The sequence below is a fragment of the Kitasatospora sp. NPDC048407 genome, from assembly GCF_043200475.1.
In the GTDB taxonomy this organism is placed as follows: Bacteria; Actinomycetota; Actinomycetes; order Streptomycetales; family Streptomycetaceae; genus Kitasatospora.
Map to the genome: position 1 here is coordinate 55,233 of NZ_JBICXW010000007.1, position 223,129 is coordinate 278,361.

Sequence of the window (223,129 nt, forward strand, 5' to 3'; positions counted from 1 at the left end):
GCCGGGGCCTTGGTCGGCTGGACGCTGCCGAGGTCGCTGTAGGTGATCTTGGAGAAGCCGGTCGCCTGGCCGGTACCGGACTGCTGGACGAGCTCGTTCTTGGCGTTGATCCAGAACTCGACGGTGATCGTCGAGCCCTTCTTCTTCAGCTCGTCCAGCACCTTGGTCTTCAGCTCCGGCTTCAGCTGCAGCTTCTCGACCAGGGCGTCCACCGGGATGTCGCTGCGGTAGTGCTTGCAGAACTGACCCTCCACCGTCTCGGTGCCCGACTCGATCGCGGTCGGCGCGGCGACGGCCAGCTGCACGGCCGGGTCCATCAGCTCCAGGCTGGAGGCCTTGCCGACGGCGTCACCCCCGCCCGGCGCGCCCTGGGCGTCGTCCTTCGGGTCGATCTTCATCCAGGTCTTGCCGCCGGCCAGCTGGGCGAGGCTTGCCCCGGCCCCGACGTACATCACGTCACCGACGAAGAGGACCTTGGTGTCCTGGCCCTCGCTCTTGGTGTTGAGCAGGAAGGACTTCGGCGCCTTCCAGACGAACTCGCCGGTGCCTGCGGCCTCGCCGGTGACGGCCAGCTTGGCGCTGCCGGCCTTCTCCATCACCGCGGCCGAGGCGAGCAGCGTCTCCTTGGCACCGAGGTTCGCGCCGCCGCCCGCACCCTTGCCGGCCGCAGCACCGTCGGAGGCGGTCGAACCCGGCTTGGCGTCGGCGGTGCTGCTGCCCGACCCGGAGCTACCACAAGCGGTCAGCAGACCTGCGGCCAGGCAGGTCACGGCAACGGTACGCAGTGCGCGCACGAGAGTCCCCCTCTAATCTGATTCTCATTCAAAAGGCCATCGGACTCTATCCGATGGCCTTTCGGGCGCGCGCGACCAATTAACGGCACCGGGCCCGCACCCCCGAAGAGGGGTGCGGGCCCGGTGAGTTGACCGCGTGGGGAACTGACCTGAGGTCAGACCGCCGCCGGGTCCTCCTCGACGAGGAGGTTACGGGTGCGGTTCGGGTCCACCTGGATGCCGGGGCCCATGGTGGTGGAGAAGGCGATCTTCTTGATGTAGCGGCCCTTGGCGGCGGACGGCTTGGCCCGGAGGACCTCGTCCAGCGCCGCGGCGTAGTTCTCGACCAGCTGCTCGTCCGAGAACGAGGACTTGCCGATGATCAGGTGCAGGTTCGAGTGCTTGTCGACGCGGAACTCGATCTTGCCGCCCTTGATCTCGTTGACGGCCTTGGCGACGTCCGGGGTCACGGTGCCGGTCTTCGGGTTCGGCATCAGGCCACGGGGACCGAGCACGCGGCCCAGGCGGCCGACCTTGCCCATGAGGTCCGGGGTGGCGACGACGGCGTCGAAGTCCAGACGACCCTTGGCCACCTCGTCGATCAGCTCGTCCGAGCCGACGATGTCGGCACCCGCGGCACGCGCGGCCTCGGCACGCTCACCGTTCGCGAAGACCAGGACCCGGGCGGTCTTACCGGTGCCGTGCGGGAGGATGACGGTGCTGCGGACCATCTGGTCGGCCTTGCGCGGGTCGACACCCAGGCGCATGGCAACCTCGACGGTGCCGTCGAACTTGGTGGTGGAGGTCGCCTTGGCGAGGCGGACGGCCTCGAGCGGGGCGTAGATCCGGGTGCGGTCGACCTGGGCGTCCGCGGCCTTGAGGGCCTTGCTGCGCTTCACTGCTGCTCCTAGTAACTAATGGAGTTCGTGGTATTCACGGGCCGCGCTGGCCCTACCACGGTGGACGTACGGGCTGATCAGCCCTCGACGGTGATGCCCATCGACCGGGCGGTGCCGGCGATGATCTTCTCCGCGGCGTCCAGGTCGTTGGCGTTCAGGTCGGGCATCTTGGTGGTGGCGATCTCGCGCACCTGGGCCGAGGTCAGCTTGGCGACCTTGGTCTTGTGCGGCTCCTTGGAGCCCTTGTCGATGCCCGCGGCCTTCAGGATGAGGCGCGCAGCCGGCGGGGTCTTCGTGACGAAGGTGAAGGAACGGTCGTCGTAGACCGTGATCTCCACCGGCACGATCATGCCGCGCTGCGACTCGGTGGCCGCGTTGTACGCCTTGCAGAATTCCATGATGTTGACGCCGTGCTGACCCAGCGCGGGGCCGACCGGCGGCGCCGGGTTGGCCGCACCGGCGTTGATCTGGAGCTTGATAAGCCCCGTGACCTTCTTCTTCTTGGGAGGCATGTCTCTCCGGGTCCTTCCGAGAGGTGAGTGCTGGTGGTACCCGGCACCGGGGCGAAACCCGGATGCCAGGACACACATCGGACCAGGCTAACCGCTGATGCGGCGCTGGACCAAAACGGTGCCGGGGCGGAGGCTTCCGCCCCGCCCCGGCACCGGTGACCTGTGGGTCAGTTCTTCTGGATCTGGTCGAAGGAGAGCTCGACCGGGGTCTCCCGGCCGAAGATCTCCACCAGGCCCTTGACCTTCTTCGAGTCGGGGTTGATCTCGTTGATGGTCGCCTGCAGGGTGGCGAACGGACCGTCGGTGACGGTGACCGAGTCGCCGACCTCGAAGTCCAGCACCTGGACCTCGACCGGGCGCACCGGCGAAGCCTTGCCGGCTTCCTTGGCGGCGGCGCGCTCCACGTCGGGGGCGAGCATCTTGACGACCTCGTCCAGGGTCAGCGGGTACGGGTCGTAGGCGTTGCCGACGAAGCCGGTGACACCGGGGGTGTTGCGCACGACGCCCCAGGACTCGGGGGTGAGGTCCATGCGCACCAGCACGTAGCCGGGGAGCTTGTTCTGCCGGATGGTCTTGCGGTCGCCGTTCTTGATCTGGACGACCTCCTCCTGCGGAACCTGGGACTCGAAGATGTAGTCCTCGACGTTCAGCGAGACGGAGCGCTGCTCCAGGTTCTGCTTCACCCGGTTCTCGTAGCCGGCGTAGGTGTGGATGACGTACCACTCGCCCGGGGCGCGGCGCAGCTGCTCGCGGAACTCGGCGACGGGGTCGGACTCGACCTCCTCGACGACCAGAGCCTCTTCGTCGGCGGCCTCGTCGGCGGCCTCGTCGTCCACCTCGTGCACGGCCTCGACCTCGGCCGGCTCGCCCGCCTCGGCGTCGGCGGCCTCGACCTCGTCCTCGTCGCCGTCCACGCCGGCTGCACCCTCAACGGTCGCCTCAGCAACGGACTCGGCTTCGGCAGCCTCGGCCGCGTCCAGCTCGGCGGCGACATCCGCCTCGCGGACGGTCTCGTCGGCGTCGTACAGGGGGGACTCAGACACGGTCGCTGCTTCTTTCCTGGTTGTGGAACGGATACCTCAACAGTACCGACTCAACGGTAGTCGCCCGTGAGCGTTCGCGCCGACAGCTCGACCCGGGCCGAGGGATTCGGCCCGGGTCGGGGTGAAGTATCGGTGCGGAATCCGCGGGGATCCCGGTTTCGGGTCGGACTGATCGGGCGTCAGCCGAAGAGCCAGAAGGCTCCCTTGGCGAAGACCCAGTCGAGACCGGCGACCAGCAGCATCAGCACGATCACGAAGGTCACCACGACGGTGGTGTACTGGATCAGCTGGCTGCGGGTGGGCCAGACGACCTTGCGCAGTTCGGCGATGATCTGGCGGTAGAAGATGCCCATCCGCGCGAACAGGCCCTTCTTGGCCCGCTTGCCGGACTTCTTGCCACCCTCGCCGCCGGCCTTGTTGGCACGCCGACGCTCACGCCGCGACAGCTTGCCGTCCGCGGTGGTCTCGTCCGCCGCGTCGGCCCCCTCGGGGTTGCCGCTCTCAGGCGTTGCGGTGGAGCCCGTGGTCTCCGTCACTCGTCCTCACCTGAATCCGGGTCCTGCGGAGCTACCGTGCCTGTTGCACGGGCGATCCGGCGAAAGCAGTGCTGGGCGGGGCCTTCTCCGCATCAAGCCCGCTCGCTCTTCGGAGCGAACGGGCTTGGCACGAGTCGAGCTGCAGGGCACGAGGGACTCGAACCCCCAACCGCCGGTTTTGGAGACCGGTGCTCTACCAATTGAGCTAGTGCCCTTCGGAACCCTGCGGCTCCGTCGTGGCCCCCAACCTACCGTATCCACCCGGCCGTGTGGTGTACCCGGCCGAAGGATCCGCACTTGGGAGCCGTCGAGCAGTGAGTGTACGGGTTCTTCGCCGATTGGTCGAACCTCATTCACCGCGGCCCGCGCGGCGGCGTCACCCGGTCGGCCTCACGGCGTCACCCGATCGGCGGCAGCGTACGGATGCTGGAACGCGCCGGTACGCATGGTGGAACCGCGATGCCCGAGGCCTGTGCGGTCTGGGACCATGCAAGACATGAGCGCACCCACCCCCGAGAACGTCCCCCCCGCGAGCCGCCGGGTCTCCGCCCGGGTCGGCGCCATCGCCGAGTCGGCCACCCTCGCGGTCGACGCCAAGGCCAAGGCCCTCAAGGCGGCCGGCCGTCCGGTGATCGGCTTCGGCGCCGGCGAGCCCGACTTCCCGACCCCCGGCTACATCGTGGACGCGGCCGTCGCTGCCTGCCAGGACCCGGCCAACCACCGCTACACCCCGGCCGGCGGCCTGCCGGAGCTGAAGGCCGCGATCGCCGCCAAGACGCTGCGCGACTCCGGCTACCAGGTGGACGCCTCGCAGGTGCTGGTGACCAACGGCGGCAAGCAGGCGATCTACAACGCCTTCGCCGCGATCCTCGACCCGGGCGACGAGGTGATCATCCCGGCCCCGTACTGGACCACCTACCCGGAGGCCGTGAAGCTGGCCGGCGGCACCCCGGTCGAGGTCGTCGCGGACGAGACCACCGGCTACAAGGTCTCGGTGGCGCAGCTGGAGGCCGCCCGCACCGCGAACACCAAGGTGGTGCTGTTCGTCTCGCCGTCCAACCCGACCGGCGCGGTGTACACCGAGGCCGAGGCCGAGGCGATCGGCCGCTGGGCGCTGGAGCACGGCCTGTGGGTGCTCACCGACGAGATCTACGAGCACCTGGTGTACGGCGACGCGCAGTTCACCTCGCTGCCGGCCCTGCTGCCCGAGCTGGCCGACAAGTGCATCGTGGTCAACGGCGTGGCGAAGACCTACGCGATGACCGGCTGGCGGGTGGGCTGGCTGATCGCTCCCAAGGACGTGGTGGCCGCCGCCTCCAACCTGCAGTCGCACGCCACCTCCAACGTCTCCAACGTGGCGCAGCGCGCCGCGCTGGCGGCCGTGTCCGGCGACCTGTCCGCGGTGGACGAGATGAAGACCGCGTTCGACCGCCGCCGCCGCACCATCGTGGCGATGCTGAACGAGATCGAGGGCGTGTACTGCCCCGAGCCCGAGGGCGCGTTCTACGCCTACCCGTCGGTCAAGTCGCTGCTGGGCAAGGAGATCCGCGGCAAGCGCCCGCAGACCTCCGCCGAGCTGGCCACGTTGATCCTGGAGGAGGCCGAGGTCGCGGTCGTCCCCGGCGAGGCCTTCGGCACCCCGGGCTACCTGCGGCTGTCCTACGCGCTGGGCGACGCCGACCTGATCGAGGGCGTCAGCCGGATGCAGAAGCTGCTGGCCGAGGCCCGCGCCTGACCCGTCCGGGCTTCGACCGCCCCTCGCACCTCACCCGTTCGGGCGACGTGCGGGGGGCGGTTCCGGTTTCGGCGGGTTATGCGGCAGGATCGGTGAATGGATCGCCTGCGTGATGTCCGGAGCCTCCCGAAGGCTCATCTCCACCTGCACTTCACCGGTTCGATGCGCCCCGCGACGCTGCTCGAACTCGCCGACAAGCACGGCGTTCGGCTGCCCGAGGCGCTCAGTTCGGGCCATCCGCCGAAACTGCGGGCGACCGACGAACGCGGCTGGTTCCGGTTCCAGCGCCTGTACGACACCGCGCGCTCCTGCCTGCGCGACGAGTCCGACATCCGCCGGCTGGTTCGGGAGACCGCCGAGGACGAGCGCGCCGACGGCTCCCGCTGGCTGGAGATCCAGGTCGACCCGACCTCGTACGCGCCGCTGCTGGGCGGGCTGACTCCCACCCTGGAGCTGATCCTGGACGCCGTTCGGGAGGCCTCCGAGGCCACCGGGGTGGGCATCCGGGTGCTGGTCGCGGCGAACCGGATGAAGTCGCCGATGGACGCCCGCACGCTGGCCCGGCTGGCCGTCCGGTACACCGACCAGGGCGTCATCGGATTCGGCCTGTCGAACGACGAACGGCGGGGCCTGGCAAGGGACTTCGATCGCGCGTTCGCGATCGCCCGGAGCGGCGGGCTGCTGGCCGCGCCGCACGGCGGGGAGCTGGCCGGGCCGGGTTCGGTCCGCGACTGCCTGGACGACCTGGGCGCCGGGCGGATCGGCCACGGCGTGCGGGCCGCCGAGGACCCGCGGCTGCTGCAGCGGCTCGCCGACCGGCAGGTCACCTGCGAGGTCTGCCCGGCGTCGAACGTCGCGCTCGGCGTCTACGAGCGACCCGAGGACGTCCCGCTGCGCACCCTGTTCGAGGCCGGGGTGCCGCTGGCGCTGGGCGCCGACGACCCGCTGCTGTTCGGTTCCCGGCTGGCCGACCAGTACACCCTGGCCCGTGAGTCGCACGAGTTCACCGACGCAGAACTGGCCGAGCTGGCCCGGCAGTCGATCCGGTCGTCGCGGGCCCCCGAGCACATCGCCAAGGAGCTGCTGGCGGACGTCGACGCCTGGCTGGTCGAGGAGCCGGCCCCCGCCGAGGCGGTTCCGGTTTCGCTCTAGAGGCTGACGCCGACCATCACCGGTTCGTTGACCAGGTCCACCCCGAAGGCCGCCCGCACGCCGTCCCGCACCTCGCGGGCGAGTGCGAGCAGGTCCTCGGTGGTGGCCGAGCCGCGGTTGGTGAGGGCCAGGGTGTGCTTGGTGGAGAGCGTGGCCGGGCCGGTGCCGTGGCCCTTGCGGAAGCCCGCGTTGTCGATCAGCCAGGCCGCCGAGGTCTTGGTGCGGCCGTCACCGGCCGGGTAGTTGGGGGCCCGAAGTTCACCCAATCGGGCGGTGAAGTCGGCGAACTGAGTGTCCGTCAGGATCGGGTTGGTGAAGAAGGAGCCCGCCGACCAGGTGTCGTGGTCGGCGGGGTCGAGCACCATGCCCTTGCCGGCCCGCAGCCGCAGCACCTCGGTGTGCGCCTCGGCGAGCTTCACCCGCTGCCCGGCCTCGACGCCGAGCGAGCGGGCCACCTCCGCGTACTTCACCGGGGAGGACAGCCCGCCCTCGTCGGCGAGCCGGAAGCGGACCCGCAGCACCACGTACCGGTCCGGGTCGGCCTTGAAGCGGCTGTGCCGGTAGGAGAAGGCGCAGTCGGCGCCCGCCAGCGTCACCGTTTCGCCGAGCAGGCGGTCGTAGGCGACCACCTCGGTGATGGTCTCGGCGACCTCCTGGCCGTACGCGCCGACGTTCTGCACCGGGGTCGCGCCCGCGGAGCCGGGGATGCCGGCCAGGAACTCGATGCCGGCCAGTCCGGCGTCGACGGTGCGGGCCACCGCGTCCGACCAGACCTCGCCGGCCGCGAGTTCCAGCAGCGTGCCGTCCAGCGTGAAGCCGGCGGTGGCGATCCGCAGGACGGTGCCGGGGAAGCCGGCGTCGGAGATCACCAGGTTGGAGCCGCCACCGATCACCAGCAGCGGCTCCCCGGCCCGGTCGGCCGCGCGGACCGCGGCGACCACCTCGGCGTCCGTCTCGGCCGTCACCAGCCGGCGGGCGGGGCCGCCGAGGCGCAGCGTCGTCAGCGGGGCCAGCGGTGCGTCCATCTGCTCAATCACCGCCCCAGCGTAACCGCCACCCGCCCGAGGGGATCAGGAGCGGCCGGCGGCGGCCAGCGGCGGGAGGTCACCGGCCCCGGCCGGGGCGGCGGCGCGCATGCCGTGCCGGCGCGGGACGAAGGACGCGGCCACCGATCCGGCGGCGACCACGGCGGCGCCGACCACCAGCGCGGGGACCGCGCCGTCGGTGAAGGCGGCGGCGCTGCCGTAGCCGCCCTGCGCGGAGAACACGGCGGACAGCACGGCCACCCCGAGCGCCCCGCCGACCTCGCGCATCGCGTTGTTGGCGCCGGAGGCGATGCCCTGCTCGGCGGGGCGGACGCTTGCCATCACCAGGCTCGCGGTGGGCGCGAAGTACAGCGACATGCCGATGCCGCAGACCACCAGGATCGGAACCTGCTGCCCGTACCCGGCGGAGTGGTCGATCAGCAGCGCGTACCCGGCCAGCCCAAGGGCCTGCAGGGCGAGGCCGGTGACGACCAGCGGCCGGGCGCCGATCCGGTCGATGAGCAGTCCGGCGAGCGGGGAGATCAGCAGCGGCATTCCGGTCCACGGGAGCATCCGCAGGCCGGCCTGCTCGGGGGTGTAGCCGCCGATGCCCTGGAAGTACTGGCTGATCAGGAAGATCGAGCCGAACATGCCGAGGTACAGAGGTACATCAGGGGCCCGGAGCCCCCGGGCGCCCTGGCGCCCGGGGGGGGTGAGCCTCAGCCCAGCCGGACCACGGCCCGGGCCATGCCCAGGACCTTCTGGCCCTCGCTGGTCGCCACCAGGTCCACCCGCACCCGGTTGTCGTCCAGCAGCACCGCGACCTTGCCGGTGACCTCGATCACCGCGCCCACGCCGTCGTTCGGGACGACCACCGGCTTGGTGAAGCGGACGCCGTACTCGACCACCGCGGCCGGGTCGCCGACCCAGTCGGTGACCACCCGGACGGCCTCGGCCATGGTGAACATGCCGTGCGCGATCACGTCCGGCAGGCCGACCTCGCGGGCGAACTTCTCGTTCCAGTGGATCGGGTTGAAGTCCCCCGACGCCCCCGCGTACTGGACCAACGTGGCCCGGGTCACCGGGAACGACTGGGCCGGCAGCTCGGTGCCGACCTGGACCTCGTCAAAGCGGACCGCCACGGTCACTCCTCCCCGGCTTCGTCGGCGGCACGGGCCACCAGCGTCATGATCGACGTCACCACGTGCTCGCCGCTGGCGTCGTGCACCTCGCCGCGGACCGTCAACACGTCGTTGCCCGCCAGCGACTTGATCGCGTCGATGGAGATCGTCACCGAGAGCCGGTCACCGGCCCGGGCCGGGCGGGAGTACACGAACTTCTGGTCGCCGTGCACCACCCGGCTGTAGTCCAGACCCAGCTCCGGGTCGTTCACCACCTGCGCCGCGGCCTGGAAGGACAGCATGAACGGGAAGGTCGGCGGGGCGATCACGTCCGGATGGCCGAGCGACTTGGCCGCCTCGGCGTCCGTGTACGCCGGGTTCGCGTCGCCGATCGCGGCGGCGAACTCGCGGATCTTCTCCCGGCCGAGCTCGTACGGCGGGGTGGGCGGGTAGGTCCGCCCGATGAACGAGGGGTCGAGCGGCATGGGCAACTCCTCTGGTGGTCCGTCAGGGCGGTCAGGCCGTCAGGTTCGCTATGCAGAAATGACTCCAGGCCGCGCCCCGTAACGGGGTGCGGCCTGGAGTCGAGGCAAAGTCAGCGGGTCTCGCGGTGCGCCGTGTGCGAGTTGCAACGCGGGCAGTGCTTCTTCATCTCAAGACGGTCCGGGTCGTTGCGCCGGTTCTTCTTGGTGATGTAGTTCCGCTCCTTGCACTCCACGCAGGCCAGCGTGATCTTCGGGCGGACGTCAGTGGCAGCCACGGGAGTGCCTTCCTGGGACAACGAATAAGAACACAGACAAGAGTAGCCGATCGGGAGTTGAACCCCCCGATCGACTACGCGGGGTAGCGGTGACCGGACTTGAACCGGTGACACAGCGATTATGAGCCGCTTGCTCTACCAACTGAGCTACACCGCTTTGATGAACGAAACCTCACCGAGGCGAGGAGTCTTTCACCAGAGCCCCCATGCGGAATCGAACCGCAGACCTTCTCCTTACCATGGAGACGCTCTACCGACTGAGCTATAGGGGCGAACGAGGAAGAGATTACACGGTTCCGGGCCAGAGGTGAAATCCGTATCCGCAGCCGATCTCCGCAGGTCGAAGGGGCCGCACTGACGGCCCGTCGCCCGACACCCGTTCGAGCCCGCCGCAACCGGAACCGGCCCTCCGCGACCGCCCCCTCCCACGACACGGGCGGCGGCCCGCATCCGAGCGTCCCGGCCGGGCGCCGCCTAGGCTCGACCGTCAGTGACCTCTCGCGGGTGCGCCGCAGACCGGCCCCGCAACCGGGCCCCCGGGCCGCCGGGCGGTCAACCGGACTGGAGGAGCGGGCCGATGAGCGAACGCAGCGAGGGCGCCCAGCCGCCGCCGTCCGCCAACCCGCTCGGACACGGGCCGGTACTGCTGCTCACCGGGGCCCGGCTGATCGACGGCCGGGTGGTGGACGTCCGGATCAGCGGGGACCGGATCCAGGCCGTCGGCACCGTCGGCAGCCTCGGACCACTGCCCGCGATGCCCGGCCGCCCCACCGTCACCACCGGCGCCCGCATCGACCTCTCCGGCTACCTGCTGCTGCCCGCCCCCGCCGAACCGCACAGCCACTACGACGACGCGTTCTCCGCCGCCCTGCCCGCCCCTCCCCCGGACGCGCCCGCCGACCTGGTCCGCCGGGTCACCGAGGCCGCACTCACCTCGCTCGGCTACGGGGCCACCGCCCAGCGCACCCACGTCCGGATCGGCGACGTGCACGGACTCGGACGGCTGGAGGCCGTCCTCACCGCCCGGCAGTCGCTGCGCGGACTCGCCGAACTCCAGGCCGTCGCCATGCCCCGGCTGCTCACCGGGCTGGCCGGCGCCGACGGCCGGGCCCAGCTGCGCGAGGCGCTCAAACTCGGCGCGGACGCGGCCGGCGGCTGCCCCGACCTCGACCCCGACCCGATCGGCTACGTCCAGGTCCTGCTGTCCGCCGCCACCGAGGCCGACTGCCCCGTCGACCTGCACACCGACGCCGCCGACCGCACCCAGCTCGCCCGCCTCGTCGCCGCCCTGGCCCCGCACCGGCCCCGGGTCACCCTCGGCCCGTGCAGCGCGCTGCCACCCGGCGGCTCCACCGTGCTCGCCAACTCCGGCATGCGGGTCGCCTGCCTCCCGCAGAACGGCGGCTGCACCGGCCTCGAAGCCCCCCCGACCGGCCTGCACCCCTCCCTGCTGCGCGAATTGGCCCACGCCCGGGTCGCCCTCACCGCCGGCGCCGGCAGCCTGCGCGACGCCGCCAACCCCGTCGGCCGGGCCGACCCGCTCGAAACCGCCCGACTCCTCGCCGCCGGCGGCGCACTCTCCCCCGAAGCCGCCTACGACGCCGTCTCCACCCAGGCCCGCGCCACCCTCGGCCTGCTCCCCGTCCGGGTCGACGCCGGCTTCCCCGCCGAACTCCTCGCCGTCCGCGGCGACAGCCTGGTCGGCGCCTTCGCCGGCGGCCACTCCCGCCTGGTCGTCCACTGCGGCCGGGTGGTCTCCCGCACCAGTGCCGTCCGCGAGTTCGCCGACACCGTGGCCCTCGCCCTGCCCCGCCAGAACCACCCGGGCTAACGGAGGACGTACCCCGGATACCGCCGCCGCTCCCCTGACGGATGCTCGACCACCAGGGCATCCGGCTTCGTCCAGAACTTGCAGCCCGCCGGGATGAACACCGGGCGCTCCAACCAGAACCAGCCGATCCGCCGGACCAACAGCATCCGCGGCGTGACCGGCCGGTACTCAAGAAATTCCATGCCGCCCATGCTCCCGGGCCAGGCCCCACCCCCGCCGACGAAAAAGCCCCCGGTCTGCGTTTCCGCAGATCGGGGGCTGTTTCACTATCCAGTGGCTGGTGCAGGGTTCGAACCTGCGTAGCTTGCGCGACAGATTTACAGTCTGCTCCCTTTGGCCGCTCGGGCAACCAGCCAGGGATGGTGTCTCGCGGAGCACTGCCCCGTTCGACGTCGTAAACGATACCCGATGTTGGGGGGTGGTCTGCCACTCGTTTCGTCACATGATGATCAAGGTCAGGACGCGAGCTGTTGCGGGCGGGTGCGCGGGGGGCTGGATAGGCTGGGGCGTCGCCCGCCAGTGGCGGGTGGCGCAGACCGTGCAGCCAGTAGTTCAAGGAGACCAACACCCATGGCCGACTCCAGTTTCGACATCGTCTCGAAGGTCGAGTGGCAGGAGGTCGACAACGCGATCAACCAGACCTCCCGCGAGATCGCCACCCGCTTCGACTTCAAGAACGTGGGCGCCGAGATCAAGCGGACCGGCGAGAAGATCGAGATGAAGGCCAACGGCGAGGAGCGGGTCCGGGCGATCCTGGACGTGCTGCAGACCAAGTTCGTGAAGCGCGGACTGTCGCTGAAGGCGCTGGACGCGGCGGAGCCGCACCTGTCCGGCAAGGAGTACAAGATCTTCGCCGACATCAAGGAAGGCATCACCACCGAGGATGCCAAGAAGGTGGCGAAGATCATCCGCGACGAGGGCCCCAAGGGCGTCAAGGCCCAGGTCCAGGGCGACGAGCTGCGGGTCACCTCGAAGTCGCGCGACGACCTGCAGGCCGTGCAGACCCTGCTGAAGGGCAAGGACCTGGAGTTCGCGCTGCAGTTCGTCAACTACCGCTGACGCAACGGCAGTAGGGCCGGCACTCCGGCACGGGAGGGCGCACCGGGAACGGTGCGCCCTTCGGCATTCCGGGGCCGATCTGTCCCGGGACCGGATTGCCGCGGTCCGGGTCGGGCGGGCGGGCGTGCCAGCGATCTGCCAGTGGTTCGGCAGCGGGGTGCGGGAGCGTTCCGGGTGCTGGGCGGGATGCTGCGACCGAGGGGCGTGGGCGACCGGCCGGTCGGTGGAGGGAGGACGTTCGGATGGCTCGTCGTGGGCGTGTTGCGTGGCGGTTGGGGGCGGGGGCCGCGGTGGCCGCGCTGTTGGGGACGACGGCTCCGGCCGAGGCGGTGGCGGCGACGGTGCCGCGGTTGGCGTGGGCGGCGTGCGCGGAGGGTTTCGAGTGCGCGACCGCCCGGGTGCCGGTGGACTACCGGGATCCGCGCGGGGCCGGGCTCGACCTAGCCGTCATCCGGCATCCGGCGGGCGATCCGGCACACCGGATCGGGTCGCTGTTCTACAACCCGGGCGGACCGGCCGTGCCCGGCACGATGGCGCTGCCGCTGGTGCTCGACCGGTTCCCGGAGGAGGTGCGGGAGCGCTTCGACATCGTCAGCTTCGACCCGCGCGGCAGCGGCGGCAGCGCGCCCGTCCAGTGCTTCGACAACCCGGCGGACGAGCAGGCGCTGCTGGCCGGCACCGCCGTCGGCTACCCGGAGGGCCCCGAGCAGCAGCGGGCCTGGGTGGACGCGTACCGGCAGCTGGGCCGGCGGTGCGCGTCCCGGCCTCTGGTGTCGCACCTGTCGACCGCGAACACCGCCCGGGACCTGGACCTGCTCCGCCGGGCCGTGGCTGACCGGGACCTCAGCTACCTGGGCACCTCGTACGGCAGCTACCTGGGTGCCACGTACGCCAACCTGTTCCCCGACCGGGTGCGCGCCATGGTGCTGGACAGCGGCCCCGACCCGGTGGCCTGGTCCACCGGGCGCGACGGGCAGGCCGCCACCATGGGTCCGCTGCTGCGCAATCGCAGCGACGTCGCCGCCGCCCGGGTGCTGGACGCCTTCCTCGACGACTGCGGCCAGGCCGGCCCCGCCGGGTGCGCGTTCTCCGCCGGGACGGCCGCCGCCACCCGGGCCCGGTACGACGAACTGCTGACCCGACTGCGCGCCCGGCCGGCGGTGCTCGGCGACACCACGTTCACCGAGGCCGTGGCGGTGGAGACGACGATCATCCACTTGTACGCCGCGGCGCCCGTCCCCGGCATCCCCGGCACCGGCTGGGCGCAGCTCGGCACGAAGCTCCAGGCGCTGTGGGCGGCGACCGACGCGCCCACCGGGCCGCTGCCGCCCGCTGTCCACCCGTCGCCGGACCAGGCGCTGGCGGTGGTGTGCGCGGACAGCGCCGCCCCGTCGGCCACCGCCGACCCGGCGAGGACGGCGGCGCTGGCCCGGGCCAGGTCGGGTGCGCTCGGCCCGTGGTTCGCCTGGACGGACGAGCGCTGCACCGGCTGGCCTGCCCCGGACCGCGACCGGTACGACGGCCCGTGGAACCGCCGGACGGCCCGGCCGGTCCTGGTGGTGGCGAACACCGGCGACCCCGCGATGCCGTACGAGGGTTCGCGCGCACTGGCCCGCTCGCTCGACCGGGCCACCCTGCTGACCGTGAACGGCTTCGGCCACACCGTGCTGGCCAACCCGAGCGACTGCGCGGCCCGGCACGAGGCCCGCTACCTGGTGGACGGCATCCTGCCGGCGGCGGGGACGGTGTGCGCGCCGAACCGGGGGCCGTTCGAGCAGGGCTGAGCGGCCGTCGGCCCAAGTGAGGCCGGCGAGGTCGGTGAGAACGGTGAGAGCGGTGAGAACGGTGAGAGCGGTGGCGGCGTTCGGCGCCCCGCTCCGAGCCGGGCCGCCCCTCTCGTCCCGCCCTCAGTCGCCGTCCAGCGCCGCCGCCTCCGGGTCGGCGAGGTTCAGCCCGGCGTCCCAGGCGGCCCGGAAGGCGGTGTCCCCGAGGGCGGTGGCGCAGGCGTCCAGGACGGTGCGGAGTTCGGGGTCGCCGGCGTCGTGGCCGCCGCGGAGGGCGTAGGCGGCGGCGAGGGTGGTGGTGGCGCGGGTGGGGGCGGCGAGGGCGAGGTGGTGTTCGGCGCAGCCTTCCAGGATGTCGGCGCGGACGGGGCGGTCCTGGCTGGTGGTGGCGAGTTCGAGTGCGCGCCGGTGCATGAGGGCGGCGGTGGCCGGGTCGGCGAGGCGCTGGTGGGTGCGGGCCAGGCTGGTGTGCAGGAGGGCGAGCAGGTGGAGGTGGGTGGGGCCGGTCGCGGGGAGTTGTTCGAGTCGGTGCAGGGTGGCTCGTTGGGTGGTCAGGGCGGTGGTCAAGTCGCCGGTGCGGCGGGCGAGTTCGCCGAGTGCGTAGTGGGCGGCGGCTGCCAGGTGCGGGTCGCGGGCGTGTTCGGCGGCGGCGCGGGCGCGTTCCAGGTCGGCCCGGGCGGCGGCGGGGTCGCCGTTGCGGGCGCGGAGGCGGCCGGACAGCAGCAGGGTCAGTGGCGCTTCGCCGGGGCCGCCGGTCTCGGCGTCCAGGACTGCGGCTTCGTCGAGTGCGCCGAGCGCTTCTTCGGCGGCGCCGGTGACCGCCAGCAGCGCGGCCAGCGTGACCAGGGCCATGGCGTGGCCCCAGCGGTCGCCGAGGGTGCGGAAACCGTCGACGGCGGTGCGCAGGCAGGCCTCGGCGGGGTCGATCCGGCCGGCGCTCAACTCGACACGTCCGAGCACCAGTTGGGCGGTGGACCGGGTCCACGCGTCGGGGTGTTCGCGGTACTCCCGCGCGGTTGCGGCGAGCGCGTCCGGCGGCCCGGCAAGGGCGAGCAGCAGGGCGGCGGCGAGGGCGACGGGGTGGTCGGCGTGCCGGGCGGTGGCGAGTGCCGCACCGAACGCCTCGGGCGCCGGAGGCGTCCCGGATTCCCTTAGCGGGGCGGTGAGTTGGGCGAGGATCACGCACCGGGCGTGCTGCTGTTCCAGGCCGGGCGGCGGCGTTGCGCCGTGGGCGGCGAGTACGGCCACGGTCCGTTCGCCGGCTTCGTGGGCGCGGCCGCGCATCAGCCAGGGCCAGGCACGGGCGGCCGCCAGCCGGAGGGCGTGGTCGGGCGGGCCGGCGGTGACGGCGCGGCGGAGTGCGGCGTCGAGGTTGTCCTGTTCGGCGTCGAGCCGGGCGAGTCGGTCGAGTTGGCGGTCGGTCCGCAGCAGGGGTTCGGCGTGTTCGGCGAGGTCGAGGAAGCAGCGCAGGTGGGCGGCGGCGGTGCGGTCGTGTTCGCCGGCCTCGGCGAGACGTTCGGCGGCGTAGGCGCGGACGGTCTCCAGCAGGCGGTAGCGCGGCGGCCCGGTCTCCGAACCGGCGCTCACCAGCAGGGACTTGTCGGCGAGTGCGGTCAGCAGGTCCTCGACGGCAGTGGGGTCGGGGTCCGGTCCGGTGGGCCAGTGCGCGGCGCAGACGGTGTGGGCGTCGTGGAGGACGGCTCCGGCGGCGAAGACGGAGAGCCGGCGCAGCAGGACGCGTTCGTCGGGGTCGAGCAGGTCCCAGCTCCAGTCGATGACGGCGCGCAGGGTGCGGTGCCGGTCGGGGGCGGTGCGCGGGCCGCGGTCGAGCAGGCGGAGGCGGTCGTGCAGGCGGGCCGCGATCCGGTCGGGGGTGAGGGCGCGGAGCCGGGCGGCGGCGAGTTCGAGGGCCAGCGGGAGGCCGTCGAGTTCCCGGCAGATCCGGACCACCGGTTCGACGGTGTCCCGGTCGAGGGCGAATCCGGGCCGGGCGGCGGCCGCTCGTTCGGCGAACAGGGCGACGGCGGGGTGGGCGAGGGCCTGCTCCGGGGTGCTGCCGGGTTCGGGGACGGCGAGCGGCGGCACCGGCCAGAGTGTCTCGCCGGGGACGCCGAGGGGTTCGCGGCTGGTGGCGAGCACGGTGAGCCGGGGGGCGGCCGCCAGCAGGCGGTGGGCGAGGTGGGCGGCGTCCGCGATCAGGTGTTCGCAGTTGTCGAGGACGAGCAGGACGTCGCGGCCGTCCAGCGCGCGGACGATCCGTTCCAGCGGGTCGCCGGGCTGCTCGCCGGTGGGGAGGCCGCCGGTGAGCGCCCCGGCGTCGGCGGGGCGCAGCGCGGCCAGTACGGCCCGGGCGGGCCCGTCGGGGCCTTCGGCGCCGGCGAGTTCGGCGAGCCGGACGTCCGCCGCGACCCCCGTGGCGACGGCGAGGGCGAGGCGGGTCTTGCCGACGCCGCCCGGTCCGGTGAGGGTCACCAGGCGGGAGCGGCGCAGCCGGTCCCGGACGGCCGCCAGGTCGGCGTCGCGGCCGATCAGCGCGGTGAGCGGGCCGGGCAGCACGGGGCGGCCCACCGGGGCGGGGCGGCCCACCGGGGCGGGGCGGCCCGCCGGGGCGGGGCGCGGAGCAGGCGGCCGGGTGCCTGCCAGGACGTGCAGGTGGGCGTCGCGCAGTTCGTCGGACGGGTCGGTGCCGAGCTCTTCGGCCAGCGCCTGCCGGGTGCGGTCGAACACCTCCAGCGCGTCGGCGCCCTGGCCGTTGGCGTGCAGGGCGCGGATCAGCCGGGCGGCGGTCCGCTCGCGCAGCGGGTGGGCGACGCGCTGTGCGGTGAGTTCGGCGACCAGCCGGGGCAGGGTGTCGGCCCGGCCGAGGGCGAGCAGGGCGTCGGCGCGGTCCTCGGTGGCGGCGAGCCGCAGTTCGGCGAGCCGGGCGGCGGGGGCGGCGGCGAATCCGGCGGCTTCGGCGTCGGCGAACGGTGCGCCGCGCCAGAGTTCCAGGGCGCGGCTCAACTCGTCGGCGGCGCGGGCGGGTTCGCCTGCGGCGAGGGCGGCCCGGCCGGTGGCGGCGCGCTGTTCGAAGTCCCAGGCGTCGACGTGGCCGCGGGGCAGGTCGAGCAGGTATCCGGCGGGGTGCGAGCCGATGGCGGTGCGGTCCGGGCCGAGGGTGCGGCGCAGCCGGGAGACCAGTGACTGCACGGCGCCGGCCGGTTCGTCGGGCGGGGTGTCGCCCCAGAGGTCGTCGACCAGCCGTTCGCGGGTGACCACCCGCCCGGGGTCGAGGGACAGCCGGATCAGCAGCAGCCGCAGCCGGGTTCCGCCGAGTCCGGGCGCCGGCCCGTCGTCGGGCACCACGTGGAGCGGTCCCAGCACGTTGATCCGCACCTTGCCAGCTCCCCGTCCGTCCGATCGCCGGTGATCATTCTCGCGCCGTCCGGTCGGGCGCCGCACGGCGGGGGCAGGGGTCGGACGCCGGGTCAGTTCCCGGGCGGGGTGGGGTTCTCGGGCGTGGCGCGGCAGAGGGCGTCGAGGGCGTCGGCGAGCTCCTGCAGGCCGGTGGCGGGTGCGCCGAGGCCGTGGAGGATGCGGGCGAGCGGGGCGCCGTCGGCGGGGGTGAGCGGGCCGAGGGTGATGCGGCCGTCGTACCAGAGGGCGGCGCGCCGGCCGGTGGGGTGCTCGGCGTCGATCTCGGCGAAGGCGATCGGCGCGGCCTTGGACCAGCCCGCGATCCGCATCGCGAATCCGGAGGGGAATCGCTTGAAGTCGTAGTCGGGCGCGGTGGACGGCTGCTGGAGCGCGTGGTGGAGTTCGTCCGTCATCGGGATGAGCGCCAGCCCGTGGGGCAGGCGGGCGACCCGCGCGATCGGGAGCTCGGCCGCCACGACGGTGATCAGCTCATCGGTGGCGATCAGGGCGTTCAGTTCGTATGGCACCTCCCCATTCTCCGCCCGAAAAGTCATCAGGTCTGGAAAACAATCGAACTGGCTATCCATCGGATATACCGGACATGCACCGATCAAGTACCCCCACCCGCCGACGGGGTGCGGCAGAGTGGTCCGGGTGACCCGCACTCCCCCGCCCCGCCCGACCGCCGAACAGCTCGCCGCCGCCCAGGACACCACCATCCCCGACGTCGCCGCGCCAGGCCTGAGGGTGCTGTTCTGCGGCATCAACCCGGGCCTGTGGTCGGGCGCCACCGGCCACCACTTCGCCCGCCCCGGCAACCGTTTCTGGCCGGCCCTGCACCGGTCCGGCTTCACCCCGCGGCAGTTGGGGCCCGAGGAACAGGACGAACTGCTCGCGCTCGGGCTGGGCATCACCAACGTGGTGGCCCGGACCACCGCGAAGGCCGCCGAACTGACCCCCGCGGAGTACCGGGCGGGCGGCGAGGCGCTGGCCGCCCGGGTGCTCCGCCTGCGGCCGCGCGCGCTGGCGGTGCTCGGCATCGGCGCGTACCGGGCCGCGTTCGGACGGCCGAAGGCGGCGGTGGGCCGGCAGCCGGAGACCATCGGCGACACCGAGGTCTGGCTGCTGCCGAACCCGAGCGGGCTGAACGCGCACTACACGCTGGACGGGATCGCCGCCGAGTTCCGCACCCTGCGCGAGCACCTGGAGGCGTCAACCGCCCAGTAGCGCCCGCTCGAAGCGCTCGCGTTCACGCACCACGTACGCGGCGTCCGACAGGTACATCAGGTGGTGCCCGTCGGCCAGGTGCGAGGCGAACGCGGCGCTGCCGGCGGCGGCCTCGGCCCGCATGTGGTCGACCAGCGCGTGCAGCCGGGCCTCGACGGCGTCCACCAGCCCGGCCCGCCCGGCCGCGTCCAGCCCGTACGCGTCGCAGAACTCCCTGGCGCGGGCGGCCTGTTCGTCGGGCGTGCCGAAACCGTCGGCGTTCCCGGGCGCGGTGGTGGGGGCCCAGCGGTAGACCGCGTACGCGACGTCCCACAGCCGGGGGCCGGGATGCGCGGTGTCGAAGTCGATGACGCCGACCACCCGTTCACCGTCCAGCACGCAGTTGTGCGGGGCGTAGTCGCCGTGGCAGATCACCTCGGCGGGCTCGCGGGCGGGCAGCATCCAGCCGTCGGCCGCGTAGCCGGCGGTGGCGTCGTGGTAGGCGCGCAGCACCCGGGCCGCGGTGAGCAGCGCGGTGCGGGAGGCGGCGGCGGGTGTCGCCGGATAGTCGGAGACCTCGCCGGGCAGGAAGTCGAGAATCTCCCGCCCGTCGGCCGTCAGCCCGTGGAACCGGGGCGCCGCGGTGAACCTGTTCGTCCGCAGGTGCCCGAGCAGCCCGTGCACGGCCGGCGACCACGGCCCGGTCGGCCGCAGCACCCGCTCCCCGATCCGCTCCACCTGGTTGACGCCACCGGCCAGGATTTCGCTGTCCGCCACGCGCCCGCTCCTCCGTCAGCCGTCAAGGACCGGACGTTTCTACCCCGGCCCCGGGCGGCCGCCAACCGCTTTTCCGGTCAGCGCGCGCCGAACCCGTGGTCGGAGCTGACCACCTCGCGGCCGAGCGGGGTGAGCGAGATCGGCACCATCTTGAGGTTCGCCCAGCCGAACGGGATGCCGATGACCGACAGGAACAGCGGGATCGAGGTGACGATGTGACCGAGCGCCAGCCACCATCCGGCGAACACCAGCCAGATCACGTTCCCCACGCAGGACGGCGCGCCGACGTCGGGCCGCACCACGGTGGTCCGGCCGAACGGCCACAGCATGAAGCCGGCCAGCCGGAAGGACGCGATGCCGAACGGAATGGTGACGATCAGGACGAAGCAGATGATCCCGGCGAGGGCGTACCCGATCGCCATCCACAGGCCGCAGAACAGCAGCCAGATGACGTTGAGCAGGAAGTTGACCAGCTTCATGCCTCCAGCGTCCCACGCCCTGGCCCGGCTGGGGAGCCGGTGCGGCGCCGTTGTGGCAGGGGTGTGACGATGCGGCCGGGACAGGCGGAAGGCCCGCCCCGGGGGGGCGGGCCTTCCTGCACGGGCCGGGGTGTCAGGCGAGCAGTTTGTCCTTGGCCCGCTGGTACTCCTCGTCGGTGATCGCGCCGCTGTTCTTCAGGTCGGCCAGCCTGTGCAGGTCGTCCACGTGCCCCTTCGAGCCGCCCTCGGCAGTGCCGGAGGCCGGGGCGGTGCCGGCGGCGCGGCGGATGTAGTCCTGGAAGGCGGCGTCGGCCTGTTGGGCCTGGGCGAGGTCGCGTTCGTGCATGGAGCCGCCGCGGACGATCAGGTAGATCAGGACGCCGAGGAAGGGCAGCAGAATCACCAGCACCGTCCAGCCGGCCTTGGCGCCGCCGCCCATGTCCTGGCTGCGGAAGATGTCCCCGATGATCTTGAACAGCAGGAAGAACCAGAGGATCCAGAGGAACAGCTCCAGCATCGTCCAGAAGATGTTGAGCAACGGATAGTCCATGACGCTCCGATCCCGCGCACAGTCAGACGGAACGCCCCCGCGCCTCGCACGGCACAGGGACGAAACGATTCGTATCACCGTGAAACGGGCATCGCACGTCGGGCGTCAGGGGACCCGGTCCGGGTTGTTCTGCAGGCGGTCTAGCTCGGCGATGTCGGGGTGGTGGAGATCGAACGCCGGGGATTCGGAGCGGACCCGCGGCAGGGTGACGAAGTTGTGGCGCGGCGGCGGACAGGGGGTGGTCCACTCCAGCGAGCGGCCGTAGCCCCACGGGTCGTCCGTGGCCACTCGCGGCGCGTGCCCGGCCGTCCGCCAGACGTTGTACAGGAACGGCAGGGTGGACAGGCCGAGCAGGAACGAGCCGATGGTGGAGACGGTGTTCAGGGTGGTGAACCCGTCCGAGGCCAGGTAGTCGGCGTAGCGGCGCGGCATGCCCTCGGCGCCGAGCCAGTGCTGGACCAGGAAGGTGGTGTGGAAGCCGACGAACAGCGTCCAGAAGTGGATCTTCCCGAGCCGTTCGTCGAGCATCCGGCCGGTCATCTTCGGCCACCAGAAGTAGAAGCCCGCGAACATCGCGAACACCACCGTGCCGAACACCACGTAGTGGAAGTGCGCGACGACGAAGTAGCTGTCGGAGACGTGGAAGTCGATCGGCGGGGAGGCCAGCAGCACGCCGGTCAGGCCGCCGAACAGGAAGGTCACCAGGAAGCCGATCGACCAGAGCATCGGCGTCTCGAAGGACAGCGAGCCGCGCCACATGGTGCCGATCCAGTTGAAGAACTTCACTCCGGTCGGGACGGCGATCAGCAGGGTCATGAAGGAGAAGAACGGCAGCAGCACCTGCCCGGTGACGAACATGTGGTGCGCCCAGACGGTGATCGACAGGCCGGCGATCGCGATGGTGGCGGCGATCAGGCCCGAATATCCGAACATCGGCTTGCGGCTGAACACCGGGATGATCTCCGAGACGATGCCGAAGAACGGCAGCGCGATGATGTACACCTCGGGGTGGCCGAAGAACCAGAACAGGTGCTGCCAGAGGATCGCCCCGCCGTTCGCCGGGTCGAAGACGTGCGCGCCGAACTTGCGGTCGGCTTCCAGGCAGAGCAGCGCGGCGGCCAGCACCGGAAAGGCCATCAGGACCAGCACGGCGGTCAGCAGCACGTTCCAGACCAGGATCGGCATCCGGAACATGGTCATCCCCGGCGCCCGCAGGCAGGCGATCGTGGCGATGAAGTTGACCGAGCCGAGAATGGTGCCGAAGCCGGAGAACGCCAGGCCCATGATCCACATGTCGGCGCCGATGTTCGGCGAGTGCACCGCGGAGTTCAGCGGCGCGTAGGCGAACCAGCCGAAGTCCGCCGCACCGCCCGGGGTGACGAACCCGGCCATCACGATCAGCGAGCCGAACAGGTACAGCCAGTACGCGAAGGCGTTCAGCCGGGGGAAGGCGACGTCGGGGGCGCCGATCTGGATCGGCATGAACCAGTTCGCGAAACCCGCGAACAGCGGGGTGGCGAACATCAGCAGCATGATCGTGCCGTGGATGGTGAACAGCTGGTTGAACTGCTCGTTCGAGAGGAACTGCGTCCCCGGCCGGGCCAGCTCGGCCCGCATCAGCAGCGCCATCACCCCGCCGACCAGGAAGAACGCGAACGAGGTGACCAGGTAGAGGGTGCCGATCTGCTTGTGGTCGGTGGTGGTCAGCCACGTCACCAACCGGCGGCCCCGGTGCGGACGGGTGGCCCGGCCGAAGCGGCGGCGCGGTGCCCGCTCGACAGGCGGGCCGGTCACGCCCAGTTCGGTATCGCTCGGCAGCATCGTCACCGCACCGCACCTCCGGCCTCGGGTCTGGGAGTGCGTCCAGCACTACCAGCGGGGCCGATCGCCCGGACGGACGCTCGCCGGGCCGTCGCCCGAAGGAGTCAGCCGCGGGAGCCCAGCCTCGTCAGCGCCCGGCCATCCGCTCCAGGCGGTCGATCCGCTCGCGCATCGGCGGGTGGGTGGAGAACAGCTTCGCGCCGACCTCCCCGGGCCGGAACGGGTTGGCGATCATCATGTGGCTGGCGGTCTGCAACTGCGGCTCGGGCGGCAGCGGGAGGCGCTGGGTGCCGGCCTCCAGCTTGCGCAGCGCGCTGGCCAGGGCGAGCGGGTCGCCGGTGATCCGGGCTCCGTCGGCGTCCGCCTGGTACTCGCGGGAGCGGCTGACGGCCAGTTGGATCAGGCTCGCCGCGATCGGCCCCAGGATCATGATCAGCAGCATGCCGAACAGGCCCGGGCCCTCGTCGTCGTCGGAGCGGCCGAACGGGATCAGCCAGGCGAAGTTGACCAGGAACATCACCACCGAGGCCAGCGCGCCGGCCACCGAGGAGATCAGGATGTCCCGGTTGTAGACGTGGCTGAGCTCGTGGCCGAGCACCCCGCGCAGCTCGCGCTCGTCCAGCAGCTGGAGGATGCCGTCGGTGCAGCAGACCGCCGCGTTGCGCGGGTTGCGGCCGGTGGCGAAAGCATTCGGCGCCGGCGTGGGCGAGATGTACAGCCGGGGCATCGGCTGCCGGGCGGCGGTGGAGAGTTCACGGACGATCCGGTACAGCTGCGGGGCCTCGATCTCGCTGACCGGCCGGGCCCGCATCGCGCGCAGCGCCAGCTTGTCGCTGTTCCAGTACGCGTAGACGTTGGTGCCGAGCGCGATCAGCAGCGCCACCAGCAGGCCGGTGCGGCCGAAGAAACTGCCGATGATCAGGATCAGTGCGGACAGGCCGCCGAGCAGGACGGCCGTCCGCAATCCGTTGTGGTGGCGGTGCACTGCGGGCCCTCCTGTGGTGCCGGGGAAGCGGGTGGAGCAGCTTCCTTCTGCCGGGATCAACGCGCCGAGCTGGCCCGATCGTTCCCTTCGGCATTCGACCACAGGTCAGAACAGGCTGCCCGACACCACCTGAAGCACCAGTTGCGGGGCCACCGACAGCACCACGGCGGCGCTCGCCGCGAGGCCGAGCGCGGTGGCCAGCGAGGCCGGAACGCGGCGCGGCGCGACGACCTGCTCGGTGGACGGGGCGAACAGCAGGGCGGTCCACTTCAGGTAGTAGGCGAGCGCGATCACCACGTTCACCGCCATCACCACGGCCAGCCAGCCCAGGCCCGCGTCCACGGCCGACCGGAACACCACGACCTTGCCGCAGAGGCCGACCACGCCCGGCGGCAGACCGGCCAGGCAGAGCAGGAAGAACGCCATCGCGAACGCCGCCCAGCGGTTGCGTCCGGCCAGACCGCGGAACGACTCCAGCCGGCCCGAGCCGCCGACCAGCGCGACCACACCGAACGCACCCAGGTTCACCAGGCCGTAGATCAGCGCGTACGCCACGGTCGCACCCAGCGGCTCGGCGGAGTCCGCGTACCCGGCGGCGGCCAGCGGCACCAGCAGGTAGCCGGCCTGACCGACCGAGGACCAGGCGAGCAGCCGCACCGCGCCGTACGGGGTGTCGGCGCGCTGGCGCAGCGCCGCCGCGTTGCCGACCGTCATGGTCAGCGCGGCCAGCACCGCCAGCACCAGGCCCCAGGTGTGGCCGTACGGGCGGAACGCCAGCGTCGTCACCAGCGCCAGGCCGGAGAGGCCCGCGGCCTTGCCGACCACCGACAGGTAGCCGGCCACCGGGAGCGGCGCGCCGACGTAGGTGTCCGGGACCCAGAAGTGGAACGGGACGGCGGCGGTCTTGAACGCGAAGCCGACCAGGGTGAGCACCGCGCCGGCCTCGGCCAGCGGCTTCAGCTGGGCGGGGGCGTGCGCCAGGCCGTCGGCGATGCCCTGGAGCTGGATCGTTCCGGCAGCCGCGTAGACGAAGCTGACGCCGAGCAGCATCACGGCGGTCGCGGTGACGGAGGAGAGGAAGAACTTGAGCGCGCTCTCCGCGCCCCGGCCGTCCCGGCGCAGCGCGACCAGGGCGAACGCGGGCAGGGTGGCGACCTCCAGGGCGATCACCAGGGTGGCGAGGTCGCGGGCGGCGGGCAGCAGCGCGGCGCCGCAGGCGGAGGAGAGGAGCAGGAACCAGTACTCGCCGCCGGGCAGCTTCTCTTCATCGACCGTATGCAGAGAGAGCAGCACGGTGAGCAGCGCGCCGCCGAGGACCAGCAGCTGGAAGGCCAGCGCGAAGTGGTCGGCGGTGTAGGAGCAGCCGCCACTGGTGAAGCAGAAGGTGGAGCGGGTGTCGCCGAGCACCAGCGGCAGCAGCATGGCCAGCGCGGCGAGCAGGCCGGCGGCGCTCAGCCACCCGAGCAGGCGCTTGCGGGCCGGGGGCAGGAACAGGTCGGTGACCAGCACGGCGAGGGCGGCGAGCGCGGCGATCAGCGGCGGCGCGACGGCCACCCAGTCGACGGACTGGATCAGGCCGCCCGGGTCGGCGACGGCGAGCGGAGTCATGACGGGCTGCCCCAGGTCGTAAGTGGTGGTCATCAGCCGCTCCCGAGGAGGTGCTTGACGGCCGGGTCGGAGAGGCCGAGCAGCAGCGCCGGCCACAGGCCCGCCACCAGGGTGAGCGCGGCGAGCGGCGTCCAGCTGGCAGCCTCGTAGCCCTGCAGGTCGGGCAGGTCGGCGACCGGGGCGGGCTGCTTCGGGTCGCCCATGCAGACCCGCCGGACCACGACCAGCAGGTAGGCGGCGGTCAGCAGGGTGCCGAGGCCGGCCAGCACCATGTAGGTGACGAAGGCGGGCCGCGACAGGCCCGCGGCCGGGTCGAACGCGCCGTACATGGCGAGCAGTTCGCCCCAGAAGCCGGCCAAGCCGGGCAGGCCGAGGCTGGCGACGGCGGCGAACGCCAGCAGCCCGCCGATCCGGGGGGCGCGGCCGTACAGCGCGGCGCCGGTGGCCCCGGCGAGGGTGTCCAGGTCGGCGGTGCCGTAGCGGTCCTTGACGGCGCCGACCAGGAAGAACAGCAGGCCGGTGATCAGGCCGTGCGCGATGTTGGCGAACAGCGCGCCGTTCACGCCGGTCGGGGTGAGCGAGGCGATGCCGAGCAGCACGAATCCCATGTGGCCGACCGAGGAGTACGCGATCAGCCGCTTCAGGTCGCCCTTGGCTCCGGTCCGGGACAGCGCCAGGCAGGCCAGCGAACCGTAGACGATGCCGACGGCGGCGAACGCGCCCAGGTACGGGGCGTAGGTGGCGGTGCCGTCGGGGACGATCGGCAGCAGCACCCGGACCATGCCGTAGGTGCCCATCTTCAGCAGCACACCGGCCAGCAGCACCGAGCCGGCGGTCGGCGCGGCGGTGTGCGCGTCGGGCAGCCAGGAGTGCAGCGGCCAGGCCGGGGCCTTCACGGCCAGGCCGACCAGGATCGCCAGCGCGGCGATCAGCTGGGTGGTGTGGGACAGGCCGGCGCCGTGCGCGTCGGCGAGCTTCACCATGTCGAAGGTGCCGGCCTTGACGCCGATCAGCAGGAAGCCGAGCAGCATCACGGCGGAGCCGAGCAGGGTGTAGAGGATGAACCGGTTGGCGGCCCGGACCTTCTGCCCGCTGCCCCAGCGGGAGATCAGGAAGTACATCGGGATCAGCACGATCTCGAAGGCCAGGAAGAACAGCACCAGGTCGAGCACCGCGAAGGTGGCCAGCATGCCGGTCTCCAGCAGGAGCAGCAGCCCGGTGAAGGCGCGGCCGCCGGGGCCGGCGGGGAGCTTCTTCACCGAGTACACGGCGCACAGGAAGGTGAGCAGCGCGGTGAGCACCAGCAGCGGCAGCGAGATGCCGTCCACGCCGAGGTGCAGGCGCACGTCCAGCGCGGGGATCCAGGCGACGTCGGTGACGGCCTGCATCCGGCTCGGCGCGCCGTGGTCGAAGCCGGCGGCGAGGGCGATCGCCAGCAGCAGCGTGGCACCGGTGAGGGTGGTGCCCAGGCGCAGTGCCCGCTTGTCGCCGATCGGGGCGAGCATCAGTGCGGCGCCGAGCAGCGGCAGCACCAGGAGGGCGATGAGGACCGCGTTCATCGGTGGCTCCTAGGACGTGCCGTATTGAAGGACTGGGGGTGCGTCACGATCCCACCGCCACCAGGACGACGAGCAGGACGACCCCGGCGAACAGCGCGCTCAGGTAGCCCTGGGCGTTGCCGGTCTGGGTGAAGCGCACGGCGCGGCCGAGCCAGCCGGGCGCGGCGCCCGCGCCGCGGACGTAGGTCTCCACGACGGCACGGTCCAGGAACCGGACCAGCTTGGCGGCGGCCTCGGTGGGCCGGACGAACAGCGTGCTGTACAGCCGGTCGACGCCGAAGCCGTGCTGGGCGGGCCGGTACAGCGGGCCGAGCAGCAGGCGTCCGGGGTCGCCGGCGGGCTGTCCGGCGGCGGTGCGAGCGGTGACGGTGCGCCAGGCGGCCCAGCCGATCAGCAGACCCGCGACGGCGATGCCGGTGCCGAGCACGCCGGTGGCGAGGGACGGGCGCAGCGATTCGCCGTCGAGCAGCGCGGGCAGCCAGTCGGTGCGCAGCCCGGTCACGCCGAAGGCCAGCGCGGGCACCGCCAGGACCCACAGGACCAGGCGCATCGCGGCCGGTTCGGCGTGCGCCGGGTCGGCCTCGTCGACCTCCGGGGAGTACGGGGCGCCGGGCTGGGGGGCGAGGCTCGTGCCGTCCGTCGAGCGGCCGTAGAAGACGGCCAGCCACAGCCGGGCGGCGTAGGCGGCGGTGAGCAGCGCGGTGAGCAGGCCGGCCACCAGCACCGTCCAGCCGACGGCGGTGGGTACGGCGGACGCGGGGCCGAGGTTGCCGGTGAGGGCCTCGCCGTGGGCGGCGTGCTCGGCGGCGGTGAGCACCGACTCCTTGGAGAAGAAGCCGGCGAACGGCGGCAGGCCGACCAGGGCGACCAGGCCGATGCCCATGGTCCACCAGGCGTCGGGGATGCGGTGGCGCAGGCCGTCCATCCGGGCCATCGCGCTGAGCGAGTTGGTGTGCGCGGCGTGGATGACCACACCGGCGCCCAGGAACAGCAGGGCCTTGAACGCGCCGTGCGAGACCAGGTGGAACACCGCGGCCTGCCGGTCGCCGGAGGCCAGCGCGCCGGTCATGTAGCCGAGCTGGCCGACCGTCGAGTAGGCGAGCACGCGCTTCAGGTCGTCCTGGGCGAGTGCGCACAGCGCGGAGCCGATCATGGTGACGGCGGCCATCACGGCCAGCACCACCAGCGCGGCGGAGGACTGCAGGAACACCGGCAGCAGCCGGGCCACCAGGTAGACGCCGGCCGCGACCATGGTGGCGGCGTGGATCAGCGCGGACACCGGCGTCGGGCCGGCCATCGCGTCCGGGAGCCAGGTGTGCAGCGGGAACTGGGCGCTCTTGCCGGCCACGCCGGCCAGCAGCAGCAGCGCGATCAGCGTGGGGTGGTGCAGCTGTCCGCCGCTGGCGGCCTTCAGCACCTCGCTGATCCGGAAGCTCCCGGCGTCCGCACCGAGCAGGAACAGGCCGAACAGGAACGGCACGTCGCCGAGCTTGGTGACCAGGAAGGCCTTCAGCGAGGCGGCCCGGGCGTCGGCGGTCTCCCAGTGGTGGCCGATCAGGAAGTACGAGCAGATGCCCATCACTTCCCAGCCGACCAGCAGCACGATCAGGTCGCCCGAGTAGACGACCAGGAACATCGCCGCGGTGAACAGCGAGACCAGCGCCGCGTACGACGGGTAGCGCGGGTCGTCCTTCAGGTAGGCGGTGGAGTAGATCTGCACGCAAGTGGCGACCAGGCCGACCAGCACCGAGATCAGCGAGCTGAAGCCGTCCAGGTGCAGGGCCAGCGAGATCTCCGGGCCGCCGGTGGGGGCGAGCCGGGTGGCGGCGTCCAGGGTGGCGCCGGTGCCCAGCTGGAGGGCCACCACCAGGGCGAGCACGGCGGACACCGCGACCGGCAGCACCGCGAGCGGGCGGGCCAGGGCGGGGTAGCGGCGTCCGGTGGCCAGGCCGGCGGCGGCGCCGAGCGCGGGCAGGACGGGGACGAGAATCGGCAGCGCGAGGTTCATGCGGCGGCCTGCTCCTTCGCGTCGTCGGCCGTATCGTCGGCCAGGGCGTCCGCCTCGTGGCGGTCGCCGAGCGCGGTGACCCGATCGACGGCGGCGGTGCCGCGGGTGCGGTACACCAGCAGCACGATGGCCAGGCCGAGGCCGATCTCGGCGGCGGCGACGGTGATGGTGAACAGGGTGAGCGCCTGGCCGGCGTGCAGGGTGTCGCGCAGCCAGACGTCGAAGGCGACCAGGTTGAGGTTGACGGCGTTGAGCATCAGCTCGACCGACATCAGCACCAGGACGACGTTGCGCCGGGCGAGCACGCCGTACACGCCGACGCTGAACAGCAGCACGGCGAGGACGGCCGGGTAGGCGAGGTGCACGCTCAGCGCTCCTTCGTCTTCGTCAGGGCGGTGCGCAGGTTCCCGGGCCGCGGCTGCTGCTGGCCGCCCTTGCCGCGGGACAGCACGATCGCGCCGACCAGGGCGGCCAGCAGCAGCACCGACAGTGCCTCGAACGGCAGCACCCAGTGCGAGAACAGGAACTCGCCGGTGAGCCGGGTGGTGCCGACCGGTCCTGACAGCTCGATCCAGGACGAGCGGAACGCGTCCACCACCAGCGTCACCAGGGTCGCGGCCGAGGCCACGCCGACGGCCAGCGCCGCCGGGCGGTTGCCGGAGTCGGCGTCCGGGGAGCGGCCGATCGGGGCGCGGGTCAGCATCAGGCCGAACAGCACCAGCACGACCACCGAGCCCAGGTACACCAGCACCTGCACCCAGGCCACGAACTCGGCCGTCAGCAGCAGGAACTCGACCGCCAGCCCGCCCAGCGCGACCACCAGCCACAGCGCGGCGTGCACCAGCTGGCGGGTGGTCACCGAGACGACGGCCGCGCCGAGCACCAGCACACCGACCAGCAGGAAGACTATTTCCTGCCCGGTCGGCGAGAGGTACGAGCGCGCGGCGGGCTCCAGCGAGCCCGCCGCGGCCAGCAGGGTGCTCAACTCTGCTCACCCTCCTCGGCGGCGGCAGCGGCTTCGGCGGCGGCAGCGGCCGCGGCCAGCTTGTCGGCGGCCTTGCGGGCCATGGCGATCTCCTTGGGCTCCTCCGCCGCGGCGTCGTGCGCGGGCGGCGGCGGGACGGTCCACATCCACTCGCGCAGCCGGTCGCGCTCGTGGGTGAGCTCACGGATGTCGGTCTCCGCGTACTCGAACTCCGGGGACCAGAACAGCGCGTCGAACGGGCACACCTCGATGCAGATACCGCAGTACATGCAGAGCGAGAAGTCGATGGCGAAGCGGTCCAGCACGTTGCGGGTGCGGGCGCGGGCGTTCGGGTCGGCGGCGGGCAGCGTCTCCTTGTGGGAGTCGATGTAGATGCACCAGTCCGGGCACTCGCGGGCGCACAGCATGCAGACCGTGCAGTTCTCCTCCAGCAGCGCGATCACCCCGCGCGAACGCGGCGGCAGATCGGGCTGCACGTCGGGGTACTGCGCCGTGACGGTCCTGCGCGTCATGGTGCGCATGGTGACGGCCAGGCCCTTGGCCAGGCCGGAGCCGGGAAACTTCATCAGGAGATCGCCACCTTGACGATGCCGGTGAGGGCGAGCTGGGCCAGGGCCAGCGGGATCAGCACCGTCCACGCGAAGCGCATCAGCTGGTCCTCGCGCAGCCGCGGGTAGGTGACCCGCAGCCAGAGCACCACGAACGCCAGCGCGAAGGTCTTCACCAGCGTCCACAGCCAGCCCAGGCTGTCGGAGAACGGGCCGTGCCAACCACCGAAGAACAGCACCGTGGTCAGTCCGCAGAGCACCACGATGCCCGCGTACTCGGAGAGCAGGAACAGCGCGAAACGCAGACCGGTGTACTCGGTGTACGCGCCGAAGATGATCTCCGAATCGGCCACCGGCATGTCGAACGGCGGACGCTGAAGCTCCGCCAGGCCCGCCGTGAAGAACACGAACGCACCGATCAGCTGCCACGGCACCCACCACCAGTGGAAGGCGTCCACGATCCCTGGCAGCGACACGGTACCCGCCGCCATCGCCACCGACGCCGCCGCGAGCAGCATCGGCAGCTCGTACGACATCAGCTGCGCGGCCGTACGCAACGCACCCAGCAGCGAGAACTTGTTCGCCGACGCCCAGCCGCCCATCAGCGACCCCAGCACGCCGATGCCCATGACCGCCAGCACGAAGAAGATGCCCGCGTCCACCGCCTGCCCGACCAGCCCGTTCGGGCCGATCGGGATCACCAGCAGCACCAGCAGGTACGGCAGCAGCGCGACCGCCGGCGCCAGCCGGAAGATCCGCCGGTCCGCGTCGGCCGGGACGATGTCCTCCTTCTGCGCGAACTTCACGCCGTCGGCGACCAGCTGCGCCCAGCCGTGGAACCCACCCGCGTACATCGGGCCGAGCCGGCCCTGCATGTGCGCCATCACCTTGTGCTCGGCCTGACCGACCACCAGCGGCAGCACCAGGAACACCACCAGCGCGCCGACGCAGCGCAGCAGCGTGTCGAGGAGGTTCACGCGCCGTCTCCGTTCTGCTCGGGCTGTTCGGGTTGCTGGTCGGATTCGGACTGCTCGGACTCGGACTCGGGCTCGGGCTGCGCGGGGGGCTCGGGGTGCCCGGCCTCCGGCTGCACCTCGGCGGCCTTCGCAGGCTCAGGCTTCGCAGGCTCAGGCTTCGCGGGCTCGGGCTGTGCCTCGGCGGCCTTCGCGGGCTCAGGCTTCGCGTCGGCGGACCTCGCGGGCCCCGGCTGCACGGCCGCAGGCTTCGCGGGCCCGGTCGCCGCAGGCTCGGCCTGCACGGGCTTCGCCTCCTCACCCCCGGACTCCACGGCCCCAGGCCTCGCAAGCTCAGCGGCCGCAGACTCGGCCTGCCCAGCCTCCGGCTGCACCTCGGCGGCCTTCGCAGGCTCAGGCTTCGCGGGCTCGGGCTGTGCCTCGGCAGCCTTCGCAGGCTCAGGCTTCGCGTCGGCGGACCTCGCGGGCCCGGGCTGCACGGCCGCAGGCTTCGCGGGCCCGGTCGCCGCAGGCTCGGCCTGCACGGCCTCCGGCTGCACCTCGGCGGGCTTCGCAGGCTCAGGCTTCGCGGGCGCGGGCTTCGCGGGCTCGGGCTGTGCCTCGGCGGCCTTCGCAGGCTCAGGCTTCGCGTCGGCGGACCTCGCGGGCCCGGGCTGCACGGCCGCAGGCTTCGCAGGCCCGGTCGCCGCAGGCTCGGCCTGCACGGGCTTCGCCTCCTCACCCCCGGACTCCACGGCCCCAGGCCTCGCAAGCTCAGCGGCCGCAGGCTCGGCCTGCACGGCCTCGGGCTTCGCGGCCGCAGGCTTCGCGGACTCGTCGTGGGCCGGGACGGGCGCGTGCCACGGTGCGTCGGACGACTGGGTCCGGGCGGTGCGGCGCGGCGCCTCGGGAGTCGACGGCGGCTCGGCGGCGGGCGCAGCCGAATCGGCGGCCTGGCTGACCGAACCCTCGCCGACGCTGCGGCTGCGGCGCGGACGGTCGGCGCGCACCGGCGGCGGCGCGTCGGCGGCGGCGGGCGTGCCCGGGGCCGGCGCCGCCTGGCTGGCGGAGCCCTCCCCCACGCTGCGGGTGCGGCGCGGGCGGTCGACGCCGGCTCCGGCGCCGGCCCGTGCGGCGCGCGCGGGGCGTTCGGCGACGGGCGGCAGGGTGCCCTTGAGCGGGCCCCACTCGTTCGGGTCGGGGACGCCGGGCGGCAGCATCTTGCGGCGGGCGGGGCCGCCACCGTGGTCGGACTCGCCGGGTTCCTTGGCCCCGGGCCAGTCCTTGGCGACCCTGGCGGCCAGCACGAAGTCCTTGCGCAGCGGGTGGCCCTCGAAGCCGTCCGGCAGCAGCAGGGTGGCCGGGTAGGGGTGGCCGGGGAATTCGATGCCGAACATCTCCCGGGTCTCCCGCTCGTGCCAGGCGGCGCCGGCGTACACCCCGACGGCGGTCGGCAGCACTGCCTTGTCGCGCGGCACCCGGGTGCGCAGCAGCAGTCGGCGCACGCTGCCGGGCTCGCCGACGGCGGCCAGGTGGGCGCAGACCGCGAAGCCCTCGGCGAGTTCGTCGACGGCGCTCAGCCAGTCCAGGAACGTCAGGCCGAGGCCGTCGCGGGCGGCGGTGAGTGCCTCGATCCAGTGCTCGGCGGGGACGGTGACGGTGAGCAGGTCGTACGCCTCGGCGGCGGTCGCCCACGGTCCGATCGCGGCGGCGGTGCGTTCGGCGGGGGTCGGCTCGGCGGCCGGAACCTCGGGAACGTCAGGGGTGTCGGTCACTGCTCGGCCCCCTCGTCCGACACGGGCGCGGGCGCGGTCCGCAGCGGGCGGCGCAGCGCGGCGGCGGGTGCGGCGTAGCGCTGCGGGATGTCCTCGGCGGCGATCTTCTCCTGGAGCTTGAGGATGCCCTGGAGCAGCGCCTCGGGCCGGGGCGGGCAGCCGGGCACGTAGACGTCGACGGGGATGATCTGGTCGACGCCCTTGGTGACGGAGTAGGAGTCCCAGTAGGGGCCGCCGGAGTTGGCGCAGGCGCCGAAGGAGATGACGTACTTCGGTTCGGGCATCTGCTCGTACAGGCGCTTGACGGCGGGGGCCATCTTGTCGGTGACGGTGCCCGAGACGATCATCAGGTCGGCCTGCCGGGGGCCGGGCGCGAACGGGATGACACCCATCCGGATGAAGTCGTGCTTGGCCATGGACGCGGCGATGAACTCGATCGCGCAGCAGGCGAGTCCGAAGTTGAAGCACCAGAGGCTGTAGCGGCGGCCCCAGTTGAGCACCACCTTGACCGGGTCCGGGGCGAGCCGGGCGAGCGGGCCGAGGCGGCGCTGCTCGACGGCGGCGCCGGGGTTGGCCGGGTCGGGGATGCCGAGCGGGACCGGCCCGTCGGCGGGCGTCCCGTGCGCGTGCGTCACGTCCATTCCAGAACGCCCTTCTTCCAGGCGTAGAGCAGTCCGACCGCGAGGAAGCCGATGAAGACGAACATCTCCACCAGCGTGACCGCCCCGAAGCCGGCGGCGGCGAACACCGTGGCCCACGGGAACAGGTAGATCGCGTCGACTGCGAAGATCACGTACAGGAAGGCGTAGACGTAGTAGCGGATCTGGGTGTGCGCCCAGCCCTCGCCGACCGGATCGACGCCGCACTCGTAGGCGAGCAGTTTCTCCGGGGTGTCGACCACCGGTCGCAGCAGGCGGTTGGCGGTGAAAGCCACCGTGACGAAGAGGACGCCGATGACCGCCAGCAGGCCGATCGCCGCGTAGGCGTCGAAGTAACCGCTGCCGGCGGCGGGGTCGGCAGCGAGCGGCTGCCACTCCATGGATTACGCCCTTCTTCTTTGCCCGTCCATAACCATCGCTATCGCGGGAGTCTATGTGCACCGCTCGTCTACTCCCCCATCTGCCCGTTCTGCAAGACGTCCGGTGGACGCCCGGTGGAATTCCGCTTGTCGGCCCGTCGGGAGCGGGGTTCAGCACGGGGGGTGGGGATAACCCCCGGACGAAGACGGAGTGCAGCACCATGGCGGCCGGCTGTCCGCAACCGGGATGCTGGTGATCGTCAAGAAACCGGCGAACACCAGGGAGAGGGCGCCGACATGGAGGACAAGGCGAAGCGCCCGTCGTTGTACGGGCCGCAGCTGTGGCAACAGGTCCAGCACGAGTTGCTGAACCTCCCGGTCGGCATCGCCGCGTTCACGGTGATGGTGACGCTGCTGTGGACGGGCGTCGGCCTGGCGGTGACGGTGATCGGGCTGCCGCTGCTGGCCTTCGGGCTGACGTGCTGCCGTCTGTTCGGCCGGCTGGGCCGGGTCCGGGCCCGGGCCGCGCTGGGCAGCCGGGTCGCCGAGCCGGGGCCGCTGGTGGTCTCCCGTCCCGGCACGGCGGGCTGGGTCATAGCCTCGCTCTCGGACGGGCTGAGCTGGCGCTGCGCGCTGTACTGCCTGCTGATGCTGCCCTGGGGCGTCCTCAGCTTCACGCTGACGGTGGTGCTGTTGACCGTCGGCTGGCCGGTGCTGCCGTGGGCGATGCGGGGGCTGGCGTGGGTCTCCCGGCTGCTGGTGGAGGGTCTGCTGTCGCCGGGCGCGCTGGAGGAGCGGGTCCACAAGCTGGAGGACGACCGGGGCACGGTGGTCGACCACGCCGCCGCCGATCTGCGCCGCATCGAGCGGGATCTGCACGACGGCGCGCAGGCCCGGCTGGTGGCGCTGGCGATGGATCTCGGCCTGGCCAAGGAGAAGCTGTCGGAGGATCCGGTGGCCGCGCAGAAGATGGTCGACGCGGCGCACGGCGAGGTGAAGCTCGCCCTGCAGGAACTGCGCGATCTCGCCCGGGGCATTCACCCGGCGGTGCTGACCGACCGCGGTCTGGATGCCGCGCTGTCCTCGGTGGCGGCCCGCTGCACGCTGCCGGGCGGCGTCAAGGTCCAGGTCGAGCTGGGCGGGGAGCGCCCCGACTCGGCGGTCGAGGGCATCGCCTACTTCACCGTCAGCGAGCTGCTCACCAACGCTTCCAAGCACTCCGGCGCCCGCTCCGCCACGGTGGATCTCTGGCGCCAGGAGGACCGGCTGATGCTGACGGTGCAGGACGACGGCAAGGGCGGCGCCGAGATCCGGCCCGGCGGCGGCCTGGCCGGCCTGGCCGAGCGCGCCGAGTCGGTGGACGGCGTGTTCGTGGTGGACAGCCCGGCCGCCGGCCCGACCTCGGTGACGGTCGAACTCCCCTGGCGCACCCGGGCCGGCCGGGCCTGACGGGCCGCCCAGGTCATGGACGGGCCCGGGGTGCCGCCTCCCTTGCGCGGTGCGGCACCCCGGGCCCGAGCGAGCGGGGCTAGAGCGTCCCGAGGGTGACGTCTGCGGTCTGGTCCTGTCCGTTGCGCTGGTAGCCGACGGTGACCTTGTCGCCCGGGGAGAACGAGGCCAGTGCGCTGGTCAGCGCGGAGGGGCTGGTGATCGCGGTGTCATTGATCTTCGTGATCACGTCGCCCGCCTGCAGCCCCGCGGAGTCGGCCGGTCCGCCGGAGGTCACCGAGACGATCACCGCCCCGGCGGGCTGGAAGTTCGCGTTGAAGAAGGGGCGGACGGTCACCCCGAGCGCGGCCCGCCCGGAGTTGGTGACGGTGCCGGTGGCGATCAGCTGACTGGCGATGCTGGTCACGGTGACGGCGGGGATGGCGAAGCCGATGCCGGGCGCGGCCGAGTTGCCCAGCTCCGGGTCCACCGCGGTCAGCGTGTTGATCCCGATCACCTGGCTGGAGAGGTTGACCAACGCGCCGCCGCTGTTGCCGGGGTTGATCGCGGCCGAGGTCTGCACCATGTTGCCGATGGTGGCGCCGGGCGAGCCGGAGCTCGACGGCTCGCTGACGGTCCGTCCGACCGCCGAGACGATGCCCTGGGTGACACTGCTGGACAGACCCAGCGGGCTGCCCATGGCCAGCGTGATCTGGCCGACCGCCACCTTCGCGCTGTCCGCGAAGGTGGCGGGCTTGAGCCCACTGGGCGGGCTGCTGAGCTTGATCACCGCGAGGTCGGACTGCGGGTAGCTGCCCACCAGGGTGGCGTTCAGCGGCTTGGTGCTGTTGGCCAGCGTCACGGTGAAGGTCTGCGCGGTGCCGATCACGTGCGCGTTGGTGACGATGTCGCCCTTGTCGTCGAAGACGATCCCGGAGCCGAGGCTGTCACCCGCGGTGATCTGCACCACCGAGGGCAGCACCTGGTTGATCACCTGCTGGTAGTCCTGCTCCGTCTGGTTGCTGGCGGACGGGGCGGGAGCGGTCGTGGTGGCGCCGGCCGCCGTGTTGGACCCGGAACCCTTGTGGGCGCTGGAGCAGCCGGTGACCAGCAGGGCCGCCGAGACCAGCACTGCCGCCGGACCGAGCCACAGCCTGGGCCCGGTGGGCCGGGGGCCGGCCGGAAGCGGGCGGGTCGGTTCCTTCTTCGGGCGCACGACTGCCACCTCCGGTCGCGGGACAGAACTTTGTCAGCATTTCAGCGATATGTCCGAATGGCCGCCCAGACACTCCAGCCACCACCCGGAAAGCGGCCGTCTAGGATCGGGCCATGACCTGGTTGATCACGGGCGGGGCCGGCTACATCGGCGGTCATGTCGTCCGGGAGCTGGTCGCGGCCGGCGAGTCCGTGGTCGTCCTGGACGACCTGAGCACCGGCGCGGCCTCCCACCTGCCCCCCGGCGTCCCCCTGGTGACGGGCTCCACGCTGGACCGCCCGCTGCTGGACCGCGTCCTCACCGAACACGGCGTCCGAGGCGTGCTGCACCTGGCGGCCCGCAAGCAGGTCGGCGAGTCGGTCGCCCAGCCGCTGCGCTACTACCACGAGAACGTGGAGGGCCTGCGGGTCGTGCTGGCCGCCGCGGTCGACGCGGGCGTGCGCCGGGTGGTGCTGTCCTCCTCCGCCGCCGTCTACGGCATGCCGGACGTCGACCTGGTCACCGAGTCCACGCCGTGCGCGCCGATGAACCCGTACGGCGAGACCAAGCTGGCCGGCGAGTGGCTGCTGAACGCCTGCGCCGACGCGTACGGCCTGTCTGCGGTGTCGCTGCGCTACTTCAACGTGGCGGGCGCGGCCCTCCCCGAGCTGTCCGACCCGGGCGCGGCCAACCTGGTGCCGCTGGCCTTCCAGCGCCTCACCGCCGGGCTGCCCCCGCTGATCTTCGGGGACGACTACCCGACCCCCGACGGCACCTGCGTCCGCGACTACATCCACGTCTCGGACGTCGCCTCCGCGCACGTCGCCGCCGTCCGCCGGCTGAGCGCCACCGAGTCCGGCGAGCAGGTCCGGTTGACCCTCAACATCGGCACCGGGCACGGCGTCTCCGTCCGCGAGATGCTCGCCGAGATCGCCGAGGTCACCGGCCTCGACACCGCCCCCGAGGTGACCGCCCGCCGCGCCGGCGACCCGGCCCGGGTGGTGGCCTCCGCCGAGTTGATCCGCCGCGAACTCGGCTGGACCGCCCGCCACGACGTCCGCGCCATGGTCGCCTCCGCCTGGGCCGGCTGGCAGCACCGCCACCCGTAGCCGCCGACCACGACGGCCCCGGACCGCACCGGTCCGGGGCCGTCGCCGTATCAGTTCGCCGGGAGGACCGACGAGGTGGCCAGCGCGGTCAGCGTGGTGCCGTCGAAGCGGTAGCCGGTGGCGTTGCCCTGCGGGTCCACGGCCCACAGGTCGGCGGTGCCGTCGGCGTCCAGGTCGGTCGCCCGGAGGACCGGCTTGCTCGCCGCGTCCCAGCCGGCGGCGGCGACCAGCACCGGGGCGCCGACCGGGTCGCCCATGAACGGACCGGTCAACGTGGAGGCGCTGTAGTAGTAGAGCGAGCCGTCCGCGTCGTTGCGGGCGAACAGGCCGGGCAGGCGCTCCGCGCCGACCACGGCGGTGGTGATGGACCAGCCGTGCCAGTCCCCGGTACCTGCCGGGTTGACGTCGGTCAGCTCGACGGCCCTCCCCAGCCCCTCGTAGCTGCCGGGGATACCCATGCCGGCCTCGACGTACAGCTTGCCGCCGGCCAGCACCAGCAGGTTGTCGTTGGTACGGGAGCCGGTCGGGGATCCGATCCCGGCCTGGTACAGCTCGCCGCCGTCGGTGACCTGCTCGGCCCGCACGGCGCCGTCCACGAAGACGGGCTGCATGAGGTTGACCGACTTCAGCGGGTCGAACCCGCCGGCCTGGTAGGGCAGCGCGGTGCCGACACCCGCTGACGGGAAGTAGGCCAGCGCGCTGTCGGCCGTGCTGCCGTTGTACCGGCCGGTGACCACCAGTGCGCCGTTCCAGTCGGCGGCACTGCCCGGCGCGTTCCGGCCGGAGCCGGCCGCGCCGACCTGGACGGCGGGAGCGAGCGCGCCGCCGTCCAGACCCTTGGCCAGCCACAGGCCGTCGCCGAGGCCGAGCTGTCCGCCTGCCAGCAGCAGGTCGGGCCGGCCGTCTCCGTCGATGTCACCGGCGACCCGCGCGGCCTGCGGGGGCTGCGGGGGCTGCGCCGCGGACAGCCCGGTGGTGGCCTGCGGTCCCCGGTTCCCGCCCGGGGACAGCGGGGCGACGGTCAGGTTGCTGTACCCGCTGGTGGGGGTGACGGTGAGGACCGCGTTGCCGGAGGCGTCGGCGGCGACGGTCTTCGGGGCATCCGAGCCGACCTGGTACCAGTAGGCGGCGGGCGGCTGCCCGGACCCGGCGGTCACGGCGATCTGCGCGGGCGTGCCGATCACCAGCCCGCTGGGGACGGACACCGTCGGAGCGGCGGTGGGCACGGTCGGGTCGTAGCGGAAGTGGCAGGTGGTGGACCACTCACCGGGCTCCTGGCCGCCCTGGGCGCGGGCCTTCCAGTCGAAGTCGGTGATCGCCCCGCCGGCCGCGGCGGTCATGGCGTCGCGGGACATCCGGTAGGCGGCGGCGGTGCCGGGAATGGCGGCCAGCGTGACGTCCGCGACGGGAGCCCCGGTGCCGGAACGCAGCAGCTGGAACTCCACCGACCCCGAGTCGGTGGCGTTCGCGTAGAACATGACGTCGTCGAGGCCGAGCACGGTGCCGCCGGCGCAATCGGTGCTGGGCATGGTGCGCAGGCCGGTCAGCGGGGCCGGCTGGTCGGCGGCGCCGGCTGCGGGGGCGACGACCCCGGTGGCGGCGAGCACCACGCCGAGGGCGGCTGCGGCGACGGCGGAGCGGCGCCGGTCGAAGGCGATGGACATGCGGGTTCCCTCCCTTGGCGATCACCACATGTGGTGATCGTTTGGGGGAGGGTATGCCAAGACTTGACCGGGAGTCGCCCCTTCGGCGAAGAGAACCGGACGTCAGTGCGGGACGGCCGTGCCGTAGAACGAGTCCAGCGCGTACACGCAGCGGTCCTTGGAGCCGACGAAGACCCGGCCGTCGACGGCGACCGGGGAGCCGGTCAGTTCGCCCTTGGTGCCGAGTTCCCAGCGCAGGCGGCCGGTGGCGAGTTCCAGGGTGTGCAACGAGTGGTCGCGGCTGCCCAGGTGGACCAGGCCGTCGGCGACCGCCGGGGAGCCGACCAGGTCGGCGCGGGCTGCGTAGCGCCAGCGTTCCTGGCCGGTGGCGCTGTCGAAGGCGAACAGGGTGTCGCCGGAGCCCAGCAGCACCGTGCCGTCGGCGACCACGGCGGGTTCGGCGCCCTGCCGGGAGGTGGTGGCGGCCCGCCACAGGCCGTGCCCGGTGGCGGCGTCCAGCGCGTACAGGGTGCCGAGGTAGTCGGCGACGTACACCGCCCGGTCGTCCACCGCGGGCGGGGTGAACAGCACCACAGGGGCGTCGAACCGCCAGCGCTCGGCGCCGGTGGCGGCGTCCAGCGCGTGCACCCGCTGGCCGGACGTCAGGTACAGCACGCCGGCCCGCTCCACCGGCCGGGCCGGGACCTTGCCGCTGACCGGGAACGCCCAGCGCACGCCGCTGCCGCGCGGGTCCACGCAGTGCAGCCGGCCGGCGCCCTGGTAGTAGGCGGAGCCGGCGATCAGCGCCGGGCCGGACTGCGGGTTCTCGTACTCCTGCTGGGCGTCGTCGGCGCGCCACAGTTCGGCGCCGCTGGCGGCCGAGCGCAGCTGTACCCCGCCGCCGCGGATGCCGCAGCACAGCACGCCGTCGGCGGCGTCCAGCGAGTAGACCCAGCCGTCCAGCGAGCTGCGCCAGCGTTCGGTGCCGTCGGCGGAGTCCACGGTGTACAGGTGCGGCCCGTCGGCGGCGTGCAGCCGGCCGCCGTCCACGGCCAGGGCCCAGGCCACGTCGCGGGTCTTCCAGCGGCGCTCGCCGGAGCGGATGTCCAGGGCGTGCACCTCGAAGCTGGAGACGAACAGCGTCCCGTCGGCGACCACGGGGGTGCCCCAGACGTCGTTGGACATCCGGAACCGCCAGGGCCGCCAGCGGGCGGCGGGCGGCTGCGGCGGGGCGGCCGGCGCGGGGGTGCGGCGCACCCAGTCGGTGCCGACCGGGGCGGCGGACGGCGCGACCGGCTCCACCCGCGGCCCGGGGCCTATCGGCACGTGCGCGCCGGCCAGCCGGACCTCGCCGTCGCCGCCGGAACCGCCGGTCACCGGCCGCTGGTGCGGCCGCACCCGCTCGGTGGCCACCTCCTCGGACGGCGGCCCGACCGGCGCGACGGGCATCGGCGGGGCCAGCGGCTGCGGCGGCACAGGGACCGGCTGGGGCTGCGGCGGCTGCGGCGGCTGGCTGACGGGGCGGCGGCTGCTGCGCTTGGCCTCGATCAGGTCGAGCGCGGCGGGCGGCAGCCAGTCCCCGGCCTCGCCGGAAGCGTCGGCCCGGGAGAACAGGTGCGGGGCCAGTTCGGCCTGGATCTGGGCGGGCGTCGGCCGGTGCTCGGGCGCGGGCCGCATGCAGGCCCGCACCAGGTCGACCAGTTCGGCCGGCAGCCCGGACAGGTCGGGCTGGTCGCGCAGCAGCTGGAACACCGTCTCGACCGGGTTGGTGCCCCGGTACGGCGGGTGCCCGGTGGCGCAGAACACCACCAGCGAGCCGAGCGAGAACACGTCGCTGGCGCCGGTGACGCTGCGGCTGTCGCGGGCCTGCTCGGGCGACATGTAGGCGGGGGTGCCGACCGCGACGTTGGTCATGGTGAGCCGGGTGCTGGAGACCCCGGCGGCGATTCCGAAGTCGATCACCCGCGGCCCGTCCTCGACCACCAGCACGTTGGACGGTTTGAGGTCGCGGTGCACCAGCCCGGCGGCGTGGATGGACTGCAGCGCCTCGGCGATGCCGGCGGTCAGCCAGCGCACCGCGTCGGCGGGCAGCGGCCCGCAGTCGTTGACCAGGTCCTCCAGCGAGGGCGCGGGCACGTACGCGGTGGCCAGCCACGGCACCGCCGCGTCGGCGTCGGCGTCCACCACGGCGGCGGTGTAGAAGCCGCCGACCGTTTTCGCGGCGGCGATCTCGCGGGCGAAGCGGACCCGGAACAGGTTGTCCTCGGCCAGTTCGCTGCGGACGGTCTTGATGGCCACCCGGCGACCCGAGGCCGACCGGGCCAGGTACACCAGACCCATGCCGCCCGCGCCGAGCCGGGCCAGCACCTCGAAGGGCCCGATCCGCCTCGGATCGTGCGCCGTCAGCTGGTCCACTCCGCAGCCACCTCCCCTTCAGCCAACGCCCCCCGGCGGTGGCGCGCCCCCGATTCTCCAATGCCCGCCGTCCTGGAGCCAATCTCCCCCGCCCGTGTCCCCCGGGGTGGTAGAGCGGCCGGCCGGACGCCGGGCGGTCCCGCGGCCCCCACCGAACCCTTCACTGCTGACTTGTCGTCACGCTGTGAGGTCATCAGTGCACGGGGGGGCAACAACACACGCTGAAAAGTCGTTGATTCTCCGCACGGGCGGACTAATAGTCGCACTACCGAATCGCGCCAAGATCGTGCCACGGTAAGCTGACGGCATGACAGGACAAGTTCGCACCGTCGACGGTCGCGTCGCCGGGCGGCGCGGACAGGAGACGCGGCAGAAGCTGCTCGACTGCCTCCGCGAGATGCTCAGCACGTCGCCGTACCGTGACGTCAAGGTCATCGACGTCGCCCGTATGGCGGGTACCTCCCCCGCGACCTTCTACCAGTACTTCCCGGATGTCGAGGGCGCAGTCCTTGAGATCGCCGAGGAAATGGCCGAGGACAGCGCCGGGCTCAAAGAGCTCGTCGATGGAAAGTCCTGGGCGGGAAAGACCGGCTTCACCACTTCCGAAGAACTGGTGGACGGATTCCTCGCCTTCTGGCGCAAGAATGACGCCATTCTCCGAGTGATCACACTCGGTGCCGCAGAAGGGGACAAGCGGTTCTTCAAGATCCGCATGAAGGTCCTCAACTCGGTGGCGGCTCCGCTCGCCGAAGCGGTTCGCAACACCCAGGGCAAGACCGACAAGACGGTCGACGGGTCGGCCATCGCCGGCGCCCTGGTGACGTTGCTGGCCGGGGCCGCGGAGCACTCGAAGGCGTTCACCTCGTGGGGCGTGAAGGTCAAGGACCTCAAGCCCAGCCTGGCGCTCCAGGTGTACCTCGGAGTCACCGGAAAGAAGCCGCCGAAGTAACACTCAGTCCAGTCCAGTGACGCCCGCCCCGGTTCCTGTCCGGGGTGCGTCGGACGCGGCCGTGTCCTCGGGGGAGGTTCGCCGACGTACCGCAGGGGTGTCATCCGCACCGACAACGAAGCGCAGGGGCGGTCGGGAGAAAGGTTTCCCGACCGCCCCTGCGCCGTGTCCGTGGCGCTCCCGGGTCAGGGGCAGCGCACCACCTGGCCCGCGTAGGCCAGGCCGCCGCCGAAGCCGAACAGCAGCACCGGGTCGCCGCTGTGCAGCTCGCCGCGCTCGACCAGCTTGGACAGCGCGAGCGGGATGGAGGCGGCGGAGGTGTTGCCGGATTCGACCACGTCGCGGGCGACCACGGCGTCCTCGGCCAGGCCGAGCTTCCCGGCGATCGCGTCGATGATCCGCAGGTTGGCCTGGTGGGCGACGAAGCCGCGCAGCTCGGACGGGTCCAGGCCGGCCTTCTCGCAGGCCCGGCGGGCCAGCGGGGCGACCTGGGTGGTGGCCCAGCGGAAGACGGTCTGGCCCTGCTGGCTGATGATCGGCTGCCAGCCGCTGATCACCACCGCCTCGCCCTTCTCCGGCTCGGATCCCCACACCACCGGGCCGATGCCGGTCTGCTCGTCGGGGACGGCCTCCAGGACGGCGGCGCCCGCGCCGTCCGCGAAGATCACGCAGGTGGTGCGGTCGGTCCAGTCCACGATGTCGGACATCCGCTCGGCGCCGATCACCAGCGCGCGGGTGGCGGCGCCGGCCCGGATCGCGTGGTCGGCGGTGGCCAGGGCGTAGGAGAAGCCCGAGCAGACGGTGTTGATGTCGTAGGCGGCGGGCGTGGGAATGCCGAGCCGGGCGGCGACCGCGGCGGCGGTGTTGGGGCTGCGTTCGACGGCGGTGCAGGTGGCGACGGCGACCAGGTCGATCTGGTCGGGGGTCACTCCCGCGCGGGCCAGGGCCTTCTGGGCGGCTTCCGCGGCGAGGTCGACCAGGGTCTCGCCCTCGGCGATGTGCCGGGTACGGATGCCGACCCGGCTCCGGATCCACTGGTCGTCGGTGTCGACCATCGCCGAGAGATCGTCGTTGGTGAGGATCTTCGGCGGCTGGCAGTGGCCCAGCGCCACGATGCGGGAGGCGGTCATACTGCCACTCAACCGGGTTACCGGTCAGTCGGGCGGTAACGCCCTGACACAGGATCGGGCGCCGGATGCTGTAGGGCCTTCACAATCAGAACAGGTCAGGCCGCCAGGGACGCGGCGTCGCCCATGGCGATCATCGGGTGCATGGCCGGGTCGAGGGCCTTGAGCAGGTCGACCATGTGGTCCTCGGTCAGCGAGATGCAGCCGTGGGTGGGGCCGCCGTGGTCGAGGTGCAGCCAGATGCCGCCGCCCTTGGCCGCGCCCTCCGGGAAGCGGCCGTCGAGCGGGGAGGCGCCGACCACCCGGTTGTAGTTGATCGCGACCACGTAGTCGAAGGAACCGGCCAGCGGTTCGTTGTTGAAGCCGCGGCCGGGCATCACGAACTTGGCGTTCTCGTCGTACGGCATCTTGGAGCCCGGGTTGGCCTTGCGGCCGCCGGCGTCGGAGAGCGAGTACAGGCCGATCGGGCTGTGCAGGTCGCCGGAGCGGTGGTTGGTGGTCCAGCCCTTGAGGGCGTTGTGGGCGGGCCAGGACTCGCCGGCCTGCCAGCCGCCGTCGTCGCCGCGGGTCCACAGCGTGACGGTGTTGTCGGAGGAGTCCTTGCCCTTGCCGCTGGCGACCACCAGCTGGCGGGTCTCGGCGGGGATCTTGGCCATCCAGTCGGCGCCCAGGCCCGGGATGCTGGTGATCTTGTCGCGGGAGGAGCGGTCGGCGGCCGGGGGCTCGGTGTGGGAGTCGGCGGCCTTCATCGGGGCGGTCCCGGGCTCGCGGTCCGGGGCGGCGCTGGCGGTCTCGCCCTGGAAGGACCGGCCCGGGCCGATGGTGAACCAGCCGGCCGTCAGGGCCAGCAGGGTCGCGGTGCCGACGGTGAGCTTGGCGGCGCGGCGCGGCTTCGGCTTGCGCCGGCGGCGGCTCTCGGCTCGGCCCTGGGGCTGCCCTCCCTCGCTCCGGGGGGCCGGCGCGGGGGCCGAGCGGCGGTGCGAGGCGGAACGATGGGAACCGGACATGCCGTCGATCCTCCCAGACCGGGGGGACGCGGTGGAACCCGGGCTGTGTGATGAGCCTGTGAGCATACGCGTCCGGCGATGCTTCTCCGGTGGTGAGAGGCACTTTGGGTGGTGCACGGCCGTCCCGCGCGCCCCCTGGAAAAACAGCTGCGCCCGGCGGCCGGAGACCGGCCGCCGGGCGCGTGGCCGAGCGAAAGTCAGAGGCGCATCGCCTGCGGGGTCTCCCGGCGCAGCAGGTCCGGCCCGTCGTACTCGCGGATGATCTCGTAGCGGGTGTTGCGCTCGACCGGGCGGAAGCCGGCGTCCCGGATCAGCTGGAGCAGGTCGTCGCGGCCCAGCTTGTTCGGGGTGCCGAAGTTGTCCGCGTCGTGGGTGATCTTGTACTCGACCACCGAGCCGTCCATGTCGTCCGCGCCGTGGCTGAGCGCCAGCTGCGCGGTGGTGACGCCGTGCATCACCCAGAACACCTTGACGTGCGGGACGTTGTCGAACAGCAGACGGGACACCGCGAAGGTCTTCAGCGCCTCGGCGCCGGTGGCCATCTCGGTGCGGTCCATCAGACGGTTGCGGACCTTGCCGTCCTTGGAGTCGTGGAAGTCGTGCTGGTAGCGCAGCGGGATGAAGACCTGGAAACCGCCGGTCTCGTCCTGCAGTTCACGCAGCCGCAGCACGTGGTCGACCCGGTGGCGGGGCTCCTCGATGTGGCCGTACAGCATGGTGGCCGGGGTCTTGAGGCCCTTTTCGTGCGCCAGGCGGTGGATCCGCGACCAGTCCTCCCAGTGGGTTTCGTGGTCGACGATGTGCTGGCGGACCTCCCAGTCGAAGATCTCCGCGCCGCCGCCGGTCAGCGACTCCAGTCCGGCCTCGATCAGCTCGTCCAGGATCTCGCTGGCCGTCAGGCCGCTGATCCGCTCGAACCAGTGGATCTCGGTCGCGGTGAACGCCTTCAGCGAGACGTTCGGCAGCGCGGCCTTCAGCTCCTTCAGCGAGCGCGGGTAGTAGCGCCACGGCAGGGTCGGGTGCAGGCCGTTGACGATGTGCAGCTCGGTGAGGGACTCCGACTCCATCGCCTTGGCGAGCCGGACGGCCTCCTCGATGCGCATCGTGTACGCGTCCTTCTCGCCCGGCTTGCGCTGGAACGAGCAGTACGCGCAGGAGGCGCTGCACACGTTGGTCATGTTGAGGTGACGGTTGACGTTGAAGTGGACGACGTCGCCGTTCTTCTGCGTCCGCACGTGGTGCGCCAGGCCGCCCAGCCAGGCCAGGTCGTCGCTCTCGTAGAGCGCGATCCCGTCCTCGCGGGTCAGCCGCTCACCGGCGTAGACCTTCGCCTCCAGCTCGCGCTTGAGCCCTGCGTCCATGCGGCGCTCCGCCTCCTCGGTCCTTCGGTTCGTTGCCAGTCGAGACTACGCCTAGGCCGCCAGCAGTTCGGCCAGCAGGGCAGGGTCCAGGTTGCCGCCGCTCAGGACGGCCGCGAACACCCGGCCGCCGAGCTCGTCCGCGCGGTGGAAGTACGCGGCCGGCGCGACCGCGCCGGACGGCTCGGCGACCAGCCGGCCGCGGCGGGCCAGCAGTGCGACGGTGTCCTTGATCTCCTGCTCGGAGACGGTGACGATGTCGTCCACGTACGCGGTGAGGTGCTCGAACGGGAGCACGCCCACCGACGGAGTGCGCAGGCCGTCCGCGATGGTGCGGTAGGTGTCGGCCATCGGCCAGGCGGTGCGGATGCCCTTGCGCAGGCTCTCCTGCGCGTCCGCCGCGAGCTCCGGCTCCACGCCGATCACCCGCACGCCCGGGCAGGCCAGCTTCAGCGCCGCCGCCGTCCCGGAGATCAGGCCGCCGCCGGAGACCGGCACCAGCACGGTGTCCAGGTCGTCCGGGGCGTCCTCGGCGATCTCCAGGCCGACCGTGCCCTGGCCCGCCACGATGTACGGGTCGTCGTACGGCGGCACCCACACGTAGCCGTGCTCGGCGACCAGCCGCGGCGGGAGCGTGTCACGCTGCTCGGCCGGGACGACCAGCACCTCGGCGCCGAACGCACGGGTGTTCTCGATCTTCACGGCGGGCGAGGTGTCCGGCATCACGATGACCGCCTTGATGCCGAGCCGCCGCGCCGCGTAGGCCACCGCCTGGGCGTGGTTGCCGCTGGACTGCGCCACCACGCCCCGGGAGCGCTCTTCCTCGGTCAGCGCCGCCAGCCGGTTGAACGCCCCGCGGACCTTGAACGCCCCGGTCGGCTGGAGACTCTCCGGCTTGATCCACAGCCGGCGCCCGTCCGGCTGCTCCGCCCACGGGCAGGGCAGTAGCGGGGTGCGGACCGCCGCACCGGCGATCCGGCGTTGGGCGGCGCGCAGGTCTTCCAGATCGACCAGGGACATCCGGGGCCATCCTCGGGAGTTGACGGGGTGTGAGGTGGCGACCCTACTCGGCGAGGTGCAGCGGCAGTTCGCTGACCCTGTTCTCCCACTTGGTGGAGAGCACCACCGTGGTCCGGGTGCGCGCCACCCCCTTGGTGCCCGACAGCCGCTTGACCACCGACTCCAGGCCCTCCACGTCCGGCACCCGGACCTTCAGCATGTACGAGTCGTCACCCGCGATGAACCAGCAGTCCTCCACCTCCGGGAGGTCCTTCAGCCGGTGCGAGACGTCGTCGTGGTCGGCGGCGTCGGTCAGTTGAAGACCGATCAGCGCCGTCACGCCGTAGCCCAGGGTGGCCGGGTTGACCGTCGCCCGGTACCCGGTGATCACGCCCGCCTGCTCAAGGCGGTTGATCCGGTCCGTCACGCTCGGCCCGGAGAGGCCCACCAGACGGCCCAGCTCGGCGTACGAGGCACGGCCGTTCTCACGAAGTGCCTGAATGAGCTGCCTGTCCACAGAGTCCATTACCTGCCGCGTCCTTCCGAACCACTCCAGAACCACAGATCATTTTCTGGATTCCAAGGCGCCGAGCGCCGATCGACCGGGGTATCCCAGAGAACATACTCTCCCGTAGCGCGGCCGCTCACTCGCCCCGGCGCGGCCCGGTTTCCTGGGAACGTCCGGGAGTGCTGCCCGCCTCGCCGAGGCTGCCCGTCCAGCGCCGGTACAGGGAGTGCCGCACGCCTACCGCGTCCAGTACCCGGCCGGCCACGAAATCCACCAGCTCCTGGGCGGTCGAGCCCCCCGCGTAGAACCCCGGCGAGGCCGGCAGCACGACCGCGCCCTGCGCGTCGAGGGTCACCAGGTGCTGAAGGGTCGAGCCGGTGAGCGGCGTCTCGCGCAAGCAGATCACCAGCGGGCGGCGCTCCTTGAGCGTGACCGAGGCGGTGCGCTGGAGCAGGTCCTTGGACAGCCCCAGCGCGATGCCGGCCGCCGCGCCGGTGGTGGCCGGGACGACCAGCATGCCCTTCGCCGGGTACGAGCCGGAGGACGGGCCGGCCGCGAAGTCCCCTGCGGGCCAGTACCGGACGTCGTCCAGCTCCTTCTCGTCCCGGCCCAGCCACTGCGCGAGATCGGCCTTCCAGTGCGCGTCCCGGAACGAGATGCCGGTCTCGTCCAGGATGGTCAGCCGGGCGGCCCGGCTCACGATCAGGTCGACGGACTCGCCGGCATCCAGCAGCGCACGGATCACGGACGCGGCGTAGGGGGTGCCGCTGGCGCCGGAGACGCCGATGACCCAGGGGCGACGGGTGTTGCTCATACCGCCATTGTCGCGTCCACGGGCAGGTCATTGCCCCGCATCGCGATCTTTCCGGCGGGTGCGTTCCCCTTCGCGCAGTTCCCCGCGCCCCTGGTGGCGCGTCTCTTGGGTTCAGAATGTGTACATGGCAGCCGTGTTGGTGGATTTGACGCATCCGGTGGTGTCCGGGATGCCGGTGTATCCGGGGGATCCCGGGGTGGAGTTGCGGGCGGCGTTGACGGCCGGGGTGGAGGGGGTGAATGTGCTGGCGGTGCATCTGGGGTCGCAGACGGGGACGCACGTGGATGCGCCGTATCACCTGGATGTGCGGTGGCCGACGTTGGACGGGTTGCCGTTGGAGCTGTTCACGGGGCCCGCGGTGGTGGTGGATCTGCGTGGGTTGCCGGCCCGCGGGGAGGTGACGGCGGAGCACTTGGCGGCGGCGCTCGCGGTCTCGGGGCCGGGCACGGTGCTGCTGTTGGCGACGGGGTGGCCCAAGTACTGGGGGACGGACCGGTACTTCGCGCATCCGTACCTGTCCGAGGAGGCTGCGGCGGCGATTGTCGCGGCGGGTGTGCGCACCGTCGGGGTGGACGCGCTGTCGGTGGATCCGACGCCCGATCCGGGGCCGTCCGATCCCGAAGTGGCGAGTCTGCTGGCCGAGTTGAAGGACGAGCACGATCCGGCGCCGGAGTTGCCGACGCTGGCGGCGCACCGGGTGCTGTTGGGGCCGGAGGGCGGTGGGGTGATCGCGGAGAACCTGACGGACCTGTCGTTGCTGCTGGAGGCGCAGGCGGCGGGGGTGCCGGTGGAGGTGTCGCTGTTCCCGTTGCGGTTGACGGCGGCGGACGGGGCGCCGGTGCGGGCGGTGGCGCGAATCGGCTGACGGGCCGCCGCCGTCCGCGACTTGGTCTAGACCACCTTGGCATGGCGCCGCTAGGCTCCCGCCATGCCTCAGATCGTCGGTGTGGTCGAGCGCTTGTGGCGCTACCCCGTGAAATCCACGGGCGGCGAGTTGCTCGACTCCGTCGAGGTGGAAGAACGCGGCCTGGTCGGCGACCGCCTCTACGCGGTGCGCGACGGCGCCGGGAAGTTCGGGTCGGGCAAGAGCACCCGCCGGTTCCGGCGGATGGACGGTCTGCTGCGGCTCAGCTCCCGGCTGGGCGGCCGGATCGACGGCCCGGAGCTGTTCGACCCGCTGGGCATGCCGGTCCCGGACCCGGACGCCTTCCTGCGCGCCTACCTGGAGCAGGAGGACGTCGCCCTGGCCCGCGAGGACGCCGTCTCGCACTTCGACGAACTGCCGGTGAGCGTGCTGACCACCGCCACCCTGGACTGGGTGGCCGCGGCGGTACCGTCCGCGGTGGTGGACGAGCGCCGGTTCCGGCCGAACGTGCTGCTGCGCACCCCGCCCGGGACGCCCCCGTTCACCGAGGACGCCTGGTACGGCCGGGAGGGCCGGGTGAAGGGCGGGGTGCGGCTGGCGTTCGTCCGGGCCAGCGTGCGGTGCGTGATGGTCGGGGCGCCGCAGCCCGGGCTGCCGCACGCGCCGGAGATCCTGAAGACCGTCGCGCACGAGCGGGACTCCGAGCTCGGCGCGCTGGCGTCCGTCTCCCGGCCCGGACGGCTGCGGGTCGGGGACGTGCTGACGCTGGCCTGAGGCGGTCAGCCGGCCCGGCGCGGGATCAGGCAGAACGGGTGCCCGGCCGGGTCGACGAACACCGTCCAGCCCGCCTCCCGGTCCTTGACCTCGGCGCCGAGCTCCACCACCCGCTGCTCGACGGCGGAGACGTCCTCGACCTCGATGTCCAGGTGGAGCTGCTGCGGGTGACCCGGGTCCGGCCAGATCGGCGGGCGGTAGTCCTCGACCCGCTGGAACCCGAGAACCTGGCCGTTCGGCAGGTGGACGGTGGACCACTCCTCGTGGAGCGACCAGCGCGGATCGGGCCGGTCGACCTCGCCCCCGAGCAGCGCGGCGTAGAAGTGGGCCAGGCCCGCCGGGTAGTGGCAGTCCAGTACCACGCACTGCAGTGTGCCGATCATCGTGCGCTCCCCGTCCGGGTCTCGTCGGTCTCTCGCTCCAGCATGGCTCATCGAGGGGGCCGACCGCAGACGATCAGCGGGAACTGCGCGACAAGCGCAAGGCCCGTCCGCAAGGTCGCGAGCACGTGCATGCCCTGCGTCGCCACCTTGCTGACGGGCACCTTCCGCTTCGCGCAGTTCCGCCCCCTGGTTGCACGGCCTCACACGGTGAGGCCCCGGGCGATCAGGTCGATCAGGGCGAAGGCGAACAGCGAGATGCCCACGAAGCCGTTGGTCTGGAAGAACGCCCGGTTGAGGCGGGACAGGTCGTGCGGCTTGACGATGGTGTGCTCGTAGACGAAGGCGCCGGCGACGACGGCGAGGCCGCACCAGAAGAAGGCGCCGGCGTCGGTGAGGACGGCGTACCAGATCAGCAGTGCGGTGGTGAGGGCGTGGCAGACCCGGGCGCCGTTGATGGCGGCGGGGATGCCGAACCGGGCGGGGACGGAGCGGACGCCCATGCCGCGGTCGGCGGCGACGTCCTGGCAGGCGTAGATGAGGTCGAAGCCGCCGATCCAGATGCCGACGGCGAGGCCGAGGACGGCCGCCTCCCAGGACCAGCTGCCGGTGACGGCGAGCCAGGCGCCGACCGGGCCCATGGCCTGGGCGATGCCGAGGATGGCCTGCGGGAAGTCGGTGAACCGCTTGCCGTAGGGGTAGACCACCATCGGGATCACCGCGACCGGGGCCAGCACCAGGCAGAGGGTGTTGAGCAGGGCGGCGGAGCCGAGGAAGACCACCAGGGCGATGGCGGAGCCGATGTACGCGGTGCGCACCGAGACGGCGCCGGTGACGAGTTCGCGGTTCGCGGTGCGCGGGTTCCGGGCGTCGATCTCGCGGTCGATGATCCGGTTGGCGGCCATCGCGAAGGTGCGCAGGCCGACCATGCAGATGGTGACCAGCAGCAGCTGGCCCCAGTGCACGGACTTGTCGGCGAGGAACATCGCGGTGAGGGCGGCGATGTAGGCGAAGGGCAGGGCGAAGATCGAGTGTTCGATCATGACCAGGCGCAGGAAGGCCTTGGTCCTGCTCTTCGGGGCTTCGAAGGCGGCGGTGGTCACAGCCCGTATTCCTTCCAGCGGCGGGTGACCCGGGCGGCGGTCGCCGGGTCGGAGGCGACCATCTCGGGCCAGCCGCCGTCGCGGGTGTAGCCCTCCTCGGGGAGCTTGCGGGTGGCGTCGATGCCGGCCTTGCCGCCCCAGAACTGCTGGTAGGAAGCGTGGTCGAGGTGGTCGACGGGGCCTTCGACGACGGACAGGTCGCGGCTGTAGTCGACGTTGCCGAGGGCCCGCCAGGCGACTTCCTGGTAGTCGTGGACGTCGCAGTCGGCGTCCACCACGATGATCAGCTTGGTCAGCGACATCATGTGGGCGCCCCAGATGGCGTGCATGACCTTCTGCGCGTGCTTCGGGTACTTCTTGTCGATCGAGACGATCACGCAGTTGTGGAAGCCGCCGGCCTCGGGCAGGTCGTAGTCGACGATGTCCGGGATGATCACCTTGAGCAGCGGCAGGAAGAAGCGCTCGGTGAACTTGCCGAGCGGGCCGTCCTCGGTCGGCGGGCGGCCGACCACGATGGACTGCAGGATCGGGCGGCGGCGCATGGTGACGCAGTCGATGGTGAGCGCGGGGAACGGCTCCTGCGGCGTGTAGAAGCCGGTGTGGTCGCCGAACGGGCCCTCGGGCAGCATCTCGCCGGGCTCCAGCCAGCCTTCGAGGACGACCTCGGCGTCCGCCGGGACCTGCAGCGGGACGGTCTTGCAGTCGACCATGCGGGTCCGCTCGCCCGCGACGAAGCCGGCGAACAGGTACTCGTCGATGTCGCCGGGCAGCGGGGCGGTGGCGGCGTAGGTGACGGCGGGCGGGCAGCCGAAGGCGATCGCGACGGGCAGCTTCTCGCCGCGCTTGGCGGCGACCGCGGCGTGGTTGCGGCTGTCCTTGTGGATCTGCCAGTGCATGCCGATGGTGCGCTTGTCGTGCCGCTGCAGCCGGTACAGGCCGAGGTTGCGGATGCCCGAGTCCGGGTCCTTGGTGTGGGTCAGGCCGAGGTTGAAGAAGGAGCCGCCGTCCTCGGGCCAGGTGAACAGCGCGGGCAGCTGCTCAAGGTCGACGTCGTCGCCGGTGAGCACCACCTCGTGCACGGGCGCGTCGCCGGACTTCACGTTCTTCGGCGGGACGTGTGCCATCGAGGCGAGCTTGCCGAAGGCCTCGCGGAAGCCGGTGAAGCCGTGCGGCAGTTCGGGCTTGAGCAGGCCGCCGATCTTCTCGGCGATGTCGTCGGGGGACTTCAGGCCGAGGGCCTTGGAGAGCCGGCGCTCGGTGCCGAAGACGTTCATGGCCAGCGGCATCGCCGAGCCCTTGACGTTCTCGAAGAGCAGCGCGGGGCCCTTGGCCTTCTGCACCCGGTCGACGATCTCACCGACCTCCAAGTACGGGTCGACCTCCACCTTGATCCGCTTCAGGTCACCGTCGCGTTCCAGGGCCCGGAGGAAGGAACGGAGATCGTCGTATGCCATACCTGTCAGTATCCGATACGGGCTAACCTGAGCCCGCCAAGGGTCCTGTTCGAACGTACTTCGGAGTTCTGCGCTGTGCTTCTGCGAGTCGTCCCCACGGTGGCACTGCTGGCCCTGTGGGTGTGGGCGTTCATCGACTGCCTGACCACCCCGGAGGACGAGATACGCCACCTGCCGAAGGTGGTGTGGGTGATCATCGTGCTGCTGTTCCCGCTGGTCGGCTCGATCGCCTGGCTGGTGGCCGGCAAGGACCGGGCCGCCGCCCGACGGCGGCGGGGGTCGTGGCCGTCCGGCCCGGCCGCCGGGTTCCCGGAGCGCGGGCGCCCGCTCGCGCCGGACGACGACCCGGAGTTCCTGGCTTCGCTGAACCGCGGCAACCAGCAGCACGAGCAGCTGCTGGAGCAGTGGGAGGCCGACCTGCGGCGCCGCGAAGAGGAGCTGCGCCGAAGGGGCGAACGTCCCGAGGAAGGCGACGGCTCCAAGGCCTGATCCCGCTTTTGGCGGATCCCTACGATCCAGGCGTTCTCCAGTTCCGCTCCATCCGGCCGCCGGCCTTCGCGCGCCCCTTTCGGGGGGCCTCGTTCCGGTGGCCTTCGTATGCCCTCCATCTTGCCGCTGACCTGCCAATTCACTGGTCCGGGAGATCCCGGTGGGGGTATCCCCCAGGACCCGCCCGGAGTGACCCGGCGGTAGGCCCGTGCGCCCCCTTCTGTGCGTCCTCTACAGCGATCGGCGTCCGACCTTGTACGGAACCGACGCCGAAACGCGGGCGCACTGGCTCGTACTGTCGTAACAGAAGAGGTGTTCGCTGGCTCACGTGACCTTGGAGAGGTTCGAGATGACGGTCCTGCACGATGCGCCGGTCGGCGGCGAGGCTCCGGCCGATGCCCGTAGCCGGGTCACCGAACTTCACGAGCTGCGCGAGCAGGTCCGCCGGGGTCCGAGCGAGAAGGCCACCGAGGCGCAGCACGCCAAGGGCAAGCTGACCGCCCGGGAGCGGATCGAGCTGCTGCTGGACGAGGGTTCGTTCCGCGAGGTCGAGCCGCTGCGCCGGCACCGCGCGCAGGGTTTCGGCCTGGAGGCGAAGAAGCCGCACACCGACGGCGTGATCGTCGGCTGGGGCACCGTCCACGGCCGTACCGTCTTCACCTACGCCCACGACTTCCGGATCTTCGGTGGCGCGCTGGGCGAGGCCCACGCGCAGAAGATCCACAAGATCATGGACATGGCCATCGCGGCCGGTGCCCCGCTGGTCTCGCTGAACGACGGCGCCGGCGCCCGCATCCAGGAGGGCGTCACCGCGCTGGCCGGTTACGGCGGCATCTTCCAGCGCAACACCCGCGCCTCCGGCGTGATCCCGCAGATCTCGGTGATGCTCGGCCCGTGCGCCGGCGGCGCCGCGTACTCCCCCGCGCTGACCGACTTCGTGTTCATGGTCCGTGAGACCTCGCAGATGTTCATCACCGGCCCGGACGTGGTCCAGGCCGTCACCGGCGAGAAGATCACCCAGAACGGCCTCGGCGGCGCCGACGTCCACTCCTCGGTGTCCGGTGTCTCGCACTTCGTCTACGACGACGAGCAGTCCTGCATCGAAGAGGTCCGCTACCTGCTCTCGCTGCTGCCGCAGAACAACCGCGAGATGCCGCCGACCGTCGCCAACGACGACCCGGTGGACCGCCGCAACGACTCGCTGCTGGACCTCGTCCCGGCCGACGGCAACCGGCCGTACGACATGCGCAAGGTGATCGAGGAGATCGTCGACCACGGCGAGTACCTCGAGGTCCACGAGCGCTGGGCGACCAACGTGATCTGCGCGCTGGCCCGGGTGGACGGCCACGTGGTCGGCATCATCGCCAACCAGCCGCAGTCGCTGGCCGGCGTGCTGGACATCAACGCCTCCGAGAAGTCCGCGCGCTTCGTGCAGATGTGCGACGCGTTCAACATCCCGCTGGTGACCATGCTGGACGTGCCCGGCTTCCTGCCCGGCGTGGACCAGGAGCACGACGGCATCATCCGGCACGGCGCCAAGCTGCTGTACGCGTACTGCAACGCCACCGTGCCGCGCATCCAGCTGATCCTGCGAAAGGCCTACGGCGGCGCGTACATCGTGATGGACTCCCGCTCGATCGGCGCGGACCTGTCCTTCGCCTGGCCGACCAACGAGATCGCCGTGATGGGCGCCGAGGGCGCCGCCAACGTGATCTTCCGCCGTGACATCAACGGGGCCGAGGACCCCGAGGCGATGCGCGCGCAGAAGATCAAGGAGTACAAGAGCGAGCTGATGCACCCGTACTACGCGGCCGAGCGCGGCCTCGTCGACGACGTCATCGACCCCGCGGAGACCCGGGCCGTGCTGGCCTCCTCGCTGGCCATGCTCCGCACCAAGCACGCCGACCTGCCGAGCCGCAAGCACGGCAACCCGCCGATGTAACCGGTGCGTCGCGCCCGACACCACCGTTCAGCCGCCAGCCTGGGGGAGAAACAGGAACCATGAACGAACCTCTCGTCCGCATCGTCCGCGGCTCGCTGTCCGTCGAGGAGCTCGCCGCCCTGACCGCCGTGCTGGCCGCCCGCGCCGCGCAGGCCTCGGCGGTCGCCGCCGCCAACCAGGTCGTCGAGCCGATCGCCACCTGGTCCCGGATCGAGCGCCGCCCGGCGTACTTCTCCCCGGTCAGCTGGCAGCAGGCCGCGTAAGCGTGAACACGCGAGGGGCTCCGGAGGCAGTGCCTCCGGAGCCCCTCGCGTGTTGCGTGCTGCTACGCCGCGGCCAGCGCCGCAGGGCGGCCGGCGTGCATGGTGATGAGGTTGGCCGCCAGCCGCTGCGGGTCCTGGGCCAGCCAGAGCCGCACCGCGGCCCCGAGCATGATGCAGGACGAGCCGAGGCGGACGCCGGTGGAGTGGGCGATCCGCGCGGTGGCGATGGTGAGCAGGTCGGCGAGCTCGGTCGGCAGCCACACCGTGAGCGCGCAGGGCGCCGGGGTGGCGAGCGCGGCGAGCAGCCGGTGGGCGTCCGCCGGGCAGTGCAGCGTGGGCAGAACGTCCAGCAGGCCGTCGGCGACGACCTCGGAGACATCGCTGTGATGGCCCTGGGCGAGCCGTCGCAGCAGCGCACGTTCCGCTGCGGTGATTCGGACGGTCATGATGACCTCGTCGCACTCCATGGTGCGGCCCTCCTCGCGGCTTTGTGGATCTCGGGGGTGGATCAGGGGGTGGTGGAGCAGGTGGGGCGGGGCGTCAGATACCGGCGTACGAGTGCTTGCCGGTGACGAAGATGTTGACGCCGTAGAAGTTGAACAGCCAGCAGGCGAAGGCGAGCAGGGCCAGGTAGGCGGCCTTGCGTCCGCGCCAGCCGGCGGTGGCCCGGGCGTGCAGGTAGGCGGCGTAGGCGACCCAGGTGATGAACGACCAGGTCTCCTTCGGGTCCCACTCCCAGTACTTGCCCCAGGCGGCCTCGGCCCAGATCGCGCCCGCGATGATGGTGAACGTCCACAGCGGGAAGACCAGGGCGTTGATCCGGTAGGACAGCTTGTCCAGGGTGCTCGCCGCGGGCAGCCGGTCCATGAAGTTGGCGGCCCGGACGGTCAGGCCGGCCGCGATCCGGTGCTCGTAGCGGTCCTTGAGCAGGTAGGCACCGGTGGCGACGGCAGCCGCGAAGAGGGCGCCGCCGCAGATCGTCGCGGTGGAGACGTGGATGCCCAGCCAGTAGGAGTGCAGCGCCGGGACGAGCTGCTCGGACTCGGTGTACAGCACGCTGACGGCGACGCCGAGGATCAGCAGGACCGCGATCACCACGGGCAGGCCGAGCCAGCGCACGTTCTTCTTGGTGGCCAGCAGCACGACGTACGAAGCGACCATCATCAGGCCGAACGCGACGGAGAACTCGTACATGTTGCCCCACGGCCAGCGCATCACCGACAGGCCGCGGGTGACCACGCCACCGATGTGCAGCAGCATGCCGAGCACGGTCAGCGAGACCGCGATCCGGCCGGCCACGTCGGCCTTCTCGCTGCTGCCGGCCGGGCCGAGGCCGTCGGCCGGGGTGTCGTCGCCGCGGCCGCTGGTCACCGTGGTGGCGCCGGCGTCGGCCAGCGCGGTGCGGGTCAGGGTGGCGGTGCCGCCGCCCTGCGAGGCCACCGTGACGCTGACCTTGCGCACGCCCTTCGCCGCGTCGGCGGAGTCGCTGACCGACTCCCCGAGGGTGGCCTGCTGCCGGGAGCGGACGGCGACGCCGCCCTTGGCACCGAACGTCCACTCGAACATCTGAGCGAACATGGCCAAGGTGTAGACGGCCATGGCCGAGTAGACCAGCTTGTTGGAGATATCGGCCAACTCATGGTTGACCTGCGCGAGCAGCACCGTCTACTCCTTGGTTTCCGGGGCGGTGGGGGCGGCTGCGGCCGGGGAGTCGGCCGCAGCCGGTGCGTCGTCGTCAGCGGTGTCGTCGGCGGGGCCGGCGGGGGCCGGTTCCTCGTCGGTGGCCGGGGCGTCGTTCTGCAGCTCGACGGCGAGCTCGGCGAGCTCCTCGGCGGTGCGGGCGGACTCGCTGCGGCCCAGCCCGGCCACCTCGACCAGGGTGCGGCCGTCGGCGCCGGTGGTGGCCCGGACCCAGATCCGGCGGCGCTGGACGAACAGCGAGCCGATCAGGCCGAGAATCGCGGCGACCGCGCCGACCAGCGCGACGGAGTTGCCGGGGTGGTGCGAGATGGTGAAGGTGGCCCACTGCTGGTAGCCGTCGAAGCTGATGGTCCCGTAGTTGTCGGGCAGCTCCCATGCCTGGCCGACCTTGAGGCGGGCCTTGGCGATGTCGCCGTCGACCTTCAGCTGGGTCATCGCCTTGTCGTCCAGCTGGTACACGTTCTGCGGCAGGCCGCTGTCGGTGCGCAGGTCGCCCGCGTAGGCGGTGAGCACCAGCATCGGGTCGGCGGCGCCCGGGAACATCGACCGCGGGCCGGTCACGTTGAAGTTCTCCGGCGCGGTGGGCAGGAAGAAGCCCTGGAACGCCAGCTGGGTCTTGTTGCCGTTGGCGTCGGTGCCGTAGTCGTTGACCTTGATCACGCCGGGCGAGGTCATGTTGGCGTCGCGCGGCAGGAACGGCGTCGGGCCGCGGAAGACGATCTCGCCCTTGGCGTTCTTGACCGTCACCACCGGGGCGTAGCCGTGGCCGATCAGGTAGACCTTGGAGCCGCCGATCTCCAGCGGGTGGTTGACCTCGATGGTGGACTTCGTCAGCTTGGTCGCGTCGTCGCCCGTCCAGTAACGGACGTTGGCGGTGAACTGCCGGGCGGTGCCGGTCTGCGGGCCGGTCTCCTGGTAGCGGGCGGTGAAGCCGTCCAGCTTGAAGCCGAACTTGTCCAGGTCGTTCACGCCGTAGAACTGCGAGCCGTAGAAGTCGTCGATCTGGGTGGTGGTGTTGGAGTAGCCCTGGCCTTCAAGCACCAGCTTGCTGGCGGAGCCGGAGGCCACGCCGGCCCAGGCGACGCCGATCAGCAGCGCGAACAGCGAGAAGTGGAACAGCAGGTTGCCGACCTCGCGCAGGTAGCCCTTCTCGGCGGCGACCGACTTGCCGTTGGCGTGGGCCCGGAAGCCGCGCTTCTTCAGCAGCGCGTGGGCGGCGGCGTGCACGGTCTCCGGGTCGGCGCCGCTGTGCCAGGCCGCGTACACCGGCATCCGGGTCAGGTTGCGCGGGGCCGCCGGGGGCTGCGAGCGCAGCACGCCGACGAACTGCCAGGTACGCGGGACGATGCAGCCGGCCAGCGAGATGAACAGCAGGATGTAGATCGCCGAGAACCAGGACGAGCTGTAGACGTGGAAGACCTGGAGCTTCTCGAACAGCGGCGTGATGCCCTTGTGGGCCTCCTTCCACGCCACCAGCTTCATCGTGTCGGGGCCCTCCTGCGGGACCAGCGAGCCGGGGATGGCCGCCAGCGACAGCAGGAACAGCAGCAGCAGGGCGACCCGCATCGAGGTGAGCTGCCGCCAGACCCAGCGCAGCCAGCCGGTGACGCCTATGCTGCCGGTCGGGATCTCGCCTTCCTCGGGCGCGGTGCTGAGCCGCTCGACGTCCGGGGAGTCCGGGTCCGCGGCGTCGGCCGGCTGGGGGCTGGTCTTGGTGTCGCTCACGGCTCAGATTCCGATCGAGAAGTTCTGGGTGAGGTACTGGAGCTGGTTGACCAGCGCGTCCCACGCCCCCGTCACCAGGGCCAGGCCGACGGCGACGAGCATGCCGCCGCCGATCCGCATCACCCACTGGTAGTGGCGCTTGACCCAGCCGAAGGCACCCAGCGCCTTGCGGAAGGCCAGCGCGGCCAGGACGAACGGTACGCCGAGGCCGAGGCAGTAAACCGCCATCAGCAGCGCGCCACGCCCGGCGCTGGCCTGGTTGAACGCCAGCGACTGGATGGCGGCCATGGTCGGGCCGATGCACGGCGTCCAGCCCAGGCCGAACACCACGCCGAGCAGCGGGGCGCCGGCCAGGCCGACCGCGGGACGGCGGTGCGAACGCAGCTCGCGCATGGTGAAGCCGGGCAGCAGGCCCATGAAGGCCAGGCCCATCAGCACGGTGAGCGAGCCCATCACGATCGAGATGACCCGCTTGTGCTCCTGCAGGGTCTGCCCGAAGGAGCCGAACAGCAGGCCGGTGGAGACGAAGACCACCGCGAAGCCGAGCACGAACAGCAGCGAGCCGGCCAGCATCCGGCCGCGGCGCGCGCCGCGGGCGTCGGAGAGGTCGGCGGCGGAGAAGCCGGTGACGTAGCTGAGGTAGCCGGGCACCAGCGGCAGCACGCACGGCGAGAAGAACGAGAGCAGACCGGCGGCCAGCGCGATCGGCAGGGCGGCCAGCAGGGCGCCGCTGCCGACGGTGTCGTTGTAGCCGACCCCGGCCGCCGCCAGGGCGGCGCTCACTTGGACTCCGCGAGGACCGGTTCGACCATCTTGTCGAGGTCCTCGCTGGACATCGCGCGCATGGCGCGGGCGGCCAGCTTGCCGTCCTTGTCGATCACGATGGTGGTCGGGATGGACTGCGGGTTGAGGCTGCCCTTGGGGAACTTGAGGATCTGGGTGCCGTCCGGGTCATAGATGCTCGGGTAGGTGATCCCGAAGTTCTTCTCGAACGCGACGGCGTTGGCGGGGTCGGTGTCCCGGGTGTTGATGCCGAGGAACTGGACCTGGTCGCCGTACTTCTGGGAGCTCTCCTGCAGGCCCTTGGCCTCGGCCCGGCAGGGGCTGCACCAGGAGCCCCAGATGTTGAGGACGACCACCTTGCCGCGGTAGTCGGAGAGCTTGAGCGCGGTGCTGTCCAGCCCGGTGCCGCTGATGTCCGGAGCGTCCACCCGGTGACCGGCGGCGGCGGTGTCGATGCCGCCCTTGCCGGTGATGAAGCCCACCGAGCCGCCTCCGGAGCCGGAGCTGGCACACCCGGTGAGGGCCAGGGCGGTGGCCGCGCCGAGGGCGGCGGTGAGGCGGGCGCGGCGGCTTGACGTCCAAGACATGTGAAAAGTTTCGCATGGCTCTTCGGCCCGTTTTAGGGGGGTCCGGCGTTGATGACCGGACCCCCTCTGACCTGCGAATACTTTATTTATGATCGTCTTAATTCGGGCATTTTCCAGGCAGGCCAGGCTTACCTGAGCACCATCAATGTGAGCTACGCCCCGAAGCTCTTCCCGACCGGCTTGTCGCCCTTCTTGCCCTTGCCCACCAGGTGCGCCGGCAGCAGATCGCGGGCCGGCTCGCGGTAGCCGATCGAGACGATCCGGTCACCCTCGTAGGTGAAGCTGGTCAGCGAAGCGAGCGAGCACTGCCGGCGGCGCGGGTCGTGCCACAGGCGGCGGCGCTCGGCGAACGAGCGCAGGATCCAGATCGGCAGCTGGTGGCTGACGCACACCGCCTCGTGCCCGCGCGCGGCGTCCCGGGCGCCGGCGATCGCGCCCATCATCCGCACCACCTGGTCGATGTACGGCTCGCCCCAGGACGGCTTGAACGGGTTGGTCAGGTACTTCCAGTACCCCGGGTTGCGCAGCGAGCCGTCGCCGACGCCGAAGGTCTTGCCCTCGAAGATGTTCTCCGCCTCGATCAGCCGCGGGTCGGCCGCGACGGTCAGGCCGTGCGCCTTGGCGATCGGCTCGGCGGTCTCCTGGGCGCGCTCCAGCGGAGAGGCCACCACGTGGGTGATGTCACGGTCCTTCAGGTGGTCGGCCACCCGCTCGGCCATCTGCCGCCCCAGCTCGGAGAGGTGGTAGCCCGGCAGCCGGCCGTACAGCACGCCCTCCGGGTTGTGCACCTCGCCGTGCCGCATCACGTGGACGACGGTGATGTCCTTCTTCTCGCTCACTTCGACTCCTCGGTGGCCTCGGCGGCGGCACGGGCGGCGGCGGGCAGGGCGGCGGCGATCCGCTCGATCGCGCGCGCGTCGTGCGCGGCCGAGACGAACCAGGACTCGAACGCCGACGGCGGCAGGTAGACGCCCTGGCTCAGCATCGAGTGGAAGAACCCGTTGAAGCGGAACGCCTGCTGACGGCGGGCCTCGTCGTAGTTGGTGACCTGCTGGTCGGTGAAGAAGACCGAGAACATGTTGCCCGCGGTCTGCAGGCGGTGCGCCACGCCCTCCTTGGTGAGCGCCTCGGTGACCAGGCCGGACACCTCGGCGGCGACCTTGTCGACGGTGGCGTAGACCTCGTCGGTGCAGTTGCGCAGCTGGGCCAGGCCGGCGGCGGTGGCGATCGGGTTACCGGACAGGGTGCCCGCCTGGTAGACCGGGCCGGCCGGGGCGAGGTGCGCCATCACGTCGGCGCGGCCGCCGAACGCCGCGGCCGGGAAGCCGCCGCCCATCACCTTGCCGAAGGTCAGCAGGTCCGGCGCCCAGCCCTCGCGGGCGGCCTCCAGCCCGAACCAGCCCGCCTTGGAGACGCGGAAGCCGGTCATCACCTCGTCGGAGATGAACAACGCGCCGTTCTCCCGGCACAGTTCGGCCAGGCCGCCGTTGAAGCCGGGCAGCGGCGGGACGACGCCCATGTTGCCGGGCGAGGCCTCGGTGATCACGCAGGCGATCTCGCCGGGGTGCGCGGCGAACGCGGCGCGCACCGCCTCCAGGTCGTTGTACGGCAGCACGATGGTGTCGCCGGCCTGCGCGCCGGTGACGCCCGGGGTGTCCGGCAGGCCGAAGGTGGCGACGCCGGAACCGGCGGCGGCCAGCAGCGCGTCCACATGACCGTGGTAGCAGCCCGCGAACTTGACCACCTTGGCGCGGCCCGTGAAGCCGCGGGCCAGCCGGATCGCCGACATGGTGGCCTCGGTGCCGCTGGAGACCAGGCGGACCTGCTCGACCGGGGCGATCCGGGCGACGATCTCCTCGCCGAGCTCGACCTCGCCCTGACCGGGCGTGCCGAACGAGGTACCACGGGAAACCGCCTGCTGCACGGCCTCGATCACCGCCGGGTGCGAGTGGCCCAGCAGCATCGGGCCCCAGGAACACACCAGGTCCACGTACTCGCGGCCATCGGCGTCGGTCAGGTACGGGCCGCTGCCCGACACCATGAACCGGGGCGTGCCGCCGACCGCGCGGAAGGCCCGCACCGGCGAGTTGACGCCGCCGGGGGTGACCGCCAAGGCGCGCTCGAACAGCGACTGGGACTGGGGTGCTTCGTACGGGTAGCTCATCTGCTCGCTCATCCGTTGGGTCCGCGGGGTGGCCTGGAGCCTCTCTTACCCGAACATGGTCTCAAATCGTGTCTTTGCGTTCTGCATGTCGGGCCCGATCATCTGGAACGATGATCCGTGTGCTGCTCCCCTCACTGCCTGTGGCGAAGGTAAGGTCGTGTAGCGCGTGCTCGTGTAGCGCGCAAGCAGACGGGTAAGGGGCATGTCCGGAGGGAAAGTCGGACATGCGGGGGTCTGTCGATTCCGGCGAGTTCCGGTGAGGATGGTCCGAGTGTCCGAGAGGCAGGACGGTTTCGACGAGGCCGCGGAGCGTACCCGCAGGCCGGACGAGACCGGCGGGGGCAGGGAAGCGGGCAGGGGAAGGAGGGGCGAGGGCAGAGTGGGGGTCACCTACAAGTACTTCGGCGCACCGGACCGCGCCACCGCCGCCAGAGTCCCCACCGCCCTCGGCCCCGGTGGCCTCGGCCTCGACGCGGGTGAGCTCGGCGCCCTGGGCCGGCTCGGCGACCTGATGGAGACCAGTGGCTCCGGCAACGGGCACCTCTCCACCAAGATCAAGCCCGAGACGATGAGCGCGATGGTCCTCACGGGCATTCAGGGCGTCCCGCTGCACCACGTCCCGCCGCTCGAACTGGTGGTCCTGCACCCCGACTACGCGGTGGTCCAACTCCCGCACACCGTCGTCGAACCGCTCCGCAAGGCCGACGAACCCGAGCTCGGCGCCGCCGCGTTCATCTGGTCCACCGTCCCCGACCGCCGCGGCCCGCGGGACGCCTTCGTCATCTACCAGATGCTGCACGAGTGGCAGGACTTCGCCTCCCGCCTGCACGAGGCGGGGCACCAGCTGTACTGCCTGGTATGGCCCTGACGCTCCGCCAGGCGCAGGGCCGTTCCCGGTGATCGATCAGTCGCGGTACCCCAGCGCCTCGTCCAGGTCCGGGCCGAAGCGGTCGTAGAGCTCGATCTCCCCGGTGCCGGGGAGGGATTCCCCGAGGTGCCAGTGGCCGTCGGACGCCGACCGGACGTAGTAGTCCGAGCCGACCTGGACGATGTGGCTGGGCTCGAAGGCGCCGGTTCGGGTGGGGTCGTCGTCGTCGGTGACCGTCCGGTCGAGGGGGAGGGCCCGGGCGACGGGGTCGCCGGTGACTTCGCGGAGCCGGGCGTGGGTCCAGCCGTCCGGGAGCAGGCGGTCGGCGGGGTGGGGCCGGTCCGGGAGGAGTTCCAGGACGGCGTGGGCGAGGCGCGGGCGGAGGTAGTCGCCGTCGCGTTCGAGGCCGAGCAGGCCGGCCAGGAACGTCATCTCGCGCTCGCCGTCCGGGCGTTGCCAGCGGAACCGGGCGCTGGAGACGTGGGACGGGAAGTCTTTCTGCTCGTAACTCCTTCCGCCCCGCCAGCCGAAGGACGTCTTGGGCTGCGGGCCGTCCGGGGTCTGGGTGTGGGCGAACAGGGCGGTGATCCAGCCGGTGACGGATTCGCCGCCGGAATGCGACTTCCACTTGTAGAACGAGCGCCAGAAGTCCTCGTCGACGGGCCCGCCGGCGGCGGTACGGGCAATCTCGGCGAGGACGGGGCGCAACGCGTCGAACCAGGGGCGCAGGCCGTCGAACCGGGCCGCGAGGGAATCGACCCGGCCGGCGAGCAGCTGCCAGTCCTCGGCGGTGCCCTCCAGGCGGATCCGCGGGATGCCGCACAGGGTCGTCCAGGTGAAGCGGTAGTACGGGCCGACCACGGACATCAGCGCCACCAGGGCCGAGGACAGGTCGTCCGGGGTGGTGGTGCTGAAGCGGGGCAGGAAGAGGTCGGTGACCTCCGCGCCGAGCTTCTCGCGCAGCGGTTCGAGCACCAGCCGGATCGACCGGCTCCAGTCCGGATCCGGGGCGAGCAGGCTGTCGTCCTGGACTGCGATCTCCTGCTGGTGCGCGGGCGTGTCGGTGAAGATCCCGGCGTACGTCTCGGAGTTGAGCCGCACATGGATCGCCACCTCGTGCACCACGGCGTACCAGAGGACGTCCGGCGCGAGGCTGAGCGGGAGGTGCGCGCAGAAGCTCTGGTGGGCGGCGCGAACCAGCAGGCTCCAGGTCGGCTCGGGGCCGCCGTGCGGGCGGGGTGCCGCCACGAGGGTGGTGGCGGAACGGTGGTGGACCCGCACCTCGCGGGACGAAACGGCCTGCAGGAAGGGCGCGTTGTCGACCGCCCGGAGGGTCGCGGCGAGTTCGACGGCCCAGTCGTCCGGCGGCAGCGGCAGGTCGATCACGGCCGCGGCCGGGCGCGGTGCGGCGAGGTTCCACTCCGCGGGGAGGGCGGTGTCGCAGACGGCGCAGGTCAGGTCATCGTCCTTGACCAGGTTGATCTGTGCGCACGCCCGGCAGCGGCGGAAGGCGCACGCATGGGTGAACCCGTCCGGCCGGGCGGTGAGGCCTGCCCGGTCGAGGGCGTCGGCGGCGGCCGGCCAGCTGTCCAGGTCCGGGCAGTAGCCGGTGGACAGGTTGCTGATCTCGCGGACCGCCCACCCGCCGCCGTCCTGCCGGGCGAAGCGGATCTCACCGGCCGCCAGGACGTCCGCCCCGCCTGCGCACGCGACGTGCTCGCTGCGGCGCGGTGCCAGCCGCAGCATGCCGGTGGGGTCGACCACGTAGGTGACCGGCTCGTCGCACTCGGCGGGCGTCAACTCCGCCAGCCAGCGGTCGAGTTCGGTGAGGGCGAGAATGGCGCGGCCGAGGGTGCTTCGGTCTGCGCGGGCGAGCAGTTCGGGCGGGCCGACGTAGGCGAACATGCGGGGTCTTCCGGTCATGCCGACACGGTAGGGCCCGGCAGGGCGGGCGTCGGGCTTTCGTGGAAGAAGGGCGTGGACGAGTACTGCCGGGCCGTCCAGCCGCCGCTGTGGGCGCCCCTGGAGGAGAGACGGCCTGACCACCCCGTCACTCGGCGGCTGCGGCGCGCAGCAGGGGGAGGAAGGCCGTGACCGCCGGTGCGGGTCGGTGGCCCCGGCGGATGGCGGTGTGGACGTGGCGGACCGGGGTGTCGTCCGGGTGCAGCGGGACGAGGGCGAGGTCCGGGCGGGCGGCGCGGGCGGCCAGGGACGGGATCAGGGTGATGCCCAACCCGGCTGCCACCAGGCCGAGTTTGGCCGTCCAGCCGGCCACCTCGTACTCGACCCGGGGCTGGAAGCCGCTGCGGGCGCAGGCAGCGAGCAGGGTGGTCTCGATGCGGCGGCTGGCGGTGATCCACGGCTCTTCGGCGAGGTCGGCCAGTCGCAGGCGGCGGCGCCGGGCCAGCCGGTGTCCGCGCGGCAGGGCCACCAGCACCGGGTCGTCGGCGATCCGGTGGAGCTCGAACTGCTCGGTGTCGTACGGGTGTTCCGGGTAGGCGGTGACAAGTGCGAGGTCGATCGCGCCCTCCGCGAGCAGTTCCAGCAGCTGCGCGGACAGCCCCTCGGTGAGGGTGAGCGCGATGCCGGGGTGTGCGGCCCGGAACGCGGCCAGCGCGGCCGGGACGAGGGCCGCGTTGGCGCTGTCGAACGCGCCCAACCGGAGGTGGCCGGAGGCGAGTTGAGTCAGCGCGGTGAGGTCGCGGCGGGTGCCGTCCAGCCGGTCCAGCATCGCTTCGGCGTGCGGCAGCAGGGCCTGCCCGTGCTCGGTGAGCCGCACTCCGCGGGCCAGCCGGTCGAACAGCGGGACGCCGAACTCGGCTTCCAGCGTGGAGATTTGGCGGGAGATCGCGGACTGGGTGAACCCCAGCTGCTCCCCCGCCGCGGTGAACGAGCCGAGCCGGGCGGCGGTGCGGAAGACGTCGAGCCAAGCCATGTCCATTCGACATGGCTACCATGCGAGACATTCGCTTGTCGCCTGTCTGGGCCGCCCCTAGCGTGGCGGCCATGGAGATCACGGAGCGCATTGCCTTTCTCGGACTCGGCCGGATGGGCCTCCCGATGGCCCGCCGACTCGCGGGCGCCACACCCGAGTTGGCGGTGTGGAACCGCACACCGGGCCGGGCCGAGGGCCTCAGCGAGGCCGCCGCCCCGGCGGAGGCCGTACGCGGCGCCGGGGTCGTCGTCACCATGCTGTCCGACCCGGCGGCGGTGGCCGAGGTCGCGAAGCGGTTCCTCCCGGCCGTGGAGCCCGGCACGCTGTGGATCGAGATGTCCTCGATCGGCCCGCAGGCCGCGGCCGGGCTGCGCGCTCAACTCCCGGACGGTGTCACGATGGTGGACGCCCCGGTGCTGGGCAGCGTCGGTCCCGCCGCGACCGGCGACCTGGTGGTGTACGCGGGCGGCGAGGCGGCGGATCTGGACCGGGCCCAGCCCGTCCTGGAACGCCTCGGCCGGGTCCTCCGCTGCGGCGGCCCCGGCGCGGGTGCGGCGCTCAAGCTGGTGGTGATGGGCGCGGTCGTCGCGTCGGTGACCGCCGTCGGCGAGGCGCTCACCGTCGCCGAACAGCTGGGCGTCTCCGAGGAGTTGGCGCGTCGCGCGCTGTCCGCCGGCCCGCTCGCCGGCATCATGGCCCGGGCCGGGAGCACGGAGGCCGACTTCCCGATCCGCCTTGCCGCGAAGGACCTGACCCTCGCCAACGGCGGACCCGTCCTCCAGGCCGCCCGCACCACCCTGCTCGCCGACCCCGCCCTCGCCGAGCACGACCTCTCCGCCATCGCCACCACCCACCGCCCCCGGCCCGCCGGGCACGCCCTCCACCCCTGATTGGTCCAGACGGATCGAGTTCCGTCGAAACCACGGGTAGCGGACTTGTCCACAGCCCTGTGGACAACTGTGCCCAGTTGCCCGTCGGCTGTGGATGCTCAGGCGTCGAAGTCGTATTCGAGGATGTACGAGGCCGAGTCGAGCACCATCTCGTTGAACTCCACCACCTGGCCGTCCTCGGCGAAGGCGGTGCGGTTCACCAGGAAGACCGGCGTGCCGGGCGCGAGGGCGAGGCGCTCGGCCTCGTTGCCGGCGGGCATCCGGGAGCGGATGTGTTCCTGGAAGTGCACCGGCTTGTGGCCGAGTTCGGCGAGCCGGGCGTAGGTGCCGCCGGGGCCGGTGTCCGGGTCGGTGATCCGGCTGCCCGCCACCAGCGCGGCCGGCAGGTAGGACTCGGAGAGCAGCACCGGCTTGCCGTCCAGGACGAAGCGGCGGCTGCGCACGCAGGCCGACTCGCCCGGCTTCAGGCCGAGGACGGCGGCGATCTGCTCGGGCACCTCCCGTTCGGTGACGGCCAGCTGGTCCACCGTCAGTTCGCGGGCCGCTATGTCGGTCGACCAGACCGAGAAGCCGCCGCCCCAGTTCCGGTCGGACAGCCGCTGGATGCCGCGGCGCCTTATCGGCCGGAACTCCCGGACGAAGACCCCCACCCCCTTGCGGGCCTCCGCGATCCCCTCGGTCTGCAGCACGCCGAGCGCCTGGCGGGCCGTCATCCGGGCCACGCCGTACGTCACCATCAGATCGTTCTCGCCCGGCAGCCGGTCACCCGGTCGGTAGCGGCCTGAGTCGATGTCGCGCTTGAGATCCTCGGCGATCCGCTGGTACTTGGGCTGGCTGGCGCGGGGGTGACTGGTCATGGCGGCGGGCTTCCTTCCCTTCTCTAGACATCCTACGCACGGTACGCCCCCCGATGCATTGACATCTCTAGAGATTTCAGCTTGTCTAGAGATGCTGCAATCTGACATACCCTCATATCGGCTGCCGAGTCTCCCGTTCATGGGCGTTTCACCAGCGTTCATCGAACGAAACCGCGTGAGGAGCCCACCATGTCCGTGCACCGTCGATGGTTCTCACTGCCCCGCGAGCCCGCCACCGTCGCCGCCGGACGCCGCCGGGTCCGCGCGCTCATCACCGCCTGGGGCGGCACGCCCCTGGACGAGGACACCCAACTGACCGTCGATCTGGTCACCTCCGAACTGCTCGGCAACGCCGTCCGCCACGCGTCCGGCCCGATCGTCACCGTCGGCGTGCACGCCGACCCGCTGCACCACCGGGCCGTCATCGAGGTCTACGACACCGCCCCCACCGTCCCGATGGCCGGGCGCCCCGACCGGGACTCCGAGTCCGGCCGCGGCATCCTGCTGATCGCCGAACTCGCCCTCGCCCACGGGGTGATCCGCAAGCGTACCGGGAAATGGGTGTGGGCCGAGATAGCCCTCCCGGCCGGGCGGGCCGACCGGCTGTGGTGGCCGGCCCGGCACCGGAGCACGAAGGAACACCGGGGGCCCGATCGGAGCCCGGAGGAGGGCGTCCCGCGGAAGACCCCGGCCGACCGGGTCGGGCCCGGAGCCATGACCTGCCACTGACGCCCGCTCGACCACTCACGCGGTCAGGCGGCCGTGGAGCTCCTCCGTTCCGTGGCCCAAGGTCCGGGCGGCGAGCCAGGCGGCGGCACCGGCGCCGTTGCGGGCGGTGAAGACCTCCGCGTCCGGCCAGCGCGCGGCCAGCCGGGGACGCAGGTGAGCGACCAGCGGCGTCTCGGAGGCGAGCAGACCGCCGGCCAGCACCAGCGGCAGCGACGAGTCGGGTTCGCGGACCAGGGCGAGCGTGTCGATCAGGTGGTCGGCGGCGCGGTCGACCAGGGCGAGCGCCACCGGGTCACCGGTCGCCGCCCGGTCGAGGACGATCGGGGCGAACCGGGCCAGCCGGGCCGGCGCCTCGGCGTGGGCGGCGGCGATCAGCGCGGAACGCGGCTCGCGGCCCAGGCCGCCGGGCCCGACCAGCGCGTCGGCGATCGCACCCGCCAGGCCGGGCAGTTCAAGTGACGATCCGTCGAACGGCAGCGCGCGGTCCACGGCCGTGAGCGCGGCGGAGACCGCTTCGCGCCCCAGCCAGAAGCCGGAGCCGCGGTCGCCGAGCAGCCAGCCGTGGCCGTCGGCGGTGCGGCGCAGCGCGTGGTCGCGGATCTCCGCGGCGATCGCGCCCGTGCCGCTGAGCAGCAGGGTGCCGTCGGCGGCGGCGGTCCCGGCCGCGTGGGCGAGTTCGGCGTCGCCGACCAGGCGCGGTGTGATGGTCAGTCCGGTGGCGGGCCAGAGCGCCAGCACCTCCGGCGGAGCGAGCGAACCGCCCGCGAGACCGATCACACCCGCCGCCACCCGCGCCGGATCGAGCCCGGCCAGCGCGGCCCGCACAGCCCCGCCGATCTCCCGGACGGCAACCTCCGCGCCGTGCGCGACCGGGTTGCCCCCGGCACCGTGCGCGGTGCCGAGGATCTGCCCGTCCAGGGTCGCGACCAGCGCTCGGGTGCTGGTGCCGCCCACGTCGAGGCCGAGCACCAGCGGCGTGCCGGTCATGCGGTGCGACGGATGCGGCCGGCGTACAGCGCTTCCAGCTTGTTGTTGTGCTCGTCGCCGCCGGGAATGTTCGCCGACAGGTAGACGGGCGGAACGCCGCCGCTCTCCTCGACCCGACGAATCACCTCGGCGACGATCTGCTGACCGAGCAGCGCGGCCGTGATCGACGAAATACCACAGGCCCGGCCGCCGCCCGCCATCGGAAGCACGGCGTCACCGAACGGCGCGCCGTTGTCCAGCACCACGTCCGCGTAGTCGCGCAGCCGCAGGCCGGACGGGTGCTTGGGCTGAACACCCGCCGTGTGCTCGGCCGAGGTGACGACGATCAGCGGGTGGCCGTTCTCCTTCGCCAGCCGGGCGAGTTCCACCACGCAGCCGTTGACGCCGGAGTTGGACGCCAGAATGAACACGTCCGCCGGGTGCGGGTCGGTCAACTCCCAGAGCATCGCGGCGGATTCGGTACCACGCTCCAGCTCCGAGCCGGACAGGATCTCCACCGGCCGCCCGCCGAACAGCACCACATCACGCAGCGCGATCCGATTGCTCGGCACCAGCCCGCCGGCCCGCCCGGCGATCTCCATCGCAAACGCCTCGGAGTGCCCGGTACCGAACGCCTGCACAATGCCGTCCGCAGCCAGCGCATCCGCGATCAGCTCAGCGGCCCGCGCCACCTCCCCGGCCTGCGAGCTGCTGACCTTGTCGATGGCGGCATGGGCGGCAGCAACGAAGTCGGCCGCAGAAGGGCTGGTCACGGGAACCTCCAGGCAGAGCACTGTGGGACGGCTCACATGGTCGGCCCGGTCCGCCACCGCTGTCAACGACAGGACTAGACCAGTGCAGGGAATCAACCCGGCCACCGTCACCAGGGCTCGAACCCCGCACACTCGAACGGGTCGTCCTCCGGATCCAGCCCCGGCAGTCCGGGCACGTCCAGCTCCCCCCGCAGCCAGCCCACCAGCACCGCCACCAGCCCACCCGACAGCGGCACTTCACCCCACACGTGCCGGGGCCGGACCACCAGCGGCCAGGTGTCCGGGTCCGCGCCGGTGACCAGCCAGCCCAGCCGGTCGGCGTCGATGCTCGTCCCGATCACCAGGAAGCCGTCCGCCGGGGCGTCCAACCCGCGCGACAGCGAAGGCAGCCCCAACCACTCCGACCAGGTGCCCCTGCCGTACAACGCCATCAACTCCCGGTAATCGGAAGGCAGTCGGGCACCCAACGGGTCCGCAATCGGCCGCTCCGGGGGCGGCACCAGAAGCCGCAACGCGGCCAGCCCGGCCGGCCCGCGCAACGCGAACTCGCGTTCGTCCCCGGTGAGTTCACGGCGCGGCGACGGGCTCCACCGAACGTCCTGCTGCCAGGACGGCGCGACCGTGGCCGGCAGCGGGCCCAGGTGGCCGACCCGGTCGAGAATCACCGTCTCCAGGAAGGCGGCCAACGTCAGCCCCGAGTCGAGCAGCGGCTCGGGCCGGGTCGGAGCGCACAGCACCACCGTCCAGTGGTCCGGATCCGGATCAGCGGTGTTCCAACACAGGAACGTCCGGCCGTTCACGACGCTCCCCCAGGGCAGCAGCCCGCCGGGCGCCGGATACAGGCGGGGCGGGACGACTCCCGCCTCACGCAGCTCGACCCGCAGGTCGTGCTTGGACCACGCCAGCGCCCCGAGCTGCTCCCGGGTGGGCGCGTACAGCGCGATCTCCCCGCCGATCACCACCGTCCCGTACCGCGTCAACTCCCAGTACTCGCTCGGCAGTCGCACCCCGAGCCAGGACTCGACGGCCACCCGGTCCGGCGCGAAGGGCGTGAGCGGGCCGACGGGGTCGAGCTGGGCGAGAAGGTCCATGGCGCCGATACTGGCGGAACTGCGCGACAAACGCTCATCGGTCCGTCAGGTCCCGAGCACGTGCAGGTCATCGCCATGCGTCGCGATCTTCCCGACGAGTGCCTTCCGCCTCGCGCAGTTCCCCGCGCCCCTGTCTTCGCGACCTGACCGAATATTCGCGGGCGCGCGGCGGCCCCGACGGACAGGATGGCCGGATGGACGAGGTACCGAAGAAGCAGATCAGAGCCCGTTACGACGAGGAGACGGTGACGGTCTACCAGGCGTTCCGGCCCGAGATCGCGGACCCGGCGGTGGCCGACGGTCGGTGGCCGGAGGCGTTCTCGCGGGATCGGATGACGTGGATCAAGCCGTCGTTCCGCTGGCTGATGTACCGCAGCGACTGGGCGCGGAGCCCGGGGCAGGAGCGGATCGTCGGGGTGGTGATCACGCGTCAGGGGTTCGACGCGGCGCTGGAGGCGGCGGTGCTGAGCGGGTACGAGCCGGGGCTGCACGCGTCGAAGGCGGAGTGGCAGCGGGCGTTGCGGCGCAGTCCGGCCCGGGTGCAGTGGGATCCGGAGCGGGATCTGCACCTGCAGCCGCTGCCGCACCGGTCGTTGCAGTTGGGGCTGAGCGGGGAGCTGGTGCGGCGTTATGCCGGGGAGTGGCTGGTACGGATCGAGGACCTGACGCCGCAGGCCCACGAGTTGCACGCCACCAGGGACGCGGCGCTGCTGCCGCCGGAGCGGCCGTACCCGATGCCACCGGGTGCGGCCGCCCGACTGGGTGCGGGCTGACGGCGAGCCGCCGGCCCGCAGGCAGGATCAGCCGTGCAGGTAGACGATGCCGAGCTTGGTCAGCTGCCAGTGCTGCGCGGCGGAGCCGTTGTCGGCGGCCAGCTGCACCAGCGGGTTGCCCTGGGCGTCGGTCTGGGTGGTGGCGGTGGCCAGCTTGGTGGCGTCCTGGGAGTCGGCCAGCTTGTAAGTGCCGTCACCGACCGGCTGCAGGAGCCAGTGCTGGTTGCCGCCACCGTTGCAGCCCCACTGCTGGATCTTGGCACCGGGCGCGGTGGAGGCCCCGGACACGTCCAGGCACATGTTGCGGTTGCCGCTGAAGTCGAGTTCGAAGGAGCCGCCGGCCTTGATCTCGAACACGAAGGACTGGTTCAGCCCGCCGGTGGCCGGATAGGTGATCGCGGGGCGGCCGTTGGTGGAGTCACCGTAGGTGCCGCCGCCGGACAGGTCGAGCGCCTTGCCGTTGGCCTGGTTGGTGAGCTGGTACCAGGCGCCGTCCTCGGGGGTGTCCGGGAACGGCTTGCCGGGGGTGAGCGCGGTGATCGAGGTGGTGTTCTGCTGGTTGAGCGAGCAGAACGCCTGCCCGAGCCCGGCCTGCTGGTAAAACTGCCGCAGGCAGGCCGCCTCGGCCGCGTAGCCGGCGACCCGCAGGTGGTACGACTGGCGGACGTTGTTCATGCACAGGCCGGGGATGGAGATCGGACTGTCGCAGCCGTTGCGGGTGCTCTCCGACAGGTCGATCACGTCGCCGTTGGTGTACTCGTACGGCGAGCTGGTCCACTCCGCGCAGACCTCGTGCCCGAAGGCGACCCGCCGCTGGTCGAGGTAGCGCACGCCCGGCACGCCGGAGGCGGCGTCGCGCAGCGCGTCGCTGAGCGTGGGGACGACCCAGTTGTGGCCCCAGGCGAGGTCCTCGGGGAAGGCCGGGCAGCCGTCGGCGACCTTGCCGACGTAGTCGTTGCGCCGGATGTCGGGGGTGATCGGGTTGAAGTACGACTGGTAGACCAGCTGGTAGGAGTCGTCGGAGTAGCCGGCCTTGCGCATGGTGTTGCGGATGTTGGTGAGCGCGGCCGTCACCTTGGGCTTGACCCCGGCGGCGCGCCGGGTGATCTCGGCGCTGCCGATGGTGTCCCGGCAGCCCTGGGACTGCGGGATCGGGAAGTACTGGGCGAGGCAGGACATCATGATGCCGGCGAACTCGAAGTCGTCGTTCGCGCCGATCGTGACGACGACCATCTTCACGTCGTAGTTGGCGGCGGTGGCGGCCAGCTGGACGTCCTGCTTGGCCTCGCCGAAGTCGCCGCTGCCCGGTCCGGTGATCTTCGCCAGCTCGGGGTCGCTGACCAGGTCGCCGGTCTGCGCGCCGGAGCAGGCCAGGTCGATCGGGGTGACACCGGGGAGCTGGGTCACGAAGATCTCGGACTTGGTGGAGCGGTGGCAGTAGTTGGTGGGGCTGTCCGTGCCGGTGACGTAGTCGTCGTTGGTGTCGGTGCCGGCTCCCTCGCCGGAGATCGCGCTGTCGCCGAGGGCGACGATCGCGGCGGGCTTGCCCGCGCTGGGCGAGGCGGCCTGGGCGGTGGCCGCGGTGCCGAGGCCGGAGCCGAGGCCGAGGGCGGCCAGCAGCGCGGCGGTGGCGAGCAGGGCGGGGGACCTGCGGCGGACCATTGGTGTCCTGGACACTCATGACTCCTTGCGGGGGTGGGGGTACGCCCGGCGGGTGCCGGGCGGCGCGGAGCATGGGGGAACCGGGCCGGAACCCGGCGAACATGAGGCAGGCTCACATGCTAGGTACTGACAGGTAACACAACAAGACTCGCGGAGCGAACGGCTACGGCACCGCGACGGCCCGTCAGGAGCTCGGCCCGCAAACGCAGCTGAGCCGCCGCCCACACCCCACCAGGAGGATGTGGACGACGGCTTGATCAACCAGCGGGTGCCGTCAGCCGCCGTTGACGCAGGTGTTGCCGAACGCCGGGTTCAGCAGGCCGATGATGTCGATCGAGTTGCCGCACAGGTTGACCGGGATGTGGATCGGGACCTGGACCTGGTTGCCGGACACGACACCGGGGGAACCGGCGGCGACGCCCTCGGCCTCGCTGCTCGCCATGGCGGAACCCGCACCGGCGGCGACGATGCCCACGACAGCGGCGCCGACAGCGGCGGCCTTCTTGATGCTCATTTGAGTCTCCTCGATAAATCAGATCTTCCAATTGCCGCGCCGGGGCTACCGGAAGGAAGCACACGGGACGTGCACTCAGCCAACGAAGCCACTCCGAATCAGTTGCGATGCTCTTCGGACAATCACCCGTCCGGCGTAACCGCAGCATTCGGGTGAACGGCCCGGACGATCGGCGAACTCGACCGTTTCCCCCGCCGTACTGGTTCGTTCTTCCTGGCGAACCCCGCTGACGTGAACAGCCGCCGGCGCACCCCCGACGCAGCACGCACCGCCCAAGCCACGGGCGACACGCGGGTCTTGAGCCGCGTGAGTGACATTCACGGCGCATCCGGAAAACAGCGGGCGATGATGCCAATCGCCCGACACCCGACCTTCCACAGTCGGGCAGAACGTGAGGAAGAAAGAGCCATGCGCAACTTCAAGAAGGCGGCGGTCCTGTCCATCGCCGCCGCCGGCCTGGTCCTCGGCTCGGCCGGCCTGGCCAACGCCTCCGCCGAGGCCGAGGGCGTCGCCGCCGGTTCCCCCGGCGTGCTCTCCGGCAACGACATCCAGGTTCCGATCCACATCCCGATCAACCTGTGCGGCAACACGATCGACATCGTCGGCATCCTGAACCCGGCCTTCGGCAACACCTGCATCAACGGCGGCTGAACCGCCCGACGCCGTACCGCGCCGTACGCCCGCGCCACGCGGCACACCAACTCCCCGCTGCGATCTAGGAGATCAACCCCTCATGCGCAACTTCAAGAAGGCCGCGGTCCTGACCGTCGCCGCCGCCGGCCTGGTCCTCGGCTCGGCCGGCCTGGCCAACGCCTCCGCCGAGGCCGAGGGCGTCGCCGCCAACTCCCCCGGTGTGCTCTCCGGCAACCTGATCCAGGTCCCGGTCCACGTCCCGGTCAACGTCTGCGGCAACTCGATCGGCATCATCGCCCTGCTGAACCCGGCGTTCGGCAACACCTGCATCAACGGCGACGGCGGTACCGAGGGTGTGGAGCCCGTGGCCGCGCCGGTCGAGCACGAGCACGGCGAGCCGGCCGAGCACGAGCACTCCGAGCCGCCGGCGGAGCACGAGCACCACCACGGGCACCACCACCACCAGGAGCCGGTGGACGAGGACTGCGACTGACCGGTCCCGGCCGATCGCCAGCCCCGCGCACACTGCCCCTCGGCCACCGGCCGGGGGGCAGTGCTCGTCCCCGCCGCACCCACGTACTCGTCGCCTCGGAGTACCCAGCGCCCCGGCGACTCGTTAACCCGACGTACCTGTCACCCCGAAGTCCCCTCCCCGAAGGAATGGCCGATGTCCCGGACGACCACCGGAGCGCTGGCCGCGCTCGGCGCCGCGCTGCTGCTCGGCGGCCTCACCGCCCAGACCGCGCACGCCGAGACCGACCAGCTCGCCGGGCTCCCGCTGCCCGCCCCCCACCTGCAGCCCGCCGACGCCCAGGCGGCGCTCGGTGGCACCACCTCCGCGCTCGGCTACGCGGTCGCCCCGGCCAAGGACCTGCGGCTCGACCCGTGGGCCGGATCCGGTGCGGACGTGTTCAACAACGGCGTCACGGTGATCCCCGACAACGGACCCGGCCCGATCGGCACCGGCACGGTCACCAAGCCGCTGTCCGCCGGCGGCGGGGCCAAGGACCTCCCGCTGGCCGGCCCGCTGCTCAACGCGCTGCCGCTCTGACGTCCCCGGACACCCGTACGGCCCGGCTGCTCCACACGGAGCAACCGGGCCGTACGAACGAGTGGTGGTGCCGCGTCACATCTGCGACTGGTCCAGCGCGCCGGTGAGGGTCTGCGCCGGGTTGGCCTGGTTCAGCATCTCGCCGGTCATGGCGGTGGTGGTGCCGGCCAGCGTCTTCACCGAGTCGGTGACCGAGATCTGGTCCTGCTCGCCGCCGAGCGAGGCCTTGGCACCCGGCACGGCCTGCACCGGGGCGGTCACCAGGTGCGGGTCCACCTTGTCCAGCGTCAGTGCGGCGTCGGTCAGCCGGCCGCTCTCGCCCTGCACGAAGCTGACCGGCCGGCCCAGGCCGACCGCCGGGCCGGCCACGTTCAGCGGGGCGGGCGGCGCGTCCAGGTCCAGGCTGCCGAGCCGCGCGCCCTGGTCCAGTTCGGGCAGCGGCAGCGTGGCGCCCAGCGACGGGCCCAGCTTGGTGCCGCCCAGGGCCGGCAGCACGTGGTCCGGGATCGGCTCGGTCGGGCTCTGGCCGGTCCCGCTCGGCGGCAGCAGCGGCGAGGACGGGATGCCGCCGTGGATCTCGCCGCCGTCCGCGAGCAGCGGCAGCGGCGAGTCCGGCGTGCTGAGCGGAATGCTGAACGGCACCTGCTTGGTGGCCAGTCCGTCCTCTAGCGCGGCCACCTCGGCCGGGGTCTTCGCCGCGGCCTGGGCCACGCCCTGCGTCGCCGCCACGCCCGCGCCGACCGCCAGCAGCAGGGCGCCCGCGGCCCGCTTGGAGAGCTTCATGGTGTTCGCCGTTCGTTCGGGTATCCGGTAATTCGGTACGTCGGTCATTCCGTATGACTTCTCGTGCCGCCAGCAGCCCGGGAGGTACTTCGGGTGCGTCGCGCACATCCTGGCGAACGAGCCACCTCCCCCCGGATAGCGGCAGTTAACCGGAACGGCCTAATAATCCGACTGGCGCGCGGAGAAATCGATGATCCTCGACGAATTTTCTCCGCCCCCGTAACTTTCCTGTTCGCCATTCTTTGATCCCGACGACGACGGGGCAGCACCCCTCGAACGGTATTTCAGAGAGGTATCTCGACCATGCTCAAGAAGTCTTTGGCCACCGTCGGCCTGGCCGCCGCCGCGCTGGCCGCAGTGTCCTCCCCCGCCGTCGCGATCGGCGACGCGGACGGTTCGGCCGCCACCATCCAGGGGAATGGCGGCACCAACTCCAGCGGCACCTGGGGCAACCACAGCCCGAACTTCCACTTCGCCGACAACCCGAACATCTGCCTGCCGGAGATCCACAACATCGGCGTGGCAGTGCTGGGCGTGGCCATCCCGGTCGAGGTCGACGCGCTCAACAACGAGCCCAAGCAGACCTGTGTGGTCGGCCAGGGCACCGTCGGCAGCGGCGACGGCGGCGTCTCCCACCTGGTCGGCTGACGTCCCGTCACCGCCCTGGCGCGGAGCCTCCCGCTCCGCGCCCCACGATCCGCCCGCGCCGTTCCCCCGGCCGGGCGGTGGCCCCGGCGCGAGCCACGCGCAAGGGGCGCTGCTCCACTCCATCAGATCCGAAAAGGAATGACCCCATGATCAAGAAGGCTCTCGCCGCCGTCGGCGTCGTCGCCGCCGGTTTCGCCATGTCCGCCTCCCCCGCGATGGCCATCGGCGACGCGGACGGCTCCGCCGTCTCCCTGCAGGGCGACGGCGGCACCAACGCCACCGGCACCCACGGCAACCACAGCCCGAACAACCACGTGCTGGACAACCCGAACATCTGCCTGCCCGACATCCACAACATCGGCGTGGGTGCCCTCATCGGCATCGTCGTCCCGGTCGAGGTCGACGCGCTCAACAACGGTGCCAAGCAGACCTGCGACATCGGCCAGAACACCGCCACCGCCGGCGACGGTGGCGTCAGCCACCTGATCGGCTGATCTTCCCGGTCACAGCCGACCGCCGGGTCCGGGGCCAGCCCCGGGCCCGGCGGTTCCGTGTCTCCGGCCGTACCCCCATCCGTTCGTCCGCGGCGCGACCGGGTGATCGGAGCACCGGCGGGCGCGTGCAGCGCCCCGCCAGCCGCACCCCCGTGTTGACGTAGAGACACCACCCGACGCAGAGAGGAACTCTCATGAAGAGCAAGCTGGGCAAGGCCGTCGTCACCACCGTCGCCGCGCTCGCCCTGGCCGGCATCGCCTCCCCCGCCTGTGCGCACGTCGCTGCCGGTGGCGGCGAGGAGGGCGTGATCACCGCCCACGAGCCCTTCATCGCGGGCCACGGAGCGGGCTTCGCCGCGACCGACCACATCTTCACCGCGGGCGGCCGCTACGGCTGGGCCACCTCCACCGCGATCGGCGGCGGCGAGGGCGGCATCATCGCCATCGGCTGACCCCGCGAAAGCCGCCGGCGCAAAGGCCGACGGACGCGAAAACAGGGGCGCGGGGAACTGCGCGCAGCGGAAGGCACCCAACCGCAAGATCGCAACGCAGGACAGTGACCTGCTCTTGATCGCGACCTTGCGGACCGGCCTTGCGCTTGCCGCGCAGTTCCCCGCGCCCCTTCCTGTGCTAGCGCAGCAGCTGGGCGGCCTCGGTGGCCCAGTAGGTGAGGATCTGCTCGGCGCCGGCCCGGCGGATCGAGGTGAGCGTCTCCAGGATGGTGCGCTCGCGGTCGATCCAGCCGTTGGCGGCGGCGGCCTCGACCATCGAGTACTCGCCGGAGACCTGGTAGGCGGAGACCGGCACCGGGGAGGCGTCGGCGATCTGGCGCAGGACGTCCAGGTAGGCCATCGCGGGCTTGACCATCACCATGTCCGCGCCCTCGGCGAGGTCCTGCTCCAGCTCGCGCAGCGACTCGCGGGCGTTGGCCGGGTCCTGCTGGTAGGTCTTGCGGTCGCCCTTGAGCGAGGAACCGACGGCCTCCCGGAACGGGCCGTAGAACGCGGAGGCGTACTTCGCGGTGTAGGCGAGGATGCCGGTGTCCTGGTAACCCGCGTCGTCCAGGGCGCGGCGGATGACGGCGACCTGACCGTCCATCATCCCGGACGGGCCGACCAGGTGGACGCCCGCCTCGGCCTGCACGACGGCCATCTCGGCGTAGCGCTCCAGGGTGGCGTCGTTGTCGACCGAGCCGTCCTCGGCGAGCACGCCGCAGTGGCCGTGGTCGGTGTACTCGTCCAGGCACAGGTCGGACATCACCACCAGGGCGTCGCCGACCTCGGAGACCACGTCGCGGATGGCGACCTGCAGGATGCCGTCGGGGTTGGTGCCCTCGGTACCGACCGCGTCCTGCACCTCGGGGACGCCGAACAGCATGATGCCGCCCAGCCCGGCCTCGGCGGCCTCGACGGCGGCCCGGCGAAGGGTGTCCCGGGTGTGCTGGACGACGCCGGGCATCGAGGTGATCGGCTTCGGCTCGGCGATGCCCTCGCGGACGAACGCGGGCAGGATCAGCTCGGCCGGGTGGAGCCGGGTCTCGGCGACCAGGCGGCGCATCGCGGGGGTGGAGCGCAGGCGGCGCGGGCGGACGGACGGGAATTCGGCGGACACTTCGAAGGCTCCCTGAGTCACGAAAAAGACGCCGGGGGAGGTTTGGTCGGCCTCCCCCGACAGAGGGTCAGCGCGCCTTGCGGCGCGAACCGGGGCGGCGTTCGCTCGGCCGGTAGACCGGCTCGCCCGCCGCGGTGGCGGCGTCCCGGCGGTTGGCCCCGAAGTCGGCCAGCGCCTGGGCGAGCGCGGACGCGGACGGGGCCGGGGCCATCACGTCGACCCGCAGGCCGTGCTCCTCCGCCGTCTTGGCGGTGGCCGGGCCGATGCAGGCGATGACGGTCACGTTGTGCGGCTTGCCGGCGATGCCGACCAGGTTCCGGACGGTCGAGGACGAGGTGAACAGCACCGCGTCGAAACCGCCGCCCTTGATCGCCTCGCGGGTCTCGGCCGGCGGCGGCGAGGCGCGCACCGTCCGGTACGCCGTCACGTCGTCGACCTCCCAGCCGAGCTCGACCAGGCCGGCCACCAGGGTCTCGGTGGCGATGTCGGCGCGCGGCAGCAGCACCCGGTCGATCGGGTCGAACACCGGGTCGTAGGGCGGCCAGTCCTCCAGCAGGCCGGCGGCGGACTGCTCGCCGGACGGCACCAGGTCGGGCTTCACGCCGAAGTCGACCAGCGCCTGCGCGGTGGTCTCGCCGACCGCCGCGACCTTGATGCCGGCGAAGGCGCGGGCGTCGAGCCCGTACTCCTCGAACTTCTCCCGGACGGCCTTGACGGCGTTCACCGAGGTGAAGGCGATCCACTCGTAGCGGCCGGTGACCAGGCCCTTGATCGCGCGTTCCATCTGCTGCGGGGTGCGCGGCGGCTCGACCGCGATGGTCGGCACCTCCTGCGGCACCGCGCCGTACGAGCGCAGCTGCTCGGACAGGCCGTGGGCCTGCTCCTTGGTGCGCGGCACCAGCACGTTCCAGCCGAACAGCGGCTTGGTCTCGAACCAGGAGTGCGAGGCGCGGTGGGCGACCTGCTGGCCCACCACGGCTATCACCGAGGTCGCCGGGTCCACCGGGGCGGAGACCGGCGAGGGCAGCACCCGGGCGGCCTTCAGGTCGGCGGCGATGGCGGCCAGCGTGGAGGTGAAGGTGCGCTGGCGGGTGGTGGTGCCGGAGAGCGTCGCGGACAGCGCCGCGTCGGGCTTGCGGCCGTGCGCCACCAGGGCGTTCGCGGTCGCGGGCAGCTGGCCCAGGGTGGTGCGCACCACCAGGGTGGTCTCGGGCGCGCCGAGGTCGACCAGCTGGCCGCCGAGCAGCGCCTCGCCGTCCACGAACCGGACGTCCGCGCCCTGGTCGCCGCGGAGCGGGACACCCGCGTAGGCGGGCACGCCGACCGACTGGGCGACGCCGGGGACGACCTCGAACGGGACGCCGGCCTTGGCGCAGCGCAGCATCTCCTGGGCGGCGCAGCCGTCCAGGCCGGGGTCGCCGTCGACGGTGCGGACCAGGTGGCGGCCGGCCCGGACCGCGTCGGCGGCCAGGTCGCACAGCTCCTTGCCGGCGTCGGCCGGGTCGATCACCTGGACGCCGCTGGGGCAGTGGGTGCGGACCGCGGCGGCGGTCAGCGGGTCCGCGATCAGCACGTCGGCGGTGCTGAGCACGTCGACGGCGCGCAGGGTGAGCAGTCCGGGGTCGCCGGGGCCGGCGCCGAGGAAGGTGCAGCGCCCTGCGGGCGGGTGGAATCCGGCGGCGGTCATCGGGCGCGCTCCCCCATCAGGTCGGCCGCTCCGGCGTCGAGCAGCCGGGTGGCCAGGGCGCGGCCCAGGGCCGCGGCCTGCTCCTCGGCGGCTTCGTCGAGGACGAGCGGGCCGTTGGCGGACATCTTGAGCAGTTCGGCGCCGTCGGTGGTGCCGACCACGCCCTCCAGGCGCAGTTCGGTGCCGGCCCAGGTGGCCAGCGCGGCGACCGGCGCGGAGCAGCCGGCCTCCAGGGTGGCCAGCAGGGCGCGCTCGGCGACCACGGCGGCCCGGGTGGGGACGTGGTCGAGCCGGGACAGCACGGCGGCCAGGGTCGGGTCGACGCACTCGACGGCGAGCGCGCCCTGCCCGGGGGCGGGCAGCATCAGCGCAGTGTCGAGGTGCTCGGTGATCTCGGCGTGGCGGCCGAGCCGGTTCAGGCCGGCGGTGGCCAGCACCACGGCGTCGAGTTCGCCGGAGGTGACGAAGTTGATGCGGGTGTCGACGTTGCCGCGGATGGCGACGGTCTCGAGGTCGGCGTCGTGCGCCCGGGCCCAGGCGTTGAGCTGGGCCATCCGGCGCGGGGAGCCGGTGCCGATCCGGACGGTGCGGCCGTCGGCCTTGCCGACCAGCTCGGCCAGGGTGAGGCCGTCGCGGGCGATCAGGGCGTCCCGGACGTCCTCGCGCTCGGGGACGGCGGCCAGCAGCAGCCCGGTGGGGGCGGCGGTCGGGAGGTCCTTGAGCGAGTGGACGGCCAGGTCGATGCGGCCCTCCAGCAGGGCGTCGCGCAGCGCGGAGACGAACACACCGGTGCCGCCGATCTGCGCCAGCGACTCCCGGGAGACGTCCCCGTAGGTGGTGATCTCGACCAGCTCCACCCGGCGGCCGGTGATCTTGGCCACCTCCTCGGCGACCATGCCCGACTGGGCCATGGCGAGGGCGCTGCGGCGGGTACCGAGGCGCAGCGGCGTCACTGTCTCTGGACCATTCATGAGGTGATCGTCCTGGTCGTGCTGGGGGGCTGACGGGGTGTTCATCTGGGTGCTCCGGCGGGCGGGGCGACGGCGGCCTGGGCGGCGGGGATACCGCCGGCCGGGATCGAGGACCCGGCCCGGTCGCCGGTCGGGGTGCCGGAGACAGCGTGCACTGCCGCGGGGTCCAAGTCGAACAGTTCGCGCAGGGCTTCCGCGTAGGAGGCCCCGCCGGGTTCGGCGGCGAGCTGCTTGACCTTGACGGTCGGGGCGTGCAGCAGTTTTTCGACCACCCGGCGGACGGCCTGCGAGATCTCCGCGCTGGAGCGCTCGTCGAGGTCGGGCAACCGGGAGGTGAGCCGGGCGAGTTCGCTGCGGACCACCTCGGAGGCCATGGCGCGCAGGGCGACCACGGTGGGGGCGATCCGGGCGGCGCGCTGCGCCTGGCCGAATGCGGTGACCTCGTCGCCGACGATGGTGGAGACGGCGTCCACGTCGCCCGCACCGGGGGTGGCGGCGTGCGCGTGGGAGAGGCTCTCCAGGTCGACCAGCAGGGCGCCGTCGAGCTGGTGCACGGCGTGGTCGACGTCCCGCGGCATGGCGAGGTCGAGGAAGGCGAGCGGCTGCTCGGCGCTGCGGGCGGCGACCGCGGCGGCCACCTCGGCGGCGTCGATCACGGTGCCGGCGGCGCCGGTGCAGGAGATCACCAGGTCCACGTCGGCGAGTGCCTGCGGGACCTTGTCGAAGTCCAGGGTACGGGCGGCGCCGCCGAGGATCTCCACCAGGCGTTCGGCGCGGGCCGGGGTGCGGTTGGCGATCTGCAGGTCGGTGATGCCGACCCGGACCAGGGTGGCGGCGGCCAGCGAGCTCATCGAGCCCGCGCCGACCACCAGGGCGCGCTTGCCGGCGATCGGGCCGGCGCCGACGGCGACCTGCTCCAGGCCGAAGGTGACCAGCGACTGGCCGGCCTTGTCGATGCCGGTCTCGCTGTGCGCCCGCTTGCCGACCCGCAGGGCCTGCTGGAACAGCTCGTTGAGGCCGCGGCCCGCGGTGTGCTCGTCCTGGGCCTTGGCCAGGGCGTCGCGCAGCTGGCCGAGGATCTGGCCCTCGCCGACGACCATCGAGTCCAGGCCGCAGGCCACCGAGAACAGGTGGTGGACGGCGCGGTCCTCGTAGTGCACGTACAGGTGCGGGGTGAGCTCGTCGAGGTCGACGCCGCTGTGCCCGGCGAGCATCTGGGACAGCTCGGCGACGCCGGCGTGGAACTTGTCCACGTCGGCGTACAGCTCGATCCGGTTGCAGGTGTTGACCAGTGCCGCTTCCGCGACGGTCGCCGAGGCGGCGGCGTCGTGCAGCAGCCGGGTCGGGCTCTCGCCGGTGAGCGCGGCGCGCTCCAGTACGCCGACCGGTGCGGTCCGGTGACTCAGACCGACTACCAGAAGACTCATGCCCCCACCTCGTCGTGACGGATGTTGGTGCTCACGCCGGCATCACCGCGGACAGGTCGTCCTCGGGGCCCTTGGTGCCCTTGGCGGCCGGGGTGCTCTTCGCCTGCTCACCCTTGCCGCCACCGGCGGCGCGGCGCAGCTTGGCGGCGGCGGCGCGGACCGGCCCGGGGGCGCGGTCGAGCACCGAGTCGCCGGCGGCGGGCTCGTCGCCGGCCTTGCGCTGCTCGTGGAAGGCGAGGATCTGCAGCTCGATCGACAGGTCGACCTTGCGCACGTCCACACCGTCCGGAACGGTCAGCACGGTGGGGGCGAAGTTGAGGATGCTGGTGACGCCGGCCTCGACCAGGCGGTCGCAGACCAGCTGGGCGGCGCCGGGCGGGGTGGTGATCACGCCGATGGAGACGTGCTGGGAGACGACGATGTCCTCCAGCTCGTCCATGTGCCGCACCGGCAGGCCGGCGGCGGTGCTGCCGACCACGTTGGGGTCGGCGTCCAGCAGGGCGGCGACCCGGAAGCCGCGGGAGGCGAAGCCGCCGTAGTTGGCGAGGGCGTGGCCGAGGTTGCCGATGCCGACGATGACGACCGGCCAGTCCTGGGTGAGGCCGAGCTCGCGGGAGATCTGGTAGACGAGGTATTCCACGTCGTAGCCGACGCCTCGGGTGCCGTAGGACCCGAGGTAGGAGAAGTCCTTGCGGAGCTTGGCGGAGTTCACGCCGGCCGCGGCGGCCAGCTCCTCGGAGGAGACGGTCGGCACGGAACGCTCGGACAGCGCGGTCAGCGCCCGCAGGTAGAGCGGGAGACGGGCCACCGTCGCCTCCGGAATGCCCCGCGCACGCGAGGTCCGGCGCGCGGCGCCCGGATCGGGCGTCTGCGAACTGTGGGGTGAGGGTCGGCCGATTGCCACGGTGCTCCTGTGGGTGAAGCTGGGCTTGGACCGCCAGGCTATGCGTTTGTGAACGTGTGCACAAAGATGGTGTCCGATTTGTCCCCGAACAGTGACACGCATCACTCGTAACCCGCCGCACCGACCAGCGGACGCGACCCTTCCGCTCCGGCCGGCCACGGACCCAGCGGAGCCCACCGGCGCAGCAGTGGGACCGACCCCGGGGCGCGGGCCGAACGGGCCGCCGCCAGCCGCGGCCACGGCACCGCTGCGGCTCGACCAGCCTCCGGAACCAGCTCGTCCATCGGGGATCCGAGCCGCAGGCAGTGGCGCAGCAGTTCGACGGTGGCCCGGGCGTCGCCGAGCGCGGTGTGCGCCGGGAACCAGCCGAGCCCGGCCGCCTCCACGCACGCCGACAGTCCGAAACCGCCCGCCTGCGGCATCAGCCGCCGGGCCAGCCGCATCGTGCACACCGCCGGCAGCACCGGCAGCACCACGCCGATCCGCGCGAACTCCCGCTCCAGGAACGCCCGGTCGCAGGTCACGTGGTGTCCGACCAGCACCCGGTCGGCCAGCAGCTCCAGCAGCCAGGGCGCGATCTGCCGGAACCGCGGTGCGCCGACCACGTCCTCCTGCGCTATCCGGTGCACGTGCGTCGGCCCCACCGGCCCGGCCGGGTCGAGCAGCGTGGCGAACACCCGCTCGGTGCGCAGGGCGGCGTCCAGCTGCACCACGGCGACCTCGACCACCCGGTGGCGCCAGGGGCTGCGACCGGTGGCCTCGACGTCGACGACGGCATAGCCGTTCATCGCGCCCTCCTCTTGCACGGCCCCCGGTGGACAACCGTTCGATGGTAAGCCGGGAGCCGCTGGAACTCCTAGGGCCGAGGGCGTCGAGCGCCTACGAAGGACCGCCGGAGCGAGGGCAGGCCCTCGGGGCCCGCCGGCCGGGGAGTCAGGCCAGCGCCTTGCGCAGCCGCTTCTCGTCCACCCGCCAGAAGTCGTGCTGGCGGCCGTCGATCAGCGTCACCGGGATCTGCTCGGCGTACTGCTCGTACAGCGCCGCGTCCTGCAGGATGTCCTTCTCCTCGAAGCCGACGCCGAGCTCGCCGACCACCTTGAGGATCACCGCCCGGGCGTCCTCGCACAGATGGCAGCCGGGCTTGCCGATCAGCGTCACCGTGGTGTCGGCCGGGTTCTTCTTCGCACGTCGCAGCAGGCTCACCCCACTCATTGTGCAGGCGCTCACGGCGCCGCCCCGGATGCCCCTCGTTCACCGGTGCGGCACTCCTCGGTCACGGGGGCGGGCGTCCCGGCTGACTATGCTCGTCCCATGGCAGCGCTGCGAAGGCTCACCCGGTCGAGGCGTTCCACCGACGAACGGACCGTCCTGGCGGGCGAGGCCGCGGCCGACGCCGCTCAGGAACAGCTCACCCCCGACGGTACGGAACCGGGCCGCCCCAAGGCCCCCGAGGGCGACCACACCCCGGTGCCCGGCGACGTCCGGGCCGCCGCGTTCTTCGACTGCGACAACACCATCCTGCGCGGCGCCGCGATCTTCTACCTCGGCGTCGGCCTGTACCGGCGGCGCTTCTTCACCCGCCGCGACCTGGCCCGGTTCGCCTGGCAGCAGGCCGCGTTCCGGCTGCGCGGCGCCGAGAACGCCGAGCACATCGCCGACGCCCGGGACAGCGCGCTCGGCCTGGTCGCGGGCAAGCGCACCGCCGACCTGGAACGGATCTGCGAGGAGATCTTCGAGCCCGTGCTGGCCGAGAAGGTCTGGCCCGGCACCCGCGCCCTGGTCCAGATGCACCTGGACGCCGGACAGCGGGTCTGGCTGGTCACCGCCGCCCCGCAGGAGGTCGCCCGGCTGATCGCCCGCCGGCTCGGCATGACCGGCGCCCTCGGCACCGTCGCCGAGACCCGCGCCGGCGAGTACACCGGACGGCTGGTCGGCGGCATGCTGCACGGCCCCGCCAAGGCCGCCGCCGTCCAGGCCCTGGCCCGCCGCGAGCACCTCGACCTGGCCCGCTGCGCCGCGTTCAGCGACTCCGCCAACGACATCCCGATGCTCAGCCTGGTCGGCCACCCGTACGTGATCAACCCGGACGCGGCGCTGCGCCGGCACGCCCGCGCGATGGGCTGGCGGGTGCGGGACTTCCGCACCGGGCGCAAGGCAGCCAGGATCGGCATCCCCGCGGCGGCCGCGCTCGGCGTCGCGGCCGGGGCGGCCGCCGCCGCGGTGGCGATGCGCCGCCGCCAGCGGGCCTGACCCGGCATCACCCGCCCCGCCCTTGACCGGGCGTCAACCCGCCGCCGCCGACACGCCCCCCGACGGGTGGTCCTGGCATGCCCGCGGACCCTCCCGGGCAGGCCCTGAGCAGGCGCCGCGGCCGTGACCGGAAGTGATCGTTCGGCAGTCGGTCAAAGTCGTGGGTTGGGCACGCCCCGACCGGGGAAACCCGGGCCATCCATCACCAGTCGGTCACCAGGTGCGCACAAGCGGTCGCATTGAGCCGGAGAAATGGCGTCAACTCCGGTCATCGGCAGCCGAATTTGCGCGAGAAGTGGACTTCCTTCGACCACTTCGACCACGGGGTGTAGCTGTCATTGCACAAAGCGTTATTCTCTCTTGGATGCACGCCACCCCGAACGTCCCCGTGACGGGTGGTCAATGCGGCGTGCCTCTCCGCACAGGCGGAGGTGATCCGTCCACAGTTCTGCCTCTGGGAGTCCCGTGTACCCACCCGTCCGGAACGACGCGCCAGCCACCTCCCGCCCGTCGAGCGCCGGCCTCCGCCGCAGTGTGCGCCTGGAGCGACTGTGGGCCGCGATCCGCGAGTTCGAACTGCTGGTGCCCCAACCCGCGGTGGCCGGCCCCGCGTTCACCACGCCCGCCCCCGCCGCGTTCGCCGCGCCACTGCTGCGCTCCACCGCCGCCGGCAGCCCCGCCGCCGCCCCGCGCAGCCGGACCGTGCCCTCCCCCGGCACCCGCGGCCGCACCCGCACCGCGCCCGCCGGCCCCGGCTACGACACCGAGCACAACCCCGTCGTCGATCTGGTCGAACGTGCCCAGAACGGCGAGAGCGAGGCCTTCGGGCGGCTCTACGACCACTACGCCGACACCGTCTACCGGTACATCTACTACCGGGTCGGCAGCCGGGCCACCGCCGAGGACCTCACCAGCGAGACCTTCCTGCGCGCGCTGCGCCGGATCGGCACCTTCACCTGGCAGGGCCGCGACTTCGGGGCCTGGCTGGTCACCATCGCCCGCAACCTGGTGGCCGACCACTTCAAGTCCAGCCGGTTCCGGCTGGAGGTCACCACCGGCGAGATGCTCGACTCCAACGAGTGCGAGCGCAGCCCCGAGGAGTCGGTGCTGGAGTCGCTCTCCAACGCCGCCCTGCTGGACGCGGTGCGGCGGCTCAACCCGCAGCAGCAGGAGTGCGTCACGTTGCGCTTCCTGCAAGGGCTTTCGGTCGCCGAGACGGCCCGGATCATGGGCAAGAACGAGGGCGCCATCAAGACGCTGCAGTACCGGGCGGTGCGCACGCTGGCCCGCCTGCTACCGCCCGACGCCCGGTGATCCGCGGGCCGTGGACGCGACACCCGAGAGACCCCCGACCGGCAGGCCCCGGACCGGCAGACCCTCGCCCGGCAGGCCCCGGCGCGAACGACCTTGCCCGGCGCGCCCGTTGGCGGCGCGCCCGGGCCCGGCGGGCGGGCCGCCGGATCGCCCGGGCCGTGATGCGCCGTCAACCCCGCGCGGGCGCTTGCCCGTCCGGGTGATGGGACGGTCATCTGCTCTGCTTAATACGCCAGGGGGGTCGTGCGTAACCGACTCCCGACACCGCTCGTTGGCCAGCGTGCATCCCGCCACCGGGCCCGCAGTCAAGTGGGATTTCGAGCTGTCACCCGATGGTGTGGTTTCGGCCTGTCGGGACAACCAACCGACGGGCCACGGTGTCGAAAACGACGAAGGGAGGTGTGGCCCGTGACGGCAAATGTGCTGGAGCACCGGCGGGCGAAGTCCTTCGCCGAGGCGCTGGAGGCCCACCAGAGTGACCACCGGAGGAGCGGCGCGCACCGGGCCGGCTCCACCGCCATGACCGAGCTGCTCACCATGGCCGACGCCCTCGGCGCGCTCCCCGCCCCCGGGCTCGCCGCCGAGACGCGGACGGTCCAACGCGCCCGGCTGATGGCCGCGTTCGAACAGCAGTGGGCCGAAGGCGCCCCCACGGCGGTCCTCCCCGTCCAGCGCGCCAGGCGCACCCGCCGCACCCGGTGGGGCCGCCGCCTGGCCATCGGCGGACTGGTCGCGGGTGTCGCCGTCGGCTCCCTCGGCGGGGTCGCCGCGGCCTCCACCAACGCCCTGCCCGGGGACGCCCTGTACGGCATGAAGCGCGGCCTCGAAGGGCTGCGCCTCGACCTGGCCGACAGCGACTCCGAGCGCGGCGCCCTGCTCCTCCAGCAGGCCTCCACCCGGCTCGACGAGGCGCAGTCGCTGGTCGGCCGCACCGACCCGGGCAACACGCTCAGCCCCGCCACGGTCGACCAGGTCCGCCGCGCCCTCGACGACATGCACGCCGAGGCGCTGCGCGGCCGCGCCCTGCTGCGCGCGGTCTACCGCTCCAACGGCTCGCTCGCCCCGATGCGCCAACTCGCCGACTTCGCCGGGCAGGACGAGCGCTGGTCGGCCCTGCAGTCCCGGCTGCCGTCCGGCCTGGCCGGCCAGGCCGACAAGGTGGACCGCCTGTTCAGCGACATAAGCGAGGACGTCGCGCCCCTGCGGCTGGTGCAGCCTTCCGGCCAGGGCAGCGACGGCAGCGGAACCACTGGCGGTTCCGGCACGGGGGCCGGCCAGCAGCAGCCGGGCGGCACCACCACGGGCGCCAACGGCGGCACCGGGAACGGCCCGGCCGACGGGTCGTCCGCGCGGGGGGCCACCCCGTCGGCCAGCCCGTCCGCCAAGCCCGGTCTGGGCGACCTGCTGGGCGGCCTCACCGGCTCCGCGCCCTCGCCGACCGCCCCGCCGGCCCAGGGCGGCGCTCCGGCCCCGTCGGCCTCACCGGCCGCGCCCCCGGGAGGCAACCAGGGCCTCAACCTCCCGCCGCTCCTCCCGGGGCTGCTACCCGGGCTCACCCTCGGCTGAGCCCCGATCGCCCCGCGCCCCGCACCGGGGGCGCGGGGCGATCGGCGAAGCATCGGCCCATCGGCCCGCCGGCCCGTCAGCCCGCTGGCCCGTCAGCCGAAGACCGAGCGGCGCTGCACCAGCAGCTTGTACAGCGTGTGCTGGATGGTCTCCCGCACCTGGTCGGTCAGGTTGAACACCAGCATCGGGTCGTCGGCGGCGTCCTTCGGGTAGCTGTCCGTCGGGATCGGCTCGCCGAACTGGATGGTCCACTTGGTCGGCAGCGGGATCGCCCCGAGCGGGCCCAGCCACGGGAAGGTCGGCGTGATCGGCACGTACGGCAGGCCGAGCAGCCGGGCCAGCGTCCGGAAGTTGCCGATCATCGGGTAGGTCTCCTCCGCCCCGACGATCGAGCACGGCACGATCGGCACCCCGGCCCGCAGCGCGGACGCCACGAAGCCGCCGCGGCCGAACCGCTGGAGCTTGTACCGGTCGGCGAACGGCTTGCCGATGCCCTTGAACCCCTCCGGCCAGACCCCGACCACCTCGCCGCGCTCCAGCAGCGTCTGCGCGTCCTCGTTGCAGGCCAGCGTGTGCCCGGCCTTGCGGGCCAGCTCGTTGACCACCGGCAGCACGAACACCAGGTCGGCGGCCAGCATCCGCAGGTGCCGGTCGGCGTGGTCGTGCACCGCGACCTGGGTCATCAGCGCGTCCAGCGGGATGGTGCCGGAGTGGTTGGCGACGATCAGCACGCCGCCCTCGGCGGGGATGTGCTCGGTGCCGCGGACCTCGATCCGGAAGTACTTCTCCGCCAGCGGCCGCAGCATCGCGAGGAACACCTCCTCGGTCAGCTCCCGGTCGAAGCCGAAGTCGTCGACCTCGTAGTCGCCCGTCAACCGGCGGCGCAGGAAGCCGAGTCCGCCGGCGGCGCGCTGCTCCCAGCCCTTGCCGAACAGCTGGGTCGCGGTCGCGCCGAGCCGGCCGGAGAGGGCCGCGCCGACGCTGTCGGCCAGCCGGTCGGCGAGCGCCGAGCGCGGCTCGGGGCCGGACCAGCTCGGCGCGGACTCGATCGGGATGACCTTGGCCGCCGGGTCGGCGGGCTCCCGCGCGGCTGTCATCGCGGCCTCAACTCCTCGGGCTGGGTGGGACGGTGGTCGGCGAGCAGATCGGTGAGCCGGTCGGTGACGGCGGTCAGCCGGGCCGGCGGAAGCGGGCCGGGCACCACGTGCGCGGCGAAGTCGGCGAACGCCTCGGAGGTGGTCCAGCGGGGCGTGAAGCCGAACGTGTCGCGCAGCAGCGCGGTGCTCACCACCCGTCCGTGGGTGAGCAGTTGGAGCTGTTCCTGGGAGAACGCGCGGTCCGCGGGGGCGGTCAGCCGCCGGGCCAGCTGGGCGACCAGGCCGAGCGCGGGCCGCAGCAGCGGCACGGTGGGCCGGCCGAGCCTGCGGGCGCACTGGGAGAGCAGCAGCACGCCGTCGCCCGCCACGTTGTAGGTGCCGGTCGGCGCGTCCAGGGCGGCCATCCGCAGCACCTCCAGCGCGTCGTCCTCGTGGACGAACTGCAGGCGCGGGTCGTGGCCGAGCGCGGTCGGCAGCACCGGCAGCCGGAAGTACGCGGTCAGCGGGGTGTCGCCGTGCGGGCCGAGGATGTTGGCGAACCGCAGCACCGTGACGGCGACGTCGGGGCGGCGGCGGGCGAACCCCCGTACGTAGCCCTCCACTTCGGCGGCGTCCCGGGCGAAGCCGCCGGCCGGCAGCGCCTTCGGCTGCATCCGCTCGCCGAACACCGCCGGGTCGCGCGGCGCGGAGCCGTAGACGGCGGTGGTCGACTTCACCACCAGGCGGCGCACGCCGGGGGCCTTCTGGCAGGCCCCGAGCAGCTGCATGGTGCCGATCACGTTGGTCTCCTTCACCAGCGCCCGGCCGCCGTGGCCGAGCGCGGTGACGTGCAGGTGCACCACGGTGTCGACCTCGTGCTCGGCGATCACCCGGGCGATCGCCGGCCGGCGCAGGTCGACCTGCGCGTACTGGACGCCGGACGGCAGCGCGGCCGGCGGTGGGCCGGCGTCCACTCCCACCACCCGGTCCACGCCCGGCTGTTCGGCGATCTGCCCGGCGAAACGCGCACCGAGCCGGTGCGACACGCCGGTGACGAGCACGACCCTGCCCACGTTTCCGGGACCTCCCATGGCTGCCGTTGCTGCCTTCCCCCTGGGCTGCACCGTACCGCGCCGCGAAGGCGGGAGCGGAAACGCCACTGCCCGCCACCGGAAATCATCCGGGGACGGGCAGTGGTGCACCATCGGCGCCAGTTCTTCCTGCGTCGCTGAACGCGTGTGCGGGGTTGACCCCCGCGTGAGCGAGGATGGCGCCGAACGGTGTTACTTCTTGTTGCGACGCTGAACGCGGGTCCTCTTCAGAAGCTTGCGGTGCTTCTTCTTGGCCATACGCTTGCGACGCTTCTTGATGACAGAGCCCACGGAACATTCCTCGCTCACTCGGACCCGCGCCCGTGAGGAACGGGAGTCCATACGACTGACGGAGGGCCTAGCCTACCGTCCACCTCGCGTTTGCCGTAATCGGAGTCCGCCGGCCTTTCCGGACTACGCGCTCTGCAGCCGCACGTAGGACTCCTGAAGGTATTCGTGCACCTTCTGCTCGGGCACCCGGAACGAGCGTCCGACCCTGATGGCCGGAAGTTCGCCGCTGTGCACAAGGCGGTAGACCGTCATCTTCGAGACCCGCATCACCGAGGCGACCTCGGCGACGGTCAGGAAGACCACATCCTGCAGGGGACGCTCGCTCATGACCCTCACCCGACCCTTACCCGTGTGCAAGGCACCGGCTTCCCCTCCGGTGACTCCACCGGCACACGTGTATCCCCAGAGTAGTTATGGGTGGTACGGGTGGGAAGAGGGTGGCCGTCAACTGTTGTACGGTGCGAGATCCGCCCGTTGCAGTACGTAGTCGCTCAGCGCTCTGTAGCAGGACGGGTCCGAACCGTCCTCCAGCGGGACGACCACGGCGACCAGGCCGTCCGCCTCGGCGGCGAACGGGGCGACGTCGTTGCAGTCGGCGACGCCGCCGGCCGGGATGCCGAGGCGGCCGGCGCCGCACAGCCAGCCGTGGTCGCCCAGGACCAGGTCGGGCGGGCGGTGCCCGGCGTCGGCGAGGGCGGTCAGGGCGAGGCGGACGGGCAGCGGGGAGTGCGTGTGGGCGAGCTCGCCAACAGCCGGGCGGCCGGGGCGGCCGGGGCGGTCGGGGCCGTCCAGGGCGCGCATCACCAGCACCCGGTCGACCACGTCGAGGTAACGGGGGCGGTCACCGTCCGGGGTGGGCTCACGGAAGCGCACGCCCCGCGCAGGGGTGTGCACGGGGCAGCCCGCGGCTTCGAGCGCCCTTGCGAGCGCCCCGTGGAAGCCCGCCAGCTTGGTCGGGTGCCCGGTGCCGGCCAGCACGCTGCCGCGGCGGGCGGCGGTGCGACGCAGCAGCAGGGCGAGGCGGTCCAGGGCGGCGATGGTGAGGTCGGGGTCGATGGTGTCGGGGCCCTCGGTGTACCGGGGGTCGGGGTGCACGCCGACGCGTTCGGCCATCAGGCGCAGCACCGCGTCCGGGTCGCGGCGGGGCTCCGGTTCGAGGCCCATCAGCGCCTTGGGGTCGCCCTGGGCGAAGAGCCGGTAGTGGCGCAGGTTGTTCTGCCGGGGCGTGGGCACGTCCGGGCCGGCCAGCCGGTGCTTCAGCAGGTGGGCGCGGAGATTTCCCCCGGCCTTGGCGGCCGGGAGGTGCCCCCATCGGGCGGTCACGGGATCAGTCCGTGGTGCGGGAGGACGGCGCGGCGGGTGGCCAGGACGGCCTGGTCGAGGCGGTCGGCGGGGTCGTAGCCGCCGTCGTGGAAGTCCGCCCAGCGCGGGGTGGCGCCGTCGGTCATCCGCAGCGGGGCGGGGCGGCGGGTCAGCCGGTAGACCTCGGCGCGCCAATCCTCGGGGGTTTCGGTGGCCGGGTCGACCGGGTTCCCGGCGGCGGTGGCCACCAGGTGGGTCCAGGTGCGGGGCACCACGTCGACCACCGCGTACCCGCCGCCGCCGGTGGCCACCCAGCGGCCGTCCGCGTACTGGTGGGCCAGGCGGTGCACCGACTCGGCCATCAGGCGCTGGGCGTCGACGGTGACGGCCAGATGGGCGAGCGGGTCCTCGATGTGGGTGTCCGCGCCGTGCTGGCTGACGATCACCTGCGGGCGGAACGCGGCCAGCAGGTCCGGGACGACGGCGTGGAAGGCACGCAGCCAGCCCGCGTCGCCGGTGCCGGCCGGCAGCGCCAGGTTGGCGGCGGTGCCCTCGGCGTCCGGGCCGCCGGTCTCGGTGGCCCAGCCGGTCTGCGGGAACAGCGTGCTGGGGCTCTCGTGCACCGAGACGGTGAGCACCCGGGGGTCGTTCCAGAACGTCTGCTGCACGCCGTCGCCGTGGTGGACGTCCACGTCGATGTAGGCGACCCGTTCCGCGCCCAGTTCCAGCAGGCGGGCGATGGCGAGGGCGGGGTCGTTGTAGATGCAGAAGCCTGATGCCTGGCCGGGCATGGCGTGGTGCAGTCCGCCCGCGAAGTTCACGGCGTGCGGGGTCTGTCCGCGCCACACCGCCTCGGCGGCGGCCACCGACTGGCCGGCGATCAGCGCGGAGGCGGTGTGCAGCGCGGGAAACGACCAGTTGTCGTCGGTGCCGAGACCGTGCACGGGGTCGGTGGCGGACGGGTCGGCGGCGGCGCGCTTCACCGCGGCGAGGTAGTCGGCGGTGTGCACCAGGCGGAGCGTGGAGTCACCGGCGGCGGGGGCGGAACGCACCGTCACGGACGGGTGCTTGGTGAGGCCGAGAGATTCGATCAGACGCATCGTCAGGGCTAGCCGGGTCGGGTCCATGGGGTGGCCGGGGCCGAAGTCGTAGCCGGTTTCGTCCTCGTCCCAGAACAGGTGCAGTCCGCAAGTTTCCGCCATGGGGCCACCGTATCCGGCGGGGGCGCGACCACGTGCAAGTCATTGTGTCTGCCGCGATCTTGCCGTCAGTCAGCTTCCGCTTCGCGCAGTTCCCCGCGCCCCCGGTTGCGCACCCGCCTGCGCCTCTGTGTGCGCAACCACTTGCTTCGCCGCCGGGGCGAAGTGCGGGGCGAGCGGGATGATCGCGAGGATCAGCAGCATGGGGGCGCCGAAGGCCCAGCGGTAATTGGAGAGTTCGGCGAGGGTGCCGACGAGCGGGGCGCCGATCAGGAAGCCGGCGTAGTTGAAGAGGTTGAGGCGGGCGACGGCGGCGTCGCTCGCGTGCGGGAGGAGGCGGCCGCCGGCGGCGAAGACCTGGGGGATGATCGCGCAGATGCCGAAGCCGAGGACGGTGAAGCCGAGGATGCCGGCCGAGGTGCTGGGGGCGGTGGCGGCGAGCAGGAAGCCGGCGCCGGCCAGGCTCGCGCCGGTGCGGACGACGGCGGTCGCGCCGAAGCGCTGGACGGCGCGGTCGCCGACGGCGCGGCCGAGCAGCATGGCGACCATGTAGCCGAGGTAGGAGAGCTTGGCGAGGTCCTCGCGGCTGCCGAGGCCGTCGGTGAGGTACTTGACGCTGTAGTTGGAGACCGAGGCGTCCGCGATGTAGGCGAAGGCCATCGCGGCGCACAGTGGCAGCAGCGGCCGCCAGGGGATGCGGCGGGCGGCGAGTTCGGCGGCTTCCCGGACGGCGTCGCCGAGTTCGGCGGGGCCGGCGAAGTGGCGGCCGACGACGAGGGCGGCGGGTATCAGCAGGGCGGCCGCGCCGCCGAACAGCAGCGGCAGGCCGGCGTCCCAGTGGGCGCCGAGGCCGGCCAGTGCGGCGCCGAGGATGCCGCCGAGGCTGAACGCGGCGTGGAAGCCGATCATGATGCTGCGGCCGTAGCGGTGCTGGAGGCCGACGCCGAGCATGTTCATGGAGGCGTCGAGGGCGCCGACCAGGAGGCCGAACAGGCCGAGGGCGATGGCGAGTTGCCACAGTTGGCTGCCGAGGCCGGTGAGCGCGAGGGTGAGGCAGACGGCGGGCTGGACGACGCGCAGCACGCCACGTGCGGTGGTGCGCTTGACCAGTGCCTCGGAGCCGATCGAGCCGACACCGGCCAGGATCGGGACGGCGGCCAGGAAGACCGGCAGCAGGCCGTCGCTGAGGCCGTAGCGCTTCTGGAGTTCGGGGATGCAGGCCACCAGCAGCGCGAAGGTGGTGCCCTGGAGGAAGAACGAGACGGCGAGCGCGGCCCGGGCCTGGCGGAGCCGGGGGGTCGGTTCGGCCTGCATCAAAACCTCGCTCACCACCGACGCTACCGGCCGGTACGAAGGACGTTGGGCCAGAGCGTAGGCGGTGGGCGGCGTCGGCGGGAGGGGTCGCGCGCGATCAGTTCAGAAGATCGACCGCCCCCTGCAGGTCGGCGTAAAGGCCGGTGGCCCCAGCGGAGTTGAGCTTCTCGGGGTCGGTGAGCGCGGCGTACCCGTACACGTCCATTCCGGCGGCGCGGGCGGCGAGGACGCCGTTGGCGCTGTCCTCCAGGACCAGGCAGCGGGCCGGGTCGGCGCCCATGGTGCGGGCGGCGTGCAGGAACAGGTCGGGGGCGGGCTTGCCGATGCCGACGTCCTGGGCGGAGAACAGCAGTTCGTCGGTGAAGTACCCGGACAGGCCGGTGAGGCGGTGCGCGGTGCGGATCCAGGAGTGGTGGGCGGAGGAGGCGACGCAGTAGCGGATGCCGCGTTCCTGGAGGTGCGTCAGGAACTTCTCGGCGCCGCGCACGGGCCGCAGTTCGCCGTCGAAGGCGGCGAACACCCGGTCGTGGAACAGGTCGTCGAAGCCCTCGGGGAGGGTGGCCCCGTACCGCTGCGCGATCACGTCGTGGACGTGGTGCGCGGCGGTGCCCATGAAGTCGCGGTAGGAGTCCTCGACGGTGGTGGGGAAGCCGAGTTCGGTGAGGTACTCGGCGAGCACCCGGTTGGATATCGGCTCGCTGTCCACCAGCACGCCGTCATTGTCGAGGATCAGCAGGTCGTAGCTCACGTTGCTCCAGACTACTTTCCGCCGGTGGCGAGTTCCCGGGAGCGGTCCCGGGCGGCCTCCAGGGCGCCGAGCATGGCGGCCCGGACGCCGTGGTTCTCCAGTTCGCGGATGGCGGCGATGGTGGTGCCGGCCGGGGAGGTGACGGCCTCGCGGAGCTTGACGGGGTGCTCGCCGGAGTCGCGGAGCATCACCGAGGCGCCGATCGCGGACTGCACGATCAGCTCGTGCGCGACCTGGCGGGGCAGGCCGAGCAGGATGCCGGCGTCGATCATCGCCTCGACCAGGAAGTAGAAGTAGGCGGGGCCGGAGCCGGACAGCGCGGTGGCGGCGTCCTGCTGGTTCTCGGGGACGCGCAGCGCCTTGCCGACCGAGCGGAAGATCGCCTCGGTGCGCTCCAGGTGGGCCTCGGTGGCGTGCGAGCCGCCGGAGATCACGCTCATGCCCTCGTCCACCAGCACCGGGGTGTTGGGCATGACGCGGACCACGGGGGTGCCGGGGGCGAGGCGCTCCTCGAACCAGGCGGTGGGGATGCCGGCGGCGGCGGAGACGATCAGCTTGTCGGCGGCGACGTGCTCGGCGAGTTCGTCGAGCAGGGTGCCCATGTCCTGCGGCTTGACGGCGAGGATCAGGGTGTCGGCGAGCTTGGCGGCCTCGGCGTTGGTGGCCGTGGCGACGCCGTAGCGGTCGGCGAGTTCGGTGGCGCGCTCGGGGCGGCGGGCGGTGATCATGACGTCGGCCGGGTCGGCGCCGGCCCGCAGCAGGCCGGAGAGCAGGGCTTCGCCGATCTTTCCGGTGCCGAGGAAGGCGATCTTCTGGCCGGCGGTGGTGGTGTTGCTCATGGAGGCCCTCCGTGCGCTGCGGTTCCTGGCCCCCATCCTGCCCCGGAACGCCTCCGCTCCGGGGCAGGCGTCCACCCTGCGGTCGGGATCAGTCGGTGCCCTCTTCGTCCTCGTCGGCCACCACGCCGAGCAGGAACTCGGCGTCGCGGACGGTCTCGTCGGTGATCCGGACGCCGGTGAGCCGCTCGGCCAGCGCGAAGAACGCCGCCTGCTTGCCGGACCCGTCGTAACCGACCTCGCGCAGCAGCGGTCCGAGGGCCCCCGGGGCGCTGCCGTGGGACCGCTCGGGCTCCTCGAAGCTGGTGAGCACTTCGCCGTCCCGGTAGTGGGTGAACCGCTGCATGGGCTTGCCGGCGTTGCTGTCGTGGGTGACGGTGACGCCGCCCGCGGAGAGCGCCGGCAGGTGGCCGCTGATGCCGACGCCGGAGTCGAGGGCGAGCAGCAGCGTCCAGTCGCCGCCCTCGCCCGGGACAGTGACGGCGGCCGCGGCGAACGAGTCGTCCTGGTAGTCGTCGACCCACTCGCGCAGTTCCTCGTGGCAGTCGAGCAGGTCGTCGAAGCCGTCGCCGAAGCCCTGCGGGACGGCGCCGATCGCCTCGAGCACCTGCTGCGGAGTGCGGCCGCGCACCAGGGTGAGGGAGTATCCGTCCTGGTCGCAGCGCCCGAACCACTGGGAGTGGGCGAGCCAGGCGTAGTCGTTCGCGGTCGGAGTCATCGGGCCAGTCTGCCCGGGCGGACCGACAGGGCGTCACCGGCCGTGTGCCGGTGCGGGTACCGGCCCGTAGGGGGAATCTCAGGGGCCCCGATGCTGGATTCCGGGGCGGCCGAGGAGCACCGTGGAGACATGGGACACGGAGAGTTGTCAGGACGTGAGAACCGCCAGGTCGCCGTCGCCGCCGCGACGCTCGGGCCGTGGCGGACGGCGACGGCGGTGGGTGCGGTGGTCGGCGGCGCCGCACTCGCGGTCGATGTGGTGACCGGGCACTGGGCGATGGACATCCTGGCGGGGCCGGTCGGCCTCGGGCTGTTCTTCTTCTTCCTGGTGGGAACGGTCGGCGGGCGGCTGCGCAAGAGCGGGGACCGGCGGCTGCGGCGCTGGGCGGACGAGCACCCGTGGCAGTCGGTGGTTCCGGCGTCCGCGGCGCTGTGGCTGGCGAACACCGTGAACCTGTGGCTGCTGGGCGACTGGGGCCTGTTCGCGGCGCTGTTCACCTCGCTGCTGCCCGCAGGTCTGCTGCTGGCGGTGGCGGGTGTGGTCGGCTCGGTGAAGGCGGCCCGCAAGGAGTAGCCGTTTCCGACCCCCGGTGTCGGGCGTGTCGGAGGTGATCGGCATACTTCCGGCCGTGCCGAGAATAGACGGGCCGGGGCCGGACAACGGCGTCCCCGGACAAGAGGGGGACCCCTTCGCGGGGTTGGTGCAGAACGAGCAGCCGGCGAAGAAGCCGCGTCCGGGGCGCAAAGCGCTGCTGGCGTGGCTGGCGGCGATGGCGCTGGTGACGGTGGCGGTGACGCTGAACCACCAGAAGTCGGAGCAGCCGGCGGCCAAGTCCTCGGCGCTGCCGTCGGTGGGTGCGGCGACGGCGGCGCCCAGCAGCGCGCCGCCGAGCCTGGCGCCGGAGACCGCGACGGTGGACCGGCCGTGGGCGGGTTCGCCCGCCGAGGCGTGGCCGGCCGGCGCGGAGGGGCTGAAGCTGCCGGAGGCCACCGCGGTCGGGGTGTTCGACCAGGACCGGGTGGCCAAGGACCTCGAGCTGGCCAAGGCCTACCTGGTGGCGACCAACCTGGATCCGAAGGTGGTGGCGGGCGGGTACCCGCAGGACGCGCTCGACCTGGCGAACCGGGAGACCGGCGACCGGATGACGTCGGAGCTGTCCCACCCGAGCGAGGAGCGCGACCCGGCGAACTGGGTGAGCCGCTTCGACCCGGACTGGGCGGTGCCGGTGACCGACCAGGTGAAGGTGCAGGGCCTGATCACCTTCGAGGGCGACGGCGAGCAGGGCCTGCTGGTGCACGCCGACGTCACCTTCGTCTACGCGCTCAAGCCGGGGCCGAAGGTCGGCCAGGCCTCGCCGGCGGCGCAGCCGTCGGGCCGCGGCACCGGGGCGCAGCCGTCCGGCAGCGCGGGTGCGAAGGCGGTGGGCTTCGTCCGGGCCGAGCCGGGCGGGGTCGAGGTGGAGCGGGAGATCGTTCGCCGCAAGATCGACTTCCGGTTCGCCGACCCGGCGCGCTTCCAGGTGAAGAAGGACAAGGTGTCGCTGGTCAGTTGGAGCAGCGAGCGCGCCAACACGTTGTGCACCTTCGGCGGCGGCTACCTGCGGCCCGCCTTCCGGGCCGACCGGGGCGCTGCGAGCGCCTCGCCCGGGGCCGGGCCGACCAGCGACCCGTACGACTGGAGCAAGCCGCTGAACAGCGACGGCAAGTGCGGTACCGCCAGCCGTAGTTGACGCGATCTCAGGCCCGCCGCCGGGCCGCCTTGCGGGCGTCGCGCTCCGCACGGGCGGCCCGGCGGCGCTGCCAGGTGGCGGTCTGCTGGTCGTGGACGGCCCGCCGCAGGCCCTCGCCGGGGGCCTCGACCAGGCTGCGCAGGAAGTAGACGGCGAGCGAGCCGGTGAAGCCGGCCAGCCAGACGCCGGCCAGTGATTTGTCCTCGGCCATCCAGCCGGTGAGCGATTCGCGGCCCTCGGTGAGGATCTTCCAGGTGCGCAGGCCCGCCAGCGCGGTGCAGATGCCGATGGCGAGCGTCAGCAGCACCGTGAGTGGGGCGGCGCCGGAGATCCGGACGCCGGAGACGCCCAGGCGCAGCAGCAGCGCCCCGGCGGCGGTGGCCGCCAGGGCGCCGAGCGGCACCAGGACGCGGCGCAGCCAGTAGGCGGCGCCGCGGTCGACCCAGGTGGTGCCGAAGAAGCGGATCGGTTCGGGGGCCGGCGCGTCCTCAGTGGTGGTCCTCACGGGCCCGATTATCGCCACGTCGAACTACCCGCCCCGGGGCGGCGCGCCTCAGCCGAGCTTGCTGACGTCCCGGACGGCGCCCTTGTCGGCGGAGGTGGCCATCGCCGCGTACGCCTTGAGGGCGGCCGAGACCTGGCGGTCGCGGGACTTCGGGCGGTAGCCGCCCGCCGCCTCCAGCTTGAGCCGGCGCTCGTGCAGTTCCTCGAAGGAGACGTCGAGGTTGATGGTGCGGGCCGGGATGTCGATGGTGATCGGGTCGCCGTCCTCGACCAGGGCGATGGCACCGCCGGACGCCGCCTCCGGGGAGATGTGGCCGATGGACAGGCCGGAGGTGCCGCCGGAGAACCGGCCGTCGGTGATCAGCGCGCAGGCCTTGCCGAGGCCGCGGCCCTTCAGGAAGGACGTCGGGTAGAGCATCTCCTGCATGCCCGGGCCGCCCTTGGGGCCCTCGTAGCGGATGACCACCACGTCGCCCTCGGTGACCTGCTTGGCGAGGATCTTCTCGACGGCCTCGTCCTGGGACTCGCAGACCACGGCCTTGCCCTGGAAGCGCCAGATCGACTCGTCCACGCCGGCGGTCTTCACCACGCAGCCGTCCTCGGCGATGTTGCCGTACAGCACGGCCAGGCCGCCCTCGACCGAGTAGGCGTGCTCGACGCTGCGGATGCAGCCGCCGGCCGCGTCGGTGTCCAGGGTGTCCCAGCGCTCGGACTGGCTGAACGCCTCGGCGGAGCGGACGCAGCCCGGGGCGGCGTGCCACAGTTCGACGGCCTGCTCGGAGGGCGAGCCGCCGCGCACGTCCCAGGTCTTCAGCCACTCGGCGATCGAGTCGGAGTGCACGGTGTGCACCTCCTCGTTGAGCAGCCCGCCGCGGTACAGCTCGCCGAGGATGGCGGGGATGCCGCCGGCCCGGTGCACGTCCTCCATGTAGTACTTGCCGTTCGGGGCGACCTTGGACAGGCACGGCACCTTGCGCGAGATGGCGTCGATGGCCCGCATGTCGAAGTCCACCTCGGCCTCCTGGGCGGCGGCCAGCAGGTGCAGGATCGTGTTGGTGGAGCCGCCCATCGCGATGTCCAGCGCCATGGCGTTCTCGAACGCGGCGCGGGTGGCGATGTTGCGCGGCAGGACGGAGGCGTCGTCGCCGCCGTAGTAGCGGTTGGTGATGTCCACGACGGTGCGGCCGGCCTGCTCGTACAGCGCGCGGCGGGCGGTGTGGGTGGCCAGCACCGAGCCGTTGCCCGGGAGCGACAGGCCGATCGCCTCGGTCAGGCAGTTCATCGAGTTGGCGGTGAACATGCCGGAGCAGGAGCCGCAGGTCGGGCAGGCGTTCTCCTCGATGATCGAGATGTCCGCGTCGGAGACGTTCTCGTTCACCGCCTGGGAGATCGCGTCCACCAGGTCCAGCTTGCGGACGGTGCCGTCCACCAGGGTGGCCTGGCCGGCCTCCATCGGGCCGCCGGAGACGAACACGGTGGGGATGTTGAGGCGCAGCGCGGCCATCAGCATGCCGGGGGTGATCTTGTCGCAGTTGGAGATGCAGATCAGCGCGTCCGCGCAGTGCGCGTTGACCATGTACTCGACCGAGTCGGCGATCAGGTCGCGGGACGGCAGCGAGTAGAGCATGCCGTTGTGGCCCATGGCGATGCCGTCGTCCACCGCGATGGTGTTGAACTCGCGCGGGATGCCGCCCGCCTGCTTGATCGCCTCGGAGACGATCCGGCCGACCGGCTGCAGGTGGGTGTGGCCGGGGACGAACTCGGTGAAGGAGTTGGCGACCGCGATGATCGGCTTGCCGAAGTCCTCGCGGGCTACGCCCGCGGCGCGCAGAAGGGCGCGCGCGCCCGCCATGTTGCGACCTTGGGTGACCGTGTTGGACCTCAGCTGGGGCATCGGAGCCGCTCCTTCGGGACATTTCGGGGGTCCGTCGAGCCTACGCCCGCGCCGACCGGAACCGGACCAGGTGTCCGCGATGCGGTCAGCGCGGGCGGCTGCCGGTGCCGGACAGGCCCTAAGGCTTCGGGGCGACGAACAGCTCCAGCCGGTACGGCTCGACCAGCTGCCCGTCCGGGAACTCGGCGAGCAGCGCCTCCCGTTCGGCGGCCAGGATCGGGGCCCGCAGCTCCGGGTCCAGCACCGCGACGTACGAGCGGGAGGTCAGGTCGGTGATCAGCTGGTCGACCGTCACCTGCCGTTCCCAGCGCACCGTGGCCTCGCGGACCTCCAGGCCGGCCTCGGTCAACTTCTCGTGCCCGGCGATCACCCCGCCGTAGTAGTGGTAGCCGGGCAGGGCGGCCGCCATCCGCTCCTGGTGGGCGGCCAGCCAGGGCGTCTCGTAGTCCTTGATGTTCCACCACACCGCCAGCGCCCCGCCCGGGCGCAGCACCCGCAGCGCCTCCGGGACGGAGCGGTCCGGGTCGGTCCAGTGGAACGCCTGCGCGTAGGTGACGAGGTCCACCGAGGCGTCGTGGAACGGCAGTTCGTCGCCGCCGGCCTTCACCACCGGCAGTCCGGGACTGACCTCGCGGAGCACCGCGGCCATGCCGTCGCTGGGCTCCACCGCGACCACCCGGGCGCCGCGGTCGGCCAGCAGCCGGGTGGCGATGCCCGTGCCGGCGCCGATGTCCAGGACGTCCGCGCCCTTCAGTGGGCGGCCGGACAGCCGCTCCAGCTCGTCGAGCAGCTCGTCCGGGTAGGACGGCCGGGCCGCGTTGTACTCGGCGGCGACCGCGCCGAAGGAGTTCGCGTGGGCCTGCTTGTCACTCATCGATTCGTCTCCCGTCATCCCCAGGTGCGCGAGCACAGCACCAGGCCGTACCCGTCCGGATCCAGCACCGTCACCCCGAACTCGTCCCAGTACGGGTTGTGCGCGGGCACCCGGCGGCCGCCCGCCGCGACCAGGCGCTCGACCAGCGCCTCGTCGACGGGCTCGCCCAGGTACAGCACGAACAGGTCCTCGACCGTCGGGGCCGGCGCGACCGGGCGCTCCGGGTCGAGGGCCAGCTCGAAGTGCCAGGTGCCGCCCGGGAATCCGACCATCAGCAGGTCGTGCTGCCCGGACACCCGCACGGTGCTGCGCCACAGCACGGACAGGCCGAGGCCCTCGACGTAGAAGCGTTCGGCGGCCGCCAGGTCCAGGGACGGGCGGGCCAGCCGGACGTGGGTGCCGGGGCCGATCACGCCGGGACCGCCGTTCGGTGTTCGATCATGCTGGCGACTCTAGGCGCGGGCCCGCCGGGCTGTCCGGTGATCCGTGAACCGACAATCCGTCACATCATGGGCCGGACCGCCGCCAGGTGCAGCCGGGTGAAGGCCAGCGCCTCCGCCAGGTCGGCCTCCCGGTCGGCCGGGGAGCCGGACTTGCGGGTGTTGACCTCCAGCACCACGTGCCCGTCGAAGCCGGTCCGGGCCAGCCGCTCCAGCAGCTCGGCGCACGGCTGCTTGCCGCGCCCCGGGATCAGGTGCTCGTCCTTGCCGGACCCGGACCCGTCCGCCAGGTGCACGTGCGCCAGCCGGTCCCCCATCCGGGTGGCCAGTTCCAGCGCGTCCACCCGCGAGGTCGCCGCGTGGGACAGGTCGACGGTGAAGTGCCGGTACTCCTCGTCGGTGACGTCCCAGCCGGGCGCGTACGCCAGCATCTCGCGGTCCCGGTAGCGCCACGGGTACATGTTCTCCACCGCGAACCGGACCGGCGTCTCCCCCGCCATCCGGTCGATGCCCGCCACGAACTCCCTGGCGTACTGCCGCTGCCAGCGGAACGGCGGGTGCACCACCACGGTGTCCGCGCCCAGCCGCTCGGCCGCCTTCCGGGCCCGCACCAGCTTGGTCCACGGGTCGGTGCTCCAGACCCGCTGGGTGATCAGCAGGCACGGGGCGTGCACCGCGAGGATCGGCACCTCGTAGGTGTCGGAGAGCCGCCGCAGCGCCTCCACGTCCTGGCTCACCGGGTCGTTCCAGACCATCACCTCGACGCCGTCGTAGCCCAGCCGGGAGGCCAGCTCGAACGCCGTCTCGGTGGTCGACGGGTACACCGACGCCGTCGACAGCGCCACCTTGGTGTCCGGCACGTGCAGCGCCGGGTGCGGCGGCAGCACCAGCCGGTCCGTGGTGCGCAGCAGCGGCGGCCGCTGCAGCTTCCGCCGCGCCGCACGGGCGGCCCGCGCCGCCTTCAACGGCAGGGGGCCGCGCCTCGGCTTTCGCTGATCCGCTGAATCCGCCACGCGAACCAGGTTAAGCGCAACGCGCGGCCCCGTCGGGATGCCGATCAGTGTGCGATGCGGCACCCGGGAGTCAGGCGATCACCTTCAGCGCCTTGGGCAGGTAGCCGGGCGAGGGGACTCCGCGCTGGTAGGGGGCGCCCTGGATCACCAGGTCGTAGGTGCCCACGCAGCCACTGGCCAGGTCGACCTGGATGACCAGCTCGGTGCCGTCCGCGTTCACCCGCAGCGGGCGCCACCTCAGCACCGTGCACCAGCCGGGAAAGTCTCCGACGGACAGCTGCATCTGCGTGTTGAGGCTGAGCCCGGTGCCGTGGACGGTCACCTCGGGGGAGCCGCCGAGGTGCAGTTCGGCCGGGGTGACCGACTCCGGGAGGCCGGAGCGTGCGGTGCCGGTACCGGGCCTGGCCCCCTGCAGCGTGTAGGGCAGCGGGAGGTGCGCGTGGCCCGGGCTGAACAGCAGCACGGCGTGCCCGGTGGTGGTGCCGCTGTACGTGCACACGGTGTTGAGGCCGGTGACCGCGCTGTCCTGGGTGCACTTGTAGGCGGTGTCGCCGTCGGCCCAGTTCTCCCGGCCGGCGACGGTCAGCCGCGCCCACGTGCTGTAGTCGTCGGTGACGGAGGCGACGTCCACCTTCTGGCCCGGGCGCATCTCCAGTACCGCGCAGTACAGCGGGGCGTCGGAGGTCAGCACCCCGCTGCGCTGGTCGAAGCCGTCGGCCGAGACCGGGTGGGCGGCGCACTCGGGTGCCCAGCCGGCCGCGGTGGCCAGCCGCCAGACGTCCAGCCCGCCGGGCGCGGCGGCCCGGCCGAGCGGGTCCGGGGCGGCCACCACCGCGAGGTAGCGGGTCGAGCCGGTGACCCGGCAGTCGGCGCCCCAGCCGCTGCACAGCGTCCTGCCGTCGGCGTCCAGCACGGTGACCCCGGCGGACACCTGGTCGGTATTGGTGTGGGTGCTCGCCTGCAGCAGGTCGGTGGCGGCCGCGTCGAAGGCGGTGCAGTGCGCGTCGACGGTGCTGTCGAAGGTGAAGCCGGTGGACGGGCCGCCGACCTGGCCCGTGGCGGCGGGCAGGTCGCAGGCGGCGGACGGGGTGGCGTCGCGGCGGACCAGCGTGTAGTCGCCCAGGACGCGGCCGTAGGTCAACACGGCGGTGTAGGCCTTGCCGACGGGCGGTCGGCAGGTGCCCTCGCCGCCGACGACGACCTGGCAGAACTCCTCACCGGACGGGCCGACCAGGTGGAGGGCGGCACCGACCTGGGTCCCCGGCAGCCGGAAGCCGACCAGTTCGGTGGCCGGGTGGTCGGCCGGGACGGCGAAGCAGCTCTCCAGCGCCCCGTCGGCCGGCTTCCCGGACAGGCCGGTGCGCAGGCCGCTGCCGGTGCCGTACTCTGCGGCGCCCCAGGGGGTGCAGCCGGCGGTCTCGTCGACCCGCTGGACCAGCAGCCGGTAGTCGAACGGGCCCTGGGCATCCGCCACCAGCCGGAACGGGGCGGTGCCGGTCAGCCGGCACACCTGGTAGGTGTCGTTGACGGTGAAGCCGTGGCACTGCTCGGCGCCGGTGGCATCCAGCACCCGGTAGCGCGCCGTCCCGCCGTTGGCCGTCCCGTTCAGCACGTACACGGCCCGGCCGGACGCGGTCGGCAGGGTGCGGCAGAGGTCGTGTCCGGCCGAGCCGAAGTTCTCGACGGGCGCGCCCGACGCCATCTGGTCGTCCCGGCCGGGGGTGCAGCCGCGGGTCTCGGTGGCCGAGCGGAGGACCATCCCGTACGGGGTCGCACTGGTGCTCGGCGGAGGCGTGAACAGGTAGTCGCCGGCGGTCAGGTCGCAGTCCCCGGACGGGCAGAGCGTGCTGAGGTCGGACCGGTACAGGGTGCCGCCCGCGTCGCCGCTCTCGCGGGTCCCGCGGAACATGTAGTGGCCGTCGGCGGGCACTCGCAGGATCCGGCAGCGGGTGGTGTCCGTCAGGTCGGGGGCCACCCCGTACGTCTGCGGCTCGACCACCGCGCAGCCCTCCGGCCGCGACAGCCGCGACATGGCCATCTTGTAGGCATGCGTGCTGGGCTCGCCGGGGGTGGTGGACTCGTACCCGTACTGGACGACCAGCCGGTAGGGGGCGGTGCCGGCCAGCCGGCAGTCGGGCCCGGACACCTGCGGGCTGCCGGGGGCGCAGACGTCCCGGCCGGTGGCGTCGAACACGCTCTGGCTGAGGTTGCTGCCGAGCTGCCGCACCACATCGCCGGTGGCGAAGTCGGTCGTCCAGCAGTCACCCGCCATGCCCGACGGCACGGTGCCGGAGTAGACGGTGGGATCGCCCAGCGAACTGTCCTTGCCGCGCATGGCCACGCACTTGTCGGTGGAGAACACCGGCAGGTACGACAGCGCGATGGGCAGGACCCACGAGCCGGGGTTGACCAGCCGCAACGTGTACGTGCCGGCCTTGCCGGTGACGCACCGCACCGGCCCGAAGGTGTAGCTCTCGGGCTTGATGTCGCACGTCACCTGCTCGCCGTCCGGGCCGAGCAGCCGCGGCACCAGGCCGTACTGCGTGCTGGCCACCTGGACGATCACCATGTCCCGGTCCGCCGTCACGTAGAACTTGAACTCTGTCGGTGCGTTCGGAGCGGCACCGCAGTACACCAGCACCTGGGGCGCCAGCCCGGTCGGGCACGGGCCGGTCGAACCGGGCGACCCGGTGGGATACGAGACCGGACGCGGCGGCCGGCTCGGCGTGGGAACGCCGGACGCCAACAGGCCCTGGGGGGAGGACGGGGTCGCGCCGTCGCCGGCCTGGACCGGCCCGCCGCCGTTACCGGTGTTGCCCACGCCGCCGGGCGGCGGCGCCGGGACGGCGGACAGTGGTGCGGAGACCGGAGCGGCCCCGGCCGCGACCGGCTGCGGGCCGTTGCCCGGCAGCAGCATGGCCATCGACACCAGCACGGCGACCACCGGAAGCCTGCCGATCACGGCTGTCCAGCGCGTCACTCTTCGGCGGTCGGCAAGAAACGGCACGGACATCGCGATCCCCCCAGCGAACGATCCCCTGAAACCACCGGGATCCTAGCCGCTCGCACACGAATCCCCCAGGGGAAAAGGCGAGTTGCTACCGCCCGCCGGGTCACGCTTCGATTGCGACCCGACTGTCCTGGCCGTCCATGGTGTCGAGGCGGCGCAGGATGATGCCCTCGCGCAGCGCCCACGGGCAGATGTCCAGCTCGTCCAGGCCGAACAGGTCCATCGCGGCGTCGGCGACCAGCGCGCCGGCCAGCAGCTGGCGGGCGCGGCCGAGCGAGACGCCGGGGATGCGGGCGCGTTCGGCGGGGGTCATGGCGGCGAGGCGGGGCAGCCAGGCGGAGAGGCCGGCCCGGGTGAGCTTGCGGGGGACGCGGACGCCGGCGCCCTCGGGGGCGGCGCCGGTCATCCGGGCGAGCTGCTTGAAGGTCTTGGAGGTGGCCACCGAGTGGTCGGGCGCGCCGAGGCGGGCGATCTCGCCGACCGCGCCGGCGATCTCGGCGCGGATGTGCCGCCGCAGTTCGCGGATGTCGCCGGGGTCGGCGACGTCGCCGGGGAGCCGGGAGGTGAGGCGTCCGGCGCCGAGCGGCAGGGAGGTGGCGACGTCGGGCTGTTCGTCGAGGCCGCAGGCGATCTCCAGGGAGCCGCCGCCGATGTCGAGGTTGAGCAGCCGACCGGAGGACCAGCCGAACCAGCGGCGGACGGCGAGGAAGGTCAGCCGGGCCTCGTCCTGGCCGGACAGCACGGTGAGCGCGACGCCGGTCTCGTCCTCGACCCGGCGCAGCACCTCCTCGCCGTTGCTGGCCTCCCGGACGGCGGAGGTGGCGAACGGCAGCAGGTCGACGACGCCCTTGTCCTCGGCGACCCGCAGCGAGGAGGCGACCATCGAGACCAGCCGTTCGATGCCGATCGGGCTGATCGCCCCGTCCGCGTCCAGCAGCTCGGCGAGGCGCAGGTCGGCCTTGTGGGAGTAGGCGGGCAGGGGGGCCGCACCGGGGTGGGCGTCCACCACGAGGAAGTGGACGGTGTTGGAGCCTACGTCGAGCACACCGAGTCGCATGACCGTCCAACTTAGCCCAGACCGGTGACCTCCCGGGGTACCGGTGGGGTCACAGCAGTCCGTCCCAGAGCTGTTCGACGATGACCGCCCACCAGTTCTCGGGGTTCCGCAGCGCGGTCCGGTCGAGTGCGGCCAGCGCCCACTGGAACTCGGCGACGGCCGGGCCGGCCTGCTCGGGCGGCAGGTCGCGCAGGCGCGGGTAGCGCTCGGCGAGCAGCGCGAGGCAGCGGGTGAAGGCGGTCAGGTCGGCGTTGGTGTAGCGGGCCTCGCAGGTGTCGGGGTCGACGGCGCGGATCCGGCCCTGCGCGGTGTCGACGGTGAACAGCGCCCAGCCGTCGGTGCCGAGCAGCCGCTGGCCGATCAGCGCGGCGCGGGCCGCGGCGGTGGCGCGGCGGCCGCGGCCGAGCGCGCCGAGGTGTTCGGTGAGGTCGGGCAGGACGGGTCCGGCCTGCCCGGCAATGCCGTCGCTCTCGGGGAGGTGGAGGGTGAAGAACCCGGCCACCACCCGCGGCAGGCCGGTGCGCTGCAGGGCGCGGGCGGCGGCCTCGGGCAGGTCGGCGGCGAGCACCGCGGTCTGCTCGAAGCGGTGTGCGCCGTCCTCGCCGAACAGCGCGGCCAACCGCTGCCCGAGGCCGTTCTCGTCCTCGGGCTGGGCGGGCGGCACGGCGAGCGGGAACGGCACCCGGTTCCAGTGCCGGCCGGTGCGGGCGGCCAGCGCCCGGACGGCGGCCGCCCGGTGGTCGTGGCGCGGGCCGTACGGCTGCTCGAACTCGATCCGGACGCCGGGCAGCCGGGCCGCGATGACGTGCTCCCAGTAGCCGCCGGGGAGCATCGACAGCCGCAGGTCGGTGCGGAGCGCGATCAGGTCGTCGAGGGCGACGCCCTGCGCGGACAGCTGCTGCCAGGCGCGCAGCGCGGGGTGCGGGTGGCCGTGCACGGAGTGCACGGCGAGCGACTGGGTGACGCCCTTGCCGTCCCGGTAGCTGAGCGCGGCCCGGGTGCCGGGGCCGGTGACGGGCGGCAGCGCCGGGTGGTGGCTGCCGGCGCCGAGGCGGTCGCGGTAGAGCCGCTCCACCTCGGGCACCGGGACGGACGGGAAGACGGTGAGTTCGCCGCTGACCCGGTCGACCACGGCGCAGGCCGCGCCGATCTCCTCCGGGGCGCGGCGCACCCCGGTGAGCGGGTCGGTGAGGATCGGCGCGGGCTCCGGCCAGAGCACCCAGCCGAGGTCGAACTCGTGGCACCTGACAGGCCGCGAAGCCTCCTGCGGGAGGTCGCCGTTGACCCAGCGGTGGGCGGTGGCGAGGGCCTGTTCACGGCTGATCATCGGTTGGTGCTCCCGGCGGTGCGGTGGATGGTGAGACGGGAGCGCGGCGGCGCTGCCGCGGGCGGGACGTCCGCGGCCGGTTCCTCGGCGGGGGCGCCGGCCATGGCGGGCACCGGCTCGGCCACCGCGTCGTCGCGGTCCCCGGTGGGGACGGCGACGGTGACGGGCAGCGGAGCGGACAGGTCGATCGGCCGGTCGGCGGCGTCCACCGCGATCGCCCACAGGCCGTGGTCGGCCGGGTAGAGCGGGGTCGGCGCGGCGTAGCCGGTCTGGTGGTCGAGGTAGCTGAGCACGCCCTTGTGGTTGACGGCGTTCCAGGTGTGCGAGCGGCCGAAGCCGTCGACGGTGAGCAGCACCGCGCGGGTGCCGGTGCCGTGCGCGAGCAGTGCCTGGCCGAGCTTGCCGTGCGCCTCGGCGCCGTCGCCCAGGTCGAGGAAGCGGGTGCCGAGTTCGAGCTCGGCGCGGTCGCGGCCGCCGCGCTCGCCGGCCGGGCCGTCGGGCAGTCGCGGCGCGGCACAGGTGGGTGCGGTGCCGAGCGTGTCGACGGCCGAAAGTGCCACGTCCACACAGTTGTTGGCGCGTCCGCTCTCGGTCGGGCCGCCGCCGTTGAGGACCTCGATCCACTCGCCGACCATCGGGTCCGGGAACGGCGCGGGGGTGCGCCGCACCACCTCGGCCTGGTGCGCGGAATCGACCGGGCCGAGCCCGCCGGGCAGCCCGTACGGGCGGCTGTCGGCGAGGGTGCGCACCACCTGCTCGGCGGAGCCGGGCCGCACCACGCCGCCCTGCCCGCCGCCGGAGAGCACCAGCCAGGCCGCGGACGCCTGGTGCAGCGGCGCGCCGGACTCGTCGGCGGGGCTGTGCCGCCGGACGTCCGGCAGCGGGTCGTGCCGGACGGGGCCACCGGGGGCCTGCTGACCGATGCCGCCGCCGCCCGTGGGCGGGACCGGGCCGGTCACCGGACGGGCCGCCACCGGACGGCCGTCCGCCGCGTGCTGGCCGACACCGACCACCGCGGCCGCACCGCCGCCCTGCCCACCCGCGCCGGGGGCGCCGGGGGTACCGGCCGCAGCGCCGGGAGCACCCGGGGTGCCGGCTGCCGCACCGGCCGCAGCACCGGGGGCGCCGGCGGCACCGGCCGCCGCGCCCGGGGCACCGGGGGTACCGGCCGCGCCGGGAGTGCCGCCGGAGGCACCGCCGACCGGGCCCGCACCGGCCACCGGGCCGGCGCCGACCGAACCGCCGACCGAACTGCCGACCGGCACGCCGCCGCCGGCCGGGGCGGAACCGCCGCCGACCGGGCCGAGCTGGATGGACGAGCCGCCACCCGAACCGCCCGAACCGCCGAACACCGAACCGGGGTCGCCGCGGTGCACACCACCGCCACCGCCGCCACCACCGGACGACCAGATGTCACTGCTGTCCACCGACGGCGGGAGGTGCGGCGCGGGCGGCGTCAGCACCGAGTCGACGTGCACCGACACCGGCCCGTGCGACAAGGAGGGCGAGGGCGAGTCGCTCGGGGACCAGCCGCCACCGCCGCCGTAGGAACCGCCGCCGCCACCGCCGCCGCCGTACGAACCGCCACCGCCACCGCCGCCGCCACCGGACGAGCCGCTGTGCGAATTGCCGTACACCGGAGCCGAGTTGTTCTGGTAGCCGCCGGAGTTGCCGCCACCGCGGTGCCCACCGCCGCCCGCCGGAGCGGACTGCGGCTGGCCGCCGCCCTGGTCCTGGCCGCCCTGCTGGTCGAAGATCGCGCCGTCGAGCTTGCCCGGGAGCCCGTTCAGCGGGGAGTTGCCACCGGACATGTTGCTGCCGGGTCCGTTGCCGCGGCCGTTGCCCTGGCCGTTGCCGTTGCCGTTGCCCTGGCCGTCGTGGCCGTTGTGGCCGCCCTGGCCGTCGTGGCCGTTGTGGCCGCGCGTGCCGTCCCCGTACAGGCTGTTGTTCTGGCCGTCGCCGATCGGCAGCGGCTGTCCGTCCTTGCCGAGCACGTCGAGCGGGCGGCCGTCGGCGCCGAACTGCACGATCTGCCCGTTCGGGCCGACCGCCTGCATGTCCGCGTTGACGGTGACGGCCTGGCCGTTGCTGCCGATCAGCAGGTGGCCCTTCTGGTCGGCGACCAGGCCGGAGACCGGGGTGCCGTTGGCGGCCATCATCACCGGGTGGCCGTCGTCGTCGAGCTTGGGGTGGCCGTCCAGGCCGAGGGCCAGCACGATGCCGGTGCCGACCAGCGCGCCGGTCAGGCCGACCAGCACCGGCTTGCCGTCCTTGCCGAGCAGCGGCTTGCCGTCCTCGCCCATCGCCACGCCGCCGACCGGGGTGCCGTCCGGGCCGACCAGCTGCTGGGTGCCGTCGGTGCCCTGGGTGACCTTCAGACCCTCGACGCCCTTGACCCGCTGGCCGTCGTCGCCGACCAGGATCGGGTTGCCGTGCCGGTCGGTCTTGACGGTGCCGTCGGCCTTCAGCTCGGCGTGCACGCCGGCCACGCCGGCGACCTCCACCGAGCGGGCCACGCCGGACTTCGCCAGGACGCCGGTGACCTGCCCGGACCGGGCGGCCATCGAGCTCTCGCGCTTCTCGCCGTGCAGGCCGCGGCCGTCGGCCTGGGCGATCCGCTCCAGGGCTATCAGCGGGGGCTCCTTGGCGAGCGACTTCGCCGCCTCCGCCATGTCCCGCTCGAGCTGCTCCAGCAGCTGTCCGATCTTCAGCTTGGCGTGCTCGACGGCGGCCAGTTCCTCGGCCTCGGCGACGCCCTCCTTCACCAGGCCGGCCGCGCCGGACACCAGCCCGGAGATCAGGCCGCCGGAGACGATGTCCTTGCCGGCCTGGGCGATCTGCGCCTTGGCCTTCGCCTCGGCCGCGTCCGCCGCCCGGATCTTCTCGGTCAGCTCCTGCAGCACCGCGATGATCTCGGCCTTGCTGTGGTCGACCACGCCGGCCGCCTTGTCCAGCGCGCCGGCCACCAGGCCCGCCGCCGCCGAGGCGTCGTCCAGCTGGCCGCGGCCGCCGCCGCTGAACTGCCGCCAGTGCGTGGTGAACGCGTCCACCGCGGGGCCCTCGTTCTCCCCGGACACCCGCTGCGCGGCCGTGTTGCCGCGCCGCACCAGGGCGTCCGCCTCCGAACCGAACTCCCGCCACAGGCCGGCCGCCCGGCGCAGCCCGTCCTCGTCCGCCTGTGGCCACGCGTGGCCGGTCCGTGCCAGCGCGGGGGCGAGTTCCTCCGGCAGGTTCCTGGACACGTGCTCCCCCTTCGGGTGGTGCGGTTCGGCGTGCACAGCCGCCCGCCGCGTGCTCTGACTGCGGTTCAGGCCCGGCCGGTTGCGGTCGGGTGGTTCGACGAAGGCGCGTTGAAGTCCGCGCTGACCTCGCTGTCGGTGCGCTCCATGCTGTCCGCCATGCTGTGCAGCCCCTGGCCGATCCGGCCCAGCCGCTCCGACAGACCCTGCAGCCCGGCCAGCACGCCCTCCCGGGCCTCGCCGTACGCGGTACCGAACGGCTTGCCCGGAGCGTCGCTGCCCCACGGCGCACCCAGCGCCGCCAGCCCGCTCTCCAACTGCTTCGCCGCACTGCCGAACTCGTTCGAGACTGTCTCGAACTCCTTTGCCTCGCCGTGGAGTTCCCACGACCGGATGACGACCTTGTCGCCCATGTGCACTCCCCCGTGCAAGGGCGCTCATGCGCCCGACCTACCCCCGGCTGGGCCATCCTAGGGCCGCGCACGGCCGCCGCCGCCCGGGCTGCGGCCCTTTTCACAGCCGTTTCACCTACGCCGCCCACGGGCAGCCCCGGAAAACCCCCCAACCCCGGCAAACCGGACCAAAAGCCGCGATGCCCCTCCGTCCTCGCCCCGCCAGGCCATACCCTTGCCGGGTGGCACCAGCTGAGAACAAGAAGTCCAAGAAGTCCGGCAAGGCAGGCAAGGCCGGCGGCGCGGCCAAGGCCCCGGTCGTCGACCTGGCGATGCCCACCGTCCGCGAAGTCGCCCTCGACTTCCCGCGCGCCTGGGTCGAGTTCACCGACCCCGCCGACGAGGACCAGGTGTTCCGCTGCGACCTCACCTGGCTCACCTCCAACTGGGGCTGCATCTTCGGCAAGGGCTGCCACGGCATCCAGCCCGGCCGCGGCGCCTCCGACGGCTGCTGCACCCTCGGCGCCCACTACTCCGACGAGGACGACGAACAGCGCGTCACCGGACACGCCGCCCGCCTCACCCCCGACATCTGGGAACACCACGCCGAAGGCACCGACGCCAAGGGCCGGATCCGCCGCGACGGCGGCATCACCATGTTGGACGAGGACGGCGACCGCCAGACCCGCCGCGTCAACGGCGCCTGCCTCTTCCTGAACAGCCCCGGCTTCCCCGGCGGCGCCGGCTGCGCCCTGCACGTCCTCGCCCTCCGCGAGGGCCTCGAACCCCTGGAAACCAAGCCCGACGTCTGCTGGCAACTCCCGATCCGCCGCACCTACGACTGGATCGACCGCCCCGACGACACCCGCTACCTCCAGGTCTCCATCGGCGAATACGACCGCCGCGGCTGGGGCCCCGGCGGCCACGACCTCCACTGGTGGTGCACCAGCTCACCCGAGGCCCACAACGCCGCCAAGCCCGTCTACGTCTCCTACCGCCCCGAACTCATCGAACTCATGGGCCCCGAGGCGTACGCGACACTCGTCACCCTCTGCGAAGCCCACAACCCCAAGCTGGCGCCGCACCCCGCAGGCCAGTAATCAGAGGGAGCTCCACCAGGGGCCCGGGGGTACGCATCCAGGGGCCCGGGGAACGGCGGGGCCGAGTCTGCGGAGGATCAACGGGGCGCGAAAAGGCCCCGTAGTTTCTGGTCCCCGTCCTTGACCCGCCGCAGACACGACCCCCCGCTGTCTCCGACCACCAGCAGCCCGGCCCCGCCGTTCCCCGGGCCCCTGATTTGCCTCCTCGTCCGCCTTCCCTACTTGTCGATGTCCCCCACCACGAAGAACATCGACCCCAGAATCGCCACCATGTCCGCCACCAGCGTCCCCGGCAGCAATTCCGTCAGCGCCTGAATGTTGTTGAACGACGCGGACCGAAGCTTCAGCCGCCAGGGCGTCTTCTCCCCGCGCGACACCAGGTAGTACCCGTTCACCCCGAGCGGGTTCTCGGTCCACGCGTACGTCTCACCCTCCGGCGCCTTGAGCACCTTGGGCAGCCGCAGGTTGATCGGCCCGGCCGGCATCTCCACCAGCCGGTCCAGGCACGCGTCCGCCAGCGCGAGCGAGTTCTCGGTCTGTTCGAGCAGGCACTCGAACCGGGCCAGACAGTCCCCCTCCTCCCGCACCGGCACCCGCAGCACGTCCTGCAGTTCGCCGTACGCGAGGTACGGCTCGTCGCGTCGCAGGTCGAAGTCGACGCCGCTGGCCCGGGCGATCGGCCCGGTGACGCCGTACGCGTGCACGTGTTCGCGGGAGAGGACGCCGATGCCGGCCGTCCGGCCGCGGAAGATCTCGTTGCCGAGGACCAGGTTCTCGAAGACCGGCAGCTGCGAGCGGACGACGCCGATGGCCGCGCGGACCCGGCCGAGCCAGCCGGCCGGGAGGTCCTCCTTGAGGCCGCCGACCCGGTTGAACATGTAGTGCATGCGTCCGCCGGAGGCTTCCTCCAGGACGTGCTGGAGTTCTTCGCGGCCGTTGAAGGAGTGGAAGATCGGCGTGATGCCGCCCAGTTCCAGGGGGTACGAGCCGAGGAACATCAGGTGGTTGAGCACCCGGTTCAGCTCGGCCAGCAGCATCCGCAGCCAGACGGCCCGCTCGGGGACCTCCATGCCGAGCATCCGCTCGACGGCGAGGACCACGCCGAGTTCGTTGGCGAAGGCGGACAGCCAGTCGTGCCGGTTGGCCAGCATGATGATCTGCCGGTAGTCACGGGCCTCGAAGAGCTTCTCCGCGCCGCGGTGCATGTAGCCGATCACGGGTTCGGCGGAGATGATCCGCTCGCCGTCGAGGACGAGCTTCAGGCGCAGCACGCCGTGCGTGGACGGGTGCTGGGGGCCGATGTTGAGCACCATGTCGGTGCTGCCGGGCTCCCCGGGGAGCGTCTGCGCGCCCGGGCCGATGCCGACCGTGGTCTCCGTCATGCCCGTCGACTCCTTCATGAGGGGAGAGTCTGCCATCCCGGCAGGCCCGCGAGGTCGTCCGGTACCGGCATGCGGACGGCCTGGACCAGCCAGTGGAATGCTCCGAGCCCGGCCGGGTCGGTGAGTTCGGCGGCCTCGCCGGCCCCGCCCAGGGCCCGCAGGTAGCCGGCCGGGTCGGTGCTGGCGAGGGCGAGCGGCGGGCGGGCGCCGCTGACGCCGAGCGCGCGCAGGGCGGTGCGCTGGGTGGTCAGCAGCACCGGATGAGCCGGGACCGCGGCGGCGTCGAGGGCGACGTGCGCGGTCAGGTCGCAGCTGCCGTCGGGGACGGGTGCGGTCTCCCGGCCGTCCCGGAAGCCGGTGAGGGTGCCGAACGGGGGGCGGGTGTCGCGGGTGTGTGCGTAGTCGACGGCCACCGCTAGGCCGTGTTCCAGGGCGCCGACCGCCCCGGCCCAGGCGGCGTCCCGGGGGCCGCCCAGCTCCACCCGTTCCCCGGGCCACCACTGTGCGGCCCAGGCCGCGTCGTCCGCATCGAGCGGTTCGCCCAGCCGTTCGTAGCCGTCGGGGGCGACCTCGAGGTACCGCAGCTGCCCGTCCTCGTCGCGTTCGGCGAGGTCGAGGGGGACGTTGTCGAGCCACTCGTTGGCGAACAGCAGGCCGGTGACGCCGGACGGCAGTTCGGGGCCCCAGCCGATCCCGTCGGGCAGGCCGGCGGGGCGGTCGGCGAATTCGACGGCGTGGAACGCGACCCGGGCGCGCAATTCGGGGGGCAGTGCCTCACGGACGGCGACCGTGAGTTCGCCGCGGCCGGCGCCGACGTCCACGAAGGCCAGCCGGTCCGGCGAGCCGAGCGCGGCGTCGACCCCTGCCAACAGGCGGGCCACCGCGCCGGCGAACCGGGCGGAGGCGTGCACGGAGGTGCGGAAGTGCCCGGCCGGGCCCTCCGGCCTGCGGTAGAAGCCGCCGTCGGGCCGGTACAGCGCGTGTTCGATCGCGGGCCGCCACCGCATCCATGTCATAGCGGGCGACGTTACCCGGAGGAGGGGATCTCCACCTTGGGGAGTAGCACCGGATCGCTCTCCCGACGGACCTGAACACGCCATCCGACTCCCTAGGCTGGACCTGTGCATCGACTCAACGCCTGGCTCCGCCGACACCCCATGGTGGTCGACTCCGCCTGGGCACTGATGGTGCTGTTCCCGGGCGTGCTCGTCGCGCTGGACCAGGCCACGCCCGACGGATATCGGCTCTCCGGCACCGCGAGGTTCCTGGCCGTCGCGGTCGCGGTGATCCTGCCCGGACTGATGGTCGTCCGGCGGCGCTGGCCCGACATCACCACCGCAGTGGCCGTCGTCCTCGGCATCGGCCAGATCGCCCTCGTGATCGAACCCGGCGCGGCCAGCATCGGCTACCTGGTGTTCGCCTACACCGGCGCGGCCTTCGGCAGACGCTGGACGCCCTGGCTGGCACTGGTCGCCAGCCTGGCCGCCGGGCCGCTCACCGTCTGGCGGCTGATGCCGACGTCGCCCGATGCCCCGAACGACACCTTCGCCAAGCGGGTCCTGGTGGCCGCACTGATGACCACCCCGTTCGTACTGTGCTGGGCGTGGGGCCGGCTGACCCGGGTCCGCCGCGCCTACCTGATCGAGCTGGAGGACCGGGCCGCCCGACTGGAGCGCGAACGGGACGCCCAGTCGCAGGTCGCGGTCGCCGCCGAGCGCGCCCGGATCGCCCGCGAACTGCACGACGTGGTGGCGCACAACGTCTCCGTGATGATCGTCCAGGCCGACGGCGCCGCGTACGTCATGGACTCCTCCCCGCAGCAGACCAAGGAAGCGCTCGGCACCATCGCCTCCACCGGCCGCCAGGCGCTCGCCGAAATGCGCCGCCTGCTCGGCGTGCTGCGCACCGCCGACACCACCGGCGAGTACGTGCCGCAGCCCGGCGTCGAGGAACTCCCCGAACTGCTCGAGCAGGTCCGCACGGCCGGCCTGCCGGTCGAGTTCACCGCCACCGGCGAGGCCCGCGAACTGCCCCGCGGCCTGGAGCTCACGGTCTACCGGATCGTCCAGGAAGCCCTCACCAACGTCCGCAAGCACGGCGGCCCCGACGCCCACGCCACCGTCGCCGTCGACTTCCGGGACGGCGACCTGGAGGTCCTGGTCGAGGACGACGGCCGCGGCAGCACCCGCGAACAGCTCGCCACCGGCGGCACCGACGGCCTCGGCCACGGTCTGATCGGCATGCGCGAACGGGTCGGCATGGTCAGCGGAAGCCTGGACGTCGGGCCCCGGCCCGGCGGCGGCTTCCGGATCCGAGCCGTCCTCCCCCTCAAAGTGTCCAAGTGAAGGAGACCCGACCGATGCCGATCCGCGTAATGCTGGTCGACGACCAGGAACTGCTGCGAACCGGCTTCCGGATGGTCCTGCAATCGCAGGGCGACATCGAGATCGCCGCCGAGGCCGGTGACGGCCAGCAGGCACTCGACGTCCTGCGCACCGCCGACGTCGACGTGATCCTGATGGACGTCCGGATGCCCCGCCTCGACGGCGTCCAGGCCACCCGCCGCATCTGCCTCGACGACCGCGGCACCCCGATCGAGGGCGCCCCCCGCGTCCTCATCCTCACCACCTTCGACCTCGACGAATACGCCTTCGCCGCGCTCAAGGCCGGCGCGTCCGGCTTCCTACTCAAGGACGTACCGCCGGCCGAGCTGGTCGCCGCGATCCGCGCCGTCAACGGCGGCGACGCGGTGGTCGCACCCACCACCACCCGCCGCATGATCGACCGCTTCGCCGAGGTTCTGCCCACTCCCACCGCGACGCCCGGCTCCGCCGTCCTCACCCCGCTCACCGAACGCGAACGCGAGGTCTTCCTGCTGGTCGCCCAGGGCCTCTCCAACGGCGAGATCGCCCGCCGGCTGGTCCTCTCCGAAGCCACCGTCAAAACCCACGTCGGCCGCATCCTCGCCAAGCTCAGCCTCCGCGACCGCGTCCAGGCCGTCGTCCTCGCCTACGAGAACGGCCTGGTCCGCGCCGGCGAAACCCCCTGACCCCCGCTGCGCCCACCCACCTGGCCAACGGCGCAGCCGCTGCGATGCGGCCGGCCGCAGCAGCGCACACCCCGCCCGTCTCCGTTCCGCTGTCGGGTCACGGGTGGGTGGGCAGGCGCAGTAACGTGCACCCCCGCAGCCCGTACCATTGAGCGGTACGTCTGGTACCCGCCGAGGACTGGAACGGAAGAGTGCTGCACGACTTCGGAGACCCCTCCGACCCCGGTAACCGCCCGGCCCGGCTCGCTGTCGGTGTGGTCGGGGCCGGCCGGGTCGGTCCCGCCCTGGGTGCGGCCCTGCAACTGGCCGGCCATCGCGTGGTTGCCGCGTCCGGCGTCTCCGCCGCCTCGCGGCGTCGCGCCGAGGCCCTGCTGCCCGGTGTCCGCCTGGTGACGCCGCCGCAGGTGATGGCGGCGGCCGATCTGGTGCTGCTGACCGTCCCGGACGATGCCCTGCCGGATCTGGTGAGCGGTCTGGCCGCGACCGACGCCGTCCGTCCCGGCCAGATACTCGTCCACACTTCGGGCGCGCACGGCGTGGCCGTGCTGGAGCCCGCGACCCGCAAGGGCGCGTTGCCGCTGGCGCTGCACCCGGCGATGACGTTCACCGGCACCTCGGTGGATGTGGCCCGGCTGGCCGGCTGCCCGTTCGGTGTGACCGCGCCCGAGGGGTTGCGTCCGGTCGCCGAGGCGCTGGTGGTGGAGATGGGCGGCGAGCCGTCGTGGATCCCGGAGGACGTCCGGCCGCTGTACCACACGGCTCTCGCGCACGGCGCGAATCACCTGGTCACGCTGGTCGCGCAGGCGATGGAGCTGCTGCGCACCGCGGGTGTCGCCGAGCCCGGCCAGATGCTCGGCCCGCTGCTCGGCGCGGCCCTGGACAACGCCCTGCGCTCCGGCGATCTGGCCCTGACCGGCCCGGTCGCCCGGGGTGATGTGGGGACGGTGCGCAAGCACCTGGACCGACTCGCTACGGTGACCCCGGACATCGGCCAGGCGTACCGGGCGATGGCGAAGGCGACCGCGCAACGGGCGGTCGCCAACGGATCGCTGAAGCCGGAACCGGCGGCAGCACTGCTGGACGTACTGAACGAGGAGAACCACTGATGGCACGCGACAGGCGCCCGGCGAAGGCCCCGAAGGCAGCGAAGGTCCGCAAGGCGGTGCTGACCCGCACCGTTGAGGAGTTCGAGGCCGCGTTCTGGCCGGACGAGCAGCCGGTGGACAACGCCGTGGTGATGACCATGGGCGCCCTGCACCAGGGCCACGCGGCGCTGGTCCGGGAGGCCCGCCGCCAGGTCGGCAAGGACGGCCGGGTGGCCGTCACGGTGTTCGTGAACCCGCTGCAGTTCGGCGCCGGCGAGGACCTGGACAGCTACCCGCGCACCCTGGACGCGGACGTCGCGCTCGCCGAGGAGATGGGCGCGGACGTGGTGTTCGCCCCGTCCGTGGACGAGGTGTACCCGAACGGCGAGCCGCTGGTGCGCCTCTCGGCGGGCCCGATGGGCGCCGGCTTCGAGGGCGCGTCCCGCCCCGGCCACTTCGACGGCATGCTGACCGTCGTCGCCAAGCTGCTGCACATCACCGACCCGGACTTCGCGGTCTTCGGCGAGAAGGACGCCCAGCAGCTGGCGATCATCCGCCGGATGGTCGCCGACCTGGACTTCGACGTGGAGATCGTCGGCGTCCCGACCGTCCGCGAGGAGGACGGCCTGGCGCTGTCCTCCCGCAACCGCTTCCTCTCCGACGACGAGCGCACCCAGGCGCTCGCCCTCTCCCGCGCCCTGTTCGCCGGCCGCGACGCCGGCGCCCAGGGTGCCAAGGCCGTCCGTGAGGCGGCCGCCGCCGCGCTGGACGGCGCGGACGGCATCTCCCTCGACTACCTAGCCCTGATCGATCCGATGTCCTTCACCGAGGCGCCGGACGACTACCGGGGCGAGGCGGTGCTCGCGCTGGCGGCCAAGGTCGGTCCGACCCGGCTGATCGACAACGTGAGCATCATCGTCCGATAAGTACGGCTGTAGCCCAGGCATGCACTCAGAGAGGCGTGACCACATGCTCCGCACCATGCTCAAGTCCAAGATCCACCGAGCCACCGTCACCCAGGCCGACCTGCACTACGTGGGATCGGTGACGGTCGACGAGGACCTGCTCGACGCCGCGGACCTGCTCCCCGGCGAGCTGGTCCACATCGTCGACATCAACAACGGCGCCCGGCTGGAGACCTACACCATCGCGGGCCCGCGCGGCTCCGGCATCATCGGCATCAACGGCGCGGCCGCCCGGCTGGTCCACCCCGGCGACCTGGTGATCCTGATCGCCTACGGGCAGATGGACACCGCCGAGGCCAAGGCGTACCTGCCGAAGGTGGTGTTCGTGGACGAGCACAACCGGATCACCGGCCTGGGCGGCGACCCCGCGGACGCCCCCGAGGGCAGCGGACTGCTGCGCGGCGACGCCGCGTACGGTGGGGCGGACGGCGCGGCCGTCGCCGCCGCGCACTGAAGGAGCAGCTGAAGCCATGTCGCACCGCCTGACCGCCCCTGCCCCCGGCTGGACCACGAGCACCGACGTGGTCGTGGTCGGCTCCGGCGTGGCCGGACTCACCGTCGCGCTCAATGTCCGCAAGGCCGGTCTGCGGGCCATGGTGGTCACCAAGGCGATGCTCGACGACGGTTCCACCCGCTGGGCCCAGGGCGGCATCGCCGCCGCCCTGGGCGAGGGCGACACCCCGGAGCAGCACCTCCAGGACACCCTGGTCGCGGGCGCCGGGCTGTGCGACGAGGAGGCGGTCCGCACCCTGGTCACCGAGGGGCCGGACGCGGTGCGCCGGCTCATCGAGGTGGGTGCCGAGTTCGACCTGGACGAGGACGGCGAGATCGTCCTCACCCGCGAGGGCGGCCACCACCGGCGCCGGATCGCGCACGCCGGCGGCGACGCCACCGGCGCCGAGATCGAGCGCGCCCTGGTCGCCGCCGTCGAGGCCGACCCCGGCCTCGAACTCATCGAGCACGCCCTCGTCCTGGACCTGCTCACCGACGCCGGCGGCCACGCCTCCGGCGTCACCCTGCACGTGATGGGCGAGGGCCAGCGGGACGGCGTCGGCGCGATCCTGGCCCGCGCCGTGGTGCTGGCGTCCGGCGGCATGGGCCAGATCTTCTCGGCCACCACCAACCCGGCGGTCTCCACCGGCGACGGCGTCGCGCTCGCCCTGCGGGCCGGCGCCGAGGTCACCGACCTGGAGTTCGTCCAGTTCCACCCCACCGTGCTGTTCCTCGGCGCGGACGCGCAGGGCCAGCAGCCGCTGGTCTCCGAGGCCGTCCGCGGCGAGGGCGCGTACCTGGTGGACGCCGACGGCGTGCGTTTCATGACCGGTCAGCACGAACTCGCCGAGCTCGCCCCGCGCGACATCGTCGCCAAGGCCATCACCCGCCGGATGCACGAGCACGGCACCCGGCACATGTACCTGGACGGGCGGCACTTCGGCGCCGAGATGTGGGAGAACCGCTTCCCGACCATCCTGGCCGCCTGCCGCAGCCACGGCATCGACCCGGTCACCGAGCCGATACCGGTCGCCCCCGCCGCGCACTACGCCTCCGGCGGCATCCGCACCGACCTGCACGGCCGCACCACCGTCCCCGGCCTGTACGCCTGCGGCGAGGTCGCCTGCACCGGCGTGCACGGGGCCAACCGCCTCGCCTCCAACTCGCTGCTCGAAGGCCTGGTGTTCTCCGAACGGATCGCCGCCGACCTCGCCGAGCTCGCCGAGGCCGGCCGGCTCCCCGCCCGCACCGTGGACGCGGACGCCGCCCAGGCCGCCGCGCCGGTGCCGCTGCTGCCCGCGGAGAGCCGCGGCGCGATCCAGCACCTGATGTCCACCGGCGCGGGCGTGATCCGCTCCGCGGACTCGCTGGCCGCCACCGCGAAGGGCCTGGAGGCCCTGCCCGAACCGGCCCACCCCGCCTCCCCGTCCGTCGAGACCTGGGAAGCCACCAACCTCCACCAGGTCGCCACCGCCCTCACCGCCGCCGCCACCCTCCGCGAGGAGACCCGCGGCTGCCACTGGCGCGAGGACTTCCCCGACCGCGACGACACCACCTGGCACCGCCACGTGACCCACCCGCTCAGCAGCTGACGTCTCCCGCATCCCGCTCTTCGCGCCCCGCATCCCCTTTGGAGCCCTCTTCATGTCCCACGACGAACTCCCCCTGCTCTCCGCCGAATCCGCCGAAGGCGGCTGTGGTGACGGCTGCGCGTGCGGTGACGGCGAGGTGTACGAGACCGGGCTCGACCCGGCGCTGGCCGAGCTGCTGGAGGAGGCCGGCCTGGACCCGGTCGAGGTCGAGGACGTGGCGATGATGGCCCTGTCCGAGGACCTGGCCGGCGGCGAGGACGTCACCTCGGTGGCGACCGTCCCCGCCGAAGCCGTCGCGACCGCGGACTTCACGGCCCGTCAGGCGGGCGTCGTCGCGGGCCTGCGGGTCGCCGAGGCGGTCGTCTCGCTGGTGTGCGAGGACGAGTTCGAGGTCGAGCGGCACGTCGAGGACGGCGCGGCGGTCGAGGCCGGCCAGGTGCTGCTCTCGGTGCGCAGCCGCACCCGCGACCTGCTCACCGCCGAGCGTTCGGCGCTGAACCTGCTCTGCCACCTGTCCGGCATCGCCACCGCGACCCGCGCCTGGGCGGACGCCCTGGAGGGCACCAAGGCGGTCGTCCGCGACACCCGCAAGACCACCCCGGGCCTGCGCGCGCTGGAGAAGTTCGCGGTCCGCGCGGGCGGCGGCGCCAACCACCGGATGGCGCTCTCGGACGCGGCCCTGGTGAAGGACAACCACGTGGTCGCGGCCGGCGGCGTCGCCGAGGCGTTCACCGCCGTCCGGGCCGCGTTCCCGGAGCTGCCGATCGAGGTCGAGGTGGACACCATCGACCAGATCACCCCCGTGCTGGAGGCCGGCGCGGACCTGATCCTGCTGGACAACTTCAGCACCGAGCAGCTGCGCGAGGCGGTCGCCCTGGTCGCGGGCCGGGCGAAGCTGGAGGCTTCCGGTGGCCTGACCCTGGCCACGGCGCGCGAGGTCGCGGAGACTGGTGTCGACTTCCTGGCCGTCGGCGCCCTGACGCACTCCTCGCCGATCCTGGACATCGGCCTGGACCTCCGCAGTTCCTGACCCTTCCAAGCAGAAAGCGCCCCATGCTCCTCACCATCGACGTCGGCAACACCCAGACCACGCTCGGCCTGTTCGACGGCGAGGAGATCGTCGAGCACTGGCGGATCTCCACCGACCCGCGCCGCACCGCCGACGAAATGGCGGTGCTGCTCCAGGGGTTGATGGGCGCCCACCCGATCGTCTCGGCGGACGACCGGGTGGCCGGCCTGGCGATCTGCTCCTCGGTGCCGGCGGTGCTGCACGAACTGCGCGAGGTGACCCGCCGGTACTACGGGGACGTGCCGGCGGTGATCGTGGAGCCGGGTGTGAAGACCGGCGTGCACGTGCTGATGGACAACCCGAAGGAGGTCGGCGCGGACCGGATCGTCAACGCGCTGGCCGCCAACCACCTCTACGGCGGGCCGTGCATCGTGGTCGACTTCGGCACCGCCACCACCTTCGACGCGATCAACGCGCGCGGCGACTACGTGGGCGGCGCGATCGCCCCGGGCATCGAGATCTCGGTCGACGCCCTGGGCGGCCGCACCGCGATGCTCCGCAAGATCGAGCTGGCCCGCCCGCGTAACGTGATCGGCAAGAACACCGTCGAGGGCATGCAGTCGGGCATCCTGTACGGCTTCGCCGGACAGGTCGACGGCCTGGTCAACCGGATGGCCAAGGAACTGGCCAAGGACCCGAACGACGTCCAGGTGATCGCCACCGGCGGCCTGGCCCCGCTGGTCCTCGGCGAGGCCGACTCGATCGACGTGCACGAGCCGTGGCTGACCCTGATCGGCCTCCGCCTGATCTTCGAACGCAACCGCCCCGCCACCGCCTGACGGCCCCTGACGCCCGGCCGGCCGCTATTGGACGGCCGACCGGGCGTCAGATGCACCATCTCATAGGCCAATCGGGACAAACACGTCCTCAATCGCCATAAGTCGGACGTACGGCACGTACTGTCGAGCCATGCCAACGCCTCACGGATCGCGCGGCGGTATGGCCTTCAGCGCCGACGAAGTCCGGGTGCTGCGCCGTGCCCTCGCCCAAGCCCTTTATCCGGCCGCGCCCGACCGGCTCCCGCTGCCCACCGCCACCGGCGAACTGTGGGCCGAGGACGTCCAGGACGCGCTTCGACTCACCGAGGCCATCGACGAAGCGGTCCAGGAGGGCGGCCGGCTGCGCACCTTCCTGCTGGCCGACCTGGGCCGCTACCGCGCCGCCCTGCCCGGCAGCGCGGGCGGCTACCTGGAACGCCTGGAGGAAGCCGTCACCGACGGCTACCTGCCCACCGCCGAAGACCTCTCCGCCCTTCGCGCCCTGTCCCGTCAGCCGTGCGGCCCGCCCGAACACGCCCGCCGCTCCCGGCTCGCCGGACGCTGCCACGCACTCGCCGAGGCGGAGGTCCGCGAGCGCCTCTCCCTCGGCTCCGGACAGCGGCACCTCGCCGCCGTACCGAGCCCCGCGCCCGAACCCCAGCCCGCCATCCCAGTTGGAGGACGGTTCCCGATGAGCGACCAGCACCCGCAGCCCCCCGCCGATCGCCCCCGGCCGCGCCGGATGCCCACCCCCGCCGAACTCTTCGGCCGCCGCACCCGCCCCGCCCCCGAACCCCCCACCGACACCGACCACCCGGAACTCGCCACCGGCACCGACGGCTGATCCACCGTCAACTCGCCCGAGCCCCCTCCCCGGAGGGGGCTTTTCGCGTGGCCCCATGGAGATGTGTCGATTCGGTGAGGCCCCGGCGAAGGAGTGACGGTCAAGATTCGATAACAGGTGCGGGCGATAGCGGCGGCCGCGTCCCGAACTGTCCGGAATAGCACCGCTCCGATGGCTGAGAATCCCCCTATCGTCTGGGTCGATCGCATCCGAAAGATCGAAGGATCACCGTGGGGAATTCGCGCATCACGCGTCCGGCCGCCCTCGCCGCACCAGTGGCCGCCGCCGCAATCCTGGCTCTCGTCTCGACGCCCGCGCAGGCCGCGGACGATCTCCGGCTCGACGTTCAGTCGGCCGTCTCCATCCCGGCCGCTCCCGACAGCGGCGACGCCACCGCGTACCAGCTGAGCCTCAACTCGCGCGGCACGCTCACCGGTTCCAGCCCGCGGGACATCGTCCTCACCTTCGACGCAACCGGGCTGGCCGGCATCGCGACCTTCGCGCCGGACACCGCGTGGGACGCCAAGTGCACCACGGCCGGGCAGGTGTACACCTGCACCTACCGTCAGTACCCCACGCCGCAGCACCCCGACTTCAACAGCCAGTTCCACCCCGTGCTGAAGGCTCTCAAGGGCGCGCCGCAGGGCACGGCCGGCCACCTGAAGATCAGTCAGGGCTGGGTCGACGGCCAGCCCAACAGCGTCGACGTCGCGGTGTACGCGGGCGGCCCGAAGCTGGAGCTCGACGCCGCCCTGGACCGCGACCCGGCCAACGTCGGCAAGCCCGGCTCGACCGTCAAGCAGTCCCTCAAGGTCACCAACAACGGGACGCTGGAGAGCGGCCAGCTGGTGGTGTCCGCCGAACTGGGACCGGGTCTGAGCTTCAAGCAGAAGTTCGCGAACTGCTCGTACGGCACCCCGGTGGACAGCTCCCCGCCGGCCTCCCGGCGCAGCGCGGCGATCTGCACCATCAACACCTCGGTCAAGCCCGGTCAGACGGTCACCATCGACCCGTTCGAGGCCACCGTCGACGCCGACGCGCTCTACCCGGACATCGAGTTCGACGTCCTGCCCCGCGCGGACGTCGGCCTGGAGTACCTGCGCGGCGCCCACCGCTTCACGCCCGCCTCCGGCAGCGGCCCGCGGCTCACCGCCGGCGGGCTGCCGGAGGACCCCGCCGCCAAGCCCGGGCCGCCGAACCTGGACCGCGCGCACAACAGGGCGATCGTCCAGTACCGGGTCGACAGCCACGCGGACCTCTCCTCCTGGGCTGTCTGGGCCCCGACCGACGGCGGCAAGAAGGGCACCCTGAAGGTCACCGCGCACAGCAACGGCCCCGCCTCGGTCGACTACCTGCGCAGTGGCAACACCATCGCCGAGTTCCTCGTGACGCTGCCTTCCGGGGTCACCGTCGCCGGCAAGCTGCCCGACGGCTGCTTCGTGCGCGACCAGCATCCGAACGTCGTCGCCTGCAACCTCCCGATGTGGCTGGCCAGCGGCGAGGACAAGTCCTTCGACCTGCCGCTCGCGGTCTCCGATCCGGCCGCCGGCCCGACGGCCGCCATCGCGCTGACCACCGAACAGGGCGGGTGGGAGAACAAGGTCGAGCCGCTGCCGTACGACCCCGACAACACCAACAACTCGATCACGCTGGCGCTCGGCAGCACCGCCACCACCGCCGAGCCGAGCCCCCCGAGCACCGGCGGCGGCCAGTCCACCCCGCCCGCCGGCGGCGGCTCGACCGGTTCGGCCTCGGCCTCGGCCTCGGCCGACGGGGCGACCCCGGCCACCAGTGGCAGCGCCTCCTCGAGCGCCGGCACCGGCGGCGGGCTGGCGTCCACCGGCAGCGAGGGCACCGACACCATGCTCTGGCTGGGTGCGGGCGCCATCGTGGTGGGCGGCGGCGTCCTGGCGCTGACCGCACGGCGCCGCAGGGCCGGCACCCACCAGTGACCCGCGCGCCCAGCGCCTGATTGCCCGTCAACACACGTGAACCCCCTCCCCGGAGGGGGTTCTTGTGTTGAGGCCCCTCCTGCCCCTCATCTCTGCGCCCGCACACGCCGCGGACGAGCTCCGGCTCAACGTCGCGCCAACCTTCTCGATCCCGGCGGCACCCGCCGGCGGCGCTGCTCCGGTGGAGCTGATGGTCAGTTCGTCCGGCCCGATCGCCGCGAACACCTCGCGCGACCTCGTCGTGAGGTTCGACGCGACCGGCCTGGACGGCATCGCCGGCTTCGCGCTCAACCCCAACTGGGGTGCCGGCTGGGGTTCCAGCTGCACCACCACCGGTCAGGTGTCCACCTGCACCTTCAACGTGCGCCCCTGGCCGGGCGAGACCACCTTCACCCAGAACTTCAACCCGACGCTGACCGCGATCGTCGGCGCTCCCCAGGGCCAGGCCGGACACCTGAAGATCAGCCAGGGCTGGGCGGGCAGCCCTGTCGGCCCAGCCACCGACGTCGCGGTGTACGCGGGCGGCCCGAAGCTGGAACTCGACCCGAACCTGGACAGCCAGCCGTACGACACCCAGCCCGGCGCGGTCATCGGCCAGCCGCTCCAGGTGACCAACAACGGCACCGTGGCGAGCGGCCGGCAGGTGGTCGCGGCTCAGCTCTCGCCAGGCCTGAGCTTCACTCAGCACTTCGCGAACTGCTCATACGGCACCTACACGGGCACCACCGAGCCGTTCAAGTCGGCCGAGGCGGCCATCTGCACCGTCAACACCTCGGTCCAGCCCGGCCAGACCGTCACCGTCGACCCGATCCAGGCCCTCGTCGGCTCCGACGCGCTGTACTCGGACATCTCGTACACCCTCTCCTCCGACGACGACTACGCCCTCAGGTTCGTCCGCGGCAGCTACGCCTTCCCGCCCGCCTCCCAGACCGGCCCTCGGCTCACCGCCGGTCTCCCGGAGGACGACAACGCCCAGTCGGGGCCGCCGACCCTCGGCCAGGCGCGGGACTACGCGGTCGTCCAGTACCGGGTCGACAACCACGCGGACTTCTCAGCCCACGGCGCCTGGGCCCCGACCGACGGCGGCACCAAGGGCACCCTGTCCGTCAAGGTGCACAACGGCGGCCCCGCCTCGGTCGAGTACCTGCGCAGCGGCAACCCCATCGGCGGTGTCCTGGTGACGCTGCCGGCAGGTGTCACGATCTCCGGCAAGCTGCCCGCCGATTGCGGGAAGGTCAACCCGGGCCTCGTCCACTGTTACCTGCCGACCTTCCTGCTGAACGGCGCGGACCGGACCTTCGACTTGCCGCTCGCGGTCGCCGACCCGGCCGCCGCCCCGGCCGTCACCATCGGGGTGACCACCGAGCAGGGCCTGTACGAGAACGCCGTCCAGCCGCTGCCGTACGACGACGTGGACGCCAACAACACCACCTCGCTGGCGCTCGGCCTTAGCGCCACCCAGAGCTGACCGGACGCCAGGACGCCCCGGGCCGCCCATCGCGGTCCGGGGTTCCGGCGTTGTCGGGTGCGTGGGGCGATATCCCGTGGCGGAACAGCCCGTGAGCCTGGCTACCCTGGTGGGGTGAGCGATCAGAGCACTCTCCCCGCGACCGACGACCTTCCCGAGCAGATGCGCGTCCGGCGCGAGAAGCTGGACCGGCTGCGGGCCGCCGGCATCGACCCGTACCCGGTCGGTTTCCCCCGCACCTCGACCATCGCCGAGCTGCGCGACAAGCACCCGGACCTGGCGCCGGACACCGCGACCGGCGAGCGGGCGGGCATCACCGGCCGGGTCATCCTGGCCCGCACCGGCGGCAAGCTCTGCTTCGCCACCCTGCGCGACGGCTCCGGCGACCTCCAGGTGATGCTGTCCCTGGACAAGCTGGGCGAGGAGCGGCTGGCCGCCTGGAAGGCCGACATCGACCTCGGCGACCAGGTCGGCGTCGAGGGCGAGGTGATCACCTCCCGCCGCGGCGAGCTGAGCGTGATGGTGGACCGCTGGGAGCTCACCGCCAAGTGCCTGCGCCCGCTGCCGGACAAGCACAAGGGCCTGACCGACCCGGAGGCCCGGGTCCGCCAGCGCTACGTGGACCTGATCGTGAACCCCGAGGCGCGCGAGATGCTGCACCTGCGCACCCGGGTGATCCGCTCGATCCGCCGCACCTACGAGGACCGCGGCTACCTCGAGGTCGAGACCCCGATGCTGCAGCCGATCCACGGCGGCGCCAACGCCCGTCCGTTCAGGACGCACATCAACGCGTACGACATCGAGCTGTACCTGCGGATCGCGACCGAGCTGTACCTGAAGCGGCTGGTGGTCGGCGGCGCCGAGAAGGTCTTCGAGATCAACCGGAACTTCCGCAACGAGGGCGCGGACGCCACCCACAACCCGGAGTTCACCGCCCTGGAGTCGTACGAGGCGTACGGCGACTACGACACCCAGGCCGAGCTGATCCGGGCGATCATCGTGAACGCCGCGCAGGACGCGCTGGGCACCACCGTGGTCAAGGGTCTCGGCCCGGACGGCGTCGAGCACGAGATCGACCTCGCCGAGCCCTGGCAGGAGGTCTCGGTCTACCCGGGCATCTCCGCCCACCTGGGCACCGAGGTCACCCCGGCCACCACGGTGGACGAGCTGCGCAAGCTCGCCGACGAAGCCGGCATCCCGTACGAGAAGGAATGGGGCCACGGCCAGATCGTCCTGGAGATGGTCGAGCGCCTGCTGGAGCACCACGCGATCAAGCCGACCTTCATCAAGGACTACCCGACCGAGGTGTCCCCGCTGACCCGCCAGCACCGCTCGATCGAGGGTGTCGCGGAGAAGTGGGACCTGGTGATCTTCGGTACCGAGATCGGCACCGCCTACTCCGAGCTGATCGACCCGGTCGAGCAGCGCGCCCGCCTGACCGCGCAGTCGCTGCTGGCGGCCGGTGGCGACGTCGAGGCGATGCAGCTGGACGAGGACTTCCTGCGCGCCCTGGAGTACGCGATGCCGCCCACCGGCGGCCTCGGCCTGGGTGTGGACCGCCTGATCATGCTGCTGACCGGCAAGAACATCCGCGAGACGGTGCTGTTCCCGCTGGTGAAGCCGGAGAAGGCCGGTAAGAGTGACAAGGCCGCCGAAGCCGACGAGGACACCGAGGAGTAAAACCATGGAGTACGTCAGCGCGATCGTGCCGCCACTGGTCATGGCGATCGGTTTCGCCTTCCTGGTGCGGGCCATCATCCGCAGCCAGGGCGGCGCCCAGAAGGCCAAGGAGGACGCCGCCGCCGAGGCGATGGTGTCGCGTTCCTCCGCCGAATAGTCCGACCGCAGACCGGCGCGCCGTTCCCTCTTTCGGGGAGCGGCGCGCCGGTCTGTTTGCCATTTGCCGCCCTTTGTCCGATTCGGTCCTATCCTGGGCCGCACTATGGTGCGGCAACTCGGAGAACTCGAGAACGACATCATGACCCGGGTGTGGCAGTGGAACCGCCCGGTCACCGTTCGGGAGGTTCTGCAGGATCTGCGTTCGGAACGTGAAATCGCGTACACAACAGTGATGACGGTGCTCGACAAGCTCTATCGAAAGGGCTGGGTGCGCCGGGAGCGCGCCGGGCGCGCATACCGATATGAGCCGGTGTCCTCACGCGAGGCTTACACCGCCGCGCTGATGAACGACGCCTGGGCGACGAGTGACAATCCGGCCGCGGCCCTGGTGCACTTCTTCGGGATGATGTCGCCGGAACAGCGCGAGTGGCTGCGGGACGCTCTCCGAGTGGCCGGGGCCGATACCGAGGAGACCCGCCCGCCCGAGGCACGATAACGTTCCCAGGCATGGAGGTCACCATCCGCCGTGCGCGGACCACCGACGTACGCGCCGTTCGTCGGCTCATCGACACGTACGCCCGCAACGGCATTCTGCTCGACAAGCCGACCGTCACGCTGTTCGAATCCGTCCAGGAGTTCTGGGTCGCCGAACGCGACGAGGACGGCCGCGTGGTGGCCTGCGGCGCGCTGCACGTGATGTGGGAGGACCTGGCCGAGGTGCGCACCCTCGCGGTCGATCCGATCTGCAAAGGCCTCGGCATCGGCCACCAGCTACTGGACAAGCTGCTGGAGACGGCGCGCTGGCTCGGCGTCCGTCGGATTTTCTGCCTGACGTTCGAGGTGCCGTTCTTCTCGAAACACGGCTTCGTCGAGATCGGCGAAAACGACGATCGTACGGCAGACCCGGCGGTCGTGGCCACAGAAGTCTATGAAGAACTTCTGCGCTCGTACGACGAAGGTGTCGCCGAGTTCCTCGACCTGGAGCGGGTGAAGCCGAACACGCTGGGCAACTCGCGCATGCTGCTGCACCTCTGATCCGGCTCTGCGGGCACGGCGAGCGGCACAGGGGTTTGTGTTTTCCGGGAAAAGGCGCTTTCCTTTCACTAGGCAATGGACCGTTATCGCGGAAAGGGAAGCCCGTGGCACAGAGGGTTCAGGTCATTCTGGAAGACGATCTCGACGGTGGCTCCGCGGACGAGACGGTGACGTTCGCCCTGGACGGCGTGGCCTACGAGATCGACCTGAAGAGCGACAACGCGGACAAGCTCCGCGGTCTGCTTGCCCCGTACGTCGAGAAGGGCCGCAAGCAGAGCGGTCGGCTGACCGCCCCGCGTCGCGGCGGCAGCACCCGGGGCGCCGGTCGCTCCGCCGCCTCGACCGGACAGGCCGACACCGCCAAGATCCGCAACTGGGCGAAGGAGAACGGCTACCCGGTCAACGACCGCGGCCGTGTCCCGAGCAACGTGCGCGAGGCGTACGAGAAGGCCAACGCCTCCTGAGGCGTCCGGCTCACCACCGCGCGGGCGGCAACCCCAGCCGCTCCCGCGCACAGGCGTCCGCCAGGGCGTCCAGCAGGCAGAGCAGGTCGGGCGAGCGCAGGTCCAGTGCGGGCCGCTCGGAGCCGACCCGCAGCCAGTCGGCGGTCCGCGGTTCGGGCACCCGGGGCTCTCCCGGGTGCGCCGTGACGGCGTCGATCGGCAGCCGCAGTTCGGGGCCCCAGCCGAGCCAGCCCAACAGGTCGGGCACCGGCTCGGCGGCTCCGGGGGCGAGCAGGAAGGCGGCCCGGCCGCCGCGCCGCAGCACCGGTCCGGTGGTGCGGCCGAGCCGGTCGAGGCGGCCGAGGGCGGCCAGTGCGGGCCGCAGCGGTGCGATCACCAGGTCCGTTCCGGCCCGGCCGGGGACGGTCGTCCGAGGTGCCTTCGAGGTGCAGGCGGCGGCCGGCGGCGGACTGGTCACGACCTGTGCAACGCTGGAGTGAGCGACCCGGTCACGACCGCCACCGGTGTGGCAGTACGTCACGCGCGGCCGACCTGACCGGCCGTCACTCCGGGTGCCCGGTCGGCCGACTTCTCGCCAGGCGAACAAGCACCCCCCGTAAACCGCGCGAAACCCGCCGCCCAACCGGGTATGAATGCAGGTGGACGGGGTCGCAGGAGCCCGGCCGCAGCACTGCGCGGGGCCGGTCCACCGGTTCCACCGGACTGTGTTCGCCGTTGGCGTAGCGGTATCCGGTGCATCGGGCCCGCCGCTGGGAACACCGTCTCCCAGCATCAGGTTGGGAAAGGTGTCGGCTGGTCGCGCAGCATGTTTCTCCCGCTCCGGTGGGAGTTCCGTAGCCGCGCCGCTGAGCGGGACTAGCATGCGGAAGGACAGGGCGGGGACGGCCCCCGAACTGACCGACCGCTCTGAGGAGCGATTAACGATGTTCGAGAGGTTCACCGACCGCGCGCGGCGGGTTGTCGTCCTGGCACAGGAAGAAGCCCGGATGCTCAACCACAACTACATCGGCACCGAGCACATCCTCCTGGGCCTGATCCACGAGGGCGAGGGTGTCGCCGCCAAGGCGCTGGAGAGCCTCGGCATCTCGCTCGAGGCGGTCCGCCAGCAGGTCGAGGAGATTATCGGCCAGGGCCAGCAGGCCCCGTCCGGCCACATCCCCTTCACTCCCCGGGCGAAGAAGGTGCTGGAGCTGTCGCTCCGCGAGGCCCTTCAGCTCGGCCACAACTACATCGGCACCGAGCACATCCTGCTCGGCCTGATCCGCGAGGGCGAGGGCGTCGCCGCCCAGGTCCTGGTGAAGCTCGGCGCCGACCTGAACCGGGTGCGCCAGCAGGTGATCCAGCTGCTGTCCGGCTACTCCACCAGCGGCGGCAAGGAGTCCGCCACCGCCGGTGGCCCCGCCGAGGGCACCCCGTCCACCTCCCTGGTGCTCGACCAGTTCGGCCGCAACCTGACGCAGGCTGCCCGCGAGGCCAAGCTCGACCCGGTGATCGGGCGCGAGAAGGAGATCGAGCGGGTCATGCAGGTGCTGTCCCGCCGCACCAAGAACAACCCGGTGCTGATCGGCGAGCCCGGCGTCGGCAAGACCGCCGTCGTCGAGGGCCTGGCCCAGGCGATCGTCAAGGGCGAGGTCCCGGAGACGCTGAAGGACAAGCAGCTCTACACGCTGGACCTCGGCGCCCTGGTGGCCGGCTCGCGCTACCGCGGTGACTTCGAGGAGCGCCTGAAGAAGGTGCTCAAGGAGATCCGCACCCGCGGCGACATCATCCTGTTCATCGACGAGCTGCACACCCTGGTCGGTGCGGGCGCCGCCGAGGGCGCGATCGACGCCGCCTCCATCCTGAAGCCGATGCTGGCCCGCGGTGAGCTGCAGACCATCGGTGCCACCACGCTGGACGAGTACCGCAAGCACCTGGAGAAGGACGCCGCGCTGGAGCGCCGCTTCCAGCCGATCCAGGTCGCCGAGCCCTCGCTCCCGCACACCATCGAGATCCTCAAGGGCCTGCGCGACCGGTACGAGGCGCACCACCGCGTCTCGATCACCGACGCCGCCCTGGTCGCCGCCGCCACCCTGGCCGACCGGTACATCTCGGACCGCTTCCTGCCGGACAAGGCGATCGACCTGATCGACGAGGCCGGTTCCCGGATGCGCATCCGCCGGATGACCGCGCCGCCGGACCTGCGCGAGTTCGACGAGAAGATCGCCGAGGTTCGCCGGGAGAAGGAGTCCGCGATCGACGCGCAGGACTTCGAGAAGGCCGCGTCGCTTCGTGACAACGAGAAGCAGCTGCTCCAGGCGAAGGCCAAGCGGGAGAAGGAGTGGAAGGCCGGCGACATGGATGTCGTGGCCGAGGTGGACGAGGAGCTCATCGCCGAGGTCCTGGCCACCGCCACCGGCATCCCGGTCTTCAAGCTGACCGAGGAGGAGTCCTCGCGTCTGCTGCGCATGGAGGACGAGCTGCACAAGCGGGTCATCGGCCAGGAGGACGCCATCAAGGCGCTCTCCCAGGCGATCCGCCGTACCCGTGCCGGCCTGAAGGACCCGAAGCGCCCCGGCGGTTCGTTCATCTTCGCCGGCCCCTCGGGTGTCGGTAAGACCGAGCTGTCCAAGACCCTGGCGGAGTTCCTGTTCGGGGACGAGGACGCGCTGATCGCGCTCGACATGTCCGAGTTCTCGGAGAAGCACACCGTGTCGCGGCTGTTCGGCTCCCCGCCCGGATACGTGGGTTACGAAGAGGGCGGCCAGCTCACCGAGAAGGTGCGCCGCAAGCCGTTCTCGGTCGTGCTGTTCGACGAGGTCGAGAAGGCCCACCCGGACATCTTCAACTCGCTGCTGCAGATCCTGGAGGACGGTCGCCTGACCGACTCCCAGGGCCGGGTCGTGGACTTCAAGAACACGGTCATCATCATGACCACCAACCTCGGCACCCGGGACATCTCCAAGGGCTTCAACCTGGGCTTCGCGGCCACGGGTGACGTCCAGACCGGCTACGAGCGGATGAAGGCGAAGGTCGGCGAGGAGCTCAAGCAGCACTTCCGTCCCGAGTTCCTGAACCGTGTCGACGACATCGTGGTGTTCCACCAGCTGTCCGAGGCGAACATCATCGAGATCGTCGACCTGATGATCGCGAAGGTGGACCAGCGGATGAAGGACCGCGACATGGCCATCGAGCTCAGCGCCGAGGCGAAGAGCCTGCTGGCGAAGCGCGGTTACGACCCGATCCTGGGCGCCCGTCCGCTGCGTCGCACGATCCAGCGGGAGATCGAGGACCACCTGTCCGAGAAGATCCTGTTCGGTGAGCTGCGGGCCGGCCACATCGTGGTGGTCGGTGTGGAGGGTGAGGGCAAGGCTGCCAAGTTCACCTTCCGCGGCGAGGAGAAGTCCCCGGTGGCGGACACTCCGGCGGCGGTCTCGGCGACCGGTCCGGATCTGACGAAGTAATAGCGCCACAAAGCGCGATCCAAGCCTCCGCCCCCGACCTGATCAGGTCGGGGGCGGAGGCTTTTCTGCGTTCGGGTTTTCAGTTGAAAAACTGTTTAGGTTTCCGTGCGCTGTGAATGCGGGCGTTTGGAAGGCCGAACGGGTGGGTTCCGGCGCGGTGCGAGTGCGACCGACCCGCCTCCTGCCAGCGCCGTAGGTAGATTGACGGATCGTCAGATCATTTGAGTTGCCGGAGCATAGCGGCGTGGCCATGGCAAGGTCAAGGTCTTTCTTTTTTACCCGACCTTGGGTCAAATGTCGTCCACCTGTCTTGCATTGGTTCACCGGATCGGCCATCCGCCGCACCCGGTAAGGGGAGGACGTCCCACGTTGAAGATGACCAAGAAGGTCGCCGCGGCCTCCGCCGCCATCGCGGTGACCGCCGCGCTTGGTGTCGGCATGCTGCCGGGCACGGCTACCGCCGCGCCGGCGACGCCGGTCCTGAAGGACCCGGCCGACGCCATTCAGAACGACACGGTGCCGCGCGAACTGCAGAGCCCGCTGATCGACAAGGTCGAGGGCGAGCAGAAGGCTGCGATAGAGCAGCTGATCAACGGCACCGCCAAGATCGAGAAGCACGGCAACAGCAGCGCGGTGAAGCTCGGCCGCGACAAGTACGTCGAACTCTCCCGTGAGCGCACCGACCGGATCTTCACCATTCTGGTCGACTTCGGCGACCAGGTGGACAACACCACCAAGACCGCCGACGGCAAGGTGAAGTACGGCGGTACCCCCGGCCCGGCGCACAACAAGATCGAATCCCCGGACCGCGCCAAGGACAACTCCACTGCCTGGCAGGCGGATTACAACCAGGCCCACTACCAGGACCTGTACTTCGCGGCGAACAAGCCGTCGCTGAAGACCTACTACGAGAAGCAGTCCTCGGGCCGCTACTCGGTCGACGGCCTGGTCACCGACTGGGTGCGGGTCCCGTGGAACGAGGCCCGTTACGGCTCGGACTACTGCGGCCAGCACATCTGCGCCAACGCGCAGGACCTGATCCGCGACGGCATCAACGCCTGGGTCGCCGACCAGAAGGCCAAGGGCCGCACCGACGCGGACATCAAGGCCGACCTGGCGCAGTACGACCAGTGGGACCGTTACGACTACAACGGCAACGGCAACTTCAACGAGCCCGACGGCTACCTGGACCACTTCCAGATCGTCCACGCCGGTGAGGACCAGTCGGCCGGCGGCGGCGCCCAGGGCACGGACGCGCTGTGGGCGCACCGCTCGTACGTGTACGCCAACCAGGCCGGCAAGACCGGTCCGGCGAACAACAAGCTCGGCGGCACCCCGATCGGCGACACCGGCCTGTGGGTCGGCGACTACACCATGCAGCCGGAGAACGGCGGCCTGGGCGTGTTCGCCCACGAGTACGGCCACGACCTGGGCCTGCCGGACCTGTACGACACCTCCGGCACCGGCATCGACAACTCGGTCGGCTTCTGGTCCCTGATGTCCTCGGGCTCCTGGCTGGGCGAGGGCCGCAACGAGATCGGCGACATGCCGAACGACCTGGACATCTGGTCGAAGCTGAAGCTCGGCTGGCTGGACTACGACACCGCCAAGGCCGGCAAGAACGCTGTCAGCCTGCTCGGCCCGGCCGAGTACAACAACAAGCGCAAGCAGGGTCTGGTCGTCGACCTGCCGGCGAAGACCGTCACCACCGAGATCAACACCCCGTTCGCGGGTGGCAACGAGTGGTGGAGCGGCAGCGCCGACAACCTGAACGTCTCCCTGACCCGTGACGTCGACCTCACCGGGAAGACCTCGGCCTCGCTCACCGCGAAGGCCTGGTACGACCTGGAGCAGGACTACGACTTCGCGTACGCCGAGGTCTCCACCGACGGCGGCAAGAACTGGTCCTCGCTGGCCGGCACCTTCAACGGCAAGGCGCTGCCGGAGAACTCCATCACCGGCAACTCGGCCGGCTGGGGCGACCTGGCGTTCTCGCTGGACGCGTACGCCGGCAAGGCGATCAAGCTGCGCTTCCACAACACCACCGACCCGGGCGTCCACATGAAGGGCCTGGCCCTGGACGAGATCGCGATCACCGCGAACGGTGCGACGATCTTCACCGACGGTGCCGAGAACGGTGACAACGGCTGGACCGCGTCGGGCTTCTCCCGGATCTCCGGCAAGTTCAACAAGGACTACGACCAGCACTACCTGGTCGAGAACCGTCAGTACGTGTCCTTCGACAGCACGCTGAAGACCGGCCCGTACAACTTCGGTTCGGCCGCCCGCCCCGACTGGGTCGAGCACTACGCCAACCAGAACGGCATCCTGATCTGGCTGTGGGACTCCTCGCAGTCCGACAACAACGTCGCCAACCACCCCGGCCAGGGCCTGATCCTCCCGATCGACGCCCACCCGGCCCCGCTGAAGTGGAACGACGGCACCCTGATGCGCCCGCGCTTCCAGGGCTACGACTCCACCTTCCGCTTCGACCGCACCACCGGTCTGCAGCTGCACCGGGCCGACGCGCTCACCAAGATCCCCAGCGAGCGCGGCGTGACGGTCTTCAACGACCGCACCAACAAGTACTGGGACGAGAGCAACAAGTACAGCTCCGTCCAGGTGCCGAACACCGGTACCCAGATCGAGGTGCTGTGGCAGTCGCACAACGAGCTGGAGGCCCTGATCCAGGTCAAGCGCTCCAAGTGACGCTTGCCTGAGGACGGCTGAACAGCAGGACTGAACGAAGAGCCCCGGCGGTTTTCGGACCGCCGGGGCTCTTCGTCGTTGTCGGAGGGCGTTGGCGGAGGGCGTTGGCGGAGGGCGTTATCGGAGCAGGGCGAGGAAATCCGTCATCGCCTCGGTGATCTCCTCGGCGCTCCACTCCAGGGCGGCGGCGGCCACCGTCACCTCGGTCATCGCCGCGCCGGGCTGCGGGCCGGGCTCGAACCAGCCGCCGAACAGCGACACGCCCTGCTCCTCGGCCTGCCGGTGGCCGGCCTCGATCAGCTGTTCGGCCGGGTGCGGCAGCCAGAGCTGGAACTGGTGGGTGTGCGGCGGCTCCGGGTTGATCCGGGCGCCGGGGGTCTCGGCGAGCGCGGCGGCGACCACCTTGGCGTGCGCCACGTAGTCGGGCAGTCGGGGCAGCTCGCGGTCCAGGCCGGCCAGGGCGGACAGCACCGCGGGCCACTGCTGCCACAGCTTGCCGCCGAAGCGGTGCCGCCAGACCTTGATCCGGCGGACGAACTCCTCCTCGCCGGCGACCAGGGCGCCGCTGTGTCCGCCCAGCGACTTGTAGCAGGAGACGTACACCGACCCGGCGCGGGCGCAGATCTCCGGCAGGCTCCGGCCCAGGTGTGGGGCGGACTCCCATATCCGGGCGCCGTCCAGGTGGACGGGCAGGCCGCGGTCGGCGGCGAAGTCGTAGAGCGCGGACAGCTCCTCCCAGCTGGGCAGCAGGAAGCCGGCGTCGCGCAGCGGGAGTTCCAGCATCAGCACGTCGAACGGCTCGTCCAGGGCGGCCAGGCCCGCAGCGGTGGGCTGGCGCGGGCCGGTGGCCTGCGGGACGGAGCGCAGACCGCTGAGCACCTGGTGGGCGCGGCGTTCGTGCACTTCGGGGTGGGCGAGCGGGTGCATCGCGACCACCGGTCCGTGGGTGTCGGCCCAGGTCTTCAGGGCGGCCTGCTGGGCCATCGTGCCGGTGGGGAAGTAGGCGGCGTCGGGCTTGCCGAGCAGGTCTGCGGTGCGGCGCTCCAGGGTGCGGACGATGCCGTCGCCGTACAGGTCGGTGGGCTCGTCCAGCGGGTAGGGGCCGTCGGCCAGTGCGGCGAGTTCGGCGAGCGACTCGCGGACGGTCTGCGGGCGGCCGCCGGACAGCAGGCGGTGGGCCTGGCGGCGGGCGGCGAAGCGGCGATCCTGCACCGGGGTGTCGTTCATCAGCTGATCATCTCCGACGGCTGGGTGGATCGGATGGTGCAGCTGGTTCGAAAGCCGGTTCTACCCGGGGCGGTTCGGGATCAAACCGGCCGCTTGCCGGTGGCGATGCTCACAGGGCTTCGACGACCTACGACCGACAGTAGGAGGTTTACGGGCTTATCTGCCTGTTTGTCCGACACCCGAGGTCGCTATTTCGTGAGCTTCATCCACTACCCACCGTCGTACGTCACACCTTTGGGCCTGCCCCCGGGGCTCGTTTACACCTGGAGTCGTTCCACCAGTTCGGCGAGCCACACCGGCTCGGCCCCGCTCTGGCCCCGTCCGTGAGGTACCGACTCCCGATGCGTTCTTTCCCCGCCACCGGCCGCCGGATTCTCCAGGCGATCAGCACCCGCCACGTCCACGCCGTCACCGCTTCCGACTCCACCGCCGCTGCGGCCCCGGCCCGCCGGACCCCCGCCAAGGCCGCCGCCGGCATCGCCGTGGTCGCGTTCGGCGCCATGCTGATCCCCGCCGGACACGCCTCCGCGCAGACCGTGCCGGACACCCTCGCCAGCTCCCCGTTCGCGGCGGACACCCACCTGGAGGGCGGCGCCCTCGATCTGTCCGCGCCGGTGGCCCACCAGGACGACGCCAGCCCGCTGGCCGTGGTGGCCAACAACCTGGAACACCTCGCGATCCCGACCGACGAGCACCCCGCCGACGAGCACGCCGCGAACGAGCACCCGGCCGACGCGCACCCCGCGGACGAGCACCCGGCCGACGCGCACCCCGCCGACGGGCACCAGGACCAGGCGCCGCAGGCCGAGCAGCCCGCCGCCCCGGCCGAACAGCCCGCCGCCCCGGCCGAGCAGCCCGCGCCGGAGCCCGCTCCCGCGCCCGAGCCCGCCCCGGCCCCCGCGCCGGCCAAGGTCGACTGGTCCTCCCCGGCCCCGGGCGCGCCGATCAGCAACCCGTACCACAAGACCAACCCGTCGTACGCGGCCGGCTACCACACCGGCACCGACTTCGCGGTGTCCGTGGGCACCCCGCTGGTGGCGGTCGGCAACTCGACCGTGGTGTCGTCCGGCTGGGCCGGCGCATACGGCAACCAGGTCGTGCTGAAGCTGTCCGACGGCCGCTTCGCCCAGTACGCGCACCTGTCGCAGCTCGAGGTGAAGGCCGGGCAGCACGTGAATGCCGGTGACCAGATCGGCAAGTCCGGCAACACCGGCAACTCGACCGGCCCGCACCTGCACTTCGAGATCCGTACCGTCAACCAGTACGCGAAGGTGACCGACCCGATCGGTTACCTGAAGGGCCACGGCGCGAACAACTTCTGATCCGCCGCACCCCCGCCCCGTCGCCGGGGCCCCTCGAGCCGTCCGCGTCAGTGCGCGGGCGGCTCGATGTGTGCGGCGACCTCCAGGGCGACCTCCAGGGCCGCCTCCGTCGCCTCCTCCAGGCTGTTGGTCGGCTCGGCCGGCTCCTGGCCGCGCTCGCACAGGTCGGTTCTGAGCAGGAACATCGCCGAGTGCATGGCGGTCAGCGCGACGGTGGCGCGCAGCTTGTCGCGGAAGCTCGGCTCCGGCCCGTGCAGCAGGGTGATCATCTTGATCATCCGCTCCTTGAACGCCAGCCCGGCCTCGGACTCCCGCAGTGCGGGCTGGTTCTCGTGGAAGAAGCGCAGCAGCGGCGCCCGCTCGCCCATGCCGGCGGCGAACCGGCGGATCAGTTCGTCGCGCAGCTCTGGCGACCAGTCCTTGTCCTCGCCGAACGCGATGGCGTCGTCCAGCGGAGCAGCCATCTTCTCGACGATGCCGCGGACGATGTCGTCCTTCGTCTTGAAGTGGTAGTACAGGGCGGCCTTGGTGACGCCGAGGCGGTCGGCGATCTCGCGCAGCGAGGTCTTCTCGTAGCCGTGCTCGGCGAACAGCTCCAGCGCCACGTCGATGATCCGCGCTCTGGTGTCGCTGCGGGGGCTCTGGGGTGTGGTCATCGCTGGCGGCCTGCCTCATGAAGCGGTGCGGACGGGTGTCAAAGTCCGTTTCTTGTTCGCATTCTCCCTGCCCAGGGGGGATGCATCGAAACTGGCTTGACGACCGGCTAGGGAACAACTTACCGTGCCGAACGGCAATTAACTAGCCGGTCGTCAAGTAAGTACCGTCGCGGACAGCACCGCGGCACTGCGCCCCGGGAGAGACGCACCATGACAACGCAGCAGTCCGAGGCGGCTCCGGAGGAGCCTGCCGTCGCCCTCGGCAAGGACGACGGATTCGAGCAGCGGCCGCACCGTGAGGTGCGCCTGGTGATGATCGGCCTGGTGATCACCATGCTGCTCGCCATGCTCGACAACCTGATCGTCGGCACCGCGATGCCCACCATCGTCGGTGAGCTGAACGGCGCGGAGCACATGTCCTGGGTGGTCACGGCCTACACCCTGGCGACCGCCGCCTCCACCCCGATCTGGGGCAAGGTCGGCGATCTGTACGGCCGCAAGGGTTCGTTCCTGGTCTCGATCGCGATCTTCCTGCTCGGCTCGGCGCTGTCCGGCATGTCGCAGACCATGACCCAGCTGATCGCCTTCCGCGCCGTCCAGGGCCTGGGCGCCGGCGGTCTGATGGTCGGCGTGATGTCGATCATGGGCGCGCTGGTGCTCCCCCGCGACCGCGGCAAGTACCAGGGCATGTTCGCCGCCGTCATGGCGCTGGCCACCATCGGCGGCCCGCTGATCGGCGGCTTCATCACCGACCACCTGAACTGGCGCTGGACGTTCTACGTCAACCTGCCGCTGGGCGCGATCGCGCTGGTCTTCATCGTCGTGGTGCTGAAGCTGCCCAAGGTCCGCTCCAACGCCAAGATCGACTACCTCGGCGCGGCGCTGCTCACCATCGGCATCGTCTCGATGGTGCTGATCACCACCTGGGGCGGCCACGAGTACGCCTGGAGCTCCAAGCAGATCCTCGGCCTGGGCGCGCTGTCCGTCGCCTCGATCATCGGCTTCTGCTACGTCGAGCAGCGGGTCGCCGAACCGATCATCCCGCTGGCGCTGTTCCGCAACCGCAACTTCACCATGGTCTCGATCATCGGCTTCATCGTCGGTTTCGCGATGTTCGGCGCGGTCACCTTCCTGCCCACCTACCAGCAGATCGTCCAGGGCGCCTCGGCGACCAACTCCGGCCTGCTGCTGATGCCGATGATGTTCGGCATGCTGGTGATCTCGCTGGTGGTCGGCCAGGCCATCACCAAGACCGGCAAGTACCGGATCTACCCGATCATCGGCACCGTGGTGATGGGTGGCGGCTCGCTGCTGCTGTCCACGCTGTCCGTGGACACCTCCAGCTTCGCCTCGTCCTGCTACATGGTGGTGCTCGGCGCCGGCATGGGCTTCCTGATGCAGGTCACCATGCTGGTCGCGCAGAACAGCGTGGAGATGAAGGACATGGGCGTCGCCTCGTCCTCCGCCACCCTGTTCCGCACCATCGGCGGCTCCTTCGGTGTGGCCCTGTTCGGCACCCTGTACATCAACCAGGTCAACGACGCCATCAAGAAGCTCCCGCCGGAGGTCCTGCAGCACATGCAGCAGGGTGGTGGCGGCGAGGGCATGTCGGCGATGAACCCGGCCACCCTGAGCAAGCTCCCGGCCAACGTGCTGGACGCCTACCAGCACGGCATCTCCAACGGCATGCACACCGTCTTCCTGTGGGGCGCGGTGATCAGCCTGGTCGCCGTCGTCGCCTCGCTGTTCCTCCGCGAGGTCAAGCTGCGCGGTGGCGCGGACGCCGCCGAGGCGAAGGCCGACGCCGCGCTGGAAGGCGCGATGTGACGCCCGTCCAGGCATGACGACGGCCCGGGACCGACTGGTCCCGGGCCGTTCTCGTCCGTTACTGCGGCAGTCGGTAGGTGCCGGGCCCGACGGGTTCCACCAGGCCGTCGGCGACCAGGCCGTCCAGGGCCCGGGCGCGCTGGATCGCGTCCGGCCACACCACGTCCAGCTGGCCCTGGGTGACCAGGCCGTGGGCGTCCCGCAGCACCGCCAGCAGCTTGCCGCGCACCTGCCGGTCGGTGCCCTCGTAGGTCTGGCCGCGCCGGGCCGGGCCCTGGTACGGCGGGCGGCCGGCCCGCTGCCAGGCGCACTCGGCCAGCAGCGGGCAGGACCCGCACTCGGGGCCGCGCGCGGTGCATACCAGGGCGCCCAGCTCCATCACCGCGACCGCCCAGGTCGCGGCCCGCTCGTCGGTGGCCGGCAGCAGCTCGTGCGCGGTGCGGCGCTCGGCGGCGGTGGTGGCGTTCGCCGGGTACTCGACGCCGGTGACGGCGCGGGCGAACACCCGGCGCACGTTGGTGTCCAGCACCGCGTGGCGCTGCCGGAACGCGAACGAGGCGACCGCGGCCGCCGTGTACTCCCCCACCCCGGGCAGGGCCAGCAGCGCCGCGTGGTCGTCCGGCACCACGCCACCGTGCTGCTCGGTGATCGCGGTGGCCGCCGCGTGCAGCCGCAGCGCGCGGCGCGGGTAGCCGAGCCGGCCCCACATCCGCACCGCCTCGCCCGGCGCGTCCGCGGCCAGATCGGCGGGGGTGGGCCAGCGCTCCAGCCAGGCCGCGTACGCGGGCAGCACCCGCTTCACGGGCGTCTGCTGGAGCATGAACTCGCTGACCATCACCGCCCAGGGCGAGGCGTCCGGAGTCCGCCAGGGCAGGTCGCGGGCGTGGGCCTCGTACCAGCCGATGACGGTGGAGTGCAGCGCCTGTACGGCGGCGGGGGCGAGAGTCGAAGCAGTGGCAACCATGGCCCCTCGATCCTGCCACGAGGTGCCGCGCGGGCTTAAAGCCCCAGGTCGTCGAGCTCCTTCAGCAGGTCCGCCCGGGAACCGGCCGGGGCGGTGGAAGGGCCGGCGGACGAAACCAGATCGGCAGCAGGGGCCGCCGTCGGCTTCGGGTCGCGGGTGCGGAATATCCAGGCGCCGGCCAGGCCGCCGACCAGGCCGCCGAGGTGTCCCAGCCAGGACACCCCGGGGGTGCCCGGGATCGCCGTGGTCAGCAGGTACGCGAAGGACGCGCCCATCACCAGGCCGATCAGCGAGTCGATCAGGTTGCGGTCGAACAGGCCGCGCAGGACCACGTAACCGAAGTACCCGAAGATCACGCCGCTGGCGCCGACCGTCACCACGTCGCCGCGCTCGAACAGCCAGACCGCCATGCCGCTGGTCACCACCAGCAGCGCCGTCAGGGCGAGGAACTTGCGCACGCCGCGGTAGGCGGCGAGGAAGCCGAATACGAACAGCGGGCCCGAATTGCCTTCCAGGTGCTGCCAGTTCAGGTGCAGGAACGGTGCGGTCAGCAGGTTCGGCAGGCTGTCCAGCTGGTGCGCGCGGATGCCGTGCTGGAGAGCGATCTGCTCGTCCATGAGCCAGTTCGCCACCTGCACGACCCAGATCAGGCAGAGGAAGCCGAACATGGTGAAGAACGCCCTGCGCGCCTCGGCGATCAGCTGCGCGGGGTCGAGGGTCGCGGTGCCGGGAGCGGAGTCGTGCAGGGAGGCCATGAGGGCGACTATAGGGCGGCGCACCGTCGTGTCGAGTCCCTCTACCGGAGCAAATGGCGGATCATGTGAAAGAAGTGCCCCCGCTGAGGTGTTGATGCGTCAACGGACGCACAAGGTCTCGTAGAGTTTGCCCGTGCCTTCTCTGCGCCAGCCCGTCGGACCGCTGCCCGCCTCGATCTACTGGCGGCGCCGCGTCGCGGTCCTCGTTGCCCTCGCCGTCGTTCTGCTGCTGGTCGGCTGGCTCGCGTTCGGCACCGGCGGGGATGGCGGAAAGCAGCAGAAGGCCGCCGAGACCACCGGCCCGCAGCCCGCCCCCGCGCAGTCCATCACCCCCGGCGCCTCGCCCAGCGGGCCCGCCATCACCACCCGCCCCGGCGGCAACGGCGGCGGCTCGGGCGGCGGCGCGGCCGGCGAGCTGAACGTGACGGGCGGCGGCAGCGGCGGTTCGGGTAACGGCGGCAGTGGCGGTTCGGGCAACGGCAGCGGCGGCGGCAACGGTTCGAACGGCGGCAGCGGCGGGCACGCCGCCTCGCCCGGCCCCTCGCCGGCCGTCAACACGCCCGAGGTGATGGCCCTCCCGGTCTGCGCCACCTCGCAGCTGTCGCTGGAGCTGGCTCCCGCGCAGAACCCGTTCGCCGCCAAGGACAAGCCGCGTCTCGCGCTGACCATCCGCAACTCCTCGGGCTCCGGCTGCCGGGTCAACCTCTCGCACGAGAACTCGGCGCTCACCATCACCTCGAGCACCAACGAGCGGATCTGGTCGTCCGCCGACTGCATCCCGGAGAAGGTCGACGCCTGGGCGCAGATCGCCGGGAACAGCGGCGTCACCGAGACCTTCGGCTGGGACCGCAGCCGCTCCAAGCCGCAGTGCGCCAGCGCCGACCCGACGCCGGCCCAGCCCGGCAACTACCTGGTCCAGGCCGACCTGACCGGCCCGGCCGGCGGCCCGCTGTCGGCCCGCACCTCGGTCCGCCTGGAGGGCTGACCGCTCAGCCGGCCAGGCCCAGCGACCTGACCAGCTGGGCGAGTTCGAGGCGGAACAGCTTGTCGGGCGAGGCGGTCTGGGCGCCCAGGTGGCCGTAGACCTCCAATGCGACCAGGCCGTGCAGGTGGCCCCAGATCCGCAGCGCCAGGGCGACGCCGGCCGGGGTCAGCGCGGGGAAGGCCGGGCGGACCTTGGCGAGCAGGCCGGGGTCGAAGTCGTCCCAGTCGAAGTCCGCACCCTCCTCGGCCGGTTCGGCGCCCGGACCGGCGGCGTCCGCGAGTGCCGCGATGCCGACGCAGACCCGCCGGGCGGCGTCCGGCGCGGCGCCGCCGTCGGGGGCCCGGTAGCCGGGGACGGGGTCGCCGTAGATCAGCCGGAAGCCTTCGGGGTTGGCGAGCGCCCAGGCCCGGAACGCGCATGCCCAGGCCCGGATCCGGGCCGCCGGGGTGTCCGCCGCGGAGTCGGCCCAGGCAGCGTCCACGGCATCGGCCAGCGCCGTGTAGACGTCGGCGATCAGGGCGGTGACCAGGTCGTCGCGGGTCGCGAAGTAGCCGTAGATGGCGTTGGCGGTCATGCCCATTTCGCGGGCGATCGCGCGCAGGGTGATCGCGTCGGGGCCGCCGGAGCGCATCAGCTCCAGGGCGGTGCGCTTGATCTCGGCGGTGGTCTCGGCGCGCAGTCGTTCGCGTCGTCCGGTGCTGGAGGTGGCTGCCACGGGTCGAATCTACAGCGTCACCGTCCTGATTGCCGTGCGAAAACTTCACGCCGTATAGTCACTGCACGGCGTGCAGCGAACGTGGCTGCCCGCCTCCGACCGCACGCATGACATCAGGGGAGAACCATGCACATCGGCGTCATCGGAGCCACCGGCACCATCGGCAGCCGGATCGTCACCGAGGCCCTCGGCCGGGGCCACCGGGTCACGGCGTTCAGCCGGGACGCGTCCGCGATCACCGACCGGCGGGAGAACCTCGACTGGGCGAGCATCGACGTCCTGGACCCGGCGAGCGTCGCCGCCGCCCTGCCGCCCGGCCTGGACGTGCTGATCAGCGGCTTCCAGCCCGGGAACGCGTCGCTCGACTTCCACGACACCGTCCGGCGCTCGATCGCCGACCCGGGCGTCTACGCGCAGGCCGCTCGGTCGCTGCTCACCGCCCTGGACGGCCGCCCGCGGATCCGGCTGATCGTGATCGGCGGGGCCGGCAGCCTGGAACTCGCGCCGGGCGTGGTGCGCGCCGACCACGACGAGCTCCTGCACGCCGCCCTCGACGAGCTCGGCCTGCCGCGCGAGTACGCCGCCGCCGTCCGCGGCCACCGGGACGCGCTCGACGTGCTGCGCACCTCCAACCGGCTGTGGACGTACTTCAGCCCCGCCGAGCAGATCGGACCCGGCGAGCGCACCGGCCGCTTCCGCCTCGGCGGCGACCAGCCCGTGCTGGACGCGGAGGGCCGCAGCCGGATCTCCGCCGAGGACGCCGCGATCGCCCTGGTCGACGAGGCCGAGCTGCCCCGTCACGTGCAGCGCCGCTTCACCGCCGGGTACTGAACGGCCAAGGGCCCCGGGCGTCGTGAACGCCCGGGGCCGGTGCCGGCTAGGCCTTCGGCCAGCTCGTGCCGCGCAGCGAGCGGCCGAGGGTGAGCGGGAGCAGGCCGGCGGCGAGCAGGGCGGCCAGCAGGGGCAGGACGGTGGTGGCGGGGAGGTGGTCGAGCAGCAGGCCCGCCGTCATGGTGCCGACGGGCAGGCCGGCCATCAGCAGGGTCATGGTGGCGGCCACCGCGCGGCCGCGCATCGCCTCGGGGACCTGCTGGAAGACCAGGACGTCGAGCATGACGCGCAGGGCGGGCACGCCCAGCGACATCGCGGCGAGGGCGGCGAACACCACCGCGGGGCCGGCGGCGAAGGCGGGGACGAGGAACAGCAGCGCGGCGATCCAGGCGACGGCGAGCAGCAGCGTGCCGGGGGCGAGGGTGCGGTGCAGGCGGGTGACCAGCGGGGCGCCGAGCAGGCCGCCGACGGCTTCGCCGGTGAGGGCGAGGCCGGTGCCGGCCTCGGAGGTGCCGTGGTCGCGCAGCAGCACCATGACGGCCAGCAGCATCGCGGACCCGGCCAGGTTGAGCGCGACGGTGACCAGCACGGTGGCGCGCAGCGTCGGGTCGGCGAACAGGTACCGCAGCCCGGCGAAGACCGCGCCCTTCTCCTTCGTGGCGCCCGCCGGGTCCTCGGCGGGTTCGGTGTCGAAACGGACGGCGAGGGAAGCGCCGAGCGCGGCCGCGGAGGCCAGCACGGTGGCGAGGAACGGGACGGCCCGGCCGAGGCCGAGCAGGAAGCCCGCCAGCGGCGGTCCGGCCAGCGCGGCGCCGTTGACCCGGAGTTCGTCCTGGGGCAGCGCCTGGCGCAGCTGCTCGGGCGGAACGACGGCGCGCAGCGCGAGCATCCGGGCGGGGCCGCCGTAGGCCATGGTGGCGCCGATGGCGGCGGCGGCCAGCAGGGTGTGCGGGATGGTCAGCCGGTGGGCGAACAGGGCGACGGCCACGCTGAGCGCGGTGAGCAGGCGGACGATGTCGGCGACGATCAGCACCCGCCGCTTGTCGTGCCGGTCGGCGACCGCGCCGCCGTGCAGGCCGAACACCACGGACGCGCCGAACTGGACGGCGCCGAACGCCCCGGCGAGGGTGGGCGATCCGGTCATGGCGAGCAGCAGCAGCGGGTACGCGGTGTCGGCGACGCAGGTGCCGAGCATCGCGGCCGCGGATCCGGCCCACAGCGTCTGGAACCGCCGGTTGCGGCGCAGCGGCACCGCCTCGGACACGGTCTTCGTCGGGCTCTCGGCCACCGTCATCTCTCCACCCCGTTCACGCATCGTGCAACCATTCACGCTTGCGTGAATGGTTGCACGGCCGCGAATGATTGCACAAGGGCTGAACGCTGTGGCTGAATGTGAACGTGGTTGATCAGATGAAGGAGCGCGAGGTCACGGACGTCGCGACGCTTAAGGCACTGGCCGATCCGCTCCGGCTGGCGGTGCTCGGCGCGCTGATGAAGCGGGATCCGGAGCCGATGTCGGTGAAGGAGATCGCGGCCGAGCTCGACGAGGCGCCGACCAAGCTGTACCGGCACGTCAAGCAGCTGGAGCAGACCGGGCTGGTGTTCGTCGCGGAGACCCGGCTGGTGTCCGGGATCGTGGAGAGCCGCTACCGCTCCGCCCAGCAGTCACTGCGACTGTCGCCGCAGGTCTACGCGGAGGGCGGCCAGCCGCCGGCCGCGCTGGACGCGATGCTGGCAGCGATGGACCTGGTGCGGACCGACTTCCGGCGCAACTTCCTGGCCGGCCGGATCGACCTGACCCCGGCGGCGCAGGGCAACCAGCTGCCGAGCAAGTTCGCGCACACCACGACCCGGCTCACCCCGGAGCGGCTGCGGAAGCTGCGCGGCCGGCTGGACGAGGTGCTGGACGAGCTGTTCTCGGAGCCGGAGTCCACCGGGCCGGACGCCGTCGAGGTGACCCTGTTCGCGCTGATGTACGCGGTGCAGCCGCCCGACGAGGGCTGACGGCCGCTCAGACGTAGCGTTCCAGGATGGAGGACTCGGCGAGCCGGGACAGCCCCTCGCGCACCGAGCGGGCCCGGGTCTCGCCGACGCCCTCCACGGTCTGCAGGTCGTCGATGGACGCGGCCAGCAGCTTCTGCAGGCCGCCGAAGTGGTCGACCAACCGCTCGATGACGGTGTTCGGCAGCCGCGGAACCTTGGCGAGCAGCCGGTAGCCGCGCGGGGAGACCGCGGAGTCCAGCGACTCGGGGGTGCCGGTGTAGCCCAGCGCCTTGGCGACGGTCTGCAGGTCCAGCAGCTCGGCGTGGGTGAGCGCCTCCAGGTCGTCCAGCACCTCGGCGACGGTGCGGCCCTTCTTGGCGGCGCGGTCCGGGAAGTAGTCGCGGACCACGAGTTCGCGCTCCGGCTCGACGCCGGCGATCAGCTCGTCCAGCTGGAGCGACAGCAGGCGGCCGTCGGTGCCGAGCTCCAGCACGTAGCCGGCGATCTCGCCGGCGATCAGCCGGACCATCTCCAGGCGCTGCACCACGGCGGAGACGTCCCGGACGGTGACCAGGTCCTCGATCTCCAGCGCGGACAGCGTGCCGGCCACCTCGTCGAGGCGCAGCTTGTAGCGCTCCAGGGTGGCCAGCGCCTGGTTGGCGCGGGACAGCACGGTGGTGGAGTCCTCCAGCACCCGGCGGGTGCCGTTCACGTACATCGCGATCAGCCGCATCGAGTGCGAGACCGCGACCACCGGGAAGCCGGTCTGCCGGTTGACCCGCTCGGCGGTGCGGTGGCGGGTGCCGGTCTCGTCGGTGGGGATGTTGGCGTCCGGCATCAGGTGCACGCCGGCCCGGAGGATCTTGGTGATGTCCTTGTCGAGGATCACCGCGCCGTCCAGCTTGCACAGTTCGCGCAGCCGGGTGGCGGTGAACTCGACGTCCAGCACGAAACCGCCGGTGCACAGCGCGTCGACGCTCTTGTCGAAGCCGAGGACGATCAGGCCTCCGGTGTTGGCCCGGAGCACCCGCTCCAACCCGTCCCGCAGCGCCGTGCCCGGCGCGACCGCACTCAGGGAAGCCCGCAGCAGGGCCTCCTCGCGGGGGGACTTGTCCGCCCGGTCGATGGCTGCCACGTGACTCCTTGGGCCGACCCGGACCGTGTGGCCACGATGCCCGACGGTCTGTCTGTTATTACTGCACTTGACGGCAATTAGCAGGTGCAGTCTAACTGCGTGCGGCAGCGGCGGGACGAGGGTCAGGCCAGTTCGTCCGAGTCGAGCGGCTCCCAGCCCGCCATCATCTCGTCCGCGTACGCCGGAACCGGTGCGGCGGCGCGCTCCCGGGCGGGGGCCCGGCCGGCCGGAACGCCCTGCGGCGCGGCATCCTGACGGGGCTTCGAACGGGAGCGGCGGCCGGGGATCGCGCGCAGTGCCTCGCCGATGTCGGAGACCTCCACCACCTTCATGCCCGGCGGCACCTTGCCCGGGTCCGGCGGCACCAGGGCGTGGGTGAAGCCGAGCCGGTGCGCCTCGGCGAGCCGACGCTGAACGCCCGTCACCCGGCGCACCTCGCCGGCCAGGCCGACCTCGCCGATCGCCACCAGGTTGTTCGGCAGCGGCGTGTCGGTCGAGGAGGACGCCACCGCGAGGGCGATCGCCAGGTCCGCCGACGGCTCGGTGAGCTTCACGCCGCCGACGGTGGCGGTGTAGATGTCCTGCTTGCCGAGCTTCACACCACCGTGCCGCTCCACCACCGCCAGGATCATCGCGATCCGCGGCGACTCCAGGCCCGAGGTGGTGCGCCGCGGCGACGGGATCTGCGAGTCGACCATCAGCGCCTGCACCTCCGCCACCAGCGGGCGCTTGCCCTCCAGGGTGACGGTCAGGCAAGTGCCGGCCACCGGCTTGTCACGGCGTGTCAGGAACAGGCCGGACGGGTCGGCGAGGCCGACGATGCCCTCGTCGTGCAGCTCGAAGCAGCCGACCTCGTCGGTCGCCCCGTAGCGGTTCTTCACACCGCGGATCAGCCGCAGCCGGGCGTGCCGGTCGCCCTCGAAGGACAGCACCACGTCCACCAGGTGCTCCAGCAGGCGGGGGCCGGCGATCTGGCCGTCCTTGGTGACGTGGCCGACCAGCAGGGTCGCCATGCCTCGCTGCTTGGACTCCCGGATCAGCGCGCCCGCCACCTCGCGGACCTGGGCGGGGCCGCCTGGAGCGCCGTCGAGTTCGGCGGAGGCGATGGTCTGCACCGAGTCCAGGATCAGCAGGCCCGGGTTGACCGCCTCGATGTGGCCCAGCACCGCGCCGAGATCCTGCTCGGCGGCCAGGTACAGGTGCTCGGAGAGCGCGTTGATCCGGTCGGCGCGCAGCCGGACCTGCCCGGCGGACTCCTCGCCGGTGACGTACAGGGTGCGGTGCCGGTCGGTGGCGGCCTTCGCCGCGACGTCCAGCAGCAGGGTGGACTTGCCGACGCCCGGCTCGCCCGCGAGCAGCACCACCGCGCCCGGCACCAGGCCGCCGCCGAGCACCCGGTCCAGCTCCGGGACGCCGGTGGAGCGGGCGGTGGCCACCTGGCCGTCGACCTGCGCGATCGGCTTGGCGGGCGCGGAGACCGGCCCCGCCGCCGTGGTGCGGATCGGCACCGCGCCGTACTCCTCGACCGTCCCCCACGCGTTGCACTCGGGGCAGCGGCCGACCCACTTGGGCAGCTGGTGGCCGCACTCGGTGCAGCGGTACGCCGGGCGCGGCTTGGCGGAGGTCTTGGTACGGGCAGCCATGCGCGCCACGGTAGCGCCTCGCACCGACAGTGCCCGGCGGGCGGCGGCGGTCGGACGGCGGGTGGACGGCGGTCGGACGGCGGGTGGACGGCGGGCCGGGCGTCAACGCGGGGTGTCAACGTGGGGTGTCAACGGCCGGCGTCAACCGTGCGAACACGGGAGCGGTGGTGTTACCCGAAAGAAGGACAAGCGGTCCAAACCCACCGGGCGGAGGGTTTGGCCTGCCTACGGTCGATGACGTGACCACCGGCCAGCTCCACCCCGTCGACCCGTCCCCGGCCCTGCGGGCGTACGGCGCCTGCGTCGACGGGCTGTTCACCTACTGCCTGTCCGTACTCTGCGACCACGACGCCGCCACCGCGGCCGTGCTGGAGGTCCGCGACCTGGCCCGCCGCCACGGCGACCGGCTCACCGAACCGGCGCTGCTGCGCGCCTGGCTGTACGCGCTGGCCCGGAACCGCTGCCTGACCCGGCTGAACGGCACCGGCACCCCCGCCGCGGAGGCGGCGCCCGCACCCGACGTCCTCCGCGAGCAACGCCGCGAACTCGCCTCGCTGGCCTGGCCGGAGGCAGCCGGCACCGACCCGGAGCAGCGCGAGGCACTGGAACTGGCGGTCCGGCACCGGCTGGACGCCGGGGAGGTCGCGGCGGTGCTCGGCCTCACCCCCGAGGCCGCGGCCGCGCTGCTGGACGCCGCGGGCGCCGAGATCGGCCGGACCAGGACGGCACTGCTGGTGCTCGGCGTGGGCTCCTGCCCGCAACTGGCGCAGCTCGGCGGGGTCGGCGGGGTCGGTGCGGAGTCCGGGCCGGGCCGGGTGCTCGGCGCGGCGCTGCGCCGGGAGCTGGTGCTGCACCTGGAGGAGTGCCCGACCTGCCGCGGCACCGCCGAGCGGGTGGCCGGGCAGCTCGGGCAGGGCGTGGCCGGGCTGCCCGGCCTGCCGCTGCTGACGGCGCCGGCCCGACTGCGCCCCGCTCCGGCGACGGGCGGCACCGCGTTCCTGTCCGGCGCGGCGGCCGGTCGGCGGGCCGTGCGGGGGCTGGCCGGCGGCGAGCCGCAGTTCGACCGGCGCGGCTTCCCCCGGCACCGGGTGGTGGTGCCTTCGCGCGGCTCGGCGGTGCGCCAGCGGGTGGTGACCACGAGCGTGCTGGCGGCGGTGCTGGCCGCGCCGGTGGTGGCGCTGTGGAGCGCGCACCAGGGCGGCGACCGGGAGGGACGGGCGGCGGCGGTGTCCTCGGTGCGGGTGGACGCGCCGGTTCAGGAGGCGCAGCCGACCGTGGTGCTGCCGCCCGCGATGAGTTCCCTGCAGTTGGCCGGCGCGGTGGCCGCAGAAACGTCCCTGCCTACGGCTCCAAGTCCGGCGGTGACGATGCCCGCGCACGGCGCGTCCCGGCTGTCCGGCCCGACGCCGACACCTGCGCCCACGCCGGACGCCACCCGGGAGCAGCTGACCGTCGAGGCCCGCGCGTACGGCAGCCGCACGGTGCTCACGCTGACCAACTCCGGCGACACCGCGCTGACCTGGCACGCGGTGCTGGACGTCGACTGGCTGCGGCTCAGCCGGGACGACGGCACCCTCGCGCCGGGCCAGCGGATCACCGTCACCGTGACGGTGGACGAGACGCGCGCCCCGCAGACCCGGTGGACGGCGCGACTGGCGTTGCCGCCGTCCACTGCCGTGGTCACCCTGGAAGGCGGCGGCACCGAGCATCGTGGGGTGCCGACGCCGACGCCTTCGCCCGACGCCACGCCGTCTCCCACGGAGAGCCCGAGTCCGTCGGCAACGCCCAGCGCGTCGCCGTCCTGACGTAGCGGGTGGGCGCGGGGGACTGCGCGACAAGCGCAAGCCCTGTCCGCCAGGTCGCAATCACGTGCAAGTCACTGTCCTGCGCCGCGATCTTGCCGACGAACGCGTTCCCCTTCGCGCAGTTCCGCCCCCTCGCTTCGCTGGGGGTACCCCCAGCGCCCCTGTTTTCGCACCCGCTCGCGCCCCTGGCTTGCCACCTGCTCGCGCCCGTCAGCGTGGGTGGATCGGCGGGAGGCGGTAGGTGCCGTCGAGGATGGCGTCCTGTGGCTGGTACATCCGCACCATCGGGCGGAAGCCGGAGGACGGGGTGGGCAGCCAGTTGGCGAACTCGTCGGGGTCGGTGGGCTGGCGGTGCTGGAGGTAGAGGGTGAGTGAGCCGTCGGGGGCGCGGACCAGGCCGGGGGTGCGGTCGCCGATGGAGAAGCGGTCGATGTCGTTGGGGACCAGCAGGTATTCGGGGGTGTCGTACATGGTGACCGACCAGAACGCGCCCACCGGCGGCGGCTGTTCGAAGCGCAGGGTGTAGGAGCGGGCGCCGTCCAGTGGGTGGCCGTCGGAGTCGTGGTAGGTGGTGGCGTAGGCGGCTTCGTAGGCGTGGTTGCCCCACAGGGCGGTGCGGGCTGCGACGGCGCGGGTGAGGTAGGTGGCGCGGCGGTCGGCGACCTTCCACTGTGGCTCGTCGCGGGTGCCGGGGCCGAGGTGGTCGAGGTTGTAGTCGAACAGGTGGAGGTTGACGGTCCATTCGCCGGTGGGTTCGACGGTGCCGGTGCTCGCCGCCTCCACTCGTTCGCGGCCTGCGGCCAGGCCCTTGGCGAGCGCCTGCGCCCACTCGGCGGGGCCGTCGAGGTACGGGGAGCGGCCCCGGTCGAGAATTCCGATCGGGGCGAAGCGGTGCTGGAACTCGACGTCGGCGGGGGCGGGCGGGAACGCCGCCGCCCACACCCGCAGCCGTTCCAGGAACCCCAGTTCCTCGGGGATGCCGGCGGTCGGCTCGGGGAGCCCGGCGAGTTCCGCGCCCGTTTCGAGCGGGGTGAGCGTCAACTCCCGTTGCAGCGCCCGCACTCGGGGCAGATCCTCGGGTCCGGCGCAGGCGTGGCGCGCCGCGATGGCCGCGACGGTGGTCGGTGCGGTGATCACCGGTACGCCTTCGGGCGGGGTGCCGCGCCAGTGCGGCGGGGTGATCAGCCAGGTCTGCTCGGCGGTGCCGGACGAACGGCGGCCCAGGTAGGCGAAGTTGTTGGTCCAGGCGTCGATGAACTGGAGCACGTAGTAGGCCCCGGCGGAGTCCGGGACGTGCAGCAGCAGCGGGCCGCCGGACAGGTCGAGCGGGGCCACCGAGTACACCGTGTCGTTGTTGACCGACACGAAGTGCGAGTCGGGGGTGGCCAGTTCGGTGCCGTGCCCGAAGGTGTTCCAGGCGGTCGGGGGGATCGAACCCATGCCCCGCCGGTGGATGGTGTCCACCATGGTCAGGTCGGCGACCAGCGGGTAGCCGTACACGAAGGCCTCGGCGGCCAGCATCTCGGGCGTGGCGTCAACCATGGCGAACGTCCTTTTCTGCTCGGCGGGTTCAGCGGGGGGTGGGCGTCGGCAGCTGCCAACTGCCGTTCAGCAGCGCGGGTTCCGGCCCGTACGCGCGCACCACGACCTGGTACGGGCCGGCCGGGGCGGGCAGCCAGTTCGCCAACTCGGCGGGGTCGGTGGGGCGTTCGTGCTGGAGGTAGAGCGTCAGCGAGCCGTCGGGGCCGTACACCAGGCCGGGGGTGCGGTCGCCGATCGAGTACCGGTCGATCTCGTTGGGCGCCAACTGCCGTTCCGGGAAGCGGTACATGGTCGCCGACCAGAAGTACCGGGCCGGCGGGAGCTGCCCGGGCCCGAAGCGCAGCACGGTCGGCAGCCGGCCGCCCGCCTCGGACTCCCAACCCCCGTACCAGGCCTCCTCGGCGGGTAGCCCGTACAGGCCGGTGAGCGCGCCGCACGCACGGTCCAGGTACCGGGTGCCGAGCTGCTCACGGGTGCCGAACAGCGCGGTGCCGTCGGCCGCGCCCCGCGCCGCCCCGGCCAGTTGCCCGCGGCCGTCCGCCACTCCCTCCAGCATCGCCGCCCGGGCCTCGGCGGACAGCGCGGCGGGCTCGAAGTCCCCTGATCCCACGCCGAGTTCGGCCAGCTGCTCGCGCAGTTCGGCGTCGGCGGGCAGCACCGGAACGAAGCTCAGCAGGAAGTCCAGGAAGGTGAAGAACTCCAGCGTTCCGAGCACCTCTTCGCCGCGCCACACCGGCCACACCGGCTCGGACGCCACCGGCCGCGGGGTGCCCAGGTGCTCGCTGAGCGGCATCAGCCGGTACCCGGCCTGCACCCGTCGCAGCTCCGGCTCGTCGGCCGGCCCGGCCAGGTACGTCCGGCCGACGATGCCCGCCAGGTTGGTGTCCGTCCGCACCACGCCGTCGAAGCCGGCCGGCGGATCGGCCCGGTGGCCGGGGCCGGCGATCAGGTAGCGGCCGCCGCCGTTGCCGGTGGCCCGGGTGCCGACGAAGCCCGCGTACGCGGTGTCCAGATCGTGCACCGGCAGCACGTGGTACCGGTCGGTGGCGGGCACCTCCAGCACCCAGGGTTCGGCCCGCAGGTCGAGCCACGCCCACGAGTACGGCGTGTCGTTGTTCGGCGTCACCACGTCCGTGTCGGCGGGGGTGAACGGGCGCGAGAAGTGCCGGAACACCCCGAAACCCCCGATGTACCGGGGGTCCGCGTCGTCGATCGCCTGCGGGTGCAGCGTCCCGTAGTTCGCCAGCATCGGGTAGCCCCAGATCCACGCCTGCGCCGCCGTCCGCCGGACCGCCGCCGGATCCACCCTGGCCGGGCCGCCCATGCCGTCCACCCATCTCCCCACGAAAGGGATCATTCAGACATACCGGTACACCGGGGATGCTATGCCGCCCACCGCCCGTCCGGCGCCCCGACCCTCCGACCGGCCGTCAGGGGACCTCCCCCGTCGGCGGACCTTCCGGCTCTGCCCGTAGCTAAGAGTGCGGATGACCGGCCGCCGGAGCGGACACCCTGAGGCCATGGACATCCTTCTGCTCGGCGGCTCCAAGTTCCTCGGGCGCGCCTACGCCGCCGAGGCACTCGCCCGCGGCCACCGCGTCACCACCTTCAACCGCGGTGTCAGCCGCACCGACCTGCCCGGCGTGGAGGCCGTCCACGGCGACCGCACCTCGCTCGACGACCTGCACCGGCTCGTCGACGGCCGGCAGTGGGACGCCGTGATCGACACCTCCGGACAGCAGCCGCACGACGTCGCCACCACCGCCCGGCTGCTCCGCGACCGGGCCGGCCACTACGGCTTCGTCTCCTCCGTCCACGCCTTCGCCGACTGGCCCGCCCTCCCGGTCGACGCCGACTCCCCCACCCTCGAATGCGCCGGCGACGTCGGGCCGGACCAGCCGTTCGCCAACGCCCTCAAGGCCGGCTGCGAACGCGCCCTGCTCGACAACTTCGGCCCCGCGACAATCCTCAACTGCGGCCTGCTGATCGGCCCCCATGAACCGATCGGCCGCCTCCCCTGGTGGCTCGACCGGATCGCCCGCGGCGGCCGCGTGCTCGCACCCGGCGCCCCCGAGAACCCGCTCAGTCTGATCGACGCCCGGGACTTCGCCGCGTTCGGCCTCGACCTCGCCGAACAGCGCGCGACCGGGCGGTTCGTCACCACCTCGCCGATCCGGTCGGCGACGATGGGCGAGTTCCTGGAGGCGTGTCGCTCCGCGACCGGGTCCGACGCGGAGTTCGTCTGGACCCCCGACGCGACGCTGCTCGCCGCCGAGGTCGCGCCCTGGGTCGAACTCCCGCTCTGGGCACCGGTCGTGGACGGGTGGCACGGGACCTGGCACGCGGACAGTGCGCCTGCGCTGGCGGCCGGGCTGCGGATCCGGCCGCTCGCGGAGACCGTCCGGGACACGTGGGAGTGGCTGGAGTCGGGTGGGCGTGCGGAGGTCAGCTACCGGCAGCTGGACACTCCGTTGGGGATCGAGCGGGAGAAGGAAGAGGCGCTGCTCGGGGGGTGACGGCAGGCGGGTGCGAAACCGGGGGCGCGGCGCAGTTCCCCGCGCCCCCGTTTGTGCTTCCCCGATCAGTAGCTGCGGCGGGTGACCAGCTCCGCCAGGGCGAGCAGTTCGTCGGTGCGGGTCGGGTCCGGGACTGCCACCGCGAGGTGGCTGATGGCGGTGGCCATGCGTTCGCAGCTCTCGCCCTGGGCCCAGGCGCGGCCGCCGGCGCGGTCGACTGCGGTGGCGGCGGCGGCGAGGTCTGCGGGGCTGAGGGGGCGGCCGGAGGCGTAGAGCGTGGCGAGGTCCGCGCCGGCGGGGGTGGTGGAGGAGAGCGCGTGGACGACCGGGAGGGACTTCTTGCGGGCGGCGAGGTCCGCGCCGACCGGCTTGCCGGTGACCGCGGGGTCGCCCCAGATGCCGATCAGGTCGTCGATCAGCTGGAAGGCGAGGCCGATCTCGCGGCCGAAGGCGTCCATCGCGTCGGCGGTGGCGGCGTCCGCGCCGGCGTACAGCGCGCCGAGGGCGCACGCGCAGCCGAGGAGGGCGCCGGTCTTGCTCTCCGCCATGGCGAGGCACTCGGCGAGGGTGACGTCGGAGCGCTGTTCGAAGGAGCAGTCGGCCTGCTGGCCGGCGCAGAGTTCGACCACGCAGTCGGCGAGGCGGCGGACGGCGGCCGCGGCGGCGGGGTGGGGGTCCTCGGCGAGTACCCGGAGGGCGAGGGAGTGCATGGCGTCGCCGGCCAGGATCGCGCCGGTGGTGCCGAACACCCGCCAGGCGGTGGGGCGGTGGCGGCGGGTGTGGTCGCGGTCGAGGACGTCGTCGTGCAGCAGGGTGAAGTTGTGGACGAGTTCGACGGCGGCGGCGGCCCGGACGGCGTCCTGCGGGCGGCCGCCGACGGCCTGGGTCGCGGCGAGCACCAGGGCGGGGCGGATCGCCTTGCCGGCGCCGGCCGCGCTCGGGGTGCCGTCGGACTCCAGCCAGCCGAAGTGGTAGCCGGCGATCTGCCGCATCGAGTCCGGGAGGGTGTCCACGGCGGCGCGCAGCGCCGGGTCGACCACGGTGCGGGCCCGGCCGAGCAGGGCGAGCGCCTCGGCGGTGTCGCGGGCGCCCTCGACGGGGGTGGTGTTCTCGCTGTGCTGTCCGCGTTCGGACACGGTGATGGCCATGGTGAGTCCTCCCCCTGGGCCCGCCCCGGGTGCGGGGCGCGGCGGATCTCCGCGTCGGCCGAGTGCCGGCGCGGTCGGCGGGCGGGCCCGGGACGGCGGGCCCGCCGCGCGGTCGGTCGTGCCGGTCAGCCGTGCCAGTTGGCGACGTCCACGTTCTCCAGCACGCCGATGGCGTCCGGGACGAGGATCGCGGCGGAGTAGTAGGCGCTGACCAGGTAGGAGATGACCGCCTTCTCGTCGATCCCCATGAAGCGGACGTTCAGCCCGGGCTCGACCTCGTCGGGCAGCTTGCCGGGGTGCAGGCCGACCACGCCCTGGTTGTCGGCGCCGACGCGCATCGCCAGGATCGAGGTGGAGCCGTTCACCACCGGGATCTTGTTGCAGGTGTAGATCGGGACGCCGCGCCAGGTGGGGACCGTCTTGCCGTCCACCTGCACGGTCTCCGGGTACAGGCCGCGGCGGTTGCACTCCCGGCCGAAGGCGGCGATGGCCTTCGGGTGGGCGAGGTAGAACTTGGTGCTGCGGCGGCGGCAGAGCAGTTCGTCCATGTCGTCGGGGGTGGGCGGGCCGGAGTGGGTCTGGATCCGCTGGCTGTACTCGGCGTTGGCCAGCAGGCCGAACTCCGGGTTGTTGACCAGCTCGTGCTCCTGGCGTTCGCGCAGCGCCTCGATGGTCAGCCGCAGCTGGTGCTCGGTCTGGTCCATCGGCTTGTTGTAGAGGTCGGCGACCCGGCTGTGCACCCGCAGGACCGTCTGGGCGACGCTCAACTCGTACTCGCGGGGCGTGAGTTCGTAGTCGACGAAGGCGGTGGGCAGGCCGTACTCGCCCTCGTGGCCGGCCGACATGCCGATCTCCGCCTCGCCCTTGCGGTTCTGCGGCAGCTGGGAGTCCGCGACGAAGGCGAGGATCTGGTCGCGCAGCGCCTCGGAGCGGTCCGCGAGCTCCTGGAAGGCCGGCCAGGACAGCACCATCACCGTTCCGGCGGTGCTCGCCTTGACGCTGTAGGGCCAGCGGCGGTCGGCGACGGTGAGTGCCTCGTCGCCGATGTGGTCGCCGTCGGCGAAGGTGCCGAGCACGGTGGCGTCGCCGTACCGGCCGGTGCCGATCTTGTCGACCTTGCCGTGCGCGACCAGGTAGACCTCGTCGATCTCGTGGCCCTGCTCGATCAGCAACTCGCCTGCCGCGAAGTCCCGTTGGACGAACCGGCCGGCCAGCTCGACGAGCAGCTCGTCGTCCTCGAAGCCGCGCAGCACCGGCACCTCGCGGAGCGTGGGCGGCACGACGGAGACCTGTCGGCCGGTCTGCGCGAAGCCGACCCGGCCCCGGCCCACCGCGTACGACAGCCGCCGGTTCACCCGGTAGGTGCCGCCGGAGACCTCCACCCAGGGCAGCGCGCGCAGCAGCCAGCGGTTGCTGATCTCCTGCATCTGCGGGGCCGACTTGGTGGTCGACGCGAGGTTCTTGGCCGCCGCCACCGAGAGGCTGCTCTGCGGCCTCGACTGGGCGGTTCCGGCGGTGGTTTCGGTCGTCATGTCCGAGGGCCTCGTGATCGCGTCGACGGCGGTTTTCGGCAACCATGCTGACGCCCGGTCAGGTAGCGCGGCAATCACTCGTGCGAGTGAATCAGGTGTGCGAGGCGAATGGTGCGACCAGCGCACTGGATCGATCATCGTTCGATCCGCGCGAGCCCCCCGGCGCCTTCCCGCACGCCCCGAAAGGCCCTGCCGGACAGCGGATTTCGAAGCGTCCGCACAGCTCACCGGCCCGTTGTTCGAATCGCTCCGGAACAGCGCTAAGGTGGCCCCCACACCGCATGGTGACCGCCGCCACAGCGCAGGCGAACCGGTCGGTGATGACCTCCCATTGGCACGCCCTCCTCCGGGGAGACTTCCGTGACCGCGCCCGTCCGCGTCTGGCTGAACCGCACCTACGCCGAGAACGTCTTCTTCATCGAGCTGCTGCGGTCCGCGCCGCGCCCGGTGCACGTCCTGGCTACCCACGTCGACCCGGACTCGCCGGTGCTCGCCGCCGCCGACCTCGGGTTTCTGGAACCGGACCGGCTCTCCGCCGAGAGTTACGTGGAATTCGCGCTGGAATTCTGCGCCCGCCACCGGATCGACGTATTCCTGCCCCGCCTGCACCAGTTGGCGATATCGCTGCGCCGCCGCGAATTCGAGGTACTCGGCACCGCGCTGATCTGCCCGCCCGCGCCCGCGATCGCGCTGTTCACCAGTAAGGCGGAGGGCTACCGCGCCCTCGACGCCGCCGGCCTGCCCACCCCGCTGTGGCGGCACGCCGACACCGCGGCCCAACTGCTGGTCGCCGTCGAGGAGATCGAGGCCACCGGCGCCCCCGCCTGCCTGAAGCCCGCGAGCGGCGCCGGCGGCGAGGGCTTCCGGATCCTCACCCGCGAACCGTTCAGCCTCCGGCGGCTCGCCGGGTACGTCGACGCGCGGGTCCAACTCGACCAGGTGATGGGCGCGTTGAGGTCATCCACCACGCCCGCCGACCTGCTGGTGATGCCCTACCTGAACGGCCCCGAGGTATCGGTGGACTGCCTCGCCGACCAGGACGGGCGCCTGCTCGCCGCCGTCGGCCGCACCAAGCAGGGCCGCCGCCGCAGCTTCACCGTCGACCCCCGCTACCTGGAGCCGGCCCGCCGGCTGGTCGAGCAGTTCGGCGTCGGGCACCTCTCCAACGTCCAGTTCCGGCACGAGGCGGACGGCCGTCCCGTCGTGCTCGACATCAACACCCGGCCGTCCGGCGGACTGCACCAACTCCGGCTCTGCGGACTCAACTTGCCAGTCGCGGCTCTTGAACTGGCGCTCGGCGCACGGCCGTTGCTGCCCGAGGTGGACGAACTCGCGCTCGGCGAGTACACCTTGGTGTCCGGCGTCCAGGCAGTCCTGCCGCGCCAGGCCGCGGCCCCCGCGCTGGAACGGCTGGACGGGGCGCTGCTGTAGCTCCCCCTTGCGGTCAGCCCGTCGGCCCGGACCAGTCCAGGGTCGGCGGCAGTACGCCTTCCAGGGTGAGCAGCCAGCGCTTGACCTCCACCCCGTGCCAGGCGCCACCGAACCCGCCCAGCCCGTCGGCCGCCACCACCCGATGGCACGGCACCAGCAACGGCAGCGGATTGGCCCCCATCATCTGCCCGACCGTCCGGGCCGGCAGCCCCGGCTCGGGCAGGTCGTCGAACACTCCGCTGCGGGTGGCGAGTTCGCCGTAGGTGGTGGTGCGGCCGTACGGCACCTCGGTCAACAGGCAGCGCAGCACCGCCAGTTGGGGTCCGGTCGTGAAGCGCCAGTCGATCGGCAGCTCCAACTCCGTTCGCCGCCCGGCGAAGTACTCGCCGACCCGGGCCTCCACCAGCGACCGCTTGCGCGCGTCCCCGCACTCCGGCACGCCCACCGGCCGTCCCGCGAACGTCTCCCCCGCGTACGTCGCCGCCGCCACCCCGTCCGCCGTCACGCCGAACTTCATCGGGCCACTGGGCAGCGGCGTGGCCACGGTCACCCACGACAGCTCCATGCCTTCAACCTAGCGGCTTCGGAGGAGGGCGGGTGCGGGGAACTGCGCGACAAGCGCACACCGGTCCGTGAGGTCGCGAGCACGTGCAAGTCATTGTCCTGCGTCGCGATCTTCCCGGCGAGTGCTTTCCGCTTCGCGCAGTTCCGCCCCCTCGCTTCGCTGGGGGTACCCCCAGCGCCCCCGGTTTCGCGCCCGCCTGCTGTCGCTCAGAGGTGGTCGCGGAGGTAGTCCGCCAGGTGGTGGCACCAGGTGGCGAGTTCGGCGCGGTCCGGGGGGTCGCCGCCGGAGAGGGCGGCGGTCGCGGCGGCGGGGAGCTGGCCGGTCGCGGCGAGGCGGGAGAGGCCGGAGAGGACGCCGGCGAGCCGTTCGGCGTCGGTGTGGCTGAGCATCACGAGTGCGTCGGTGTGGCCGATGGTCATGGAGCCGGGCATCGGGTTCTCCTCGGGTCGGTCCCCCCGGGTGGCTGGGCCCCCTTTTGTCCACGGTACGACCGGTGCGGTGGGCCCGCGCGAGCGCCGCTCGCCCGTTCGGCGCGCCCGGATGGCCGGGGGTGGCGGTCGGCAGGACGGTCGGAGGAGGTGTGTGCGGGTGAGGCAGGGGAGCGCAGATGGCAGAGCGGGCGACACCCGGGATTCGTGAGCTGCTCCGCAGTCCCGGTTACCTGCGGTTGCTGCTGGTGTCCGCGCTGGTGGGTGTGCCGGTCTCGCTGGCGGCCTTCGGGTTCGTGAGCCTGGAGCACGAGTTGCAGCACTGGGTGTGGGAGTCGGCGCCGGAGGCCTTGGGGTACGGGCGGGCGCCGTGGTGGTGGCCGTTGCCGGCGTTGGCGTTGGCGGGTCTGTTGCTGGCACCGATCGTGACCCGGATGCCGGGGCGGGGCGGGCACGTGCCGGTGCACGGGCTGGGCGGGCCGCCGACGCTGCCGGTGGAGGTGCCCTCGGTGGTGCTGGCGGCGCTGGCGGCGCTGCCGCTGGGCGCGGTGCTGGGTCCGGAGGCGCCGTTGATGGCGCTGGGCAGTGGCCTGGCGCTGCTGGCGGTGGGCCGGGCGCGGCCGGAGGCCAGTCCGTTGCTGGTGCCGATGCTGGGTGCGGCCGGATCGACCGCGGCGATCTCGACGATCTTCGGAAGTCCGCTGGTGGCGGCGGTGCTGATGATCGAGGCGGCGGGTCTGGGCGGGCCGCAACTGACCTTGCTGCTGTTGCCGTGTCTGCTGTCGTCGGGGGTGGGCGCGCTGGTGTTCACCGGATTCGGGCACTGGACGGGGCTGACGATCGGGGCGTTGCGGCTGCCGGAGGTACCGAAGGCGGCGCTGCCGGATGCGGCGGACTTCCTGTGGGGGGTGCCGCTGGCGATGGTGATCGCGGTGCTGATGGTCGCGGGGCAGACGCTGGGCCAGCGGTTCGCGGCGTTCACGGCGCAGCGCACGGCGGTGCGGACGGTGATCTGTGCGGTGCTGGTGGGTCTGTGTGTGACGGGGTACGCGGTGACGACGGGCCGGTCGCCGGAGGAGGCGGCGCTGTCGGGGCAGGCGACGCTGGGGCAGTTGGCGGCGGATCCGCAGGCGTGGTCGGTGGGGGCGTTGCTGGCGCTGGTGGTGTTCAAGGGGTTGGGCTGGGGGGTGGCGCTGGGGTCGCTGCGGGGTGGCCCGATCTTTCCGGCGGTGCTGCTGGGTGCGGCGCTCGGGGTGGCGGTGGGCGGGTTGCCGGGGCTGGGGGTGGCGGCGGGCCTGGCGGCGGGGTTGGCGGCGAGCACTGCGGCGGTGACCCGGTTGCCGGTGACGAGCACGGTGCTGGCGGCGGCGCTGCTGGGTGATCAGGCGGCGGATTCGCTGCCGTTGGTGATCGTCTGCGTGGTGGTGTCGTTCCTCACCGCGACGTTCGTGCACCGGGTGGCGGCGGACGCGTCGCACGGGCGGTCGGACTCGTCGTCCACGGCCGGTTGACCGAATACCACCCCCGGGCGGCAAAGTTTGAGTCAAAACGGTGAAGGTTCGTCGAACCGGTCATGGACTCCTGTCGCACCGGCCACACCGCTCCCCCTCCCACCACCCGGGAGCAGGAGTGTTCATCGTTTTCACTACTGAAACCCCTCCACCCGCACACACGTCGGAAATGGACAGCGTGCGTACCCGCCCGGTCAGGCCCGACCGACCGGCCGGTCAGCGACGAACCGCAGGTGGCGGGGGTCGCGGCGGCGTTCGGCGGGCGCCCGGCGGTCGTCTGCCGGCAGGTTGGCCAGTCCGGCACTCACCACATGGTGGGAAGCCGGGAAAAGGTTGGCCTCGGCGCCGAAAGCGAACCCCCGTTCGCAGCAGGCACTCCGGCCGGGACACCGTTGCGGCCGAACCGACGAGCCCTCTGGAGGGGAACATGCGTACCGAGATCCTCGTGCAGCAGGACAGCGACCTCGACCTCGACCTTCGCATCGCGGAGGTCTCGGACGAGACCCAGGCGTTCGGCCAGGGCACCTTCACCTCTCCGAGCAGCTACGCGATCGGCACCCGCTGCCCGAAGTGCTGCTGACGTCACGTCGGTAGACCACGTGCGCGGGGCGGGCTGCGGCCCGCCCCGCGTTCTTCGTTCTCCGCAGTCTCCCGCAGCCGCAGTTGCCCGCCGTTTCCGACCGTGAGGGACACCACGAACGTGCGACCTGAGCAGGACCTGTTCGAGATCCGCGAGCCGGTGCTGGTGCGGATGGCCAGCACGCCCCGGACCGGTGCCGAGGCCCGGATCGACCCGGACGACCCTGTCCCGGGGGTGCGCCGGCTGGCCGCGAACCCGCTGCTGCGGCAGGCCGTCGAGGTCGCCAGCGGCAGCCTCGCGCTCAGCCTGCAGCGTCTCGGCGAGCCCGACGGCGCGGCCGCGCTCGGCCGGAAGCGGACCGTCAGCGCCGCCCGCACACTGACCCGCTACGCCCGCCGTTCGGGCGGCCGGCCCACCCCGTTCGGCCTGTTCGCGGGCGTCGGCCGGGCGAGCTTCGGGGCCGCCGCGAAGTCCTCGCCCGCCGGGGCCGGCCAGGTCCGGGTGCGCCTGGACGGCGGCTGGCTGCACCGCCGGGTGCTGGCCTGGCTGGCCGTTCCGGAGGTCCGCCGCCGGGTCGAGGTGGTGCTGGACGACCTCTCCGTGCTGCGCGACGGCCGCCTGCTGCGGCACACCGGCGAGCGCGAACTCTCGGTGCGCGACAACGCGCTGGTGGCCCGGGTGCGCGAGCTGGCGGCCCGGCCGGTCGGGTACGCGGCGCTGCTGGACGACCTGGCCGGGCGCTTCCCGCAGCTGCCCGCCGAGCGGATCGACGCGCTGCTGGCCGGCCTCGTCCAGCACGGTTTCCTGCTCACCTCGCTGACCCCGCACCGGATCGACGACGCGCTGCTGACCAGGATCGAGTCCGCCGTCGACGGCGTGGTGCCGGGCGCGGCCGAGGGGCTGCGCGCCGTCCGCGCCGCCGCGGCCGCCCACGAACGCGACCGGCCCGGCGAGGGGCTGGAGTCCTGGCGGGCCCTGCTGGACGAGGTCCGGGCGCTCGACCCGGCCGACCGGGCCGGGGAGCGGCCGCCCGTCCAGGTCGACCTGCGGATGCCCGCCGACCTGGTGCTGCCCGAGGCGATCGGCGAGGAGGTGCGCCGGTACGCCGCCGCGATCTGGGCGATCACGCCCGAATGGACCACGCTCGAGCACCTGCGCGACTACCGGGAACGGTTCGTCGAGCGCTACGGCACCGCGAGCGCCGTCCCGCTGGGCGACCTCGCCGACCCGCACCGCGGCCTCGGCCTGCCCGCCGAGTACGGCGGCGCACTGCCCACGCACGCGCGCTCCGGGCCCGGCGACGACGCCGACCGCTCCCGTCGCAACGCCGTCGCCGAGCTCGTCCAGCAGGCCGTCATGTCCGGCCGCGACCTGGAACTGGACGACGCCGACATCGCCCGGCTCGCCGCCGCCGCCGGCCACACCCCGGGCAGCAGCCGCCCGCCGCGCACCCTGGAACTCTGCTTCCAGCTGCTCGCCGACTCCACCGCCGCCCTCGACCGCGGCGAGTTCCTGCTGCTCGGCAGCCCGCACATCGGCTCCTGGACGGCCGGCGCCACCGCCGGCCGGTTCGCCGACCTGGCCGGCCTGACCGACGGCCTCGCCGCGCTCGCCGCCGGGCCCGACGAGTCCGCCGGGTCCCCCGGGAACGCAGTACTGCCCGTCCAGGTCGAGCTGGCCCCGCGCGACCCGCGCTCGCTGAACATCGTCCAGGTGCCGCAGCTGCTGCCGCACCGCCTGCCGATCGGGGTGCCCGCCGACCGCGGCGACCCGCACTGCCTGGACTGGCGCACCCTGCTGGTCGCCGCAGGCGAGGACGGGCTGCGCCTGCTGCACCCGGAGACCGGCCGCCCGATCGTCCCCGTCTTCCCGCACATGCTCGCCCTGGACGCGCAGGCCCCGCCGGTCGCCCGCTTCCTGTCCGAGCTGGCCGCCGCCCGCCCCCGGGTGTGGTCCGGCTGGGACTGGGCGGGCCTGGACACGCTGCCCTACCTGCCCGCCGTCCGCTACGGCCGGGTCCTCACCACCCCGCGCCGCTGGCTGCCCGGCCGCCGCCTGCGCGACGCCGCCCGCACCGCCGGGCCGGCCGCCTGGGCGGAGGGCCTGCGCGAGTGGCGCGAACGCTTCCGGGTGCCCGACCGGCTGCAGATCGCCAGCAACGACCGGATGTTCCCGATCGACCTGCGCGAGACCTGGGACACCGACCTGCTGCGCGCCGAACTCACCGCCCCCGAACCGCGGTTCCAGCTCTACCAGGACCTCACCGCGGACGGCGCCGGCCTCGGCTGGAACCACGGCCACAGCACCGAGATCGTCGTCCCGCTGTTCCGCGCCCCCGCGCCGGAACCCGCCGCCGACGGCCGCCCACCGCTCGCCAGGTCGGCGCTGCGCATCGCCCCGACCGCCGTCCATCTGCCCGGCGAGGACTGGCTGTTCGTCAAGCTGTACGCCGACCCGTCCGCGCACGAGACGCTGCTCGCCGACCACCTGCCCGCGCTGCTCACCGACCTCGGCGACGACATCGACCGCTGGTTCTTCCTCCGCTACCGCGACCCCGAACCGCACCTGCGGCTGCGCCTGCACGGCGACCCCGCCGTCCTGAACGCCCGGGTGCTGCCCGCGCTCGGCGCGCGCGTCCGGCAGCTGATCGGCACCGGCGCGCTGCGCACCATGGCGCTCGACGTGTACCGGCCGGAGACCGACCGCTACCTCGGTCCGGACGCCCAGCAGGCCGCCGAGGAACTGTTCCTGACGGACAGCCAGTCCGCGGTCCTCCAGTTGCAGGCCCGCCGCGCCGGGGCGGCCGCCGTGCCGGACGAGGTGCTGGCCGCCGTCGGCCACGCCGTGCTGCTGGACTCGCTCGGCGACTGGGACTGGTGCGGCTGGGCCGACCACCTGTTCAGCAAGGGCCCCGACCACCAGGTCTACCAGCGCCACCGCGCCCTCACCGACCGGCTGATCCGCCCCGGCGACGCCGCCCGGCACGCCGCCGAACTGCTCGGCGTCCCCGCCCTGGCCACCCTCTGGACGGACTCCCCCGCGCCGCGCGCCTTCGGCCGGCTGCTGCTGGCCGCGCCCGAGGCCGACCGCGACGAGGCGCTGATGTCGCTGCTGCACATGCGTCACAACCGGCTGTTCGGCAGCGACCCGGCCGCCGAGGCCCGCGGCTACGCCGTCCTGCGCGGCGCGGCGCGCTCCCTGCTCGGCCGCCGGGCCCACGCGGGCGGCGCGCAGTGACATGGCGTCAGCCACCGGGATTCGGCGGCGTTGTACCCGGAGCCGGCGGAGTTGCGCGGGGCCAGAAGCGGCGCCGGCCCGTTGCGCCGCCCGGCGACGCGCCTTCGGCCTGCCTCGCCCGGACGTCCCCGGAGCCGCTCATGACGGCACGCCGCCTCTGCTCTGCCACCGTTCTCTTCACCACCCGGAGCTCCTCATGACCGTCACCGAACCCACCGCCGCGCCCTCGCACCGGGCCGAACTGCGCGAAGCGGCCGGGGTGATGTCCGACCGGATCCTCGACAGGCTCGCCGACCCCGCCGCCACCATGGCCGCCACCGGGATCCCCGCCGAGGCCGCCGACGACGGGGTCGCGGAGGGCGTGTGGGCGGAACTGACGCTCGGCAGCGGCAGCCCGGGCCTGTCGCTGGCGTTCAGCGGCGGCGCCCGGCCCGGCACCGACCGGACGGCGCGGGCGCACGGCTGGCTCGCCGTCGCCACCCGGGCCGCCGCCGACGGGAAGACCACCCCCAGCGGGATCTTCAAGGGCCCCGGGGCGCTGGCGTTCGCCGTACTGATCGCCAACCGGGCCACCGGCGGCTACACCACCGCCCTGCACCGACTCGACGCCTACCAGCGGCAGTTGGTGCACACCGCGATGCCCGCCGTACCGGACGGGCCGCTCGCCACCATCGGCCACTACGAGGTGGTGCGCGGCATGACCGGCGTCGGCCGGTACCTGCTGGCCCGCGCCGAGACCTGCGGCGAGGAACTGGAGACCGTCCTCGGCTACCTGATCGAACTGGCCCGCGGCGAGACCGAGCACCGCGGCGTATGCGTCCCGCGCTGGTGGGCACTGGACGCGCCGCGGATCGGCTCCGAACACCTGCTGCCCGACGGCCACCTCAACCTCGGCCTGTCGCACGGCGTCCCGGGCCCGCTGATGCTGCTCGCGCTGGCCTGGCGTGACGGCATCCGGCTGCCCGGCCACCAGGAGGCGCTGGAGAGCGCCGCCGAGCTGATGGTCCGCTGGGCGGTGCGCGACGAACACGGCCCGTACTGGCCCGGCTTCCTGGACCTCACCGAGTACCTGGCCGGCCCCGACGCCTACCGGAAGCCCCCCAGCTGGCCGTCCTGGTGCTACGGGGCGCCCGGCGTCTCCCGCGCCCTGCAGGTCGCCGGCGCGGTCCTCGACCGCCCCGACTGGACCGCGACCGCCCGCGACTCGGTCGAGCGGCTGCTCACCCGGCCGCTCGACGACTGGGGCATGACCGACCACGCGCTCTGCCACGGCTGGGCCGGTGCCCTGCACCAACTGGGCCGCCTGAACGAACACTTCGCCGATCCGCGGATCGAGCAGCGGCGCGACCTGATCGCCGCCCGGCTGATCGACTCGTTCGACCCGGACGCCCCGTTCGGCCTGCGCTTCAGCATGACCGCCAAGCCGTTCGCGTCCGACGTCTCCGGCTACCTGGACGGCGCCGCCGGCGTCGCGCTCGCCCTGGACTCCTACGCGTCCGGCGGCACCCCGCACGACTGGGACATGCCGCTGCTGCTCTCCTGAACGCCGGCAAGGCTGAGCGCCGGCCAACGCTGAACGCCGGCAAAGCTGAGCGCCGACCAACGCTGAACGCCGGCAAAGCTGAGCACCGGCAACGCGCTTCGGAGTGGTACCCGCCCCCCGCGGGTACCACTCCAGCGCCCCCCAGCACGGCGATCCCCCCGTCGCCGCCGTGCGCTACCCCCCTCCGTCGACCCCCTGCGGTACCGGAGCAGCTCGGTACAACCGGGGAAACGGCGGGCCCGTGGGCCGGCCGCCGGCGGGTGGACGGTCCACGACTCGGTCGTCGGTCCGAGTACCTCGACCCGGTCGCGTTCCGATGAGCACAGCCTGCGGTGGGCCGATAACCGGCAGCTAACATCTCCCTCACGTGCACCGGTGGGAGCCGGCGGAGACCTGCACGCGGCACGGGGAGCACACGGGTGCGGTTCGGATTGCTCGGCAGTCTGCTGGCGCAGGACGGCGGGCAGGACTGCCCGGTCCGCGGCCCGAAGGCCCGCGCCCTGCTCGCTGTCCTGCTGCTGCACGCCAACCGGCCGGTCTCGCTCGACCGCCTGATCGACACCCTGTGGGGCGCCCACGCCCCCGCCACCGCCGAAGCCTCACTGCGCAACCTGGTCGCCCGGCTGCGCCGCGCACTCCGCGACGAACCCGGCCAGCGCCTGCGGGCCGTCCCCGGCGGCTACCGGCTGGACGTCGCCGACGACGAGCTGGACACCCTCCGCTTCGAACAGGCCGTGCACCGGGCCCACGCCGCCCACCAGGCCGGGGACCTCCCGCAGGTACTGGCCGAAACCGCCGCCGCTCTCGAACTCTGGCGCGGCGAACCGCTCGCCGACGTCCCCGAACCGGCCGCCGACCACGCCGCCCAACTCGAACAGTGGCGCGAGAAGCGGCTGCAGGCCCTGGAATGGCGCTTCGACGCCGAACTGCGCCAGGGCCGCCCGCACGGCCTGATCGCCGAACTCACCGGCCTGGTCGGCGAACTCCCCCTGCGCGAGGCCTTCCACGGCCAGCTCATGCAGGCCCTCGACCTGACCGGGCGCCGCGCCCAGGCCCTCGCCGTGTACCAGCGACTGCGCCGCACCCTGGTCGACGAACTCGGCATCGAACCCGGCCCCGCCGTCCAGGAAGTGCACCGGCGCATCCTCGCCGACCCGCAGACCCCCGCCGCCGAAACCTCCAACACCCGCCCCAGACCGGCCCAACTCCCCTCCCCTCCCGCCCACTTCCTCGGCCGCGAGGACCAGCTCGACACCCTGCGCACCGCCCTGCTGACCCGCACCGACCGGCCCGCCACGGCCGTACTGAGCGGCATGGCCGGCGTCGGCAAATCCGCCCTCGCCCTGACCTGCGCCAACGCGCTGCGCGAAGAGTTCCCCGACGGACAACTGTTCCTGAACCTGCGTGGCGCCACCCCCGGCCTCACCCCACTCGGCACCCTGCCCGCACTCACCGCCCTGCTCCGCGGCCTCGGCATCGAATCGTCCGCACTGCCCGACGACCCCGACACCGCCGCCGCCCTGCTGCGCACCACCCTCTCCGGCACCCGCACCCTGCTGCTCCTCGACGACGCCGCCGACCTCGCCCAGGTCCGCCCCCTGCTGCCCGCCGGACCGGGCTGCGCCGTACTGATCACCGGCCGCACCCCGATGCTCGCCCTCGACGGCGCACTCCACCTGCGCCTCGACACCCTCTCCGAACGCGAAAGCATCGCCCTGGTCGAACGCACCGCGGGCCGCGCCACCGCCGACCGCACCGTCGTCGCCATCGAACAGGCCGACCTCACGCGGCTCGTCCACCTCTGCGGCCGCCTCCCGCTCGCCCTGCGCATCGTCGGCGCCCGCCTGGCCGCCCGCCACACCCTGCCGGTCCGCGGCCTGGTCGGCCGGCTGGAAGAAGGCACCGACCGCCTCGACGAACTCGAACTCGACGACCTGAGCATCCGCCAGTCGCTCGCCCTCACCTACGACTCACTCCGCGACTCCACCCGCCGCCCCGACCGACGCGCCGCCGACGCCCTCCTCGCCGTCGGCGCCCTCGACCTCCCCGAATACACCGCCCCCCTGCTGGCCGGCGTCCTCGACCTCACCCCCACCCAGGCCGCCGCCGCCCTCGACCGCCTCACCGAGGTCGCCCTCCTCGACGAACCGCGACTCGACCGCTACGTCCCGCACGACCTGGTCCGCGACTACGCCCGCGAACTCACCGCCGACGCGGAGCAGCGCGTCCGGCTCACCCGCGCGGCGCTCGAGTGGTACCTGGGCGCCGTGTCCGCCGTGGCACTGGCCCTGGACGCGGCCAAGCACCCGGACCGGCACTTGCCCGCCATCGCCCCCGGCCGCGAACTCGACCGGGACGCCGCGCTGGCCTTCGGAGACGCCGAGTACGGCAACCTGCTGGTCCTGGTGGACCGGCTCGCCGCCGAACCGTGGGCCGCGGGACATCTGCTCCCGCTGGTGCGGGGACTCTTCCCCTATCTCCGCGCCCGCGGCCGCCACCCGGAACTCACCCAGCTCAACCAGACCGCCCTGCGAGTGGCCCGGCAGGCGGCCGACTCCACCGCCGAGGCGTACGCACTCGGCGACCTGGCCGCCGCGCACTTCGATGTCGGCCGCTACCTGCCCGCGCTCGACCTGATCGAGCAGAGCGAGGCACTGTGGCGACAGCTCGGCGACCAGCAGCGGGAACGCTACGCCGCCGGCAACCGCGGCATGCTGCTGTCCTCCCTGGGCCGCACCGAGGAGGCCCGGGCCGTCCTGGAACGAGCCGCCGAACTCGCCGAGGAGTACGGCGACGCGTTCAGCGCGGCCACCGTCCATTGCAACCTCGGCAACCTGGTCGAAGCCACCGACCCGCACCTCGCCATCGCCCACCACCGCCGCAGCATCGAGGCCGGCCGCAGCGTCGGCATGACCGCGGCCGAAGTCTCCGGCCTCTGCAACATCGGCTACGCCTACCTCCGACTCGACGCCCCCGACGACGCCATCCGCCAATTCGACGCCGCCCTCGCCTTCCCGCCCGGCACCGCCCCCTGGGACTTCCGACTCGAAGCCCACAAGGGCCGGATCGAGGCCCTCCGCCGACAAGACCGCCTCGCCGAAGCCCTGACGGCCTGCCACGAACTCCTCGCCTGGACCACCTCCGTCGCCGAGGGCTACGGCACCGGCCTCACCGAACACCTCCGCGGCCTCGTCCTCCGCGACCTCGGCCGCCACCGCGAAGCCGTCGCCGCCTGGCACACCGCCCTGACCAGCCTCGCCAACGCCGACGTCCAACAGATCGCCGAAATCCACGCCCTCATCGCCGCCACCGAAAGCGCCTGACCCCACCAACGCCGAAGGACCGGCCCCGGGATCCCTCCCGGCGACCGGCCCTCCGTCAACCTCCGTACCTGGAGCCCCCTGTCGGGTTCGAACCGACGACCCCCGCTTTACAAGAGCGGTGCTCTGGCCAGCTGAGCTAAGGAGGCGCGGTAGCCGTCCGCGGGATCCGCGTCGGCACCAGTGGGCAGTGTACCGGGCGGGGGCGGGGCGATGCGGGCGGTTGAGGGGACGGGCGGGGGGTGGGCCGTGATCGGATCGATGCGGAAGTCGGGGGCGGGCGAGGGCTGACAAACGAACGGGTCGGCGGGTAGCGTCACGAGGAGCCGCGCCGGGGTCGGTGGTCCAGACCACTCGGGGCGGTGGAGACCACCCAACCTTTACTCGGATCGTCCGGCACGTTCCTGCCGGTGAAGGAGCGAAGCAGCATGGCTTCTGTGACGTACGACAAGGCCACCCGCGTCTACCCGGGTGCCGACAAGCCGTCGGTCGACGCGCTCGACCTGGAGATCGGCGACGGCGAGTTCCTCGTCCTGGTCGGCCCCTCCGGCTGTGGCAAGTCCACCTCCCTGCGCATGCTGGCCGGCCTGGAGGACGTGAACGGCGGCGCCATCCGCATCGGCGACCGCGACGTGACCCACCTGCCGCCGAAGGACCGGGACATCGCGATGGTGTTCCAGAACTACGCGCTGTACCCGCACATGACCGTCGCCGAGAACATGGGCTTCGCCCTGAAGATCGCCGGCGTCAACAAGGCGGACATCCGCACCAAGGTCGAAGAGGCCGCCAAGATCCTCGACCTGACCGAGTACCTGGACCGCAAGCCGAAGGCGCTCTCCGGTGGTCAGCGTCAGCGTGTCGCGATGGGCCGCGCGATCGTCCGCCAGCCGCAGGTCTTCCTGATGGACGAGCCGCTGTCGAACCTGGACGCCAAGCTCCGCGTCTCCACCCGTACCCAGATCGCCGGCCTGCAGCGCCGCCTGGGCATCACCACGGTCTACGTCACCCACGACCAGACCGAGGCCATGACCATGGGCGACCGCGTCGCGGTGCTCGACAAGGGCGTGCTCCAGCAGGTCGACGCCCCGCGCGCCATGTACGACAAGCCCGCCAACCTGTTCGTGGCCGGCTTCATCGGCTCCCCGGCGATGAACCTGGTCGAGGTTCCGCTGGTGGACGGCGGCGTGAAGTTCGGCGGCTCGGTGATCAACATCGACCGTGAGGACCTGTCGAAGGCCGGCTCCGCGAAGAACGTCGTGGTGGGCATCCGCCCCGAGCACTTCCAGATCGTCCCGGCCGGCGGTGTCGAGGGCGTCGCGGTCACCGTCAACGTGGTCGAGGAGCTCGGCGCGGACGGCTTCGTGTACGGCACCACCCAGGTGTCGGGCCAGGACAAGGACATCGTGGTCCGCGTGCACAGCCGGGAGATCCCGCAGCGCGGCGAGACCATCCACGTCGTCCCGGTCGGCAACGAGACCCACGTCTTCGCCACCACCGGCGAGCGCCTCAGCCGCTGACCGCCGGCCGCTGACGCGGCGCGCTGACCAACGCACCGGAACCCCCTGCCGACGGCCGTCGGCAGGGGGTTCCGCCGTTTCAGCCCCTCGCGTCAACCTGATGGCGGAACAAAACAGGACAGCGATCACTCGTTGGGGTAACGCGGCGCGCCCATTCCGCCACGCACCGCTACTCTCCTGTGCGTGAAACAGCTCGTTCGCCGAATCGGCCAGACCGTTGCCCTCACCCTGCCGGTGATCCTGGTGACCACCGGCACCCTCGCCGTCACCCGCGTCCCATGGGCCCCGCCAACGGCCCTGGACCAGCAGGTGGTCGCGGCCTCCAGCGGGGACGGCACCATCGGCCGGACCTCCACCTCCCCCAACACCCAGGGCCTGGCCGCGCAGGACGCGCTCCGGGTCGACCTGATGGAGGAGCTGAAGAACCACAACCCGGGCACCGCGCTCGACCTGCTGGAACGCACCATGCGCGAGAAGCCCTCCCTCACCCCCTACTGCAGCGGCCTGGCCGGCGACCTCGGCCGCGCCGCGGTGAAGAAGTACCAGGGCGACGTCCAGCGCGCCCGCTCCTTCGCCCGCCCGGTCTGCGACGGCTCCTTCGCCGCTGGAGTGGTCGGCTAGACAGCAGCCCCCACCGGGAACCGCGCGAGAAACCAGGCACCCGTCAGCAAGATCGCGACGCAGGGCAATGACCTGCACGTGCTCGCGATCTTGCTGACGGGTGCCTTCCGTTTCGCGCAGCTCCCCACGCCCCCGGTTTCTCGCCCACCTGCCCGACCGAACCGAAGGGCCCCTTCCAGGAGGAGATCTCCCGGAAGGGGCCCTGCCGTACGTCGACCAGCCGTCAGGCCGTCTCGCTCACGGCCGCCGGCCGCATGCCGAGCTCCAGCAGCGGCGGCCCGCTGCCCAGCAGCCCGCCGATCACCCCGTGCGAAGGCTGGGAGCGCGGGCTGCTGGGTGCACCGCCCGTCCCGGCACCGCCGGTGCCCGTGCCGCCTGCGGAGCCGCCCGTACCGGCGCTGCTGCCACCCCCGGCGTGCGGCGCGGGGCTGGAGCCGCCGGACGGGCCGGTGCTGGGCTTGGGCTTGCCGCTGCCACTGCGGCTGGGTGAGGGGGAGGGCGCGACCTTGGTGGGGCCCTGGGACGGCGGGGTGGTCGGTGCGGACGGGGAGGGCGACGGGCCGCTGCTCGGCCAGACCGGGGTGCCGTACTCCGCCGGCGGGTGCACCGGTGTCTGTGTGCGGCCGGTGCGGACGGCGGCGCCGAGCAGCGAGCCGGTGAGCAGGGTCAGACCGACGACCACGGCGGTGACGACCGAGCGGCGGCGCAGCATCCGTCGCCGGACCGCGCCGGGTTCGGCGGGCCCGTAGCGGCGGAACGCCTCGAGGGCGATCCGGCCGTCCAGCGAGGCGAACGGGGCGCCGGCCATCAGCAGCGGGCTCCAGGCCGCGAGGAAGATCAGGTCGGGGGTGTCGTAGGCCGGCACCGCCTTCCAGCTGACGGTGAACAGCAGCGCGGCGGACAGCGCCATCGCGCCGCCGGCGGCGAGCCGCTGCCACAGGCCCAGGATGGACAGCACGCCGATCACGATCTCCGCGAAGGAGACCGCGAGGCCCGCGCCGACCGGGTGGGCCATCGCGAAGTCCAGCAGCGGCTGGGCGACCCTCCAGGGGTGCAGCGAGGACAGCCAGCGCATCATCGAGCCGCGCTCGCCACCGTCGAAGTACACCGGGTCGCAGAGTTTGCTGAACCCGGCGTAGACGGACAGCGAGCCGAGCAGCACCCGCAGCGGCAGCAGCACCAGGCCGAGGTCGACCCGGCGGCCGGGGTACCAGGCGTGCCTGGAGCCCTCGCCGAGCGACGGCGTCTCGGGCAGCTCGCCCTCGGGGTGCCAGCTGTGCCCGCCGACCCGCACCGACTCGTCCAGCAGTTCGGCGACGCCGACCCGCGACGATTCGTCCGAACCCGAAGCCGAACCCGAAGCCGAGCCCGCGCCCGGGCCCGCGCCGGAGCCCGCCCCATACTGCCGGGGAACGGCCTGCAGTTGCTGGGTGTCCTGCTCGGAGAAGGCCTTCGCCGGGGCGGGCACGGTGTTCAGCCGGACGGCTTCGAGCAGTTGGGTGGCGGCGGTGTCGCCGGGCGCGGCCTGGCCGCTCCAGGTGACCACCCGGGGCTTGCGGCGTGGCGTGGTGCCGGTGACGGAGGCGGCGGTGATCCCGGCGAGCGTGGGCACCGTCGCTGCGGGCACCACGACCTGCGGGGTGACCAGCGGACGGCTGCCGTGCTGCAGGTTGTAGGGGTCGCCGAAGGCGGCACCGGTGGGGCGGTCGATCAATGCGGTCACCGGGCCGGAGAGCCTGACCCGGAAACTGGCCTGGGTGCTGCTGAGCTTCGCCGGGTCGGACGGAACCCGGACCGTGTTGAGGCCCGGGCCGTCGTCTATCCCCGCGGAGCGCTGCCCGAAACGCCGAGGTGTTCTGGTGTCCACACCCCTCTAACCGGGTGACGGCCCCGGAGGACACTCTCCCGGGTGGATTCCGGGCGGGGCTTTGAAGTGATCATGAGAAATCCGATCGGGCCCGACCGGACCCGACCGGTTGACGCACAAAAACGACGCACCGTCACGTGCCGTGACGGTGCGTCAGCGCCGCGGGCGCCTTACGCCCACGCGGTCAGCGCTTGGCGCGCATGCGGGCCGCTTCGTACAGCACAATGCCGGCGGCGACACCGGCGTTCAGCGACTCGGTGTGGCCGGGCATCGGGATCCGCACCCGCAGGTCGCAGGTCTCCGACACCAGGCGGGACAGGCCCTTGCCCTCGGAGCCGGCCACGATCACCACGGGACCGTTCAGCGCGTCGAGGTCGCCGATCTCGGCCTCGCCGTCGGCGGCCAGGCCGACCACCATCAGGCCGGCCTTCTGGTAGGCCTCCAGCGCGCGGGTCAGGTTGGTGGCGCGGGCCACGGGCAGCCGGGCGGCCGCACCGGAGGAGGTCTTCCAGGCACCGGCGGTCATGCCGGCCGCGCGGCGCTCGGGGATCACCACGCCGTGCGCGCCGAACGCGGCGGCGGAACGGACCACGGCACCCAGGTTGCGGGAGTCGGTGACGCCGTCCAGCGCCATGATCAGCGCGTCCTGGCCGCTGTTGGCGGCCTCCTCCAGCAGGTCGTCGGGGTGCGCGTACTCGTACGGCGGGACCTGGAGCACCAGGCCCTGGTGGTTCAGGCCGCCGGTCATCTGGTCCAGCTGGGCGCGCGGAGCCTCCATCAGCGGGACGCCGCGCTCGTTGGCGGCCTGGAAGGCCTCGCGGACGCGGTCGTCGGTGTCGATGAACTGCTGAACGTACAGCGTGTTCGCCGGCACACCGCCCTGCAGCGCCTCGACCACCGAGTTGCGGCCCACCACCAGCTCGGCCGCGCCCGCGCCACCGCGGCCGCTGCGCGGGCCGCCGGACCGGCGCATGCCGGCCCGGGACTTGGCGTCGCGCTCACGCTTCAGCGCCGCGTTGGCGGCGCGCTGCTTGGGGTGTCCCTTGCGCTCCTCGCCGCGCGGCGTCGGGCCCTTGCCCTGGAGCGCCTTCCGGCTGTGGCCGCCGGTACCGACACTCGCGCCCTTCTTCGACCCGGGGTTGCGGCGGTTCCTGCGCTGGCTGTTGCCGGCCATGGCTGTACTTCCTGTCTCTGCGTCTGCTTCGTGCGTGGGGGCCGCACCCATACAAAGGTACGGCCCCCATGCGCCCCGAAGGGCTACTGGTTGATCGTCCAGCGCGGGCCGGACGGGGTGTCCTCGATCGCCAGCCCGGCCTGGCCGAGCTGGTCGCGGATGGCGTCCGCGGTGGCGAAGTCCTTGCGGGTGCGGGCCGCCTGGCGCTGCTCCAGCACCAGCTTGACCAGCGAGTCGACGACGCCGGTGAGTTCCTCGCCCTGGCTGCGGCCGCCGGCCCAGAAGTCGTCCAGCGGGTCCAGGCCGAGCACGCCGAGCATCGCCCGGACCTCGGCGAGGCGGGCCGCGGTGGACTCCTTGTCGTCCGCGCCGAGCGCGCTGTTGCCCTGCCGGACGGCGGTGTGCACCACGGCCAGCGCCTGCGGCACGCCCAGGTCGTCGTCCATCGCCTCGGCGAAGGCCAGCGGCACCTCGGGCGCCGCGTCGACCATGCCGCAGCGCTCGACGGCGCGCTCGATGAAGCCCTCGATCCGGGCGAACGCCGTCTCGGCGTCGCGCAGCGACTCCTCGCTGTACTCGATCATCGAGCGGTAGTGCGGGCCGGCCAGGTAGTAGCGCAGCACGATCGGCCGCCAGCGCTGCACCATCTCGGAGACCAGCACCGAGTTGCCCAGCGACTTGGACATCTTCTCGCCGCTCATGGTGACCCAGGCGTTGTGCACCCAGAAGTTGGCGAAGTCGTCGCCGTACGCCTTGGACTGGGCGATCTCGTTCTCGTGGTGCGGGAAGATCAGGTCCAGCCCGCCACCGTGGATGTCGAACGAGCTGCCCAGGTACTTGTGCACCATCGCCGAGCACTCCAGGTGCCAGCCCGGGCGGCCGCGGCCCCACGGGGTGTCCCAGCTCGGCTCGCCCGGCTTGGCGGCCTTCCACATCGCGAAGTCGCGTGCGTCGCGCTTGCCGGTCTCGTTGTCGCCCGAGGGCTGCCGCAGGTTCTCCAACTCCTGGTTGGAGAGCGCCAGGTAGTCGGGGTAGGTGGTGACCGCGAAGTAGACGTTGCCGTCGGCCTCGTACGCGTGGCCGCGCTCGATCAGCCCCTGCATCATCTCGATCATCTCCGGCACGTGGCCGGTGGCCCGCGGCTCCGCGCTCGGCGGCAGGCAGCCGAGGGCGTCGTAACCCTCGTTGAACGCACGCTCGTTGGCGTGCGCGATCTTCCACCACTCGATGGACTGCTCGCGCCCCTTGGCGATCACCTTGTCGTCGATGTCGGTGACATTGCGGACGAAGGTGACCTCGTAGCCGCGGTAGCGGAACCACCGCTGCATCACGTCGAAGTTGAGTCCCGACCGGATGTGCCCGATGTGCGGGGGCGCCTGAACGGTGGCACCACACAGGTAGATCGAGACACAGCCCGGCACCAGCGGGACGAAGTCGCGTACCTGGCGGGTCATGGTGTCGTACAGGCGAAGGCTCACAGCGTCCAGAGTAGTGGGCGGCGGGGGGTGCCCCGCCACCTTCCGGCCACTTGGCGCGCCCCACTCAGAAGTTGGCGACCACCTTGCGCGGGCTGAGCCGCACCACCACCCGCACCGCGTCCGGACCGTCCCACGCGTAGTCCTGGCCGCGGTACTTGCGGGACAGCTCGTCGATCAGCTCCCGGCCGCCCTCGGTGGTCATGGTGACCTCGCCGCGCGCCTCGAAGTACTGGTACGGGCTCTCCGCCGGGTTGATCAGCACGCTGATCCGCGGATCCCGCACCAGGTTCAGGTGCTTGCGCCGCCCCTGCACGGTGGAGAACAGGATGTCGTCGCCGTCCCGCTTGATCCACACCACCGAGGACTGCGGGCTGCCGTCGGGCTGCACGGTGGACACCACCGCGAAGCTCTTCTCGTCCAGCAGCTTCCGCACGTTGTCGTCGAGTTCGACGCCCATGTTTCCTCCCGCACCAGAGAATTGACTGCCTGTCATGCCAGGCTAGGGGGCGGGCCGTTCCCAGACCAGCGCCGTGGCGATCGCGGCGAGTCCCTCGGCCCGGCCGGTCAGGCCCAGGCCGTCGGTGGTGGTGCCGGAGACCGACACCGGCGCGCCGACCGCCGCGGACAGCGCGGCCTGCGCCTCGGTGCGGCGCTTGCCGATCTTCGGGCGGACGCCGATCACCTGGATCGCCACGTTGCCGATCTCGAACCCGGCCTCCCGCACCAGCCGGGCGGCCTCGCCGAGCAGTGCCACGCCGGCCGCGCCCGCCCACTCGGGGCGGTCGGTGCCGAAGTGCGCGCCCAGGTCGCCGATCCCGGCGGCGGAGAACAGCGCGTCGCAGGCGGCGTGCGCGGCCACGTCGGCGTCCGAGTGCCCGGCCAGGCCGGTCTCGCCCGGCCAGTCCAGCCCGGCCACCCGCAGCGGCCGGCCGTCCTCGAAGGCGTGCACGTCGGTGCCGATGCCGATCCGCGGCAGGACCGGGCTGTTGGTGGTCTCAGTAGGCATCGGTGGCCCTCCGGCGGGCGAGTACGGCCTCGGCGAGTACGAGGTCCAGCGGGCGGGTGACCTTGAACGCCTCCTCGTGGCCGGGCACCACGACGACCCGGCCGCCGAAGCGCTCGATCAGCCCGGCGTCGTCGGTCACCTCGATGCCCTCGGCGACGGCCTTCTCGTGCGCCGCGGCCAGGCCCGCCAGGTCGAAGCCCTGCGGGGTCTGCACGGCGCGCAGCGTGGAGCGGTCGGGGGTGTCCAGCACCGGCTCGGGGCCGGACGGCTGCGGCTCGACCCGCTTGACGGTGTCGGCCAGCGGCACCGCCGGCACCACCGCCTCGGCGCCGGCCCGGACGGCGGCGGCCACCGCGTCCACCACCTCGACGGGCACCAGCGGGCGGGCCGCGTCGTGCACCAGCACCACCGGGGTGCCGGCCGGGATCGCGGCCAGGCCGAGCCGCACCGACTCCTGCCGGCTGGCGCCGCCGGGCACCACCCGGACGTCCTTGCCGTCCAGGCCGTGGCTGTCCAGCAGCGCGACGACCTCCGCCACGCCGTCCGGCGGCGCGCACACCACCACCAGGCCGACCGCCCGGCTGCGGGCCAGCGCCCGGACCGCGTGCACCAGCAGCGGGACGCCGCCGAGTTCGCGCAGCGCCTTGGGCGCGCCGGGGCCGAGTCGCTCGCCGCGGCCGGCAGCCGGGACGACCGCTGCCGCGAGCTGTGCTGAGGCGTTCAGGTTTGGCTCCTTGGTCGCGATGGGTATGGCCGTGCCGAACGCGGATTCGCGAGCGGGCAGGCCCCCTTCCTGACTGCACGTTAGTGGAACCGCGCCGCCCCTTCCGCCATCGTTCCGCCGTGCCTCCCCCTTCCAGGCACGTTCACGGCACGCTGTACCGCCCTGCGTCCGGGCATGGCGAAGCGCCCGAGGCGCCCTTTCGGGCACCATCGGGCGCTACGTCAAGCCAAGCCGGGCGCTGTCCTGCCTCAGGAGGCGAGGACCTCGTCGAGCAGCGTCTCGGCCTTGTCCTCGTTGGTGTTCTCGGCGAGCGCGAGCTCGCTCACCAGGATCTGGCGGGCCTTTGCGAGCATGCGCTTCTCGCCGGCCGACAGGCCGCGCTCACGCTCGCGGCGCCACAGGTCGCGGACCACCTCGGCGACCTTGATCACGTCGCCGGAGGCGAGCTTCTCCAGGTTTGCCTTGTAACGGCGCGACCAGTTGGTGGGTTCTTCGGTGTAGGGCGCGCGAAGCACCTCGAAGACGCGGTCCAGGCCTTCCTGGCCCACCACATCGCGGACACCGACGAACTCGGCGTTCTCCGCCGGAACGCGGAGGGTCAGATCTCCCTGCTGCACCTTCAGCACCAGGTAGGTCTTGTCCACACCCTTGATCTGGCGAGTTTCGATGGCCTCGATCAGCGCAGCCCCGTGATGGGGGTAGACCACCGTGTCGCCAACCTTGAACGTCATGTGACAGGACCCCTTCCGTGGCTTTCCAGAATAACACGCTTTTCGGCTGACCCGAAGGGCGTTTTCGCAGGTCAGGGCGGGTTCCAGGGCTTGACAACCACCCCCGTCGCATGCTGCGACCGGTGTTCGACGGGGGCTTCTCGCAGGTCGGAGGCGGTCTGACCTGGGCTGCGAAACCTCTGGTCACGCTCCCGAAACCATGATTGGATCTTGAGTTTTTGCCTCCGACTCGCCGAGCGGCCGGGATCGTGATCGGACTGCGACACGGGGCCACCCCGTGATTCCCGGATATGTGTGGTCGGTAGTGTGGCCCTCGACCACCGACCGTGATCCCTTTTCCGTGGGATCGTCCCCTCCAAGGAGAAGTCGCCGCCGTGAGCCGGAGCCTTCGACGCGGCGCTGCCGCCGCCCTCGTCCTCGCCGCGATCGTCCCGCTGTCCGCCTGCGCGGCAGGCAACGACGCCGACACGCTGCAGATCAAGCCGGACAACGCGGCGACCTCGATCGACAACTCGGTCAAGCTCAACAACATCGTCGTGGTCGCCCCCGCGGGTTCGGCCGGCGAGTACACGGGCCCGGTCGCCGTCACCGCGAACATCGCCAACACCGCGCCGAAGGACGACCTGGTGCTGACCGGGGTCAAGGTCGGTGGCTCCGCCGCGACGCTGACCGACGAGAACGGCGCGCAGGTCTCGCAGATCGTCATCCACGCCGGTGAGTCGGTGCTGATCGGCGGCAAGGGCGGCGCCGCGCTGGCCCAGGTGCCGAACGCCAAGGTCACGGTCGGCGGCTACAACGACACCACCTTCACGTTCAAGAGCGCCGGCGACGTCTCCGCCAACGCCAACGTGCAGCCGGCCGTCGGCTACTACCAGGGCTTCGGCCCGGCGGCCAAGGCCACGCCGTCGACGGGCGTCACCGCCTCCCCGGGTGCGGCCTCCTCGCCGGCCGCCGGCGCCGGCGCGAGCGGTTCGCCGAGCGCCCCGGCCGGCAGCCCGTCGGCTCCCGCCACGCACTGACACCAGGCACACACGAAGGGGCCCCGCCGCGGCGGGGCCCCTTCGTCGGTCTGTCGTACCTGCGGTTTACGGCTCGAACTTGTAGCCCAGGCCACGCACGGTGACCAGGTAGCGCGGCGCGCCCGGGTCGGGCTCGATCTTCGCCCGCAGGCGCTTGACGTGGACGTCCAGGGTCTTGGTGTCGCCGACGTAGTCCGCGCCCCACACCCGGTCGATCAGCTGCATCCGGGTGAGCACCCGGCCGGCGTTGCGCAGCAGCATCTCCAGCAGGTCGAACTCCTTGAGCGGCAGGTCGACCTTGGCGCCGTCCACCGTCACCACGTGCCGGTCGACGTCCATCCGGACCGGGCCGGCCTCCAGCGCGCCGGGGGCGGCGGCGCCGTCGCCGTTCGCGTCCTCGCCGCGGCGGCGGAGCACCGCGCGGATCCGGGCGACCAGCTCGCGGGTGGAGTAGGGCTTGGTGACGTAGTCGTCGGCTCCTATCTCCAGCCCGACGACCTTGTCGATCTCGCTGTCCTTGGCGGTGACCATGATCACCGGAACGTTGGAGCGGACGCGCAGCTGGCGGCAGACCTCGGTTCCGGGCAGGCCGGGCAACATCAGGTCGAGCAGGACGAGGTCGGCTCCGTTGCGCTCGAACTGCTCCAGCGCGTCGGGCCCGGTGGCGGCGACCGCCACCTCGAAGCCTTCCTTGCGGAGCATGTACGACAGGGCGTCGCTGAACGACTCCTCGTCCTCGACCACCAGTACACGGGTCACGATCGGGCCTCCGGGGCAGGAAGTGTGGGTGCTGCTGAGGATGCGCGGTCCTCGACCGGGGCCTGCCCGGCGGGGAGTCGCAGTGTGAAGGTGGAACCCTGGCCCTCGACGCTCCACACCGACACGGTTCCGCGGTGCGAGGCGGCGACGTGCTTGACGATGGACAGGCCGAGGCCGGTGCCACCGGTGAGGCGGGAGCGGGCGGGGTCCACCCGGTAGAAGCGTTCGAAGATCCGCTCGCGGTCCTTCTCCGAGATGCCGATGCCCTGGTCGGTCACCGAGATCTCGATCAGTTCGCCGTCCGCCTCGCCCAGCGCCGCGGCGCTGGAGATCCGGCGGGTGGCGATCGCCACCCTGGTGCGCGGTGGGCTGTAGTTCACCGCGTTCTCCACCAGGTTGCCGAGTGCGGCGGCCAGTTGGCCGCGGTTGCCGACCAGGTACAGGCCGGTGGTGCCGCCCGCCGCGATGACGATCTGCTTGGCGGCGGCGGTCTGCCGGCAGCGGTCGATCGCCTCGGCGATCAGTTCGTCCACCGCGACCGGCTCCGGGTCGACCTTCAGCTGGTCGTCCTGGACCCGGGAGAGGTCGATGATCTCCTGGACCAGGCTGGCCAGCCGGGTGGCCTCGACCTGCATCCGGCCGGCGAAGCGCTGCACCGCCTCCGGGTCGTCGGAGGCGTCCGCGACCGCCTCGGAGAGCAGCGAGAGCGCGCCGACCGGGGTCTTCAGCTCGTGCGAGACGTTGGCCACGAAGTCGCGGCGGATCGCCTCGATCCGGCGGCGCTCGGTGCGGTCCTCGACCAGCACCAGCACCAGCCGGGAGCCCAGCGGGGCGACCCGGACCGAGACCGCCAGCGGTTCGGCGGCCCGGGCGACGGCCCCGGGGCGGGTGAGTTCCAGTTCGATCTGCCGGATCTCGCCGTCCCGGCGGGTGGAGCGGGCCAGCGCGAGCATCGGGTCCACCGCCACCCGGCCGCCGCGGACCAGGCCCATCGAGTAGGCGGCGGAGGAGGCCTTGACCACCTCGTCGCCGTCGCCGAGCACGATCGCGCAGGAGCGCAGCACCGAGAGCACGGTGTCCACGCCGGGCGGCAGGGCCGGTTCCTGGAGGGGTTCCGGCCCCGGTTTCTTGCCGCCGCTACTGCTGCTGCCCTTGCTCCGGCCCTGCTCGCGCTCGCTCCAGCGGAAGGCGATGGATGCGGTGAGACCGACGCCGAGCCCGGCTATGGCGCTGGCAGCGGCGGCGGCCACGTTCACGTCCATGCTTGCCAGCGTAAATGGTGGCCGGGCGCGCTCCGTAAGGGTGCGATCAAGGCATCGGCCGGGCGTTGCCGAGAATTCACCTTCACGATGCTGCCGATTCACCGCTGATGCCGCGGGGGGTCGCCCGAACGGATCAGTGTGGGCCGTGCAAGCCCGTGTGGGCGGTGACGCGGCTACCATTCGCGCCACCAGCAGCGGCCGTCCGTTCGGTCGGCCCCGCACCGGGCCGCCCGGTACGGGGCGTCCGGTCGGCACCGCCACCGACACCGGTACTGGAGGAGAACAGCAATGCGCGACGCGTACCACGAGGAACTCGACTCGATCAGCGACGGTCTGGTCGAGATGGCCCGCCTGGTCGGCTCGGCGATGGGACGGGCCACCACCGCACTGCTGGACGCGGATCTGGAGCTGGCGGAGAGCGTGATCGCCGCCGACGAGAAGGTCAACAACCTGCACCACGACCTGGAGAACCGGGCCATCGACCTGCTGGCCCGCCAGCAGCCGGTCGCCACCGACCTGCGGATCGTGGTCACCTCGCTGCGGATGAGCTCCGACCTTGAGCGCTGCGGCGACCTGGCCCGGCACGTCGCCAAGGTGGCACGGCTGCGCTACCCGGAGACCGCCGTCCCGAACGACCTGCACCCGATCGTGCTGGAGATGGGGCAGCTCGCGCAGCGCCTGGTGGCCAAGGCCGGCCTGGTGATCGCCACCAAGGACGTGGACAAGGCGCTGGAGCTGGAGGCGGACGACGACGCGATCGACGCGCTGCACCGCGAACTGTTCTCGCACCTGCTGGACGACCGCTGGCACCACGGCATCGAGACCGCGGTGGACGTCACCCTGGTCGGCCGCTACTACGAGCGCTTCGCCGACCATGCGGTCTCGGTCGCCAAGCGCGTGGTGTTCCTGGTCACCGGCGAGCACGTGGACGAGTTCATGGCCACCGCGGACTCGGCCGAGTAAACGTTTTCGCAGTGCGCCCCTCCGGGGGCGCACGCCGCGCGAACCTCCCACCTCCGCACGCCCGTTGACGGCGCGTCAGGACGGCGTTTCACTCGAAGGGACGGGCGTCCACCGGGCTGCCCGGCTCCGCCCGGACGAGGAGGCTTCAGCGCGATGAAGACGACCGGCAACCCGACCACTCCCCCGCCGAGCCCACTCGCCCCGGCCGCGGCGAAGCTGCTGCCGGTCCTCGCCGCGGGCTGCGGCTGCGGCCCGGGCTGCGGTTGCGGCTGCCAGTCCGGCGCGCCGTGCCAGTGCGGCGGCGCGACCGGCGGCTGCTGCGGGGGCGGCCACTGACAGCATGAGCGAGGGCCGGGCACCGATGGTGCCCGGCCCTCGTCGTACGGCGCCTCAGATGGTTCAGAAGGTGACGTCCATGCACTGGTAGAACGCGTTGCCGGTGTCCGCGATGTCCCAGACCGCCAGGATCACCTGGTGGCCGGTCAGGCCGGAGGGCAGCGTCGCGGTGTGGCTGAGCGTCGCCGGGGGCTGCTTGCCGCCCATCGGCACGGTCAGGAACGGGGTCGGGTTGAGGTTCGCCCGGGTGATCTTCGTGGTGGCGTCGTAGCCCGGCTTGGTGATGAAGTACCGGAACGACGTGGTGGCGTGCCGCGCCTCGATGCTCCAGGTCAGCGTCAGCTGCTGGCCGGCCGTGACCTTGGTGGTCGGCCAGGCGCCGGCCCGCGGGTCGTCGAGCGGCGCCCAGCGCGGGTCCGCGCCCGCGCACAGCGTGCCGTCGGCCGGCCCGGCCGCCGGGAAGCCCTTCGGGCCCTCGACGCTCTGCGGCTCCCACTGGATCTGGCCGCACTTCTTCACCACGCCCGCCCCGCACAGGCCGGCCCGGCTCGGCGGGGTGGTGACGTATCCGTGCGAGCTGGCGGGGATCGCCGTCGCCAGGACTGCCGCGGCGGCCGCGAAGCCGACCGCCAGGATGTTGCGCTTGCGCATGGTGCTCCTCCGTGGGGGTGGATGGAGTACATGAACGCGGGCACGCGCGGGGCCGCGTGGGGGTGCGGCCAGCATTGGCATGCCCGCGCCGACATTGGCCCCCACGCTAGAAGCCCGACCGACCGCCGTCAATGGTCTGAACCACCCCGAGTGGTCTGAACCACCCGCCGCCACCCACCGGCTGACGCCCCGGCACCCGGACACGGAACAGCCCCCTGGGCCGGAGCTTCGTCGCACCGGGCAGGGGGCTGAGCGGGAAAGGAGGTCTTACTTCTTGCCCTGGTTCTTGACGGCCTCGATCGCGGCGGCGGCAGCCTCGGGGTCGAGGTAGCGGCCACCGGGGGTGACCGGCTTGAAGTCGGCGTCGAGCTCGTAGACGAGCGGGATGCCGGTGGGGATGTTGAGGCCGGCGATGGCCTCGTCGGAGATGCCGTCGAGGTGCTTGACCAGGGCGCGCAGGCTGTTGCCGTGGGCGGTGACCAGGACGGTGTTGCCGGCGGCGAGGTCCGGCACGATGGCGTCGTACCAGTAGGGGAGCATGCGGCGGACGACGTCCTGCAGGCACTCGGTGCGCGGGCGCAGCTCGGACGGGATCTCCGCGTAGCGCGCGTCGCCGGCCTGGGAGTACTCGGAGTCGTCGGACAGGGCCGGCGGCGGGGTGTCGTAGGAGCGGCGCCAGAGCTGGAACTGCTCCTCGCCGAACTCGGCGAGGGTCTGGGCCTTGTCCTTGCCCTGCAGGGCGCCGTAGTGGCGCTCGTTCAGGCGCCAGCTGCGGCGGACCGGGATCCAGTGGCGGTCGGCCTTGTCGAGGGCGATCTGCGAGGTGCGGATGGCGCGGCGCAGCAGCGAGGTGTGCAGCACGTCCGGCAGCAGGTCCTCGGCGAGCATCAGCTCGCCGCCACGGGCCGCCTCCTTCTCGCCCTTCTCGTTGAGGTCGACGTCGACCCATCCCGTGAACAGGTTCTTCTGGTTCCACTGGCTCTCGCCGTGGCGGAGCAGGATCAAGCGGTAGGTCGTGTCAGCCATGGGGCCAGCTTAATAGAGGGGGAAATTCGGTGGCCGGGCTGTCCACGTCGGACGTAATGTGCCATCAGCAGTTTTGCCGCTTACCGTTTTCGCCGCTCCCGGGAGCCCCCATGCCCCTCTCAGCCCGTCTGGTCTCCGAAGCACGCAGGGCCGCGGGCGGGCTGCCGCGGCAGTTCTGGTGGTTGTGGACGTCCACGCTGGTGAACCGGCTCGGCGGCTTCGTCATCACGTTCCTGGCGCTCTATCTGACGGTCGACCGGGGGTATTCGGCGGCCTACGCGGGCCTGGTGGCGGGCCTGTTCGGGATGGGTTCGGCGGTCGCGGCGATCGGCGCGGGGGTGCTGACCGACCGGCTCGGGCGGCGGCCCACGCTGCTGGTGGCGCAGGTGTCGACGGCGGTGTTCACGGCGGTACTGGGCTTCATGGACGGGCCGGTGGCGATCGCCGCGGTGGCGTTCCTGGTGGGTCTGGCGAACAACGCCTCCCGCCCGGCGGTGTCCGCGATGATCGCCGACCTGGTGCCGCCCGCCGACCGGGTGCGGGCGTACGCGCTGAACTACTGGGCGATCAACATCGGTTTCGGCGCCTCCGCCGCGGTGGCCGGTCTGATCGCGGTGTACGGCTACCTGCCGCTGTTCCTGCTGGACGCGCTGACCACCCTGCTGTGCGCGGTGGTGGTGTTCGTGAAGGTCCCCGAGACGCTGTCGCAGGCGATGGCGGAGGCGGCCGACGAGCCGTCGGGCCCGGCGATCGGCCTGGGCGCGGTGTTCCGGGACGGGCCGTTCATGGCGGTGGTCGGGGTGAACCTGCTGCTGGCGATGGTCTTCCAGCAGGGCTCCACCACGCTGGCGATGGACATGGGCGAGCACGGCATCACGACCGCCCAGTACGGCCTGGTGGCCAGCCTCAACGGGGTGCTGATCGTGGTGCTCCAACTGCCGCTGACCAGGCTGATGGAGGGCCGCAACCGCACCGCGCTGCTGATGGTGAGCACGCTGCTGATCGGCTGGGGCTTCGGCCTGACGGCGGTGGCCGGCTCGTCCGCCGGGCTGTACGCGCTGACGGTGGCGATCTGGACGATCGGCGAGATCGTGAACGCGCCGACCATGATGGCGCTGGTCGCCGAGCACTCGCCGGCCCGGGCCCGCGGCCGCTACCAGGGCGTGTACTCGCTGTCCTGGTCGCTGGCGTCCTTCGTCGGCCCGATGGCGGGCGGCCTGCTGCTGCAGTACGCGGGCAGCGCGGCACTGTGGGGCGCGTGTGCGGCGGCGGGGACGCTGGCGGCCGTGGCGTTCGTGCCGATCGGCCGGCAACGGCCGCAGTCCGCCGCCGAGCCGGCGGCGCCCGCCGTCGAGCCGGTCGGCGCGGAGGCCTGACCGGCTCGGCGGCCGGTCAGTTCGCCAGGTCGCCGCCGCTGTTCCGCCGCAGCCGCACCCAGGAGTCGTGGTCGTCCTCGAGGATCCGCTGGTACTCGTCCACCAGCAGCGCCACCTGCTCCGGCACGGGGACGGCGTCGCCGTACTCGGCCTTCATCAGGGCGAGGCGGCGGCGCAGCGAGGTCAGCCGGTGGACGGTGTCGGAGCGCTGGATCCACAGCGTCCGGTAGCCGAAGAAGGCCGCCCAGGCGGCCAGCACCGTCACCACCGCGCCGCACGCCAGTGCCACGTCGGCCAGTTCGCTGGCCAGCGGTTCGCCGACCTTGAGGCCGAGCAGCACGGTGACCAGCGCGGACAGGCTGACGGTGGCCAGTTGAAGGGTCAGCGCCCGCCGTCGGTCCCAGTCCCGGCGGCGTCGGCGCTCCACCAGTTCGTTGTCGAGTTCGGCCCCCAGCCACTCCAACTTCCGTTGTGCGGCGGCATGTTCAGCATCCATCGTTTCCTCCCCGGGCGGGAGGATACCGGGCTCAGCTGTCGGCGGGCGGGTTCTCGCTCGCCAGGTGCGCGAAGGCGGTGAGGTTGCGGGTGGACTCGCCGCGCTTGGTGCGCCACTCCCACTCGCGGCGGATCGCGGTGGCGAAGCCGAGCTCCAGCAGGGTGTTGAACGGCTCGTCGGCGTTCTCCAACACGGTGCCCAGCAGCCGGTCCACGGAATCGGCGGTCAGCGCCTCCAGCGGCAGCCGGCCCACCAGGTAGACGTCGCCGAGCCGGTCGATCGCGTACGCCACCCCGTACAGCCGGGTGTTGCGCTCCAGCAGCCAGCGGTACACGCCCTCGTGGTTCTCGTCCGGGCGGCGGATCACGAAGGCGTTCACCGACAGCGTGTGGTCGCCGATCCGCAGCGCGCAGGCGGTGGACAGCTTGCGGGTGCCGGGCAGCGAGGCGACCAGCGTGTACGGGTCGGTGGCGGCCGGCTCCCAGGCCACACCGGCCTCGTCGAGCGCGGCACGGAGGAGGGGGAGTGCGTCGTCCTTGGCGGCCATGCCCCCACGCTAACCGGCCGTCGGCCGCCGTGGGGTGTCGCGCCGGTCACGGTGTGCTCCGGGGTGAGCTTCCGTCAGGGGCGGTGCACCTGGCGGGCTGCGGCCATCGCGCCCGCGTACACCTCGGCGGTGGAGCCGGCCGCCGTCAGCCAGCCGAACGCCGCCGCGTGCCGGGCGGCCTCCGCGCCGCGGATGCGGGCGAGCACCGGGTCGGTGACGTAGGGCAGCAGGGCCTGCGCCCAGGCGTCCGGGTCGTGGCCGGGCACCAGGGTGCCCGTCAGGCCGTCGCGGACGGCGACCGGCAGGCCGCCGACCGCGGCCGCCACCACGGGGGTGCCGCAGGCCTGCGCCTCCAGCGCGACCAGGCCGAACGACTCGCTGTACGAGGGCATCACCAGGGCGGTCGCCGCGCGGTACCAGTCGGCGAGCTGCCGCTGGCCGACCGGCGGGCAGAACCGCACCACGTCGTTGATGCCGAGCTGGGCGGCCAGCTTGTGCAGGCTCTCGGGGCGGGCCAGGCCGGTGCCGGACGGGCCGCCGACCACCGGCACCACCAGCCGCTCGCGCAGGTCCGGGCGGCGCTCCAGCAGCCGGGCGACCGCCTTGAGCAGCACGTCCGGCGCCTTCAGCGGCTGTATCCGGCCGGCGAACAGCAGGACCGCGGCGTCCTGCGGCAGGCCGAGCCGGTGGCGGGCCGCCTCGCGGTCGCCGGGCCGGAACACCTCCAGGTTCACGCCCGGGTGCACCACGGCCAGCTGCTCGGGGCGCGCCGCGTAGTGGTGGGCGAGCTCGGCGGCCTCCTCCGCGGTGTTGGCGATCAGCCGGTCGGCCGCGCCGACCACCTGGGTCTCGCCGATCACCCGCGCGGCCGGCTCCGGGGTGTCGCCCTGGGCGAGCGCCGCGTTCTTCACCTTCGCCATGGTGTGCATGGTGTGCACCAGCGGCACGCCCCAGCGCTCGGCGGCCAGCCAGCCGACCTGGCCGGACAGCCAGTAGTGCGAGTGCACCAGGTCGTAGTAGCCGGGGCGGTGGCCGGCCTCGGTGCGCAGCACGCCGTGGGTGAACGCGCACAGCTGGGCCGGCAGGTCTTCCTTGAGCAGGCCCTCGAACGGGCCGGCCGTGACGTGCCGCACCAGCACGCCGGGGGCGAGCTGCACGGTCGGCGCGTCGTCCGAGCTGATCGCCCGGGTGAACACCTCGACCTCGATGTCGAGGTCGGCGAGGCGCTTGGCCAGCTCGACGATGTACACGTTCATCCCGCCGGCGTCGCCGGTGCCCGGCTGGTGCAGCGGCGAGGTGTGGACGCTCAGCATCGCGATCCGGCGGGGACGGCGCTGGCGCGGAGGGACTGCGGCCGACCGCGACTCCCCGCGGGGCATGCGGACGAGGTGGTGGGTCACCTGCGGAAGCCTCCCTGGGGCACTGCCCGTCGCTGCGTCTGTACCGGTTTCGGTCTGTTCACGCGCCGCCGCCCGCGGCCGGAAGCTGCGGGCGGTAGGACGTCAAGGGTGCCAACCGCGTCGTCGTGCCCCCGTATTCCCGGTGGCGGACGATCGCTTCGGACGTGCTTTCCCGGCGCGCGCGGGCGCTGCGTACGCTTGGTGACCATGGCCGCAAGCGACATGCCGTTGTCCCGGGGCCGGTCGAGCCGGCCGGTGGGGACGATCACTCGGGGGACGACGAACACCAACCGGCTGCGGCGGATGGACCGCTGGATCGCGTACTCGATGGGCCGGGCGCTGCGCGCGGCCGTGCACCCGCCGGTCGCCGTGGACCTCGGGTACGGGGCGGCGCCGTGGACGGCGGTGGAGCTGGCGGCCCGGCTGCGGGCGGTGCGGGCGGACGTCCGGGTGGTGGGCATCGAGATCGACCCGGCGCGGGTGGCGGCGGCGCTGCCGATGGCCGACCCGCCGCTGCTGGAGTTCCGGCGCGGCGGCTTCGAGGTGCCGCTGCCCGGCGGGGCGCGGGCCCAGCTGATCCGGGCGGCGAACGTGCTGCGGCAGTACGACGAGGACCAGGTCGCCGAGGTGTGGTCGCGGCTGTGCGGGCGGCTGGCGCCGGACGGGCTGCTGGTGGAGGGCACCTGCGACGAGATCGGGCGGCGGCACGTGTGGGTGGCGCTGGGCCCGGAGGGGCCGCGGACGGTGACCTTCGCGGCCCGGCTGGGGAGCCTGGAGCGGCCGTCGGACCTGGCGGAGCGGCTGCCGAAGGCGCTGATCCACCACAACGTGCCGGGGCGGCCGGTGCACGCCTTCCTGCGGGACTTCGACCGGGCGTGGGCGGCGGCCGCGCCGCTGGGGGCGTTCGGGGCGCGGCAGCGCTGGGCGGCGACCTGCGCGGCGCTGGCCGCGGACTGGCCGCTGCGGGACGCGCCGGCCCGGCGGCGGCAGGGCGAGCTGACGGTGGACTGGGCGGCGCTGGCGCCGCGCTGAGCCCGGTTCCACCCGCTCGACCGGCCCGGCCCGATCATCAGTTCAGCAGTTCACTCGAACGAGTTATCGATTACCCCTGGCGTGTTGACGGCCGGGCGGGTCACCATGGGAGCGCCCGAATGCGCCGTCGTGCGCCCCCTGAGCGCCCGTCAGCGCCCCCTGCCTTTGAACTACCCCGCCATTTCGTCCCGCACTCGCGCGAACACCTCGTACGTCTCGGCCCCGAACAGCACGAAACGCACCTCGTCCAGGTCGGGCTCCTGCTCGGCCACGGTCGTCAGGGCGATCCGAGCGGCATCGTCGAGCGGCCAGCCGAAGATCCCGGCGGAGATCGCCGGGAAGGCCACCGTCCGCGCCCCCAGTTCCGTCGCCACCCGAAGGGATTCCCGATAGCACGAGGCCAGCAGCTCGGTGCGCTGCTTGCGGTCCTCCGCCCGGAACACCGGCCCCACCGTGTGCACCACCCAGCGCGCCGGGAGCCGGCCCGCCGTGGTCGCCACCGCCCGTCCGGTCGCCAGGCCCTTTCCGTAGTGCGAGGCGCGCAGCTTCCGGCACTCGGCGAGGATCTCCGGCCCGCCCCTGCGGTGGATCGCCCCGTCCACCCCGCCGCCGCCCAGCAGTGAACTGTTGGCGGCGTTCACCACCGCGTCCACCCGCTGATCCGTGATGTCACCCTGCACCAGCGTGATCCGCGTCACCGCTGCTCAACTCCCGTCAACTCCGGTTCTGTGGTGGCGGAAACCCTACGGAACAAGGCCACCGGAAGCGTGGCAATAACCACATCGGCGCCGCTCAGGCAAAGAAATCCTCGGAGATCACGTTATGGTCGCGGGAAGCTCCCCGATGCCCGGTGCCACACGGGCACCGTGGACGGACACCGGCCGTTGGCCTGTCGGGGAAAGGAAGGACCGACCGATGCCCGCTACGGGAGACGGGCGGGCACCCGACGCGACCAACGACGCGGGGGCCGCCGAGCGCAGTCAGAGCCGGCGCGGCACGCAGCAGCGCCGCACCCGGGCCACCGGGTCCGCGCCGATACCGCATCCGCGTGGCACCGCGCAGGGCGGCGGCGAGCCGGCCCGGGCCGCGGCCGCGGACTTCCGGGTGCTGGTGATCGAGGGCGACGGGCCGGAGCACCGGCTGTTCGAGTCGCTGGCCGAGGAACTCGGCGCGCACGCCGAACTGCACCGGGTGGACGGCATCCACGAGGCACTGGCCCTGCTGCCGCCACTGCCCGGCAACGGCCGGCGCGGCGCCCGGTACCCCGACTTCCAGTGCGTGCTGCTCGACCTCGGCGCGCCCACCGAACGGCCGTCCGACGGCGACGGCCTGGACGCACTGCGCGAACTGCTGCAGCGCGCCCCGCACACCGCCGTGGTGGTGCTCACCGACACCGCCGGCGCCGAACTCGGCGCGGCCGCGGTGGCCGCCGGCGCCCAGGACTTCCTGCTCCGGCAGGACACCGCCGGACCGCTGCTGGCCCGCGCGCTGCGCTACGCGGTGGAACGCAAGCGCGCCGACGAGTCGCAGCGCCGCCTGGTGGAGGCCGAGATCCGCGGCCAGGAGAACGCCCGCCTGCAGCGCCACCTGCTGCCCACCCCGCTGCTCGACGGCGCCGGGCTGGCCTTCACCCGCCGCTACCGGCCGGGCCGCCGCCGCGCCCTGCTCGGCGGCGACTTCTACGACGCCGTCCGCACCAAGGACGGCCGGGTGCACGTGGTCATCGGCGACGTCTGCGGCCATGGTCCCGACGAGGCCGCCCTCGGCGTGGCGCTGCGGATAGCGTGGCGGACCCTGGTGTTCGCCGGGCTCAGCGGCCAGCACCTGCTGACCACGCTGCAGCACGTGCTGGAGCACGAGCGGCGCAGCGACGAGATCTTCGCGACGCTCTGCATGGTGGTGCTGGACGCGCCCCGCGCGGACGGCGCGCCGGAGTCCGCCGAGCTGTTCCTGGCCGGGCACCCCGCGCCGCTGCTGCTCGGGCCGGACGCCGTCCCCGTGCTGCTGCCGTCCGAGCAGGCCGGCCCGGCGCTGGGCCTGCTGCCGTGCGACGCCACCCTGTCCAGCTGGCCGGCCCTGCGGCTGGAGTTGGGCCCGGGCTGGCGGCTGCTGCTGTACACCGACGGGCTGGTCGAGGGGAAGGTCGGGGCGGGTTCGCCGCGGCTGGGCCAGGAGGGCCTGATCGAGCTGATCGCCGACCACCAGGCCGCCGGGCTGACCCGGGGCCGGCTGGTGGACTCGGCGATCGCCGAGGTCGAGGAGCTGAACGGCGGGGCGCTGACCGACGATGTCGCGGTGCTGCTGCTGGAGCGCAACCCCGTCCCGGTGATCATGGGCTGACGGCCCGCCGGACACGCAGAAGGGGCGGCCCCGTGCGGGGCCGCCCCTTCCGTTCGTGCGGGTGTCTCACCAGGGGCCGTAGGGCCCTGCGTTGCGGCCGCGGCCGCGGCCGTCGGTGAGCAGCTTGATCGCGGGGCGGACGTCCACCACGTAGACGATCGCCGCGACCAGGCCGGCCAGCGTCAGCAGGCCGGACACCGGGTTGGCGCCGAACAGCAGGTCCGCGCCCAGGGCCAGGCCGAGCACGACCAGCCAGAACCCCTTGGTCTTCTTGTCGGCGGCGCGGTACGCGTCGTCGCGGCGGATCGCGGCGTCCACGAACGCGAAGATCTTGTAGCCGATGATCGCCGTGGCCAGCCACCAGAACGGGTTCAGGAGGTTGTAATGCAGGATCTGCACCTGGTGCTCCTCACTCTCTCTCTTCCATCCTGGCACGGACACTGCCCGGATCAACGGCCCTCGGCGGTGTGCCGTTCCCCGCACCTGTCACGCGGCGCCGGTCACTCGGAGCCGTTGGCGGCGGTGGTCTTCCGGGCGCGGGCGGGCTTCTTCGCCTCGGGCTTCGACTCGACGGCGGGCTCGTCCACCACGACCTCGGCCAGCACGACCTCCTCGACGTCGGCCTCGACGACCGGGGCGTCGTCCTGCCCGCGGGTGTTGGCGGCGTCCACCACGGTGCGGCCGCGGACCGCGAGCTCGTCGTAGACCTCCTTGGCCTTGACCGCGAACTCCAGCGCCCGGCCGACCTGCTGCATCGCGAACTCCTGTGCCTTGGCCTGGAGTTCCTTCACGTCGGTAGGCAGCGCGTTGACCGCCTCGGTGACCTTCGCCTGCGCCTCGACCAGCTTGGTGCCGGCGTCCTGCAGGGCGGCGGTGGCCTTGTCCTGGGTGCCCTTGCGGTCGGCGGCGAGCGCCTCCAGCTGGCCGGGGACCTCGCGCAGCTTCTCGTAGGCCAGGTCGCCGGCGCCGGCCAGGGCGTACAGCGGGGTGGGGTCGGTGAGGGTCTTCTTGAGTTCGTCGCTGATCGGCATGTCGAGTCCTTCAGGTCGGGTGCGCCCGTGCGGTCGGGTCACGCGGGGTCGGGTCACGCGGGGTCGGTCGGGTGGGCGGCGGCCGGGCGGGCGGCCTGGTTCTCCTTGAGGAAGGCCTCGTACACCGCCAGCAGGGCCTGCTTCTGCCGCTCGTTGATCTGCGGGTCGGCGAGGATCGCGGCCCGCAGCCCCGGCCCCTGCTCGTCCCGCTCCTCCAGAATCCCGGCCTGTACGTACAGCGTCTCCGCCGAGATCCGCAATGCCTTGGCGATCTGCTGAAGGATCTCCGCGCTGGGCTTGCGCAGCCCGCGCTCGATCTGGCTCAGGTACGGGTTGGACACCCCGGCGACCTCGGCCAACTGCCGCAGTGAGTACTGCGCGTTCCGCCGCTGCTCCCGGATGTACTCGCCGAGCGAGCCCACGTTCAGTGATGCCATACCGGCAGTCTGCACCCGCCTGCTTGCTATTGCAAGCACATTGCTAGCGGGCGCACGCGCCACGGTGGTCCGGCCGGTCGGGTAACGTCCGTGCGCGGAGCGAGGGTTGAGGGGTGGCGTGATGGCGGAGCGGCGGATCGGCGCGGTGCTGTGCGATCTGGACGGGGTGCTGCGGATCTGGGCCGACCTGGCCGAGGTGGACGCGGCGCACGGGCTGCCGCCGGGCACCGTCGCGGGGGCGGCGTTCCGGGCGGAGCGGCTGGTGCCTGCTGTCACCGGGCTGGTCACCGATGAGCAGTGGCGGGGCCGCCGTGGCGGAGGATCTTGGTGTGGTGTGCGGGTCGGCGGCGCGGGCGCGCGAGGTGGTTGCGGGTTGGGGGCGGCAGGCGTCCTGGGTGGATGCGGAGGTGTTGGGGTTGCTCGGCGAGGTCCGCCGGAGCGTGCCGGTGGTGCTGGTCTCCAACGGGACCACCCGGCTGGAAGCCGACCTGGCTGCGCTCGGGTTGGACGCCGTCTTCGACGCGGTGGTCAATACCGCGCGCCTGGGGGTCGCCAAGCCTGCCGAGCGGGTCTACCTGGCAGCGGCCGAGTGGGCCCAAATGCCGGTCACAGCCTGCTTGTTCGTGGACGACAGCGCCGGGAATGTGGCCGCCGCCGAGGCGCTCGGGATGCACGGCCACCACTATCTGGGTGCGGCAGGGCTGCGGGCGGCGCTACGCGGTCACGGGCTGATCTGACCGAGGCGCGGAATTCCGGGCGGGCCCGGTCCGACGCGTGGCACCATCCGCCGCATGACGACCTTTCAGGCCCACGACGGAACGGCCCTGCACTACGAGCAACTCGGCGACGGCGCCCCACTGTTGGCGATCCCGGGCGGCCCGGGCGCGGACGCCCGCTACCTGGGCGACCTCGGCGGCCTGGACGCGCACCGGCGGCTGATCCGGCTCGACCCGCGCGGCAGTGGCCGCTCCACCGAGCCCGCCGACCGGGCGAGTTGCTCGTTCACCGAGCAGGTGAAGGACCTGGAGGCGCTGCGCGAGCACCTCGGGCTCGACTCCTTCGACCTGCTCGGCCACTCCGCAGGCGCCCTCACCGCCCAGCGCTACGCCGCCGAATTCCCGCACCGGGTGCGGTCGTTGGTGCTGGTGACGCCGGTCGGGCGGGGCTCGCGCGAGCCGGACGAGGCGGAGCTGGCGGCGCTCCGGGCCGCCCGCGCCGACCAGCCCTGGTACCCGGACGCGGCGCGGGCGGCGGCGCTGCTGGCCGCCGGGCAGGGCGATCCGGCGGAGCTGACCGCACGCATCACCCCGTTCTTCTGGGGCAGTTGGGACGACCGGGCGCGCGCCGCGTCCTTCGATCCGGAGCTGGTGCCGATCGCGCTGTGGATGCGGGCGGCGTTCTACGCGGGCGCGGGCGAGGCCGCACCCGTCGCCGTGCCGGTGCTGGTGGTGGCGGGGCAGTTGGACGGGATGATCGGCACCGCTCCGGCCCGGCTGGCGGCCGCGCTCCATCCGGGGGCCCGGCTGGAGGTGCTGGAGGGCGTGGGGCACCGGCCCTGGGTCGAGAAGCCGGCCGAATTCTCCCGACTGGTGGGAGAGTTCCTGGGATAGCACCTCAACTGTCGTCCACCAGGCGGCGGTAGTCGGGGGCCAGCAGTTCGGCGAGGTCGCGGCCGCGGACGGTCAGGCCGCTCGGGCCGAGGTGGTCTAGGGCCGGGTCGGGGCGTTCGGGCGGCGCGTCGGGCGGGCGGAGGGTGAACTCGCCCTGCCAGAAGGCGTCCAGACACTGGTCGAGGGGGCGGTCGGAGTCGGGGCGTTTGGTCATGGCGGTCACTCCCCCACGGCGTCGGCGGACAGGGTGAGCAGTTCGCGCAGCTGCTCGGTGGGCAGTTCGGTCAGCCACTGTTCGCCGGCGCCGACCACGGCGTCCGCCAACTCGCGCTTGGCCTGGAGGAGTTCGGCGATCCGCTCCTCCACGGTGCCGACGCAGACCAGGCGGCGGACCTGGACCTCGCGGTGCTGGCCGATCCGGTGGGCGCGGTCGGTGGCCTGGTCCTCGACGGCGGGGTTCCACCAGCGGTCGAGGTGGATCACCTGGTTGGCGGCGGTCAGGTTGAGCCCCGTCCCGCCCGCCTTCAGCGACAGCACGAACACCCCTGGCCCGTCCGGGGATTGAAAACGGTCGACGAGTTCCTGGCGGCGCGGCGCGGACAGCCCGCCGTGCAGGTGGAGCACCTGGGTGCCGAGCCGGTGGCGCAGGTGCGGCTGGAGCAGCGCGCCGAACTCGGCGTACTGGGTGAACACCAGCGTCCGGTCGCCCTCCGCCAGGGCCTCCCGGAGCAGCGCGACCAGCCGCTCGACCTTGCCCGAGCGTCCGCCCAACGGCGAGTGGTCGTGCAGGAGTTGGGCCGGATGGTTGCAGACCTGCTTGAGCCGGCCGAGGGCCGCCAGCACCGCGCCCTTGCGCTCCACCCCACGCACCCCGCTCAGGCGGCGCAGCAGTTCGGCGACCACCGCCTGGTAGAGCCCGGCCTGCTCCGGCGTCAGGTTGCAGCGGACGGTGAACTCCTGCTTGGCGGGCAGCTGTTCGCCGATCTCGGGGTCACTCTTCAGGCGGCGCAGCAGGAACGGGCCGGTGAGCCGCTGGAGCTGGGCGGCGACCTCCCGGTTGCCGGACTGCTCGACCGGGACGGCGTAGCGCTCCTTGAACGACTCGGCCGTGCCGAACAGGCCGGGGTTGGCGAAGTCCAGGACGGTGTGCAGTTCGGCGAGGCGGTTCTCCACCGGCGTGCCGGTGAGCGCGATCCGCGGGCCGGAGCGCAGCGAGCGGATCGCCCGGGACTGCCGGGCGGAGCGGTTCTTGATGTGCTGGGCCTCGTCCGCGACCACCCGCCGCCAGCGGATCGCGCGCAGTGCCGCGGCGTCGCGCTGGAGCACCCCGTAGGTGGTGATCACCAGGTCGGCGGCCGGATCGGGGGCGGTGCGGTCGGGGCCGTGGTGCAGCTGGACGCGCAGGGCGGGAGCGAACCGGGCCGCCTCGCGCTGCCAGTTGCCGACCAGCGAGGTCGGGCAGACCAGCAGGACGGGGCCGCGGGCGCCGCGGGCGTGCTCCAGGGCCAGCAGGGCGAGCGTCTGGACGGTCTTGCCGAGGCCCATGTCGTCGGCCAGCACCGCGCCCAGCCCGAGCCGGCCGAGGGCGTCCAGCCAGGCCAACCCCCGTTCCTGGTACGGGCGCAGAGCACCGGCGAAGCCGGGCGGGGGCGGGGTGCGGTGAGCGCCGGGGAGCCGGCCGAGGCGGCCCGCGAGCAGGTCGCCGAGCGGGCCGTCGGCGTGCACCACGGTGACCGGCAGGCCGTCGACCACCGCGCCGTCGTCCAGGGCGAGCCGCAGCAGCGTCGCGGCGTCCAGCTGCGGATCGTCCCGGCGGGCGGCCAGGAACCGCAGGGCGGCGGCGAGTTGGGCCGCGTCCACCTCCACCCACTGGCCGCGCAGCCGGACCAGGCCCTGCTGGGCGCCGGCCAGCTCGTCCAACTCCTCCTGGGTGAGCGGCTGTTCGCCCACCGCGAGCTGCCAGCGGAAGTCCACCACGGCGTCGCGGTCGGCCTGCGCCGCACGCTTCACCGCACCGGACGCAGGACCGCTGTGCGCGCTTGCCGCCAGGCCGAGACGCGGCCGCCGGCGCCACCACGCGGGCAGCAGCACGCCGTACCCGGCGGCGGTCAGCAACGGAGCGGTGTCGCGCAGGAACGCGAGCGCGCCGGCCCGGTCCAGATCGACGCCGGTGGGCCGGGTGCGGTGCAGGGCCGCGCGCAGGTCCGGGCAGAGTCGGGCGGCGCGGTCCAGTTCGGCGAGGTACGCCTCCACCGGGTCGCCGAGAGTGCGGCCCAACGCCGCCAACCCCGGCCCGTCCGACCAGAGTTCGGCCGCGGGCAGCAGCAGCGAAGGCCGGTCCGCCGGGCCGGCCAGCACGTCCAGCCGCCAGTTCTCGTCCGGGACTTCCGCATCCGGGTTGTCCGGCGCACTGCCCAGCGGCTCCGCCAGCCGGAACGCGAGCCGGACTTCACCGGCGGGCTCCGTCCCCGCGCTCCACGCCGCGAGGCGCTCCGCGACGTCGGAGTCGGGCGCGGCAGGGAGGCGGGGGTCGGCGCTGCGGAGGGCTTCCAGCCAGTCCTGCGGCGCCGCGGCTGCCGGCGGCGCCTCGAGCGCGGTGCGGGTCTCGTGGTCGGTGAGGGCGTCCAGGACGGCGGTGAACAGGGCCGCACCGGTGCGCTCGGCGCCGTCCTCCGCGCGGGCGATCGGCGGGCAACCCGCCGCCAGGCCGCTGCTCTCGCGGCGGGCCGGACCATCGAGCGCGGGACGCCAGCGCGCCGCCCACCCGTCCGCCTCCTCCACCAGCGCGGGCAGCACCCGCCCCCGTCCGACCAGCCGCCACGCCAGGTCGTGCACCGCCGTCAACCACCGCAACGACGCCCCGTACGCAAGCTCCGCCGCCCGCCCACCGGGCAGCTCGACGGTCGTCCCCGGCCAGTACGGATCGAACAGTTCACCCAGCAGCTGCGCCGCCTCGGCCCGCTCGAACACCAACGCCGGCACCCGCCACGCCTGCAGCACCAGCCCCTTCGCGGTCGACCCCACCGGCAGATCCGGCGACGGCGTCGGCCGCGAGCCCAGCGTCGGCAACCGCAGACTCACCCACCGCTCGGCCCCCCGCTCCGCGAGCCACGCGGGCCCCCCACCGGTAGCCGCGAGCAGCCCCGCGACCTCGCCTGCCGAGCACGCGTACGGGTGCCGCGACCCTTGTACGGCGCGCCCCGTGAACGCCGCCGCATCCTCCGCCCACACCGCGAGGCGGCCGTCGGCCCGCCAGAGCGCGTGCAGGACGTACAACGGGGCCTCCGAGAACGTGAGTGGCTGGGCTTCCACCATAAAGCTGGTGAGTGACCAACCAGGGGCGCGGGGAGAGCTGCGCGACAAGCGCAAGGCCCGTCCGCAAGGTCGCGATCAAGTGCAGGTCACTGTCCTGCGTCGCGATCTTGCCGGCGGGTGCGTTCCCCTTCGCGCAGTTCCCCGCGCCCCTGGTTGTGCTCTCCCTGGTTGCTTGTGCTCTCACTGGTTGCTCAGCTCATGTGGAACACCGGCCCCCGTGGCGTGAACGGCAACGTCGCACCGCGCGGGATCAGGTACGCGTGCTCCCGTCGGGGCACGCGCAGCACGTCGCACTCCGCGTCCGTGATGATCAGTACCGGCGCCGTCGGCGGGAAGTCCTGGGCTCGGGTGAGCAGGTCGATGCCGGGCTGGAGTACCGTCCCGCCGCGGCCGTGGAGCCGTACGCGGGAGGCGAGTTCGGCGACGGGGAGGTAGCCGGAGTCGTGCGGGGCGGCGTCGCAGCAGATGAGGCGGGCGGCGGGGACGTCGCGGGCGGCGGCATAGGAGGCAATCGCGCCGAGGGCCTTGCCGAGGAGGGTGCGGCTCATTGAGCCGGAGGTGTCGAGGAGGACGCCGAAGGTGCAGCGCGGGGTCTCCTCGGGCGGGTGGTAGCGGCCGGCCCGGGGGATGTCGGGGCTGGCGGACTGTCGCCGGGAGGGTCTCGCGTAGGAGCGGAGGGGTTCTGGTCGGGGGACGAACTCGTCGAACCAGCGGGCGAGTTGCGCGTCCCAGGGCAGTGGCGGGTGGGCGAGGGCGCGGATTTCCTCGACCAGTCCGGCGGGGAGCAGGCCGCGTTCGCGGGTGTGCAGGTCGAAGCCCTGGAGCAGGCCGCGCCGGTAGAACTCGTCCAGGTCGACGTAGCCGCCGTGGCCGGGCCGGGGCAGGGGTTCGCCGAGGATGTCGCCGAGGCCCTTGCCGCGCAGGGTGGCGAGGCGGCGCATGCGGCGCTGGTCTCGGACGATCCGGTCGTAGACCTCTTCTGCCGAGAGGCCCTTCAACTCGGGGTCGTGGAGCAGTCCTTCGGGCATGTCGCCGACGCCCATTTCGAGCAGCCAGCCGTTGATGACGTAGTCGGCGGCGACGTTGAAGAGGTAGGGGTCGCGGCCGCCGGCCCGGTCGCCGTGGCGGAGGGCGGCGTGCAGCATTTCGTGGGCGAGGATGAAGCGCCATTCCTCGTCGGTCTGGCGGCGCAGCGGGTTGAGGTAGATCTCGCCGGCGTCGGCGTTGACGGCGGCGATCGAGATGCCGTGGGCGCGGGCGAGTTCGGCGTCGGCGACCAGGGTGAGACCGGCGGCGAGGCCGCCGAGCAGCGGGTAGTTGGCCACGAACCAGCTGAGCGCCCGTTCCCACGGTCCCTGCGGGAGGCGGGGCCCGCCGAGGTGTTCGCGGCGGCCGGCGGCGAGGTCCATCGCGGCGGAGACGGTGCGGGTGAGGGCGTGGGCGAAGGCGAGCGTCCAGTCCTCGGGGTCGTCGGTCGAGTACCAGGCGCGCAGGAGTTGGTCGGGCCGGTCGCCGCCGGTGCCGCAGGCCCGGTATTCGGCGGGGATGCCGTCGCGGCGCCAGCGGGCGGCGAGTGTCTCTTCGTCGCCGCCGGGCCAGGCGGCGGGCAGGTCGTCGGGGGCGCGGCCGATGTGGAAGTTGGCGAGGTAGCGGTTGACGACGGTGCAACGGGCGGCAAGTTCGGGCGCGTCGGGCTGGGTGCGGGGGCCGCGGGCGGCGGGGAGGTGGCCGAAGCCGAGGTGGAGCAGGGCGTGGGCGAGGGCCCAGGCCCATTCCTCGGGTTCGGCGCGGCGGGTGCGGTGGGCGTGCACGGTGCCGTTGGAGGTGACGACGGCCCAGCCGGTGGCGGGGTGCAGGTCGCAGTATTCCGGCTCGAGGGTGCAGAGGGTGGCGGGGACAGCGCGGAGTGCCGGGTTGGCCTTGACCGTGGCGAGTCCGGCGGCGAACGCGGCCTTGGCCGGGTCCTGTTCGGGTTTGTCGGCGGGGCGGCGGGTGCTCACCGGCGGGCCTCGACCAGGCGGGGCAGGTCGCGGGCGGCTTCGATGAGGAACCAGGACGGCAGCACGGGGTTGCCGTCGGGGCCGTCGGCGATGACGGTCTGGGCGACTTCGACGGAGATCTCGGCGAGTTGCACCAGCAGTGACTTGGAGCGGTAGGCGTGCTGGCGGACGGTCGGCGAGGCGTGTTCCTTGCGGGCGGGCAGTTCCTTGACCAGTCGGCCACGGAAGCTGTCGGCGAGGTAGTAGAGCAGGTCGCGGTCCTCGACCCGCTTCGGCCAGGAGGCGTCGCCCTTGAGGATGGCCTCCAGCCCGTACGCGTTGCGGACGATCTTCACGTAGCCGCAGAAGGCGACGGCGTGCGCGGGGGTGAGCAGTCCGTGTGCGAGGACCTTGAGGGTCTCCTCGTCCAGGCCGGCGCCGAAGGAGTGCAGCGCGTCGGAGAGCATGTGCCAGGCGCGCGGGGTGGAGAACGGTTCCTCGGTCTTGGGCGGGTTGGACCACAGGTGGTCGGGCCTGTCGGTGAGGTGGTCGGTGATCCACGGGTGGATGCCGTGCGCGCCGGCCCAGCCGAGCCAGTCGTCGGAGCTGGCCCGCAGGTGGACGTGGACCAGGCGGTTGAGCAGCGCGGACGGCATCGGGCGGGCGAGGGCGCCGTCGGTGGCGCGGTTGCCGGCGCCGATCACGATGGAGCCGGCCGGGAGCTCGTAGTTCCCGATCCGGCGGTCCAGGATCAGCGAGTAGAAGGCTTTCTGCACGTCCGGTGTGGCGGCGTTGAGCTCGTCCAGGAACAGGCAGTAGGGCTGGTCGCGGGCGATGATCTCGGGCGGGCAGAACCGGGACCGGCCCTCGGGGGTGATCTGCGGGACGCCGATCAGGTCCTCGGGGGCGAGCTGGGTGCCGAGCAGCGAGACGCACTCCAGGCCGAGCGACTCGGCGAACTGGTTGACCAGCGAGGACTTGCCGATACCGGGTGCTCCCCACAGGAACACCGGCCGCACGGTGGCGAGTCCGAGCAGCAGCTCGGGGACCTGGGACGGCGACACGGTGACGGCTGACTGCACGAGTCTCCTCGGGGAGTAACGGGGGGTCGGCGGCCAGTGTGAACCGCCGGATCCGCCCGGCGCATCCGGTTTTCCACCGCCCTCCACAGGCTGGGGAAAACCAAGGGTTCCACCCGGATGGTTCAAATTTGGACTTCATGGTTGAACGTTGAACCAGATCGGGCTATGGTGGAGCCATCAACAAGTTGAAGCCTCAACAAACGGCTTCGACCCTCCCGAAGGAGAGAAGCCATGGGCATCTTCAACCGCAACAAGAACACCGCCACCATCGCCCCGGCCGCCGTCCAGGGCCCGGACCTGGCGCACCTCACCGGCGACTACACGATCGACTCCACCCACTCGAAGATCGGCTTCGCGGTCCGCCACGCGATGGTCACCAACGTCCGCGGCGAGTTCACCGAGTACGAGGGCAAGCTGCACCTGGACGGCGCCCACCCGGCCAACTCCCGCGCCGACCTGGTGATCAAGGTCGCCTCGATCCACACCAACCAGGCCCAGCGCGACGAGCACCTGCGCACCGGCGACTTCTTCGACGCCGCCACCTTCCCGGAGATCACCTTCAAGTCGACCTCCGCCGAGCGCATCCACGGCGACACCTACCGGATGCACGGCGACCTGACCATCAAGGGCACCAGCCGCCCGGTCATCCTCGACCTGGAGTTCACCGGCGCGGCCACCGACATCTACGGCGCCAACCGGGTCGGCTTCGAGGGCGGCACCTCCGTGGACCGCACCGACTGGGGCCTGACCTACAACGCCGCGCTGGAGACCGGCGGCGTGCTGATCGGCGAGAAGGTCAAGCTGACGCTGGACATCTCCGCCGTGCGAGCCTCCTGAGACCGCCTGTCCCGGCCGCCCCGCGGCCCCCGGTACCGCCCCTGCCGTCCCCCCACGGCGGGGGCGCCGCCGTTTCCGCAGCGCTTTCCGCAGCCGTTTCCGCGGCCTGCGCTACCGCAGCAGCGCGGCGTCCTCGGCCGGCAGCCAGCTCCCCGGCGGCCTCGCCAACCAGCCTTCCGCGGCGGCGAGTTCGGCCGCCGATTCGCGCAGTGCGGCCAGCCCGGGGTGGCGCGGTTCGGGCCGGTGCACCAGGCCGACCAGGCTGAGCGGCACCGGATCGACCAGCGGCCGCGCCACCCCGCCAGGGATGTCCGGCCCGTCCGTAGTGGTGAGGATCGGGCTGCCGTGCCGGGTCAGGTAGCGGGCGAACTCGGCGGCACCGACCGGCGGAGTACGGCCGGGTGCGGCAGCCAGGCCGTGCTCGGCGAGCAGCCGCAGGCCCAGGTCGGTCCACTCGGCGGTGTCCGGCTGCCCCGCGAACACGTCCACCGGATGCCCGGCCAGCGCGGCCAGCGGCACGGCGGGCAGCGCGGCCAGCGGATGGCCGAGCGGCAGGAACACCGCCATCGGCTCCAGCCGCACCGGCAGGTGCGCCAGCCGGGACCGCACGGCGGCCGGCAGTCCGGCGTACCGCCCGAACGAGGCGTCCAGCCGGTGCGCCGCCAACTCCCGTGCGGCAGCGGTGAGTCCACCGCAGTAGCGGGCCAGCAGCTCGGCCTCCGGACGGCGCCGGCGGGCGGCGGCGAGAACCCGCTCGGCGGTGAGTTCGCGGTCGCCGCCGGGGCTGTTGACGTCCACCAGCAGCGTCCGGGTGTCGCCGAGCGCGGTGATCTCGCCCTGGAGTTCCAGCAGTTGGCGGGCCTTCGGCAGCAGCGCCGCCCCCGTTTCGGTCAACTCGACGCTGCGGGTGGAGCGTTGGAACAGCGCACAGCCGAGCTCCCGCTCCAGCGCCTGCACGTCCCGGCTGACGGCCTGCTGGGCCAGGTGCAGGCGTTCGGCGGCGCGGCCGAAGTGGAGGGTCTCGGCGACGGCGGCGAAGCTGCGCAACAGGCGGGGGTGGACGTCACGGGGCACGGCGGGAGATTAACAACAGGATCCGGTGGATCGGACGGATTAAGTGTTGGACGGCGCCCCGGGCCCGGCCCGAGGGTGGAGCAATCCCCCTCTTCTCCCCCGGAGTTGTGCGTTGTCCCTGCCACTCGCCCGCTACCGCCCGGTGTTCGCCGTGCCGGGCAGTCTCACGTTCACCCTGGCCGGTCTGCTCGGCCGGCTCGCCCTGGCGATGTACGGCGTCTCCGTCGTGGTGCTGATCGCCGACCGTCGCGGCTCGTACGCGCTGGCCGGCGCGGTCTCGGCGGTCGGGGTGCTGGCCGGGGCAGCGCTGCTGCCGCCGCTCGGGCGGCTGGTCGACCGGCTCGGACAGGCCCGGGTCGCCGTCCCCGCCGTCCTCGCCACCGCACTTCCGACGGGCGCGCTGCTGCTCTGCGTCCGCTCCGGCGCACCCGACTGGACGCTCTTCCTGTGCTGGGCGCTGTCCGGCACCAGCCCCAACCTGGGCGGCATGGCCCGGGCCCGCTGGGCGCACCTGCACCGCGCCGACGCCGCCGTGCTGCACCGGGCCAACGCGCTCGAACAGTCGCTGGACGAGCTGTGCTTCATGGCCGGACCGGTCCTCGGCATGGCCCTGTGCACGGCGCTCGCCCCCGAAGCCGGGCTGCTCGCCGCCTGGGCCCTGGGCACCGTCGGCACCCTGCTGTTCGCCGCCCAGCGCGGCACCGAACCGCCACTGCCCGAAGTCGCCCAACCCACCTCCACCCCAAGGGGGTTGATCCGAACCCGGGGATTCCTCCCGCTGCTGGCCGGCTTCCTGGCGGCCGGCGTGCTGTTCGGCTCGCTGGAGGTCACCACCCTCGCCTACACCGACGCGCTCGGCCGGCAGTCGGCCGGCGGCGTGCTGCTGGCGCTGGTCGCGGCCGGATCCTGCGCCTCCGGGCTGGCGTTCGGCGCGATCCGCCCGCGACGCCCGGCCGCAGTGCGACTCGCCTTCGGCGCGGGCGCGATGGCCGCCCTGATGCTGCTCCCGCTCACGGCCGGCCGGGCCGGGGCGGGCGTGACACTCCTGGGCGCGGCGCTACTGGCCGCCGGCTCGGGCACCGCACCGACCATGATCACCGGCATGACGATGGTTCAGGAGCTTCTCCCCGCACACCGTCTGAACGAGGCCATGGCCCTGGCCGTCTCCGCGATCCTGATCGGCATCTCCACCGGCGCGACACTCGGCGGCGCCGTCGCCCAGCACACCTCCCCCGGCACCGGGTACCTCCTGCCCCTCGCCGCGGCGACACTGGCGCTGCTCGCCGCGCTTCCGGCCGCGATTCGCGAGCGGGTGCGAACCCGGTGAGAGCACCACCAGGGGCGCGTGGGGGTACCTCCCGGCCCGCTGGGGCTGGGGGAGAACTGCGCGCAGCGGAAGGCACCCAACCGCAAGATCGCGACGCAGGACAATCACTTGCACTTGATCGCGACCTTGCGGACGGGTGTGCGCTTGTCGCGCAGTTCCGCCCCCTCGGCTTCGCCTGGGGGTACCCCCAGCGCCCCTGCTTTCGCGCCCCGCCTACCGCCAGCCGTACTCGTACTCGGGCAGCACCGTCCCGTCCGGGAAATGCGCGACACCGCGCCCGACGCGGCTCGCGCCGTGGCGCTCGTAGAAGCGGATCGCGCGGCGGTTCGCGGCCAGCACCTCGAGGCGGACGGGCCGGTCCGGGTGGCGGGCGAGTGCGGCGTGCAGCAGGCGGGTGCCGAGGCCGGTGCCGGTGCGGTCGGGGCGGACGTGCAGCTGTTCCAGGCGGACGACGGCGCCGTCGGGCACCAGGTAGGCGAAGCCGGCCAGGGTGCCGTCGGGGTCTTCGGCGAGCAGCAGGGTGGGGGTGTCGGCGGGCGGGCCGTAGTCCGCGCTCAGCCGCAGTTCCCACAGGACTTGCTGCGAGCTGTCGGCGGCGAGCGCCGCGTCCGGGACGAGTCCGGCATAGGCGCTGCGGCGGCTGGCGGTGAGCAGGGCGGCGACGGCGGCGGCGTCGGGTGCGCCGCCTTCGCGCAGGGTGGCGGGCATGTCGCCAGCCTTCCACACACCGAGGGTTGAACGCGTTCAGCCGGTGCCCTAGAGTCGTCCCGAACAGTTTTGAACGCGTTCGAAACTGCGCGCCCCGGCCGAGGAGGGGATGGCCGGAGCGGGGAGATGACGCGCCCGGTGCCGGGGGGCACCGGGGCTGCCCGCCGGGCGGCGTTTCGCCCTCCCGGTCCGGAGTTGTCCGGGTCCGGGCTAGGCTCGGTTCCACAGGTGACTGGTCCGCAGGCGACTGGGGCGAAGCGAACGGCAGGCGGGGCGAAGGTGCCAGAGAACGACCGGGAACGGCCCCAGCGGGGCCCTGTGGAGCCGGAAAACGCGAGCGACCGGAACGAGCCGGGCACCACTGTGTCCGGCGGTGAACTTCCGGGCGGCCGGGCCCAGCCGAAGACGGACAAGAGCGAGGCCACCCGGGCCCTGATCCTGGAGACCGCGATGCGGCTCTTCCAGGAGCGCGGCTACGAGAAGACCACCATGCGCGCCATTGCCACTGAGGCAGGCGTCTCCGTCGGGAATGCTTACTATTATTTTTCGGCGAAGGAATTCCTGATTCAAGGGTTCTACGACCGGATGACCTATGACCATGCGGCGGACGCCAGGAATCGCATGGCCAATACGCGGGATTTCGCCGAGCGGCTGCAGATCGCGCTTGAGTCCTGGCTCGACACCGCCGCCCCGTACCACGAGTTCGCCGCGCAGTTCTTCCGCACGGCCGCCGACCCGACCAGTTCGCTGAGCCCGTTCTCCAACGAGTCGCACCCGGCCCGGGCCACCGCGGTGGAGCTGTTCCGCGATGCCCTTCAGGGTTCCGAGCTGGCCCCCAAGCTGGACGCCGAGCTGGTCGAACTCCTGCCCGACGTCCTGTGGTTGCACCTGATGGTCGTCGTCCTCTACTGGGTCTTCGACCGCACCGAGGACACCGAGCGCACCCGCGAGTTCGTCCGGCGGTCCACCCCCATGGCGGCCCGGTTGATCAACCTGTCGCGCTATCGGATATTCCGACCGATTGTCCGGGACGCCAAGGGGCTCATTCAGGACTTCATCCTGCCCACCATAGGAAAGACCGCCGTCAAGCCACCCGTGGCCTGAGAAAGTGTTGGGTAATTGATCAACTGCGTGTTGTGATGGGCTGGCGGTGATCTTCGCCATCGAGGTGTTCGCGAAGATCGCCGCCATGTGTGTCTGTTCGTGCAAGCCCTCCTACGCCTCGTCGTTGACGGATGCTCAGTGGGCGGTGATCGAGCCGCTGCTACCGGAGCGGGATCCGCGTCGGGCCGGCCGTCCGCTGAAGTTCCCCCGCCGGACGGTCGTGGACACCGTGCTGTACGTACTCGTCAGCGGCTGTGCCTGGCGGCTCGTGCCCCACGACCTCGTCCCGTGGGACGTGGCCTACCGGTGGTTCCGCGCCTGGACGGCGGATGGCACGTGGGACCGGGTCCACGACGCGCTGCGCGAGCGGGTCCGGGTGGCAGACGGCCGGGATCCGCAGCCCTCGGCGGCGGTGCTGGACTCGCAGTCGGCCCGCAGCCACCAGGGCGGCGAGGCGATCGGCTACGACGCGGGCAAACGCGTTCGGGGCCGTAAGCGACATCTGCTGGTGGACACCTGCGGCCTCGTGCTGCGGGCGGTCGTGCACTCGGCCTCCGTCCAGGACCGGGCGGGCGCGAAGCTGGTCCTCACCGGTATCCGGGAGCTGTTTCCGCAGGTCGGGATGGTCTGGGTCGACGGCGGCTATGTGAACGTCGTCGATGCCGGCCTGGTCGGCTGGGCGGCCGAACGTGAAAGCGTGGAGATCGTCGCGGTGCCGCGGAACGCGGATGTGAAAGGCTTCCAGGTGCTGCCCCGCAGGTGGGTGGTCGAGCGGACATTCTCCTGGCTGGGACGGTGCAGACGGTTGGCACGGGACTACGAGCGCAAGACCGCGCACGCCGAAGCGATGATCAAGGTCGCCATGATCCGTCTCATGGCCGCCCGCCTCGCCGGCGAGGAGATCGAACCGCACGGCCCCATCGAGACCGAAGCAGCCCGCCGCCTCGCCGACGACCTCAAGAACGAGTGATCACCCGATTACCCAACACTTTCTGAGGCGCCGTCAGAAACTGTCGGGATTCCAGGGGGTGCGGGCGGGACGGAGCAGGGTGTCGGCCAACGTGGCGGCCCCGGGGGTGAGTTCGGAGACCACGGCGGCCGCGGCCAGGCGGGTGGCGGTGTCGGCGCCCAGGTAGAGGGTGCCGAGCGCGCCGACGCCGAGGGCGAGGTCCGCCGCGTCCTCGGTGGGGACGATCCGGCCGGTGCCGTCGGCGGCCGTCTCCAGCGCCCAGCGGCCGGCCGTCCAGCCCTCGGGGTCGGTGACGTCCAGCACCAGGCGGCCCGGGGCGATGTACTGGCGGGCGGCGAACGCGGCGGGCAGGTCGAGCAGGCGCAGCCAGGTGAAGTCGGAGTCCTCCTCGTGCGGGACGGCGGCGCGCGGGTCGTTCAGCAGCAGCGGCAGCGGATCGTCGGGCCGCAGGCCGTCAACGATCACGTGGCGCACCCAGTCGACGGAGAACGCGAACTCCCAGAGCGCGTTGGCGGTCTGCTGGTCGAGCGCCAGGAAGTCCCGGACGTTCAGCGGGCAATTGGGGTAGGCGCCGTCGAACTTCTCGTCCACGGTGTAATTGATCAGGCCGGTGACGGTGCCGTCGGCGGTGCGGTGGAGGGCGGTGAAACCCTCCTTCCAGTCGAAGCCGGGCAGTTCGATGTCGCCGGTGCGCAGCCGCCACCAGTGCTCCGGGCGGCCGATCGCGCCGGGCTGGGTGAGCCGCCAGCGCTCGTAGAGCTCCGGGCCGAGCTTGCGGACCTCCTCCAGCGTGACGAAGTCGATCCGGTGCCCCTCGTGCACGGGCAGCCCGGCCCGCAGGCCGCCGGCCCGCAGCACGTCCACCCGCCAGCCGCTGGCGTAGGTGGCCGGGCCGAAGCCGAAGCGGCCGTAGATGTTGTACTCGGCGGCGATCAGGATCGCCGCGGACAGGCCGCGCTCGCGGGCGGCGGCCAGGTCGTGGCGCATCATGCCGCTGAGCAGCCCGCGCCGGCGGTGGGTGGAGTTGACGGTGACGGCGGTGATCGCGTCCACCGTCAGCCGGGCCCCGCCGGGGACGGTCAGTTCGGTGTCGAAGCTGCGGAAGGTGGCCACGCAGCGCGGCCCGTCCGGCGTCGGGTCGGTGTGGTCGAACGCGCCCTGCATCCGCCCCGGCTCGAACAGCACCTCCCGCCACTCCTTCGCCGGGGCGACGTGCGGCCGCAGGAAGCCGCGGGCTACCGCCCGGTCCCACACGGCGAGTTCGTCACGGGTGATCGGCCGGATCTCGACGCCCTGGTCGGCGCGAGGCTGCTGCGTGTCGTTGCCCATCCGGCCACGGTATGACGGGCCCCGAACCGCGTCATCCGGTTTTCCGGCCAGTCGCCGACGGCGCGTCAGCACCTGTCCGTGACGCCCGGAACAATGCCGCCATGACTCTGCTGCCCGTCACCGCGCCCGCCTGGCCGATCCGGCTCCACGGCCTCGCCCCCGAGACGCACAACGGGGAACTGGAGGCCGGTCTCACCCGCGCCCGCAACGCGCTCAAGCGGCAGTACGCGCCGGTCAATTGACTCCGGGCGGACGAGGCGGCCCCCGTGCATCACCTCTGAGCGCGGCGGCTTCAGGCGATGGCGGCGAGTCGCTCGGCGAGCTTCGCCGTAGTGGTCTCGACCCAGTTCATCGTCCTGGCGGTGTGGTAGCCGAGTGCGTGATTGATGCCGATCATGTGGGTGTTGGTGGTCGCGGTGGTGGTACAGACGATGTCCAGGTCCGGTCGCTCGTCGGCGAGTCGACGCGCCATGGCGGCCTTCATCGCCGCGCCGAGCCGGTGGCCGCGGTGCGCGGCCAGCACGGAAGTGTCGTGGATGTAGCCGATCTCGCGGCGGTGCGGGTAGTTGTGGACGACGTGGACTCCGGCGACCTGGTCCGTGGTGTCGTCGATGGCGATGACGACCCGCTGCTCCGCACCGGCGTCCGCCAGTTCGCGGTCGGTCTCGCGGATCCGGGCCGGGGTCCAGCGGGTCGCCCGGTAGCTCGATTCGCCGGTCGGGGCGTCCTCGATGGCCTGCCGCGCCACGGCGTAGGAGTCGATGAGCGGCTCGGGGGTCGTTCCCGTCCATTGGGCCAGGCGGTAGCCGGTCGGGACAGGCACCTCCCACAGCTGCGCGGGGGTCGTGGCGAGGCGCAGGACCTGCATCACCATGCTGTGCGTCACCTCGAACCCGAGGCCGGCCGCCCACGGGGCCCCGGCGGAGTCGGGCTTCATGGGCTGTCCGAGGACGGTGGCCCGCCGGGATTCCAGCACCGCGGGCATCGCGGCCAGGAGCAGTGCGGTGCCGACGCCGCGGCGCCGCAGTGCGGGGTGCACGTGGACCTCGACCTGGGCAATCCCGGTGTTCGAGGACTCGGGCAGCGAGACCCGGACCGAACCGGCCAGGCGCCCGTCCAGGTCGCCGACCCAGAAGCGGCACGGTCCGTCCTCGACCGGCGGTGTGCGCAGGCGGCCGATCGCGGCCGCGTACGTCAGCGGCGGGTCCTCGGGGAAGTCCACTGCCACGGCTGCGGCCCGCATCGCGTGGTAGTCGGCCAGCTGCTGCTCACTGGCGTGGTTCGGATCGAGCGCCTGTATGTCGAGAGTCACCGGATCTCCATGTCGGCTGTGGAAGGGCTTCAGTGTGCGCCGTTCCCACCGGGGGCGGGGGGTGTTCGGACTCATCCGCCCCGCCCTGCCCGCATGCCGACTGGGCGTCAGGGACGGGCGTAGAAGTCGGGGCGTCCCATGATCCAGAGGCTGGCCTGCTTGATGGCGGTGCCGGGGCGGGGGGCTTCGATCATCTGGTCGTCGCCGAGGTAGATGGCGACGTGGTAGATGTCGGCGGCGCGGCCGGTCTTGGTCCAGAAGATCAGGTCGCCGGGGCGGAGCCGGTCGTAGGTGACGGGGGTGGATTCGGCGTACTGGTCGGCGGCGAAGTGGGTGAGGTTCTTGCCGCCCTGGCGCCAGGCCATCATGGTCAGGCCGGAGCAGTCGTAGCCCTGGGGGCCTTCGCCGCCCCAGATGTAGGGCAGGCCGATGACGGAGCGGGCGAAGGCGAGGGCGGACGCGGCGCCCTCGGCGGACCAGGGCTGTTCGCGTTCGGGGGCGGGGTGGAGCCGGCCGGCGCCGGCGTGGTCGGTCTCGGCCTGGCGGGCGGCCTCCTCGGCCTCGCGCTGGGCGATCTCGTCCAGCGCGTCCTGGCGTTGACGTTCGAGGTCGACGCTGGTGTCGCGGGCGGCGGCGAGTTCGGCGAGCAGGGTGTCCTGGCGTTGGCCGATCTCGGTGACCTGGCGCTGCTGGTCGGCGAGCCGCTGCTGGGCGGCGTCCTTGGCAGTGCGGACGGTGTCGGCGGCGGTGCGGGCGGCGGTCTCGGCGCGGCGGGTGTCGGCGGCGGCGCGGGCGGCGGCCTTCGCGGTGCTGGTGGCGTCGTCGAGGATCTGCCGGGTCTGGGCGCCGGCGACGCCGACCGCGGCGGCCTGGACGGACAGTTCGCTCGGGCCGTGGGAGCCCAGCAAGGCGTCCAGCGCGGCGAGTTGGGGGGAGGCGCCCTGCCGGTACATCTCGGCGGCGAGCCCGGCGGCCCGGTCGGCGGCCCGGGCCCGGGCGGCCTCCGCGATGGCGGCGCGGGCGGCGGCGGCCGTTGCCGCCTGCTGGGCCTTGGCGAGCCGGGCGAGGGCGCCGTTGTACGCCTCGACGGCCTGTTCGGCGGCCTGCCCGATCCGGTCGAGTTCGGAGCGGGCGGCGGCGAGCCGGGCTTCGAGGCCGGTGGCGTCGGCGGCCTTGCCGTCGGCCTCGGCCTTGGCCCGGGCGACGTCCTCGGCGGACGGGTACGCCTCGTCGTCGGGGTCGTCGGCGGGCCGGACGGCGGGGACGGGGGCGGCGGGGGCGCTCGCGGCGGGCAGCAGGGTGAGCAGTGCGGCGGTGGCGAGGAGGAGGGCGGGGAGGAGCCTGCGGGGCATGAGGGTCCTTCCTCGGCGCGTTCTGGTGGTCGGCCAAAGGAATCGACCGACTGTCCCATCACGTGACAATTCGGTCACGCACCGCCAGATTCTCAGACCTGACGGAGCGTCGACGCCACCGCAATGCAGCCACCCGGGTGAGATGTCCGATTGTCGGAACCGGTGCCTGCGCGAAGGGGGTGGGTCGCCCACGAACCCTACCGGCCGGCGTCCCCGGGGCCCGGTATCCGGCAATCCGTCAGCGTGCCCGCTGCGGCGGCTTGCCGGTCGCGGTGGTGCGCGGCCGCCCGGCCCGGACGGTGCGTCGGCGGCGCTGGGCGCGGGCCCGGCGGGCCGGGTCGGTGGCCGCGGCAACGGCCCGCCGCCCGCCCGTCGGCCGCGGCTGGCCGCGGTGGGCCAGCGCCTTGGCGGCCATCCGCTCGGCCACCGCGTGCGCCTTGGGGTGCCCGGCCGGCACCTTGTCGGGCGCCCCGGCGATCAGGTCGAACAGCCAGGTACGCGCCCGGTCCGTACGGGCGTGCAGCCGCCGTTCGCGCCGGTTCGCCCGGGCCATCCGCCGGGGGCGGCCGACGTACCGCCAGCGCGCCCACGGGCTGGACGGGCGGGCCAGCCGGACCGCGCCGATCCAGGACAGGCCGGGCACCATGATGCCCAGCAGCCCCGTCCACACCTTGCCCTTGAGCAGCGCGACCACGCTCATCAGCGCGTTGCCCGCGATCACCGCGACCACCCCCCACCGGGTGCTCTGCCCGGGCACCAGGCCGAGCGGCACGTACCCGGTGAGCAGCAGCGCGGTGAGCAGGATGCCGAGGATCACCGCGTCCACGGACTTGCGGCCCTGTTCGCTCCAGTACACGTCGTCCAGGTGCAGGATCAGCGCGAACTCGTCCAGCACCAGGCCGCAGCCGATGCCGAAGGACAGGCCGAACCAGTCGATCCACGGGTGGCCGCCGCCGGTGGCGAACACGCCGATGCCGCCGAGCAGCAGGAAGCCCAGGCCGAACACCATGTGGTGGATGTGCAGCCCGCCGGGGGTGATGTTGCCGGGCCACCAGCGGACCTGGGCGCGGATCATCCGGGTGCTGAAGCGGATGCACACGAAGGAGGTGATGAACCCGACCAGCAGCAGGAACAGCGGCTGCTTGTGGGCCTCCACGATGTGCTGGTGGTAGCCGTCGAGCAGTGCACTGAGCATCGGGTGGTGCCTTCGGTTCGGTACGGTCGGCCGGGCCGGGTCAGAAGCCGCGGGTGCGCTTCGCGGCCCGGCGCGGGATCAGCAGGTGCGGGGCTTCGCGGTCGCTGGCGCCCGGGTTCTTCAGGAACAGCCGGGCCACCTCGCCACCGAGGTTGACGCCGATGGCCAGCGCCATCGCGAGCGCCACGGCCCGGCTCGCCGACACCAGCCCGTTCGACGGGTGGCCCTGGGCGAACGCCAGCATGCCCAGGTACAGCGCCGAACCGGGCATCAGCGGGCCCATCGCGGCCGTCACGTACGGCAGCGCGGAGGACGCCTCGAAGCGGGCCAGCAGCTGGCCGAACAGGCCGACCAGACCGGCGGCCAGGCCGGTCGCGACGATCGCCGAGATCCCGGCGTTGTAGACCAGCACGCCGTACGTGGACCAGCCGATGCCGGCGTTCAGCACCACCATCGGCAGCGAGCGCCGGTCGGTCTGCAGCAGCATCGCGAAGGCCAGCGCCAGCACCATCGCGGCGATCAGCTGGACCGGCGGGGAGGCGCTGGTGCCGCCGATCGACTCGTCGGGCCGCAGTTTGGCGTTGTAGTTGACGCCGACGTACAGCACCAGCATCACGCCGATGACGATGCCCGCGACCAGGTACACGACTTCCAGCAGCCGGGCGGCGGCGGTGATGTAGAACCCGGTCAGGCCGTCCTGCACGGCGGCGACCATGGCCCGTCCGGGCAGCAGCGCGAACAGTCCACCGGTGATCACCACCGAGCCGCGCAGGTGCAGCTCGTTGAAGGACAGCAGGATGCCGCAGAGCGCGGCGGGCATCGCGGCGATCACGAACTGGTAGAACTCCGGCAGCCCGCGGCGGGCGATGAACGAGGCCAGCCGGTCGCCGACCACGGCGGCGACGAAGGCCGCCGCGAACACCAGCCAGGCCTTGCCGTCGAGCTTCCCGCCGACCAGGAAGGACGCCGCGCCGGCCAGCAGCCCGGTGGCCAGCGACAGCAGCCACGCCGGGTACGGGTGCCGGTTGCGGCGGATCCCGGCGAGGCGCCGGTAGGCGTCGTTGACGGTGACCTTCTCCGCCGTGATGTCCGCGACCAGCTCGTACACGGCGGCCAGCCGGGTGTAGTCCGAGGTGCGGCGGCGCACCACCCGGTCCGCGGTGACCGGCGGGTCGATCAGCGAAGGCTGGTGGGAGATCGAGATCAGCGTGAAGGTGACCTGCGGTTCGCAGTGGTCGAGCCGGTAGGCGTGCGCGATGCCGAGCATCGCGGCCTCCACGTCCTCGGCGGCCTCGCCGCTGGCCAGCAGCAGCTCGCCGATCCGCAGCGACAGGTCCAGCACCCGGGGCACGTTGCGCTGGGCCTGCGCCCCGGCGGCCGGGTGCAGCTCGCGCGGGGTCCGCTCGAACGCGGGCCGCTCGGCCATGGGGGTGCGCAGCAGGGTACGCATCCGGTCCGGCCAGGGGGCGTCGCCGGGCGCGCCCTTGTGCAGCTCGGTCAGGTCCAGCCCGTACGCCGGGGTGTACCCGGCCGCGTTCCACTCCTCGGGCGTGAGGGTGTCCTGCGCGAGCGGGTTCCGCGCCCGGACGGCGGCCTCCGCCGTCTCGGTGTGCCCGAGCAGTCCCTCGGTCTGCGCGGGCTCCGGCGCGTGCGGAACGCTGACGGTCCGTTCGATGGGCGGCACATCCGGCCCGAGCAGCCCTTCGGTGGGCGGCGCCTCCTGCGCCGGTGCGCCCTCCGGCTTGCGTTCGGACACGACACTTCCTCCGCCACCCCGGCAGCCGCCCGGTCGGGCTGCCTACTGGCTCCACCTTGCCCGATCGGCCTCGCCGGTGCGAACAAGGGGTGGCCACTGCCGTCGGACTCGCGACAGCGCACTCAGAAACGCGTGGTGTCCAGGACCAGGTCGAACGGCTTCGGCAGGCGGATCGGCGTGCCGAACGGATGCGGGCCGTCCACCACCGCGTAGCCCAGGTCGTGCGGCTCGGAGAACAGGGTGCACTCGCGGCTCTGCCGGTCGGCGAGCAGGTAGAGCGGCGCGCCGTACTGGGCGTAGCGCTTGCGCTTGGTGACGCGGTCGGTGTCGCCGTTGGACTCGGAGGTGACCTCGACGACCAGCAGGGTCTGGTCGGGGGTGAGCGCGCCGGCCCCGTCGGCGAGGTCGTCCGGGACCACGGCGATGTCGGCCAGGTACCAGTTCGGGGACCCGGGCAGGTCGAGGTTGCCGGACCCGCTGACGCAGCCGAGTTCGTCGATCCGGGCGTCGAGCTGCCGGCGGATCCGGGCGACGAGGCGTTCGTGATCCCAGGTCGGTGACGCCAGAACGATCCGTCCCTCGACAACCTGGGCCCGGCGGTGGTCGACGAGCTGCACGGCGTACTTCAGCGCGGCCTCGTGGTCCACGTCGCCGTACGCGATCGGCTGTGCACTCATGCCCGGCTCCCTCGCGCTCGCGTGCGGTGTCCGGCCCAACGCCTGCATTACTCACCGTACCGGCCGCCGACGGCCCGCGGTCCGGGGATGACCGGACCGCGGGCGGCGGCGGGAGGGCCTACAGGTCGTAGTCGTCGACGATCTTCTGGTGCCGGGCCAGGTCGGCGCCGGCGGCTTCGGCGAGGGCGGGCCAGGCGAGGGGGTGGGGCCAGGAGGCGGTGAGGTCGGTGAGGAGGATGTCGGCTTCCTTGGCGGAGGCGGTGGGCGGGACGCCGAGGGCGGCGTAGATGCCGGGGAGGGTTTCGCCGTCGTGGTGCGGGTCGGTGATGCGGTACTGGTCGCCGCTGTAGGCCCAGACCGCGTAGCCGGCTTCCTGGAGGGCGCCGCGCAGGGCGTACCAGGTGTCCTCGTCGGGCAGGGCGCCGTCGATCCAGTAGGTGGTGTAGCCGGCCGGGTCGAGCAGGGTGAGGAACTCGAAGGCCGGGCGCCAGTCGTCCTCCTCGCCGGGTTCGGGGCGGTCGTTGAGGACGGCGGGGGAGAACACCACGACATCGCCGTGGTTGAGGTCGTGGTCGTCGCCGAGGACCGGCAGCACCCGGGCGGTGGCGGGGCCGGTGCGCAGGGCGGGCAGGTCGACGGTGGTGCCGCCGAGGCGCGGGGCGCGGAGTTCGATCAGCTGCCACTCCTCGTCGATCGGGCCGCTGTCGGTGTCGAACTCGATGCCGAGGCGGGCGCCGGCGGCGCGGACGGCGGGCCAGTCGCGGTTGGCGGTGGCGGCGGTGGCGAGGTGCCAGAGGTCGGGGGGCTGAACGGTGCGGTGTTCCTCGTCCTCGCCGGCCTCGGCGGGGTCGAGGGCGTGCTCCAGCAGCTCCTCGTAGAGCCGCTGGGCCTCGGCGTGGTCGCCGCGGCGGGTGGCGGCGGAGGCGGCCAGCCGGCGGGTGTTGAGGGCGTCCGGTTCGTGCACGAGGACGGCGGCGCACTGCTCGCCGACCTCCGCCCAGCGGCCCTGGGCGGCGGCCCAGCGGGCGCGCAGCCAGTGCGCGTCGGCGGGGGCGGCGGACAGCCGGTCGGCGAGCCGGTCGATGCCGTCGCCGTCCTCGGCGTCGATCAGCAGCTGGCCGAGCATGCCGGTGAGGTAGTCGCTGTCGGGATCGAGTTCGAGCTGGGCCCAGAGCAGTTCGGTGACGGCGCGGGCGTGGCCGAGGGCGCCGAGCGCGCCGGCCAGGTTGAGCACCAGGACGGTGTCGGGTGCGTCGTCGCCGGCGAGGGCGGCGGCCAGCAGGTCGGCGCCGGTCTCCGGCTCGGGGCGGTTCTCGGCCAGCCACTGCGGCAACTCGTCCACGGGGACGGGCAGTTCGGGGTGCGGCAGGGCTTCGGCTGCGGCCTTCAGCTCGGCCACCTGTTCGACGACGCCGTCGGTGAGGCGCAGCCGGCCGAGCTTGCGGGTGCCGGTGCGGGCCAGCGTGAGGGCGACCTCGCGGGCGCCGCGGGCGAGGGCGAGCCGGCCGGCCGTCAGCACCAGGTCGAGGCAGGGGCGGTGGGAGCCGGCGGCGTCGAGTTCGCCGGCCCAGCCGGCCAGCCGGGCGCCGAGGGCGGCGTCGTTGGGGAACTCGCCCGCGGCGGTGAGCAGTTCGACGGCGGCGGTCCAGCGGTGCCGGATGTCGGGGTAGCGGTCGGCCTCTTCGGCGTCGGGCAGCAGTTCGAGGGCGGTCGCGGTGCGGCCGAGGGCGGCGTGCTGGAGGGCGCGGCCGACGGCGAGCTTGCGGCGGTCGTCGTCGTCGAGGCGGTTCCCGGCGGCGACGTAGGCGTGTTCGGCGGTGTCGTAGGCGTCCAGGGCGTCCTGGTGCCGGCCGAGGCGGTGCAGGGCGGATACCCGGCTGTGCGCGAAGGACAGCGAGACGTTCTCGCCGGCGGCCTGGATCCTGGTCTGCGCGCGGTCGAGGTAGCCGAGGGCGTCGGCGGGGCGGCCGTCGTCCTCCAGGGTGTCGGCGTATTCGCGGGAGAGGCAGTCGAAGCAGGCCCGGGCGGGTTCGACCCGTTCCAGGGTCTCCTCGAGCACGGCGAGCCGCTCGGGCACGTAGCCGGGGCCGTCGATGTTGGCGTGGCAGATGGTGAAGTCCTGGACGGCGCACACCGATTGCGGGCAGGAGGCGGTCTCCTCGCGGTGCGCGAACTCCAGCAGCGAAACCGCCTCGGACATCGCGGCCTCGCCCTGGTAGCGCTTGTTGAGCAGGTTCTGCAGCCGCCAGTGCCGCAGGAAGACCTCCACCCAGGGCAGGCCGAGGGCCCGGGCCGAGGCGAGCGCCTCGGGGTACATCGCGTCGAGCTGCTCGTTGCGGCCCTCGACGGCGTGGCCGGCGATCTCGGCGAGCGCGTCGGCGAGCCGGTGCTGGCCGGATTCGGCGAGTTGGCGGTGGGTGTCGTGCACCCAGGACCAGATGTCGGTGGTCATCGTTCCTCGTCCCCCTGCGGAGTGTCTGCGGAGATGGTGTCGGGCACCGCCGACAGGCCGTCGGCGGGGACGTCGGCGGTGAGCGCGGCGACCGCCGTGGAGATGCCGCCGAGGGCGGCGGTCAGGTCACCGCCCGAGCCGCCCGAGCCGCCCGTCGAGCCGGAGGCCGCCGCCATGATCACCTTCAGCGAGCGCAGCAGCGCGGCGGCGGTGGCCGCCCCGGTGTGTCCGGCGCGGTAGGCGGCCAGCAGGTCGTGCACGGCGGGCGAGGCCAGGTTGAGGTAGAGCCGGGCCTTGACGGTGCCGTCGGTGCGCGCGGTGAACGCCCGGGCGAGGCGCAGCGCGGCGGACGGGATGCGGGCGTCCGCCTGGTCGTCCTCGATCCGGGCCTTGAGTTCGGCCTCGCGGTCGGGCACCAGCACCAGTGGCAGCCCGGGCGGGTCGAAGCGGGCCGGGACGAGCTGTTCGCCGTCGTCGGTGAGTGCGGCGCTCAGCCAGGCGTGCTGTTCGGCGGGCAGCGGCAGGTCGGGGGCGCGGAACAGTTCGCGGTTGCCGCTCTCGCTGCCGAGTTCGACGATCCGGCAGTCCCGCAGCTGCGCGTAGCGGCGCAGGAACGGCAGGACGGCGTACCGGTCGCCGCGGGCGATCGGTACCTGCATGGCGCGGTACAGCATCTCCT

Annotated in this window: 207 protein-coding genes, 5 tRNA genes and 1 pseudogene (2 of these 213 only partly in view); 76 read left to right on the top strand and 137 right to left on the bottom strand. The window is 72.6% G+C overall.

Annotation, left to right across the window (positions count from 1 at the left end):
• The 6 genes from ACGFWJ_RS15810 to ACGFWJ_RS15835 form a co-directional block, all read right to left on the bottom strand.
• On the bottom strand, window positions 1–794 hold the 5' portion of the coding sequence (locus ACGFWJ_RS15810) for a hypothetical protein (protein ID WP_392949546.1). 40 nt of this gene lie to the left of the window's left edge; 794 of the gene's 834 nt are visible here — the first part of the coding sequence; the start codon lies at window positions 792–794; its stop codon lies beyond the left edge, outside the window.
• 155 nt (window positions 795–949) lie between these two features.
• The gene (gene rplA / locus ACGFWJ_RS15815; RefSeq protein WP_043914633.1) at window positions 950–1,672 is read right to left on the bottom strand and encodes a 50S ribosomal protein L1; all 723 of its coding nucleotides are present in this window, start codon (window positions 1,670–1,672) and stop codon (window positions 950–952) included.
• Between the two features lie 77 nt (window positions 1,673–1,749).
• Window positions 1,750–2,184, bottom strand: a complete 435-nt coding sequence (gene rplK / locus ACGFWJ_RS15820; RefSeq protein WP_030457453.1) for a 50S ribosomal protein L11 — start codon at window positions 2,182–2,184, stop codon at window positions 1,750–1,752.
• A gap of 167 nt (window positions 2,185–2,351) precedes the next feature.
• The gene (gene nusG / locus ACGFWJ_RS15825) at window positions 2,352–3,227 is read right to left on the bottom strand and encodes a transcription termination/antitermination protein NusG (protein ID WP_392949550.1); all 876 of its coding nucleotides are present in this window, start codon (window positions 3,225–3,227) and stop codon (window positions 2,352–2,354) included.
• A gap of 179 nt (window positions 3,228–3,406) precedes the next feature.
• Complete coding sequence (gene secE / locus ACGFWJ_RS15830; protein WP_387644389.1) at window positions 3,407–3,763, bottom strand: preprotein translocase subunit SecE; 357 nt, start codon at window positions 3,761–3,763, stop codon at window positions 3,407–3,409.
• Window positions 3,764–3,905: 142 nt separating this feature from the next.
• Window positions 3,906–3,978: transfer RNA gene (locus ACGFWJ_RS15835), tRNA-Trp, on the bottom strand.
• A 281-nt stretch (window positions 3,979–4,259) separates the two neighbouring features.
• Between ACGFWJ_RS15835 and ACGFWJ_RS15840 the strand changes: the two genes are divergently transcribed.
• Window positions 4,260–5,498: a pyridoxal phosphate-dependent aminotransferase gene (locus ACGFWJ_RS15840; protein WP_392949552.1), complete on the top strand. Its 1,239-nt coding sequence runs from the start codon at window positions 4,260–4,262 to the stop codon at window positions 5,496–5,498.
• A gap of 96 nt (window positions 5,499–5,594) precedes the next feature.
• Entirely contained in the window at window positions 5,595–6,650 is a 1,056-nt protein-coding gene (locus ACGFWJ_RS15845) for an adenosine deaminase (RefSeq protein ID WP_387865950.1), read from the top strand.
• Here ACGFWJ_RS15845 and ACGFWJ_RS15850 read toward each other — a convergent pair.
• The 7 genes and pseudogenes from ACGFWJ_RS15850 to ACGFWJ_RS15880 form a co-directional block, all read right to left on the bottom strand.
• Complete coding sequence (locus ACGFWJ_RS15850; RefSeq protein WP_392949555.1) at window positions 6,647–7,687, bottom strand: UDP-N-acetylmuramate dehydrogenase; 1,041 nt, start codon at window positions 7,685–7,687, stop codon at window positions 6,647–6,649. The genes ACGFWJ_RS15845 and ACGFWJ_RS15850 overlap by 4 nt on opposite strands.
• A 33-nt stretch (window positions 7,688–7,720) precedes the next feature.
• Window positions 7,721–8,374: pseudogene (locus tag ACGFWJ_RS15855) on the bottom strand (MFS transporter); the annotation flags it as partial.
• A 20-nt stretch (window positions 8,375–8,394) separates the two neighbouring features.
• Window positions 8,395–8,823, bottom strand: a complete 429-nt coding sequence (locus tag ACGFWJ_RS15860; RefSeq protein ID WP_387644379.1) for a MaoC family dehydratase — start codon at window positions 8,821–8,823, stop codon at window positions 8,395–8,397.
• Entirely contained in the window at window positions 8,820–9,281 is a 462-nt protein-coding gene (locus tag ACGFWJ_RS15865) for a MaoC family dehydratase N-terminal domain-containing protein (protein ID WP_387644376.1), read from the bottom strand. Before ACGFWJ_RS15865 ends, ACGFWJ_RS15860 begins: the two co-directional genes overlap by 4 nt.
• Before the next feature lie 110 nt (window positions 9,282–9,391).
• Window positions 9,392–9,556: a 50S ribosomal protein L33 gene (rpmG, locus tag ACGFWJ_RS15870; protein ID WP_006604855.1), complete on the bottom strand. Its 165-nt coding sequence runs from the start codon at window positions 9,554–9,556 to the stop codon at window positions 9,392–9,394.
• An 84-nt stretch (window positions 9,557–9,640) separates the two neighbouring features.
• Window positions 9,641–9,713: transfer RNA gene (locus tag ACGFWJ_RS15875), tRNA-Met, on the bottom strand.
• A gap of 42 nt (window positions 9,714–9,755) precedes the next feature.
• Window positions 9,756–9,828: transfer RNA gene (locus tag ACGFWJ_RS15880), tRNA-Thr, on the bottom strand.
• A gap of 305 nt (window positions 9,829–10,133) precedes the next feature.
• On the opposite strand from ACGFWJ_RS15880, the gene ACGFWJ_RS15885 reads away from it, so the two are divergent.
• Window positions 10,134–11,387: a hydrolase gene (locus tag ACGFWJ_RS15885; RefSeq protein WP_392949559.1), complete on the top strand. Its 1,254-nt coding sequence runs from the start codon at window positions 10,134–10,136 to the stop codon at window positions 11,385–11,387.
• Here ACGFWJ_RS15885 and ACGFWJ_RS15890 read toward each other — a convergent pair.
• Window positions 11,384–11,569, bottom strand: coding sequence for a hypothetical protein (locus tag ACGFWJ_RS15890; protein ID WP_392949561.1), 186 nt, complete (start codon window positions 11,567–11,569; stop codon window positions 11,384–11,386). The two genes, ACGFWJ_RS15885 and ACGFWJ_RS15890, sit on opposite strands and share 4 nt — an antisense overlap.
• A gap of 92 nt (window positions 11,570–11,661) precedes the next feature.
• Window positions 11,662–11,742 (bottom strand) — tRNA-Tyr (locus ACGFWJ_RS15895).
• 215 nt (window positions 11,743–11,957) lie between these two features.
• On the opposite strand from ACGFWJ_RS15895, the gene ACGFWJ_RS15900 reads away from it, so the two are divergent.
• Together ACGFWJ_RS15900 and ACGFWJ_RS15905 are read left to right on the top strand one after the other, a co-directional pair.
• On the top strand, window positions 11,958–12,446 hold the full coding sequence (locus ACGFWJ_RS15900) for a YajQ family cyclic di-GMP-binding protein (protein ID WP_387644368.1): 489 nt from the start codon (window positions 11,958–11,960) through the stop codon (window positions 12,444–12,446).
• Window positions 12,447–12,688: 242 nt separating this feature from the next.
• Window positions 12,689–14,230: an alpha/beta hydrolase gene (locus tag ACGFWJ_RS15905; RefSeq protein WP_392949564.1), complete on the top strand. Its 1,542-nt coding sequence runs from the start codon at window positions 12,689–12,691 to the stop codon at window positions 14,228–14,230.
• 123 nt (window positions 14,231–14,353) lie between these two features.
• Here ACGFWJ_RS15905 and ACGFWJ_RS15910 read toward each other — a convergent pair whose 3' ends face one another.
• Together ACGFWJ_RS15910 and ACGFWJ_RS15915 are read right to left on the bottom strand one after the other, a co-directional pair.
• Entirely contained in the window at window positions 14,354–17,593 is a 3,240-nt protein-coding gene (locus ACGFWJ_RS15910; protein ID WP_392949567.1) for a BTAD domain-containing putative transcriptional regulator, read from the bottom strand.
• 104 nt (window positions 17,594–17,697) lie between these two features.
• Window positions 17,698–18,153, bottom strand: coding sequence for a hypothetical protein (locus tag ACGFWJ_RS15915; RefSeq protein WP_392949570.1), 456 nt, complete (start codon window positions 18,151–18,153; stop codon window positions 17,698–17,700).
• A 127-nt stretch (window positions 18,154–18,280) separates the two neighbouring features.
• Here ACGFWJ_RS15915 and mug point away from each other — a divergent pair, with 127 nt between their 5' ends.
• Entirely contained in the window at window positions 18,281–18,853 is a 573-nt protein-coding gene (gene mug / locus ACGFWJ_RS15920) for a G/U mismatch-specific DNA glycosylase (protein ID WP_392949573.1), read from the top strand.
• On the opposite strand, the gene ACGFWJ_RS15925 is transcribed toward mug, so the two are convergent.
• From ACGFWJ_RS15925 to ACGFWJ_RS15995, 15 genes are all read right to left on the bottom strand, one after another.
• Window positions 18,839–19,609: a phosphotransferase gene (locus tag ACGFWJ_RS15925; RefSeq protein ID WP_392949575.1), complete on the bottom strand. Its 771-nt coding sequence runs from the start codon at window positions 19,607–19,609 to the stop codon at window positions 18,839–18,841. The two genes, mug and ACGFWJ_RS15925, sit on opposite strands and share 15 nt — an antisense overlap.
• 77 nt (window positions 19,610–19,686) lie before the next feature.
• Window positions 19,687–20,088: a YccF domain-containing protein gene (locus tag ACGFWJ_RS15930; protein WP_392949578.1), complete on the bottom strand. Its 402-nt coding sequence runs from the start codon at window positions 20,086–20,088 to the stop codon at window positions 19,687–19,689.
• Window positions 20,089–20,221: 133 nt separating this feature from the next.
• Complete coding sequence (locus ACGFWJ_RS15935) at window positions 20,222–20,638, bottom strand: SHOCT domain-containing protein (RefSeq protein WP_392949581.1); 417 nt, start codon at window positions 20,636–20,638, stop codon at window positions 20,222–20,224.
• 105 nt (window positions 20,639–20,743) lie between these two features.
• On the bottom strand, window positions 20,744–22,459 hold the full coding sequence (gene ctaD, locus ACGFWJ_RS15940; RefSeq protein WP_387644990.1) for a cytochrome c oxidase subunit I: 1,716 nt from the start codon (window positions 22,457–22,459) through the stop codon (window positions 20,744–20,746).
• 127 nt (window positions 22,460–22,586) lie between these two features.
• Window positions 22,587–23,444: a zinc metalloprotease HtpX gene (gene htpX / locus ACGFWJ_RS15945; protein ID WP_392949584.1), complete on the bottom strand. Its 858-nt coding sequence runs from the start codon at window positions 23,442–23,444 to the stop codon at window positions 22,587–22,589.
• Window positions 23,445–23,549: 105 nt separating this feature from the next.
• Window positions 23,550–25,052, bottom strand: a complete 1,503-nt coding sequence (locus tag ACGFWJ_RS15950) for an NADH-quinone oxidoreductase subunit N (RefSeq protein ID WP_392950010.1) — start codon at window positions 25,050–25,052, stop codon at window positions 23,550–23,552.
• A gap of 32 nt (window positions 25,053–25,084) precedes the next feature.
• Window positions 25,085–26,611, bottom strand: a complete 1,527-nt coding sequence (locus ACGFWJ_RS15955; RefSeq protein WP_387865918.1) for a NuoM family protein — start codon at window positions 26,609–26,611, stop codon at window positions 25,085–25,087.
• A 43-nt stretch (window positions 26,612–26,654) separates the two neighbouring features.
• Window positions 26,655–28,619 (bottom strand): NADH-quinone oxidoreductase subunit L, encoded by a 1,965-nt coding sequence (locus tag ACGFWJ_RS15960; protein ID WP_392949587.1) that lies wholly within the window; start codon window positions 28,617–28,619, stop codon window positions 26,655–26,657.
• Window positions 28,616–28,984, bottom strand: coding sequence for an NADH-quinone oxidoreductase subunit NuoK (gene nuoK / locus ACGFWJ_RS15965; RefSeq protein WP_387644322.1), 369 nt, complete (start codon window positions 28,982–28,984; stop codon window positions 28,616–28,618). Before nuoK ends, ACGFWJ_RS15960 begins: the two co-directional genes overlap by 4 nt.
• Before the next feature lie 2 nt (window positions 28,985–28,986).
• Complete coding sequence (locus tag ACGFWJ_RS15970) at window positions 28,987–29,604, bottom strand: NADH-quinone oxidoreductase subunit J (RefSeq protein WP_392949590.1); 618 nt, start codon at window positions 29,602–29,604, stop codon at window positions 28,987–28,989.
• Entirely contained in the window at window positions 29,601–30,170 is a 570-nt protein-coding gene (locus ACGFWJ_RS15975) for a NuoI/complex I 23 kDa subunit family protein (protein WP_387644317.1), read from the bottom strand. Before ACGFWJ_RS15975 ends, ACGFWJ_RS15970 begins: the two co-directional genes overlap by 4 nt.
• A complete protein-coding gene (gene nuoH, locus ACGFWJ_RS15980; protein WP_392949593.1) occupies window positions 30,170–31,129 on the bottom strand; it encodes an NADH-quinone oxidoreductase subunit NuoH in 960 nt (319 codons plus the stop codon). Before nuoH ends, ACGFWJ_RS15975 begins: the two co-directional genes overlap by 1 nt.
• Window positions 31,126–32,880 carry an NADH-quinone oxidoreductase subunit C gene (locus ACGFWJ_RS15985; protein ID WP_392949596.1) on the bottom strand — a complete coding sequence of 585 codons (1,755 nt, stop codon included), beginning with the start codon at window positions 32,878–32,880 and terminating at the stop codon, window positions 31,126–31,128. The genes nuoH and ACGFWJ_RS15985 overlap by 4 nt, the downstream gene beginning before the upstream one ends.
• Complete coding sequence (locus tag ACGFWJ_RS15990) at window positions 32,877–33,521, bottom strand: NADH-quinone oxidoreductase subunit B (protein ID WP_392949599.1); 645 nt, start codon at window positions 33,519–33,521, stop codon at window positions 32,877–32,879. The genes ACGFWJ_RS15985 and ACGFWJ_RS15990 overlap by 4 nt, the downstream gene beginning before the upstream one ends.
• Window positions 33,512–33,919, bottom strand: a complete 408-nt coding sequence (locus ACGFWJ_RS15995; RefSeq protein ID WP_380484421.1) for an NADH-quinone oxidoreductase subunit A — start codon at window positions 33,917–33,919, stop codon at window positions 33,512–33,514. The genes ACGFWJ_RS15990 and ACGFWJ_RS15995 overlap by 10 nt, the downstream gene beginning before the upstream one ends.
• Window positions 33,920–34,195: 276 nt before the next feature.
• On the opposite strand from ACGFWJ_RS15995, the gene ACGFWJ_RS16000 reads away from it, so the two are divergent.
• Window positions 34,196–35,347, top strand: a complete 1,152-nt coding sequence (locus tag ACGFWJ_RS16000; protein WP_392949603.1) for a sensor histidine kinase — start codon at window positions 34,196–34,198, stop codon at window positions 35,345–35,347.
• Between the two features lie 79 nt (window positions 35,348–35,426).
• Here ACGFWJ_RS16000 and ACGFWJ_RS16005 read toward each other — a convergent pair whose 3' ends face one another.
• The gene (locus ACGFWJ_RS16005; protein WP_392949606.1) at window positions 35,427–36,542 is read right to left on the bottom strand and encodes a S1C family serine protease; all 1,116 of its coding nucleotides are present in this window, start codon (window positions 36,540–36,542) and stop codon (window positions 35,427–35,429) included.
• 113 nt (window positions 36,543–36,655) lie between these two features.
• Between ACGFWJ_RS16005 and galE the strand changes: the two genes are divergently transcribed.
• A complete protein-coding gene (galE, locus tag ACGFWJ_RS16010; protein ID WP_392949609.1) occupies window positions 36,656–37,630 on the top strand; it encodes a UDP-glucose 4-epimerase GalE in 975 nt (324 codons plus the stop codon).
• A gap of 50 nt (window positions 37,631–37,680) precedes the next feature.
• Here the strand turns inward: galE and ACGFWJ_RS16015 are convergent, their stop codons facing one another.
• Window positions 37,681–39,294 (bottom strand): hypothetical protein, encoded by a 1,614-nt coding sequence (locus ACGFWJ_RS16015; RefSeq protein WP_392949612.1) that lies wholly within the window; start codon window positions 39,292–39,294, stop codon window positions 37,681–37,683.
• A gap of 102 nt (window positions 39,295–39,396) precedes the next feature.
• A complete protein-coding gene (locus tag ACGFWJ_RS16020; RefSeq protein WP_392949615.1) occupies window positions 39,397–41,688 on the bottom strand; it encodes a PQQ-binding-like beta-propeller repeat protein in 2,292 nt (763 codons plus the stop codon).
• A gap of 307 nt (window positions 41,689–41,995) precedes the next feature.
• Between ACGFWJ_RS16020 and ACGFWJ_RS16025 the strand changes: the two genes are divergently transcribed.
• On the top strand, window positions 41,996–42,637 hold the full coding sequence (locus tag ACGFWJ_RS16025) for a TetR family transcriptional regulator (protein WP_387644289.1): 642 nt from the start codon (window positions 41,996–41,998) through the stop codon (window positions 42,635–42,637).
• A 185-nt stretch (window positions 42,638–42,822) separates the two neighbouring features.
• On the opposite strand, the gene ACGFWJ_RS16030 is transcribed toward ACGFWJ_RS16025, so the two are convergent.
• From ACGFWJ_RS16030 to ACGFWJ_RS16055, 6 genes are all read right to left on the bottom strand, one after another.
• The gene (locus ACGFWJ_RS16030) at window positions 42,823–43,767 is read right to left on the bottom strand and encodes a beta-ketoacyl-ACP synthase III (protein ID WP_387861081.1); all 945 of its coding nucleotides are present in this window, start codon (window positions 43,765–43,767) and stop codon (window positions 42,823–42,825) included.
• 95 nt (window positions 43,768–43,862) lie between these two features.
• Window positions 43,863–44,771, bottom strand: coding sequence for a L,D-transpeptidase family protein (locus tag ACGFWJ_RS16035; protein WP_392949618.1), 909 nt, complete (start codon window positions 44,769–44,771; stop codon window positions 43,863–43,865).
• A 197-nt stretch (window positions 44,772–44,968) separates the two neighbouring features.
• Window positions 44,969–46,132 (bottom strand): aminofutalosine synthase MqnE, encoded by a 1,164-nt coding sequence (gene mqnE, locus ACGFWJ_RS16040; protein WP_387644281.1) that lies wholly within the window; start codon window positions 46,130–46,132, stop codon window positions 44,969–44,971.
• A gap of 51 nt (window positions 46,133–46,183) precedes the next feature.
• A complete protein-coding gene (locus ACGFWJ_RS16045; RefSeq protein WP_387644278.1) occupies window positions 46,184–47,149 on the bottom strand; it encodes a threonine/serine dehydratase in 966 nt (321 codons plus the stop codon).
• A gap of 43 nt (window positions 47,150–47,192) precedes the next feature.
• Window positions 47,193–47,654, bottom strand: a complete 462-nt coding sequence (locus tag ACGFWJ_RS16050; RefSeq protein WP_030462120.1) for an Lrp/AsnC family transcriptional regulator — start codon at window positions 47,652–47,654, stop codon at window positions 47,193–47,195.
• A gap of 118 nt (window positions 47,655–47,772) precedes the next feature.
• Entirely contained in the window at window positions 47,773–48,450 is a 678-nt protein-coding gene (locus ACGFWJ_RS16055; RefSeq protein ID WP_392949623.1) for a UbiX family flavin prenyltransferase, read from the bottom strand.
• Window positions 48,451–48,574: 124 nt separating this feature from the next.
• On the opposite strand from ACGFWJ_RS16055, the gene ACGFWJ_RS16060 reads away from it, so the two are divergent.
• Both ACGFWJ_RS16060 and ACGFWJ_RS16065 read left to right on the top strand, forming a co-directional pair.
• A complete protein-coding gene (locus ACGFWJ_RS16060) occupies window positions 48,575–49,315 on the top strand; it encodes a cyclase family protein (RefSeq protein WP_387644272.1) in 741 nt (246 codons plus the stop codon).
• Window positions 49,316–49,378: 63 nt separating this feature from the next.
• Window positions 49,379–50,089 carry an MOSC domain-containing protein gene (locus ACGFWJ_RS16065; RefSeq protein ID WP_387644270.1) on the top strand — a complete coding sequence of 237 codons (711 nt, stop codon included), beginning with the start codon at window positions 49,379–49,381 and terminating at the stop codon, window positions 50,087–50,089.
• 5 nt (window positions 50,090–50,094) lie between these two features.
• Here ACGFWJ_RS16065 and ACGFWJ_RS16070 read toward each other — a convergent pair whose 3' ends face one another.
• From ACGFWJ_RS16070 to ACGFWJ_RS16080, 3 genes are all read right to left on the bottom strand, one after another.
• Window positions 50,095–50,472 (bottom strand): VOC family protein, encoded by a 378-nt coding sequence (locus tag ACGFWJ_RS16070; RefSeq protein ID WP_387644267.1) that lies wholly within the window; start codon window positions 50,470–50,472, stop codon window positions 50,095–50,097.
• A gap of 200 nt (window positions 50,473–50,672) precedes the next feature.
• Complete coding sequence (gene mqnP, locus ACGFWJ_RS16075; RefSeq protein WP_387861074.1) at window positions 50,673–51,572, bottom strand: menaquinone biosynthesis prenyltransferase MqnP; 900 nt, start codon at window positions 51,570–51,572, stop codon at window positions 50,673–50,675.
• Window positions 51,569–53,026 (bottom strand): menaquinone biosynthesis decarboxylase, encoded by a 1,458-nt coding sequence (locus tag ACGFWJ_RS16080; RefSeq protein ID WP_387644261.1) that lies wholly within the window; start codon window positions 53,024–53,026, stop codon window positions 51,569–51,571. The genes mqnP and ACGFWJ_RS16080 overlap by 4 nt, the downstream gene beginning before the upstream one ends.
• A 75-nt stretch (window positions 53,027–53,101) precedes the next feature.
• On the opposite strand from ACGFWJ_RS16080, the gene ACGFWJ_RS16085 reads away from it, so the two are divergent.
• From ACGFWJ_RS16085 to ACGFWJ_RS16095, 3 genes are all read left to right on the top strand, one after another.
• On the top strand, window positions 53,102–53,515 hold the full coding sequence (locus tag ACGFWJ_RS16085; protein WP_387644258.1) for a PLD nuclease N-terminal domain-containing protein: 414 nt from the start codon (window positions 53,102–53,104) through the stop codon (window positions 53,513–53,515).
• A gap of 349 nt (window positions 53,516–53,864) precedes the next feature.
• Complete coding sequence (locus tag ACGFWJ_RS16090; RefSeq protein ID WP_387644985.1) at window positions 53,865–55,457, top strand: acyl-CoA carboxylase subunit beta; 1,593 nt, start codon at window positions 53,865–53,867, stop codon at window positions 55,455–55,457.
• A 59-nt stretch (window positions 55,458–55,516) separates the two neighbouring features.
• A complete protein-coding gene (locus tag ACGFWJ_RS16095; protein WP_387644255.1) occupies window positions 55,517–55,720 on the top strand; it encodes an acyl-CoA carboxylase epsilon subunit in 204 nt (67 codons plus the stop codon).
• 62 nt (window positions 55,721–55,782) lie between these two features.
• Here the strand turns inward: ACGFWJ_RS16095 and ACGFWJ_RS16100 are convergent, their stop codons facing one another.
• From ACGFWJ_RS16100 to hemL, 7 genes are all read right to left on the bottom strand, one after another.
• Complete coding sequence (locus tag ACGFWJ_RS16100) at window positions 55,783–56,187, bottom strand: hypothetical protein (protein ID WP_043914717.1); 405 nt, start codon at window positions 56,185–56,187, stop codon at window positions 55,783–55,785.
• Window positions 56,188–56,260: 73 nt separating this feature from the next.
• Window positions 56,261–57,382 carry a c-type cytochrome biogenesis protein CcsB gene (gene ccsB, locus ACGFWJ_RS16105; RefSeq protein WP_392949632.1) on the bottom strand — a complete coding sequence of 374 codons (1,122 nt, stop codon included), beginning with the start codon at window positions 57,380–57,382 and terminating at the stop codon, window positions 56,261–56,263.
• A 3-nt stretch (window positions 57,383–57,385) separates the two neighbouring features.
• Complete coding sequence (locus ACGFWJ_RS16110) at window positions 57,386–59,146, bottom strand: cytochrome c biogenesis protein ResB (protein ID WP_392949635.1); 1,761 nt, start codon at window positions 59,144–59,146, stop codon at window positions 57,386–57,388.
• A 3-nt stretch (window positions 59,147–59,149) separates the two neighbouring features.
• Window positions 59,150–59,929: a cytochrome c biogenesis CcdA family protein gene (locus ACGFWJ_RS16115; RefSeq protein ID WP_387861070.1), complete on the bottom strand. Its 780-nt coding sequence runs from the start codon at window positions 59,927–59,929 to the stop codon at window positions 59,150–59,152.
• Entirely contained in the window at window positions 59,926–60,516 is a 591-nt protein-coding gene (locus tag ACGFWJ_RS16120) for a TlpA family protein disulfide reductase (protein WP_392949638.1), read from the bottom strand. Before ACGFWJ_RS16120 ends, ACGFWJ_RS16115 begins: the two co-directional genes overlap by 4 nt.
• A gap of 152 nt (window positions 60,517–60,668) precedes the next feature.
• Window positions 60,669–61,319, bottom strand: a complete 651-nt coding sequence (locus tag ACGFWJ_RS16125) for a histidine phosphatase family protein (RefSeq protein WP_380484498.1) — start codon at window positions 61,317–61,319, stop codon at window positions 60,669–60,671.
• 32 nt (window positions 61,320–61,351) lie between these two features.
• Entirely contained in the window at window positions 61,352–62,692 is a 1,341-nt protein-coding gene (hemL, locus tag ACGFWJ_RS16130) for a glutamate-1-semialdehyde 2,1-aminomutase (protein WP_392949641.1), read from the bottom strand.
• A 250-nt stretch (window positions 62,693–62,942) separates the two neighbouring features.
• On the opposite strand from hemL, the gene ACGFWJ_RS16135 reads away from it, so the two are divergent.
• Window positions 62,943–63,548: a hypothetical protein gene (locus tag ACGFWJ_RS16135; RefSeq protein ID WP_387644982.1), complete on the top strand. Its 606-nt coding sequence runs from the start codon at window positions 62,943–62,945 to the stop codon at window positions 63,546–63,548.
• A 36-nt stretch (window positions 63,549–63,584) separates the two neighbouring features.
• On the opposite strand, the gene ACGFWJ_RS16140 is transcribed toward ACGFWJ_RS16135, so the two are convergent.
• Both ACGFWJ_RS16140 and ACGFWJ_RS16145 read right to left on the bottom strand, forming a co-directional pair.
• The gene (locus ACGFWJ_RS16140; RefSeq protein WP_392949644.1) at window positions 63,585–65,471 is read right to left on the bottom strand and encodes a DUF4419 domain-containing protein; all 1,887 of its coding nucleotides are present in this window, start codon (window positions 65,469–65,471) and stop codon (window positions 63,585–63,587) included.
• A 127-nt stretch (window positions 65,472–65,598) separates the two neighbouring features.
• Entirely contained in the window at window positions 65,599–66,489 is an 891-nt protein-coding gene (locus ACGFWJ_RS16145) for a LysR family transcriptional regulator (protein ID WP_392949647.1), read from the bottom strand.
• A 65-nt stretch (window positions 66,490–66,554) separates the two neighbouring features.
• Between ACGFWJ_RS16145 and ACGFWJ_RS16150 the strand changes: the two genes are divergently transcribed.
• Window positions 66,555–67,373, top strand: coding sequence for an NAD(P)-dependent oxidoreductase (locus ACGFWJ_RS16150; RefSeq protein ID WP_392949650.1), 819 nt, complete (start codon window positions 66,555–66,557; stop codon window positions 67,371–67,373).
• 98 nt (window positions 67,374–67,471) lie between these two features.
• On the opposite strand, the gene ACGFWJ_RS16155 is transcribed toward ACGFWJ_RS16150, so the two are convergent.
• Window positions 67,472–68,230, bottom strand: a complete 759-nt coding sequence (locus ACGFWJ_RS16155) for a GntR family transcriptional regulator (protein WP_392949653.1) — start codon at window positions 68,228–68,230, stop codon at window positions 67,472–67,474.
• A gap of 189 nt (window positions 68,231–68,419) precedes the next feature.
• Between ACGFWJ_RS16155 and ACGFWJ_RS16160 the strand changes: the two genes are divergently transcribed.
• Window positions 68,420–68,959: an ATP-binding protein gene (locus tag ACGFWJ_RS16160; protein WP_392949656.1), complete on the top strand. Its 540-nt coding sequence runs from the start codon at window positions 68,420–68,422 to the stop codon at window positions 68,957–68,959.
• A gap of 15 nt (window positions 68,960–68,974) precedes the next feature.
• Here the strand turns inward: ACGFWJ_RS16160 and ACGFWJ_RS16165 are convergent, their stop codons facing one another.
• The 3 genes from ACGFWJ_RS16165 to ACGFWJ_RS16175 form a co-directional block, all read right to left on the bottom strand.
• Complete coding sequence (locus tag ACGFWJ_RS16165; RefSeq protein ID WP_392949658.1) at window positions 68,975–69,946, bottom strand: N-acetylglucosamine kinase; 972 nt, start codon at window positions 69,944–69,946, stop codon at window positions 68,975–68,977.
• Window positions 69,943–70,698 (bottom strand): sugar isomerase domain-containing protein, encoded by a 756-nt coding sequence (locus tag ACGFWJ_RS16170; RefSeq protein WP_387861052.1) that lies wholly within the window; start codon window positions 70,696–70,698, stop codon window positions 69,943–69,945. The genes ACGFWJ_RS16165 and ACGFWJ_RS16170 overlap by 4 nt, the downstream gene beginning before the upstream one ends.
• 107 nt (window positions 70,699–70,805) lie before the next feature.
• On the bottom strand, window positions 70,806–71,789 hold the full coding sequence (locus tag ACGFWJ_RS16175) for a hypothetical protein (protein ID WP_392949661.1): 984 nt from the start codon (window positions 71,787–71,789) through the stop codon (window positions 70,806–70,808).
• Between the two features lie 194 nt (window positions 71,790–71,983).
• Here ACGFWJ_RS16175 and ACGFWJ_RS16180 point away from each other — a divergent pair, with 194 nt between their 5' ends.
• A complete protein-coding gene (locus tag ACGFWJ_RS16180; RefSeq protein ID WP_392949664.1) occupies window positions 71,984–72,562 on the top strand; it encodes a DUF4291 domain-containing protein in 579 nt (192 codons plus the stop codon).
• A gap of 27 nt (window positions 72,563–72,589) precedes the next feature.
• On the opposite strand, the gene ACGFWJ_RS16185 is transcribed toward ACGFWJ_RS16180, so the two are convergent.
• On the bottom strand, window positions 72,590–74,239 hold the full coding sequence (locus tag ACGFWJ_RS16185) for an RICIN domain-containing protein (RefSeq protein ID WP_392949667.1): 1,650 nt from the start codon (window positions 74,237–74,239) through the stop codon (window positions 72,590–72,592).
• Between the two features lie 259 nt (window positions 74,240–74,498).
• Window positions 74,499–74,738 (bottom strand): chaplin, encoded by a 240-nt coding sequence (locus ACGFWJ_RS16190; RefSeq protein ID WP_380471543.1) that lies wholly within the window; start codon window positions 74,736–74,738, stop codon window positions 74,499–74,501.
• Window positions 74,739–75,146: 408 nt separating this feature from the next.
• On the opposite strand from ACGFWJ_RS16190, the gene ACGFWJ_RS16195 reads away from it, so the two are divergent.
• The 3 genes from ACGFWJ_RS16195 to ACGFWJ_RS16205 all read left to right on the top strand — a co-directional run bounded on the left by ACGFWJ_RS16195 (window position 75,147) and on the right by ACGFWJ_RS16205 (window position 76,422).
• A complete protein-coding gene (locus ACGFWJ_RS16195; RefSeq protein WP_387644209.1) occupies window positions 75,147–75,389 on the top strand; it encodes a chaplin in 243 nt (80 codons plus the stop codon).
• 82 nt (window positions 75,390–75,471) lie between these two features.
• Window positions 75,472–75,864 (top strand): chaplin, encoded by a 393-nt coding sequence (locus ACGFWJ_RS16200; RefSeq protein WP_392949670.1) that lies wholly within the window; start codon window positions 75,472–75,474, stop codon window positions 75,862–75,864.
• Between the two features lie 174 nt (window positions 75,865–76,038).
• Window positions 76,039–76,422, top strand: a complete 384-nt coding sequence (locus ACGFWJ_RS16205) for a hypothetical protein (protein WP_387644205.1) — start codon at window positions 76,039–76,041, stop codon at window positions 76,420–76,422.
• A gap of 75 nt (window positions 76,423–76,497) precedes the next feature.
• Here the strand turns inward: ACGFWJ_RS16205 and ACGFWJ_RS16210 are convergent, their stop codons facing one another.
• The gene (locus tag ACGFWJ_RS16210; RefSeq protein WP_387861042.1) at window positions 76,498–77,253 is read right to left on the bottom strand and encodes a hypothetical protein; all 756 of its coding nucleotides are present in this window, start codon (window positions 77,251–77,253) and stop codon (window positions 76,498–76,500) included.
• A 255-nt stretch (window positions 77,254–77,508) separates the two neighbouring features.
• Here ACGFWJ_RS16210 and ACGFWJ_RS16215 point away from each other — a divergent pair, with 255 nt between their 5' ends.
• From ACGFWJ_RS16215 to ACGFWJ_RS16225, 3 genes are all read left to right on the top strand, one after another.
• The gene (locus ACGFWJ_RS16215) at window positions 77,509–77,853 is read left to right on the top strand and encodes a rodlet layer protein (protein ID WP_387644199.1); all 345 of its coding nucleotides are present in this window, start codon (window positions 77,509–77,511) and stop codon (window positions 77,851–77,853) included.
• Window positions 77,854–77,999: 146 nt separating this feature from the next.
• Window positions 78,000–78,347 (top strand): rodlet layer protein, encoded by a 348-nt coding sequence (locus ACGFWJ_RS16220; RefSeq protein ID WP_387644197.1) that lies wholly within the window; start codon window positions 78,000–78,002, stop codon window positions 78,345–78,347.
• A gap of 194 nt (window positions 78,348–78,541) precedes the next feature.
• Window positions 78,542–78,799, top strand: coding sequence for a hypothetical protein (locus tag ACGFWJ_RS16225; protein ID WP_387644194.1), 258 nt, complete (start codon window positions 78,542–78,544; stop codon window positions 78,797–78,799).
• Window positions 78,800–78,977: 178 nt separating this feature from the next.
• Here ACGFWJ_RS16225 and hemB read toward each other — a convergent pair whose 3' ends face one another.
• The 7 genes from hemB to ACGFWJ_RS16260 form a co-directional block, all read right to left on the bottom strand.
• Window positions 78,978–79,958 (bottom strand): porphobilinogen synthase, encoded by a 981-nt coding sequence (gene hemB, locus ACGFWJ_RS16230; protein ID WP_392949676.1) that lies wholly within the window; start codon window positions 79,956–79,958, stop codon window positions 78,978–78,980.
• Window positions 79,959–80,025: 67 nt separating this feature from the next.
• Window positions 80,026–81,645, bottom strand: a complete 1,620-nt coding sequence (locus ACGFWJ_RS16235; protein WP_392949679.1) for a uroporphyrinogen-III synthase — start codon at window positions 81,643–81,645, stop codon at window positions 80,026–80,028.
• A complete protein-coding gene (hemC, locus tag ACGFWJ_RS16240) occupies window positions 81,642–82,616 on the bottom strand; it encodes a hydroxymethylbilane synthase (protein ID WP_387644185.1) in 975 nt (324 codons plus the stop codon). Before hemC ends, ACGFWJ_RS16235 begins: the two co-directional genes overlap by 4 nt.
• 41 nt (window positions 82,617–82,657) lie before the next feature.
• Window positions 82,658–84,043: a glutamyl-tRNA reductase gene (locus ACGFWJ_RS16245; RefSeq protein WP_387644182.1), complete on the bottom strand. Its 1,386-nt coding sequence runs from the start codon at window positions 84,041–84,043 to the stop codon at window positions 82,658–82,660.
• A 31-nt stretch (window positions 84,044–84,074) separates the two neighbouring features.
• On the bottom strand, window positions 84,075–84,947 hold the full coding sequence (locus ACGFWJ_RS16250; protein WP_387644179.1) for a redox-sensing transcriptional repressor Rex: 873 nt from the start codon (window positions 84,945–84,947) through the stop codon (window positions 84,075–84,077).
• 101 nt (window positions 84,948–85,048) lie between these two features.
• Window positions 85,049–85,735, bottom strand: a complete 687-nt coding sequence (locus ACGFWJ_RS16255; RefSeq protein ID WP_392949682.1) for an exonuclease domain-containing protein — start codon at window positions 85,733–85,735, stop codon at window positions 85,049–85,051.
• 145 nt (window positions 85,736–85,880) lie between these two features.
• Window positions 85,881–86,159, bottom strand: coding sequence for a glutaredoxin family protein (locus tag ACGFWJ_RS16260; protein ID WP_387644174.1), 279 nt, complete (start codon window positions 86,157–86,159; stop codon window positions 85,881–85,883).
• 99 nt (window positions 86,160–86,258) lie between these two features.
• Here ACGFWJ_RS16260 and ACGFWJ_RS16265 point away from each other — a divergent pair, with 99 nt between their 5' ends.
• The 3 genes from ACGFWJ_RS16265 to ACGFWJ_RS16275 all read left to right on the top strand — a co-directional run bounded on the left by ACGFWJ_RS16265 (window position 86,259) and on the right by ACGFWJ_RS16275 (window position 90,077).
• Entirely contained in the window at window positions 86,259–87,197 is a 939-nt protein-coding gene (locus ACGFWJ_RS16265; protein ID WP_392949685.1) for an HAD family hydrolase, read from the top strand.
• A 465-nt stretch (window positions 87,198–87,662) separates the two neighbouring features.
• A complete protein-coding gene (locus ACGFWJ_RS16270) occupies window positions 87,663–88,511 on the top strand; it encodes an ECF subfamily RNA polymerase sigma factor, BldN family (protein WP_392949688.1) in 849 nt (282 codons plus the stop codon).
• Between the two features lie 408 nt (window positions 88,512–88,919).
• On the top strand, window positions 88,920–90,077 hold the full coding sequence (locus ACGFWJ_RS16275) for a DUF5667 domain-containing protein (protein WP_392949691.1): 1,158 nt from the start codon (window positions 88,920–88,922) through the stop codon (window positions 90,075–90,077).
• Between the two features lie 92 nt (window positions 90,078–90,169).
• Here the strand turns inward: ACGFWJ_RS16275 and ACGFWJ_RS16280 are convergent, their stop codons facing one another.
• The 10 genes from ACGFWJ_RS16280 to ACGFWJ_RS16325 form a co-directional block, all read right to left on the bottom strand.
• Window positions 90,170–91,174 carry a lysophospholipid acyltransferase family protein gene (locus ACGFWJ_RS16280; RefSeq protein WP_392949693.1) on the bottom strand — a complete coding sequence of 335 codons (1,005 nt, stop codon included), beginning with the start codon at window positions 91,172–91,174 and terminating at the stop codon, window positions 90,170–90,172.
• Complete coding sequence (locus tag ACGFWJ_RS16285; protein ID WP_392949695.1) at window positions 91,171–92,226, bottom strand: NAD-dependent epimerase/dehydratase family protein; 1,056 nt, start codon at window positions 92,224–92,226, stop codon at window positions 91,171–91,173. The genes ACGFWJ_RS16280 and ACGFWJ_RS16285 overlap by 4 nt, the downstream gene beginning before the upstream one ends.
• Window positions 92,227–92,436: 210 nt before the next feature.
• Window positions 92,437–92,535, bottom strand: coding sequence for a 30S ribosomal protein bS22 (locus tag ACGFWJ_RS16290; RefSeq protein ID WP_003948845.1), 99 nt, complete (start codon window positions 92,533–92,535; stop codon window positions 92,437–92,439).
• A 123-nt stretch (window positions 92,536–92,658) separates the two neighbouring features.
• Entirely contained in the window at window positions 92,659–92,862 is a 204-nt protein-coding gene (locus ACGFWJ_RS16295; protein ID WP_035863710.1) for a helix-turn-helix domain-containing protein, read from the bottom strand.
• 117 nt (window positions 92,863–92,979) lie between these two features.
• Window positions 92,980–93,858 (bottom strand): phosphatase, encoded by an 879-nt coding sequence (locus ACGFWJ_RS16300; RefSeq protein ID WP_392949698.1) that lies wholly within the window; start codon window positions 93,856–93,858, stop codon window positions 92,980–92,982.
• Window positions 93,855–95,039 carry an acetoin utilization protein AcuC gene (locus ACGFWJ_RS16305; protein WP_392949701.1) on the bottom strand — a complete coding sequence of 395 codons (1,185 nt, stop codon included), beginning with the start codon at window positions 95,037–95,039 and terminating at the stop codon, window positions 93,855–93,857. The genes ACGFWJ_RS16300 and ACGFWJ_RS16305 overlap by 4 nt, the downstream gene beginning before the upstream one ends.
• Window positions 95,040–95,108: 69 nt before the next feature.
• Window positions 95,109–96,350 (bottom strand): MFS transporter, encoded by a 1,242-nt coding sequence (locus tag ACGFWJ_RS16310; protein ID WP_392950013.1) that lies wholly within the window; start codon window positions 96,348–96,350, stop codon window positions 95,109–95,111.
• Window positions 96,351–96,447: 97 nt separating this feature from the next.
• The gene (locus tag ACGFWJ_RS16315) at window positions 96,448–97,098 is read right to left on the bottom strand and encodes an HAD family hydrolase (protein ID WP_387644150.1); all 651 of its coding nucleotides are present in this window, start codon (window positions 97,096–97,098) and stop codon (window positions 96,448–96,450) included.
• A gap of 11 nt (window positions 97,099–97,109) precedes the next feature.
• On the bottom strand, window positions 97,110–97,937 hold the full coding sequence (proC, locus tag ACGFWJ_RS16320; RefSeq protein WP_387644147.1) for a pyrroline-5-carboxylate reductase: 828 nt from the start codon (window positions 97,935–97,937) through the stop codon (window positions 97,110–97,112).
• 88 nt (window positions 97,938–98,025) lie between these two features.
• The gene (locus tag ACGFWJ_RS16325; RefSeq protein WP_392949704.1) at window positions 98,026–98,652 is read right to left on the bottom strand and encodes a DUF6461 domain-containing protein; all 627 of its coding nucleotides are present in this window, start codon (window positions 98,650–98,652) and stop codon (window positions 98,026–98,028) included.
• Window positions 98,653–98,781: 129 nt separating this feature from the next.
• Between ACGFWJ_RS16325 and ACGFWJ_RS16330 the strand changes: the two genes are divergently transcribed.
• Both ACGFWJ_RS16330 and ACGFWJ_RS16335 read left to right on the top strand, forming a co-directional pair.
• Window positions 98,782–99,225 (top strand): hypothetical protein, encoded by a 444-nt coding sequence (locus tag ACGFWJ_RS16330; protein WP_387644142.1) that lies wholly within the window; start codon window positions 98,782–98,784, stop codon window positions 99,223–99,225.
• 55 nt (window positions 99,226–99,280) lie between these two features.
• Window positions 99,281–100,381 (top strand): hypothetical protein, encoded by a 1,101-nt coding sequence (locus ACGFWJ_RS16335; protein WP_392949705.1) that lies wholly within the window; start codon window positions 99,281–99,283, stop codon window positions 100,379–100,381.
• A gap of 7 nt (window positions 100,382–100,388) precedes the next feature.
• Here ACGFWJ_RS16335 and ACGFWJ_RS16340 read toward each other — a convergent pair whose 3' ends face one another.
• The 10 genes from ACGFWJ_RS16340 to ACGFWJ_RS16385 form a co-directional block, all read right to left on the bottom strand.
• On the bottom strand, window positions 100,389–100,886 hold the full coding sequence (locus ACGFWJ_RS16340; RefSeq protein WP_392949708.1) for a hypothetical protein: 498 nt from the start codon (window positions 100,884–100,886) through the stop codon (window positions 100,389–100,391).
• A gap of 48 nt (window positions 100,887–100,934) precedes the next feature.
• A complete protein-coding gene (ilvD, locus tag ACGFWJ_RS16345) occupies window positions 100,935–102,779 on the bottom strand; it encodes a dihydroxy-acid dehydratase (protein WP_387644135.1) in 1,845 nt (614 codons plus the stop codon).
• 118 nt (window positions 102,780–102,897) lie between these two features.
• Window positions 102,898–103,653, bottom strand: coding sequence for a class I SAM-dependent methyltransferase (locus tag ACGFWJ_RS16350; RefSeq protein ID WP_392949711.1), 756 nt, complete (start codon window positions 103,651–103,653; stop codon window positions 102,898–102,900).
• Window positions 103,654–103,667: 14 nt separating this feature from the next.
• Window positions 103,668–104,066 (bottom strand): VOC family protein, encoded by a 399-nt coding sequence (locus tag ACGFWJ_RS16355; protein WP_392949714.1) that lies wholly within the window; start codon window positions 104,064–104,066, stop codon window positions 103,668–103,670.
• An 89-nt stretch (window positions 104,067–104,155) separates the two neighbouring features.
• Window positions 104,156–104,959 (bottom strand): sugar phosphate isomerase/epimerase family protein, encoded by an 804-nt coding sequence (locus tag ACGFWJ_RS16360; protein WP_392950016.1) that lies wholly within the window; start codon window positions 104,957–104,959, stop codon window positions 104,156–104,158.
• Between the two features lie 217 nt (window positions 104,960–105,176).
• The gene (locus tag ACGFWJ_RS16365) at window positions 105,177–108,086 is read right to left on the bottom strand and encodes a hypothetical protein (protein ID WP_392949717.1); all 2,910 of its coding nucleotides are present in this window, start codon (window positions 108,084–108,086) and stop codon (window positions 105,177–105,179) included.
• A 133-nt stretch (window positions 108,087–108,219) separates the two neighbouring features.
• A complete protein-coding gene (locus ACGFWJ_RS16370) occupies window positions 108,220–109,173 on the bottom strand; it encodes a Ppx/GppA family phosphatase (RefSeq protein ID WP_387644124.1) in 954 nt (317 codons plus the stop codon).
• A gap of 49 nt (window positions 109,174–109,222) precedes the next feature.
• The gene (locus ACGFWJ_RS16375) at window positions 109,223–110,500 is read right to left on the bottom strand and encodes an SUKH-4 family immunity protein (protein ID WP_392949720.1); all 1,278 of its coding nucleotides are present in this window, start codon (window positions 110,498–110,500) and stop codon (window positions 109,223–109,225) included.
• Window positions 110,497–113,742, bottom strand: coding sequence for a toxin glutamine deamidase domain-containing protein (locus tag ACGFWJ_RS16380; protein ID WP_392949722.1), 3,246 nt, complete (start codon window positions 113,740–113,742; stop codon window positions 110,497–110,499). The genes ACGFWJ_RS16375 and ACGFWJ_RS16380 overlap by 4 nt, the downstream gene beginning before the upstream one ends.
• Before the next feature lie 65 nt (window positions 113,743–113,807).
• Window positions 113,808–114,152 carry a WXG100 family type VII secretion target gene (locus ACGFWJ_RS16385; protein WP_392949725.1) on the bottom strand — a complete coding sequence of 115 codons (345 nt, stop codon included), beginning with the start codon at window positions 114,150–114,152 and terminating at the stop codon, window positions 113,808–113,810.
• 179 nt (window positions 114,153–114,331) lie between these two features.
• Between ACGFWJ_RS16385 and ACGFWJ_RS16390 the strand changes: the two genes are divergently transcribed.
• Window positions 114,332–115,231 (top strand): hypothetical protein, encoded by a 900-nt coding sequence (locus tag ACGFWJ_RS16390; RefSeq protein WP_392949728.1) that lies wholly within the window; start codon window positions 114,332–114,334, stop codon window positions 115,229–115,231.
• A 218-nt stretch (window positions 115,232–115,449) separates the two neighbouring features.
• Here the strand turns inward: ACGFWJ_RS16390 and ACGFWJ_RS16395 are convergent, their stop codons facing one another.
• Both ACGFWJ_RS16395 and ACGFWJ_RS16400 read right to left on the bottom strand, forming a co-directional pair.
• Window positions 115,450–116,613 carry an NADH-quinone oxidoreductase subunit D gene (locus ACGFWJ_RS16395; RefSeq protein WP_392949730.1) on the bottom strand — a complete coding sequence of 388 codons (1,164 nt, stop codon included), beginning with the start codon at window positions 116,611–116,613 and terminating at the stop codon, window positions 115,450–115,452.
• Between the two features lie 14 nt (window positions 116,614–116,627).
• Complete coding sequence (locus tag ACGFWJ_RS16400; protein ID WP_392949732.1) at window positions 116,628–117,629, bottom strand: SAM-dependent methyltransferase; 1,002 nt, start codon at window positions 117,627–117,629, stop codon at window positions 116,628–116,630.
• Window positions 117,630–117,734: 105 nt separating this feature from the next.
• On the opposite strand from ACGFWJ_RS16400, the gene ACGFWJ_RS16405 reads away from it, so the two are divergent.
• From ACGFWJ_RS16405 to ACGFWJ_RS16480, 16 genes are all read left to right on the top strand, one after another.
• Window positions 117,735–118,958, top strand: a complete 1,224-nt coding sequence (locus ACGFWJ_RS16405) for a sensor histidine kinase (protein ID WP_392949735.1) — start codon at window positions 117,735–117,737, stop codon at window positions 118,956–118,958.
• A gap of 14 nt (window positions 118,959–118,972) precedes the next feature.
• Window positions 118,973–119,662, top strand: coding sequence for a response regulator (locus tag ACGFWJ_RS16410; RefSeq protein ID WP_392949738.1), 690 nt, complete (start codon window positions 118,973–118,975; stop codon window positions 119,660–119,662).
• A gap of 191 nt (window positions 119,663–119,853) precedes the next feature.
• Complete coding sequence (locus ACGFWJ_RS16415; RefSeq protein WP_392949741.1) at window positions 119,854–120,768, top strand: Rossmann-like and DUF2520 domain-containing protein; 915 nt, start codon at window positions 119,854–119,856, stop codon at window positions 120,766–120,768.
• Complete coding sequence (panC, locus tag ACGFWJ_RS16420; RefSeq protein WP_387644098.1) at window positions 120,768–121,673, top strand: pantoate--beta-alanine ligase; 906 nt, start codon at window positions 120,768–120,770, stop codon at window positions 121,671–121,673. Before ACGFWJ_RS16415 ends, panC begins: the two co-directional genes overlap by 1 nt.
• A 43-nt stretch (window positions 121,674–121,716) precedes the next feature.
• Window positions 121,717–122,166 carry an aspartate 1-decarboxylase gene (gene panD, locus ACGFWJ_RS16425; protein WP_392949745.1) on the top strand — a complete coding sequence of 150 codons (450 nt, stop codon included), beginning with the start codon at window positions 121,717–121,719 and terminating at the stop codon, window positions 122,164–122,166.
• A 16-nt stretch (window positions 122,167–122,182) separates the two neighbouring features.
• Window positions 122,183–123,796 (top strand): L-aspartate oxidase, encoded by a 1,614-nt coding sequence (locus ACGFWJ_RS16430; protein ID WP_392949747.1) that lies wholly within the window; start codon window positions 122,183–122,185, stop codon window positions 123,794–123,796.
• Window positions 123,797–123,848: 52 nt separating this feature from the next.
• Window positions 123,849–124,826: a carboxylating nicotinate-nucleotide diphosphorylase gene (gene nadC / locus ACGFWJ_RS16435; protein ID WP_387644090.1), complete on the top strand. Its 978-nt coding sequence runs from the start codon at window positions 123,849–123,851 to the stop codon at window positions 124,824–124,826.
• A 23-nt stretch (window positions 124,827–124,849) separates the two neighbouring features.
• Window positions 124,850–125,644: a type III pantothenate kinase gene (locus tag ACGFWJ_RS16440; protein WP_035863765.1), complete on the top strand. Its 795-nt coding sequence runs from the start codon at window positions 124,850–124,852 to the stop codon at window positions 125,642–125,644.
• Window positions 125,645–125,774: 130 nt separating this feature from the next.
• A complete protein-coding gene (locus ACGFWJ_RS16445) occupies window positions 125,775–126,467 on the top strand; it encodes a hypothetical protein (protein WP_392949752.1) in 693 nt (230 codons plus the stop codon).
• Between the two features lie 230 nt (window positions 126,468–126,697).
• Window positions 126,698–128,419, top strand: coding sequence for an LPXTG cell wall anchor domain-containing protein (locus tag ACGFWJ_RS16450; RefSeq protein WP_392949754.1), 1,722 nt, complete (start codon window positions 126,698–126,700; stop codon window positions 128,417–128,419).
• 190 nt (window positions 128,420–128,609) lie between these two features.
• Window positions 128,610–129,887: a hypothetical protein gene (locus tag ACGFWJ_RS16455; RefSeq protein WP_392949756.1), complete on the top strand. Its 1,278-nt coding sequence runs from the start codon at window positions 128,610–128,612 to the stop codon at window positions 129,885–129,887.
• 114 nt (window positions 129,888–130,001) lie between these two features.
• Window positions 130,002–131,567, top strand: coding sequence for a bifunctional lysylphosphatidylglycerol synthetase/lysine--tRNA ligase LysX (gene lysX, locus ACGFWJ_RS16460; protein WP_387644084.1), 1,566 nt, complete (start codon window positions 130,002–130,004; stop codon window positions 131,565–131,567).
• 4 nt (window positions 131,568–131,571) lie between these two features.
• Window positions 131,572–131,724, top strand: a complete 153-nt coding sequence (locus ACGFWJ_RS16465) for a hypothetical protein (protein ID WP_387644082.1) — start codon at window positions 131,572–131,574, stop codon at window positions 131,722–131,724.
• Between the two features lie 105 nt (window positions 131,725–131,829).
• The gene (locus ACGFWJ_RS16470; RefSeq protein WP_387644080.1) at window positions 131,830–132,222 is read left to right on the top strand and encodes a BlaI/MecI/CopY family transcriptional regulator; all 393 of its coding nucleotides are present in this window, start codon (window positions 131,830–131,832) and stop codon (window positions 132,220–132,222) included.
• A gap of 11 nt (window positions 132,223–132,233) precedes the next feature.
• Window positions 132,234–132,761, top strand: coding sequence for an amino-acid N-acetyltransferase (locus tag ACGFWJ_RS16475; RefSeq protein WP_387644077.1), 528 nt, complete (start codon window positions 132,234–132,236; stop codon window positions 132,759–132,761).
• A 104-nt stretch (window positions 132,762–132,865) separates the two neighbouring features.
• Window positions 132,866–133,225, top strand: a complete 360-nt coding sequence (locus tag ACGFWJ_RS16480; protein WP_387644074.1) for an Lsr2 family protein — start codon at window positions 132,866–132,868, stop codon at window positions 133,223–133,225.
• A gap of 10 nt (window positions 133,226–133,235) precedes the next feature.
• Here the strand turns inward: ACGFWJ_RS16480 and ACGFWJ_RS16485 are convergent, their stop codons facing one another.
• A complete protein-coding gene (locus tag ACGFWJ_RS16485; protein ID WP_392949760.1) occupies window positions 133,236–133,682 on the bottom strand; it encodes a hypothetical protein in 447 nt (148 codons plus the stop codon).
• Between the two features lie 466 nt (window positions 133,683–134,148).
• Between ACGFWJ_RS16485 and ACGFWJ_RS16490 the strand changes: the two genes are divergently transcribed.
• Window positions 134,149–136,668, top strand: a complete 2,520-nt coding sequence (locus ACGFWJ_RS16490) for an ATP-dependent Clp protease ATP-binding subunit (RefSeq protein ID WP_387644068.1) — start codon at window positions 134,149–134,151, stop codon at window positions 136,666–136,668.
• A gap of 375 nt (window positions 136,669–137,043) precedes the next feature.
• Window positions 137,044–139,377, top strand: a complete 2,334-nt coding sequence (locus tag ACGFWJ_RS16495; RefSeq protein WP_392950018.1) for an immune inhibitor A domain-containing protein — start codon at window positions 137,044–137,046, stop codon at window positions 139,375–139,377.
• A 117-nt stretch (window positions 139,378–139,494) separates the two neighbouring features.
• Here the strand turns inward: ACGFWJ_RS16495 and ACGFWJ_RS16500 are convergent, their stop codons facing one another.
• Window positions 139,495–140,604, bottom strand: coding sequence for a threonine aldolase family protein (locus tag ACGFWJ_RS16500; RefSeq protein ID WP_392949764.1), 1,110 nt, complete (start codon window positions 140,602–140,604; stop codon window positions 139,495–139,497).
• 341 nt (window positions 140,605–140,945) lie between these two features.
• On the opposite strand from ACGFWJ_RS16500, the gene ACGFWJ_RS16505 reads away from it, so the two are divergent.
• Window positions 140,946–141,926 carry a M23 family metallopeptidase gene (locus tag ACGFWJ_RS16505; RefSeq protein ID WP_392949767.1) on the top strand — a complete coding sequence of 327 codons (981 nt, stop codon included), beginning with the start codon at window positions 140,946–140,948 and terminating at the stop codon, window positions 141,924–141,926.
• Between the two features lie 47 nt (window positions 141,927–141,973).
• Here the strand turns inward: ACGFWJ_RS16505 and ACGFWJ_RS16510 are convergent, their stop codons facing one another.
• Window positions 141,974–142,582 carry a TetR/AcrR family transcriptional regulator gene (locus ACGFWJ_RS16510; RefSeq protein WP_392949769.1) on the bottom strand — a complete coding sequence of 203 codons (609 nt, stop codon included), beginning with the start codon at window positions 142,580–142,582 and terminating at the stop codon, window positions 141,974–141,976.
• A gap of 210 nt (window positions 142,583–142,792) precedes the next feature.
• On the opposite strand from ACGFWJ_RS16510, the gene ACGFWJ_RS16515 reads away from it, so the two are divergent.
• Window positions 142,793–144,409, top strand: coding sequence for an MDR family MFS transporter (locus tag ACGFWJ_RS16515; RefSeq protein WP_392949772.1), 1,617 nt, complete (start codon window positions 142,793–142,795; stop codon window positions 144,407–144,409).
• A gap of 58 nt (window positions 144,410–144,467) precedes the next feature.
• Here the strand turns inward: ACGFWJ_RS16515 and ACGFWJ_RS16520 are convergent, their stop codons facing one another.
• Entirely contained in the window at window positions 144,468–145,373 is a 906-nt protein-coding gene (locus ACGFWJ_RS16520) for an A/G-specific adenine glycosylase (RefSeq protein WP_392949774.1), read from the bottom strand.
• A gap of 35 nt (window positions 145,374–145,408) precedes the next feature.
• Window positions 145,409–146,128 (bottom strand): rhomboid family intramembrane serine protease, encoded by a 720-nt coding sequence (locus tag ACGFWJ_RS16525; protein WP_392949777.1) that lies wholly within the window; start codon window positions 146,126–146,128, stop codon window positions 145,409–145,411.
• Window positions 146,129–146,261: 133 nt separating this feature from the next.
• On the opposite strand from ACGFWJ_RS16525, the gene ACGFWJ_RS16530 reads away from it, so the two are divergent.
• The gene (locus tag ACGFWJ_RS16530) at window positions 146,262–147,113 is read left to right on the top strand and encodes a hypothetical protein (RefSeq protein WP_392949780.1); all 852 of its coding nucleotides are present in this window, start codon (window positions 146,262–146,264) and stop codon (window positions 147,111–147,113) included.
• Between the two features lie 4 nt (window positions 147,114–147,117).
• Here ACGFWJ_RS16530 and ACGFWJ_RS16535 read toward each other — a convergent pair whose 3' ends face one another.
• Window positions 147,118–147,828: a TetR/AcrR family transcriptional regulator gene (locus ACGFWJ_RS16535; protein ID WP_392949782.1), complete on the bottom strand. Its 711-nt coding sequence runs from the start codon at window positions 147,826–147,828 to the stop codon at window positions 147,118–147,120.
• A 126-nt stretch (window positions 147,829–147,954) separates the two neighbouring features.
• Between ACGFWJ_RS16535 and ACGFWJ_RS16540 the strand changes: the two genes are divergently transcribed.
• A complete protein-coding gene (locus ACGFWJ_RS16540; RefSeq protein ID WP_392949785.1) occupies window positions 147,955–148,659 on the top strand; it encodes an NAD(P)-dependent oxidoreductase in 705 nt (234 codons plus the stop codon).
• Window positions 148,660–148,705: 46 nt separating this feature from the next.
• Here the strand turns inward: ACGFWJ_RS16540 and ACGFWJ_RS16545 are convergent, their stop codons facing one another.
• Window positions 148,706–149,974: an MFS transporter gene (locus ACGFWJ_RS16545; RefSeq protein ID WP_392949788.1), complete on the bottom strand. Its 1,269-nt coding sequence runs from the start codon at window positions 149,972–149,974 to the stop codon at window positions 148,706–148,708.
• Window positions 149,975–150,057: 83 nt separating this feature from the next.
• On the opposite strand from ACGFWJ_RS16545, the gene ACGFWJ_RS16550 reads away from it, so the two are divergent.
• Window positions 150,058–150,663: a helix-turn-helix domain-containing protein gene (locus tag ACGFWJ_RS16550; RefSeq protein ID WP_392949791.1), complete on the top strand. Its 606-nt coding sequence runs from the start codon at window positions 150,058–150,060 to the stop codon at window positions 150,661–150,663.
• A gap of 7 nt (window positions 150,664–150,670) precedes the next feature.
• Here ACGFWJ_RS16550 and disA read toward each other — a convergent pair whose 3' ends face one another.
• Both disA and radA read right to left on the bottom strand, forming a co-directional pair.
• Window positions 150,671–151,777 carry a DNA integrity scanning diadenylate cyclase DisA gene (disA, locus tag ACGFWJ_RS16555; protein WP_380484244.1) on the bottom strand — a complete coding sequence of 369 codons (1,107 nt, stop codon included), beginning with the start codon at window positions 151,775–151,777 and terminating at the stop codon, window positions 150,671–150,673.
• Between the two features lie 122 nt (window positions 151,778–151,899).
• The gene (radA, locus tag ACGFWJ_RS16560) at window positions 151,900–153,420 is read right to left on the bottom strand and encodes a DNA repair protein RadA (protein WP_387644037.1); all 1,521 of its coding nucleotides are present in this window, start codon (window positions 153,418–153,420) and stop codon (window positions 151,900–151,902) included.
• A 239-nt stretch (window positions 153,421–153,659) separates the two neighbouring features.
• Here radA and ACGFWJ_RS16565 point away from each other — a divergent pair, with 239 nt between their 5' ends.
• Window positions 153,660–155,225, top strand: a complete 1,566-nt coding sequence (locus ACGFWJ_RS16565; protein ID WP_392949796.1) for a hypothetical protein — start codon at window positions 153,660–153,662, stop codon at window positions 155,223–155,225.
• A gap of 210 nt (window positions 155,226–155,435) precedes the next feature.
• Here the strand turns inward: ACGFWJ_RS16565 and ACGFWJ_RS16570 are convergent, their stop codons facing one another.
• Window positions 155,436–156,767, bottom strand: a complete 1,332-nt coding sequence (locus ACGFWJ_RS16570) for a DUF1254 domain-containing protein (RefSeq protein WP_392949799.1) — start codon at window positions 156,765–156,767, stop codon at window positions 155,436–155,438.
• A gap of 28 nt (window positions 156,768–156,795) precedes the next feature.
• The gene (locus tag ACGFWJ_RS16575) at window positions 156,796–158,112 is read right to left on the bottom strand and encodes a DUF1254 domain-containing protein (RefSeq protein WP_392949801.1); all 1,317 of its coding nucleotides are present in this window, start codon (window positions 158,110–158,112) and stop codon (window positions 156,796–156,798) included.
• Window positions 158,113–158,287: 175 nt separating this feature from the next.
• Between ACGFWJ_RS16575 and ACGFWJ_RS16580 the strand changes: the two genes are divergently transcribed.
• The gene (locus ACGFWJ_RS16580) at window positions 158,288–159,283 is read left to right on the top strand and encodes an NAD-dependent epimerase/dehydratase family protein (protein ID WP_392949804.1); all 996 of its coding nucleotides are present in this window, start codon (window positions 158,288–158,290) and stop codon (window positions 159,281–159,283) included.
• A gap of 65 nt (window positions 159,284–159,348) precedes the next feature.
• Here the strand turns inward: ACGFWJ_RS16580 and ACGFWJ_RS16585 are convergent, their stop codons facing one another.
• Window positions 159,349–160,431 carry a family 2 encapsulin nanocompartment cargo protein polyprenyl transferase gene (locus tag ACGFWJ_RS16585; RefSeq protein ID WP_392949807.1) on the bottom strand — a complete coding sequence of 361 codons (1,083 nt, stop codon included), beginning with the start codon at window positions 160,429–160,431 and terminating at the stop codon, window positions 159,349–159,351.
• Window positions 160,432–160,556: 125 nt separating this feature from the next.
• Window positions 160,557–161,963 carry a family 2B encapsulin nanocompartment shell protein gene (locus tag ACGFWJ_RS16590; RefSeq protein ID WP_392949811.1) on the bottom strand — a complete coding sequence of 469 codons (1,407 nt, stop codon included), beginning with the start codon at window positions 161,961–161,963 and terminating at the stop codon, window positions 160,557–160,559.
• A 360-nt stretch (window positions 161,964–162,323) separates the two neighbouring features.
• Here ACGFWJ_RS16590 and ACGFWJ_RS16595 point away from each other — a divergent pair, with 360 nt between their 5' ends.
• On the top strand, window positions 162,324–163,394 hold the full coding sequence (locus ACGFWJ_RS16595; RefSeq protein WP_392949814.1) for an ATP-grasp domain-containing protein: 1,071 nt from the start codon (window positions 162,324–162,326) through the stop codon (window positions 163,392–163,394).
• A gap of 13 nt (window positions 163,395–163,407) precedes the next feature.
• On the opposite strand, the gene ACGFWJ_RS16600 is transcribed toward ACGFWJ_RS16595, so the two are convergent.
• Together ACGFWJ_RS16600 and ACGFWJ_RS16605 are read right to left on the bottom strand one after the other, a co-directional pair.
• Complete coding sequence (locus ACGFWJ_RS16600; protein ID WP_392949816.1) at window positions 163,408–163,959, bottom strand: methylated-DNA--[protein]-cysteine S-methyltransferase; 552 nt, start codon at window positions 163,957–163,959, stop codon at window positions 163,408–163,410.
• 206 nt (window positions 163,960–164,165) lie between these two features.
• Window positions 164,166–164,390, bottom strand: a complete 225-nt coding sequence (locus ACGFWJ_RS16605; protein WP_392949819.1) for a hypothetical protein — start codon at window positions 164,388–164,390, stop codon at window positions 164,166–164,168.
• Window positions 164,391–164,566: 176 nt separating this feature from the next.
• On the opposite strand from ACGFWJ_RS16605, the gene ACGFWJ_RS16610 reads away from it, so the two are divergent.
• The 5 genes from ACGFWJ_RS16610 to ACGFWJ_RS16630 all read left to right on the top strand — a co-directional run bounded on the left by ACGFWJ_RS16610 (window position 164,567) and on the right by ACGFWJ_RS16630 (window position 174,581).
• On the top strand, window positions 164,567–165,898 hold the full coding sequence (locus ACGFWJ_RS16610) for a chloride channel protein (protein WP_392949822.1): 1,332 nt from the start codon (window positions 164,567–164,569) through the stop codon (window positions 165,896–165,898).
• Window positions 165,899–166,325: 427 nt separating this feature from the next.
• Entirely contained in the window at window positions 166,326–166,478 is a 153-nt protein-coding gene (lanA, locus tag ACGFWJ_RS16615) for an SCO0268 family class II lanthipeptide (protein ID WP_392949824.1), read from the top strand.
• 171 nt (window positions 166,479–166,649) lie between these two features.
• Complete coding sequence (locus ACGFWJ_RS16620) at window positions 166,650–169,715, top strand: lantibiotic dehydratase (protein ID WP_392950021.1); 3,066 nt, start codon at window positions 166,650–166,652, stop codon at window positions 169,713–169,715.
• A 196-nt stretch (window positions 169,716–169,911) separates the two neighbouring features.
• Complete coding sequence (locus ACGFWJ_RS16625; RefSeq protein ID WP_392949827.1) at window positions 169,912–171,258, top strand: lanthionine synthetase C family protein; 1,347 nt, start codon at window positions 169,912–169,914, stop codon at window positions 171,256–171,258.
• Between the two features lie 419 nt (window positions 171,259–171,677).
• Window positions 171,678–174,581 carry a BTAD domain-containing putative transcriptional regulator gene (locus tag ACGFWJ_RS16630; RefSeq protein WP_392949830.1) on the top strand — a complete coding sequence of 968 codons (2,904 nt, stop codon included), beginning with the start codon at window positions 171,678–171,680 and terminating at the stop codon, window positions 174,579–174,581.
• 69 nt (window positions 174,582–174,650) lie between these two features.
• On the opposite strand, the gene ACGFWJ_RS16635 is transcribed toward ACGFWJ_RS16630, so the two are convergent.
• Window positions 174,651–174,727, bottom strand: a tRNA-Thr gene (locus ACGFWJ_RS16635).
• A 279-nt stretch (window positions 174,728–175,006) separates the two neighbouring features.
• On the opposite strand from ACGFWJ_RS16635, the gene ACGFWJ_RS16640 reads away from it, so the two are divergent.
• Window positions 175,007–176,095, top strand: coding sequence for an ABC transporter ATP-binding protein (locus tag ACGFWJ_RS16640; RefSeq protein WP_387643998.1), 1,089 nt, complete (start codon window positions 175,007–175,009; stop codon window positions 176,093–176,095).
• A 183-nt stretch (window positions 176,096–176,278) separates the two neighbouring features.
• Window positions 176,279–176,716: a hypothetical protein gene (locus ACGFWJ_RS16645; RefSeq protein ID WP_392949833.1), complete on the top strand. Its 438-nt coding sequence runs from the start codon at window positions 176,279–176,281 to the stop codon at window positions 176,714–176,716.
• 223 nt (window positions 176,717–176,939) lie between these two features.
• Here ACGFWJ_RS16645 and ACGFWJ_RS16650 read toward each other — a convergent pair whose 3' ends face one another.
• From ACGFWJ_RS16650 to ACGFWJ_RS16680, 7 genes are all read right to left on the bottom strand, one after another.
• Window positions 176,940–178,439: a DoxX family protein gene (locus ACGFWJ_RS16650; protein ID WP_392949835.1), complete on the bottom strand. Its 1,500-nt coding sequence runs from the start codon at window positions 178,437–178,439 to the stop codon at window positions 176,940–176,942.
• Between the two features lie 328 nt (window positions 178,440–178,767).
• Window positions 178,768–179,757, bottom strand: coding sequence for a 23S rRNA (guanosine(2251)-2'-O)-methyltransferase RlmB (gene rlmB, locus ACGFWJ_RS16655; protein WP_392949838.1), 990 nt, complete (start codon window positions 179,755–179,757; stop codon window positions 178,768–178,770).
• Between the two features lie 83 nt (window positions 179,758–179,840).
• On the bottom strand, window positions 179,841–181,235 hold the full coding sequence (gene cysS, locus ACGFWJ_RS16660) for a cysteine--tRNA ligase (protein ID WP_392949841.1): 1,395 nt from the start codon (window positions 181,233–181,235) through the stop codon (window positions 179,841–179,843).
• A 64-nt stretch (window positions 181,236–181,299) separates the two neighbouring features.
• A complete protein-coding gene (locus ACGFWJ_RS16665) occupies window positions 181,300–181,692 on the bottom strand; it encodes a PPOX class F420-dependent oxidoreductase (protein ID WP_392949844.1) in 393 nt (130 codons plus the stop codon).
• A gap of 42 nt (window positions 181,693–181,734) precedes the next feature.
• Window positions 181,735–182,241 (bottom strand): 2-C-methyl-D-erythritol 2,4-cyclodiphosphate synthase, encoded by a 507-nt coding sequence (ispF, locus tag ACGFWJ_RS16670; protein ID WP_392949847.1) that lies wholly within the window; start codon window positions 182,239–182,241, stop codon window positions 181,735–181,737.
• Window positions 182,231–182,992 (bottom strand): 2-C-methyl-D-erythritol 4-phosphate cytidylyltransferase, encoded by a 762-nt coding sequence (gene ispD / locus ACGFWJ_RS16675; RefSeq protein ID WP_387644963.1) that lies wholly within the window; start codon window positions 182,990–182,992, stop codon window positions 182,231–182,233. Before ispD ends, ispF begins: the two co-directional genes overlap by 11 nt.
• Window positions 182,993–183,213: 221 nt before the next feature.
• The gene (locus tag ACGFWJ_RS16680; RefSeq protein ID WP_014136563.1) at window positions 183,214–183,696 is read right to left on the bottom strand and encodes a CarD family transcriptional regulator; all 483 of its coding nucleotides are present in this window, start codon (window positions 183,694–183,696) and stop codon (window positions 183,214–183,216) included.
• Window positions 183,697–184,070: 374 nt separating this feature from the next.
• On the opposite strand from ACGFWJ_RS16680, the gene ACGFWJ_RS16685 reads away from it, so the two are divergent.
• The gene (locus tag ACGFWJ_RS16685) at window positions 184,071–184,715 is read left to right on the top strand and encodes a DUF461 domain-containing protein (RefSeq protein WP_392949849.1); all 645 of its coding nucleotides are present in this window, start codon (window positions 184,071–184,073) and stop codon (window positions 184,713–184,715) included.
• 66 nt (window positions 184,716–184,781) lie between these two features.
• On the opposite strand, the gene ACGFWJ_RS16690 is transcribed toward ACGFWJ_RS16685, so the two are convergent.
• A complete protein-coding gene (locus ACGFWJ_RS16690; protein WP_380363657.1) occupies window positions 184,782–185,474 on the bottom strand; it encodes a response regulator in 693 nt (230 codons plus the stop codon).
• Complete coding sequence (locus tag ACGFWJ_RS16695; RefSeq protein ID WP_387643975.1) at window positions 185,471–186,736, bottom strand: sensor histidine kinase; 1,266 nt, start codon at window positions 186,734–186,736, stop codon at window positions 185,471–185,473. Before ACGFWJ_RS16695 ends, ACGFWJ_RS16690 begins: the two co-directional genes overlap by 4 nt.
• 288 nt (window positions 186,737–187,024) lie before the next feature.
• Between ACGFWJ_RS16695 and phoU the strand changes: the two genes are divergently transcribed.
• Complete coding sequence (gene phoU / locus ACGFWJ_RS16700; RefSeq protein ID WP_387643972.1) at window positions 187,025–187,699, top strand: phosphate signaling complex protein PhoU; 675 nt, start codon at window positions 187,025–187,027, stop codon at window positions 187,697–187,699.
• A 153-nt stretch (window positions 187,700–187,852) separates the two neighbouring features.
• Window positions 187,853–188,035: a hypothetical protein gene (locus ACGFWJ_RS16705; protein WP_387643969.1), complete on the top strand. Its 183-nt coding sequence runs from the start codon at window positions 187,853–187,855 to the stop codon at window positions 188,033–188,035.
• Window positions 188,036–188,098: 63 nt separating this feature from the next.
• Here ACGFWJ_RS16705 and ACGFWJ_RS16710 read toward each other — a convergent pair whose 3' ends face one another.
• Both ACGFWJ_RS16710 and ACGFWJ_RS16715 read right to left on the bottom strand, forming a co-directional pair.
• Window positions 188,099–188,686 (bottom strand): lytic polysaccharide monooxygenase, encoded by a 588-nt coding sequence (locus ACGFWJ_RS16710; protein WP_392949854.1) that lies wholly within the window; start codon window positions 188,684–188,686, stop codon window positions 188,099–188,101.
• Window positions 188,687–188,953: 267 nt separating this feature from the next.
• Window positions 188,954–189,712, bottom strand: a complete 759-nt coding sequence (locus ACGFWJ_RS16715) for a phosphoglyceromutase (RefSeq protein ID WP_387643964.1) — start codon at window positions 189,710–189,712, stop codon at window positions 188,954–188,956.
• Between the two features lie 110 nt (window positions 189,713–189,822).
• On the opposite strand from ACGFWJ_RS16715, the gene ACGFWJ_RS16720 reads away from it, so the two are divergent.
• Window positions 189,823–191,088 (top strand): MDR family MFS transporter, encoded by a 1,266-nt coding sequence (locus tag ACGFWJ_RS16720; protein WP_392949857.1) that lies wholly within the window; start codon window positions 189,823–189,825, stop codon window positions 191,086–191,088.
• A gap of 16 nt (window positions 191,089–191,104) precedes the next feature.
• On the opposite strand, the gene ACGFWJ_RS16725 is transcribed toward ACGFWJ_RS16720, so the two are convergent.
• From ACGFWJ_RS16725 to mshA, 3 genes are all read right to left on the bottom strand, one after another.
• Complete coding sequence (locus ACGFWJ_RS16725) at window positions 191,105–191,584, bottom strand: SLATT domain-containing protein (RefSeq protein WP_392949860.1); 480 nt, start codon at window positions 191,582–191,584, stop codon at window positions 191,105–191,107.
• 31 nt (window positions 191,585–191,615) lie between these two features.
• Window positions 191,616–192,131 (bottom strand): YbjN domain-containing protein, encoded by a 516-nt coding sequence (locus tag ACGFWJ_RS16730; RefSeq protein ID WP_387643956.1) that lies wholly within the window; start codon window positions 192,129–192,131, stop codon window positions 191,616–191,618.
• 74 nt (window positions 192,132–192,205) lie between these two features.
• Window positions 192,206–193,510, bottom strand: a complete 1,305-nt coding sequence (mshA, locus tag ACGFWJ_RS16735) for a D-inositol-3-phosphate glycosyltransferase (protein ID WP_387644961.1) — start codon at window positions 193,508–193,510, stop codon at window positions 192,206–192,208.
• A 228-nt stretch (window positions 193,511–193,738) separates the two neighbouring features.
• Between mshA and ACGFWJ_RS16740 the strand changes: the two genes are divergently transcribed.
• Window positions 193,739–194,563: a class I SAM-dependent methyltransferase gene (locus ACGFWJ_RS16740; RefSeq protein ID WP_387643954.1), complete on the top strand. Its 825-nt coding sequence runs from the start codon at window positions 193,739–193,741 to the stop codon at window positions 194,561–194,563.
• A 170-nt stretch (window positions 194,564–194,733) separates the two neighbouring features.
• On the opposite strand, the gene ACGFWJ_RS16745 is transcribed toward ACGFWJ_RS16740, so the two are convergent.
• The gene (locus tag ACGFWJ_RS16745) at window positions 194,734–195,261 is read right to left on the bottom strand and encodes an O-acetyl-ADP-ribose deacetylase (protein ID WP_392949864.1); all 528 of its coding nucleotides are present in this window, start codon (window positions 195,259–195,261) and stop codon (window positions 194,734–194,736) included.
• 217 nt (window positions 195,262–195,478) lie between these two features.
• Here ACGFWJ_RS16745 and ACGFWJ_RS16750 point away from each other — a divergent pair, with 217 nt between their 5' ends.
• Window positions 195,479–196,903 carry a PP2C family protein-serine/threonine phosphatase gene (locus tag ACGFWJ_RS16750; protein ID WP_387643949.1) on the top strand — a complete coding sequence of 475 codons (1,425 nt, stop codon included), beginning with the start codon at window positions 195,479–195,481 and terminating at the stop codon, window positions 196,901–196,903.
• A gap of 66 nt (window positions 196,904–196,969) precedes the next feature.
• Here ACGFWJ_RS16750 and ACGFWJ_RS16755 read toward each other — a convergent pair whose 3' ends face one another.
• From ACGFWJ_RS16755 to ACGFWJ_RS16765, 3 genes are all read right to left on the bottom strand, one after another.
• Window positions 196,970–197,296 (bottom strand): DUF2516 family protein, encoded by a 327-nt coding sequence (locus ACGFWJ_RS16755; protein ID WP_387644959.1) that lies wholly within the window; start codon window positions 197,294–197,296, stop codon window positions 196,970–196,972.
• 107 nt (window positions 197,297–197,403) lie between these two features.
• Window positions 197,404–197,934 carry a hypothetical protein gene (locus ACGFWJ_RS16760; RefSeq protein WP_387860964.1) on the bottom strand — a complete coding sequence of 177 codons (531 nt, stop codon included), beginning with the start codon at window positions 197,932–197,934 and terminating at the stop codon, window positions 197,404–197,406.
• Window positions 197,935–197,987: 53 nt separating this feature from the next.
• Window positions 197,988–198,371, bottom strand: coding sequence for a helix-turn-helix domain-containing protein (locus tag ACGFWJ_RS16765; RefSeq protein ID WP_387643943.1), 384 nt, complete (start codon window positions 198,369–198,371; stop codon window positions 197,988–197,990).
• A gap of 311 nt (window positions 198,372–198,682) precedes the next feature.
• On the opposite strand from ACGFWJ_RS16765, the gene ACGFWJ_RS16770 reads away from it, so the two are divergent.
• A complete protein-coding gene (locus ACGFWJ_RS16770; protein ID WP_392949869.1) occupies window positions 198,683–199,108 on the top strand; it encodes an HAD family hydrolase in 426 nt (141 codons plus the stop codon).
• A 54-nt stretch (window positions 199,109–199,162) separates the two neighbouring features.
• Window positions 199,163–199,981 (top strand): alpha/beta fold hydrolase, encoded by an 819-nt coding sequence (locus ACGFWJ_RS16775; RefSeq protein WP_392949872.1) that lies wholly within the window; start codon window positions 199,163–199,165, stop codon window positions 199,979–199,981.
• A gap of 4 nt (window positions 199,982–199,985) precedes the next feature.
• Here the strand turns inward: ACGFWJ_RS16775 and ACGFWJ_RS16780 are convergent, their stop codons facing one another.
• The 4 genes from ACGFWJ_RS16780 to ACGFWJ_RS16795 all read right to left on the bottom strand — a co-directional run bounded on the left by ACGFWJ_RS16780 (window position 199,986) and on the right by ACGFWJ_RS16795 (window position 206,357).
• Complete coding sequence (locus tag ACGFWJ_RS16780) at window positions 199,986–200,195, bottom strand: hypothetical protein (RefSeq protein WP_392949875.1); 210 nt, start codon at window positions 200,193–200,195, stop codon at window positions 199,986–199,988.
• Between the two features lie 5 nt (window positions 200,196–200,200).
• Complete coding sequence (locus tag ACGFWJ_RS16785; RefSeq protein WP_392949878.1) at window positions 200,201–203,257, bottom strand: SNF2-related protein; 3,057 nt, start codon at window positions 203,255–203,257, stop codon at window positions 200,201–200,203.
• 230 nt (window positions 203,258–203,487) lie between these two features.
• Complete coding sequence (locus ACGFWJ_RS16790) at window positions 203,488–205,296, bottom strand: hypothetical protein (RefSeq protein WP_392949881.1); 1,809 nt, start codon at window positions 205,294–205,296, stop codon at window positions 203,488–203,490.
• Complete coding sequence (locus ACGFWJ_RS16795; protein ID WP_392949883.1) at window positions 205,293–206,357, bottom strand: ATP-binding protein; 1,065 nt, start codon at window positions 206,355–206,357, stop codon at window positions 205,293–205,295. The genes ACGFWJ_RS16790 and ACGFWJ_RS16795 overlap by 4 nt, the downstream gene beginning before the upstream one ends.
• Window positions 206,358–206,588: 231 nt before the next feature.
• On the opposite strand from ACGFWJ_RS16795, the gene ACGFWJ_RS16800 reads away from it, so the two are divergent.
• Window positions 206,589–207,194: a YceI family protein gene (locus ACGFWJ_RS16800; RefSeq protein ID WP_392949886.1), complete on the top strand. Its 606-nt coding sequence runs from the start codon at window positions 206,589–206,591 to the stop codon at window positions 207,192–207,194.
• A gap of 111 nt (window positions 207,195–207,305) precedes the next feature.
• Here the strand turns inward: ACGFWJ_RS16800 and ACGFWJ_RS16805 are convergent, their stop codons facing one another.
• Window positions 207,306–208,268 (bottom strand): LysR family transcriptional regulator, encoded by a 963-nt coding sequence (locus ACGFWJ_RS16805; protein ID WP_392949889.1) that lies wholly within the window; start codon window positions 208,266–208,268, stop codon window positions 207,306–207,308.
• Between the two features lie 112 nt (window positions 208,269–208,380).
• Between ACGFWJ_RS16805 and ACGFWJ_RS16810 the strand changes: the two genes are divergently transcribed.
• Window positions 208,381–209,595: an MFS transporter gene (locus tag ACGFWJ_RS16810; protein WP_392949892.1), complete on the top strand. Its 1,215-nt coding sequence runs from the start codon at window positions 208,381–208,383 to the stop codon at window positions 209,593–209,595.
• Between the two features lie 213 nt (window positions 209,596–209,808).
• Here the strand turns inward: ACGFWJ_RS16810 and ACGFWJ_RS16815 are convergent, their stop codons facing one another.
• Window positions 209,809–210,303 (bottom strand): GNAT family N-acetyltransferase, encoded by a 495-nt coding sequence (locus ACGFWJ_RS16815; protein WP_392949894.1) that lies wholly within the window; start codon window positions 210,301–210,303, stop codon window positions 209,809–209,811.
• 279 nt (window positions 210,304–210,582) lie between these two features.
• Here ACGFWJ_RS16815 and ACGFWJ_RS16820 point away from each other — a divergent pair, with 279 nt between their 5' ends.
• Window positions 210,583–211,407: a TetR family transcriptional regulator gene (locus ACGFWJ_RS16820; RefSeq protein WP_392949897.1), complete on the top strand. Its 825-nt coding sequence runs from the start codon at window positions 210,583–210,585 to the stop codon at window positions 211,405–211,407.
• An 85-nt stretch (window positions 211,408–211,492) separates the two neighbouring features.
• Window positions 211,493–212,377, top strand: coding sequence for an IS5 family transposase (locus tag ACGFWJ_RS16825; RefSeq protein ID WP_392950024.1), 885 nt, complete (start codon window positions 211,493–211,495; stop codon window positions 212,375–212,377).
• 33 nt (window positions 212,378–212,410) lie between these two features.
• Here the strand turns inward: ACGFWJ_RS16825 and ACGFWJ_RS16830 are convergent, their stop codons facing one another.
• Window positions 212,411–213,706: a GNAT family N-acetyltransferase gene (locus ACGFWJ_RS16830; RefSeq protein WP_392949900.1), complete on the bottom strand. Its 1,296-nt coding sequence runs from the start codon at window positions 213,704–213,706 to the stop codon at window positions 212,411–212,413.
• Window positions 213,707–213,807: 101 nt separating this feature from the next.
• Between ACGFWJ_RS16830 and ACGFWJ_RS16835 the strand changes: the two genes are divergently transcribed.
• Window positions 213,808–213,948, top strand: a complete 141-nt coding sequence (locus ACGFWJ_RS16835) for a hypothetical protein (RefSeq protein WP_392949903.1) — start codon at window positions 213,808–213,810, stop codon at window positions 213,946–213,948.
• A 50-nt stretch (window positions 213,949–213,998) separates the two neighbouring features.
• On the opposite strand, the gene ACGFWJ_RS16840 is transcribed toward ACGFWJ_RS16835, so the two are convergent.
• The 7 genes from ACGFWJ_RS16840 to ACGFWJ_RS16870 form a co-directional block, all read right to left on the bottom strand.
• Window positions 213,999–215,018, bottom strand: a complete 1,020-nt coding sequence (locus ACGFWJ_RS16840; RefSeq protein WP_392949906.1) for a GNAT family N-acetyltransferase — start codon at window positions 215,016–215,018, stop codon at window positions 213,999–214,001.
• A 107-nt stretch (window positions 215,019–215,125) separates the two neighbouring features.
• Complete coding sequence (locus tag ACGFWJ_RS16845; protein WP_392949909.1) at window positions 215,126–216,370, bottom strand: C40 family peptidase; 1,245 nt, start codon at window positions 216,368–216,370, stop codon at window positions 215,126–215,128.
• 238 nt (window positions 216,371–216,608) lie between these two features.
• A complete protein-coding gene (locus ACGFWJ_RS16850; protein ID WP_392949912.1) occupies window positions 216,609–217,565 on the bottom strand; it encodes a hypothetical protein in 957 nt (318 codons plus the stop codon).
• Window positions 217,566–217,605: 40 nt separating this feature from the next.
• Window positions 217,606–219,321 carry a threonine/serine exporter ThrE family protein gene (locus ACGFWJ_RS16855; protein ID WP_387643896.1) on the bottom strand — a complete coding sequence of 572 codons (1,716 nt, stop codon included), beginning with the start codon at window positions 219,319–219,321 and terminating at the stop codon, window positions 217,606–217,608.
• 122 nt (window positions 219,322–219,443) lie between these two features.
• Window positions 219,444–219,998, bottom strand: coding sequence for a Uma2 family endonuclease (locus ACGFWJ_RS16860; RefSeq protein ID WP_392949916.1), 555 nt, complete (start codon window positions 219,996–219,998; stop codon window positions 219,444–219,446).
• A gap of 118 nt (window positions 219,999–220,116) precedes the next feature.
• A complete protein-coding gene (locus tag ACGFWJ_RS16865; protein ID WP_392949919.1) occupies window positions 220,117–222,450 on the bottom strand; it encodes a tetratricopeptide repeat protein in 2,334 nt (777 codons plus the stop codon).
• Window positions 222,447–223,129: the 3' end of an ATP-binding protein gene (locus tag ACGFWJ_RS16870; protein ID WP_387643890.1), read on the bottom strand. Its footprint extends 1,288 nt past the window's final position; the window shows 683 of its 1,971 coding nt (coding positions 1,289–1,971); its start codon lies off the right edge, out of view; the stop codon is at window positions 222,447–222,449. The genes ACGFWJ_RS16865 and ACGFWJ_RS16870 overlap by 4 nt, the downstream gene beginning before the upstream one ends.

What these genes read in the sequence shown, in the direction of transcription:
- ACGFWJ_RS15840 (WP_392949552.1), top strand. Translation starts at nt 4,260, where the DNA reads ATGAGCGCACCCACCCCCGAGAACGTCCCCCCCGCGAGCCGCCGGGTC.
- radA (WP_387644037.1), bottom strand. Translation starts at nt 153,420, where the DNA reads ATGGCTGCCCGTACCAAGACCTCCGCCAAGCCGCGCCCGGCGTACCGC.
- ACGFWJ_RS15890 (WP_392949561.1), bottom strand. Translation starts at nt 11,569, where the DNA reads ATGGAATTTCTTGAGTACCGGCCGGTCACGCCGCGGATGCTGTTGGTC.
- ACGFWJ_RS16235 (WP_392949679.1), bottom strand. Translation starts at nt 81,645, where the DNA reads ATGACCGCCGCCGGATTCCACCCGCCCGCAGGGCGCTGCACCTTCCTC.
- ACGFWJ_RS16080 (WP_387644261.1), bottom strand. Translation starts at nt 53,026, where the DNA reads ATGGCATACGACGATCTCCGTTCCTTCCTCCGGGCCCTGGAACGCGAC.
- ACGFWJ_RS16475 (WP_387644077.1), top strand. Translation starts at nt 132,234, where the DNA reads ATGGAGGTCACCATCCGCCGTGCGCGGACCACCGACGTACGCGCCGTT.
- ACGFWJ_RS15885 (WP_392949559.1), top strand. Translation starts at nt 10,134, where the DNA reads ATGAGCGAACGCAGCGAGGGCGCCCAGCCGCCGCCGTCCGCCAACCCG.
- ACGFWJ_RS16725 (WP_392949860.1), bottom strand. Translation starts at nt 191,584, where the DNA reads ATGGATGCTGAACATGCCGCCGCACAACGGAAGTTGGAGTGGCTGGGG.
- ACGFWJ_RS16860 (WP_392949916.1), bottom strand. Translation starts at nt 219,998, where the DNA reads ATGAGTGCACAGCCGATCGCGTACGGCGACGTGGACCACGAGGCCGCG.
- ACGFWJ_RS16695 (WP_387643975.1), bottom strand. Translation starts at nt 186,736, where the DNA reads ATGGACGTGAACGTGGCCGCCGCCGCTGCCAGCGCCATAGCCGGGCTC.
- ACGFWJ_RS16600 (WP_392949816.1), bottom strand. Translation starts at nt 163,959, where the DNA reads ATGGAGCTGTCGTGGGTGACCGTGGCCACGCCGCTGCCCAGTGGCCCG.
- ACGFWJ_RS16030 (WP_387861081.1), bottom strand. Translation starts at nt 43,767, where the DNA reads ATGACCGCCTCCCGCATCGTGGCGCTGGGCCACTGCCAGCCGCCGAAG.
- ispF (WP_392949847.1), bottom strand. Translation starts at nt 182,241, where the DNA reads ATGCCTACTGAGACCACCAACAGCCCGGTCCTGCCGCGGATCGGCATC.
- ACGFWJ_RS16610 (WP_392949822.1), top strand. Translation starts at nt 164,567, where the DNA reads ATGGCAGAGCGGGCGACACCCGGGATTCGTGAGCTGCTCCGCAGTCCC.
- ACGFWJ_RS15950 (WP_392950010.1), bottom strand. Translation starts at nt 25,052, where the DNA reads ATGACTCCGCTCGCCGTCGCCGACCCGGGCGGCCTGATCCAGTCCGTC.
- ACGFWJ_RS16410 (WP_392949738.1), top strand. Translation starts at nt 118,973, where the DNA reads ATGCCGATCCGCGTAATGCTGGTCGACGACCAGGAACTGCTGCGAACC.
- ACGFWJ_RS16045 (WP_387644278.1), bottom strand. Translation starts at nt 47,149, where the DNA reads ATGTCCCTGGTCGATCTGGAAGACCTGCGCGCCGCCCAACGCCGGATC.
- ACGFWJ_RS16050 (WP_030462120.1), bottom strand. Translation starts at nt 47,654, where the DNA reads ATGGACTCTGTGGACAGGCAGCTCATTCAGGCACTTCGTGAGAACGGC.
- ACGFWJ_RS16225 (WP_387644194.1), top strand. Translation starts at nt 78,542, where the DNA reads ATGAAGAGCAAGCTGGGCAAGGCCGTCGTCACCACCGTCGCCGCGCTC.
- ACGFWJ_RS15905 (WP_392949564.1), top strand. Translation starts at nt 12,689, where the DNA reads ATGGCTCGTCGTGGGCGTGTTGCGTGGCGGTTGGGGGCGGGGGCCGCG.
- ACGFWJ_RS16440 (WP_035863765.1), top strand. Translation starts at nt 124,850, where the DNA reads ATGCTCCTCACCATCGACGTCGGCAACACCCAGACCACGCTCGGCCTG.
- ACGFWJ_RS16620 (WP_392950021.1), top strand. Translation starts at nt 166,650, where the DNA reads ATGGCCAGCACGCCCCGGACCGGTGCCGAGGCCCGGATCGACCCGGAC.
- panC (WP_387644098.1), top strand. Translation starts at nt 120,768, where the DNA reads ATGGCACGCGACAGGCGCCCGGCGAAGGCCCCGAAGGCAGCGAAGGTC.
- ACGFWJ_RS16605 (WP_392949819.1), bottom strand. Translation starts at nt 164,390, where the DNA reads ATGCCCGGCTCCATGACCATCGGCCACACCGACGCACTCGTGATGCTC.
- ACGFWJ_RS16150 (WP_392949650.1), top strand. Translation starts at nt 66,555, where the DNA reads ATGGAGATCACGGAGCGCATTGCCTTTCTCGGACTCGGCCGGATGGGC.
- ACGFWJ_RS16375 (WP_392949720.1), bottom strand. Translation starts at nt 110,500, where the DNA reads ATGATCAGCCGTGAACAGGCCCTCGCCACCGCCCACCGCTGGGTCAAC.
- ACGFWJ_RS16710 (WP_392949854.1), bottom strand. Translation starts at nt 188,686, where the DNA reads ATGCGCAAGCGCAACATCCTGGCGGTCGGCTTCGCGGCCGCCGCGGCA.
- ACGFWJ_RS15865 (WP_387644376.1), bottom strand. Translation starts at nt 9,281, where the DNA reads ATGCCGCTCGACCCCTCGTTCATCGGGCGGACCTACCCGCCCACCCCG.
- ACGFWJ_RS16180 (WP_392949664.1), top strand. Translation starts at nt 71,984, where the DNA reads ATGGACGAGGTACCGAAGAAGCAGATCAGAGCCCGTTACGACGAGGAG.
- phoU (WP_387643972.1), top strand. Translation starts at nt 187,025, where the DNA reads ATGCGCGACGCGTACCACGAGGAACTCGACTCGATCAGCGACGGTCTG.
- ACGFWJ_RS16865 (WP_392949919.1), bottom strand. Translation starts at nt 222,450, where the DNA reads ATGACCACCGACATCTGGTCCTGGGTGCACGACACCCACCGCCAACTC.
- ACGFWJ_RS16070 (WP_387644267.1), bottom strand. Translation starts at nt 50,472, where the DNA reads ATGATCGGCACACTGCAGTGCGTGGTACTGGACTGCCACTACCCGGCG.
- ACGFWJ_RS16175 (WP_392949661.1), bottom strand. Translation starts at nt 71,789, where the DNA reads ATGGACCTTCTCGCCCAGCTCGACCCCGTCGGCCCGCTCACGCCCTTC.
- ACGFWJ_RS16260 (WP_387644174.1), bottom strand. Translation starts at nt 86,159, where the DNA reads ATGAGTGGGGTGAGCCTGCTGCGACGTGCGAAGAAGAACCCGGCCGAC.
- ACGFWJ_RS16035 (WP_392949618.1), bottom strand. Translation starts at nt 44,771, where the DNA reads ATGTCCGGTTCCCATCGTTCCGCCTCGCACCGCCGCTCGGCCCCCGCG.
- ACGFWJ_RS16095 (WP_387644255.1), top strand. Translation starts at nt 55,517, where the DNA reads ATGAACGAACCTCTCGTCCGCATCGTCCGCGGCTCGCTGTCCGTCGAG.
- ACGFWJ_RS15900 (WP_387644368.1), top strand. Translation starts at nt 11,958, where the DNA reads ATGGCCGACTCCAGTTTCGACATCGTCTCGAAGGTCGAGTGGCAGGAG.
- ACGFWJ_RS16060 (WP_387644272.1), top strand. Translation starts at nt 48,575, where the DNA reads ATGGCAGCCGTGTTGGTGGATTTGACGCATCCGGTGGTGTCCGGGATG.
- ACGFWJ_RS16135 (WP_387644982.1), top strand. Translation starts at nt 62,943, where the DNA reads ATGGTCCGAGTGTCCGAGAGGCAGGACGGTTTCGACGAGGCCGCGGAG.
- ACGFWJ_RS16715 (WP_387643964.1), bottom strand. Translation starts at nt 189,712, where the DNA reads ATGGCTGACACGACCTACCGCTTGATCCTGCTCCGCCACGGCGAGAGC.
- ilvD (WP_387644135.1), bottom strand. Translation starts at nt 102,779, where the DNA reads ATGCCCCAGCTGAGGTCCAACACGGTCACCCAAGGTCGCAACATGGCG.
- ACGFWJ_RS16200 (WP_392949670.1), top strand. Translation starts at nt 75,472, where the DNA reads ATGCGCAACTTCAAGAAGGCCGCGGTCCTGACCGTCGCCGCCGCCGGC.
- ACGFWJ_RS16370 (WP_387644124.1), bottom strand. Translation starts at nt 109,173, where the DNA reads ATGCGACTCGGTGTGCTCGACGTAGGCTCCAACACCGTCCACTTCCTC.
- ACGFWJ_RS16490 (WP_387644068.1), top strand. Translation starts at nt 134,149, where the DNA reads ATGTTCGAGAGGTTCACCGACCGCGCGCGGCGGGTTGTCGTCCTGGCA.
- ACGFWJ_RS16585 (WP_392949807.1), bottom strand. Translation starts at nt 160,431, where the DNA reads ATGGCCATCACCGTGTCCGAACGCGGACAGCACAGCGAGAACACCACC.
- lanA (WP_392949824.1), top strand. Translation starts at nt 166,326, where the DNA reads ATGCGTACCGAGATCCTCGTGCAGCAGGACAGCGACCTCGACCTCGAC.
- nadC (WP_387644090.1), top strand. Translation starts at nt 123,849, where the DNA reads ATGTCCCACGACGAACTCCCCCTGCTCTCCGCCGAATCCGCCGAAGGC.
- ACGFWJ_RS16265 (WP_392949685.1), top strand. Translation starts at nt 86,259, where the DNA reads ATGGCAGCGCTGCGAAGGCTCACCCGGTCGAGGCGTTCCACCGACGAA.
- ACGFWJ_RS16750 (WP_387643949.1), top strand. Translation starts at nt 195,479, where the DNA reads ATGCCCGCTACGGGAGACGGGCGGGCACCCGACGCGACCAACGACGCG.
- ACGFWJ_RS16525 (WP_392949777.1), bottom strand. Translation starts at nt 146,128, where the DNA reads ATGGCCTCCCTGCACGACTCCGCTCCCGGCACCGCGACCCTCGACCCC.
- ACGFWJ_RS16845 (WP_392949909.1), bottom strand. Translation starts at nt 216,370, where the DNA reads ATGCCCCGCAGGCTCCTCCCCGCCCTCCTCCTCGCCACCGCCGCACTG.
- ACGFWJ_RS16830 (WP_392949900.1), bottom strand. Translation starts at nt 213,706, where the DNA reads ATGGGCAACGACACGCAGCAGCCTCGCGCCGACCAGGGCGTCGAGATC.
- rlmB (WP_392949838.1), bottom strand. Translation starts at nt 179,757, where the DNA reads ATGGCCGGCAACAGCCAGCGCAGGAACCGCCGCAACCCCGGGTCGAAG.
- ACGFWJ_RS16390 (WP_392949728.1), top strand. Translation starts at nt 114,332, where the DNA reads ATGCCCCTCCGTCCTCGCCCCGCCAGGCCATACCCTTGCCGGGTGGCA.
- ACGFWJ_RS16775 (WP_392949872.1), top strand. Translation starts at nt 199,163, where the DNA reads ATGACGACCTTTCAGGCCCACGACGGAACGGCCCTGCACTACGAGCAA.
- hemC (WP_387644185.1), bottom strand. Translation starts at nt 82,616, where the DNA reads ATGAATGGTCCAGAGACAGTGACGCCGCTGCGCCTCGGTACCCGCCGC.
- ACGFWJ_RS15845 (WP_387865950.1), top strand. Translation starts at nt 5,595, where the DNA reads ATGGATCGCCTGCGTGATGTCCGGAGCCTCCCGAAGGCTCATCTCCAC.
- ACGFWJ_RS16120 (WP_392949638.1), bottom strand. Translation starts at nt 60,516, where the DNA reads ATGTCTTGGACGTCAAGCCGCCGCGCCCGCCTCACCGCCGCCCTCGGC.
- ACGFWJ_RS16165 (WP_392949658.1), bottom strand. Translation starts at nt 69,946, where the DNA reads ATGACCGGCACGCCGCTGGTGCTCGGCCTCGACGTGGGCGGCACCAGC.
- ACGFWJ_RS15935 (WP_392949581.1), bottom strand. Translation starts at nt 20,638, where the DNA reads ATGGACTATCCGTTGCTCAACATCTTCTGGACGATGCTGGAGCTGTTC.
- ACGFWJ_RS16065 (WP_387644270.1), top strand. Translation starts at nt 49,379, where the DNA reads ATGCCTCAGATCGTCGGTGTGGTCGAGCGCTTGTGGCGCTACCCCGTG.
- mshA (WP_387644961.1), bottom strand. Translation starts at nt 193,510, where the DNA reads ATGCCCCGCGGGGAGTCGCGGTCGGCCGCAGTCCCTCCGCGCCAGCGC.
- ACGFWJ_RS16540 (WP_392949785.1), top strand. Translation starts at nt 147,955, where the DNA reads ATGCACATCGGCGTCATCGGAGCCACCGGCACCATCGGCAGCCGGATC.
- ACGFWJ_RS16305 (WP_392949701.1), bottom strand. Translation starts at nt 95,039, where the DNA reads ATGGCGGAAACTTGCGGACTGCACCTGTTCTGGGACGAGGACGAAACC.
- ACGFWJ_RS16680 (WP_014136563.1), bottom strand. Translation starts at nt 183,696, where the DNA reads ATGACGTTCAAGGTTGGCGACACGGTGGTCTACCCCCATCACGGGGCT.
- ACGFWJ_RS16800 (WP_392949886.1), top strand. Translation starts at nt 206,589, where the DNA reads ATGGGCATCTTCAACCGCAACAAGAACACCGCCACCATCGCCCCGGCC.
- ACGFWJ_RS16140 (WP_392949644.1), bottom strand. Translation starts at nt 65,471, where the DNA reads ATGACCGGAAGACCCCGCATGTTCGCCTACGTCGGCCCGCCCGAACTG.
- ACGFWJ_RS15975 (WP_387644317.1), bottom strand. Translation starts at nt 30,170, where the DNA reads ATGAAGTTTCCCGGCTCCGGCCTGGCCAAGGGCCTGGCCGTCACCATG.
- ACGFWJ_RS16640 (WP_387643998.1), top strand. Translation starts at nt 175,007, where the DNA reads ATGGCTTCTGTGACGTACGACAAGGCCACCCGCGTCTACCCGGGTGCC.
- ACGFWJ_RS16545 (WP_392949788.1), bottom strand. Translation starts at nt 149,974, where the DNA reads ATGCGTGAACGGGGTGGAGAGATGACGGTGGCCGAGAGCCCGACGAAG.
- ACGFWJ_RS16155 (WP_392949653.1), bottom strand. Translation starts at nt 68,230, where the DNA reads ATGACCAGTCACCCCCGCGCCAGCCAGCCCAAGTACCAGCGGATCGCC.
- ACGFWJ_RS16385 (WP_392949725.1), bottom strand. Translation starts at nt 114,152, where the DNA reads ATGGGCGACAAGGTCGTCATCCGGTCGTGGGAACTCCACGGCGAGGCA.
- ACGFWJ_RS16310 (WP_392950013.1), bottom strand. Translation starts at nt 96,350, where the DNA reads ATGCAGGCCGAACCGACCCCCCGGCTCCGCCAGGCCCGGGCCGCGCTC.
- ACGFWJ_RS15960 (WP_392949587.1), bottom strand. Translation starts at nt 28,619, where the DNA reads ATGAACCTCGCGCTGCCGATTCTCGTCCCCGTCCTGCCCGCGCTCGGC.
- ACGFWJ_RS16190 (WP_380471543.1), bottom strand. Translation starts at nt 74,738, where the DNA reads ATGAGCATCAAGAAGGCCGCCGCTGTCGGCGCCGCTGTCGTGGGCATC.
- ACGFWJ_RS16515 (WP_392949772.1), top strand. Translation starts at nt 142,793, where the DNA reads ATGACAACGCAGCAGTCCGAGGCGGCTCCGGAGGAGCCTGCCGTCGCC.
- ACGFWJ_RS16500 (WP_392949764.1), bottom strand. Translation starts at nt 140,604, where the DNA reads ATGAACGACACCCCGGTGCAGGATCGCCGCTTCGCCGCCCGCCGCCAG.
- ACGFWJ_RS15995 (WP_380484421.1), bottom strand. Translation starts at nt 33,919, where the DNA reads ATGGAGTGGCAGCCGCTCGCTGCCGACCCCGCCGCCGGCAGCGGTTAC.
- ACGFWJ_RS16665 (WP_392949844.1), bottom strand. Translation starts at nt 181,692, where the DNA reads ATGGGCGTCGAACTCGACGACAACGTGCGGAAGCTGCTGGACGAGAAG.
- ACGFWJ_RS16215 (WP_387644199.1), top strand. Translation starts at nt 77,509, where the DNA reads ATGCTCAAGAAGTCTTTGGCCACCGTCGGCCTGGCCGCCGCCGCGCTG.
- ACGFWJ_RS16400 (WP_392949732.1), bottom strand. Translation starts at nt 117,629, where the DNA reads ATGACATGGATGCGGTGGCGGCCCGCGATCGAACACGCGCTGTACCGG.
- ACGFWJ_RS16780 (WP_392949875.1), bottom strand. Translation starts at nt 200,195, where the DNA reads ATGACCAAACGCCCCGACTCCGACCGCCCCCTCGACCAGTGTCTGGAC.
- ACGFWJ_RS16220 (WP_387644197.1), top strand. Translation starts at nt 78,000, where the DNA reads ATGATCAAGAAGGCTCTCGCCGCCGTCGGCGTCGTCGCCGCCGGTTTC.
- ACGFWJ_RS16740 (WP_387643954.1), top strand. Translation starts at nt 193,739, where the DNA reads ATGGCCGCAAGCGACATGCCGTTGTCCCGGGGCCGGTCGAGCCGGCCG.
- ACGFWJ_RS15955 (WP_387865918.1), bottom strand. Translation starts at nt 26,611, where the DNA reads ATGAACGCGGTCCTCATCGCCCTCCTGGTGCTGCCGCTGCTCGGCGCC.
- ACGFWJ_RS16825 (WP_392950024.1), top strand. Translation starts at nt 211,493, where the DNA reads ATGTGTGTCTGTTCGTGCAAGCCCTCCTACGCCTCGTCGTTGACGGAT.
- ACGFWJ_RS16455 (WP_392949756.1), top strand. Translation starts at nt 128,610, where the DNA reads ATGGTCAGTTCGTCCGGCCCGATCGCCGCGAACACCTCGCGCGACCTC.
- ACGFWJ_RS16850 (WP_392949912.1), bottom strand. Translation starts at nt 217,565, where the DNA reads ATGCTCAGTGCACTGCTCGACGGCTACCACCAGCACATCGTGGAGGCC.
- ACGFWJ_RS16520 (WP_392949774.1), bottom strand. Translation starts at nt 145,373, where the DNA reads ATGGTTGCCACTGCTTCGACTCTCGCCCCCGCCGCCGTACAGGCGCTG.
- ACGFWJ_RS16245 (WP_387644182.1), bottom strand. Translation starts at nt 84,043, where the DNA reads ATGAGTCTTCTGGTAGTCGGTCTGAGTCACCGGACCGCACCGGTCGGC.
- ACGFWJ_RS16350 (WP_392949711.1), bottom strand. Translation starts at nt 103,653, where the DNA reads ATGAGTGACAAGCAGGCCCACGCGAACTCCTTCGGCGCGGTCGCCGCC.
- ACGFWJ_RS16280 (WP_392949693.1), bottom strand. Translation starts at nt 91,174, where the DNA reads ATGACAGCCGCGCGGGAGCCCGCCGACCCGGCGGCCAAGGTCATCCCG.
- ACGFWJ_RS16205 (WP_387644205.1), top strand. Translation starts at nt 76,039, where the DNA reads ATGTCCCGGACGACCACCGGAGCGCTGGCCGCGCTCGGCGCCGCGCTG.
- ACGFWJ_RS16470 (WP_387644080.1), top strand. Translation starts at nt 131,830, where the DNA reads ATGGTGCGGCAACTCGGAGAACTCGAGAACGACATCATGACCCGGGTG.
- ACGFWJ_RS16720 (WP_392949857.1), top strand. Translation starts at nt 189,823, where the DNA reads ATGCCCCTCTCAGCCCGTCTGGTCTCCGAAGCACGCAGGGCCGCGGGC.
- ACGFWJ_RS15930 (WP_392949578.1), bottom strand. Translation starts at nt 20,088, where the DNA reads ATGAAGCTGGTCAACTTCCTGCTCAACGTCATCTGGCTGCTGTTCTGC.
- ACGFWJ_RS16255 (WP_392949682.1), bottom strand. Translation starts at nt 85,735, where the DNA reads ATGAACGGCTATGCCGTCGTCGACGTCGAGGCCACCGGTCGCAGCCCC.
- ACGFWJ_RS16090 (WP_387644985.1), top strand. Translation starts at nt 53,865, where the DNA reads ATGACGGTCCTGCACGATGCGCCGGTCGGCGGCGAGGCTCCGGCCGAT.
- ACGFWJ_RS16445 (WP_392949752.1), top strand. Translation starts at nt 125,775, where the DNA reads ATGCCAACGCCTCACGGATCGCGCGGCGGTATGGCCTTCAGCGCCGAC.
- mqnE (WP_387644281.1), bottom strand. Translation starts at nt 46,132, where the DNA reads ATGGACGCAGGGCTCAAGCGCGAGCTGGAGGCGAAGGTCTACGCCGGT.
- panD (WP_392949745.1), top strand. Translation starts at nt 121,717, where the DNA reads ATGCTCCGCACCATGCTCAAGTCCAAGATCCACCGAGCCACCGTCACC.
- galE (WP_392949609.1), top strand. Translation starts at nt 36,656, where the DNA reads ATGACCTGGTTGATCACGGGCGGGGCCGGCTACATCGGCGGTCATGTC.
- ACGFWJ_RS16145 (WP_392949647.1), bottom strand. Translation starts at nt 66,489, where the DNA reads ATGGACATGGCTTGGCTCGACGTCTTCCGCACCGCCGCCCGGCTCGGC.
- ACGFWJ_RS16835 (WP_392949903.1), top strand. Translation starts at nt 213,808, where the DNA reads ATGACTCTGCTGCCCGTCACCGCGCCCGCCTGGCCGATCCGGCTCCAC.
- ACGFWJ_RS16015 (WP_392949612.1), bottom strand. Translation starts at nt 39,294, where the DNA reads ATGTCCATCGCCTTCGACCGGCGCCGCTCCGCCGTCGCCGCAGCCGCC.
- ACGFWJ_RS16730 (WP_387643956.1), bottom strand. Translation starts at nt 192,131, where the DNA reads ATGGCCGCCAAGGACGACGCACTCCCCCTCCTCCGTGCCGCGCTCGAC.
- ACGFWJ_RS16590 (WP_392949811.1), bottom strand. Translation starts at nt 161,963, where the DNA reads ATGACGACCGAAACCACCGCCGGAACCGCCCAGTCGAGGCCGCAGAGC.
- ACGFWJ_RS16160 (WP_392949656.1), top strand. Translation starts at nt 68,420, where the DNA reads ATGTCCGTGCACCGTCGATGGTTCTCACTGCCCCGCGAGCCCGCCACC.
- ACGFWJ_RS16330 (WP_387644142.1), top strand. Translation starts at nt 98,782, where the DNA reads ATGGGACACGGAGAGTTGTCAGGACGTGAGAACCGCCAGGTCGCCGTC.
- ACGFWJ_RS16210 (WP_387861042.1), bottom strand. Translation starts at nt 77,253, where the DNA reads ATGACCGACGTACCGAATTACCGGATACCCGAACGAACGGCGAACACC.
- ACGFWJ_RS16765 (WP_387643943.1), bottom strand. Translation starts at nt 198,371, where the DNA reads ATGGCATCACTGAACGTGGGCTCGCTCGGCGAGTACATCCGGGAGCAG.
- ACGFWJ_RS16495 (WP_392950018.1), top strand. Translation starts at nt 137,044, where the DNA reads ATGACCAAGAAGGTCGCCGCGGCCTCCGCCGCCATCGCGGTGACCGCC.
- ACGFWJ_RS16000 (WP_392949603.1), top strand. Translation starts at nt 34,196, where the DNA reads ATGGAGGACAAGGCGAAGCGCCCGTCGTTGTACGGGCCGCAGCTGTGG.
- ACGFWJ_RS16705 (WP_387643969.1), top strand. Translation starts at nt 187,853, where the DNA reads ATGAAGACGACCGGCAACCCGACCACTCCCCCGCCGAGCCCACTCGCC.
- ACGFWJ_RS16125 (WP_380484498.1), bottom strand. Translation starts at nt 61,319, where the DNA reads ATGCGGCACGGCGAGGTGCACAACCCGGAGGGCGTGCTGTACGGCCGG.
- ACGFWJ_RS16510 (WP_392949769.1), bottom strand. Translation starts at nt 142,582, where the DNA reads ATGACCACACCCCAGAGCCCCCGCAGCGACACCAGAGCGCGGATCATC.
- ACGFWJ_RS16025 (WP_387644289.1), top strand. Translation starts at nt 41,996, where the DNA reads ATGACAGGACAAGTTCGCACCGTCGACGGTCGCGTCGCCGGGCGGCGC.
- ACGFWJ_RS16815 (WP_392949894.1), bottom strand. Translation starts at nt 210,303, where the DNA reads ATGCCCGCCACCCTGCGCGAAGGCGGCGCACCCGACGCCGCCGCCGTC.
- ACGFWJ_RS16505 (WP_392949767.1), top strand. Translation starts at nt 140,946, where the DNA reads ATGCGTTCTTTCCCCGCCACCGGCCGCCGGATTCTCCAGGCGATCAGC.
- ACGFWJ_RS16195 (WP_387644209.1), top strand. Translation starts at nt 75,147, where the DNA reads ATGCGCAACTTCAAGAAGGCGGCGGTCCTGTCCATCGCCGCCGCCGGC.
- rplK (WP_030457453.1), bottom strand. Translation starts at nt 2,184, where the DNA reads ATGCCTCCCAAGAAGAAGAAGGTCACGGGGCTTATCAAGCTCCAGATC.
- ACGFWJ_RS16570 (WP_392949799.1), bottom strand. Translation starts at nt 156,767, where the DNA reads ATGGTTGACGCCACGCCCGAGATGCTGGCCGCCGAGGCCTTCGTGTAC.
- ACGFWJ_RS16465 (WP_387644082.1), top strand. Translation starts at nt 131,572, where the DNA reads ATGGAGTACGTCAGCGCGATCGTGCCGCCACTGGTCATGGCGATCGGT.
- ACGFWJ_RS16295 (WP_035863710.1), bottom strand. Translation starts at nt 92,862, where the DNA reads ATGAGCGAGCGTCCCCTGCAGGATGTGGTCTTCCTGACCGTCGCCGAG.
- ACGFWJ_RS16430 (WP_392949747.1), top strand. Translation starts at nt 122,183, where the DNA reads ATGTCGCACCGCCTGACCGCCCCTGCCCCCGGCTGGACCACGAGCACC.
- ACGFWJ_RS16100 (WP_043914717.1), bottom strand. Translation starts at nt 56,187, where the DNA reads ATGGAGTGCGACGAGGTCATCATGACCGTCCGAATCACCGCAGCGGAA.
- ACGFWJ_RS16625 (WP_392949827.1), top strand. Translation starts at nt 169,912, where the DNA reads ATGACCGTCACCGAACCCACCGCCGCGCCCTCGCACCGGGCCGAACTG.
- ACGFWJ_RS16055 (WP_392949623.1), bottom strand. Translation starts at nt 48,450, where the DNA reads ATGAGCAACACCCGTCGCCCCTGGGTCATCGGCGTCTCCGGCGCCAGC.
- hemL (WP_392949641.1), bottom strand. Translation starts at nt 62,692, where the DNA reads ATGAGCGAGCAGATGAGCTACCCGTACGAAGCACCCCAGTCCCAGTCG.
- proC (WP_387644147.1), bottom strand. Translation starts at nt 97,937, where the DNA reads ATGAGCAACACCACCACCGCCGGCCAGAAGATCGCCTTCCTCGGCACC.
- ACGFWJ_RS16325 (WP_392949704.1), bottom strand. Translation starts at nt 98,652, where the DNA reads ATGACTCCGACCGCGAACGACTACGCCTGGCTCGCCCACTCCCAGTGG.
- ACGFWJ_RS16395 (WP_392949730.1), bottom strand. Translation starts at nt 116,613, where the DNA reads ATGACGGAGACCACGGTCGGCATCGGCCCGGGCGCGCAGACGCTCCCC.
- ACGFWJ_RS16580 (WP_392949804.1), top strand. Translation starts at nt 158,288, where the DNA reads ATGGACATCCTTCTGCTCGGCGGCTCCAAGTTCCTCGGGCGCGCCTAC.
- ACGFWJ_RS15990 (WP_392949599.1), bottom strand. Translation starts at nt 33,521, where the DNA reads ATGGACGTGACGCACGCGCACGGGACGCCCGCCGACGGGCCGGTCCCG.
- ACGFWJ_RS16760 (WP_387860964.1), bottom strand. Translation starts at nt 197,934, where the DNA reads ATGCCGATCAGCGACGAACTCAAGAAGACCCTCACCGACCCCACCCCG.
- ctaD (WP_387644990.1), bottom strand. Translation starts at nt 22,459, where the DNA reads ATGCTGCCGAGCGATACCGAACTGGGCGTGACCGGCCCGCCTGTCGAG.